This is a genomic window from Streptomyces sp. NPDC000134 (assembly GCF_042899225.1).
In the GTDB taxonomy this organism is placed as follows: domain Bacteria; phylum Actinomycetota; class Actinomycetes; order Streptomycetales; family Streptomycetaceae; genus Streptomyces.
Window position 1 is genome coordinate 284,302 of the sequence record NZ_JBIAZN010000002.1, and the last position, 206,927, is coordinate 491,228.

Annotated in this window: 202 protein-coding genes, 1 tRNA gene, 1 rRNA gene, 4 pseudogenes and 1 riboswitch (1 of these 209 running past the window's edge); of the genes and pseudogenes, 107 read left to right on the plus strand and 101 right to left on the minus strand. The window is 73.0% G+C overall.

Features of this window, described 5'->3' with window-relative positions:
- The 3 genes and pseudogenes from ACFY32_RS03720 to ACFY32_RS03730 all read right to left on the minus strand — a co-directional run.
- Positions 1 to 185 carry the 5' end (the start) of an acyclic terpene utilization AtuA family protein gene (locus ACFY32_RS03720; RefSeq protein WP_390673344.1) on the minus strand. Its footprint begins 1,492 nt before the window's first position, so the window shows 185 of its 1,677 coding nt (coding positions 1-185); its start codon is at positions 183 to 185; its stop codon lies off the left edge, out of view.
- Positions 186 to 436: 251 nt separating this feature from the next.
- Positions 437 to 1,225, minus strand: a pseudogene (locus ACFY32_RS03725) (TIGR03084 family metal-binding protein); the annotation flags it as partial.
- Between the two features lie 184 nt (positions 1,226 to 1,409).
- On the minus strand, positions 1,410 to 2,357 hold the full coding sequence (locus tag ACFY32_RS03730; RefSeq protein ID WP_359194966.1) for an EamA family transporter: 948 nt from the start codon (positions 2,355 to 2,357) through the stop codon (positions 1,410 to 1,412).
- 184 nt (positions 2,358 to 2,541) lie between these two features.
- On the opposite strand from ACFY32_RS03730, the gene ACFY32_RS03735 reads away from it, so the two are divergent.
- Entirely contained in the window at positions 2,542 to 2,994 is a 453-nt protein-coding gene (locus ACFY32_RS03735) for an NUDIX hydrolase (RefSeq protein ID WP_390673345.1), read from the plus strand.
- 30 nt (positions 2,995 to 3,024) lie between these two features.
- Here ACFY32_RS03735 and ACFY32_RS03740 read toward each other — a convergent pair whose 3' ends face one another.
- Positions 3,025 to 6,069 carry an FAD-binding and (Fe-S)-binding domain-containing protein gene (locus tag ACFY32_RS03740; RefSeq protein WP_390673346.1) on the minus strand — a complete coding sequence of 1,015 codons (3,045 nt, stop codon included), beginning with the start codon at positions 6,067 to 6,069 and terminating at the stop codon, positions 3,025 to 3,027.
- Positions 6,070 to 6,245: 176 nt separating this feature from the next.
- Here ACFY32_RS03740 and serC point away from each other — a divergent pair, with 176 nt between their 5' ends.
- The gene (gene serC / locus ACFY32_RS03745; protein ID WP_390673347.1) at positions 6,246 to 7,364 is read left to right on the plus strand and encodes a phosphoserine transaminase; all 1,119 of its coding nucleotides are present in this window, start codon (positions 6,246 to 6,248) and stop codon (positions 7,362 to 7,364) included.
- Between the two features lie 108 nt (positions 7,365 to 7,472).
- On the opposite strand, the gene ACFY32_RS03750 is transcribed toward serC, so the two are convergent.
- The gene (locus ACFY32_RS03750; RefSeq protein ID WP_390673348.1) at positions 7,473 to 8,432 is read right to left on the minus strand and encodes a WD40 repeat domain-containing protein; all 960 of its coding nucleotides are present in this window, start codon (positions 8,430 to 8,432) and stop codon (positions 7,473 to 7,475) included.
- An 88-nt stretch (positions 8,433 to 8,520) separates the two neighbouring features.
- On the opposite strand from ACFY32_RS03750, the gene ACFY32_RS03755 reads away from it, so the two are divergent.
- The 3 genes from ACFY32_RS03755 to ACFY32_RS03765 all read left to right on the plus strand — a co-directional run bounded on the left by ACFY32_RS03755 (position 8,521) and on the right by ACFY32_RS03765 (position 10,910).
- On the plus strand, positions 8,521 to 9,198 hold the full coding sequence (locus ACFY32_RS03755) for a GDSL-type esterase/lipase family protein (RefSeq protein ID WP_359194951.1): 678 nt from the start codon (positions 8,521 to 8,523) through the stop codon (positions 9,196 to 9,198).
- 83 nt (positions 9,199 to 9,281) lie between these two features.
- Positions 9,282 to 9,869: a Uma2 family endonuclease gene (locus ACFY32_RS03760; RefSeq protein WP_359194948.1), complete on the plus strand. Its 588-nt coding sequence runs from the start codon at positions 9,282 to 9,284 to the stop codon at positions 9,867 to 9,869.
- Positions 9,870 to 9,917: 48 nt separating this feature from the next.
- Positions 9,918 to 10,910 (plus strand): aldo/keto reductase, encoded by a 993-nt coding sequence (locus ACFY32_RS03765; protein ID WP_359194945.1) that lies wholly within the window; start codon positions 9,918 to 9,920, stop codon positions 10,908 to 10,910.
- Between the two features lie 146 nt (positions 10,911 to 11,056).
- Here the strand turns inward: ACFY32_RS03765 and thpR are convergent, their stop codons facing one another.
- The 4 genes from thpR to ACFY32_RS03785 all read right to left on the minus strand — a co-directional run bounded on the left by thpR (position 11,057) and on the right by ACFY32_RS03785 (position 15,192).
- Positions 11,057 to 11,629 carry an RNA 2',3'-cyclic phosphodiesterase gene (gene thpR / locus ACFY32_RS03770; protein ID WP_359194942.1) on the minus strand — a complete coding sequence of 191 codons (573 nt, stop codon included), beginning with the start codon at positions 11,627 to 11,629 and terminating at the stop codon, positions 11,057 to 11,059.
- A 117-nt stretch (positions 11,630 to 11,746) separates the two neighbouring features.
- Positions 11,747 to 13,102 (minus strand): MFS transporter, encoded by a 1,356-nt coding sequence (locus ACFY32_RS03775; protein WP_359194939.1) that lies wholly within the window; start codon positions 13,100 to 13,102, stop codon positions 11,747 to 11,749.
- A gap of 24 nt (positions 13,103 to 13,126) precedes the next feature.
- Positions 13,127 to 13,564, minus strand: a complete 438-nt coding sequence (locus ACFY32_RS03780; protein ID WP_359194937.1) for a MarR family transcriptional regulator — start codon at positions 13,562 to 13,564, stop codon at positions 13,127 to 13,129.
- A gap of 200 nt (positions 13,565 to 13,764) precedes the next feature.
- The gene (locus tag ACFY32_RS03785) at positions 13,765 to 15,192 is read right to left on the minus strand and encodes an NCS2 family permease (RefSeq protein ID WP_359194934.1); all 1,428 of its coding nucleotides are present in this window, start codon (positions 15,190 to 15,192) and stop codon (positions 13,765 to 13,767) included.
- Between the two features lie 158 nt (positions 15,193 to 15,350).
- On the opposite strand from ACFY32_RS03785, the gene ACFY32_RS03790 reads away from it, so the two are divergent.
- Both ACFY32_RS03790 and ACFY32_RS03795 read left to right on the plus strand, forming a co-directional pair.
- Positions 15,351 to 15,608: a DUF2530 domain-containing protein gene (locus tag ACFY32_RS03790; protein ID WP_359194931.1), complete on the plus strand. Its 258-nt coding sequence runs from the start codon at positions 15,351 to 15,353 to the stop codon at positions 15,606 to 15,608.
- 119 nt (positions 15,609 to 15,727) lie between these two features.
- On the plus strand, positions 15,728 to 18,130 hold the full coding sequence (locus tag ACFY32_RS03795) for an HAD-IC family P-type ATPase (RefSeq protein ID WP_390673349.1): 2,403 nt from the start codon (positions 15,728 to 15,730) through the stop codon (positions 18,128 to 18,130).
- 4 nt (positions 18,131 to 18,134) lie between these two features.
- Here ACFY32_RS03795 and ACFY32_RS03800 read toward each other — a convergent pair whose 3' ends face one another.
- The 4 genes from ACFY32_RS03800 to ACFY32_RS03815 form a co-directional block, all read right to left on the minus strand.
- On the minus strand, positions 18,135 to 18,911 hold the full coding sequence (locus tag ACFY32_RS03800; protein ID WP_359194925.1) for a calcium-binding protein: 777 nt from the start codon (positions 18,909 to 18,911) through the stop codon (positions 18,135 to 18,137).
- A gap of 23 nt (positions 18,912 to 18,934) precedes the next feature.
- Positions 18,935 to 19,816 carry a calcium-binding protein gene (locus tag ACFY32_RS03805; protein WP_390673350.1) on the minus strand — a complete coding sequence of 294 codons (882 nt, stop codon included), beginning with the start codon at positions 19,814 to 19,816 and terminating at the stop codon, positions 18,935 to 18,937.
- A gap of 158 nt (positions 19,817 to 19,974) precedes the next feature.
- The gene (locus tag ACFY32_RS03810) at positions 19,975 to 23,094 is read right to left on the minus strand and encodes a sacsin N-terminal ATP-binding-like domain-containing protein (RefSeq protein WP_359194919.1); all 3,120 of its coding nucleotides are present in this window, start codon (positions 23,092 to 23,094) and stop codon (positions 19,975 to 19,977) included.
- Positions 23,095 to 23,502: 408 nt separating this feature from the next.
- Positions 23,503 to 24,429, minus strand: coding sequence for a DUF3027 domain-containing protein (locus ACFY32_RS03815; protein WP_359194916.1), 927 nt, complete (start codon positions 24,427 to 24,429; stop codon positions 23,503 to 23,505).
- Positions 24,430 to 24,751: 322 nt separating this feature from the next.
- On the opposite strand from ACFY32_RS03815, the gene ACFY32_RS03820 reads away from it, so the two are divergent.
- Genes ACFY32_RS03820 through ACFY32_RS03835 form a run of 4 tightly spaced genes read left to right on the plus strand, consistent with a single transcriptional unit; the run spans position 24,752 to position 28,297 of the window.
- A complete protein-coding gene (locus ACFY32_RS03820) occupies positions 24,752 to 26,146 on the plus strand; it encodes an MFS transporter (protein WP_390673351.1) in 1,395 nt (464 codons plus the stop codon).
- A 60-nt stretch (positions 26,147 to 26,206) separates the two neighbouring features.
- Positions 26,207 to 26,722, plus strand: coding sequence for a DUF2771 domain-containing protein (locus ACFY32_RS03825; RefSeq protein ID WP_359194913.1), 516 nt, complete (start codon positions 26,207 to 26,209; stop codon positions 26,720 to 26,722).
- Positions 26,723 to 26,745: 23 nt separating this feature from the next.
- The gene (locus tag ACFY32_RS03830) at positions 26,746 to 27,456 is read left to right on the plus strand and encodes a futalosine hydrolase (protein WP_390673352.1); all 711 of its coding nucleotides are present in this window, start codon (positions 26,746 to 26,748) and stop codon (positions 27,454 to 27,456) included.
- A complete protein-coding gene (locus ACFY32_RS03835; RefSeq protein ID WP_359194907.1) occupies positions 27,446 to 28,297 on the plus strand; it encodes a 1,4-dihydroxy-6-naphthoate synthase in 852 nt (283 codons plus the stop codon). Before ACFY32_RS03830 ends, ACFY32_RS03835 begins: the two co-directional genes overlap by 11 nt.
- A gap of 18 nt (positions 28,298 to 28,315) precedes the next feature.
- Here ACFY32_RS03835 and ACFY32_RS03840 read toward each other — a convergent pair whose 3' ends face one another.
- Positions 28,316 to 28,699 (minus strand): cold-shock protein, encoded by a 384-nt coding sequence (locus ACFY32_RS03840; RefSeq protein ID WP_359194904.1) that lies wholly within the window; start codon positions 28,697 to 28,699, stop codon positions 28,316 to 28,318.
- A gap of 150 nt (positions 28,700 to 28,849) precedes the next feature.
- Here ACFY32_RS03840 and ACFY32_RS03845 point away from each other — a divergent pair, with 150 nt between their 5' ends.
- The gene (locus ACFY32_RS03845) at positions 28,850 to 29,107 is read left to right on the plus strand and encodes a hypothetical protein (RefSeq protein WP_359194901.1); all 258 of its coding nucleotides are present in this window, start codon (positions 28,850 to 28,852) and stop codon (positions 29,105 to 29,107) included.
- On the opposite strand, the gene ACFY32_RS03850 is transcribed toward ACFY32_RS03845, so the two are convergent.
- Together ACFY32_RS03850 and ACFY32_RS03855 are read right to left on the minus strand one after the other, a co-directional pair.
- A complete protein-coding gene (locus tag ACFY32_RS03850; RefSeq protein WP_390673353.1) occupies positions 29,077 to 29,715 on the minus strand; it encodes an HAD family hydrolase in 639 nt (212 codons plus the stop codon). The two genes, ACFY32_RS03845 and ACFY32_RS03850, sit on opposite strands and share 31 nt — an antisense overlap.
- 25 nt (positions 29,716 to 29,740) lie before the next feature.
- On the minus strand, positions 29,741 to 30,988 hold the full coding sequence (locus ACFY32_RS03855; protein ID WP_390673354.1) for a hypothetical protein: 1,248 nt from the start codon (positions 30,986 to 30,988) through the stop codon (positions 29,741 to 29,743).
- A 110-nt stretch (positions 30,989 to 31,098) separates the two neighbouring features.
- Here ACFY32_RS03855 and ACFY32_RS03860 point away from each other — a divergent pair, with 110 nt between their 5' ends.
- The 4 genes from ACFY32_RS03860 to ACFY32_RS03875 all read left to right on the plus strand — a co-directional run bounded on the left by ACFY32_RS03860 (position 31,099) and on the right by ACFY32_RS03875 (position 38,047).
- The gene (locus ACFY32_RS03860) at positions 31,099 to 33,684 is read left to right on the plus strand and encodes a helicase C-terminal domain-containing protein (protein ID WP_390673355.1); all 2,586 of its coding nucleotides are present in this window, start codon (positions 31,099 to 31,101) and stop codon (positions 33,682 to 33,684) included.
- A 245-nt stretch (positions 33,685 to 33,929) separates the two neighbouring features.
- Entirely contained in the window at positions 33,930 to 34,148 is a 219-nt protein-coding gene (locus tag ACFY32_RS03865) for a hypothetical protein (RefSeq protein WP_390673423.1), read from the plus strand.
- 70 nt (positions 34,149 to 34,218) lie between these two features.
- The gene (locus ACFY32_RS03870; protein ID WP_359194889.1) at positions 34,219 to 35,862 is read left to right on the plus strand and encodes a DNA repair helicase XPB; all 1,644 of its coding nucleotides are present in this window, start codon (positions 34,219 to 34,221) and stop codon (positions 35,860 to 35,862) included.
- Between the two features lie 142 nt (positions 35,863 to 36,004).
- Entirely contained in the window at positions 36,005 to 38,047 is a 2,043-nt protein-coding gene (locus ACFY32_RS03875; protein WP_390673356.1) for a HelD family protein, read from the plus strand.
- Between the two features lie 127 nt (positions 38,048 to 38,174).
- Here the strand turns inward: ACFY32_RS03875 and ACFY32_RS03880 are convergent.
- A pseudogene (locus ACFY32_RS03880) lies at positions 38,175 to 38,855 on the minus strand (copper homeostasis protein CutC); the annotation flags it as partial.
- 74 nt (positions 38,856 to 38,929) lie between these two features.
- Positions 38,930 to 39,613 (minus strand): maleylpyruvate isomerase family mycothiol-dependent enzyme, encoded by a 684-nt coding sequence (locus tag ACFY32_RS03885; protein ID WP_359194883.1) that lies wholly within the window; start codon positions 39,611 to 39,613, stop codon positions 38,930 to 38,932.
- 233 nt (positions 39,614 to 39,846) lie between these two features.
- Here ACFY32_RS03885 and ACFY32_RS03890 point away from each other — a divergent pair, with 233 nt between their 5' ends.
- The gene (locus ACFY32_RS03890; protein WP_359194880.1) at positions 39,847 to 40,503 is read left to right on the plus strand and encodes a hypothetical protein; all 657 of its coding nucleotides are present in this window, start codon (positions 39,847 to 39,849) and stop codon (positions 40,501 to 40,503) included.
- Between the two features lie 10 nt (positions 40,504 to 40,513).
- Positions 40,514 to 41,584 carry a GNAT family N-acetyltransferase gene (locus tag ACFY32_RS03895; protein ID WP_359194877.1) on the plus strand — a complete coding sequence of 357 codons (1,071 nt, stop codon included), beginning with the start codon at positions 40,514 to 40,516 and terminating at the stop codon, positions 41,582 to 41,584.
- Between the two features lie 75 nt (positions 41,585 to 41,659).
- Here ACFY32_RS03895 and ACFY32_RS03900 read toward each other — a convergent pair whose 3' ends face one another.
- Entirely contained in the window at positions 41,660 to 41,959 is a 300-nt protein-coding gene (locus tag ACFY32_RS03900) for a DUF4031 domain-containing protein (protein WP_359194874.1), read from the minus strand.
- Positions 41,956 to 42,336 carry a hypothetical protein gene (locus ACFY32_RS03905; protein ID WP_359194871.1) on the minus strand — a complete coding sequence of 127 codons (381 nt, stop codon included), beginning with the start codon at positions 42,334 to 42,336 and terminating at the stop codon, positions 41,956 to 41,958. Before ACFY32_RS03905 ends, ACFY32_RS03900 begins: the two co-directional genes overlap by 4 nt.
- A 55-nt stretch (positions 42,337 to 42,391) precedes the next feature.
- On the opposite strand from ACFY32_RS03905, the gene ACFY32_RS03910 reads away from it, so the two are divergent.
- The 4 genes from ACFY32_RS03910 to ACFY32_RS03925 all read left to right on the plus strand — a co-directional run bounded on the left by ACFY32_RS03910 (position 42,392) and on the right by ACFY32_RS03925 (position 46,459).
- Entirely contained in the window at positions 42,392 to 43,366 is a 975-nt protein-coding gene (locus tag ACFY32_RS03910) for a MurR/RpiR family transcriptional regulator (RefSeq protein ID WP_390673357.1), read from the plus strand.
- 130 nt (positions 43,367 to 43,496) lie between these two features.
- The gene (gene murQ / locus ACFY32_RS03915; RefSeq protein ID WP_359194866.1) at positions 43,497 to 44,432 is read left to right on the plus strand and encodes an N-acetylmuramic acid 6-phosphate etherase; all 936 of its coding nucleotides are present in this window, start codon (positions 43,497 to 43,499) and stop codon (positions 44,430 to 44,432) included.
- A 16-nt stretch (positions 44,433 to 44,448) separates the two neighbouring features.
- Positions 44,449 to 45,861 (plus strand): PTS transporter subunit EIIC, encoded by a 1,413-nt coding sequence (locus tag ACFY32_RS03920; protein WP_359194863.1) that lies wholly within the window; start codon positions 44,449 to 44,451, stop codon positions 45,859 to 45,861.
- A 31-nt stretch (positions 45,862 to 45,892) separates the two neighbouring features.
- Positions 45,893 to 46,459, plus strand: coding sequence for a hypothetical protein (locus tag ACFY32_RS03925; RefSeq protein ID WP_390673358.1), 567 nt, complete (start codon positions 45,893 to 45,895; stop codon positions 46,457 to 46,459).
- A gap of 15 nt (positions 46,460 to 46,474) precedes the next feature.
- Here the strand turns inward: ACFY32_RS03925 and ACFY32_RS03930 are convergent, their stop codons facing one another.
- The 6 genes from ACFY32_RS03930 to thrC all read right to left on the minus strand — a co-directional run bounded on the left by ACFY32_RS03930 (position 46,475) and on the right by thrC (position 53,591).
- Positions 46,475 to 48,013 (minus strand): carboxylesterase family protein, encoded by a 1,539-nt coding sequence (locus ACFY32_RS03930; RefSeq protein ID WP_359194858.1) that lies wholly within the window; start codon positions 48,011 to 48,013, stop codon positions 46,475 to 46,477.
- Positions 48,014 to 48,093: 80 nt separating this feature from the next.
- Complete coding sequence (locus ACFY32_RS03935; protein ID WP_390673359.1) at positions 48,094 to 49,224, minus strand: NADH:flavin oxidoreductase; 1,131 nt, start codon at positions 49,222 to 49,224, stop codon at positions 48,094 to 48,096.
- Positions 49,225 to 49,416: 192 nt separating this feature from the next.
- Entirely contained in the window at positions 49,417 to 51,039 is a 1,623-nt protein-coding gene (groL, locus tag ACFY32_RS03940) for a chaperonin GroEL (protein ID WP_359194852.1), read from the minus strand.
- A 324-nt stretch (positions 51,040 to 51,363) separates the two neighbouring features.
- The gene (locus ACFY32_RS03945; protein WP_004986573.1) at positions 51,364 to 51,567 is read right to left on the minus strand and encodes a cold-shock protein; all 204 of its coding nucleotides are present in this window, start codon (positions 51,565 to 51,567) and stop codon (positions 51,364 to 51,366) included.
- A 412-nt stretch (positions 51,568 to 51,979) separates the two neighbouring features.
- On the minus strand, positions 51,980 to 52,255 hold the full coding sequence (locus tag ACFY32_RS03950) for a ubiquitin-like small modifier protein 1 (RefSeq protein ID WP_359194849.1): 276 nt from the start codon (positions 52,253 to 52,255) through the stop codon (positions 51,980 to 51,982).
- A gap of 43 nt (positions 52,256 to 52,298) precedes the next feature.
- Entirely contained in the window at positions 52,299 to 53,591 is a 1,293-nt protein-coding gene (thrC, locus tag ACFY32_RS03955; RefSeq protein ID WP_359194846.1) for a threonine synthase, read from the minus strand.
- Between the two features lie 18 nt (positions 53,592 to 53,609).
- Positions 53,610 to 53,751: riboswitch (SAM riboswitch) on the minus strand.
- A gap of 159 nt (positions 53,752 to 53,910) precedes the next feature.
- Between thrC and ACFY32_RS03960 the strand changes: the two genes are divergently transcribed.
- Positions 53,911 to 54,855: a glucosyl-3-phosphoglycerate synthase gene (locus ACFY32_RS03960; RefSeq protein WP_359195008.1), complete on the plus strand. Its 945-nt coding sequence runs from the start codon at positions 53,911 to 53,913 to the stop codon at positions 54,853 to 54,855.
- Positions 54,856 to 54,918: 63 nt separating this feature from the next.
- Positions 54,919 to 56,307 carry a trehalose-6-phosphate synthase gene (locus tag ACFY32_RS03965; RefSeq protein ID WP_359194844.1) on the plus strand — a complete coding sequence of 463 codons (1,389 nt, stop codon included), beginning with the start codon at positions 54,919 to 54,921 and terminating at the stop codon, positions 56,305 to 56,307.
- A gap of 67 nt (positions 56,308 to 56,374) precedes the next feature.
- On the opposite strand, the gene otsB is transcribed toward ACFY32_RS03965, so the two are convergent.
- The 3 genes from otsB to ACFY32_RS03980 are packed head-to-tail and all read right to left on the minus strand — an operon-like array spanning position 56,375 to position 58,814.
- Positions 56,375 to 57,241, minus strand: a complete 867-nt coding sequence (gene otsB, locus ACFY32_RS03970; RefSeq protein ID WP_359194841.1) for a trehalose-phosphatase — start codon at positions 57,239 to 57,241, stop codon at positions 56,375 to 56,377.
- A 60-nt stretch (positions 57,242 to 57,301) separates the two neighbouring features.
- Positions 57,302 to 57,547, minus strand: coding sequence for a DUF3263 domain-containing protein (locus ACFY32_RS03975; RefSeq protein ID WP_359194838.1), 246 nt, complete (start codon positions 57,545 to 57,547; stop codon positions 57,302 to 57,304).
- A 49-nt stretch (positions 57,548 to 57,596) separates the two neighbouring features.
- Positions 57,597 to 58,814, minus strand: a complete 1,218-nt coding sequence (locus ACFY32_RS03980; RefSeq protein WP_390673424.1) for an extracellular solute-binding protein — start codon at positions 58,812 to 58,814, stop codon at positions 57,597 to 57,599.
- A 163-nt stretch (positions 58,815 to 58,977) separates the two neighbouring features.
- On the opposite strand from ACFY32_RS03980, the gene ACFY32_RS03985 reads away from it, so the two are divergent.
- The 3 genes from ACFY32_RS03985 (at position 58,978) to ACFY32_RS03995 (ending at position 62,162) form a co-directional block, all read left to right on the plus strand.
- Positions 58,978 to 59,922 (plus strand): ROK family protein, encoded by a 945-nt coding sequence (locus ACFY32_RS03985; protein ID WP_390673360.1) that lies wholly within the window; start codon positions 58,978 to 58,980, stop codon positions 59,920 to 59,922.
- Positions 59,919 to 61,106 carry an N-acetylglucosamine-6-phosphate deacetylase gene (gene nagA, locus ACFY32_RS03990; protein ID WP_390673361.1) on the plus strand — a complete coding sequence of 396 codons (1,188 nt, stop codon included), beginning with the start codon at positions 59,919 to 59,921 and terminating at the stop codon, positions 61,104 to 61,106. The genes ACFY32_RS03985 and nagA overlap by 4 nt, the downstream gene beginning before the upstream one ends.
- A gap of 126 nt (positions 61,107 to 61,232) precedes the next feature.
- On the plus strand, positions 61,233 to 62,162 hold the full coding sequence (locus tag ACFY32_RS03995) for a 1-phosphofructokinase family hexose kinase (RefSeq protein ID WP_390673425.1): 930 nt from the start codon (positions 61,233 to 61,235) through the stop codon (positions 62,160 to 62,162).
- Positions 62,163 to 62,181: 19 nt separating this feature from the next.
- Here ACFY32_RS03995 and ACFY32_RS04000 read toward each other — a convergent pair whose 3' ends face one another.
- Positions 62,182 to 63,129: a carbohydrate-binding protein gene (locus ACFY32_RS04000; RefSeq protein WP_359194833.1), complete on the minus strand. Its 948-nt coding sequence runs from the start codon at positions 63,127 to 63,129 to the stop codon at positions 62,182 to 62,184.
- Between the two features lie 119 nt (positions 63,130 to 63,248).
- Positions 63,249 to 64,910: a diguanylate cyclase CdgB gene (gene cdgB, locus ACFY32_RS04005; protein WP_390673362.1), complete on the minus strand. Its 1,662-nt coding sequence runs from the start codon at positions 64,908 to 64,910 to the stop codon at positions 63,249 to 63,251.
- Between the two features lie 273 nt (positions 64,911 to 65,183).
- Here cdgB and ACFY32_RS04010 point away from each other — a divergent pair, with 273 nt between their 5' ends.
- Positions 65,184 to 65,774, plus strand: a complete 591-nt coding sequence (locus ACFY32_RS04010; RefSeq protein ID WP_359194827.1) for a flavin reductase family protein — start codon at positions 65,184 to 65,186, stop codon at positions 65,772 to 65,774.
- Positions 65,775 to 65,851: 77 nt separating this feature from the next.
- Here the strand turns inward: ACFY32_RS04010 and arfB are convergent, their stop codons facing one another.
- Positions 65,852 to 66,289: an alternative ribosome rescue aminoacyl-tRNA hydrolase ArfB gene (gene arfB, locus ACFY32_RS04015; RefSeq protein WP_359194824.1), complete on the minus strand. Its 438-nt coding sequence runs from the start codon at positions 66,287 to 66,289 to the stop codon at positions 65,852 to 65,854.
- A gap of 146 nt (positions 66,290 to 66,435) precedes the next feature.
- On the opposite strand from arfB, the gene ACFY32_RS04020 reads away from it, so the two are divergent.
- The gene (locus ACFY32_RS04020; RefSeq protein WP_359194821.1) at positions 66,436 to 67,011 is read left to right on the plus strand and encodes a TerD family protein; all 576 of its coding nucleotides are present in this window, start codon (positions 66,436 to 66,438) and stop codon (positions 67,009 to 67,011) included.
- Between the two features lie 61 nt (positions 67,012 to 67,072).
- On the opposite strand, the gene ACFY32_RS04025 is transcribed toward ACFY32_RS04020, so the two are convergent.
- Positions 67,073 to 67,717, minus strand: a complete 645-nt coding sequence (locus tag ACFY32_RS04025) for a response regulator transcription factor (protein WP_359194818.1) — start codon at positions 67,715 to 67,717, stop codon at positions 67,073 to 67,075.
- Positions 67,714 to 68,973 carry a sensor histidine kinase gene (locus ACFY32_RS04030; RefSeq protein ID WP_390673363.1) on the minus strand — a complete coding sequence of 420 codons (1,260 nt, stop codon included), beginning with the start codon at positions 68,971 to 68,973 and terminating at the stop codon, positions 67,714 to 67,716. Before ACFY32_RS04030 ends, ACFY32_RS04025 begins: the two co-directional genes overlap by 4 nt.
- 276 nt (positions 68,974 to 69,249) lie before the next feature.
- On the opposite strand from ACFY32_RS04030, the gene ACFY32_RS04035 reads away from it, so the two are divergent.
- The 3 genes from ACFY32_RS04035 (at position 69,250) to ACFY32_RS04045 (ending at position 71,816) form a co-directional block, all read left to right on the plus strand.
- Positions 69,250 to 69,810, plus strand: a complete 561-nt coding sequence (locus tag ACFY32_RS04035) for a heme-binding protein (RefSeq protein ID WP_359194812.1) — start codon at positions 69,250 to 69,252, stop codon at positions 69,808 to 69,810.
- Positions 69,811 to 69,882: 72 nt separating this feature from the next.
- Positions 69,883 to 71,286, plus strand: a complete 1,404-nt coding sequence (locus ACFY32_RS04040; RefSeq protein ID WP_359194809.1) for a M1 family metallopeptidase — start codon at positions 69,883 to 69,885, stop codon at positions 71,284 to 71,286.
- A gap of 29 nt (positions 71,287 to 71,315) precedes the next feature.
- Positions 71,316 to 71,816, plus strand: coding sequence for a hypothetical protein (locus ACFY32_RS04045; RefSeq protein WP_359194806.1), 501 nt, complete (start codon positions 71,316 to 71,318; stop codon positions 71,814 to 71,816).
- Positions 71,817 to 71,879: 63 nt separating this feature from the next.
- On the opposite strand, the gene ACFY32_RS04050 is transcribed toward ACFY32_RS04045, so the two are convergent.
- Complete coding sequence (locus ACFY32_RS04050; protein ID WP_359194804.1) at positions 71,880 to 72,563, minus strand: pentapeptide repeat-containing protein; 684 nt, start codon at positions 72,561 to 72,563, stop codon at positions 71,880 to 71,882.
- Between the two features lie 136 nt (positions 72,564 to 72,699).
- On the opposite strand from ACFY32_RS04050, the gene ACFY32_RS04055 reads away from it, so the two are divergent.
- The 3 genes from ACFY32_RS04055 (at position 72,700) to ACFY32_RS04065 (ending at position 76,442) form a co-directional block, all read left to right on the plus strand.
- Positions 72,700 to 73,863 carry an FAD-dependent oxidoreductase gene (locus ACFY32_RS04055; RefSeq protein ID WP_390673364.1) on the plus strand — a complete coding sequence of 388 codons (1,164 nt, stop codon included), beginning with the start codon at positions 72,700 to 72,702 and terminating at the stop codon, positions 73,861 to 73,863.
- A gap of 42 nt (positions 73,864 to 73,905) precedes the next feature.
- Positions 73,906 to 74,886 carry a zinc-binding dehydrogenase gene (locus tag ACFY32_RS04060; RefSeq protein ID WP_359194799.1) on the plus strand — a complete coding sequence of 327 codons (981 nt, stop codon included), beginning with the start codon at positions 73,906 to 73,908 and terminating at the stop codon, positions 74,884 to 74,886.
- A 65-nt stretch (positions 74,887 to 74,951) separates the two neighbouring features.
- Positions 74,952 to 76,442 carry an MFS transporter gene (locus ACFY32_RS04065; protein ID WP_359194796.1) on the plus strand — a complete coding sequence of 497 codons (1,491 nt, stop codon included), beginning with the start codon at positions 74,952 to 74,954 and terminating at the stop codon, positions 76,440 to 76,442.
- A gap of 26 nt (positions 76,443 to 76,468) precedes the next feature.
- Here ACFY32_RS04065 and ACFY32_RS04070 read toward each other — a convergent pair whose 3' ends face one another.
- The gene (locus ACFY32_RS04070; RefSeq protein ID WP_390673365.1) at positions 76,469 to 77,863 is read right to left on the minus strand and encodes an NAD(P)/FAD-dependent oxidoreductase; all 1,395 of its coding nucleotides are present in this window, start codon (positions 77,861 to 77,863) and stop codon (positions 76,469 to 76,471) included.
- Positions 77,864 to 77,982: 119 nt separating this feature from the next.
- Between ACFY32_RS04070 and ACFY32_RS04075 the strand changes: the two genes are divergently transcribed.
- Positions 77,983 to 78,894: an aminoglycoside phosphotransferase family protein gene (locus ACFY32_RS04075; protein WP_359194790.1), complete on the plus strand. Its 912-nt coding sequence runs from the start codon at positions 77,983 to 77,985 to the stop codon at positions 78,892 to 78,894.
- 160 nt (positions 78,895 to 79,054) lie between these two features.
- On the opposite strand, the gene ACFY32_RS04080 is transcribed toward ACFY32_RS04075, so the two are convergent.
- On the minus strand, positions 79,055 to 81,826 hold the full coding sequence (locus tag ACFY32_RS04080; RefSeq protein WP_390673366.1) for an ATP-binding protein: 2,772 nt from the start codon (positions 81,824 to 81,826) through the stop codon (positions 79,055 to 79,057).
- A gap of 301 nt (positions 81,827 to 82,127) precedes the next feature.
- On the opposite strand from ACFY32_RS04080, the gene ACFY32_RS04085 reads away from it, so the two are divergent.
- From ACFY32_RS04085 to ACFY32_RS04095, 3 genes are all read left to right on the plus strand, one after another.
- Positions 82,128 to 82,793 (plus strand): LuxR C-terminal-related transcriptional regulator, encoded by a 666-nt coding sequence (locus ACFY32_RS04085; protein ID WP_359194784.1) that lies wholly within the window; start codon positions 82,128 to 82,130, stop codon positions 82,791 to 82,793.
- A 103-nt stretch (positions 82,794 to 82,896) separates the two neighbouring features.
- A complete protein-coding gene (locus ACFY32_RS04090; RefSeq protein ID WP_359194781.1) occupies positions 82,897 to 83,559 on the plus strand; it encodes a DUF4255 domain-containing protein in 663 nt (220 codons plus the stop codon).
- Positions 83,556 to 85,685: an AAA family ATPase gene (locus ACFY32_RS04095; protein ID WP_390673367.1), complete on the plus strand. Its 2,130-nt coding sequence runs from the start codon at positions 83,556 to 83,558 to the stop codon at positions 85,683 to 85,685. The genes ACFY32_RS04090 and ACFY32_RS04095 overlap by 4 nt, the downstream gene beginning before the upstream one ends.
- Before the next feature lie 13 nt (positions 85,686 to 85,698).
- Here ACFY32_RS04095 and ACFY32_RS04100 read toward each other — a convergent pair whose 3' ends face one another.
- A complete protein-coding gene (locus ACFY32_RS04100) occupies positions 85,699 to 87,147 on the minus strand; it encodes an RICIN domain-containing protein (RefSeq protein ID WP_390673368.1) in 1,449 nt (482 codons plus the stop codon).
- A gap of 265 nt (positions 87,148 to 87,412) precedes the next feature.
- Between ACFY32_RS04100 and ACFY32_RS04105 the strand changes: the two genes are divergently transcribed.
- The 12 genes from ACFY32_RS04105 to ACFY32_RS04160 all read left to right on the plus strand — a co-directional run bounded on the left by ACFY32_RS04105 (position 87,413) and on the right by ACFY32_RS04160 (position 101,762).
- The gene (locus ACFY32_RS04105; RefSeq protein WP_359194772.1) at positions 87,413 to 89,020 is read left to right on the plus strand and encodes a phage tail sheath subtilisin-like domain-containing protein; all 1,608 of its coding nucleotides are present in this window, start codon (positions 87,413 to 87,415) and stop codon (positions 89,018 to 89,020) included.
- Positions 89,021 to 89,070: 50 nt separating this feature from the next.
- Positions 89,071 to 89,514, plus strand: coding sequence for a phage tail protein (locus ACFY32_RS04110; protein ID WP_359194769.1), 444 nt, complete (start codon positions 89,071 to 89,073; stop codon positions 89,512 to 89,514).
- The gene (locus ACFY32_RS04115) at positions 89,514 to 89,999 is read left to right on the plus strand and encodes a hypothetical protein (protein ID WP_359194766.1); all 486 of its coding nucleotides are present in this window, start codon (positions 89,514 to 89,516) and stop codon (positions 89,997 to 89,999) included. The genes ACFY32_RS04110 and ACFY32_RS04115 overlap by 1 nt, the downstream gene beginning before the upstream one ends.
- Positions 89,996 to 90,151: a DUF6760 family protein gene (locus tag ACFY32_RS04120; RefSeq protein WP_359194763.1), complete on the plus strand. Its 156-nt coding sequence runs from the start codon at positions 89,996 to 89,998 to the stop codon at positions 90,149 to 90,151. The genes ACFY32_RS04115 and ACFY32_RS04120 overlap by 4 nt, the downstream gene beginning before the upstream one ends.
- Before the next feature lie 2,577 nt (positions 90,152 to 92,728).
- A complete protein-coding gene (locus tag ACFY32_RS04125) occupies positions 92,729 to 93,952 on the plus strand; it encodes a hypothetical protein (RefSeq protein ID WP_390673369.1) in 1,224 nt (407 codons plus the stop codon).
- A 72-nt stretch (positions 93,953 to 94,024) separates the two neighbouring features.
- Positions 94,025 to 94,447, plus strand: coding sequence for a phage tail protein (locus ACFY32_RS04130; protein ID WP_359194757.1), 423 nt, complete (start codon positions 94,025 to 94,027; stop codon positions 94,445 to 94,447).
- Positions 94,448 to 94,499: 52 nt separating this feature from the next.
- Positions 94,500 to 95,222: a LysM peptidoglycan-binding domain-containing protein gene (locus tag ACFY32_RS04135; protein ID WP_359194754.1), complete on the plus strand. Its 723-nt coding sequence runs from the start codon at positions 94,500 to 94,502 to the stop codon at positions 95,220 to 95,222.
- Positions 95,222 to 97,117, plus strand: a complete 1,896-nt coding sequence (locus tag ACFY32_RS04140) for a VgrG-related protein (RefSeq protein WP_359194751.1) — start codon at positions 95,222 to 95,224, stop codon at positions 97,115 to 97,117. Before ACFY32_RS04135 ends, ACFY32_RS04140 begins: the two co-directional genes overlap by 1 nt.
- A gap of 43 nt (positions 97,118 to 97,160) precedes the next feature.
- Positions 97,161 to 97,622: a GPW/gp25 family protein gene (locus ACFY32_RS04145; RefSeq protein ID WP_359194748.1), complete on the plus strand. Its 462-nt coding sequence runs from the start codon at positions 97,161 to 97,163 to the stop codon at positions 97,620 to 97,622.
- Positions 97,622 to 99,580, plus strand: coding sequence for a putative baseplate assembly protein (locus tag ACFY32_RS04150; protein WP_359194745.1), 1,959 nt, complete (start codon positions 97,622 to 97,624; stop codon positions 99,578 to 99,580). Before ACFY32_RS04145 ends, ACFY32_RS04150 begins: the two co-directional genes overlap by 1 nt.
- The gene (locus tag ACFY32_RS04155) at positions 99,577 to 100,134 is read left to right on the plus strand and encodes a phage tail protein (RefSeq protein ID WP_359194742.1); all 558 of its coding nucleotides are present in this window, start codon (positions 99,577 to 99,579) and stop codon (positions 100,132 to 100,134) included. Before ACFY32_RS04150 ends, ACFY32_RS04155 begins: the two co-directional genes overlap by 4 nt.
- The gene (locus ACFY32_RS04160) at positions 100,131 to 101,762 is read left to right on the plus strand and encodes a zinc ribbon domain-containing protein (RefSeq protein ID WP_390673370.1); all 1,632 of its coding nucleotides are present in this window, start codon (positions 100,131 to 100,133) and stop codon (positions 101,760 to 101,762) included. The genes ACFY32_RS04155 and ACFY32_RS04160 overlap by 4 nt, the downstream gene beginning before the upstream one ends.
- A gap of 65 nt (positions 101,763 to 101,827) precedes the next feature.
- Here the strand turns inward: ACFY32_RS04160 and ACFY32_RS04165 are convergent.
- A tRNA-Thr gene (locus ACFY32_RS04165) sits at positions 101,828 to 101,902 on the minus strand.
- Between the two features lie 328 nt (positions 101,903 to 102,230).
- Between ACFY32_RS04165 and msiK the strand changes: the two genes are divergently transcribed.
- From msiK to ACFY32_RS04180, 3 genes are all read left to right on the plus strand, one after another.
- Positions 102,231 to 103,367, plus strand: coding sequence for a diacetylchitobiose ABC transporter ATP-binding protein MsiK (gene msiK, locus ACFY32_RS04170; RefSeq protein ID WP_359194737.1), 1,137 nt, complete (start codon positions 102,231 to 102,233; stop codon positions 103,365 to 103,367).
- Positions 103,368 to 103,588: 221 nt separating this feature from the next.
- Positions 103,589 to 104,044 (plus strand): hypothetical protein, encoded by a 456-nt coding sequence (locus tag ACFY32_RS04175; protein ID WP_359194997.1) that lies wholly within the window; start codon positions 103,589 to 103,591, stop codon positions 104,042 to 104,044.
- Positions 104,045 to 104,077: 33 nt separating this feature from the next.
- Positions 104,078 to 104,812 carry a nucleotidyltransferase family protein gene (locus ACFY32_RS04180; RefSeq protein WP_359194735.1) on the plus strand — a complete coding sequence of 245 codons (735 nt, stop codon included), beginning with the start codon at positions 104,078 to 104,080 and terminating at the stop codon, positions 104,810 to 104,812.
- A 74-nt stretch (positions 104,813 to 104,886) separates the two neighbouring features.
- Here the strand turns inward: ACFY32_RS04180 and ACFY32_RS04185 are convergent, their stop codons facing one another.
- The 6 genes from ACFY32_RS04185 to ACFY32_RS04210 all read right to left on the minus strand — a co-directional run bounded on the left by ACFY32_RS04185 (position 104,887) and on the right by ACFY32_RS04210 (position 111,339).
- On the minus strand, positions 104,887 to 106,611 hold the full coding sequence (locus ACFY32_RS04185) for a DoxX family protein (RefSeq protein ID WP_390673371.1): 1,725 nt from the start codon (positions 106,609 to 106,611) through the stop codon (positions 104,887 to 104,889).
- Between the two features lie 104 nt (positions 106,612 to 106,715).
- Entirely contained in the window at positions 106,716 to 107,657 is a 942-nt protein-coding gene (gene rlmB / locus ACFY32_RS04190) for a 23S rRNA (guanosine(2251)-2'-O)-methyltransferase RlmB (protein ID WP_390673372.1), read from the minus strand.
- Positions 107,658 to 107,756: 99 nt separating this feature from the next.
- Positions 107,757 to 109,154 (minus strand): cysteine--tRNA ligase, encoded by a 1,398-nt coding sequence (cysS, locus tag ACFY32_RS04195; RefSeq protein ID WP_390673373.1) that lies wholly within the window; start codon positions 109,152 to 109,154, stop codon positions 107,757 to 107,759.
- A gap of 104 nt (positions 109,155 to 109,258) precedes the next feature.
- The gene (gene ispF / locus ACFY32_RS04200) at positions 109,259 to 109,792 is read right to left on the minus strand and encodes a 2-C-methyl-D-erythritol 2,4-cyclodiphosphate synthase (protein ID WP_390673374.1); all 534 of its coding nucleotides are present in this window, start codon (positions 109,790 to 109,792) and stop codon (positions 109,259 to 109,261) included.
- Positions 109,782 to 110,558 carry a 2-C-methyl-D-erythritol 4-phosphate cytidylyltransferase gene (ispD, locus tag ACFY32_RS04205; protein ID WP_359194721.1) on the minus strand — a complete coding sequence of 259 codons (777 nt, stop codon included), beginning with the start codon at positions 110,556 to 110,558 and terminating at the stop codon, positions 109,782 to 109,784. Before ispD ends, ispF begins: the two co-directional genes overlap by 11 nt.
- Positions 110,559 to 110,856: 298 nt before the next feature.
- On the minus strand, positions 110,857 to 111,339 hold the full coding sequence (locus tag ACFY32_RS04210) for a CarD family transcriptional regulator (protein WP_003953493.1): 483 nt from the start codon (positions 111,337 to 111,339) through the stop codon (positions 110,857 to 110,859).
- A gap of 666 nt (positions 111,340 to 112,005) precedes the next feature.
- Here ACFY32_RS04210 and ACFY32_RS04215 point away from each other — a divergent pair.
- Positions 112,006 to 112,701, plus strand: a complete 696-nt coding sequence (locus ACFY32_RS04215; RefSeq protein WP_359194719.1) for a DUF461 domain-containing protein — start codon at positions 112,006 to 112,008, stop codon at positions 112,699 to 112,701.
- Between the two features lie 76 nt (positions 112,702 to 112,777).
- Here ACFY32_RS04215 and ACFY32_RS04220 read toward each other — a convergent pair whose 3' ends face one another.
- Together ACFY32_RS04220 and ACFY32_RS04225 are read right to left on the minus strand one after the other, a co-directional pair.
- Positions 112,778 to 113,458: a response regulator transcription factor gene (locus ACFY32_RS04220; protein WP_109496890.1), complete on the minus strand. Its 681-nt coding sequence runs from the start codon at positions 113,456 to 113,458 to the stop codon at positions 112,778 to 112,780.
- Positions 113,455 to 114,780: a sensor histidine kinase gene (locus ACFY32_RS04225; protein ID WP_390673375.1), complete on the minus strand. Its 1,326-nt coding sequence runs from the start codon at positions 114,778 to 114,780 to the stop codon at positions 113,455 to 113,457. The genes ACFY32_RS04220 and ACFY32_RS04225 overlap by 4 nt, the downstream gene beginning before the upstream one ends.
- A 211-nt stretch (positions 114,781 to 114,991) precedes the next feature.
- On the opposite strand from ACFY32_RS04225, the gene phoU reads away from it, so the two are divergent.
- The 7 genes from phoU to ACFY32_RS04260 all read left to right on the plus strand — a co-directional run bounded on the left by phoU (position 114,992) and on the right by ACFY32_RS04260 (position 118,482).
- Positions 114,992 to 115,681 carry a phosphate signaling complex protein PhoU gene (gene phoU / locus ACFY32_RS04230; RefSeq protein WP_359194714.1) on the plus strand — a complete coding sequence of 230 codons (690 nt, stop codon included), beginning with the start codon at positions 114,992 to 114,994 and terminating at the stop codon, positions 115,679 to 115,681.
- Positions 115,682 to 115,816: 135 nt separating this feature from the next.
- Positions 115,817 to 115,972 carry a hypothetical protein gene (locus ACFY32_RS04235; protein ID WP_359194712.1) on the plus strand — a complete coding sequence of 52 codons (156 nt, stop codon included), beginning with the start codon at positions 115,817 to 115,819 and terminating at the stop codon, positions 115,970 to 115,972.
- Between the two features lie 174 nt (positions 115,973 to 116,146).
- The gene (locus tag ACFY32_RS04240; RefSeq protein ID WP_359194709.1) at positions 116,147 to 116,488 is read left to right on the plus strand and encodes an SCO4225 family membrane protein; all 342 of its coding nucleotides are present in this window, start codon (positions 116,147 to 116,149) and stop codon (positions 116,486 to 116,488) included.
- Between the two features lie 164 nt (positions 116,489 to 116,652).
- Positions 116,653 to 116,859 carry a hypothetical protein gene (locus ACFY32_RS04245; RefSeq protein WP_359194707.1) on the plus strand — a complete coding sequence of 69 codons (207 nt, stop codon included), beginning with the start codon at positions 116,653 to 116,655 and terminating at the stop codon, positions 116,857 to 116,859.
- Positions 116,843 to 117,358, plus strand: coding sequence for a DUF6879 family protein (locus ACFY32_RS04250; protein ID WP_359194704.1), 516 nt, complete (start codon positions 116,843 to 116,845; stop codon positions 117,356 to 117,358). The genes ACFY32_RS04245 and ACFY32_RS04250 overlap by 17 nt, the downstream gene beginning before the upstream one ends.
- On the plus strand, positions 117,355 to 118,188 hold the full coding sequence (locus ACFY32_RS04255; protein WP_390673376.1) for a helix-turn-helix domain-containing protein: 834 nt from the start codon (positions 117,355 to 117,357) through the stop codon (positions 118,186 to 118,188). Before ACFY32_RS04250 ends, ACFY32_RS04255 begins: the two co-directional genes overlap by 4 nt.
- A 93-nt stretch (positions 118,189 to 118,281) precedes the next feature.
- Positions 118,282 to 118,482: a hypothetical protein gene (locus ACFY32_RS04260; RefSeq protein WP_390673377.1), complete on the plus strand. Its 201-nt coding sequence runs from the start codon at positions 118,282 to 118,284 to the stop codon at positions 118,480 to 118,482.
- Between the two features lie 14 nt (positions 118,483 to 118,496).
- Here the strand turns inward: ACFY32_RS04260 and ACFY32_RS04265 are convergent, their stop codons facing one another.
- The 3 genes from ACFY32_RS04265 to ACFY32_RS04275 form a co-directional block, all read right to left on the minus strand.
- Positions 118,497 to 119,033 (minus strand): GNAT family N-acetyltransferase, encoded by a 537-nt coding sequence (locus tag ACFY32_RS04265; protein ID WP_390673378.1) that lies wholly within the window; start codon positions 119,031 to 119,033, stop codon positions 118,497 to 118,499.
- 139 nt (positions 119,034 to 119,172) lie between these two features.
- On the minus strand, positions 119,173 to 119,547 hold the full coding sequence (locus tag ACFY32_RS04270) for a VOC family protein (protein WP_390673379.1): 375 nt from the start codon (positions 119,545 to 119,547) through the stop codon (positions 119,173 to 119,175).
- Between the two features lie 99 nt (positions 119,548 to 119,646).
- Complete coding sequence (locus ACFY32_RS04275; RefSeq protein WP_390673380.1) at positions 119,647 to 120,432, minus strand: GntR family transcriptional regulator; 786 nt, start codon at positions 120,430 to 120,432, stop codon at positions 119,647 to 119,649.
- A gap of 292 nt (positions 120,433 to 120,724) precedes the next feature.
- On the opposite strand from ACFY32_RS04275, the gene ACFY32_RS04280 reads away from it, so the two are divergent.
- From ACFY32_RS04280 to ACFY32_RS04295, 4 genes are all read left to right on the plus strand, one after another.
- Entirely contained in the window at positions 120,725 to 121,162 is a 438-nt protein-coding gene (locus tag ACFY32_RS04280) for an ATP-binding protein (protein ID WP_359194690.1), read from the plus strand.
- A gap of 119 nt (positions 121,163 to 121,281) precedes the next feature.
- The gene (locus ACFY32_RS04285) at positions 121,282 to 121,551 is read left to right on the plus strand and encodes a hypothetical protein (protein WP_390673381.1); all 270 of its coding nucleotides are present in this window, start codon (positions 121,282 to 121,284) and stop codon (positions 121,549 to 121,551) included.
- A 160-nt stretch (positions 121,552 to 121,711) separates the two neighbouring features.
- Positions 121,712 to 122,209, plus strand: a complete 498-nt coding sequence (locus ACFY32_RS04290) for a hypothetical protein (RefSeq protein ID WP_390673382.1) — start codon at positions 121,712 to 121,714, stop codon at positions 122,207 to 122,209.
- A 716-nt stretch (positions 122,210 to 122,925) separates the two neighbouring features.
- Positions 122,926 to 124,032: a TIR domain-containing protein gene (locus ACFY32_RS04295; RefSeq protein ID WP_359194685.1), complete on the plus strand. Its 1,107-nt coding sequence runs from the start codon at positions 122,926 to 122,928 to the stop codon at positions 124,030 to 124,032.
- Positions 124,033 to 124,041: 9 nt separating this feature from the next.
- Here ACFY32_RS04295 and ACFY32_RS04300 read toward each other — a convergent pair whose 3' ends face one another.
- The 3 genes from ACFY32_RS04300 to ACFY32_RS04310 all read right to left on the minus strand — a co-directional run bounded on the left by ACFY32_RS04300 (position 124,042) and on the right by ACFY32_RS04310 (position 125,706).
- The gene (locus ACFY32_RS04300) at positions 124,042 to 124,674 is read right to left on the minus strand and encodes a DUF4145 domain-containing protein (protein WP_359194682.1); all 633 of its coding nucleotides are present in this window, start codon (positions 124,672 to 124,674) and stop codon (positions 124,042 to 124,044) included.
- A 283-nt stretch (positions 124,675 to 124,957) separates the two neighbouring features.
- A complete protein-coding gene (locus ACFY32_RS04305) occupies positions 124,958 to 125,341 on the minus strand; it encodes a hypothetical protein (protein ID WP_359194679.1) in 384 nt (127 codons plus the stop codon).
- Positions 125,335 to 125,706, minus strand: a complete 372-nt coding sequence (locus ACFY32_RS04310) for an ATP-binding protein (RefSeq protein ID WP_359194991.1) — start codon at positions 125,704 to 125,706, stop codon at positions 125,335 to 125,337. Before ACFY32_RS04310 ends, ACFY32_RS04305 begins: the two co-directional genes overlap by 7 nt.
- Here ACFY32_RS04310 and xerC point away from each other — a divergent pair.
- Positions 125,671 to 126,091, plus strand: a pseudogene (xerC, locus tag ACFY32_RS04315) (tyrosine recombinase XerC); the annotation flags it as partial. The gene ACFY32_RS04310 and the pseudogene xerC sit on opposite strands and share 36 nt — an antisense overlap.
- A gap of 4 nt (positions 126,092 to 126,095) precedes the next feature.
- Here the strand turns inward: xerC and ACFY32_RS04320 are convergent.
- Positions 126,096 to 126,239: pseudogene (locus ACFY32_RS04320) on the minus strand (site-specific integrase); the annotation flags it as partial.
- 443 nt (positions 126,240 to 126,682) lie between these two features.
- Between ACFY32_RS04320 and ACFY32_RS04325 the strand changes: the two are divergent.
- The gene (locus ACFY32_RS04325; RefSeq protein WP_359194676.1) at positions 126,683 to 126,862 is read left to right on the plus strand and encodes a hypothetical protein; all 180 of its coding nucleotides are present in this window, start codon (positions 126,683 to 126,685) and stop codon (positions 126,860 to 126,862) included.
- A 79-nt stretch (positions 126,863 to 126,941) separates the two neighbouring features.
- On the opposite strand, the gene ACFY32_RS04330 is transcribed toward ACFY32_RS04325, so the two are convergent.
- Entirely contained in the window at positions 126,942 to 127,703 is a 762-nt protein-coding gene (locus tag ACFY32_RS04330) for a phosphoglyceromutase (protein WP_359194673.1), read from the minus strand.
- A gap of 151 nt (positions 127,704 to 127,854) precedes the next feature.
- On the opposite strand from ACFY32_RS04330, the gene ACFY32_RS04335 reads away from it, so the two are divergent.
- A complete protein-coding gene (locus ACFY32_RS04335) occupies positions 127,855 to 129,114 on the plus strand; it encodes an MDR family MFS transporter (RefSeq protein ID WP_390673383.1) in 1,260 nt (419 codons plus the stop codon).
- A gap of 205 nt (positions 129,115 to 129,319) precedes the next feature.
- On the opposite strand, the gene ACFY32_RS04340 is transcribed toward ACFY32_RS04335, so the two are convergent.
- Positions 129,320 to 129,760 (minus strand): DUF2000 domain-containing protein, encoded by a 441-nt coding sequence (locus ACFY32_RS04340; RefSeq protein ID WP_359194667.1) that lies wholly within the window; start codon positions 129,758 to 129,760, stop codon positions 129,320 to 129,322.
- Between the two features lie 50 nt (positions 129,761 to 129,810).
- Here ACFY32_RS04340 and ACFY32_RS04345 point away from each other — a divergent pair, with 50 nt between their 5' ends.
- Positions 129,811 to 130,617 carry an AraC family transcriptional regulator gene (locus tag ACFY32_RS04345; protein WP_359194664.1) on the plus strand — a complete coding sequence of 269 codons (807 nt, stop codon included), beginning with the start codon at positions 129,811 to 129,813 and terminating at the stop codon, positions 130,615 to 130,617.
- On the opposite strand, the gene ACFY32_RS04350 is transcribed toward ACFY32_RS04345, so the two are convergent.
- From ACFY32_RS04350 to mshA, 3 genes are all read right to left on the minus strand, one after another.
- Positions 130,599 to 131,402, minus strand: coding sequence for a hypothetical protein (locus ACFY32_RS04350; RefSeq protein ID WP_359194661.1), 804 nt, complete (start codon positions 131,400 to 131,402; stop codon positions 130,599 to 130,601). The two genes, ACFY32_RS04345 and ACFY32_RS04350, sit on opposite strands and share 19 nt — an antisense overlap.
- A 63-nt stretch (positions 131,403 to 131,465) precedes the next feature.
- Positions 131,466 to 131,966 carry a YbjN domain-containing protein gene (locus ACFY32_RS04355; RefSeq protein ID WP_390673384.1) on the minus strand — a complete coding sequence of 167 codons (501 nt, stop codon included), beginning with the start codon at positions 131,964 to 131,966 and terminating at the stop codon, positions 131,466 to 131,468.
- Complete coding sequence (gene mshA / locus ACFY32_RS04360; RefSeq protein ID WP_390673385.1) at positions 131,959 to 133,296, minus strand: D-inositol-3-phosphate glycosyltransferase; 1,338 nt, start codon at positions 133,294 to 133,296, stop codon at positions 131,959 to 131,961. Before mshA ends, ACFY32_RS04355 begins: the two co-directional genes overlap by 8 nt.
- A 192-nt stretch (positions 133,297 to 133,488) precedes the next feature.
- Here mshA and ACFY32_RS04365 point away from each other — a divergent pair, with 192 nt between their 5' ends.
- The 3 genes from ACFY32_RS04365 to ACFY32_RS04375 all read left to right on the plus strand — a co-directional run bounded on the left by ACFY32_RS04365 (position 133,489) and on the right by ACFY32_RS04375 (position 137,157).
- Complete coding sequence (locus ACFY32_RS04365) at positions 133,489 to 134,301, plus strand: class I SAM-dependent methyltransferase (RefSeq protein WP_390673386.1); 813 nt, start codon at positions 133,489 to 133,491, stop codon at positions 134,299 to 134,301.
- A gap of 168 nt (positions 134,302 to 134,469) precedes the next feature.
- Positions 134,470 to 135,564, plus strand: a complete 1,095-nt coding sequence (locus ACFY32_RS04370; RefSeq protein ID WP_390673387.1) for an NlpC/P60 family protein — start codon at positions 134,470 to 134,472, stop codon at positions 135,562 to 135,564.
- A 267-nt stretch (positions 135,565 to 135,831) separates the two neighbouring features.
- Positions 135,832 to 137,157: a fused response regulator/phosphatase gene (locus ACFY32_RS04375; protein WP_359194647.1), complete on the plus strand. Its 1,326-nt coding sequence runs from the start codon at positions 135,832 to 135,834 to the stop codon at positions 137,155 to 137,157.
- Positions 137,158 to 137,227: 70 nt separating this feature from the next.
- Here ACFY32_RS04375 and ACFY32_RS04380 read toward each other — a convergent pair whose 3' ends face one another.
- The 3 genes from ACFY32_RS04380 to ACFY32_RS04390 form a co-directional block, all read right to left on the minus strand.
- A complete protein-coding gene (locus ACFY32_RS04380) occupies positions 137,228 to 137,563 on the minus strand; it encodes a DUF2516 family protein (RefSeq protein ID WP_359194989.1) in 336 nt (111 codons plus the stop codon).
- 105 nt (positions 137,564 to 137,668) lie between these two features.
- Complete coding sequence (locus ACFY32_RS04385; protein WP_359194645.1) at positions 137,669 to 138,292, minus strand: hypothetical protein; 624 nt, start codon at positions 138,290 to 138,292, stop codon at positions 137,669 to 137,671.
- A 75-nt stretch (positions 138,293 to 138,367) separates the two neighbouring features.
- Positions 138,368 to 138,892 (minus strand): helix-turn-helix domain-containing protein, encoded by a 525-nt coding sequence (locus ACFY32_RS04390; RefSeq protein ID WP_390673388.1) that lies wholly within the window; start codon positions 138,890 to 138,892, stop codon positions 138,368 to 138,370.
- Positions 138,893 to 138,997: 105 nt separating this feature from the next.
- Here ACFY32_RS04390 and ACFY32_RS04395 point away from each other — a divergent pair, with 105 nt between their 5' ends.
- The gene (locus ACFY32_RS04395; RefSeq protein WP_359194640.1) at positions 138,998 to 139,858 is read left to right on the plus strand and encodes a GNAT family N-acetyltransferase; all 861 of its coding nucleotides are present in this window, start codon (positions 138,998 to 139,000) and stop codon (positions 139,856 to 139,858) included.
- On the opposite strand, the gene helR is transcribed toward ACFY32_RS04395, so the two are convergent.
- The gene (gene helR, locus ACFY32_RS04400; protein WP_390673389.1) at positions 139,816 to 142,026 is read right to left on the minus strand and encodes an RNA polymerase recycling motor ATPase HelR; all 2,211 of its coding nucleotides are present in this window, start codon (positions 142,024 to 142,026) and stop codon (positions 139,816 to 139,818) included. The two genes, ACFY32_RS04395 and helR, sit on opposite strands and share 43 nt — an antisense overlap.
- Before the next feature lie 228 nt (positions 142,027 to 142,254).
- Here helR and ACFY32_RS04405 point away from each other — a divergent pair, with 228 nt between their 5' ends.
- Both ACFY32_RS04405 and ACFY32_RS04410 read left to right on the plus strand, forming a co-directional pair.
- Positions 142,255 to 142,833 (plus strand): WHG domain-containing protein, encoded by a 579-nt coding sequence (locus tag ACFY32_RS04405; RefSeq protein ID WP_359194635.1) that lies wholly within the window; start codon positions 142,255 to 142,257, stop codon positions 142,831 to 142,833.
- Between the two features lie 178 nt (positions 142,834 to 143,011).
- Positions 143,012 to 144,184, plus strand: coding sequence for a GDSL-type esterase/lipase family protein (locus ACFY32_RS04410; RefSeq protein WP_390673390.1), 1,173 nt, complete (start codon positions 143,012 to 143,014; stop codon positions 144,182 to 144,184).
- A 7-nt stretch (positions 144,185 to 144,191) separates the two neighbouring features.
- Here the strand turns inward: ACFY32_RS04410 and ACFY32_RS04415 are convergent, their stop codons facing one another.
- The 4 genes from ACFY32_RS04415 to ACFY32_RS04430 all read right to left on the minus strand — a co-directional run bounded on the left by ACFY32_RS04415 (position 144,192) and on the right by ACFY32_RS04430 (position 149,293).
- Positions 144,192 to 146,219, minus strand: coding sequence for a HelD family protein (locus ACFY32_RS04415; RefSeq protein ID WP_390673391.1), 2,028 nt, complete (start codon positions 146,217 to 146,219; stop codon positions 144,192 to 144,194).
- A gap of 64 nt (positions 146,220 to 146,283) precedes the next feature.
- Entirely contained in the window at positions 146,284 to 146,889 is a 606-nt protein-coding gene (locus tag ACFY32_RS04420; protein ID WP_359194627.1) for a TetR family transcriptional regulator, read from the minus strand.
- Between the two features lie 9 nt (positions 146,890 to 146,898).
- Positions 146,899 to 148,086, minus strand: a complete 1,188-nt coding sequence (locus tag ACFY32_RS04425; protein WP_390673392.1) for a phosphotransferase family protein — start codon at positions 148,084 to 148,086, stop codon at positions 146,899 to 146,901.
- 118 nt (positions 148,087 to 148,204) lie between these two features.
- A complete protein-coding gene (locus ACFY32_RS04430) occupies positions 148,205 to 149,293 on the minus strand; it encodes an aminoglycoside phosphotransferase family protein (protein WP_359194621.1) in 1,089 nt (362 codons plus the stop codon).
- Positions 149,294 to 149,411: 118 nt separating this feature from the next.
- Between ACFY32_RS04430 and ACFY32_RS04435 the strand changes: the two genes are divergently transcribed.
- Entirely contained in the window at positions 149,412 to 150,248 is an 837-nt protein-coding gene (locus ACFY32_RS04435) for an HAD family hydrolase (protein WP_390673393.1), read from the plus strand.
- Here the strand turns inward: ACFY32_RS04435 and ACFY32_RS04440 are convergent.
- Positions 150,152 to 150,994: a GntR family transcriptional regulator gene (locus tag ACFY32_RS04440; RefSeq protein WP_390673394.1), complete on the minus strand. Its 843-nt coding sequence runs from the start codon at positions 150,992 to 150,994 to the stop codon at positions 150,152 to 150,154. The two genes, ACFY32_RS04435 and ACFY32_RS04440, sit on opposite strands and share 97 nt — an antisense overlap.
- Before the next feature lie 152 nt (positions 150,995 to 151,146).
- On the opposite strand from ACFY32_RS04440, the gene ACFY32_RS04445 reads away from it, so the two are divergent.
- The gene (locus tag ACFY32_RS04445; RefSeq protein ID WP_359194614.1) at positions 151,147 to 151,329 is read left to right on the plus strand and encodes a hypothetical protein; all 183 of its coding nucleotides are present in this window, start codon (positions 151,147 to 151,149) and stop codon (positions 151,327 to 151,329) included.
- A gap of 3 nt (positions 151,330 to 151,332) precedes the next feature.
- Here the strand turns inward: ACFY32_RS04445 and ACFY32_RS04450 are convergent, their stop codons facing one another.
- Positions 151,333 to 152,112 carry an HAD family hydrolase gene (locus ACFY32_RS04450; protein ID WP_390673395.1) on the minus strand — a complete coding sequence of 260 codons (780 nt, stop codon included), beginning with the start codon at positions 152,110 to 152,112 and terminating at the stop codon, positions 151,333 to 151,335.
- Positions 152,061 to 152,924: a winged helix-turn-helix domain-containing protein gene (locus ACFY32_RS04455; protein ID WP_359194986.1), complete on the minus strand. Its 864-nt coding sequence runs from the start codon at positions 152,922 to 152,924 to the stop codon at positions 152,061 to 152,063. Before ACFY32_RS04455 ends, ACFY32_RS04450 begins: the two co-directional genes overlap by 52 nt.
- A gap of 164 nt (positions 152,925 to 153,088) precedes the next feature.
- Here ACFY32_RS04455 and ACFY32_RS04460 point away from each other — a divergent pair, with 164 nt between their 5' ends.
- Positions 153,089 to 153,277: a hypothetical protein gene (locus ACFY32_RS04460; protein WP_359194608.1), complete on the plus strand. Its 189-nt coding sequence runs from the start codon at positions 153,089 to 153,091 to the stop codon at positions 153,275 to 153,277.
- A 28-nt stretch (positions 153,278 to 153,305) separates the two neighbouring features.
- Here the strand turns inward: ACFY32_RS04460 and ACFY32_RS04465 are convergent, their stop codons facing one another.
- Positions 153,306 to 154,217 (minus strand): FadR/GntR family transcriptional regulator, encoded by a 912-nt coding sequence (locus ACFY32_RS04465; RefSeq protein ID WP_390673396.1) that lies wholly within the window; start codon positions 154,215 to 154,217, stop codon positions 153,306 to 153,308.
- 193 nt (positions 154,218 to 154,410) lie between these two features.
- Here ACFY32_RS04465 and ACFY32_RS04470 point away from each other — a divergent pair, with 193 nt between their 5' ends.
- Entirely contained in the window at positions 154,411 to 154,596 is a 186-nt protein-coding gene (locus tag ACFY32_RS04470) for a hypothetical protein (RefSeq protein ID WP_359194602.1), read from the plus strand.
- 142 nt (positions 154,597 to 154,738) lie between these two features.
- On the opposite strand, the gene ACFY32_RS04475 is transcribed toward ACFY32_RS04470, so the two are convergent.
- Together ACFY32_RS04475 and ACFY32_RS04480 are read right to left on the minus strand one after the other, a co-directional pair.
- Positions 154,739 to 155,992: a GNAT family N-acetyltransferase gene (locus ACFY32_RS04475; protein WP_359194599.1), complete on the minus strand. Its 1,254-nt coding sequence runs from the start codon at positions 155,990 to 155,992 to the stop codon at positions 154,739 to 154,741.
- A gap of 68 nt (positions 155,993 to 156,060) precedes the next feature.
- Positions 156,061 to 156,669: an aerial mycelium formation protein gene (locus ACFY32_RS04480; protein WP_359194596.1), complete on the minus strand. Its 609-nt coding sequence runs from the start codon at positions 156,667 to 156,669 to the stop codon at positions 156,061 to 156,063.
- Between the two features lie 169 nt (positions 156,670 to 156,838).
- Here ACFY32_RS04480 and dtd point away from each other — a divergent pair, with 169 nt between their 5' ends.
- Complete coding sequence (gene dtd, locus ACFY32_RS04485) at positions 156,839 to 157,264, plus strand: D-aminoacyl-tRNA deacylase (RefSeq protein ID WP_359194593.1); 426 nt, start codon at positions 156,839 to 156,841, stop codon at positions 157,262 to 157,264.
- Between the two features lie 3 nt (positions 157,265 to 157,267).
- On the opposite strand, the gene ACFY32_RS04490 is transcribed toward dtd, so the two are convergent.
- The 4 genes from ACFY32_RS04490 to ACFY32_RS04505 are packed head-to-tail and all read right to left on the minus strand — an operon-like array spanning position 157,268 to position 159,463.
- Complete coding sequence (locus tag ACFY32_RS04490) at positions 157,268 to 158,233, minus strand: folate-binding protein (RefSeq protein WP_359194590.1); 966 nt, start codon at positions 158,231 to 158,233, stop codon at positions 157,268 to 157,270.
- Positions 158,234 to 158,243: 10 nt separating this feature from the next.
- Entirely contained in the window at positions 158,244 to 158,681 is a 438-nt protein-coding gene (locus tag ACFY32_RS04495; protein ID WP_359194587.1) for a transcriptional repressor, read from the minus strand.
- Between the two features lie 31 nt (positions 158,682 to 158,712).
- Positions 158,713 to 159,288: an FABP family protein gene (locus ACFY32_RS04500; protein WP_359194585.1), complete on the minus strand. Its 576-nt coding sequence runs from the start codon at positions 159,286 to 159,288 to the stop codon at positions 158,713 to 158,715.
- Positions 159,289 to 159,328: 40 nt separating this feature from the next.
- Positions 159,329 to 159,463: a hypothetical protein gene (locus tag ACFY32_RS04505; RefSeq protein ID WP_285442785.1), complete on the minus strand. Its 135-nt coding sequence runs from the start codon at positions 159,461 to 159,463 to the stop codon at positions 159,329 to 159,331.
- A gap of 80 nt (positions 159,464 to 159,543) precedes the next feature.
- Here ACFY32_RS04505 and ACFY32_RS04510 point away from each other — a divergent pair, with 80 nt between their 5' ends.
- Positions 159,544 to 159,906 (plus strand): DsrE family protein, encoded by a 363-nt coding sequence (locus ACFY32_RS04510; protein WP_359194582.1) that lies wholly within the window; start codon positions 159,544 to 159,546, stop codon positions 159,904 to 159,906.
- Between the two features lie 7 nt (positions 159,907 to 159,913).
- On the opposite strand, the gene ACFY32_RS04515 is transcribed toward ACFY32_RS04510, so the two are convergent.
- From ACFY32_RS04515 to ACFY32_RS04550, 8 genes are all read right to left on the minus strand, one after another.
- The gene (locus ACFY32_RS04515) at positions 159,914 to 160,171 is read right to left on the minus strand and encodes a DUF3099 domain-containing protein (RefSeq protein ID WP_359194579.1); all 258 of its coding nucleotides are present in this window, start codon (positions 160,169 to 160,171) and stop codon (positions 159,914 to 159,916) included.
- Positions 160,172 to 160,257: 86 nt separating this feature from the next.
- Complete coding sequence (locus ACFY32_RS04520) at positions 160,258 to 160,545, minus strand: DUF1416 domain-containing protein (protein ID WP_190204701.1); 288 nt, start codon at positions 160,543 to 160,545, stop codon at positions 160,258 to 160,260.
- A gap of 27 nt (positions 160,546 to 160,572) precedes the next feature.
- Positions 160,573 to 161,412: a sulfurtransferase gene (locus ACFY32_RS04525; RefSeq protein WP_359194575.1), complete on the minus strand. Its 840-nt coding sequence runs from the start codon at positions 161,410 to 161,412 to the stop codon at positions 160,573 to 160,575.
- 129 nt (positions 161,413 to 161,541) lie between these two features.
- Positions 161,542 to 161,622, minus strand: coding sequence for an Ms5788A family Cys-rich leader peptide (locus tag ACFY32_RS04530; protein WP_351055874.1), 81 nt, complete (start codon positions 161,620 to 161,622; stop codon positions 161,542 to 161,544).
- 173 nt (positions 161,623 to 161,795) lie between these two features.
- Positions 161,796 to 162,533: a DUF2993 domain-containing protein gene (locus ACFY32_RS04535; protein WP_390673397.1), complete on the minus strand. Its 738-nt coding sequence runs from the start codon at positions 162,531 to 162,533 to the stop codon at positions 161,796 to 161,798.
- Positions 162,534 to 162,637: 104 nt separating this feature from the next.
- Positions 162,638 to 163,921: a hypothetical protein gene (locus tag ACFY32_RS04540; RefSeq protein WP_390673398.1), complete on the minus strand. Its 1,284-nt coding sequence runs from the start codon at positions 163,919 to 163,921 to the stop codon at positions 162,638 to 162,640.
- A gap of 3 nt (positions 163,922 to 163,924) precedes the next feature.
- Positions 163,925 to 164,179 (minus strand): MoaD/ThiS family protein, encoded by a 255-nt coding sequence (locus ACFY32_RS04545; RefSeq protein ID WP_359194566.1) that lies wholly within the window; start codon positions 164,177 to 164,179, stop codon positions 163,925 to 163,927.
- A 37-nt stretch (positions 164,180 to 164,216) separates the two neighbouring features.
- On the minus strand, positions 164,217 to 165,053 hold the full coding sequence (locus ACFY32_RS04550) for an alpha/beta hydrolase (RefSeq protein WP_390673399.1): 837 nt from the start codon (positions 165,051 to 165,053) through the stop codon (positions 164,217 to 164,219).
- Between the two features lie 169 nt (positions 165,054 to 165,222).
- Here ACFY32_RS04550 and ACFY32_RS04555 point away from each other — a divergent pair, with 169 nt between their 5' ends.
- The 6 genes from ACFY32_RS04555 to ACFY32_RS04580 all read left to right on the plus strand — a co-directional run bounded on the left by ACFY32_RS04555 (position 165,223) and on the right by ACFY32_RS04580 (position 170,921).
- Positions 165,223 to 166,011, plus strand: coding sequence for a response regulator transcription factor (locus ACFY32_RS04555; protein WP_390673400.1), 789 nt, complete (start codon positions 165,223 to 165,225; stop codon positions 166,009 to 166,011).
- An 81-nt stretch (positions 166,012 to 166,092) separates the two neighbouring features.
- Positions 166,093 to 167,115: a LacI family DNA-binding transcriptional regulator gene (locus ACFY32_RS04560; RefSeq protein WP_359194558.1), complete on the plus strand. Its 1,023-nt coding sequence runs from the start codon at positions 166,093 to 166,095 to the stop codon at positions 167,113 to 167,115.
- Positions 167,116 to 167,256: 141 nt separating this feature from the next.
- Positions 167,257 to 168,399, plus strand: coding sequence for a S1C family serine protease (locus tag ACFY32_RS04565; RefSeq protein ID WP_390673401.1), 1,143 nt, complete (start codon positions 167,257 to 167,259; stop codon positions 168,397 to 168,399).
- A 49-nt stretch (positions 168,400 to 168,448) separates the two neighbouring features.
- On the plus strand, positions 168,449 to 168,619 hold the full coding sequence (locus ACFY32_RS04570) for a hypothetical protein (RefSeq protein WP_359194553.1): 171 nt from the start codon (positions 168,449 to 168,451) through the stop codon (positions 168,617 to 168,619).
- Positions 168,620 to 168,717: 98 nt separating this feature from the next.
- Positions 168,718 to 169,452, plus strand: coding sequence for a response regulator transcription factor (locus tag ACFY32_RS04575; RefSeq protein WP_359194550.1), 735 nt, complete (start codon positions 168,718 to 168,720; stop codon positions 169,450 to 169,452).
- A gap of 8 nt (positions 169,453 to 169,460) precedes the next feature.
- Positions 169,461 to 170,921 (plus strand): ATP-binding protein, encoded by a 1,461-nt coding sequence (locus ACFY32_RS04580; RefSeq protein ID WP_390673402.1) that lies wholly within the window; start codon positions 169,461 to 169,463, stop codon positions 170,919 to 170,921.
- On the opposite strand, the gene ACFY32_RS04585 is transcribed toward ACFY32_RS04580, so the two are convergent.
- Positions 170,912 to 171,106, minus strand: coding sequence for a DUF397 domain-containing protein (locus ACFY32_RS04585; protein WP_359194544.1), 195 nt, complete (start codon positions 171,104 to 171,106; stop codon positions 170,912 to 170,914). The two genes, ACFY32_RS04580 and ACFY32_RS04585, sit on opposite strands and share 10 nt — an antisense overlap.
- Entirely contained in the window at positions 171,103 to 171,921 is an 819-nt protein-coding gene (locus tag ACFY32_RS04590) for a helix-turn-helix transcriptional regulator (protein WP_359194541.1), read from the minus strand. Before ACFY32_RS04590 ends, ACFY32_RS04585 begins: the two co-directional genes overlap by 4 nt.
- Positions 171,922 to 172,041: 120 nt before the next feature.
- Between ACFY32_RS04590 and ACFY32_RS04595 the strand changes: the two genes are divergently transcribed.
- On the plus strand, positions 172,042 to 172,314 hold the full coding sequence (locus ACFY32_RS04595; RefSeq protein ID WP_359194538.1) for a hypothetical protein: 273 nt from the start codon (positions 172,042 to 172,044) through the stop codon (positions 172,312 to 172,314).
- Positions 172,315 to 172,388: 74 nt separating this feature from the next.
- The gene (locus tag ACFY32_RS04600; RefSeq protein ID WP_390673403.1) at positions 172,389 to 174,398 is read left to right on the plus strand and encodes a pectinesterase family protein; all 2,010 of its coding nucleotides are present in this window, start codon (positions 172,389 to 172,391) and stop codon (positions 174,396 to 174,398) included.
- Between the two features lie 75 nt (positions 174,399 to 174,473).
- Here the strand turns inward: ACFY32_RS04600 and ACFY32_RS04605 are convergent, their stop codons facing one another.
- Complete coding sequence (locus tag ACFY32_RS04605; protein ID WP_390673404.1) at positions 174,474 to 176,300, minus strand: bifunctional metallophosphatase/5'-nucleotidase; 1,827 nt, start codon at positions 176,298 to 176,300, stop codon at positions 174,474 to 174,476.
- A 166-nt stretch (positions 176,301 to 176,466) separates the two neighbouring features.
- Between ACFY32_RS04605 and mshD the strand changes: the two genes are divergently transcribed.
- Entirely contained in the window at positions 176,467 to 177,393 is a 927-nt protein-coding gene (gene mshD / locus ACFY32_RS04610) for a mycothiol synthase (protein WP_390673405.1), read from the plus strand.
- Positions 177,394 to 177,525: 132 nt separating this feature from the next.
- Here mshD and ACFY32_RS04615 read toward each other — a convergent pair whose 3' ends face one another.
- The 5 genes from ACFY32_RS04615 to ACFY32_RS04635 are packed head-to-tail and all read right to left on the minus strand — an operon-like array spanning position 177,526 to position 181,908.
- A complete protein-coding gene (locus tag ACFY32_RS04615; protein WP_390673406.1) occupies positions 177,526 to 178,155 on the minus strand; it encodes an ABC transporter in 630 nt (209 codons plus the stop codon).
- The gene (locus ACFY32_RS04620; protein WP_390673407.1) at positions 178,143 to 179,663 is read right to left on the minus strand and encodes an ABC transporter permease; all 1,521 of its coding nucleotides are present in this window, start codon (positions 179,661 to 179,663) and stop codon (positions 178,143 to 178,145) included. The genes ACFY32_RS04615 and ACFY32_RS04620 overlap by 13 nt, the downstream gene beginning before the upstream one ends.
- A complete protein-coding gene (locus ACFY32_RS04625; RefSeq protein WP_390673408.1) occupies positions 179,660 to 180,520 on the minus strand; it encodes an ABC transporter ATP-binding protein in 861 nt (286 codons plus the stop codon). Before ACFY32_RS04625 ends, ACFY32_RS04620 begins: the two co-directional genes overlap by 4 nt.
- The gene (locus tag ACFY32_RS04630; RefSeq protein ID WP_359194520.1) at positions 180,521 to 181,369 is read right to left on the minus strand and encodes a zf-HC2 domain-containing protein; all 849 of its coding nucleotides are present in this window, start codon (positions 181,367 to 181,369) and stop codon (positions 180,521 to 180,523) included. It lies immediately after the preceding gene.
- Entirely contained in the window at positions 181,366 to 181,908 is a 543-nt protein-coding gene (locus tag ACFY32_RS04635; protein WP_359194517.1) for an RNA polymerase sigma factor, read from the minus strand. Before ACFY32_RS04635 ends, ACFY32_RS04630 begins: the two co-directional genes overlap by 4 nt.
- A 436-nt stretch (positions 181,909 to 182,344) precedes the next feature.
- On the opposite strand from ACFY32_RS04635, the gene ACFY32_RS04640 reads away from it, so the two are divergent.
- The 7 genes from ACFY32_RS04640 (at position 182,345) to pstB (ending at position 190,669) form a co-directional block, all read left to right on the plus strand.
- Entirely contained in the window at positions 182,345 to 184,585 is a 2,241-nt protein-coding gene (locus ACFY32_RS04640; protein WP_359194514.1) for an RNA degradosome polyphosphate kinase, read from the plus strand.
- A complete protein-coding gene (locus ACFY32_RS04645; RefSeq protein ID WP_359194511.1) occupies positions 184,566 to 185,612 on the plus strand; it encodes a CHAD domain-containing protein in 1,047 nt (348 codons plus the stop codon). Before ACFY32_RS04640 ends, ACFY32_RS04645 begins: the two co-directional genes overlap by 20 nt.
- Positions 185,613 to 185,816: 204 nt before the next feature.
- A complete protein-coding gene (locus ACFY32_RS04650) occupies positions 185,817 to 186,194 on the plus strand; it encodes an NUDIX hydrolase (protein WP_359194983.1) in 378 nt (125 codons plus the stop codon).
- Between the two features lie 370 nt (positions 186,195 to 186,564).
- Positions 186,565 to 187,695, plus strand: a complete 1,131-nt coding sequence (gene pstS / locus ACFY32_RS04655; RefSeq protein ID WP_359194508.1) for a phosphate ABC transporter substrate-binding protein PstS — start codon at positions 186,565 to 186,567, stop codon at positions 187,693 to 187,695.
- A 103-nt stretch (positions 187,696 to 187,798) separates the two neighbouring features.
- Positions 187,799 to 188,800 (plus strand): phosphate ABC transporter permease subunit PstC, encoded by a 1,002-nt coding sequence (gene pstC / locus ACFY32_RS04660; protein ID WP_359194505.1) that lies wholly within the window; start codon positions 187,799 to 187,801, stop codon positions 188,798 to 188,800.
- Complete coding sequence (gene pstA / locus ACFY32_RS04665; RefSeq protein WP_359194502.1) at positions 188,797 to 189,858, plus strand: phosphate ABC transporter permease PstA; 1,062 nt, start codon at positions 188,797 to 188,799, stop codon at positions 189,856 to 189,858. Before pstC ends, pstA begins: the two co-directional genes overlap by 4 nt.
- Positions 189,859 to 189,892: 34 nt before the next feature.
- The gene (pstB, locus tag ACFY32_RS04670) at positions 189,893 to 190,669 is read left to right on the plus strand and encodes a phosphate ABC transporter ATP-binding protein PstB (protein WP_390673409.1); all 777 of its coding nucleotides are present in this window, start codon (positions 189,893 to 189,895) and stop codon (positions 190,667 to 190,669) included.
- Positions 190,670 to 190,805: 136 nt separating this feature from the next.
- On the opposite strand, the gene ACFY32_RS04675 is transcribed toward pstB, so the two are convergent.
- Complete coding sequence (locus ACFY32_RS04675) at positions 190,806 to 191,804, minus strand: anion permease (RefSeq protein WP_390673410.1); 999 nt, start codon at positions 191,802 to 191,804, stop codon at positions 190,806 to 190,808.
- 9 nt (positions 191,805 to 191,813) lie between these two features.
- Complete coding sequence (locus ACFY32_RS04680; protein ID WP_359194492.1) at positions 191,814 to 192,434, minus strand: DUF47 family protein; 621 nt, start codon at positions 192,432 to 192,434, stop codon at positions 191,814 to 191,816.
- Between the two features lie 239 nt (positions 192,435 to 192,673).
- On the opposite strand from ACFY32_RS04680, the gene ACFY32_RS04685 reads away from it, so the two are divergent.
- Entirely contained in the window at positions 192,674 to 193,042 is a 369-nt protein-coding gene (locus tag ACFY32_RS04685) for a metal-sensitive transcriptional regulator (protein ID WP_359194489.1), read from the plus strand.
- Between the two features lie 3 nt (positions 193,043 to 193,045).
- Here the strand turns inward: ACFY32_RS04685 and ACFY32_RS04690 are convergent, their stop codons facing one another.
- From ACFY32_RS04690 to ACFY32_RS04705, 4 genes are all read right to left on the minus strand, one after another.
- Entirely contained in the window at positions 193,046 to 193,231 is a 186-nt protein-coding gene (locus tag ACFY32_RS04690; RefSeq protein ID WP_359194486.1) for a hypothetical protein, read from the minus strand.
- A 68-nt stretch (positions 193,232 to 193,299) separates the two neighbouring features.
- The gene (locus ACFY32_RS04695; RefSeq protein WP_359194483.1) at positions 193,300 to 194,154 is read right to left on the minus strand and encodes a hypothetical protein; all 855 of its coding nucleotides are present in this window, start codon (positions 194,152 to 194,154) and stop codon (positions 193,300 to 193,302) included.
- 336 nt (positions 194,155 to 194,490) lie between these two features.
- Entirely contained in the window at positions 194,491 to 195,207 is a 717-nt protein-coding gene (locus ACFY32_RS04700) for a phosphatase PAP2 family protein (RefSeq protein WP_359194480.1), read from the minus strand.
- 224 nt (positions 195,208 to 195,431) lie between these two features.
- Positions 195,432 to 196,442 (minus strand): NlpC/P60 family protein, encoded by a 1,011-nt coding sequence (locus ACFY32_RS04705; protein WP_390673411.1) that lies wholly within the window; start codon positions 196,440 to 196,442, stop codon positions 195,432 to 195,434.
- A 421-nt stretch (positions 196,443 to 196,863) separates the two neighbouring features.
- Here ACFY32_RS04705 and ACFY32_RS04710 point away from each other — a divergent pair, with 421 nt between their 5' ends.
- From ACFY32_RS04710 to ACFY32_RS04735, 6 genes are all read left to right on the plus strand, one after another.
- Entirely contained in the window at positions 196,864 to 197,172 is a 309-nt protein-coding gene (locus ACFY32_RS04710; RefSeq protein ID WP_359194474.1) for a hypothetical protein, read from the plus strand.
- Positions 197,173 to 197,357: 185 nt separating this feature from the next.
- On the plus strand, positions 197,358 to 198,152 hold the full coding sequence (locus ACFY32_RS04715; protein ID WP_390673412.1) for a hypothetical protein: 795 nt from the start codon (positions 197,358 to 197,360) through the stop codon (positions 198,150 to 198,152).
- Complete coding sequence (locus ACFY32_RS04720; RefSeq protein WP_390673413.1) at positions 198,142 to 199,485, plus strand: hypothetical protein; 1,344 nt, start codon at positions 198,142 to 198,144, stop codon at positions 199,483 to 199,485. The genes ACFY32_RS04715 and ACFY32_RS04720 overlap by 11 nt, the downstream gene beginning before the upstream one ends.
- Positions 199,482 to 201,041, plus strand: a complete 1,560-nt coding sequence (locus ACFY32_RS04725; RefSeq protein ID WP_359194463.1) for an SCO6880 family protein — start codon at positions 199,482 to 199,484, stop codon at positions 201,039 to 201,041. The genes ACFY32_RS04720 and ACFY32_RS04725 overlap by 4 nt, the downstream gene beginning before the upstream one ends.
- 12 nt (positions 201,042 to 201,053) lie before the next feature.
- On the plus strand, positions 201,054 to 202,466 hold the full coding sequence (locus tag ACFY32_RS04730; protein WP_359194460.1) for an ATP-binding protein: 1,413 nt from the start codon (positions 201,054 to 201,056) through the stop codon (positions 202,464 to 202,466).
- Between the two features lie 21 nt (positions 202,467 to 202,487).
- Entirely contained in the window at positions 202,488 to 204,017 is a 1,530-nt protein-coding gene (locus ACFY32_RS04735; protein WP_359194457.1) for a type IV secretory system conjugative DNA transfer family protein, read from the plus strand.
- Here the strand turns inward: ACFY32_RS04735 and ACFY32_RS04740 are convergent.
- Positions 204,006 to 204,593: a GNAT family N-acetyltransferase gene (locus tag ACFY32_RS04740; protein ID WP_390673414.1), complete on the minus strand. Its 588-nt coding sequence runs from the start codon at positions 204,591 to 204,593 to the stop codon at positions 204,006 to 204,008. The genes ACFY32_RS04735 and ACFY32_RS04740 overlap by 12 nt on opposite strands.
- A gap of 94 nt (positions 204,594 to 204,687) precedes the next feature.
- Here ACFY32_RS04740 and ACFY32_RS04745 point away from each other — a divergent pair, with 94 nt between their 5' ends.
- Together ACFY32_RS04745 and ACFY32_RS04750 are read left to right on the plus strand one after the other, a co-directional pair.
- A complete protein-coding gene (locus ACFY32_RS04745; RefSeq protein ID WP_390673415.1) occupies positions 204,688 to 205,926 on the plus strand; it encodes a sensor histidine kinase in 1,239 nt (412 codons plus the stop codon).
- Positions 205,923 to 206,594, plus strand: coding sequence for a response regulator (locus ACFY32_RS04750; RefSeq protein WP_390673416.1), 672 nt, complete (start codon positions 205,923 to 205,925; stop codon positions 206,592 to 206,594). The genes ACFY32_RS04745 and ACFY32_RS04750 overlap by 4 nt, the downstream gene beginning before the upstream one ends.
- A gap of 58 nt (positions 206,595 to 206,652) precedes the next feature.
- Here ACFY32_RS04750 and rrf read toward each other — a convergent pair.
- A 5S ribosomal RNA gene (gene rrf, locus ACFY32_RS04755) occupies positions 206,653 to 206,769 on the minus strand.
- Positions 206,770 to 206,927: the final 158 nt, after the last annotated feature.

Below are 206,927 nucleotides of genomic sequence, written 5' to 3' on the forward strand. Positions count from 1 at the left end.
AGGAAGGTGCGGGCGTACCCGGCGCCGGGGTCCTTGAGCCGGTCGCGGCCGAGGATGAGCATGGTCAGCTCGGCGAGATAGTCACCGGTGAGCACGTCCAGCGGGCCGCCGGTGAGCATCTCGCGCAGCGCGTCGAAGCGGTCGCCGTAGAAGCCGGAGGCGTTGCCGATCCGCAGGGGGGTCACCGGGCGTGGCCCTTCGGCGCGGGGGCCGTGCCGGGCGGGCGACCGGGGGTGGGCGGGTCGGTGCCGTCGCCGGCGGGCGGGTGTCCCGCGCCGGGTGAGCGGCCGGGTAGGTCGGTGCCGTCGGCGGTGGACGGGTGTCCCGCGCCGGGTGAGCGGCCGGGCGGGTCGGTGCCGTCGCCGGCGGGCGGGCGACCGGGGGTGGGCGGGTCGGTGCCGTCGCCGGCGGACGCGCGTCCCGCGCCGGGCAGGTGTCCCGCGCCGGGCGGGCGACCCGGGCCCGGCGGTCCGGCGAATGCCTGGGCGATGTCCAGCCAGCGGTCGGCGTCCGCGCCCTCGGCGCGCAGCGCGAGGTCGGCGCGGTGTGCGCGCTGGGTGGTGAGCAGGCAGAAGTCGAGCGCGGGCCCGGTCACCCGCTGAGCCGCGTCCGCAGGACCGTACGCCCAGACGCCGGCGCCCAAGGGCGCGGTGAGTTCGACGCGGAACTCCTCGGCGGGCGGGGTGATCCCCCGGTTCAGGAAGGCGTAGTCCCGGGTGCGCACCCCGAGCCGGGCCACATGCCGGAGCCGGTCGGTGGCCGGCCGGGACACACCGAGCGTGCCGGCCACGTCCAAGCCGTGCGCCCAGGTCTCCATCAGACGGGCGGTGGCCATGGAGGCGACACCCATGGGCGGCCCGTACCAGGGGAACCGGGCGCCCGGCGGGGCCTTCCGCAGGGCCAGGTCCAGCGCCGCGCGGCCCCGCCGCCAGTTCGCCAGCAGGTCGGCGGGCGGGACGGCGGCGCCCGCCTCGGCGCCCTCGTCCACGAAGGTGCCGGGCGCGGCGAGGGCCTTCTCCACCAGGGCGCGGAAGCCGTCCTCGTCGGTCACGGCCAGCAGGGCCGAGTGGTCGGTCCAGGCCAGGTGCGCGATCTGGTGGGCGACGGTCCACCCGGGCGCGGGGGTGGCGAGCGCCCACTGCTCGGGGCTCAGCCGGGCGACCAGCGCGTCGAGTTCCTCGCTCTCCTCGCGCAGGTCGTCGATCACGGGCGTCGGATCGGACACGGGGGCGCTCCCCTCGGGCACGGCGGCGTGCGGGGTGGGGTGGTGCGGGGCGTGTACGGGCGGTGCGGTGCGAGGAGCATGGCAGCGAGGCGAGAAACAATCAAGCGTGCTTGCATGAATCCACCCGACGAAAAAACCGGCCCGTCCCGGAGCCCCGGGCGCGGACCGGTCACCCCTGCCTTCCCTACCGCCGTTCCTTCTTCCGCCCCCGCCCCACCTGGGTGCGCACCGCGCCCATGCTGGCCGCGACGACCAGGGCGATGGCGGCGGCCTGGGAGGCGGCCAGGGCCTGGTCGAGGACGAGGAAGCCGGCCAGCGCGGCGATGGCCGGTTCGAGGCTCATCAGGACCGCGAAGGTGGCGGAGGGCAGACGGCGCAGGGCCAGCAGTTCGAGGGTGTACGGCAGGACCGAGGAGAGCAGCGCGACGGCGGCGCCGAGGCCGAGCGTCACCGGGTCCAGCAGCCTGGTGCCCGACTCGGCGATGCCCAGCGGCAGGAACAGCACCGCGCCGACCGCCATGGCGAGGGCGAGCCCGTCGGCCTGCGGGAAGCGGCGGCCGGTGCGGGCGCTGAAGACGATGTACGCGGCCCACATCCCGCCCGCGGCCAGCGCGAAGGCGGCACCGGCGGGGTCGAGGCCGTCGAACCCGCCGCCGCCGAGCAGGAAGACGCCCGCGAGGGCGAGGGCGGCCCAGACGAGGTTGACGGCGCGGCGGGAGGTGACGACGGACAGCGTGAGCGGGCCGAGGACCTCCAGGGTGACCGCCGGACCCATGGCGATGCGGTCGACGGCCTGGTAGAAGAGGCCGTTCATGCCGGCCATGGTGACGCCGAAGACGATCACCGTGCCCCAGTCGGCGCGGGAGTGGCCGCGCAGTTGGGGCCGGCAGACCAGCAGCAGCACCGCGGCGGCCACCACCAGGCGCAGGGTGACGATGCCGAGCGCCCCGGCGCGGGGCATCAGGGTCACCGCGAGGGCGCCGCCGAACTGCACGGACAGTCCCCCGGCGAGCACCAGGCCGACCGGCCCCAGGGCGCCCCGGCGGCCGGGGGCGGTGCCCGGCACGGAGGCGGGGGCCGTCGCGGGGGCGGCCGGGATCGGGGTGCCGGGGTCGGCGCTGGGGGTGGTCACGGGGGCTCCGGGGACGCTGGACGATCGGATCGGTTCACTTCACTGTACTGCGCAGTGCACGGTGATGGACTCTGTCAGTCGTGCGACCCTGCCATGCAACTGTCCAGGGCGGGGTACGTGGCTGTCAACGCGCGGCCCCGGGGTACCGTCCGCAGCGAGTAGCTCCCCCGTGTCCGGAGGTTCGGTGAGACAACTCCTCGTCCGGTTGTGGCGTGCCCTGCGGCCCGTGCAGGGCCGCCTGATGTGGTGCCTGAACGCCAAGTTCGTCGTCGGCGTCACGGGCGTGGTGCGCGACGGCGAGGGACGGGTGCTGCTGCTGCGGCACCGGATGTGGCCGCCCGGCCGCCAGTGGGGGCTGCCGAGCGGCTTCGCGCACAAGGGCGAGGACTTCCGCCGGACCGTGGTCCGCGAGGTCAAGGAGGAGACCGGCCTCGACGTGACGGTGGGCGAACTCGTCATGCTGAACAGCGGCCTGCGCACCCGCCTGGAGGTGGCGTACGAGGCCCGGCTGGCCGGCGGCGAGCTGCGCCTGGACCCGATGGAGATCCTGGAGGCCCGCTGGTGCCGCCCGGAGGAACTCCCGGAGGACGTCCAGCCGGTGTGCCGCCCGCTGGTACGGGGCGAGACGGTCCCCTGACCTGCCCTGACCTGACCGGTACCCGGCGGGTCACTCCAGCCGTTCCCCCGGCCCCTCCGCCAGCCGTTCCCCCGGCCCCTCCGCCAGCCGTTCCTCCAGCCCCTCCGCCAGCACCTCCGCCAGATGCCGCCCGCGCACCCCGGCGAGCTGCGCCAACTGCGTCCGGCACGAGTAGCCGTCCGCCAGGACCACCGCACCGGCCGGTGCCTCGCGCACCGCGGGCAGCAGCCGGTCCTCGGCGCAGGCGACCGACACCTCGTAGTGCCCGGCCTCGAAACCGAAGTTGCCGGCCAGCCCGCAGCAGCCGCCGCTCAGCTCCCCGGTGAGGCCCGCGGCGGCGCGCAGGCGCCGGTCGGCCGTGTCGCCGAGGACCGCGTGCTGGTGGCAGTGGGTCTGGCCGGCCACCGGCCGGTCCAGCGCGGGCGGCGTCCAGTCGGGGGCGTGCCGTTCCAGGGTCTCGGCGAAGGTCAGCACCCGGGCGGCGAGGGCGGCGGCGCGGGGGTCGTCGGGGAGCAGCTCGGGCAGGTCGGCGCGGAGCGCGGCGGCACAGCTCGGCTCCAGGACGACGACCGGGGCGCCGGTGTCCAGGACCGGTCCCATCAGGTCCAGGGTGCGCAGCAGGACGGCACGGGCGCGGTCGAGCTGGCCCGTCGAGACGTACGTCAGCCCGCAGCAGACCCGGCCGCGCCGGGCCGCGAGCAGCGCGGCGGGCGAGCGGGTACGGCCGTCCCCGGCGGCGCCGCGCGGCAGTCGCAGCGTCGGCGGCAGCACCACCCGCAGCCCGGCCGCCTCCAGGACCCGTACGGCCGCGCGGCCCACGGACGGCGAGAGGTGCTCGGTGAACGTGTCGGGCCACAGCACGACCGTGTCCCCGGCGCCGCCCGGCCGGTGCCGCCCGGCCGTGTCCCCGGAGCCGGCCGGCCGGTGCCGCCCGGCCGTGTCCCCGGAGCCGGCCGGCCGGTGCCGCCCGGCCGTGTCCCCGGAGCCGGCGAGCCGGTGCCGGCGCCACCACCGGGTGAACGTCTCTTCCGCCAACCCGGGCAGCGCGCGCTCCGGGGCGATCCCGGCCGCCCGTTTCGCCAGGGCCGCCAGCGGGCGTACCGAGGCCAGCGCGTTGACCACCCGTACCGCCCGGGTGGCGGAGGCCCAGCGCAGCCAGCGCGGCAGCCGGCCCAGGGCGTAGTGCGCGGCGGGGCGGCGGCGGCCGGCGTAGTGGTGGTGCAGGAACTCCGCCTTGTACGTGGCCATGTCGACGCCGACCGGGCAGTCCGAGCGGCAGCCCTTGCAGGACAGGCAGAGGTCGAGGGCGTCGCGGACCTCCGTGGAGCGCCAGCCGTCGGTGATCAGTTCCCCGGCGAGCATCTCGTGCAGCAGCCGGGCCCGGCCGCGCGTGGAGTGCTCCTCCTCGCCGGTCGCCCGGAACGAGGGGCACATCACGGCCGGGCCCGTCGCCGTGGCCGTACGGCACTTGGCGACGCCCACGCAGCGGCGTACCGCGGCGGAGAAGTCGCCGCCGTCGGCCGGGTAGCCGAAGGCGACGTCGACCGGGCGGCGGGGCAGCACGGCGAAGCGGAGGTTGGCGTCCAGGGGCGCCGGGCGGACCAGCATCCCGGGGTTGAGCAGGTCGTCCGGGTCCCAGACGGCCTTGGCGCGCTCGAACAGGGCGACGGTGCCGGCGCCGTACATGCGGGGCAGGAGTTCGGCGCGGGCCTGGCCGTCGCCGTGTTCGCCGGACAGCGAGCCGCCGTGCGCCACGACGAGGCCGGCCAGTTCCTCGGAGAAGCGGCGGAACCGGGCGACGCCCGCCCCGGTCAGCAGGTCGAAGTCGACGCGGACGTGGATGCAGCCGTCCCCGAAGTGCCCGTACGGCGTGCCGCGCAGCCCGTGCGCGGCCAGCAGCGCCCGGAAGTCGCGCAGATACGCGCCGAGCCGGGCCGGCGGCACCGCGCAGTCCTCCCAGCCGGGCCACGCCTCCGAACCTCCCCCGGCCCCCGTCAGGGAGGTGCCCCCGGGCATCCGGGTCGCCGTACCGGCCGCGTCCTCGCGCACGCGCCACAGGGCCCGCTGCCCGGCCGGGTCGGTCACCACCATCGCGTCCAGGACGTCGGCGGCCCGGACGACCGCCCCGGCACGCGCGTGTGCCTCGGCCGCCGTCTCCCCGCCGGTCTCCACGAACAGCCAGGCCCCGCCGCGCGGCAGCCCGGCCGGGGACGGCACCAGGTCGGCGGCCATGCCCTCCACGGTCAGCGGCCCGTGCTCCAGCAGCCCGGCCGCCGCCTCGGCCGCGGCGCCCTCGTCGCCGTAGCCGAGCACGGCGAGCGCCCGCGCGGGGGGCGGCTCGACCAGGCGGACGACGGCCTCCGTCAGCACGCCGAGGGTGCCCTCGGAGCCGCAGAAGGACCGGGCGACGTCGGCGCCCCGCTCGGGCAGCAGCGCGTCCAGGGCGTACCCGGAGATCCGGCGGGGCAGGTCGGGGAAGCCGGTGCGCAGTCGCGCGAGGTCCCCCTCCACCAGTTCCCGCAGCCCGTCCGGCGCCCCGGCCCACTCCCGTCCGAGCCGCAGTCGCCGCCCGCGTGCGGTGAGCACCTCCAGCTCCCGCACGCTGTCGGCGGTCGTGCCCCAGGCCACCGAGTGCGAGCCGCACGAGTTGTTGCCGATCATCCCGCCGAGGGTGCAGCGGCCGTGGGTGGAGGGGTCGGGGCCGAAGCGCAGGCCGTGCGGGGCGGCGGCCTCCTGGAGCCGGTCCAGCACCAGCCCCGGCTGCACGACGGCGGTCCGGGCCGCCGGGTCCAGGGCGAGCAGCCGGTTCATGTGCCGGGTGAAGTCCAGCACCACGCCCGTGCCGGTGGCCTGCCCCGCGATCGAGGTCCCGCCCCCGCGCGGCACGACCGGCACGCCGTGCGCCCGGCACACCTCCAGTACGGCGGCCACGTCGTCGGCGTCCCGGGGGGCGACCACGCCCAGCGGGACCCGGCGGTAGTTGGAGGCGTCCATGGTGGTGAGCGCCCGGGAGGTGACGTCGAAGCCGACCTCGCCCCGGACGGCCTTCCGCAGCGCTGCCTCAAGATCGGTCATGCCTCCAGCATGCTCCGGTTCCTTTCCCCTCGGCATCCGGCATGCTCAGGTTCGTTTCCCCTCGGCCTCCGGCACGCTCCGGCTCGTGTCCCATCGGCCTCCGGCACACTGAGGTTCGTGTCTCATCGAACGGACACGCTTCCGTACCGTTTCACCGAGGGGATACGCTCCGGCTCGTGGCTGAGATCCAGATTCCTGCTGACATCAAGCCCGCCGACGGTCGTTTCGGCGCGGGTCCCTCCAAGGTGCGGACGGAAGCGCTGGACGCGCTGGCCGCCACCGGTACCACCCTCATGGGCACCTCCCACCGCCAGGCCCCGGTGAAGAACCTGGTCGGCAAGGTGCGCGAGGGCATCCGCGAGCTGTTCCAGCTCCCCGACGGCTACGAGGTGATCCTCGGCAACGGCGGCTCCACCGCGTTCTGGGACATCGCGACCCACGGCCTGATCGAGAACAGGTCGCAGCACCTCAGCTTCGGCGAGTTCAGCTCCAAGTTCGCCAAGGCCGCCAAGCTGGCCCCCTGGCTGGCCGACCCGGACATCGTCTCCGCCGACCCGGGCACCCACCCGGAGCCGGCCGCCGAGGCGGGCGTGGACGTCTACGCCCTCACCCACAACGAGACCTCGACCGGTGTGGCCATGCCCATCAAGCGGGTGGCCGGCGCCGACGAGGGCGCGCTGGTGCTGGTCGACGCCACCTCCGGCGCGGGCGGCCTGCCGGTCGACGTCGCCGAGACCGACGTGTACTACTTCGCGCCGCAGAAGTCCTTCGCCGCCGACGGCGGCCTGTGGATCGGCCTGTTCTCCCCGGCCGCCATCGAGCGCGCCGAGCGCGTGCACGCCTCCGGCCGGCACATCCCGGAGTTCTTCTCGCTGCCGACCGCGATCGACAACTCGCGCAAGAACCAGACGTACAACACCCCGGCGCTCGCCACGCTGTTCCTGCTGGGCGAGCAGGTGGACTGGCTCAACGGGCAGGGCGGCCTGGACTGGGCGGTCCGCCGCACGGCGACCTCGGCGCGGACGCTGTACGGCTGGGCCGAGGACGTGAAGTTCGCGTCCCCGTTCGTCACCGACCCGGCCAAGCGCTCGGCGGTCATCGGCACGATCGACTTCACGGACGAGGTCGACGCCGCCGCCGTCGCCAAGGTGCTCCGCGCCAACGGCATCGTCGACACCGAGCCGTACCGCAAGCTGGGCCGCAACCAGCTCCGCGTGGCGATGTTCCCGGCGGTCGACCCGTCGGACGTCGAGGCCCTGACCAAGTGCATCGACTACGTGATCGAGCACCTGTAGCAGTCCCCGCACAGCGGAAGAGGGGCGCCCGGTATCCCACCGGGCGCCTTTCGCTTGTCCGGGCAGTCGCGGAAACGCGTGCGGGCCGGGTGGGAGACCCGCGCGGGCTCAGCTCCGGCGGAACAGCTTGCGCAGGCCGAACAGGGCGGCGAGGGCGACCAGTAGGGCCGCTCCGCCGATCTTCAGTGTGCCGCTGTCCGTGCCGCCGCCCGTGTCGTCGCCGGAGGCCGACGGGCTCCCGCCCCCGGTGGACGGCGCGGCGCCGGGCGCGTCCTCGGCCTTCACCGTGCTGCCCGTGCCCTCCATGCCGAGCAGCAGCTTCTTGCCGTCGACGGTGTAGGTGACGGACTCGCCCTGGCCCAGCGGCACGCTGATCCGGCCCCTGCGCGCGATCTTGCCGTCGTTCCAGTCGTAGTACAGGCCCCCGAGGTAGCCCCGCACGGTGAGCTGGCGGCCGTCCGGCGAGAAGGCCGCGTCGGTGGCCCACAGGTCGACGGCGGCGGCCGGCTCGAAGACGTTGGTGCCGGAGGCGGAGAGCCGGGCCGGGCCCTCGTAGAGGTGACCGCCCTCCTCGTTCTTGTCGATGATGTAGACGCGGCCGGTCTTCGGGTGGACGACCAGGGACTCGGCGTCGCGCGGCCCGTCCGCGTACTTCACGACGTACTGGGTGGCCTTGACCGTCTGGTCCTTCAGCTCGGTCGGCTCGGGCAGCTCGTAGATCCACACGTTGGGCCACTTGCCGCCGAAGTTGTCGCCGATGTCGCCGACGTAGATCCGGTTGTCCGGGCCGATGGAGACCGCCTCCATGTCGCGTGGCGTGCCGACCCCGGAGAGGGTGACCCGGGCGACCGTCTCCCCGGTCCTGCCGTCCACCGCGTACAGGCTGGTGTCCTGGTCGTTGTGGGTCCAGTAGATGCCGGGGTGCAGCCGGGAGGCGGCCAGGCCGCTGGACTCGGTGATCCTCGGGTCCCGGATGGTGAACCCCTTGTCCCCGTCGACGGCGTGGGCGGGCGTGGCGACGGCACCCGCGAGGAGGGCCGCGGCGAGAAGGGCGAAGGGTCGGCGCATGGGCCCAAGCCTGCCATCACGTACGGCCGTTCATGGCGGTGGCCGGGGTCACATCGCGGCGGGCGCCCGGATCGTCCATGATGATCGGATGCTCAGGTTCATGCCCGTCGGTGACTCCCAGACGATCGGGAGCGCGGGCGAACACACCTGGCGCTACCGGCTGTGGCAGCACCTGTGCGCGGAGTACGGCGGTCCGTTCACCTTCGTCGGCCCCCGCGAGACGCTCTACGACAAGGCCGCGGACGCGCCCGTCTCCCTCGCCTACGCCGACCCCGGCTTCCCCCGCGCCCACCTCGCGGGCTGGGGCGAGGGCTGGCTGCACATGGCCCCGCTGATCGGGGAGGCGGTCCGGGAGCACGACGCGGACGTGCTGCTGGTCGCCCTCGGCCTGATCGACCTCGGCTTCTACACCAACGCCGAGCAGACCGCCGAGAACGTCCACCGCTTCGTCGCCGGGGCGCGGGCGGCCCGCCCCCGCGTCCGCATGGTGCTGCTGCCGGTGATCCCGAACATCAGGGCCCACCAGGACCCGCCCTTCGCCGCGCAGGTCGCCCTCTTCAACGACCTGCTCGCCAAGGCCGTCGCCGACCTGGACCAACCCCGCTCCCCGCTGCTGCTGGCCTCCGTGCCGCCCGCGTACGACCTCCGCACGGCCACCTACGACGGCACCCACCCCGGCGCCTTGGGCGAACACAAGATCGCCGCGGCGTTCGCGGACGCGATGCACCAGGGGTGGGGGCTGGGCGGCCCGTACGGGGGCTGCTAGTCCGTCCGTGTCCTGGCGGCCGTGCGTATCGTTGTACCGCGCGGCGGCTTCTGTTCGGGGAGCCGTCGGGGAGGAGCGCCACGATGACCGTCGTAGACGACAGGATCGCCATGGCCGACGTCAGCACCGAGAGCCTCGACGAGTGGTTCGAGCGGCTCGAAAAGATGCCCGTCCCCGAAGGATTCAGGGTCGAGATCGTCGGGGGCAGCGTCCACATGACACCGCAGCGGGGCACGCACTGGGAGATCATCTTCGATATCGCGTCGGCCATCCGATCCCGATTCGGAAGGCGTGCCAAGGTGCTCTCCGACGTCCGCATCGACTTCCCCGGCCACCAGAACGGCTTCTGCCCGGACGTCGCGAAGCTCCGCGACGGCGCCGAGCCGGACGAGGCGGGTCGCTGGCGCCACGAGGACGTGGAGTTCGTCGCTGAGGTCATCTCGCAGGGGACCGCCGCCAACGACTACGGCCCGAAGAAGACCGCGTACGCCGTCGCCGAGGTGCCCGTCTACCTGATCGCCGACCCCTACCAGGGCAAGTGCCACGTCTACACCCAGCCGAAGGACGGCGAGTACATCACCGAGACCACCGTCGGCTTCGGCCACGACCTCGACCTCACCGGCACGCCCCTCGGCCTCACCCTGCGCACCGCCGACTTCCCCCGCGACTGATCGCCCCCGCTTGCCTGGAGCGCACTCAAGGTCGTTGGCTTGGGGACCATGGAGTACACGCAGCTCGGACGCACGGGACTCAAGGTCAGCCGGCTCGTCCTCGGGACGATGAACTTCGGTCCGCAGACCGACGAGCCGGACAGTCACGCGATCATGGACGCGGCACTGGACGCGGGCATCAACTTCTTCGACACGGCCAACGTCTACGGCTGGGGCGAGAACAAGGGCCGCACCGAGGAGATCATCGGCAACTGGTTCGCGCAGGGCGGCGGCCGGCGCGACAAGGTCGTCCTCGCCACCAAGGTGTACGGCAACATGGGCGCCGACGGCGCGGCCTGGCCCAACCACGACAAGCTCTCCGCCGTGAACATCCGGCGGGCGGTCGACGCCAGCCTCAAGCGGCTGCGGACCGACCACATCGACCTGTACCAGTTCCACCACATCGACCGGGACACCTCGTTCGACGAGATCTGGCAGGCGATCGACGTCCTGGTCCAGCAGGGCAAGATCGTCTACGCGGGTTCCTCGAACTTCCCCGGTTACAAGATCGCGCAGGCCAACGAGACCGCCGCCCGGCGCGGCGGGACCATCGGCCTGGTCAGCGAGCAGTGCCTCTACAACCTCGCCGAGCGCCGCGCCGAGATGGAGGTCATCCCGGCCGCCCAGGAGTACGGGCTCGGCGTGATCCCCTGGTCGCCGCTGAACGGCGGGCTGCTCGGCGGGGTCATCAAGAAGGAGGTGCAGGGCGGTCGCCGGGCGACCGGCCGGGCCGCCGACACGCTCGCCGACCCCGCGGGCCGCGCCCGTATCCAGGCGTACGAGGACCTGCTCGGCAAGCACGGGGTGGAGCCCGGCGAGGCCGCGCTGGCCTGGCTGCTCACCCGGCCCGGCGTGACCGGCCCGATCGTCGGCCCGCGCACCGCCGAGCAGCTCACGTCGGCCGTGCGGGCCGTGGAGCTGGAACTCTCCCAGGAGCTGCTGGACGGGCTGGACGAGATCTTCCCGGGCCCGGGGCCGTCCCCGGAGGCGTTCGCCTGGTAGCGGGCGGCGCCGGCCCGCGGAGGGGGCGCGGCGGCGGTCGCGGGCGCTAGCTTCCGACCGCCGCCGCCACCGCCACCACCACGAGCATCAGCACAAGCACACCGGCCATGATCCGGTTCCGGGTTTTGGGGTCCACGGCAACGAGCCTAACCGGCCCGGCCGAGCGGCTCGCGGGCGACCGCCTCGTACCGGGGCCGCTCGCCGGGCACTCCGGACACGGGCAGGTTGCTGCGGACGAGTACCAGCTCGTCCACGGTCCAGGTGCGGCTGGTGAACCCGTCGAGCGCCGCCAGGTACGCCCGCACGTCGTACGCCTCCCGGCTCCGGGCGACGGTGAGGTGCGGGACGTACCGGCGGTGCTCCTGCGTCGTCACGCCCGCCTTCCGGCCCGCCGCCCGGGTTCGCGCGGCGAGCAGGGCGAGGGCCCCCGGCTCCCCGGCCGCGCCGGCCCACAGCGCCCGCCCGTGCCCGAACTGCCCGCCCCCGCGCAGCGCCAGCCCGAACGGCACGGACCGCCGCGCCGCCCGGCCCAGTCGCTCCGACAGCTCCGGTACGCGGGCGTCGTCGACCTCTCCGTAGAAGGTGAGGGTGAAGTGCCACCCCGCCCGCCCGGTCCACCGCAGCTCCTTGGCCCCCGGCAGCCCCCTCAGCCGCCCCACCTCGACGGCCAGCGCGTCCACGACATCCTCGGGCGGCAGCACGGCGGCGAAGAGTCTCATGGGCCCAGTGTGCCCGGCGTGTCCCGGTCACCGTGCGTGTCGTGGTACCGCGCGGCTGCCCGCTGCGGGGTACAGGACGGCCTCGTGCTGACGACCGACGGCTTCCCCGCGACCGGCCTACGCCGCTCGGGCGAGTTCCTCGTGCCGGTCGCGGGGGACGAAGTGCAGGCGGGGATGGCCGTGGTGCCAGTTGAGGGTGAGGCGGAGGTTGCCGACCCGGGCCAGGACCAGGCCGATCACCGCCGCGGCCAGCGCGGCGACGGTGCCGCCGGCCGCGAAGCCGACCCGGGGGCCGTAGGTGTCGGTGACCCAGCCGACGATCGGGGCGCCGACCGGCGAGCCGCCGAGGAACACCATCATGTAGAGGGCCATGACGCGGCCCCGCATGGCCGGGTCGGTGGACATCTGGATGCTGGTGTTGGCGGTGACGTTCACCGTCATGCTGAAGACGCCGATCGGCACCATGAGCAGCGCGAACAGCCACAGCGTGGGCGCGACGGCGGCCACGATCTCCAGCGCGCCGAAGCCGAGCGCCGCCGCGATCAGCACCCGCAGCCGGGCCGTGCCGCGCCGCGCCGCCAGCAGCGCGCCGGCCAGCGAACCGACCGCCATCAGCGTGTTGAACAGGCTGTACTCGCCCGCGCCCGCGTCGAAGACGTCGTCGGCGAAGGCGGAGAGGAAGACCGGGAAGTTGAAGCCGAAGGTGCCGATGAAGCCGACCAGCACGATCGTCCAGATCAGCTCGGGCCGCCCGGCGACGTACCGCAGGCCCTCCCGCAACTGGCCCTTGCCGCGCGGCGCGCGCTGGACGACGTGGAGTTCCCGGGCGCGCATCAGCAGCAGCCCGGTGAGCGGCGCCACGAAGGACAGGCCGTTGGCGAGGAACGCCCAGCCGGTGCCCACGCCCGTGATCATCACGCCCGCGACGGCGGGACCGACCAGCCGGGCGGACTGGAAGTTGGCCGAGTTCAGGCTGACCGCGTTCTGCAACTGGTCGGGGCGGACCAGCTCGGAGACGAAGGACTGCCGGGCCGGGTTGTCCATGACGGTGGCCAGGCCCATGGCGAACGCGGCGAGGTAGACGTGCCAGACCTCGACGTGCCCGGTCAGGGTGAGGACGGCGAGGAAGATCGCGGTCAGGGCCATCGCCGACTGGGTGACCAGCAGCGTGGGGCGCTTGCGCAGCCGGTCGACGAGGACGCCGCCGTAGAGGCCGAAGAGGAGCATCGGCAGGAACTGCAGGGCGGTCGTGATGCCGACCGCCGCGGAGGACCCGGTGAGCGAGAGCACCAGCCAGTCCTGGGCGATGCGCTGCATCCAGGTGCCGACGTTGGAGACGACCTGGCCCAGGAAGAACAGGCGGTAGTTCCTGACCTTCAGGGAGGCGAACATGGACGTGCCGCGCCGGGGCTCGGGCGGCGTGTCGTGGTGGTCAGGTGCGGGGGCGGAAGCTGCTCCGGGTCCCGTACTCAAAAGGTCGCCTCCTCGTTGCGCGGCTTACAGGTGTGCGAGTTTCTCCAGTACGGGGGCGGCGGCGCGGATCTTCGCCCACTCGTCCTCGTCCAGGTCCTCCACCAGCGTGGCCAGGAACGCGTTCCGCTTGCGGCGGCTCTCCTCGAGCATGACCACGGCCTGCTCGGTCTGCGTCACGACCTTCTGGCGCCGGTCCTCGGGGTGCGGCTCCAGTCGGACCAGCCCCTTGGCCTCCAGGAGTGCCACGATGCGGGTCATCGACGGCGGCTGCACGTGCTCCTTGCGGGCGAGTTCGCCCGGGGTGGCGCTGCCGCAGTTGGACAGGGTGCCCAGCACCGACATCTCGGTCGGGCTGAGCGACTCGTCGACCCGCTGGTGCTTGAGCCGACGGGACAACCGCATCACGGCGGATCGGAGGGAGTTCACGGCGGCGGCGTCGTCGCCATGGCTGAGGTCCGGCATGTCTTTAGCCTAACTCATTAGTCTTACGAAGGACCACTGCTGGAGCATCCTGTGCCCGTGACTCCCGCCACTGCACTCTCGTATCACCCGTACGAGGGGAGCGCATGCGGACCGCGGCAGGTCGTCCGGCGGCGGAAACGGACGAGCGTCCGGACGGTGGGTACCGTCCGGACGCTCGCTCGGGGTGGTCCCCCACGGGATCACGTGAGGCCGAGGGCCGGCATCAGGTAGTAGAAGGCGAACACCGCGGAGACGACGTACATCGCCACCGGCACCTCGCGCCCGCGCCCGGCCGCCAGGCGCAGCAGCGCGAAGGAGATGAAGCCCATCCCGATGCCGTTGGTGATCGAGTACGTGAACGGCATGATCAGCATGGTCACGAAGGCCGGGATGGCGATCGTGAAGTCCGCCCAGTCGATCTTGGTGATCGAGCCGGACAGGATCAGGAAGCCGACCGCGATCAGCGCCGGGGTGGCCGCCTGGGACGGCACCATCGTGGCGATCGGCGTGAGGAACAGCGCGACGGCGAACAGCGCGCCGGTGACCACGCTGGCCAGGCCGGTCCGGGCGCCCTCGCCGACGCCGGCCGTGGACTCCACGAACGCGGTGGTGGCCGAGGCGGAGCTGGCACCGCCGGCGGCGACGGCGACACCGTCGACGAACAGGACCCGGTTGATGCCGGGCATCTGGCCCTCGGCGTCGGTCAGCTTGGCCTCGTCGCTGACGCCCATGATCGTGCCCATCGCGTCGAAGAAGCACGACAGCAGCACGGTGAAGACGAACAGCACGCCGGTGAGCACACCGACCTTCTCGAACCCGCCGAACAGGCTGACCTCGCCGACCAGGGAGAAGTCGGGGCTGGAGACGGGGTTGCCGGGCCACTTCGGGGTGGTCAGGCCCCAGGACGGTATGTCGGCGACCGCGTTGACGATCACCGCGAGGACCGTCATCACGACGATGGAGATCAGGATCGCGCCGGAGATCTTGCGGACGATCAGCGCCAGGGTGAGCAGCACGCCCAGGACGAAGATCAGCACGGGCCAGCCGTGCAGATGCCCGCCGCTGCCCAACTGGAGCGGGACGGTGGTCTGGGCGGCGTCCGGCATCCGGGTGACGAACCCGGAGTCGACCAGGCCGACCAGCATCACGAACAGGCCGATGCCGATGGAGATGGCCTTGCGCAGCCCGAACGGCACGGCGTTCATCACGCGCTCGCGCAGGCCGGTGGCGACCAGGAGCATCACCACGAAACCGGCCAGCACGACCATGCCCATGGCGTCCGGCCAGGACATCCGGGGGGCCAACTGGAGGGCGACGACCGAGTTCACCCCCAGGCCGGCGGCGAGCGCGATCGGCACGTTGCCGATGACGCCCATCAGGAGCGTGGTGAACGCGGCGGTCAGGGCGGTGGCGGTGACCAGTTGGCCGTTGTCGAGCTGGTGCCCGTACATGTCCTTGGCGCTGCCGAGGATGATCGGGTTCAGCACGATGATGTAGGCCATCGCGAAGAAGGTGGCGAAGCCGCCGCGGACCTCACGGGCGAGGGTGCTGCCCCGCTCGGAGATCTTGAAATAGCGGTCGAGCGCGTTCTGCTGGAGACGGCCCTCGATGGACATGAAAGACCTCATCACCAGCAGGCTCCCCCACGGCCCTTTGGTGTTTTCTACGAATGAAAGTGGTCAAGGACAAACGTGTTCAGTATGAACATATGAAGGAGATAACGCTATCTCCGCGCGTAGACCCGCGCGGCGCGGGGCGCGTCGGCGGTGCCTCGTAAGCTGTGCGCATGGCGAAGTGGACACCGAAGCACGAGGCGCCGGAGCCCCTGGAGGGCCCCGTGGTCGCCACCATCACCGGCGGCACCGTCATCTGGTTCGTCCTCTTCCTGGCCCAGCTCCCGTTCTACGGCTGGTTCGACGACCACGGGCACACCTGGTGGCTGTGGACCTGTCTGGCCGGCGGTGGCCTCGGCCTGATCGGCGTCTGGTACGTCCGCCGGCGGGACGCCGCGATCAAGCGCTCCCGGTCCGGGACCGCCGGGTAGTACCCCGAGGACACCGCGTAGTACCAGGGCAGCACATCCCGGCGGACCCGTCCTCCGCTGGTCGGATCTTCGCTCTCCTCGCCGGGTGAAGCCGCACGTCCGCCCGTACCGTCGAATGCATGACGCACATCGACGCGGGCGCCGAACTCGATCCCGTGCACCCGGTGCCGCTGCCCCCGTCGGCGGCGGGCGGGCTGAGCGCCGCCGAGGTCGCCGAGCGGGTGGCGCGGGGGCAGGTCAACGACGTGCCGGTGCGCAGCAGCCGGTCGCTGGTCGACATCGTGCGCTCCAACGTCTTCACCCGGTTCAACGCGATCATCGGCGTGCTCTGGGTGATCATGCTGATCGTGGCGCCGATCCAGGACAGCCTGTTCGGGTTCGTGATCCTCGCCAACACCGGGATCGGCATCTTCCAGGAGTGGCGGGCGAAGCAGACCCTGGACTCGCTCGCCCTGATCGGCGAGGTACGGCCCCGGGTGCGGCGGGACGGGGCGGCCACCGAGGTCGGCACCTCCGAGATCGTGCTGGACGACGTGATCGAGTTCGGGCCCGGGGACAAGGCCGTCGTCGACGGGGTGTGCGTCGAGGCGGACGGGCTGGAGATCGACGAGTCGCTGCTCACCGGCGAGGCCGACCCGGTGGTCAAACGCCCCGGCGACCAGGTGATGTCCGGCAGTTTCGTGGTCGCGGGCGGCGGGGCGTACCGGGCGGTCAAGGTGGGGCGGGAGGCGTACGCCGCGCAGTTGGCCGAGGAGGCGTCCCGCTTCACCCTGGTCCACTCCGAGCTGCGCTCCGGGATCTCCACCATCCTCAAGTACGTCACCTGGATGATGGTGCCGACCGCGATCGGCCTGATCATCAGCCAGTTGGTCGGCGAGGACAACGACCTCAAGGACTCCGTCGCCCGCACCGTCGGCGGCATCGTGCCCATGGTCCCCGAGGGCCTGGTGCTGCTCACCTCGGTCGCCTTCGCGATCGGCGTGATCCGGCTGGGCCGCAAGCAGTGCCTGGTCCAGGAACTGCCCGCGATCGAGGGCCTGGCCCGCGTCGACACGGTCTGCCTGGACAAGACGGGCACGCTCACCGAGGGCGGCATGGACGTCACCGAGCTGCGCCCGCTGAACGGCGCCGAGGAGGGGTACGTACGGCGGGTGCTCGGCGCGCTGGGCGCGGCCGACCCCCGGCCGAACGCGTCCCTGAAGGCGATCATCGACGCCTACCCGGACGACGGCGCCGGCTCCTGGCACCGCACGGGCGCGCTGCCCTTCTCCTCCGCCCGCAAGTACAGCGGCGCCTCCTTCGAGGAGGGCGACGGCACCCGTACCGCCTGGCTGCTGGGCGCGCCCGACGTGCTGCTGGACGACGAGGACCCCGCCCTCGCCGAGACCGGGCGGCTCAACGAGCAGGGCCTGCGGGTGCTGCTGCTGGCCCGCACCGCACGCGTCCTGGACGACGCGCGGGTGGCCGAGGGCGCCGAGCCGGCCGCGCTGGTCGTCCTGGAGCAGAAGCTGCGGCCCGACGCCGCCGAGACGCTGCGCTACTTCGCCCAGCAGGACGTCCGCGCCAAGGTCGTCTCCGGGGACAACGCGGTGTCGGTCGGCGCGGTCGCCGCCAAGCTGGGGCTGAGCGGCACGGCGGTCGACGCGCGGCAACTGCCCGCCGAGCCGGAGGCCATGGGCGAGGCGCTCGACGAGGGCACGGTGTTCGGGCGGGTCACCCCGCAGCAGAAGCGGGAGATGGTCGGCGCCCTGCGGTCACGCGGGCACACCGTCGCGATGACCGGCGACGGCGTCAACGACGTCCTCGCCCTGAAGGACGCCGACATCGGGGTGGCGATGGGCTCCGGGTCGGAGGCGACCCGGGCGGTCGCGCAGATCGTGCTGCTGAACAACAGCTTCGCCACGCTGCCCTCGGTGGTCGCCGAGGGCCGCCGGGTGATCGGCAACATCACCCGCGTCGCGACCCTGTTCCTGGTCAAGACGGTGTACTCGGTGCTGCTGGCCATCCTGGTGGTGGGCTGGCAGGTGGAGTACCCGTTCCTGCCCCGCCACCTCACCCTGCTGTCCACCCTGACGATCGGTGTCCCGGCCTTCTTCCTCGCCCTCGCCCCCAACCGGGAACGGGCGCGGCCGCACTTCGTCCGGCGGGTGATGCGGTACGCGATCCCGGGCGGGGCGGTGGCCGGCGTGGCGACCTTCGTGACGTACCTGGCGGCGCGGCACCACTACAGCGGGCCGGGGGCGCTGGACGCGGAGACCAGCGCGGCGACGCTGACGCTGTTCCTGATCTCGCTGTGGATTCTGGCGATCATCGCCCGCCCCTACACCTGGTGGCGGATCGCCCTGGTCGCGGCGATGGGCGCCGGATTCCTGCTGGTCCTCGCGGTGCCCTGGCTCCAGGACTTCTTCGCCCTCAAGCTCGTCGGTACGACGATGCCGTGGGCGGCGGTCGCCATCGCCGCGGTGGCGGCGGCCGCCCTGGAACTCCTGTGGAGGTGGGTCGACCGCCGCGTACCGGCGTGAGGGGTTACTTCACGTCGACGAAGTCACCGGTGGCGTTGACCGCGCCGGTGGTCGAGTTCCCCGCGAAGGCGAAGCGGTAGTAGCCGTCGGCCGACGCCTTGACGGTGGTCTTCAGGTTGCCCTTCGAGTCCGCCTTGATCGTCTTGACCGTGGTGTAGCTGCTGGCCGACTTCTTGCGGTACTGGAGCTTCACGGACTGGCTGCCGTAGGCGCCGTACTTCAGCGACTCCCAGTTGGCCCGGGTGAGGCTGCCGGTGACCGTGAGGGTCTTGCCCTTCTTGACCGGCTCGGGAGCGGCGTTGGCGGTCAGCTTCGCGGCGCGCTGGAACTTGAAGGAACCGGCCTTCTCCTTCCACACGAAGTCGCCGTCCTTGGCGTCGACCCACGCGTCGACGTACCAGGTGCCCGCGTTGGCGTTCGACAGGTAATCGGTCTTCGGGTCGATCTTCACCGAGGCGGAGCAGGTGGAGGTGGTGCTGTTGACCTTGGTGCAGGTCGGCTTGCCCGTCAGCTCCCAGCCGGCACCCGGGCCCACGAGGTCGAACGGGTCGGCGCTCTTGATGCCCGAGTTGTCCGTGGCGGTGACGCTGACCTTGATGGTCTTGGCACCGGAGGTGCCGATCGCCACCTTGTTGTCGCTGTCCACGACGACCTTGGTGATCTTCGTGTCGCCGTAGCCTCCGTCCTTCGGACGGACGGTGTCGGCCTGCGCGGCCGGGACGGCGAGAGCGGAAAGGGCGAGGGCGCCGATGGCGGCGGTCCCGATGACGCGTGTACGCATGATGTTGTATCCCCCTGTTGTGATTACTTGACGTCGACGTAGTCGCCGGCTGCGACGGACGCCGCGGTGCTGGTGATGCCCTTGTAGTTGAAGCGGTGGTACCCGTCCGAAGCCGCCTTGACGGTCGTCTTCAGGGCGCCGCCCGAGGTGGTCTTGATGCCCTTGACGGTGCTGTACGAGGAGCTGCCGGCCTTGCGGAACTGCAGCGACACGGACTGGCCGCTGGGGATGCCGACGTACTTGCCGGTCTCCCAGTCGGCGCGGGTGAGCTTGCCGGTGACCGTGATGGTGGCCCCCTTCTTCACCGGCTCCGGCGCGGCGTTGACCGTCAGCTTGGACAGGCGCTGGACCTTGTGGGTCCGGTAGTAGTCCGTGTAGGAGACGCTCTGGTCGTTCGCCAGCACACCCACGCTCACGTGCCAGGAGCCGGCCAGGGCGTTGTCGTAGACGTAACCGGTCAGGTCATCGCCGTCGTCGAAGCCGGGCCTGGCGGTGATGGTGAGCTTGCAGGTGGACTTCGTGGCACTGGCGGCCTTGCACGTGGCGACGTCCTGGTTCGGCGGCAGCCAGCCGTCGGGGCGCTCCGGGTCGGAGCCGCGCCAGAGGTCGATGTAGGCGTCGGCGATGCCGCTCGCGTGGGTGGCGGTCACCGACACGGTGAAGGTCTTGACGGTGGTGGTGCCGAGGACCACGTTCTTGCCCCCGTTCACCGAAACACTGGTGACGGTGGGCTCGGCAGCGGCGGCGCGGAGGGCCGAGCGGCCGGAGGTGACGCCGAAGACCTCGGCCCCGCTCGGCTTCCGCAGGGCGACGTCGTCCGCCGATGCGGCCTGCGCGGCGGGTACGACGAGAGCGGACAGAGCCAGGGCGCCGGTCACGGCGGCCACGGTGGCACGAATGCGCATGCGTTCCCCAGGTGGAGAAGTGGGCCCCGGCGGTCGTCGCCCCCCAACGGCTCGTGTCACGCCTGGGGCCCAAGTGATCTAGGAGCCTGTTGGCTCCGATGATCAGATCATCAACGCCTGCGAATGGTTGTACGGAATTGAAGAAAATGTAGGCGGGTTCAGTCGAACCACCGGTCGCGGGCCAGTTCCTCCGTGCGGGTCGGGTCCTCCAGGAGGGCGGCGACCTCGAAGCGGCGGGGCCACTGGGCGGCGGACCAGGCCAGGCCCGCGGCGACGCCTTCGAGGGTGGCGGCGTGCAGGACGCCGTCGTCGGTGAGGCGCCAGTCCAGTTCCGTACCGTCCACGACGAGTTCGTCGTGCTCGACGTACGAGGCGGGGGTGCGGTCGCCCAGCAGGGCCCGGACCGGCTCCGGGACGGCGTGTTCCGTGCCCTCGGAGTCGACGCGGCCGGTGACGGACTCGCTCAGCCGCCGGACCTGGAAGAGTTCCGCCAGTTCGGCGGCGCGGGCGGGGCGGACCGGGAGGAGGGGCACACCGGCGGTGAAGGGGAGCAGGTCGGGTGAGTCCACGACCACCGCGTCCGCCGCGTCCACCACCCGTACCTCGCCGTCGACCACCGCGCGCAGCTCGTCCGGCAGGGTCACCTGCTCGGGGTCGAGGCCGGCCAGCGCCCCGTACAGGGCGTGCAGTTGCGCGGCGGTGACGGGGCGGGCGGGGTCGGCGAGGCGGTCCAGGAGTTCGGCGGCGCCGCCCGGTTCGTCGAGCAGGGCGGCGACGGAGGTGCGCACCCCGAGCGCCCGCAGGACCTGCTCGTCCTCGAAGCCGGCGGCGTCGGCGTCGTCGTACAGGCCGCGCAGCAGCGGGTCGCCGCCGGCGGCGCGCAGCCCGGCGGGGCGGCGGCCGCCGAGCACGGGGTGGCCGCGCAGCCACCACGCGGTGTACGGCCGTACGGTCTCGTGGGTGCCGTCGGGCAGCAGCATCCGCACCGGCTCCACGAGCGCGTCGCGCAGCGGCGGCCGGGAGAGCAGGGCGAGCGCCTCGGGCCACTTGTCGTCGTCCACCAGGTCCAGGTCGCGGACGGCGACGAGTTCGGTGGCGACCGGGGGGACGGGGGTGTCGGGGAAGCGGTCCAGGATGTCCTCGCACCACACGTCCACCGCGTCCAGCAGCCCGGCGTCGTCCGGCTCGGCGAAGTCCCCCTCGCGGGGCTCCAGTTCGTCCGGGTCCAGGACCACGTCGGTGGCGCGGACCAGGGCGAAGGCGACGAGGACCCCGCAGGCGGCGAGCGGGTCCGGGCCCCACCTCTCGGCCAGTTCGGCGTCCACGGCGGCGAGTTCGCCCTCGCGCATCACCCGGGCGAACGGGCCGCCGGGGTAGACGAGTTCACCCGCCGGGGAGAGTTCGCCGTCCTCGTCGGGCAGGGCCAGCGCGCCGAGCCAGGGCTCCTCACCCGGTTCGAGACCGGCGTCGCGGACCAGGCCGAGGACGGTGTCGGCGAGTTCCTCGGCGTCGAGGGCGTCCTCCTCCCAGTTCGCCGGGCCCGCGTCGTCCAGGGAGGCGGCGACGGCGGCCCTGAGCTGCGGGGTGGTCAGGACGGCCCGCGCCGTCGCCGGGAGCGCGCCGAGCTTCTCCAGCAGCGGATGGGCGGCGTCCGGATGGGCGACCTTCAGCCCGAGGCGGGACAGGACCTCCGGGTCGAGGGCGGGCGCGTCGGGGGTGGGCAGCAGCACCTGCCGGGGCCCGATCACCGTACGCCGGTCGGCGAGCGGCACCGGCAGTCCCGAGAGCCGGTCGGGGTCGACCCCGGCCAGGCTGTCGTACAGCCTCCGCCACCAGCCCGGCTCCTTCTCCAGCCCGGCCAGCCGGTCGACCGCGTCGGTCAGCGGCACCCGGGCCACGCCCAGCGTGCGCAGCTCCGCCCGGCGTTCCAGCCCGGCCGGGAGCAGCGTCGGCAGGACCTCCGCCAGCACCCGTACGGTGTCGGCGCCCGCGCCCTCGACCACCTCGGCGTCCCGGGGGCGCAGCGCGGCGGGCAGGTCGGGGTCGTCGTCGCGGGGCCCGGCGGCGGGCGGCAGGAACGAGGTGCGCGGCAGTCGCTCCAGGACGGCCCGGCGCAGGGCGCCGTCCAGTTCGCCCTTGCCCAGCGGGCCGGGCACCAGGCCGATGATCCGGTCGGTGACCGGCCGCCAGTCGGCGAGCAGCCCGGCGTACGCGTCGGCGGCGCGCTGGACCAGGAAGTCGGTGAGCGGGCCGGGGGCGGCGTGCCGGCGGGTGGAGTCCAGCGGGAACGACGCGATCAGCAGGGCGGGCACGCCGAGCGGTTCGTCGCTGGGCGTGGGCGCGTGCACGACGGGGCTGGTCCGGGGCGGGACGGGGGCGCCCTCGTCGTCCACGGGCACGGCCCAGGTGACCGACCAGTGCGGACGCAGCCTCTCCTCGACCGGGCGGTCGGCGAGGAGTTCGGGGGTGAGCGGGCCGTGCGCGGCGGTGGTACGCCACCGGGTGACGCCCTCGCGGGAGTCGGATACGACGGTCAGGTCGCCGTCGGTGCCGCGCCGCAGGGTCCGTACGGTGTCGTCGCCGGTCTCGATGACCACCTCCGCCAGGCCGGGCAGGGCGAGCATCAGGGCGTCGTCCACGGCGTCGAGCAGCCGTTCGGCGAGATCGGCGGCGGCGGTGTCGCGCAGCGGCAGGATGACGGCCGTGTCGTACGGGTCGGGGGCCCGGCCCTCGGCCGGGAACGGCAGCCGCAGCAGCGGTACGTGACCGTCCCGGCGGCGGATCTCGTCGCCGAGGCCGGGGCTGTGCCGGGCGGTGTCGGCGGCCAGGTCGCGGGCCTCGGCCAGGGACCAGCGGACCCCGCCGTGCCGGGCGACGACGGCGGGTTCGTCGGTGACGGCGAGGACGGCGGCGAAACCGACGCCGAAGCGGCCCACGGAGGGGGTGTCCCGTTTGGCGGAGGCCCGCAGCGTGGACAGCGACTCGACGCCGGCCGCGTCCAGCGGGGCGCCGGTGTTGGCGGCGACGAGGACGCCGTCGCGCAGGGTGAGCCGGAACCTGCCGGGCACGCCGGCGCGGGCGGCGGCGTCGGCGGCGTTCTGCGCGAGCTCCACGACGAGGCGGTCCCGGTAGCCGCCGAGGACGAGGTCCTCCTCGGCGTTGGCGTCCTCCCGGAACCGGGCCGGGCTGGTGGCCCAGGCGTCCAGCACCCCGCGCCGCAGCCTCGCCGTACCGAACGGGTCCGCGCCCTCGGCGGCGGGCCGCACGAACTTGCTCACGTTCATCTCTCCTCATCGGCCCTCAAGCGACGTGGGGTCGAAGGTACCGCGCGGATCATCCCCCGACGCGGGCCGACGGCGCCGCGGGCCCGTCCGGCGCCGGTCGACGGACCCCTCGGCCGGTGCGGCGCCCGGTTGACACCGGCCAGGCGCGTCCACCGATCCGGCGGACGCCCATCGACACCGGCCAGGCGCGTCCACCGGCCCGACCGGCCTCATCGACACCGGCCAGGCGCATCCACAGGCCCGACCGGCCCTCATCGACACCGGCCAGGCGCATCCACAGGCCCGTCCGTCCGGCGCTTGCGGACGAGGCCGCAAGGCGGGTGGAGGCAGGGCCGCCAGGCCGTGGCCCGGTGGTCTGGCCCAGATCCCCGGGCCGCCAGACCCCCAACCCCCGCAGAAACGCTACGAGTGCCCGAGTTCCGCCGAGGACGCGTCCTCGATCACCGGCACCGACCCCGAGTCGGACGCCGGCCGCAGCGGGAACGGGTCCACCCGCGTCTCGTCGATCACCGGCGGAGCCGGCTGCGGCGGCTTCGGCATGACCGCCGCCTCGGAGTGCCCGCCGCACCCGTACGCGAGCGAGACGACCCGCCCGTCGGCCGGGGAGAACTCATTGGCGCACACCCCGAACGCCTGACCGAGCGAGCCGCCGATCCGCACCAGGAACCCGCAGGACACGCACGCGGCGGGCGCCGCCTGGGCCATCGGGGTCTTGGGGCCGAACGCCTCCTCCCAGCGGTCGGCGGCGGTGTGCAGCCCGTACCGGGACAGCACCCGCGCCCGGCGCAGGCCCAGTTCGTCGGCGACGGCCGCGATCGTGCCGCGCGGCGGGGTGGCGGGCAGCTCGGCCGGACGGGCGGCGGTGACCTCCGCGTCCTCGGCCTCGGCGAGCGCGGCCATGTCCTCGGAGACGGCGGAGTTCGGCGGCGGCTCGTCCTCGCCGGACCAGCCCGGCTCCAGGCGCAGGTCGTCCGCGTCGGTGGGCAGCAGGTCGCCGGGGCCCATGTCGCCGGGGCGCAGCCGCTCGCTCCACGGCACCCACTCGGGGGCGAGGACCGCGTCGGGGCCGGGCAGCAGCGCCGCCTCGTCGACCGTGACGATCTTGGCGCGGGAGGCGCGGGCGACGGTGACGGCCCAGCGCCAGCCGCGGTAGCCCAGCTCCTCGCACGCGAAGAAGTGCGTGACGACGCGGTCACCCTCGGAGATCAGCCCCGCATGCTCGCCGACCACACCGGGCGCGGCGGCTTCCTCCGCCGCGGCCCGTGCGAGGTCGACCGCCTCGGCGCACAGACGGTCGGGGGTGCGGCTTCGCGTTGTCGCTGCGCTCACAGGTATCGCTTCTCTCCATACGCCGTCTCACGGGTGCGCCACTTCCGGCGGGAGGGCGGACGGAGCGGACCCGGGGACCGCGTCGACGTCCGCGCCCGACCGCGCTCGGGCGCACCTACGTCATCCATTCTGCGGGATGGCCGTACGGCGCGCGGCCGAGAACGTTCGCCACGGCGCGCTACGCACGCTACCTGTTCATGTGCGCTGGGCCTACACCGACGGGAGTTTCCCGGTGCCCTCCTCGGGCGCCTCACCCGACTCGATCAGCTCCATCCATGCCACAACGGAGCTATACACGCGGCTCTCGGGGCACTATGACGGGGTGGCAGCCGCGCGGACGGAACAGACGGAACTGAAGGGCGGGGGCCGGGGACACGGTCCCGGGCGATTCCGCGCGGTCGGCCGTGCCCTGAGACTGCCGGTCACCGGACCGGCCCGCGGCATCCGCCGGGCGACCCACGCGCACGGGGCCGGCGAGTCGGGCCTGGGCAAGCTGATCGAGCTGCACGCGGTGAACGGCGCCGGGGACGTGATGATCACCGTCGCGCTCGCCTCCACCGTGTTCTTCTCGGTGCCGACCGACGAGGCCCGGGGCCGGGTGGCGCTGTACCTCGCGATCACCATGGCGCCGTTCACCCTGCTGGCCCCGGTGATCGGCCCGATCCTGGACCGCGTCCCGCACGGCCGCCGCGCGGCGATGGCGACCGCGATGGCGGCGCGGGCGCTGCTCGCCCTGGTGCTGTCCGGCGCGGTGATCAGCGGCAGCATCGAGATGTACCCGGCCGCGCTCGGCGTGCTGGTGGCCTCCAAGGCGTACGGCGTGGTCAGAAGCGCCGTGGTGCCCCGGCTGCTGCCGCCCGCCTTCTCCCTGGTCAAGGCGAACTCGCGGGTCACCCTCGGCGGGCTGCTCGCCACCGGCGCGGCGGCGCCGATCGGCGCGGGGCTCCAGCAGATCGGACCGCGCTGGCCGCTGTACGGCGCCTTCGTGCTCTTCGTCGCGGGAACGTTCCTGTCGTTCACGCTCCCCCGCGAGGTCGACTCGGCCAAGGGCGAGGACACCGCGCTGCTCGCCGCCGATGAGTCCCACCTGCACGGCCCGCACCGCAAACCGGTCAAGCGGCCGGGGCTGCGCACGGTCGGCACGGCCGTCACCCACGCGCTGGGCGCGAACGCCGCCGTCCGCTGTCTGACCGGGTTCCTGATCTTCTTCCTGGCGTTCCTGCTGCGCGAGCACCCGATGACCGGCCAGAGCGCGGCGGTGTCGCTGGGGATAGTGGGCGTGGCGGCCGGGGCGGGCAACGCGCTGGGCACGGCGGTCGGGGCGTGGCTGCGCTCCCGCGCCCCGGAGATCATCATCGTGACGGTGCTGGCGGGCGCGCTGGCCGCGGCGGTCACGGCGGCGGTGTTCTTCGGCGCGGTGCTGGTGGCGGGCCTGGCGGCGGTCGCCGGGTTCGCGCAGGCGCTGGCCAAGCTCTCCCTGGACGCGCTGATCCAGCGGGACGTGCCCGAGCTGGTGCGCACCTCGGCGTTCGCCCGCTCGGAGACGCTGCTCCAGGTCGCCTGGGTGCTCGGCGGCGCGGTCGGCATCGCGATGCCGCTGAACGGCACCCTGGGCCTCGCGGTCGGCGCCGCGATCGTCGCCGCCGGCTGGCTGACGACCGTACGGGGGCTGATCGCCTCGGCCCGGCACGGCGGGGCACGGGCCCGGGTGGCGTGACGTACGGCACGCCGTACCCAGGTGGGGGGCGGGCCCGGAGGGCCCGATAGCCTACGTGCCATGACCACGTTGCCCCGCGGCGCAGCCGCTGTTGGACACCGCGTCGTGCGACGCCGCCGCGCCGTCGCCGCCGCCGGTGCCGTGTCCGCCGGACTGCTCGTCCTGTCGGCGTGTGACAAGCCGACGCCCATGTCGACGATCACCGTCGGCAGCGACTCGATCAGCTCCCAGGCCACCTGCGGCGGCGGCGAGGACGAGACGCTGAAGACCGCCGACCTGACCAAGTGCCTCCAGGACAAGGACGTCGAGTCCATCACGGTCGACCCGGACGAGACCGTCCGCTTCGGCGTCGACCCGGACATCGCCGACAAGCGCTGGACGATCCTGATGAACGGTCAGCCGCTCACCGACGACAGCAAGAAGACCTACCGCACGGTCCCCGGCAGCGTGTTCTTCAACGCCCAGTACGGCGCGCAGGGCGACTCCACCCGGGTCGCGGTCGTCGCAGGGAACGGCAAGCAGGGCGGCCAGTCCTTCACCGGAGTCTGGGTCTTCGAACTGAAGAAGGGCGACTGACCACGCCTTCCGTACGTGTCCTGGTGGCCACCGCGGTCCCCGTCGAACGGGACGCGGTGGCCCGGTCCCTTCCCGGACCGCCCCGGGAGATCCCGCTGCCCGGCGTGACCCTGCACCGCGCCGGCGCCTGGGACCTGGTCGCCGCCGGGGTGGGCCCGGCGCTCGCCGCCGCCTCCACCGCGACCGCCCTGACCGCCGCCGCCCTCGACGGCCACCCCTACGGCCTGGTCGTCTCGGCCGGCATCGGCGGCGGCTTCGCCCCCGGCGCGCCGGTCGGCTCGCTGGTCGTCGCCGACGAGATCACCGCCGCCGACCTGGGCGCCGAGACCGCCGACGGCTTCCTGCCGGTCACCGAGCTGGGCTTCGGCACGGTCACCCACCGCCCGCCCGCCGCCCTGGTCCGCCTGGTCGCCGGCGCCACCGGGGCCCGCCCCGGGACCGTGCTGACCGGCTCCACCGTCACCGGCACCGCCGGGCGCGCCGAGTCGCTGCGCGCCCGCCACCCCCGCGCCCTCGCCGAGGCCATGGAGGGCTTCGGCGTGGCGGAGGCCGCCGCCGCGCACGGGCTGCCCGTGCTGGAACTGCGCGCCATCTCCAATCCCGTCGGCCCGCGCGACCGGGCCGCCTGGCGCATCGGCGACGCCCTCGCCGCGCTCACCGACGGCTTCGGGAAGCTCGCGCCCGTCCTCACGAGTTGGAACCCCCATGACCCCCATGACCCCCATGACCACTGACGCGCCCCTGCGGATCGCCTACTCCCCCTGCCCGAACGACACCTTCGTCTTCGACGCCCTCGCCCACGGCCGTCTCCCCGGCGCCCCCGCCGTCGACGTGACCTTCGCCGACATCGACCTCACCAACGGCATGGCCGAGCGCGGCGAGCTGGACGTGCTGAAGGTGTCGTACGCGGTGCTGCCGTACGTCCTCGACGAGTACGCCCTGCTGCCCTGCGGGGGCGCGCTCGGCCGGGGCTGCGGGCCGCTGGTGCTGACCCGCGAGGCCGGGGTGGACCTGCGCGGCCGGACGGTCGCGGTGCCGAGCGAGCGGTCGACGGCGTACCTGCTGTTCCGGCTCTGGGCGGCGGACACCGTGCCGGGCGGGGTCGGCGGGATCGTGGTGATGCCGTTCCACGAGATCATGCCGGCCGTGCGGGACGGGAAGGTGGACGCGGGACTCGTCATCCACGAGGCCCGGTTCACGTACCAGAACTACGGGCTGCACAAGCTCGCCGACATGGGCGAGCACTGGGAGGCCACCACCGGGCTGCCGATCCCGCTGGGCGCGATCATCGCCAAGCGGTCGCTGGGCGACCGGGCGCTGACGGGCCTCGCCGACGCGGTCCGCGCCTCGGTGCGCGCCGCCTGGGACGAGCCCGAGGTGTCCCGCCCGTACGTCATGGAACACGCCCAGGAGATGGACCCGGCCGTCGCCGACCAGCACATCGGGCTGTACGTCAACGAGTTCACCGCCGACCTCGGCGAGGACGGTTACGCGGCGGTCCGCGGGCTGCTGACCCGCGCGGCGGCCGAGGGACTGGTGCCGCCCCTCGGCCCCGGGGCGCTGGAATTCCCGTGAAAACCCGCGGGAAGGGGGTCAGACGTCCAACTGGTCGGCGACCGCGCGCAGCAGGCCGGCGATTTTGTTGCCGGAGGTCTTGTCGGGGTAACGGCCCTTCTCCAGCATCGGTGTGATGTTTTCCAGGAGGGTCGTCAGGTCCTGGACGATGGAGGCGAGTTCGTCCGGCTTCTTGCGCTGCGCCGCCGCCACCGACGGGGCCGGGTCGAGCAGCGTGAGGGACAGGGCCTGGTCGCCGCGCTGGCCGGCGACCACGCCGAACTCCACGCGCTGGCCCGGCTTCAGGGTCTCGACTCCGGCGGGAAGGACGGAGGAATGGACGAAGACGTCACCGCCGTCGTCCCGGGAGAGAAAGCCGAAGCCCTTCTCGCTGTTGAACCATTTGACCTTGCCGGTAGGCACGTCTGTCCTCGTCCTCGTACTCGTCGGAAAACTGCTCTTGATAGCACTCGGGCGGGTCGTCGGACCCGCCGGTACCCAGGCTAATGGTCTTCGGGCCGGTGACAAGACGTCGCCCGGCTGTTCTCTCGGGCTGGGAACTACCCTGGTGGGGTGCGTGACAAAACCCGAACGAATTCCGCCGCGCCCGGCGACCGGCTGATCCGCGCCGGTGCGATCGTCTTCTTCATCGGCGCCCTGGCCACCCTGGTCACCGTGGCCCCCCTGCTGCTGGGGACGACGCCGTTCCCGACCTTCATGTTCCTGCTGAGCATGTTGATGGGCGTCGGCTTCCTCATCGCCGGCGCGGGGGTGCTGCGGTCGATCGCGGCGGGCCGCCGTCAGGCCCGCGGGGCGGTGCCGTCCCGGTAGTCCGCCAGCCACGCCGGGAACTCCGTCAGGTCGGTCAGCACCGTGTCCGCGCCCGCCGCGCGCAGCTCGTCCACGGTGTACGGGCCGGTCGCGACGGCCACCGAGTGCGCGCCGGCGGTGCGGGCGCCGCGGATGTCGCCGAGGTGGTCGCCGACGTAGATCTCCGCGCCGTGCTCGCGCAGCGCGACGGCCTTCTGCTCCGCCCACAGGTCGCCGATCACCGCGTCGGGCGCGATGCCGAGGTGGTCCAGGTGGAGCTTGGCGTTGGGCTCGTACTTGGCGGTGACGACGATGGCCCGGCCGCCGGAGCGGCGTACCGCCTCGATCGCCTCCCGGGCGCCGGTGAGGGCGGGGGTGGCGGCGATGGCGTACTCCGGGTAGAGCGAGCGGTAGAGGTCGGCCGTGGCCGCGAGCCGCTCCGCCGGGAACCAGTGGGCCAGCTCCTGCTCCAGGGGCGGGCCGAGGCGGGTCACCGCGAGGTCGGCGTCGACGTGGGTGCCCGTGCGCTCCGACAGGGCGAGGTAGCAGGCGCGGATGCCGGGTCGGGAGTCGATCAGGGTCATGTCCAGGTCGAAGCCGACGGTCGGGGCGGCGGAGGTGGTGGTCATGCGGGCCATTGTGCCCGGGGGCGCCTCAGGAGCGCCTGGAGCGCCAGAGCAGGTACAGGGCCGAGGCCAGCGCCGCTGCCTTCAGGACCCAGGGCCAGGTCTCGGCCAGGGCCTCGTTCATGTGGCCCTCGGGGACGGGGGCGCCCCAGCGGGCCTCCGTGCGGCCCCAGAGCCAGATCAGGCCGGCCGTGAGGGCGAGGCCGGGCAGGCCCAGGACCGCCCACTTGGACTGGGCGGGGGTCAGGCGGCGGGTGAGGTAGGCGAGCAGCCAGCCGAGGGCGAGCGGGAGCAGGTCGCCGAGCACCGCGCCGACCGCGAGGAGGGCGGCGGCGAGCAGCAGGAGCGGGTCGGAGCGGGTGCCCTGCGGCCAGAGGCGGGCCAGGCGGCGGGTGCGGACGGCGGCCGGATCGGGGACGGCCGCCTCCTGGGCCGTCGCGGGGGCCGGCTGCGCCTGAGGGGTCTCCTCGCGGGGCGGCGGGGGCTTGAGGAGTTCCGGGATCTCCACGCCGCCGACGAAGCCGGGGACGGTGTCGCCGCCGGCCCGGCCGCCGAACGGACCGGCCTCCACGCGCCACCAGTCGGGCTGGGCGGGGGCGCCGCCCAGGCCCTCGGCCGGGGCGAGATGCGGCTGCGTCGGGGCGGACGCCGGGGTGGGGGCGGGGGCGGGCGGTTCGGCGGGGCGGCGAGCCGCGCGGAGCAGTCCCATGCGGCGCCGTCCGCCGTCCGGGCCCAGGGACTTACCGCGCTCGCCGTCCGGGCCCAGGGACTTACCGCGCTCGCCGTCCGGGCCCAGGGACTTACCGCGTCCACCGTCCGGGCGCAGGGACTTGCCGCGCTCGCCGTCCGGGCGCAGGGACTTACCGCGCTCGCCGTCCGGGCGCAGGGACTTACCGCGTCCACCGTCCGGGCGCAGGGACTTGCCGCGCTCGCCGTCCGGGCGCGGGGACTTACCGCGTCCGCCGTCCGGGCGCGGGGTCTTGCGGCGGAGGGCCGCGGTGGCGCGCTGGGCGGGGACGGGCGGCTCCGGTGCCCCCGGCGCGGCGGCCGGGTCACCGGCGGCCTCGACGACCGCCTCGGGGCTGCCGAGCCGGTCCACGATGCGGCGCACGGCGGCGGGCGAGTCGCCGACGGTCCGCGACCGGCGCCGGTCGATCTCGTCGCGCAGCTCCGCGACCAGGCGCACCCGCGCGGACGACGGCAACTGGCGTTGCTGCGCCACGTCGCCGACGCGGCTCAGATACTCGTAGACGACCTGGTCGCTCTCGATCCCCACGGACCCCTCCGGCGCGGGCGTGTCGGTGATACCCCGTCGGACGACGGTACCGCTTCCGGCCCGCGCGCAGGGGCCCCGGCCGCCGGGGGCGACCCGCTACCGTGGGGCGGATGAGCACCGAGGAGAAGCCCGCGGCCCCCCGGTCCCTCGCGGAGGCCCTCCGCGCCAGGGACGACGCCTCCCTGGCCGCCCTCCTGCGCAGCCGCCCCGACCTCATCACGCCGGTCCCCACCGACCTCACGCAGTTGGCCACCCGGGCCGGTACCCGGGCGTCGGTGCTGCGGGCGCTGGAGCGACTGGACCGGTTCGCGCTGCAGACGGCGGAGGCGCTGGCCGTGGCGGCCGATCCGGCGACGTACGGCGAACTGCTCGGGCTGCTGGCCGGCGACGACCCCGATCCGGTGGTCGCCGGGGCGCTGCCGCGCGCCCTGGGCGTGCTGCGGACGCGGGCCCTGGTGTGGGGCGGCGACGACCAACTGCGACTGGTGCGCACGGCAAGGGAGTTGCTCGCGCCCTCGCCGCAGCATCCGTCGCCGACCGGGCTCGGCCCGACCGTGCGGGAGGCGACGGCCGGGATGTCGCCGGGGCGGCTCCAGGAGATCCTGGCCGCCGCCGGGCTGCCCTCGACCCACGACCCGGTGTCGGCGGTGGCCGCGCTGACCGGGCTGTTCACCGACCGGGCGCGACTGGCGGCGCTGCTCGCCGACGCGCCCGCGGAGTCCCGCGAGGTGCTGTCCCGGCTGGTGTGGGGGCCGCCGTACGGGCAGGTCACCCACGATCCGGCGGCGCACCTGCGCTGGCTGCTGGACCGGGGTCTGCTGCTGCCGACCGCGCCCGGCACGGTCGTGCTGCCCCGCGAGGTGGCCCTGCATCTGCGCGCCGGGCGCGCGCACCGCACGCCCGAGCCGGTGGCGCCGCCGGTGACCGCGGCGGCCACGCACCGTCCGCAGATGGTGGACGCCACCGCCGCCGGGCAGGCGCTGGCCGCGCTCGCCATGGTCGAGGAGCTGCTGAAGGAGTGGGACGAGGGCGGCCCGGCCGTGCTGCGGGCCGGCGGGCTGAGCGTGCGCGACCTGAAGCGGACGGCGGTCGCCCTGGACGTGCCCGAGCCGGTCGCCGCGTTCTGGCTCGAACTCGCCTACGCCGCCGGGCTGGTGGCCTCCGACGGCGGTGGGGGCACCTCCCACGGCGGTAAGGCAGTGGGGGACGACGAGCGGTACGCGGCGACCCCGGCGTACGACGAGTGGCGGGAGCTGTCCGCCGAGCGGCGGTGGGCGCGGCTCGCCGAGGCATGGCTGCTGGGGACGCGGACGCCGGGGCTGGCCGGCGGGCGGGACGCGAAGGACCGCACGCTGTCCGCGCTCGGTCCGGGCCTGGACCGCTCGGCGGCCCCGGAGGTCCGGCACCGGGTGCTGGCCCTGCTCGCCCAACTGCCCGAGGGCGCGGCCCCCGACACCGGTTCCCTGCTGGCCCGGCTGCGCTGGGAGCGCCCGCTGCGCGGCCCGCGCCGCGAGGACACCGGCGACCTGCGCACCCGGCTCGCCCACTGGACCCTTCAGGAGGCCGAACTCCTAGGCGTCACCGGCCGCGGCGCCCTGTCCGCGCCGGGCCGGGCGCTGATCGGGGCGGGACCGGCGGCACCGGAGGAGCCCGCCCCCGGGGACGCGGCCGGGCCCGGGGACAAGCTGCCGGCGCACCGGCACGCGCCGGTCGCCCTGCCGGTGCTGTCGCCCGGTGAGCAGGCCGTCGCGACGGCGGCCGCCGCGCGGGTGCTGGGGCCGCTGCTGCCCGAGCCGCTCGATCATGTGCTGTTGCAGGCCGACCTGACGGCGGTGGCGCCGGGGCCGCTGGAGCGGCCGCTCGCGGAGGTGCTGGGCGTGCTCGCGGACGTGGAGTCCAAGGGCGGGGCCACCGTGTACCGGTTCACGCCGGGCTCGGTGCGCCGGGCCCTGGACGCCGGGCGGACCGCCGCCGACCTGCACGCCTTCCTCGCCACGCACTCCCGCACGCCGGTGCCGCAGCCGCTGGCGTACCTGATCGACGACGTGGCGCGGCGGCACGGGCAGTTGCGGGTGGGCGCGGCCTCCGCCTACGTGCGCTGCGACGACGACGCGACGCTGGGCGAGATCCTGGCCGACAAGCGGGCCGCCGGGCTGGGCCTGCGCCGCCTCGCGCCGACCGTGCTGGCCGCGCAGGCCGACCCGGGGGCCCTGCTGGACGGTCTGCGCGCGATGGGCTTCGCGCCGGCCGCCGAGTCCGCCCACGGCGATGTGCTGATCACCCGCGCCGACGCCCACCGCACCCCGCCGCGCACCGCCCCGGAACCCGTCCCCGACGGGCCGCCCGCGCCGGACGACGCGCTGCTGGCGGCCGCGATCCGGGCCGTCCGGGCCGGTGACCTGGCCGCCACCGCCCCGCGCAGGCCCGGTCCCGGCGAGACCCCGCCGGGACCGGGCGGGCTGCCGCGCACCGGGGTCGCCGAGACCCTCGCCACCATGCAGGCCGCCGTGCTGACCGGCGAGTCGCTGTGGATCGGGTACGTGAACGCCGAGGGCGCCGCCACCCAGCGGGTCATCGCCCCGGTCCGGGTCGAGGGCGGATTCGTCACGGCGTACGACCACACCGCGGACGAGGTGCGCACCTATCCGCTGCACCGGATCACCGGCGTCGCGGAGCTGGCCGACGACGCGGGGTGACGCCCGGGGCAGCGGCTCGCCCACTTCCGGGTGTACGCGGCGGATCATGCGCCCGCGCCGGGGGATTCCCACCCCGGAGGGAGGTTCTCCCCTCCACCGCATCCGGGGCCCGGCCCTCGGGCAGCCACCGGGTGTCCGCACCGCACCCGGCGGGGAGAGCACGTGTCCGACGCGTGGGCCGGCCCGCGTCCGCCCGGGGCCGGCCCCTCCCCGACGCCCCTGCCCAGTGAAAGGCCGTGAGCGCCATGCCCTCCCCGCTGTCCGACCCGGTCCGCTCCGCCGTCGCCGTCTCCGTCGCCGCCCTGGTCACCGGCACCGCCCTGCTCGGGGCGCTGGCCTGCCGGGCCCACTCCGTCCCGCTCCCCCTCCCGCACCCGCACCCGGCCGCGGAGTCCCCGGCCGGCGGGCCGGCCGCCGTCGGGGGACCCCTGGTGAACGACCTCACTGCGCCCGCACTCCGGTAGCCCACCGCGTCGATCAGGCAGACTGGACGTTTGGCCGAACCCGCCGGCCGTACGCGAAAGGGTGCCGCCCGTGAATGGTCCGCTGATCGTCCAGTCCGACAAGACGCTGCTCCTGGAGGTCGACCACGAGAGGGCCGACGCCTGCCGCCGGGCCATCGCGCCCTTCGCCGAGCTGGAGCGGGCGCCGGAGCACATCCACACCTACCGGCTGACCCCGCTCGGCCTGTGGAACGCGCGGGCCGCCGGGCACGACGCCGAGCAGGTGGTGGACGCGCTGGTGGAGTACAGCCGCTACCCCGTGCCGCACGCCCTGCTCGTCGACATCGCCGAGACCATGGACCGCTACGGCCGGCTCACCCTCTCCAAGCACCCGGCGCACGGCCTGGTCCTGACCACCACCGACCGCCCGGTGCTGGAGGAGGTGCTGAAGTCCAAGCGGATCACCCCGCTGGTCGGCGCCCGCATCGACCCCGACACCGTGGCCGTGCACCCCTCCGAGCGCGGCCAGATCAAGCAGACGCTGCTCAAGCTGGGCTGGCCCGCCGAGGACCTCGCCGGGTACGTCGACGGCGAGGCGCACCCCATCGACCTGGCCGAGGACGGGTGGGCGCTGCGCCCGTACCAGAAGCAGGCGGTGGAGAACTTCTGGCACGGCGGCAGCGGCGTCGTCGTGCTGCCCTGCGGCGCGGGCAAGACGCTGGTCGGCGCGGGCGCGATGGCGCAGGCCAGGTCGACCACGCTGATCCTGGTCACCAACACGGTCTCCGCCCGCCAGTGGAAGCACGAGCTGGTCAAGCGCACGAGCCTGACCGAGGAGGAGATCGGCGAGTACAGCGGGACCCGCAAGGAGATCCGGCCGGTGACCATCGCCACGTACCAGGTGCTGACCACCCGGCGCAAGGGCGTCTACCCGCACCTGGAGCTGTTCGACTCCCGGGACTGGGGGCTGATCGTCTACGACGAGGTGCACCTGCTGCCCGCGCCGGTCTTCAAGTTCACCGCCGACCTCCAGGCCCGGCGCCGGCTCGGCCTCACCGCGACCCTGGTGCGCGAGGACGGCCGCGAGTCGGACGTGTTCTCGCTGATCGGGCCGAAGCGGTTCGACGCGCCGTGGAAGGAGATCGAGGCGCAGGGCTACATCGCGCCCGCCGACTGCGTGGAGGTCCGGGTCAACCTCACCGAGTCGGAGCGGCTGGCGTACGCCACCGCCGAGGCGGAGGAGAAGTACCGCTTCTGCGCCACCACCGCGACCAAGCGGAAGGTGACCGAGGCCATCGTGCGGCGCTTCGCCGGGCAGCAGATCCTCGTCATCGGCCAGTACATCGACCAGCTCGACGAGCTGGGCGAGCACCTCGGCGCGCCGGTGATCAAGGGCGATACGTCCAACGCGCAGCGGGAGAAGCTGTTCGAGGCGTTCCGGCAGGGCGAGATCAGCGTGCTGGTGGTCTCCAAGGTCGCGAACTTCTCCATCGACCTGCCGGAGGCCACGGTCGCCGTGCAGGTGTCGGGGACCTTCGGCTCCCGGCAGGAGGAGGCGCAGCGGCTCGGCCGGGTGCTGCGGCCCAAGGCCGACGGCCACCAGGCGCACTTCTACTCGGTGGTCGCCCGGGACACCCTCGACCAGGACTTCGCCGCCCACCGGCAGCGGTTCCTGGCGGAACAGGGGTACGCGTACCGGATCATGGACGCGGACGAGCTGCTGGCGGAGAGCTGACCGGGGATAATCGCTGGCCGGTCCGGTCGGCCCTGCCCTAAACTCTCCGCTCTTGCCCGCCTCCCTCCACGGAGTGCCGCCGTCCGGACGGAAACCGGCCGGCCCCGCAACCGCCATCCCCAGGTCCGCCGGAGGCACCCCCTTGTCCACGCCCGTCCACGACGACCCGCTCTCCCGCGAGCGCGCCCACCTCGCCGCGTCCCGTGCCGCGCTGCGCGCGATGCGGGAGGACGTCGAGTCCCTCGACATCTCCGACGTCACCGCGAACTGGGTGAACGCCCAGATCCTGGAGCGGCAGATCGAAGAGCGCGTCAAGGCGCTGGCCGACCTCAGCGACACCCCGCTGTTCTTCGGCCGGCTCGACTACCTGCACGCGCCGGGCGCGGACCGGGCGGAGGGTGCCGAGGGGGAGCGCTTCTACATCGGGCGGCGGCATGTGCACGACGCGGACGGCGACCCGATGGTCATCGACTGGCGGGCGCCGGTCTCGCAGCCGTTCTACCGGGCGTCCAAGAAGGACCCGATGGACATCGCGCTGCGCCGCCGCTTCGGGTACACCGGCGGCGACCTGACCGCGTACGAGGACGAGCACCTCTCCGACCCGGCCGAGGCGGCCACCGCCAGCAAGCTGCTCCAGCAGGAGATCGAACGGCCCCGCGTGGGCCCGATGCGCGACATCGTGGCGACCATCCAGCCCGAGCAGGACGAGATCGTCCGCGCCGGGCTCGCCGGGTCGGTGTGCGTGCAGGGCGGCCCCGGCACCGGCAAGACCGCCGTGGGCCTGCACCGGGTCGCCTACCTGCTGTACGCGCACCGCGAGCGGCTGGCCCGCGCCGGCACCCTGGTCATCGGCCCGAACCGGTCCTTCCTGCACTACATCGAGCAGGTCCTGCCGGCCCTCGGCGAGCTGGCCGTGCGGCAGGCCACCGTCGACGACCTCGTCGCCCACGTCGAGATCCGGGGCACCGACGACGCGGCGGCGGCGACCGTCAAGGGCGACGCGCGGATGGCCGAGGTGCTGCGCCGGGCGCTGTACTCCCACGTGACCATGCCCGCCGAACCGGTCGTGGTGGTGCGCGGCTCCCGCCGCTGGCGGGTCCCGGCGTACGAACTGGAGGAGGTCGTACGGGAGTTGCTGGACCGGGGCATCCGGTACGGCGCCGCCCGCGAGGCGCTGCCGCAGCGGATCGCGCACGCCGTGCTGGTGCAGATGGAACGGGCCGGCGAGGCCCCCGACGACCGGGTGCAGAACGCGGTGGCCCGCGACGCGGCGGTGAAGGCGGCCGTCAAGGCGGTCTGGCCGGCCGTCGACCCGGCCAAGCTGGTGCTGAGGCTGCTGACGGACGCCGGCTTCCTCGCCGAGCACGCGGCCGGGCTGCTCGACGCGGAGGAGCAGAAGGCGGTCCTGTGGGCGAAGCCGGTGCGGTCGGTGAGGTCCGCGCGCTGGTCGGCGGCGGACGCGGTACTGATCGACGAGGCCACCGACCTGGTCGAGCGCACCCACTCCCTCGGGCACGTCGTCCTCGACGAGGCGCAGGACCTCTCCCCGATGCAGTACCGGGCGGTGGGCCGGCGCTGCACCACCGGCTCGGTGACCGTCCTCGGCGACCTCGCGCAGGGCACGACGCCCTGGGCCACCCGGAGCTGGGACCGGGCGCTGGCCCACCTCGGCAAGGAGGACGCCGTGGTCGAGGAGCTGACGGCCGGTTTCCGGGTGCCGACGGACGTCATCGCGTACGCGTCGCGGCTGCTGCCGTCCATCGCGCCGGGGCTGACGCCGGTGGCGTCGATCCGCGAGAACCCGGGGTTCTTCGAGATCCGGGCCGCCGACGGGGTCCCCGACGTGCTGGCCGCGTGCCGTGAGCTGCTGGGCCGGGAGGGGTCGCTCGGGCTGATCGCGGCGGACGCGCGGGTGCCGGAGCTGTCCCGGGCGCTGGCCGATGCGGGGCTCGCCCACCTGGCGCCGGGCGAGGAGACCACGCGGGAGGCCCGGCTGACGCTGGTGCCGGCGTCGCTGGCCAAGGGCCTGGAGTACGACTACGTGGTGCTCGACGAGCCCCGCGCGGTCGTCGACGGGGAGCCGGACGAGCGGACGGGGCTGCGGCGGCTGTACGTGTGCCTGACGCGTGCGGTGTCAGGGCTGATCGTCACGCATACGGCTCCGCTGCCGGAGCAACTGGCGTGACGGCGGCGCCGGGGGCACCGCCCGGTGCCCCCGCCGGTGCCGCCGCGCCCGCCCGTGCCGCCGTCGGGGGCACCCCCTCCGGGAGGAACACGATCGGCTGCGGTTCCGGCGCCTCGGGTCGCGCGTCCAGCACCCGGCGCCACTGCGCCACCGCCTCCGACGACACCGGCCCGTCCCACCCCCGGGGGCGGGCCGCGCCGCCGATGTGGAAGGCGTCGATGCCCGCGGCGAGGAGGTCGGGGACGTGGTCCAGGGTGAGGCCGCCGCCGACGAGGAGCTGCTGCCCGTACCCCGGCTCTCCGCGCCGCCCCGCCTCCGCGCACAGCACCGGCAGTCCCTCGGTCACGCCGCCGGCCGCCCCGGCCGTGAGGTACGTGTCCAGGCCGGGCAGGTCCGCGAGCTGCTTGCGCAGGGCGTCGCGGTCGGCGGCCCGGTCGATGGCCCGGTGGAACGTGAAGCGGCAGCCCTCCAGCACCCCGGCCAGGCGTTCCACGGCGGCCAGGTCGGCCTGTCCGTCCGCGTCGAGGAACCCGAGCACGAACTGGTCGGCGCCCGCCTCCCGCAGCTCCCCCGCGACCCGCACCAGATGCTCGACGTCCCCGGCGGCGAACCCGTCCGCCAGCCGCAGCATCACCCGTACGTCGATGTCGACGGCGGCGCGGACGGCGGCGACGGTCGCGACCGGCGGGGTGAGCCCGTCGGCGGCCATGTCGGTGACCAGTTCGAGGCGGTCCGCGCCTCCGGTCCGGGCGGCGACCGCGTCCTCGACGTCGAGGGCGATCACCTCCAGGACTGCACGCTTGTTCATGGGGCCCCATTCGTCGGCGGCTCTACAGGTCTAGTCCAATCCAACCCTACGCCCCGGCACCCGCGCGAGACCGCTCATGCTCGGCCGAAGATGTTCAGCTCCTGTTCGGCCACTCCGGCCAGCTCGTACGCCGCCCCGTCGACCGGCCGCCCCGCGTAGAGCCGCAGCAGCGTCGGCGCGTCGCCGATGAACCGCCCCGGGGGCCGCTCCCCGTTCACCCCGCCCAGTTTCAGGGGCTCGTCCACGTCGTCGAGGTCGGCGTGCAGCGGCAGGTGCCCGAGGTGCCGGGTGACCGCGGCCAGCAGCGCCAGCGCCTCCGGCAGCCCGCGCCCGGCGTACGCCCCCGGCTCGCCGAGGGCGGCGCGCACATCACCGGCGTGCACCCACTCACCGAGCGCGAGCTGGTCGAGGACCCCGCCCGCCCGTGCGATCACCGGCCCGGCCTCGGTCATGCCGCGCTCCAGCTCGTCCACGATCCGGGCGGACGGCCAGCCGGCGCGTTCGGCGATGTCGCGTTCGTTGGACTCGGGCGAGAACACGCCCGGTTCCAGGCGGCGCTCCACCACCCGCAGCAGCGCGGCCGAGCAGTGCGCCAGCACGTCCCGCACGGTCCAGCCCGGACACGCGCTCACCGGCCGCGCGAAGTCCTCGTCCCCCCGGGACCGCAGCAGCGGCACCAGCGCGTCCCGCTCGACGGCCAGCAGCCGGCCGGGCAGTTCGGGGTCACGTACGTCGCACACGTCAGCAGGAGTCGTCATGGGCTCCACGCTAGGGCCTGTCGTTCGGATCAGGTCGCAGGGGATCGGCTGCACGTCGTCGCGCCGGTGAGCGGGGCTTGGTGCGTGCAGATGCAAGGCGGAGGAGGGAGTCGACGCGGAGCGTCGGCGAGTGACGACAACGCCGCAGGTGCGCGTGCCAAGCCCCGCGTCTGCGGCATGATCCGAACGACAGGTCCTAGGGTGCGCGGTGCCTTGCGCGGGAGAATGGCGGCATGGCCGATCTGGAAGCGCTGCGTGTTCGTTTCGCCCGTGCCCTGGACGGGGTCCGGGACGCCGGGCCCGATCCGGTGGCGTACGCCGACGCTCTGCTCGCCCGGTGGGGGGAGCCGCAGCGGCGGTACCACACGGTCGCGCATCTGGCGGCGGTCCTCGACCACGTGGACACGCTGGCCCGGTACGCCGCCGATCCGGACGTCGTACGGCTGGCGGCCTGGTTCCACGACGCCGTGTACCTGCCCGAGCGGTCGGAGAACGAGGAGCGCTCGGCGCGGCTCGCGGAGCGGGCGCTCGCCGAGGCCGGGGCGGCGGCGGAGAAGACCGCCGAGGTGGCGCGGCTGGTGCGGCTCACCGTCACGCACGACCCGGCCGACGACGACCCCGACGGCCAGGTGCTGTGCGACGCCGATCTGGCGGTCCTGGCGTCGCCGCCGTCGGGTTACGCCGCCTACGCCGCGGCCGTCCGCCAGGAGTACCACTTCGTGCCGGACGACGCCTTCCGCTCCGGCCGCGCGGCCGTGCTGCGGCAACTGCTGGGCCTGCCGCACCTGTTCCGGACGCCGTACGGGCGGCGGGAGTGGGAGGCGACCGCCCGGTACAACCTCCGCGCGGAGCTGGAAATGCTGTCGCCGGACGCCCCTTCGGGGCCGTAGCCTGCCCGCCATGCGGAACACGGGCGGGGAACGGGTGGAAGAGGCCGTGGCGAGCGCCGTCGCGGCGCTGCGGCAGGTCACGGACCGGGACTGGGCGGAGGTACGGGCGGCCGGCCTGGAGTGGAGCTGCCGGGAGACGGCCGTCCACGTCACCGGCGCCTTCCTCAGATACGCCGGTCAGCTCGCCGGACGGGCCGCCGGGTACCGCCTCCCCTTCACGCTGCGGATGGAGGAGGGCACCGGCAACGAGGACATCGTGCGGGTCGTCGAGGCGATGGGCGCGCTGCTCGCCGCCACCGTGCGCAGTACGCCCCGCGAGGTCCGCGCCTACCACCCGTTCCCCTTCCACAGCGCCGACCGCGACGGCTTCGCCGCGATGGCCGTCACCGAGGTGCTGGTGCACACGTACGACATCACCCGGGCGCTGGGCACCTCTTTCGCGCCGCCCGCCGAGCTGTGCACATACGCGCTGACCAGGATCTTCCCGGCCGTCCGGCCCGCCGCCGACCCCTGGCGCACCCTGCTGTGGGCGACCGGGCGCGGCGAGCTGCCCGGCCGGGCCCCGGTGACCGCATGGCACTGGACCAACAACCTGGTGATCCCGGCCGGACGGCTCACCCTGGAGGCCCTCACGCCCGCCGCCGCGGCCGACCTGTCGCTGGACGGCGACGGCGGGTTCCCGTGGCTGGAGGGCGGCCCGTGCGAGGGCACCCGGTACGCCGCCGGGCTGCTGCTCAAGGCGTACGAGGGGGGCGTGCACCGGCCGGAATGGGGCGTGTTCGTGATCGTGCGCCGGGAGGACGGGCGCGCGGTCGGCGGCATCGGCTTCCACGGCGCGCCGGACGAGGAGGGCCGCGTCGAGGTCGGCTACGACCTGGTCGCGGCGGCCCGCGGCCACGGCTACGCGACGGAGGCGCTGCGCGCCCTGACGGCGTGGGCGCTGGACCGCGAGGAGGTCACCCGGCTCTTCGCGACCGTCGAGCGGGACAACCGGCCCTCGCAGGCGGTCCTGGACCGGGCCGGTTTCCGCCGGGTCGCGGACGAGGACGGCGAGCACCTCGCCTACGAACTGCGCGGCTGACCGGCGCCGCCCCCTGACGGCTCCCGGCGGGCGGCTCGGCCGACCGCGCCGCTAACCGCGCCGCTGACCGCGCGGCTAACCGCGCGGCTGACCGTGTGGCTGCCCGAGCGGCCGACCGTGCCGTTTGGGCCGGCGCAGCCCCGCCGCGCGCAGCAGCCGCACCACCTCGCGGCTGCCGACCTCGACCGCCCCGGCGCGCACCGCGTCGGCGTACCGGTGCGCGGGCAGGTCGTAGTGGTCGCGGTCGAAGGCGCGGCGGGGCACGCCGAGCCGCTCGGCGAAGGCGTGCAGTTCGGCGAAGGAGACGTCGCTGACCAGGTGCGACCACATCCGCCCATGGCCGGGCCAGGCCGGCGGGTCGATGTAGACGCTCACGAGGGGTTGCCGCCGGTGGCCGCGCCCAGCGAGCCGACCGGCGCGACCGTCACGCCCGCCTCGGAGCAGACCCAGTGCGGGTCGGGGCCCAGTTCGGGCGCGACGTCCAGGGCGTGCGGGTCGCCCGAGCCGCACACCGGGCAGAGCGGCCAGCGGCCGTACCGCTCCAGCAGCGCGTCCTGCACGTCCTGCGCGACCAGGCCGGCCACGAACGGGGCGCCGTCGGGCCACTGCTCGACCCACCACCGCCGCTGCACGACCGCGTCCTCCACGAGCGAGACGACGTCCGCCTCGGCCGCTCCGCCGGCGACCAGGTCGGCGAGGACCAGGGCGCGGGCGGCGTGCAGCGTCTGCTCCAAGGGGCTGATGGGGTTCATGCACCCATTGTGCGCACTCTTGACCCGCACCCCGAAACGAAAATATCTTTCACCAGTGACCGAGGACGTGAAGGAAACTTTCGCCCCGTCGGCGCCCGGACCCGCGACCGGCCCCGCGACCGGCCCCGCGACCGGACGCACGCCCGGCCCCGCGCCCGCCGCGCTCGCCGCCAAGGTGCGCACGCTGGTGCCGTCGATGACACGTTCCATGCAGCGGGTCGCCGAGGCCGTCGCCGGCGACCCGGCCGGCTGTGCCGCCCTCACCGTCACCGGCCTGGCCGAACGCACCGGCACCAGCGAGGCCACCGTCGTCCGCACCGCCCGGCTCCTGGGCTACCCCGGCTACCGCGACCTGCGCCTGGCCCTCGCCGGACTCGCCGCCCAGCAGCAGTCCGGCCGCGCGCCCGTCATCACCACCGACATCGCGGTGGACGACCCGCTCGCCGACGTCGTCGCCAAACTCGCCTACGACGAGCAGCAGACCCTCGCCGACACCGCGGCCGGCCTCGACACCGGCCAGCTCTGCGCGGCGGTCACCGCGCTCGCCGGGGCGCGGCGCATCGACGTGTACGGCATCGGGGCGTCGGGGCTGGTCGCCCAGGACCTCACGCAGAAGCTGCTGCGCATCGGGCTGATAGCCCACGCGCACAGCGACCCGCATCTCGCCGTCACCAACGCGGTGCAACTGCGCGCCGGGGACGTCGCCATCGCCATCACCCACTCCGGTTCGACGGGAGACGTCATCGAGCCGCTGCGGGTCGCCTTCGACCGCGGGGCGACGACGGTCGCGGTGACCGGGCGGCCGGACGGGCCGGTGACGCAGTACGCCGACCACATACTGACCACGGCCACGTCGCGGGAGAGCGAGCTGCGGCCGGCGGCGATGTCCTCGCGGACTAGCCAGTTGCTGGTGGTGGACTGCCTCTTCGTGGGGGTGGCGCAGCGGACGTACGAATCGGCCGCGCCGGCGCTCTCGGCCTCCTACGAGGCGCTGGCCCATCGGCACGGGTCGGCTCACGGGAGACCGTAGGACCCGACCGCCGTGACCGGCCGCGGACGCGCCGTGGCTGGTCGCGCCCACGCGGCGGAGCCGCGTACCGAAACGGCCCCGCGCCCCTGTGGGGCGCGTCACAGGCACCGATGTGAAAAGAGTTCCCGGCATGACTTCCACCTCCCGCCCCGGCGATCTCCGGGTGCAACTGGAGAGTCTGACCACCGAGGCCTTCCGGCCCGAACTCGCCGAGATCGACCGGCTCGACACGCTCGGCATCGCGCGGCTGATGAACCAGGAGGACGCCGGGGTGGCCGCCGCCGTGGCGACCCGGCTGCCCCAGATCGCGCGGGCCGTGGACGCCATCGCCGTACGGATGGGACGCGGGGGACGGCTGGTCTACGCGGGCGCCGGGACCGCCGGACGGCTCGGGGTGCTGGACGCCTCCGAGTGCCCGCCGACGTTCAACACCGCCCCCGGGCAGGTCGTCGGGCTGATCGCGGGCGGCCCTCAGGCCGTGCTGACCTCCGTGGAGGGCGCCGAGGACTCCGCCGAGCTGGCCCGCGCCGACCTGGACGCGCTGGGCCTCACCGCCGACGACACGGTGGTCGGCGTCTCCGCCTCCGGCCGCACCCCCTACGCCGTCGGCGCCGTCGAGCACGCGCGGGCGCTGGGCGCGCTGACCGTCGGCCTGGCGGGCAACGCGGGCAGCGCCCTGGCCGCCGCCGCCGAGCACGGCATCGAGGTGGTCACCGGGCCCGAGCTGCTCACCGGATCGACCCGGCTGAAGGCGGGCACGGCGCAGAAGCTGGTGCTCAACATGCTGTCGACGATCACCATGATCCGGCTCGGCAAGACGTACGGGAACCTGATGGTCGACGTCCGGGCCTCCAACGAGAAGCTGCGCGCCCGGTCCCGGCGGATCGTCGCCCTCGCCACCGGCGCCCCCGACGAGGCGATCGAACGCGCCCTGGACGCCACCGGCGGCGAGGTCAAGCACGCCGTGCTGGTGCTGCTCGCCGACGTGGACGGCCCGACGGCCGCCCGCCTTCTGGAGGACTCCGGCGGCCGACTGCGTGCCGCGCTGGCCGCGGCCCAGGGCTGAGCCGCAGGCTCGGGGGGTGCACCAGGACCCCCGCTCCACAGCCGCCGCGATCCTCCCCCTGGTCGGCGGGCCGGCCAACGTCGTCTCCGCCGCCCACTGCGTGACCCGGCTCCGGCTGGGCCTCGCCGACCGGTCCCGGGTCCGGGAGGACGGCCTGCGGGCGCTGCCCGGGGTGCTCGGGGTGGTCGAGGACGGCACGTCGTACCAGATCGTGCTGGGGCCGGGGGTGGCCGAACGGGTCGCCGAGGAGTTCGGGACGCTGCTGGAGCCCGCCGGCGGCGCGGCCCGCCTGGCCGAGCGGGGCGCGGAGCTGCGGGCGGCGCGCCGGCGGCGCAACGCGACCCCGCTGAAGACCGGCCTGCGCCGGGTCGCCGACGTGTTCGTGCCCCTGATCCCGGCCCTGATCGGCTGCGGCATCCTCGCGGGCACCGGCGGGCTGCTCGCCAACCTGGGGTGGCTGCCCGGGATCACGCCCGCGCTGACCGTGCTGTCCTCGGCGTTCATGGCGCTGATCGCGGTGTTCGTCGGGCACAACACGGCCAAGGAGTTCGGCGGCACACCGGTGCTGGGCGGCGCGGTCGCCGCGGTCGTGGTCTACCCGGGGGTGGCGAAGGTGAGCGTGTTCGGGGCGGCGCTCGCGCCGGGGCAGGGCGGGGTGCTCGGCGCGCTGGCGGCGGCACTGCTCGGCACCTACGTCGAGAAGTGGTGCCGCGCCCGGCTGCCCGGCACCCTCGACGTGCTGCTCACCCCCACCCTGACGGTGCTGGTCCCCGGCCTGATCACGCTGTACGTCCTCATGTACGCGGCCGGCGAGGCCGCCGCCGCGCTGGGCACCGCCGCGACCTGGCTGCTGACGACGGCCGGCGCGGCGGCCGGGCTGCTGCTCGGCGGCCTCTTCCTGCCCCTGGTGATGCTCGGCCTGCACCAGGCGCTGATCCCCCTGCACGCCACGCTCATCGAGCAGCGGGGCCACACCGTCCTGCTGCCGCTGCTGGCGATGGCGGGCGCGGGCCAGGTCGGCGCGGCGGCGGCGGTGTACGTCAGGCTGCGGCACGACACCTCGCTGCGCACCACGATCCGCTCGGCGCTCCCGGCGGGCCTGCTGGGCATCGGCGAACCCCTCATCTACGGGGTCTCCCTGCCGCTGGGCCGCCCCTTCCTCACCGCCTGCGTGGGCGGAGCGGCGGGCGGCGCGTTCGTCGGGCTGTTCGCGATGCTCGGCACCGAGGTCGGCGCGACGGCGATCGGCCCGTCCGGCTGGGCCCTGTTCCCCCTCCTGGCCGGCAGCGCGGGCCCGGCGACGACGGCGGCGGTCTACGCCGGCGGCCTGCTCACGGGGTACGTGGTCGGCTTCGCGGCGACGTACTGGTTCGGCCGCCTGGGCCGGGACCGTCCCGGGGACACCGGCGTCCCCGTGCGGGCGGAGTGAGCGGCCGGTGCCGTGTGCGACGCTGGAAGGCATGAACCACGCCCAGTCGACCGCCCTCGGCCGCGCCCTGCGTCTCCTCGGCGAGCACGGCGAGGCGCTGAGCGCCGACAGTCCGGACGCCAAGCTGCACGAGGTCAGGGCCGACCTGCGGCGCGCTCTGGACCTGCTGGAGGAGAGCGTGACGACGGCGGTGCCCAGCACCCGCTGCCCGGAGCACCCGACCGGCCCGGTGGACAGTTCCGCGCCCGACCTGTGCCTGCTGTGCGAGACCCGGCGCCGGGCCGCCCGCCGGGCCGCGTACGACGGGGGCCCGGTCCCGCGCTCCCACCCCGCCGAGCCCGCGCAGAGCCGGTACGGCGTCCGCGGCGACCGCCCGCAGCCCCAGCAGCGCTGGCTCCCCGAGGCGTGGAACGGGCAGGCGTGGCAGTTGTGCGGCACCCCCCGCCGGGACCGGCGGGAGGCCGAGCTGTACCTGGCCGCCCAGCGCAGGGGCCCGCGCCCGGCGCCGGCGTACCGGCTGGTGCACGAGTTCACGGACTACGAGGTGCTGCGGGTCTGGGGCATCCCGGCCCGGCTCGACGCCGAGCCGATGCCGTAGGGCCGCCGCGCGGGCTCAGGCCCCCGGGGCGAGCAGCGGCAGGGCGGTGTACTCGTACCCCTCCCACAGGCGTCGCGCGGTCTGCTCCGGGTACGGCACGACCGCCGGTTCGGCGTCCAGGACCTGCACGAGCCGGCGCTCGGTGTCGTACGCGGGCCAGCCCGGGTCGCCGGTCCTGGCGAACGCCGTCCAGGACGCCCGGAACCGGGCGGACAGCGCCCGCGCCTCGGCGGACGGCTCCGCGCCCTCGAACATGAGGAGGCCGAGGTCGGAGCCGAAGGTGCCGAACAGCAGGGGCAGGTCCAGGGCGTGGCAGGCGCCGAGCGCGCCGCCGCCGCCCGGCGCGGACCAGGTCAGCTCGTAGGCGTGGGCCCGGCCGCCGCCCGCGAGGTGCGCCTCGGCCAGCCTCATCGTCGGCTCGGCGAACAGCCAGTCGGTCTGCACCCGTTCGAACAGCTCGCCGGCGGACGCGTCGGGGTAGGCGGCCCGGTAGGCGGCCTCGCCGTCCGGGCCGGGCCCGAAGAAGCGCAGGGCGGACGCCGCCCGCTCGTCGTCTGTCTTCCCCAGCCGCCCGCCCAGGGCGAGGAACAGCCGGAACTCGTGGCGGTTGTGCCCGACGACCAGGTCCACCCCGGCGGACGCCCCCCGCGCGAGCGCCTGCCAGGGCAGCGCCGGCAGCACCTCGCCGTCCACGACGGGCGAGTACGGGGTGACGGTGGGCGCGGCCCGCCCCCACCGGTCCGCGTACCCGCGCATCTTGGCGGCCAGCGCCTGCCCGGCGGCCACCAGCCGACCGGGCGGCACGGCCGCGAGGTCCTGGGCAGTCGGCTTCCGGCCCGCCTCGGCGGCGAGCGCCCCGGCGATGTCCCGGGCGAGCGCGTCGGAGAAGAAGGTCCCGGGCACGCTCTGCGCGACGGCCCGCCGGAACAGCCCGGCCGCCCTCGGCATCGCCAGCAGCGCCGCGATCGAACCGGCGCCCGCGGACTCGCCGAACACGGTGACCTGCTCCGGGTCGCCGCCGAACGCGGCGATGTTCTCGCGCACCCACTCCAGGGCGGCGACCTGGTCGAGCAGGCCCCGGTTGGCGGGGGCGCCCTCGATGCGGGCGAAACCCTCCATGCCCAGGCGGTAGTTGAAGGAGACGACGACGAGGTCGCCGTCGGCGGCTATGCGCCGGGCGTCGTAGCCGGGGCTGCCGCTGTGGCCCATCTTGTAGGCGCCGCCGTATATCCACACCATCACCGGTCGGCGCGCGGCCGGGTCCGGCTCCGGTGTCCAGACGTTGACGGTCAGCCAGTCGTCGGCGCCGGGCGCCTCGGCCGGCGGGGTCGGCGCGGCCGGGCCCAGGTCCTGCGGCGGCGGCGGCCCGAAGTCGGCCGCCTCCCGGGTGCCGTCCCAGCGCCGGGCGGGGCGCGGGGCGGCGAAGCGGGCCTCGCCGACGGGCGGTTCGGCGAAGGGGATGCCGCGGAAGACGGCCAGGCCGTCCTCCCGGCGTCCGCGCACCGCACCGCCGGCGGTGCGCACCACGGGCTCCGGGGCCTCGGGGTGGGTCATCGATCACTCCTCACTGGGTTGCCGCTGGTCGTACGCCAGTTGGTGATCTGTCGGACCCTACGCCGTGGTGCGCGTCCGGCTCAGCTCAGGGTCTTCAGCGCCGCCGGGTCGAACGGGGCCAGTTCGCCGAAGCGGCCGGCCAGGACCTTCTTCGCCCACTCGGGGTCCTGGAGCAGGGCGCGGCCCACGGCGACCAGGTCGAACTCCTCGCGCTCCAGCCTGTCCAGCAGGTCGTCGAGGTCGGCGACAGCCGAGCCCTGGCCCTGGAACGCCTTGCCGAACTCGCCGTCCAGGCCCACCGAGCCGACGGTGATGACGGGCTTGCCGGTGAGCTTCTTCGTCCAGCCCGCGAGGTTGAGGTCGGAGCCGTCGAACTCCGGGCGCCAGTAGCGGCGGGTGGAGGCGTGGAAGGCGTCCACGCCGGCCGCGGCGAGCGGGGCGAGCAGGGCGTCCAGCTCCTGGGGCGTCTCGGCGAGGCGGGCGTCGTAGGCGTCCATCTTCCACTGCGAGTAGCGGAAGATCACCGGGAAGTCGGCGGAGACCCGCGCCCGGACGGCCGCGACGATCTCGGCGGCGAACCGGGTACGGGCGACGAGGTCGCCGCCGTAGGCGTCGGTACGGCGGTTGGTGCCGGCCCACAGGAACTGGTCGACGAGGTAGCCGTGGGCGCCGTGGATCTCCACGCCGTCGAAGCCGATGCGCTCGGCGTCGGCGGCGGCCTGCGCGAACGCGGCGACCACGTCGTCGATGTCCTGCAGGGTCATCGCTCGCCCGGTGGGCTCCTCGGCGCCGATGCGCAGGCCGGAGGGGCCGACGGCCGGGGCCTCGGGGAAGGGCGGCTCGCCCTGGTCGCGGACCATGCCGATGTGCCAGAGCTGCGGCACGATCGTGCCGCCGCCCGCGTGCACCGCCTCGGCGACCTTCGCCCAGCCCGCGAGCTGCTCCTCGCCGTGGAACCGGGGCACGCTGTCGCTCTGCCCGGCGGACGGGTGGCCGACGTAGGTGCCCTCGGTGACGATCAGGCCGACACCGGCGGCGGCGCGGCGCCCGTAGTACGACACGACGTCCTCGCCGGGCACGCCGCCCGGGGAGAACATGCGGGTCATCGGCGCCATCGCGATGCGGTTGGGGACGGTCAGCCCGTTGATGGCGGTGGGCCGGGAGAGGATCTCGGCCGCGCGGGTGGCGGCGTCGGGGGAGGTGGCGGTCACGTGGGGGACTCCTCGCAAAGGGTGGATACCGGTCAGTATGTGCATACGCATAGACCTTTACGGGGAGTACAACCGGACCGCCCGCCCCGGTAATCCCGGCCGGCGCCGGAAAAACGCCCGAGGGCGGCACCCCCCGCTCTCGCGGGGAAGTGCCGCCCTCGGTCGAGGACGTGCGATCGACTCGGGGGCCGATCAGAAGTCCATGTCACCGCCCGGCATGCCGCCGCCGGCGGGCGCGGCGGCCTTCTCCGGCTTGTCGGCGATGACGGCCTCGGTGGTGAGGAACAGCGCGGCGATGGAGGCGGCGTTCTGCAGCGCGGAACGGGTCACCTTCGCCGGGTCGATGATGCCCTCGGCGATCATGTCGACGTACTCACCGGTCGCGGCGTTCAGACCGTGGCCGACGGGAAGGTTTCGCACCTTCTCGACGATGACGCCGCCCTCGAGACCACCGTTGGCGGCGATCTGCTTCAGCGGGGCCTCCAGGGCGAGCTTCACGGCGTTGGCGCCGGTCGCCTCGTCACCCTCCAGCTCCAGCTTCTCGAAGACCTGGCCGGCCTGGAGCAGGGCCACGCCACCACCGGCGACGATGCCCTCCTCGACGGCCGCCTTGGCGTTGCGCACGGCGTCCTCGATGCGGTGCTTGCGCTCCTTGAGCTCCACCTCGGTGGCGGCACCGGCCTTGATCACCGCGACGCCGCCCGCGAGCTTGGCCAGGCGCTCCTGGAGCTTCTCGCGGTCGTAGTCCGAGTCGCTGTTCTCGATCTCGGCGCGGATCTGGTTGACGCGGCCGTTGACCTGGTCGGTCGAGCCGGCGCCGTCGACGATGGTGGTCTCGTCCTTGGTGATGACGACCTTGCGGGCGCGGCCCAGGAGGTCCAGGGTCGCGTTCTCCAGCTTGAGGCCGACCTCCTCGGAGATGACCTCGCCGCCCGTGAGGATGGCGATGTCGCCGAGCATGGCCTTGCGGCGGTCGCCGAAGCCCGGGGCCTTGACGGCGACGGACTTGAAGGTGCCGCGGATCTTGTTGACGACCAGGGTCGACAGGGCCTCGCCCTCGACGTCCTCGGCGATGATCAGCAGCGGCTTGCCCGACTGCATGACCTTCTCCAGCAGCGGGAGCAGGTCCTTGACGTTGGAGATCTTGGAGTTGGCGATCAGGATGTACGGGTCGTCGAGGACGGCCTCCATACGCTCCATGTCGGTGGCGAAGTACGCCGAGATGTAGCCCTTGTCGAAGCGCATACCCTCGGTGAGCTCCAGCTCCAGACCGAAGGTCTGGGACTCCTCGACGGTGATGACGCCTTCCTTGCCGACCTTGTCCATCGCCTCGGCGATCAGCTCGCCGATCTGGGTGTCGGCGGCGGAGATGGAGGCCGTGGAGGCGATCTGCTCCTTGGTCTCGACGTCCTTGGCCTGCTCGAGCAGGGCGGCGGAGACGGCCTCGACGGCCTTCTCGATACCGCGCTTGAGGGCCATCGGGTTGGCACCGGCGGCGACGTTGCGCAGGCCCTCCTTGACCAGGGCCTGGGCGAGGACGGTCGCCGTGGTCGTACCGTCGCCGGCGACGTCGTCCGTCTTCTTGGCGACTTCCTTGACCAGCTCGGCGCCGATCTTCTCGTACGGGTCCTCGAGCTCGATCTCCTTGGCGATGGAGACACCGTCGTTGGTGATCGTGGGCGCGCCCCACTTCTTCTCGAGGACGACGTTGCGGCCCTTGGGGCCGAGCGTCACCTTCACGGCGTCCGCGAGCTGGTTCATGCCGCGCTCGAGGCCGCGCCGCGCCTCCTCGTCGAACGCGATGATCTTGGCCATGTGAAGTGGTCCCTCCAGGACTGGGGGTGATTCCTTCGGACCGCGCCCGCGCCCGCGACGGACGGCTCGCACACCTGTGGTTCCTTGCCCCACCCGGCCTGCGGGCCTCACCGACCCGGTCCTCGTTGTCACTCTCACCTTCAGAGTGCTAACGCCAATGATTAGCACTCGCCCCTGTCGAGTGCAAGCGCCTGCCCGGGATCGCCGGGGGGCGGGCGGGTGGCCGAACGGGTGAGCGAGGGGTCCCGGGCATGCCGGAGGGCCCGCACCCCGGCGGGTGCGGGCCCTCGGACAGAAGACCTGCGGTGCGGTTGGTCGCGCGTTTCAGGCAGTGACGCGAACCATGTCGGCCTGCGGGCCCTTCTGGCCCTGCGAGATCTCGAACTCGACCCGCTGGCCTTCTTCAAGGGTGCGGTAACCGTCCATCTGGATCGCGCTGTAGTGGACGAAAACATCCGCACCACCGTCGACCGCGATGAAGCCGTACCCCTTCTCCGCGTTGAACCACTTGACGGTGCCCTGAGCCATGCCTAACTCCCCTATTACTGGCCCTTGCGCAGATCCGCACTTCGCGGACCCGGGTCAGACCTCGTCCCCCAACGGTTGGGAACGTGCGCCGGAACGCGTCGACCGCGGCTGAATGTATCTGTCCAACTGCCGTCTGCAACAGGTCAATCGGACGAGAAATCTGGACGCCCCGGGTCCGGAATGTGGCGAGAATTCGCCGCAATTCAGGGCAAGTCGGGCCATACATAAGGAACAAAAGCCACGAAAGGGGCCCGCACTTTGGCTGCATCTAGTCGGGTGCACGGCAGGAATTCAGGGTTCCCGTTCCCGCGATCAACAGCGCGTTCCCCAACTCTACCGCGCTCAACCACATTGAATTGCCCCCTCCGCTTCTCTCACGGAGGGGGCAATGCACGGGAACGGCCCGTGACGGTCAGCCGCCGGCGACCGCGGGAATGATGGAAACGCCCGCGCCCTCGGGCGTGGCGGTCTCCAGGCCCTGCTCGAAGCGGACGTCGTCGTCGTTGACGTAGACGTTGACGAACCGCCGCAGCTTGCCCTGGTCGTCCAGGACCCGGGCGGCGATGCCGGTGTGGTTCTTCTCCAGGTCGGCGAGGACCTCCCCGAGGGTCGCGCCCTCGGCGCTGACCTCGGCCTTGCCGCCGGTGTAGGTGCGCAGGATGGTGGGGATGCGGACAGTGACGCTCACGATGATGAAACCTCCGGAAGGATGTACGTACCTGGGGGCGCGACTACGCCAGACCGGCCGAACGGAACGACTCCAGGCTCGGCCGGATCGTCGCCGTCAGCCCCGTCCCCGCCACCGCGTCCAGCGTCTTCAGCCCGTCCCCGGTGTTCAGCACGACGGTCGTGAGCGCCGGGTCCAGCACCCCCGCCTCGATGAGCTTGCGCGTGACGCCGACGGTGACCCCGCCGGCCGTCTCCGCGAAGATGCCCTCGGTGCGGGCCAGCAGCTTGATCGCGTCGACGATCTGCTCGTCGTTCACGTCCTCCACCGCTCCGCCGGTGCGGCGCGCGATGTCCAGGACGTAGGGGCCGTCCGCCGGGTTGCCGATGGCGAGGGACTTGGCGATGGTGTCCGGCTTCTGCGGCCGGACCACGTCGTGCCCCGCCTTGTACGCGGTCGACACCGGCGAGCAGCCCTCGGCCTGGGCACCGAAGATCTTGTACGGCCGGTCCTCGACCAGGCCCAGCTCGATCAGCTCCCGCAGCCCCTTGTCGATCTTGGTGAGCTGGGAGCCGGACGCGATCGGCACCACGAGCTGGTCCGGAAGCCGCCAGCCGAGCTGCTCGCAGATCTCGTACGCCAGGGTCTTGGACCCTTCCGCGTAGTACGGCCGGAGGTTGACGTTGACGAAGCCCCAGCCCTCGCCGGCCGGGTCGCCGATCAGCTCGGAGCAGAAGCGGTTGACGTCGTCGTAGTTGCCCTCGATGCCGACCAGCTCGCCGCCGTAGACCGCGGCCATGACGACCTTGCCCTGCTCCAGGTCGTGCGGGATGAACACGCACGAGCGCAGGCCGGCCCGCGCGGCGGCGGCGCCGACCGCGCCGGCCAGGTTGCCGGTGGAGGAGCAGGACAGGGTGGTGAAGCCGAAGGCGCGGGCGGCCTCCAGGGCCTGGGCGACGACCCGGTCCTTGAAGGAGTGGGTGGGGTTGCCGGAGTCGTCCTTGACGTACAGCCCGCCGGTGACGCCCAGTTCGCGGGCGAGGTTGTCGGCCTCGACCAGCTTGGTCCAGCCCGGGTTCAGGTTGGGCTTGCCGGCGACGTCGGCCGGGACCGGCAGGAGGGGGGCGTACCGCCAGATGTTCGCGGGGCCCGCTTCGATGCGCCGGCGCAGTTCCTCGGTGTCGTAGGAGGAGTAGTCGTAGGCGATCTCCAGCGGGCCGAAACACTCCTCGCAGGCGAAGACCGGGCCGAGGGGGACGCGGTGTCCGCATTCGCGGCAGGAGAGCGCCGCGGCGGGACCGAGGTCCACGGGGGAAGCGGCGGTGTCGGCGGTGGTCGCGACAGTCTGCACAGCCATGTGAGGCGAGGCCCTTTCTCCTCATCTTCCTCACGACGCATTTCGTCGTGAGACGGATTTGGCACCTTCCCGAGCCGGGAGCCTCGCTGCTTCACGAGTGCCGACTGGAGGGTTGCCGGGGCTTCATCGGGCCGTGTCCCTCTGCCCCTCTGGATGAGCGCTATGTGGTTGTGGAACACCGGCGACCCCCGACATGCGATGGTCACCCGCGTTGTTCAAGACTGTAACCGAAGGCCAGGACAGTTGAGATAGTCGTCCGATGCGCGAGATGGATCACACGTGGCTCACGGTGGTCCACCACAGGGAGGAGCCGGGGACCGTGCTGGAAGAAGTCGAGCGCTGGCTGAGCGCCCGTTCCTGGTCCGTGACCGACCGTCCGCTGCACCAGATCATGGCCGCGAAACGGGCCACCGGCCAGTCGGTCAGCGTGGTGCTGCCCGCACTCAACGAGGAGGAGACCGTCGGCGACATCGTCGCGATCCTCCGCCACGACCTGATGCGTCAGGTCCCGCTGGTCGACGAGATCGTGGTCGTCGACTCGGGGTCCACCGACCGTACGTCCGAGGTGGCCGCCGCGGCGGGCGCCCGGGTCGTGCACCGCGACCGGCTCCTGCCGCGGATTCCGGCCGTGCCGGGCAAGGGCGAGGTGCTGTGGCGCTCGCTGCTGGCCACCGGCGGGGACATCGTCTGCTTCGTGGACGCGGACCTGAGGGAGTTCTCCTCCGACTTCGTCTCGGGCATCGTCGGCCCGCTGCTGACCGACCCGGACGTCGACCTGGTCAAGGCCATGTACGACCGTCCGCTCGGCGGGGCGGCCGGGCAGGGCGGCCGGGTCACCGAGCTGATGGCCCGCCCGCTGCTCAACATGCACTGGCCGCAGTTGGCCGGGTTCGTGCAGCCGCTCGGCGGCGAGTACGCGGCCCGCCGCTCGCTGCTCGAACAGTTGCCGTTCCCGGTCGGCTACGGCGTGGAGCTGGGGATGCTGGTCGACGCCCTGCACCTGGTCGGCCTGGACGCGCTGGCGCAGGTCGACGTGGGGGTGCGCAAGCACCGGCACCAGGACGGGCAGGCACTGGGCCGGATGGCCGCCGCGATCTACCGCACCGCGCAGTTGCGGCTGGCCCGGGGCCATCTGATCCGCCCCTCGCTGACCCAGTTCGAGCGCGGCGAGGACGGCTTCGAGCCGCGCACCTTCTCGGTGGACACCGAGGAGCGGCCGCCGATGCTGGAGATCGCCGAGTACGCGCGGCGGAAGGTGGCGTGAACGGGTGACGACGGGCGGGGAACCCACGTTTGAGTTCCGACCGGCCGGGCTAGGTTGAGGCGTATGGCTTCAAGCTTCGGTGCTGCTCAGGTGCTGGTCGCCTCCAATCGGGGACCGGTTTCGTACGAGGTTCGGGACGACGGTTCGCTGCACGCCAGACGCGGCGGCGGCGGGCTGGTCTCGGGGCTGTCGGCGATCGGGCCGGACGCGGGGGCGCTGTGGGTGTGCTCGGCGCTCGGCGACGGCGACCGCGAGGCGGTCCGGCGCGGGGTCGGCGAGGACGGCGTGCGGATGCTGGACATCCCGGCCGACGTGCACGCCGACGCGTACAACGGGATCGCCAACTCCGTGCTGTGGTTCGTCCACCACATGCTGTACCAGACCCCGCTGGAGCCGGTCTTCGACGCGGAGTTCCGCCGGCAGTGGGCCTCCTACGAGGCGTACAACCGGGCCTTCGCCGAGGCGCTGGCCGAGGAGGCCGCCGAGGGGGCGGTCGCCATGGTGCAGGACTACCACCTGACGCTGGTGCCGGGGATGCTCCGGGAGCTCCGCCCCGACCTGCGGATCGGGCACTTCTCGCACACGCCGTGGGCGCCGGTGGAGTACTTCCGGATGCTGCCGGACGACATCGCCGAGCAGGTGCTGCGCGGGATGCTGGGCGCGGACCGGCTCGGGTTCCTCACCCGGCGGTGGGCCGACGCGTTCACCGCCTGCTGCGACGCCCTGGTGGGCGGGCTCGGTGAGACCCGGGTCGGGGTGCACGGGCTGGGCGCGGACGCCGACTTCCTGCGCGAGCGGTCGCACGAGCCGGACGTCGACGAGCGGATGGCGGCGCTGCGCGAGGAGGTCGGCGAGGGGCGCCGGACGATCGTCCGGGTGGACCGCACCGAGCTGTCCAAGAACATCGTCCGCGGGCTGCTGGCCTACCGGCAGTTGCTGGCCGACCGGCCCGAGTGGCGCGAGCGGGTGGTGCACGTCGCGTTCGCCTACCCCTCGCGGCAGGACCTCGCGGTGTACCGGGAGTACACGGCGGAGGTGCAGCGGGTCGCCGGAACCATCAACGAGGAGTACGGGACGCCCGGGTGGACGCCGGTCGTGCTGCACGTCAAGGACGACTTCGCGCGGTCGCTGGCCGCGTACCGGATGGCGGACGTGGCGCTGGTCAACCCGGTACGGGACGGGATGAACCTGGTCGCCAAGGAGGTGCCGGTCGTCTCCGACGAGGGGTGCGTGCTGGTGCTGTCCCGGGAGGCCGGGGCGTTCGAGGAGCTGGGCGAGGACGCGGTCGTCGTCAATCCGTACGACGTGGTGGGGACGGCCGAGGCGCTGCACGAGGCGCTGTCGATGCCGGCGGGCGAGCGCGGCGAGCGGACGAAGAAGCTGACCGCCGCCGCGACCGCGCTGCCGCCGGCGCGCTGGTTCCTGGAGCAGTTGGACGAGCTGCGCGGCTGACCGAGCCCGCTTCTGGGCGATCGTGTCAGGGCCACGGGGGCGGGACCCCCGTGGCCCTGACCTGTCTTCAGGCCAGGTGCCTGGCGAGGGCGCGCAGCAGGGCGACCACGCCCGCCGGGCCGGCCACCTCGACGTCCGCGCGCTCGCGCAGCTCCGTCACCTCGTCGCTGCCGCTGCACACCAGCAGCCCCGGGGTGCCCTCGGCGCGCAGGGCGTCGACGGCGGCGTAGGCGGGGAGGTCGCCGAGGTCGTCACCGGCGTAGAGGACCGAGCCGGCCGAGACGGCGCGGGCGTGGTCGCGCAGGGCGACGCCCTTGTCCATGCCGGGCGGACGCAGTTCCAGGACCATCCGGCCGGGCTCCACGATCAGGCCGTGCCGGGCCGCGAGGTCGGTGAGCGGGCCGCGCAGGGCCTCGAAGGCGCCCGTCGGGTCGGCGGCCCGGCGGGTGTGGACGGCGACCGAGCGGCCCTTGTCCTCGACGGCGGTGCCGGGACCGGCCGCGGCCCGGTCCAGGAGTGCGGGCAGCCCGGCGCGGACGGCGGCGATGCCGGGGTGCGGGGCGGGGGCGGTGACGGCGCCGGTGGCGGCGTCCCAGCGTTCGGCGCCGTAGTGGCCGAGGACGACCAGGTGCTCCAGGCCGGGGACGCCCGCGAAGCCGCCGTGGCGGACGGCGACCTCGGCCGGGCGGCCGGTGATCACCGCGACGGAGGCGACCTTCGGGGCGAGCGCGGCCAGCGCCGGTACGGCGCCGGGGTGGGCGCGGGCCCGGTCGGGGTCGGGCACGATCTCGGCGAGGGTGCCGTCGAAGTCGAGCGCGATCACCGCCCGGCCGGGGTCGGCGAGGAGTGCGTCGAGGCCCTCGCGCCCGGCCCGGGTGGCGGGCGTCGGCAGGTGGTCCGGCTGGTCGGGGGTTACGTCGGTGTGGCTGCCCATGCCGCGAACCTATCCCGGACCGGCCGGTCGCACTCCTGGCGGCGGGCGCCCGGCGTCCCCTCAGCGTTCCGCGCGGCGGGCCTCGCGGACGCGGCGCAGGCGGTTGACCGTCACCGGGTCGGCGGCCAGCGCCCGGGGGTCGTCGAGGAGGGCGTTGAGGAGTTGGTAGTAGCGGACCGGGGCCAGGCCCAGTTCCTCGCGGATCGCGCGTTCCTTGGCGCCGGGGCCGGAAAAGCCGCGGCGCTCCAGCGCGAGGATGTCCCGCTCCCGCGCGCCGAGCCCCTGGTCGTGCTGCTCCTGGTCCATGCCCGGCACGGTAGCGCCCGGCACCGACAGCCGGTGCCGGGCGCGGCGGCTACTGGGCGCTCTGCGCCCGTACCGCCGTGGCCTGGAGCTCCTCCAGGACCGCCTTCGGGTCGCCGCCGGAGGCGACCGCCTCGCCGATCCGCTTCTTGATCTGCGCGCTGACCGTGGCCCAGGAGGTCTCGCCGACCGGGTACAGCTCGGAGAGCAGCAACTGGTCCAGGAACGGCTTGAGCTTCTTGTCCTCCCCGGCGGCGCTCATCGCCTCGGAGGCGGAGGTGGTGACCGGCAGCAGGTCGTAGCGGCGGGAGAAGTCCAGCACCTGGTCGTCGGCGTAGACGAAGTCGAGGAAGTCGCCGATCTGCTCCTGGTGGCCGTTCTGCTTGAAGGCCGCCATCCAGTCGGCGACGCCGAGGGTGTTGGTGCTCGCGCCGTCCGCCCCGGGGGTGGGGACCATGCCGTACTTCACGCCCTTCTTCTCGGCCATCTCCATCAGGGACGGGTGGCCGTTGAGCATGCCGACGTCACCGGCGGCGAAGGCGGCGAAGGCGGCCGCGCGGTTCAGCTCGCCGGGGGCGACCGGGCCGGTGAGGTCCTTGCCGACCAGTTCGTCCTTGAGCCAGGTGAAGGTGTCGACGTTCTGCGCGGAGTCGATGCCGTAGGCGCCGGAGACGTCGGTGTAGCCGCCCCCGCCGCTGAGCATCCACTGCATCGTCTCCGCCTGCGCCTCCTCGGGGCCCAGCGGCAGGGCGTACGGGTACTTCACGCCCTCGGCCTTCAGTGCCTCGGCGGCGGCGGCGAGGTCGGCCCAGCTCTCGGGCGGGGTGAGGCCGGCCTTGGCGAAGAGGGTCTTGTTGTAGAACAGCACGCGCGTGGAGGCCGCGAACGGCAGCCCGTACTGCACTCCCTTGACCTGCCCCGCGGCGGCCAACTGGGGGACGAAGTCGGCCTGCACGGGGATGGAGAGCAGGTCGTCGGCCCGGTAGAGCAGGTCCTTGGCGGCGTAGTCGGAGTAGGCGCCGATCTGCGCCAGGTCGGGCGCCCGGCCGGCGTCGACCAGCTCGCGGACCTTGCGGTCGACGTCGTTCCAGGAGTACACGGTGACGTCGACGCGCACGTCGGGGTGGGCGGCCTCGTAGGCGTCCACCACGTCGGCCCAGTAGTGCTCGGAGCTGTTGGCCCCGGTGTCGCCGTAGTCGGCGGCGACCAGTCTCAGGGTCACCTCGTCGGAGCCGCCGGTGATCCCGCAGCCGGCGAGGACCGCCGTCATGGCCAGTGCGGACGCCACCGCGATCGTTCCTGTCCTGCCCCGTCGCACTTGTTCCTGCCCCACCCTGCCGAAGATGTCGTTCCGGTTGTCCGTTTAACGGATCAAGGTCTACACCACGGGAGTGGACTAGACCTCTTGCGGGTCGACGGGCCACACTGTCCCCGTGAGACACGTCATCGCCCTCGATGTGGGCGGCACCGGGATGAAGGCCGCCCTGGCCGGGCCGGAGGGCGAGCTGCTGCACCGCGCCCGCCGGGCCACCGGCCGGGACCGCGGACCCGAGGCCGTCGTCGACGGCATCCTGGAGTTCGCCGCCGAACTGGCCGCGCTGGGCGCCGACCGGTTCGGCGAGCCCCCCGCCGCGGCCGGCCTCGCCGTCCCCGGCATCGTCGACGAACGGCGCGGCACCGCCGTGTACTCCGCCAATCTGGGCTGGCGGGACGTCCCGCTGCGCGACCTGCTCAGCCGGCGGCTCGGCGGCGTGCCCGTCGCCCTCGGCCACGACGTGCGCACCGGCGGGCTCGCCGAGGGCCGGGTCGGGGCCGGGCGGGGCACCGACCGGTTCCTGTTCGTGCCGCTGGGCACCGGCATCGCGGGCGCCATCGGCATCGGCGGCCGGGTGGAGGGCGGCGCCCACGGCTTCGCGGGCGAGATCGGCCACATCGTCGTACGCCCCGGCGGCGCGCCCTGCCCGTGCGGGCAGCGCGGCTGCCTGGAGCGGTACGCCTCCGCCGGCGCGGTCGGCACGGCCTGGGCACGGGCCTGCGGGGACCCGGACGCGGACGCCGCGGACTGCGCCAAGGCCGTCGACTCCGGGGACGTACGGGCCGCCCGGGTGTGGCAGGACGCGGTGGACGCCCTCGCCGACGGCCTGGTCACCGCGCTCACCCTGCTGGACCCCCGGACGCTGATCATCGGTGGCGGCCTCGCCGAAGCGGGGGAAACCTTGTTCACACCGCTGCGGGACGCCGTCCGGCAGCGGGTCACCTTCCAGAGCCTGCCGCCCGTCGTCCCCGCGGCCCTGGGCGACACCGCGGGCTGCCGCGGCGCCGGACTGCTGGCCTGGGATCTCCTCGACACCACGGACCGTACGGAGGAACCGACGTGACGGCTACGCCGCCAGGGGCACAGGACAGCGCCGACCGGGACGGGACCGGGCTGGTCCTCGCCGGTGCCACCGTGGTCCTGCCCACCGGGACCGTCGAGGACGGCCGGGTGGCCGTCGACGGCACCCGGATCGCCGCGACGGCCCCCGAGCACGCCCGGGTCCTCGACGTGAGCGGCCACTGGGTGGTCCCCGGCTTCGTCGACCTGCACAACCACGGCGGCGGCGGCGCCTCCTTCGCCGGCGGCACCGCCGAGCAGGTCCTCCAGGGCGTGCGCACCCACCGGCTGCACGGCACCACCACGGTCGTCGCCTCCGCGGTCACCGGCGACCTGGACTTCCTCGCCCGGCACGCCGGGATGCTGGCGGAACTGGCCCAGCAGGGCGATATCGCCGGCGTCCACTTCGAGGGGCCGTTCATCTCCCCGTGCCGCAAGGGCGCGCACGACGAGCAACTGCTGCGCGACCCCGACCCGGCCGAGGTCCGCAAGCTGATCGACGCCGCGCACGGCCACGCGAGGATGATGACCCTCGCCGCCGAGCTGCCGGGCGGCCTGGACTCCGTGCGCCTGCTCGTGGAGCACGGCGTGATCGCCGCGATAGGCCACACGGACGCGTCGTACGAGCAGACCGTCGAGGCGATCGACGCGGGCGCCACCGTCGCCACCCACCTGTTCAACGCGATGCCGCCGCTGGGCCACCGCTCCCCCGGCCCGATCGCGGCGCTGCTGGAGGACGAGCGGGTCACCGTCGAGCTGATCAACGACGGTGTCCATCTGCACCCGGCGGCGCTCCAGTTGGCGTTCCACCGCGCGGGGCCCGCCCGGGTGGCGTTCATCACCGACGCGATGGACGCGGCCGGCTTCGGCGACGGCCGCTATCTGCTGGGCCCGATGGAGGTCGACGTCGAGGACGGGGTGGCGCGGCTGGTGGAGGGCGGCTCGATCGCGGGTTCGACGCTCACCCTGGACCGGGCGCTGAAGCGGGCGGTGACGGTGGACGGGCTGGCCGTCGAGGACGCGGTGGCGGCGCTGTCGGCCAACCCGGCCCGGCTGCTCGGGCTGGCCGACCGGGTCGGTTCGCTGGAGCCGGGCAAGGACGCCGACCTGGTGGTCCTGGACGCCGGTTTCGACGTGGTCGGCGTGATGCGCCGGGGCGCCTGGGTGGTCGAGCCCCGACTGGGCTGATCCGGGCCCGATCCGGGCGGCGGGTGTGGCCGACGCGGGACTGGGCCGACCGGCCCGCCGTTTGGCATGATCGTGCCTTCTGGACCCATGGCACACACGCGCAAGCAGACGGGGGAGGCCGGCCCGGTGATCCTCACGGTGACGCTGAACACCGCTCTCGACATCACCTATCGCGTCCGGAGCCTGACCCCGCACCGCTCGCACCGGGTCACCGAGGTGACCGAGCGGCCGGGCGGCAAGGGCGTCAACGCGGCCCGGGTGCTCGCCGCCCTCGGCCACGCGGTGACGGTCACCGGCTTCACCGGCGGCGCGACCGGGCGCGTCGTGCGGGAGGCGCTCAGCGCGGTGCCGGGGGTCGTGGACGCGCTGGTGCCGATCGGCGGCGCGACCCGGCGCACGGTCGCCGTCGTCGACGAGGGCACCGGCGACGCCACCCGGCTCGACGAGCCCGGTCCGCTGGTCTCCCCCGCCGAGTGGGGCGCCTTCCAGGAGGCGTACGAGGGTCTGCTCCCCGGGGTCTCGGCGGTGGCCCTGTGCGGCAGTCTGCCGCCGGGCGTGCCGGTGGGCGCCTACGCCGGGCTGGTGCGCGCGGCGCGCGCCGCCGGGGTGCCGGTGCTGCTGGACACCGGCGGGGAGCCGCTGCGCCGGGGGGTCGCCGCCCGGCCGGACCTGATCAAGCCGAACGCGGCGGAGCTGGCCGAGCTGACCGGCGCGCACGAGCCGCTGCGGGCCACCCGGGACGCCCGCCGGCGGGGTGCCCGCTCGGTGGTGGCCTCGCTGGGCGGCGAGGGGCTGCTCGCGGTGACCGAGGAGGGCCGCTGGCGGGCGGCGCCGCCCGCCAGGCTGCGCGGCAACCCGACGGGCGCCGGTGACTCGGTGGTGGCGGGTCTGCTGTCGGGCCTGGCGGACGGGCTGCCCTGGCCGGACAAGCTGGCCCGCGCGGTCGCCCTGTCGGCGGCGACGGTGCTGGCCCCGGCGGCGGGCGAGTTCGACCGCGCGGCCTACCCGGAGCTGCTGGGCCGGGTGACGGTGACCGCGGAGGCCACCGCGGCCTGAGGTCCGCCTCCGGTCGGCCCTAGCGGGTGACCTGGCCTTCCTTGAGGCTGAGCTGGTCCAGCAGGACGTCGCACTTGTCGCCGTCCTGGCAGGAGATCGTGAGGGTGTTGGTGCCCTTGTTCAGGGTCGGGTAGGCATAGGTCTCGGTCCAGCCCTTGGCGAAGTCGCCGTCCTCGGCCTTGGTGAAGTTGCCCAGGTTGAGCTTGCTGCCGAAGACCTTGCCGTTGACCGTCAGGGTCATCGACTGGTCCTCGCCGGTCGCGCTGTAGCGGGCGAAGAGGGTGTAGGCGCCGGCCTTGGGGATGCCGTCGACCGTCCAGGTGACCGAGGCGCCCGTCCGGTCCAGGCCGCCGATGTAGGTGCCGCCCTCGGACCGGGCGCCCTCGACGTCGGTGGCCTGCGCGGCGCCGCCGGCGACCTGGAGGCTCTGGGCGCCCGCGGCGGGCAGGTCGGCCTGCTGCTCGTCGTCGTCGCCGGCGGACGGGCTGGGCTCGCCGCTCTGGCTCTGGGTGGGGGTGGTGGCGGCGCCGGCCTGGTCGCCGCCCTTGTCGTCCTCGTCGCCGCCGCCGGTCATGGCCACGGCGATGCCGATGACGACCGCGGCGACCACCGCGATGGCGCCGATCAGCAGGCCCTTGGTGTTGGGGCCGCGCCGCCCGCCGCCGCGTCCGCCGCCGTGCGCCGGCTGCTGCGGGGCGGTGGGGGCGCCGCCGCCGGGCAGCGTCTCCGGGGCGGCGTAGTGCGGGTTCGGCCTGCCGTAGGCGCCCTGGGGCGGGGCGGCGGGCGGCGCGGCGGGCGCCTGCTGGCCGTACTGACGGGTCCCGACCGGACGCACCCGGTTGACCGAGCCCGGGTAGCCGTAGCCGCCTGACGGCGGCTGGGCCCCGTTGGCCTGCCCGTCGGCGTACAGGTAGCCGAAGGGGTCGTCGTCCTCGGGCGTGCTCGCGCCGTTGTTGCCGGGCGTCATCCCTAGGTCTCCTAACCAGGTGCGGTGCGTGTGCGATGTACGTGGTGAGAGGCCGAGCCTACCCGCTCTTGCTGCCCCGAACGGGTGGCCGGAACGGCGTCAACGCGCTGACCTGGGGATCATCCGGCCCGCCGGTGCTGTTTGGGACGAGATCGTTTCTCGACGTACATCCGCTCGTCGGCGGACTTCAGCACCTCGTCGGCGGTCATGCCGCAGTGCGCCCAGCCGATGCCGAAGCTGGCGCCCACGCGGACGGCCCGGCCCTCGGCCCGGATCGGCTGGATGATCTCGTTGCGCAGCCGTACGGCGAGGTCGGCGGCGTCGGCCCGGCCGAGGCCGTCGGCGAGGATCACGAACTCGTCGCCGCCGAGCCGGGCCACGGTGTCGCCGTCGCGGACGCCGCCGGAGAGCCGCCGGGCGACCTCGATGAGGACGGCGTCGCCCGCGTTGTGCCCGAACCGGTCGTTGATCGACTTGAAGCCGTCGAGGTCGCAGAAGAGGACCGCGAGCCCCTTGGTGCCGTCGTCGCGGCCGTCCTCGGGGGCGACGGTGTGCACATGGTGGTCGTAGGCGTCGTACGACTCGGGGCTCGGCGGGAAGTCGAAGTAGTGGCCGCCGGAGTCGAGGACCGGGTCGCCGTAGGCGGCGTCCATCGCGTCGACCGCGGCCGGGAGGGTCGGCTGGGGGCGCTGACAGAGGCGGGCGGAAAGGCGGGAGCGCAGTTCGGCGGAGTTCGGCAGGCCGGTGAGCGAGTCGTGCGAGGCGCGGTGGGCCAACTGCAGTTCGCGGCGCTTGCGCTCCTCTATGTCCTCGACGTGGGTGAGGAGGAAGCGGGGGCCGTCGGCGGCGTCGGCGACGACGCTGTTGCGCAGGGAGACCCAGACGTACGTGCCGTCGCGGCGGCCCAGCCGGAGTTCGGCGCGCCCGCCCTCGGCGGAGGTCCTGAGCAGGGTGCCTATGTCCTCGGGGTGGACCAGGTCGGAGAAGGAGTAGCGGCGCATCGCGGAGGCGGGGCGGCCCAGCAGGCGGCACAGCGCGTCGTTGCTGCGCAGGATGCGGCCGTGCTGGTCGCCGCCCATCTCGGCGATGGCCATGCCGGAGGGGGCGTACTCGAACGCCTGCCGGAAGCTCTCCTCGCTGGCGCGCAGGGCCTGCTGCTCGCGCTCCAGGCGGACCAGGGCGCGCTGCATGTTGGAGCGCAGCCGGGCGTTGCTGATCGCGATGGCGGCCTGGAAGGCGTACATCTGGAGCGCCTCGCGGCCCCAGGCGCCGGGCCGGCGGCCGTTGCGCGGTCGGTCCACGGACAGGACGCCGATCAGCTCGCCGCTGTTGCCGCCGCCCTGCGGACCGGGCGCGTACATGGGGGCGAAGAGGCGGTCGGAGGGGTGCCACTCGTCCTCGAAGCGTGGGGCGGGCCCGTCGGTGTACCACTGGGGTACGTCGTCGTCGTCGAGAATCCAGCCCTCGGTGTGCGGTATGAACACCAGGTCGCCCCACTGCTCGCCCATGCGCAGCCGGCGCTCCCAGGAGTCGCGGGAGCCGACCCGGCCGGTGATGAGGGCCTCGGCGGCCTGGTTGCCGGCGAACGCGGCGACCACGAGGTCGCCGTCGGGGCGGACGAGGTTGACGCAGGCCAGTTCGTACCCGAGGGCGTGCACGACGCCGTCCGCCACGGTCTGCAGGGTGTCGGCCAGGCTGCGGGCCGTGTTCATGTCGGCCATGGCCTGGTGCAGTTGCCGCAGGGACGCAAGACGGACGTAGGGTTCCGACTCGGCCTCCATGCTCGCCCTCCCCCCGAGACCTCGCAGCGAATCAAGGGTTCTCGTGCAGCTTCCCCGCCACTGAATCACAGCGCGCTGCCCACTCGGTACACAGGGTCAACAATTCCTACCCCTTGTGACTCAAGTCACAGCGAAACATGAACAATTGGGCGGCGTTTCGGCACTTTCCCGTGCGTTTCCTGAACGCTCCGGTCGGCTCGTTCTGTGGTCCTAGGTCCGGCTTGCGACCGGGGCCCGATGCGGGCCGCGCGGGGCGGCGATTAGCGTGACGGGGTGCCGAACACTACCCCTGCCACTCCCGTCCCCTCCGCGTCGCCGTCCCCTGCCGCCGGGCATGCTGAGGGGGTGAGCAACGAGGAGTTCCGCGCCGCCATGTCCCAGCTCGCCTCGGGCGTGGTCCTGGTGACCGCCGCGGAGCCGCCGCTGGACGCCGACGACCCGTCCGCGCCGCGCGGCGAGGACGTGGGGATGACGGCGACGGCCTTCATGTCGGTCTCCCTCGACCCGCCGCTGGTGCTGGTGAGCCTGCGGGAGGGCTCGCGGATGGACGACCTGCTCGACGAGCAGCCGCTGTGGGCGGTCTCGGTGCTGGCGGAGAGCCAGCGGCAGATCGCCGGCCGGTTCGCGATGAAGGGCCGGATCAGCGACCGGCTGCTGTTCGAGGACCTCTCGTACGCACGCGGGGAGGTCACCGGCGCCCCGCTGGTGGGCGGCGCGCTGGCGACCCTGGAGTGCCGCACCGAGCAGCGGGTGCCGGCCGGGGACCACACCCTGGTGATCGGACGGGTGCTGAGCGCGCGGGTGCCGGGCACACAGGGCGGCCCGCTGACGTACTTCCGGGGGCGGTACCGGCACCTGGCGTGAGCGCTGCGGGGGGGCGGTACCGGCACCTGGCCCGAGCGCTGCCGGGGCGGTACCGGCACCTTGCCCGAGCAGCCGCTTCAGTCCCAGCTCTTGCCGGTGCGGCCCCGCTTGGTCTGGGCGCGCTGCTTCTTCTCCCGCAGCCGGCGTTCGTTGATGCCGCGCGGGACGCGGGTCGGGCGGCGGGGGCGGGGCGGGGGCGCGGTGGCCTCGGCGAGCAGCGCGGCCAGGCGTACGGCGGCGGCCTCGCGGTTGCGCCACTGGGAGCGGTGCTCGGAGGCGCGCACGGTGAGCACGCCGTCGGTGAGCCTTCCCTCCAGGCGCTTCAGCGCCCGCTCCTTCCACACCTCGGGGAGCGCCTCGGTGCGGGCCAGGTCGAAACGCAGCTCGACCTGGCTGTCGGTGGTGTTGACGTGCTGTCCGCCGGGCCCGGACGACCGCGAGAAGCGCCACATCAGCTCCGCCTCGGGCAGCAGGACGGAGCCGCGGATGACATGGGGACCGGACATGCCGTCCATGTTCCCGCTGGTGACCGGTCCACGTCACCCGAATATCGCGGGTAAAGAAAGTAAAGCGACCCGGAACCTTGTGGACCTCCCTCGACGTTCATAGGGGTAGCTGTAGCTTTCTTGCCGTACGTACACGAGGGAAGGGACTCCCAACAATGGCTGTAAGCCTGTCCAAGGGTGGCAACGTCTCGCTCACCAAGGAGGCTCCGGGCCTGACCGCCGTCACCGTGGGCCTCGGCTGGGACGTCCGCACCACCACCGGCACCGACTTCGACCTCGACGCCTCCGCGATCGCGGTGAACACCCAGGGCAAGGTCTACTCGGACGCCCACTTCGTCTTCTTCAACAACAAGCAGACGCCGGACCAGTCCATCGTCCACACCGGTGACAACCGCACCGGCGAGGGCGCCGGCGACGACGAGGCGATCAACGTCAACCTGGCCGCCCTCCCGGCCGACGTCGACAAGATCGTCTTCCCGGTCTCGATCTACGACGCGGAGAACCGCTCGCAGAACTTCGGCCAGGTCCGCAACGCCTACATCCGGATCGTCAACCAGGCCGGCGGCGCGGAGATCGCCCGCTACGACCTGTCGGAGGACGCGGCGACGGAGACGGCCATGGTCTTCGGCGAGCTGTACCGCAACGGCGCGGAGTGGAAGTTCCGCGCGGTCGGCCAGGGCTACGCCTCGGGCCTGGTCGGCATCGCCCAGGACTTCGGCGTCAACGTCTGACGTCCGCTTTCCTGCCCGAAGGGCCCCTCGGCCGTGTGCCGGGGGGCTTTTCCCTGGGCGGTCACGGCAGCAGCCGCTGTTCCTTCGCCGTCGCGACCGCGCCCGTGCGGGTGTCGACGCCGAGCTTGTCGTAGATGCGGCGCAGATGGGTCTTCACGGTGGCCTCGCTGATGAACAGGGCGCGGGCGATCTCCCGGTTGCCCAGGCCGCGGGCCAACTGGGCGAGGATGTCCCGCTCGCGGTCGGTGAGGGCCGGGCGGGGGCTGCGCAGGCCGGCCATGACCCGGCCGGCGACGGGCGCGGAGAGCGCGGTGTGCCCCCGGGCGGCGGCGTGCAGGGCGGCGAAGAGTTCCTCGGGGCGCTCGGCCTTGAGCAGATAGCCGGTGGCGCCGGCCGCGATCGCGCGGGTGATGTCGGCGTCCGTGTCGTACGTGGTCAGGACCAGGACGTGCGGGCGGGGGCCGGGGCCGGTGGTGAGCCGGCGGGTGGTCTCGATGCCGTCGATGCCCGCGCCGAGCTGGAGGTCCATCAGCACCACGTCCGGCGCCAGTTTCGCGGCCAGCGCGAGCGCCTCCTCGCCGGTGCCGGCCTCGCCGACCACCTCGATGCCGGGGGCGCTGTCGAGCAGCGCGAGCAGTCCGGCGCGTACGACGACGTGGTCGTCGCAGACCAGGACGCGCACGGGCGCGGGGGCGGGGGTGGTCATCGGGGGTGCTCCAGGGGGACGGCGGCGGAGACGACGGTGCCCTCGCCCGGGGCGGACTCCACGGTCAGCGTGCCGCCGAGCTGGCGCAGCCGGGCGCGCATCGCGGGCAGGCCGTGCCCCCGGGTGCCCGCCGGGGAGGCGGCCGGTCCGCCGGGGTCGAAGCCGTGGCCGTCGTCGGCGATGTCGAGCAGGGCGGTGTCGTCCAGGACGGTGAGGGTGACGGCGGCGGTCCGCGCGCCGGCGTGTTCGCGGACGTTGGCGAGGGCGCCCTGGGCGATGCGCAGCAGGGCCGACCGGACGCGGTCGGGCAGCAGCGGGTCCCGGCCGCCGTCGTCGACGTGGACGCGGACGGTGAGGTGGTCCCCGGACTCCCGCGCGGCCAGCGCCCGCAGGGCCGCCGGGAGGCCGCCGCCGCGGGCGAGGTCGGCGGGGGCGAGGTCGTGGACGAAGCGGCGGGCCTCGGCGAGGTTGTGCTCGGCGACGGACGCGGCCGACCGGACGTGCGTGAGGGCCTTGTCCGCGTCGGTGTCCCAGACCCGCTCGGCGGCCTGGAGCAGCATCCGCTGGCTGGACAGGCCCTGGGCGAGGGTGTCGTGGATCTCCATGGACAGCCGTTGCCGTTCGGCGAGGGTGCCCTCGCGGCGCTCGGCGGCGGCGAGTTCCCGGCGGGTGCGGAGCAGGTCGTCGATGAGGGCGCGCTGCCGGGCCGCCTGCCGTTCGGAGCGCAGGAACACGGCGGTGGCCAGGGCGGCGACGGCGGGCGGCGCCAGCAGCAGGTTCGGGTCGAAGCGGCCGGCGAGGCGGAGCTGGGCGGCGACCACGAACACCGTGAGCACGCCGACCAGCACCAGCGCGGCCCGCGCCGGGAGGGTCCGCAGGCCGGTGTAGAGGAGCGGGACCGCGCACCAGGAGAAGCTGGGCGCGAGCACGACCAGCACCATCCAGACGGCGACCACGGCGACCAGCCGGAGCCGGGAGGAGACGATGCGGGCGGGGCGGGCGGGACGGGCGGGACGGGTCCTGGGGGCGTCCGGGGCGGGCTCGCGTCGGACGGACCCGGGGCCGTCGCCGTTCAGGGTGGGGCCGAGCAGGTGCAGGACCGCCAGGGTGAGCGACAGCGCGATGATCCACGGGGTGCGGGGCTCGCCCGGGTGACGCAGGAGGAAGCGGACCAGGGCGCCGCCGAGCAGAAGGAAGAACGCCGCGTGCAGCACGGCGCCGAGCCACCGGGCGTCGGGGTCGTACGGCTTCGGCACGGGCACGACCCTCCTTCCGGGACACGGGACACGGGACACGGGACACGCCACCCGTGACGTGGCACACGGCACACGGCACACGGCACACCCTCATTGTCGCCGCCCGGCGTGGGGCGGGGGTCAACCGATCGGACGACCCGGCCGTCATCCTTTCCACCCGCCGTGAGCAGCCGGAACGCCGACCGGGCGGGCCGGCTCCGGGGCGGAGGGTGGAGGGGCAGGAGGCAGCCGGTACCGCAGCGGCTGCCCGGTCCCCAGCCCTTCAGGAGCGAACCCATGCGCAAGTCGTTCTCCCGCCGTACCCGCGTCGCCACCGGCGCCACCGTGCTCGCCGCCGTCGCCGCCACCGCCTTCGGCACGGTCTCCGCCAGCGCCGGCCCCAACGCCTCCGCCCCGGCCGCCGCCCCCGCCGCCTCCGTCACGTCCCGGGCGACCACCACCTCCACCCACCTGACCGTCGACGCCGCCGTCAAGGCCGCTCAGGCCGCGCTGGACGCCGCCGAGAAGGAGAGCCAGCGGGTCACCGTCGCCGTCGTCGACCGCAACGGCAACACGGTCGTCACCCTGCGCGGCGACGGCGCCGGCCCGCAGTCCTACGAGTCCGCCGAGCGCAAGGCGTACACCGCCGTCTCCTGGAACGCGCCCACCTCCGAGCTGGCCGGGCGCCTCGCGGGCGCCCCGAACCTGAAGGACATCCCCGGCACCCTGTTCCTGGCCGGCGCGGTCCCGGTCACCGCGAAGAACGCCCCGGTCGCCGGCATCGGTGTCGCGGGCGCCCCGTCCGGCGACCTGGACGAGAAGTTCGCGCGGGCGGGCGCGGCGGCGCTGGCCCGCTGACCTCCGCTGATCACCGCCGGCCGGCCGGCGCCGACGGCCGCGATCACCGCATACGGCCCATAGGATCGCGGGGTGCGCCCGTCCCGTCCGCTCGCCGTGAGCACCGCCCTCGCCGCCGTCGCCGCGCTCGGCGCGTGCGGCGGCGTCCAGGGCTCCCCGGGCGGCTCCGGGGTGCGCGACCCGTACTTCCCGAAGGCGGGCAACGACGGCTACGACGTCGGCCACTACGCCCTCGACCTCGCCTACGAGCCCGGCCCGCACCGCCTGACCGGTACGGCGACGCTCACCGCTCGGGCCACCGAGGACCTCTCCGCGTTCAACCTGGACCTCAAGGGGCTGACCGTCACCGAGGTCACCGTCGGGGGGCGGCCGGCCCGGTTCCACCGCGCCGGCCAGGAGCTGACCGTCCGGCCGCCCGAGGAGCTGGCGGAGGGGACGGCGTTCCGGGTGGCGGTGCGGTACTCCGGTGCGCCGGAGACGATCACCGACCCGGACGGCTCCGAGGAGGGCTGGCTGCGCACCGCGGACGGGGCGCTCGCGCTGGGCCAGCCCACCGGGTCGATGGCCTGGTTCCCGGGCAACCACCACCCCTCCGACAAGGCGTCCTACGACCTGTCGGTCACCGTCCCGGCGGGCCTGGCCGCCGTCTCCAACGGCGAACCCGCCGGCCGGACGACCGCGAAGGGCCGCACGACGTACCGGTGGCGGACCGCCGAGCCGATGGCGAGCTACCTCGCCACGGTCGCGATCGGCAGGTGGCAGATCCGCAGCACCGCCACCCCGGACGGGCTGCCGGTGCACACCGCCGTCGACCCCCGGCAGGCGGCGGCGAGCGCGGAACCGCTCCGGCGCCTGCCCGAGGTCCTCGACTGGGCGCGGGACCTCTTCGGCCCCTACCCGTTCTCCTCCGCCGGCGCGATCGTCGACCGGCCGGAGGACGTCGGCTACGCGCTGGAGACCCAGAACCGGCCGGTCTTCCCCGGCGCCCCCGACGTGATCCTGCTGGTCCACGAACTCGCCCACCAGTGGTACGGCGACTCCGTCACGCCGAAGACCTGGCGGGACATGTGGCTCAGCGAGGGCTTCGCCACCTACGCGGAGTGGCTCTGGCAGGAGCGGCACGGCGGGGACAGCGCGCAGCGGACCTTCGACGCGCTGTACGAGGGCCGCTACTTCGCCGGTGCGGCGGAGAACGAGGCCGTCTGGGAGTTCCCGCCCGCCGAGCCGCCCGACGCGGCCCGCCTCTCCGCCGCCCCCGTCTACCAGCGCGGCGCGATGGTCCTGCACAAGATCCGGCAGCGGATCGGCGACACCGCCTTCCGCTCCCTGCTGCGCGACTGGGCCGCCGAACACCGGCACGGCAACGCGGACACGGACGACTTCACGGCGTACGTCGAGCGGCGCGCCCCCGGCGAGGACTTCACCTCGCTCTGGGCGGACTGGCTGTACGGGGACGGCCGGCCGGACCGTCCCTGACGTGCGCGGCGGCGTGGCACCATCGTCCCGTGCTCGACATCGGCTACGCCCTCTCCTCCCGTTTTCCCGATCCGCCGCAGACCGACTACCGGCGGGCGGACGTCCATGCCCTGCGGCACGACCTGTTCGCCGGGGACGTGTACCTCGCCGACACGGATACGGACCGGGAGGTGTCCACGGCCTGGGGCTGGGTGCCGGTGCTGGACTTCGCGTGGGCGCTGTGCGACATCGTGGAGCGCGTCGACCGGGACCCGGCGGGGTCCCGGGCCGCCCGGCCGCAGCGGGCGGAGCTGGACTTCACCGAGTCCACCGACCGGCTGCTGTTCGAGCGGCGGTTCGGGTGGGTCGACATCGAGGCGGAGTGGCTGCCCGCGTCCGAGCCGCCGCTCACCTTCTCCCACGCCGAACTGCGCCGCGAGGCCCGGGACTTCCTGCACGATCTGCTCGCCGACCTCACCGACATGCACGAGGACCTGGCGGACAACCCGGCGATCTGGACCCTCCAGGCCCGCTTTCCCCGCGTCCCCTGACCCCCGGCACCACTGTCCGCCCGACGCCACTACCCGGCCGGCGCCGCTGCCCGCCCGGCGCCGCTACGGCACCACCCGCACCCCCAGCTCCGCCGCCAGCACCGGGGCCAGGTCCAGGAGCTGGGAAGGGCTGATCACCGCCCCGGAGAGCCGGTCCACCCCCCGGGCGATCTCCAGCGGCGCGGCCCCGCGCAGGTCGACGTCGGTCAGGACGGCCGTGGAGAAGTCGGCCCCGCGCAGGGCGCAGTCGGCGAACTCCACCCGCTCCAGGCGGGCGCCGGCGAAGTCGGGCTCGACCAGGACGCAGCCCTCGAAGACGACGTCCTTGAGCCGGGCCCGCCGCAGATTCAGGAAGTCGATCTTCCCGCCGCGGATCAGCACCCGCTCCAGCACCGCCCCGTGCATCCGGGTCCCGCCGAGCCGGGCGTCGACCAGCTCGACGTCCCGGAGGGTGGCCTCGGCGAGGTCGGTGCCGACGCCGCGGACGCCGGTGAGGACCGAGTCCAGCAGCCGGGCGCGGCGCAGCGAGGTCTCGTCCAGCGCGCAGCCCGTCAGCGCGCAGTCCATGAAGCGGGCGCCCGCGCCGTCCTGCCCGGCGAGGTCCGTCTCCCGGACGTCCAGCCCGTCGTAGTCCCCGTCCGGCTCCAGCCGCCCGCCCTCGTGTCTTTCCAGGGCCGGCAACCGCACCTCGGGCCGCCGGGCCGCCCGCACCGTCTCCCCCGCCGCTCCCGCCGCTCTCCTCGCCATGCCGCCCATCCTGCACCCCGCCACTGACAACGCCCCTGACCTGCGGGGACGTCCACGTCGGGGGGCCGATGTCACATTCCGCGCGACGGGACCGTCGTAGCAGCAGGAGAACCCGAGCCAAGGGAGTGTGCCCCGCATGCACCGCATCACCGTCATCGGTGGCGGCTTCGCCGGTCTCACCGCGGCCGTCAGCGCCGCCGAGGCGGGCGCCAAGGTCACCCTGTACGAGGCCCATCACACGCTCGGCGGCCGGGCGCGGACCGCAGCCGAGGGGCCGTACCGGACCAACGAGGGCCCGCACGCCCTCTACAACGGCGGCCCGCACTGGGCCTGGCTGCGGCAGCGCGACCTCATCGGCCCGCTGGCGCCCCTGCCGCCGCGGGAGGGGACCCGGCTGCGGTTCCGGCACCGGGACGCGCTGCGCCGCACCCCGCCGCTGGCGATGCTGAAGCTGCTGGGCCCCCGGGTCGGCCCCGCGCCCGTCGACGCCGACTTCCTGACCTGGGCCACCGGGGTGGCCGGCGAGGAGGGCGCCCGCGCCGCCGCCCACTACTGTGCCGTCGCCCTGTTCCACCACGACCCCGGTGCGCTGTCCGCCGCCTTCGTGCAGGAGCGGCTGCGCCGGGCCGCGAAGCTGCCGCCCGAGGCGCACTATCCGCGCGGCGGCTGGTCGGCGCTGATCGACCGGATGGCCGCCCGCGCCTGGAACCTCGGGGTCCGGGTGGAGACCCTCTCCCGGGTCGACACCCTGCCCACCGGCGCCCTGGTCGTCGTCGCCACCTCCCTGGACGCCGCCCGCCGACTGCTGGGCGACGCCACGCTGACCTGGCCGAGCGGCCGTACCGCGCTGATCGACCTGGCCCTGCGCAGCGGGCGGGGGGACGCGTTCGCGGTGTCCGACCTGGACGCGCCGGGCTGGATCGAGCGGTTCACCGCGCAGGACCGCACCCTGGCGCCGGCGGGCGAGCAGCTCCTCCAGGGGCAGATCCCGATCGGGCCGAAGGAGTCCAGGGCGCAGGGGACGGCCCGCGCCGAACGCCTGCTCGACCTGGGGTTCCCGGGCTGGCGGGAGCGGGTCGCCTGGCGGCGGGAGGCCGTCGCGCACGGCCGTACCGGCGCGGTCGACCCGCCCGGCACCACCTGGCGGGACCGGCCGGCCGTGGACCGGGGCGACGGGGTGTACCTCGCCGGGGACCAGGTCGCGGCGCCGGGGCTGCTGTCGGAGGTGTCGTTCAACAGCGCGCTGACGGCGGTCTCCCTGGCGCTGGGCCGGCACGAGCTTGACCTCAAGCTTGCTTGAGGCCGTTGGCTGGGGCGTACGACGTCACCCCAGGGAGCCTTGATGCACGCCATCCGTCTGCACGCCTTCGGCCCGGCCGAGAACCTCTCCTACGAGCGGGTCGAGGACCCCGAACCCGGCCCCGGCCAGGTCCGGATCGCCGTCCGCGCGGCGGGCGTCCACCTGCTGGACACCGCCCTGCGCGAGGGCCACCGGGGCCCGGCGCCCGCGCCGCCCGCGCTGCCCACCGTCCCCGGCCGCGAGGTCGCGGGCGTGGTCGACGCCCTCGGCGCGGACACCCCGGGCGACTGGCTCGGCAAGCGCGTCGTCGCCCACCTCGGCTTCGCGCCCGGCGGCTACGCCGAACTCGCCGTCACCGACGCCGCCCGCCTGCACGAGATCCCCGCGAACCTGGACTTCGCGGCGGCCGTCGCCATGATCGGCACGGGCCGTACGACGCTGGGGATACTCCAGTTCGCCGCGCTGGGCCCGGACTCGGTGGCCCTCGTCCCGGCCGCGGCGGGCGGCATCGGCACGCTGCTCGTGCAGTACGCCCGGCACGCCGGCGCCACCGTGATCGGCCTGGCGGGCGGCCCGGAGAAGGTCGCCCGGGTCGCCGCGAACGGCGCCGGCCTCGCCGTCGACTACACGGTGCCGGGCTGGCCGGAGAAGGTCCGCGCCCACCTGGGCGGGCGGGCCGCCACCGTCGTCTTCGACGGCGTCGGCGGCGACGCGGCCCGCGAGTGCGTCGCCCTGCTCGGGCCCGGCGGCAGGCACCTCGTCTTCGGCTGGTCCGGGGCGGGCCTGCACGACGGCGAGCCCTACCTCGTCGACGGCGTCTCCGAACAGGTCCTCGGACCCGCGATGCTGAGCCGGGCCGGCGGCCCCGACCCGCTGCGCACCCTCGAACTGCGCGCCCTGGCCGAGGCGGCCGCGGGCCGGCTCGTCCCCGCCGTACAGCGCTTCCCGCTCACCGAGGCCGCCGCCGCGCACCGGGCGCTGGAGGGCCGCCGCACGACCGGAAAGGTGGTCCTCGAACCATGACCGACGCGAAACGAAGTCCCGCCGACGCGGATGCGAACCGCTCCGAACCGTGGTCTGCTGGCCAGATGGCTGCCCCCCGGACAGGTGAGACGGTCACGCCCCCGGACACCGATCCGCGCCGCTGGTGGGGGCTGGTGGTGATCGCGCTGGCCCAGCTCATGGTCGTGCTCGACGCGACCATCGTGAACATCGCCCTGCCCTCCGCCCAGCGCGACCTGGGCATGAGCGACGGCAACCGGCAGTGGGTGATCACCGCCTACACGCTGGCCTTCGGCGGACTGCTGCTGCTCGGCGGGCGGATCGCCGACCTGGCGGGCCGCAAACGCGCCTTCGTGACCGGCCTGGTCGGGTTCGCGGTGGCCTCGGCGCTCGGCGGCGCGGCGAACGGTTCCGCGATGCTGTTCGGCGCCCGCGCCCTCCAGGGGGTGTTCGCCGCGGTCCTCGCGCCGGCCGCGCTGTCGCTGCTGACGACGACGTTCACCGATCCCAGGGAGCGGGGGAAGGCGTTCGGGATCTACGGCGCGCTGGCGGGCAGCGGCAGCGCGATCGGCTTCATCGTCGGCGGTGTCCTCACCGAGTACCTCGACTGGCGCTGGTGCCTGTACGTCAACGTCCCCATCGCCGCCGTCGCGGTGATCGGCGCGCTGGTGCTGCTGCACGACCGGCCGGTGCGCGGGGACGCCCGGCTCGACGTGCCCGGGGTGGTGCTGGGCTGCGGCGGCCTGGTCGCGCTCGTCTACGGCTTCAGCGAGGCGGAGTCGCGGGGCTGGACGGACCCGCTGGTCCTCGGGCTGTTCGCGGCCGGGGCGGTGCTGCTCGCCGCGTTCGTGTGGTGGCAGGGCCGGGCTCCGATGCCGCTGCTGCCGCTGCACGTGCTGCGGGACCGCAACCGGGCGGGGTGCTTCCTCACCATGATGCTCGCGGTGATCGGCATGTTCGGGCTGTTCCTGTTCATGACGTACTACCTCCAGGTCGTCCTCGGCTACTCGCCGGTGCGGACCGGGCTGGCGTTCCTGCCGCTGACCGCGGCCATCGTCATCGGCGCGACGCAGATCTCGGCACGGCTGCTGCACCACGTGCCGCCGCGGCTGCTGATGGTGCCGGGGATGGTCCTCGCCTCCGGCGGCATGGTGATCCTCACCCGGATGACGGTGCACTCGGCGTACGCGACGGAGATCCTGCCGGCGCTGATCCTGATGGGCCTCGGCATGGGACTCACCTTCATGCCGGTGTTCGCCACGGCGACGGCGGGGGTCGCGCCCCAGGACGCCGGGGTCACCTCGGCCACGGTCAACACCTCCCAGCAGGTCGGCGGTTCCATCGGCACGGCCCTGCTGAACACGATCGCCACGACGAGCAGCGCGTCCTACGTCACCGCCCACCTCACCGACCCGTCCCGCCGGGCCGCGGTCGTCCGGGCGGGCGTCGTGCACGGCTACACGGTCGCGATCTGGGTGGCGGCCGGGGTGATGCTGCTGGCGGCGATAGCGGCGGGAACGATGGTGACGGCCCGAGCCCCGCGCCACGGGGTCCCCGCGGGGGCGGCGGCGGGTTAGCGCTCGCGGTCACCCGCGGGCCGCGGTCAGCCTCGGCCCGCTATCGCGTCGGCCAGGCGGGCCAGGGGGGAGGTCGTCGGGCGGTATGTGGTCGCCTCCTGGTGGTCCGCCGCGCGGTAGGCCGCGTACAGGGCGTGTACGCCCAGCCAGCGCAGTGGCTCGGGCTCCCAGGGGCGGACGTGGTGGCCGGTCCAGGGCAGGGTGGTCAGTTCCGTGGGGCCCTGCCGCAGGACGAGGTCGCGCAGGGTGCGGGCCGCGAGGTTGGCCGTGGCGACGCCGGAGCCGACGTAGCCGCCCGCCAGGCCGAGGCCGGTCGCGGGGTCGAGGGCGACCGTCGCGCACCAGTCGCGGGGGACGCCGAGCACCCCCGACCAGGCGTGGGCGATCCGCACCCCGGCCAGGGAGGGGAAGAAGTCGGTCAGGACGTGCCGCAGGGCGGTCACCGTCGCCGGATGCGTCGTGCCGTCGTCGTCGGTGCGGGAGCCGTAGCGGTACGGCACGCCCCGGCCGCCGAGGGCGATCCGGCCGTCGGCCGTGCGCTGGGCGTACATGTAGGCGTGGGCCATGTCGCCGAGCGTCTGCCGGTCCGCCCAGCCGATCTCCTCCCACCGGGCGTCGCCCAGCGGCTCGGTGACGATCATCGAGGAGTTCATGGGCAGCCAGGCCCGGCGCTGCCCCTTGAGGGAGGCCGTGAAGCCTTCGGTGCACCGCAGGACGCAGGGCGCCCGCACCGTGCCGTACGGCGTGACCGCGTGCCCGGGGCGGATCTCGGTGACCGGCGTCGACTCGTGCAGCGTGACGCCGAGCCGCTCGACGGCCGCCGCGAGGCCCTTGGCCAGTTTCGCCGGGTGCAGCCGGGCCCCGTGCGGCGTCCAGGTGGCGCCGACCGCGTCCGCGACCCGGATCAGCCCGGCCGTCTCCCGGGCGCCGTACAGCTCCCGGTCCGTCTCGCCGAAGGCCCGTTCCGCCGCGTGGAACGCCCGCAGCCGGGCGAGCTGCGCGGGCGTGCGGGCGACCTCCAGGACCCCGCCCTTGTGCAGGTCCGCGTCGATGCCCTCGGCCCCGGCGGCCCGGATCACCTCGTCGACGGTGTCGTTCATCGCCCGCTGGAGCCGCGCCGCCGCGTCCCGGCCGTGCAGCTTCGCGTACCGGTCGCGGCCGGCGACGCCGTTGTAGAGCCAGCCGCCGTTGCGGCCGGAGGCACCGTACCCGCAGAACTTCTGTTCGAGGACGGTGATCCGCAGGGACGGGTCCGCGCGTTTGAGGTAGTAGGCCGTCCACAGTCCCGTGTAGCCGCCGCCGACGATCACGACGTCCGCCGACCTGTCCCCGGCGAGGGGCTCGCGCACCGGCGGGAGGCCGTCGTCCGCGTACCAGAAGGAAATGCCACCGTTCACGACACCGCTGGTCGAGCTGCTCATGGGCGGGACGGTAACCCGGGCCGGCGGTCGCTGTCCCCTTCGGATTCCGTGGACTTCGGGCCCCGGGCGCGCGTTTATTCGGGTGACCCGGCCGGCGGGCGCCGGTAGCGTCCCCGGGTGTGATCGACGTACCGCAAGCTCTCGCGGCGAGTCAGGCCAAGTACAACGGCGCGGCGGGGCGGGCCTTCGTCGCCGCGCTGCCGGAGCTGGCCGCCCGGTACCTCGGCCGGTGGGAACTGCGGCGCGACGGGCCCGCCCTGCACGGCTGGGCCGCCCTGGTGCTGCCCGTCGTCCGCGCGGACGGCGTCCCGGCCGTGCTGAAGCTCCAGATCCTGGACGACGAGACCGAGGGCGAACCGGTCGCCCTCGCCCGGTGGGCCGGCGAGGGGGCGGTACGGCTGCTCGACCACGACCCGGCCACCGGCACCATGCTGCTCGAACGCCTGGACTTCACCCGGCCGCTGGGCCGGGTCGCGGACTCCCGCGAGGCCGTCCTGGTCCTCGCCCGTCTGCTGGCCCGGCTCACCGCCGCCCCCGCGCCGCCCGGCCTGCGCGGCCTCGGGGACATCGCGCGGGGCATGCTGGAGCGCACGCCGTGGACCCTCGCCCGCATCCCCGACCCGGAGGCGCGGCGCCTGGTCGCGGACTGCGCCGCCGCCGTGCGCGAGGTCGCGGACGAGCCCGGGGACCGGCTGCTCCACTGGGACCTGCACTACGGCAACGTCCTCGCCGCCGACCGCGCGCCCTGGCTCGCCATCGACCCCAAGCCGCTGTCCGGCGACCCCGGGTTCGACCTGATGCCCGCCCTCGACAACCGCTACGACCCCGCCGAGACCCGCTGGCGCTTCGACGCGCTGACCGACGTCCTCGGCCTCGACCGGGAGCGGGCCCGCGCCTGGACGCTGGGGCGGGCCCTGCAGAACATCCTGTGGAACGTGGAGGACGGCGATCCGGTGGAACGCGAGCAACTGGAGATCGCCCGGGAGCTGTTGAACGGGCGGGTCCACGGCCCTCGCACGTCCGCTGGTTGACCCGCCCGAGGGGTGCTGACCGAGCGTGCCGACGCTCCTCGTACGTCCGTTGGTCGACCGTCCGGGAGGACCTGGTCGACCCTCCGGGAGTACCTGGTCAACCGTCCGGGAGGACCGGACGCCGCCCTTTCGCGGTCGGTCCGGCCCCCGACCCCGGCGGTCACCCCGGCACGGCCGTCTCGCCCCCGCCCCCGGCCCCCGGCGCCCCCGCCCGCTCCAGCGCGTCCCGCAGTTCCGCCCGGCGGCGTATCCGCAGCTTGCGGTAGGCGCTGGTCAGGTGGGTCTCCACGGTCCGCCGGGCGAGGTGCAGCAGGTCGGCGATCTCGGTGTTGGTCCGGCCGTCGGCGGCCAGTCGCGCGATCCGGCGCTCGCTCACCGTGAGGGCGCCCGACCCGGTGCCGGGCGTGGCGGCGCGGCGGGCACCGCTCTCCCGCAGCGCCGCGCCGGCCAGCGTGCCCCACCGCACGGCACCCGTCCGCTCGGCCCGTTCCGCCGCCTCCCGCAGCACGTCACGGGCGTGGGAGCGCTCCCCCGCCGCCATGAACTGCCTGCCCTGCGCGATCAGCGCCGGGATCAGCTCCAGGTCGGTGCCGGGGGCCTCCCGCAGGACCCGGACCGCCTCGGCGGCCAGCTCCCGGCCGCGCCGACCGCCGGTCGCGGCGCCCAGCACCCGCAGGGCGCGGCCCACCGTGCGCGGGGTGTCCCACACCCGGGCCAGGCGCAATTCCTCCTCGGCGAGGGCCACGGCCTCCCGGGTCAGGCCCGCCGCCAGCCGGATCTCGGCGACCGCGGTGCGCCACGGGGTGACGACGGGGCTGACCACCTCCCGGGCGGCCTGCCGGCGCCCGCACTCCAGGAAGTCGTGCAGCGCCCCCGGCCCGTCGCCCTCGGCGGCCCGCAGCACGCCCCGCGCGTACAGGAAGCGGTTCAGCTCCCAGTTGTCCGGTGCCCGGCTCAGGTCGAAGCCGTCCGCGACCCGCCGCGCCTGGGCCGGGCGCCCGGTGTGCACCAGCGCCAGCACCCGGTGGGCGTCGGCGTTGGACGGCCCGGCCGCCGCGCCCCGGCCGGTGTCGTCCGCGAGGACCTCCAGGAGCTTGTGCTGGTCGCCCCGCGCGGCGGCGATGTCCGCCCGGGTGTTGACCAGCGCGTGGTGCGTGGGGTGCAGCAGGGACAGGCGTTGCAGGGCCAGTCCGCGTTCCACCAGCCGGTCCGCCTCGTCGAGTTCGTCGGCCCACTGGGCGACGGCGGCGGCCGTGCCCAGCAGGAAGGGCTCGGCGAGCGGGTCGGTGGGCTCCGCGAGCAGGGCGCGCACCCGTTCCATCGCGTCCCGCGCCGAGATCAGCCCGGCCGTGGCCGCGTACCGCACGAGCAGGGCCTGTCCGGCGGTGCCGACCCGTTCGGGCGAGCGTTCGGCGGCCTCGCTCAGCCACCGGTACGCCTCCCGCCGCTGCCCCTGGTCGTGGTCGGAGAGCAGCGCGGAGGCGGTCTGCATGGTGCGGGCCAGCCCCGGGTGCCCGGCGAGTCCGCCCTCGGTGCGGCGCAGCATCCGCATCGCGGTGCGCACCTCGCCGCGGCCGGCCAGGGCGGTGCCCAGGGCGACGGCGGTACGGACCCGGTCGCGCGGCTCGGCGGGCAGGTGCAGGGCCTCGGCCAGCCGGGCGATGGCGGAGGCGGCGCCGGCCGACACGTACTCCAGGGAGCCCAGTTCGGTCAGCAGCCGTTGCCGCAGGCCGTCCGGCAGCGGCTCGTCCAGGGCGCGGCGGAGGTAGCCGACGGCGGCCTCGGGGCGGCCCTCGTCGACGGCGAGGGTCGCCGCGTCGCGCAGCACGCGCAGCGCCCAGGGCAGGCCGACCGGGCCGGCCCGCAGCAACTGCCGGGCGACCGCCTCGACGCGGGCGCCCCGGCGGAGCATCGCCTGCGCGGCCGTGCGGTGCGCGGCCTGCCGGCGGGCGGCCGGCCAGTTGCTGAGGACGGCGTCCCGCAGCAGCGGGTGGGCGTAGCGGCGGCGCCCGGCGGCGTCCGGGCGCAGCAGGCCGATCCGGGTCATGGCGGTGAGCCAGCCGGTCACCCGGTCCGGGTCGGCGCCGGCCGCCTCGGCGAGCAGGTCCGCCGGGTCCGGGTCGCTGTCCGGGGCCCAGGTCTGTTCCAGCGCGGCGAGCACCCGGGCCACCTCGGCGGTCGCCGGCCCGGCGTTCTCCAGCCACCAGGCGACGGCCGCCGGGTAGGCGCCGGGGTACAGCGCGGCGCAGGTGTCGGGCACGGGCTGCTGCGGGATGCCGTGCAGGTCGTCCAGGAGGGCGTGCAGCAGCAGCGGGCTGCCCGCGGCGGCCCGTACGCAGTCCGCGGTCCAGGCCGCGCCGGCCAGCGGGCGGGCGGCGCGGACCAGGCCGGTGGCCGCGTCGTCGCCGAGCGGGGCGATGGTGCGGGTGCGTACGAGGGACGGCGACAGGGTGTGGGTCAGGCCGGCGGGCGGCGGTTCGATGTCGTACTGGCTGCGCTCGGTGACGACCAGGAGCAGCGCTAATCGGTCGACCCGGCGGGCCGCCTCCACCAGCCAGTGGCGCGAGGCGTCGTCGGCGAGGTGGATGTCGTCCACGGCGAGCAGCACGGGGCCCTCGGCGGCGTACGCGCACAGCGTCTGCCAGAGCCGGCCGCCGTCCCCGGGTTCCGGGAAGGCGAACCCCAGGGCGGGCGCGAAGAACTGACCGACCGTCGACAGGGGCACGTCGGTCTCCCGGGGTGAGCAGCGGGCACGCAGCACCCGGATGCCGAGGTCCGCGGCGTGCTCGGCGGCGGCCTCCAGCACGGCGGTGCGGCCCGTGCCGGTGGCGCCGCGCAGCAGGACCAGGCGCCCGGAACCGCCGCGGACACGCTCGGCCTCGGCGGCGAGCAGCGCCAGGACGTCCGCGCGTTCGCGCAGCTTCTGGGTCATGACTGCCTCCATCCTTGCCTCCTGTCCTGCCCTTGGGGCTCTGGTGGGTGAGAGGGACGAACCCGCCTCATGGTGGTGTGAGGTGTCCCACAACTGCCGCGGCCGGAACCCCCGTCCGGTCGACGCACCACCGCTGAGCTGCGGTTCCGTCTTGGTGGGTGAGGGGTTCTCGCGCTGTTCTCGTGGTGCGGCTCGTGGTTATCAACGATTGCCCGCGCCACCTGGTTCACAGAAGTGTGGAACACGCCCATCCGTCTACCGACCTCGCCGGACTACGGGCCCGTGAACAGGGGGGAAACGGTTGCTCACCACACTGCGGACCGGTACGGACACCGGCATCGCCGCCACGCGGCGCCGGGTGCCCGTGGCGGTGACCGCCCGCGATCCGATCAGCTTCGAGGGTGCCGTCGGGCAGTTGCGCCGGCATCCGGACATCGACCTGCGCGAGGAGTCCGGTCCCGGCACGGTCGCGCTGCTGATCGAGGACGCCCTCGACGAGGCGGCGCTGGTACGGCTGCGCCGGGTGGCGCGCAGCGAGGGGGCGCGGGCCGTGCTCGTGGTGGGCGCGCTGCGCGAGAACGAGCTGCTCGACGTCATCGAGTGCGGGGTCGGCGCCATCGTGTGGCGCCAGGAGGCCACCGGCCACAAGCTGGCGCAGGCGGTCCTCGCCGCGTCCCGGGGCGACGGCGATCTGCCCGCCGACCTGGTCGGCCGGCTGATGAGCCAGGTCGGCTCGCTGCACCGGGGCACGTCCGGGCGGACGGGCACGCCTTCCATGGGCCTCACTCCCCGCGAGGTGGATGTCCTGCGGCTGGTGTCCGAGGGCCTGGACACCGGGGAGATCGCCGGCAAGCTGTCCTACTCCGAACGCACCGTCAAGAACGTCATGCACGGGCTGACCACCCGCCTGCATCTGCGCAACCGCGCGCACGCCGTGGCCTATGCCCTTCGGGAAGGCTACCTCTGACCGAACGGGCGATCGAAGGCGGCTCGCGGGGCAACTCTTCTGCCCCGACGGCCAGGTGGCGGGTCAGGACGGTACGGCGGGACGGCAGAGCGGGAGCGCGGCAGTGATCCACGAGGTGGACCAGGTCATCAAGGACCTCCTCGACGGCGGGGTCCTCGCGGGCTCCGGCATCGACGTGTCCTTCGAGGCACCCACCCGCGACTGGGCGGCCCGGCGCAACGGGCCCGTGATCAACACCTATCTGTACGACATCCGCGAGGACGTCTCCCGGCGCCAGCGCGGCCACACCGCCGTCCGCGACGAACGGGCCATCGTGGTACGGCGCCGCCAGCCGCCGCGCTGGTTCCGGCTGTCGTACCTGGTGACCGCGTGGACGAAGACCCCGCAGGACGAGCACCGGCTGCTGTCCGCCGTCCTCGCCACCCTGCTCCCGCACGAACTGCTGCCCGCAGCCGGGCTGCCGGGCGCGCTCGGGAAGCTGGGCCTGACGGTGCCGCTGACGGTGTCGGGACTGCAGTCGGAGTCCCGTTCCCTCGCCGAGATCTGGTCCGCCCTCGGCGGCGAACTCAAGCCCTCCCTGGACCTGGTGGTGACCGCGCCCTTCCCGGCCTTCCCCGAGTACGACGCCGGGCCCCCGGTCACCGAGGGCGCGCTGGTCCGGATCGGCACCCTGGACGACGACGACCCGTCCCCGTCCTCGGAGCGCGCCCACCGCCCCCACCAGGTGGCGGCGGCCCGAGCCGCCCGTGACCCGGAGAACCGATGAGCACCTCCGCACCGACCGCCGGCGCCCCCGCCGACGGGCTCCCCGAACAGCCCGCCGAGCAGCCCGCCGAACAGCCCTCCGGACGGGCGGCCGAGCAGCCCGCCGAGCAACCCGCCGGACGGGCGGCAGAGCAACCCGCCGGACGGGCGGCCGAGCCGGCCCGGCCGCTGCTCGCGAGGCTGGCCGGGCTGCGGCACGCCGTGGGGGCACTGGTCGACCGGCGGGCCGCCGACGACCCCACGGCCGACGACCCGCTGCGCGGCCTGTACCTGTCCGAGGACGCCGTACGGCACCTGCTGGACACCTGGCCCGAGGCCGCCCCGCACCCCGGCCTGTCCGAGGACCCGCCGTCCGCCCCGGCCGACCCCGACGACCTGCTGGGCAGCCTGGCCGCCGGGCTGCGGCTGACCGAACTGGACACCGCCGTCCTGCTCATCGCCCTCGCCCCGGACCTGGACCGCACCTTCGAGCCGCTGTACGGCTACCTCAACGACGACGTCAGCCGCCGCCGCGCCACCGTGGGCCTCGCCCTGGACCTGTGCGGGGTGCCCGCGCACCTCCCGGCCGCCCGCGCCCGCTTCCACGCCTCCGCCCCGCTGCGCGCCCTGGGCCTGCTGGAGGTGGCGGAGCCCGAACGCCCCTTCCTCTCCCGGTCCCTGCGCGTACCCGGACGCCTGACCGCGCACCTGCTCGGCGACGACACCCCCGACGCCGCCCTGGTGGGCCACCTCCAGCCGATGCCGCGGCTCCCGCCCGAGGGCGACGACCCCGACTTCGTCCGCCGGCTCGCCGCCCGCCTGCGCCTCGGCCCGTGCACCGGCTACCTCCGCGAGCGCCAGGAGGGCGACGGCCTCGCCGTGGCCGCCGCCGCCCTGCGCACCGCGGGCCTGGACGCGCTCCGCTTCGACGGCACCGAGGCCCACGTGCCCGGCCTGCTGCGCGAGGCCCGCCTCACCGGCCGGGCCGTCGTCGTGCCCCGGCTTCCCGAGGAGCCCGGCCCGCTGGTCCGGGCGCTGACCTCGGCGGCGGACGTGACCGTCCTGCTGACCGGCACCCGCCCCTACGACCCCGAGTGGTCCCCGCACGACCCCCTGGTCCTCCAGGCGCCGCGCCGCCCGGCCGGCGGGACGGCGGCGTGGCGGACCGCGCTGGGCCCGGACACCGACGGCTTCGACCTGGCGGCGACCGTCGCCCCGTACCACCTCGGCGGCGAGCGCGTCGCCCGCGCGGCCCGCGCCGCCCGGTCCCTGGCCGCGTTCGACGGGGTCCCGGTGGGCGCCGCGCACGTCCGGCTCGCCGCCCGCCAGCAGTCCGCCTCGGGCCTGGAACGGCACGCCCGCCGCATCCGCCCCGAGGTCGACTGGAACGACCTGGTGCTGCCCGACGCCCCGCTGACCCAGCTCCGGGAACTCGCCCTGCGCGCCCGGCACCGCGACCGGGTCCTGGGCGACTGGCGGCTCAGCGCCGGCGGCGGCCGCGGCCGGGGCGTGCTCGGCCTGTTCGCGGGCGAGTCCGGCACCGGCAAGACCCTGTCGGCCGAGGTCGTCGCCGCCGACCTGGGCCTGGACCTCTACGTCGTCCAGCTCTCCTCGATCGTGGACAAGTACGTCGGCGAGACCGAGAAGAACCTCGAACGGATCTTCTCGGAGGCCGACCGCACCGACGCCGTCCTCCTCTTCGACGAGGCCGACGCCGTCTTCGGCAAGCGCTCCGAGGTCAAGGACTCCCACGACAAGTACGCCAACATGGAGAGCGCCTACCTGCTCCAGCGGCTGGAGTCCTTCGACGGCATCGCGCTGCTCACCACCAACCTGCGGGCCAACATCGACGAGGCGTTCACCCGCCGGCTCGACCTGGTGGTCGACTTCCCGTTCCCCGACGCCGGGCAGCGGCAGGCGCTGTGGCGGCACGGCCTGTCGCACGTCCCGGCCGCCGAGGGCATCGACCTGGCGCCGCTGGCCCGGGAGTTCGAGCTGGCGGGCGGCTCCATCCGCAGCGCCGTGGTGACCGCCGCCTACCTCGCCGCGGGCCGCGGCGGCACGGTGACGGCGGACGACCTCCTGGAGGGCGCCCGCCGTGAGTACCGCAAGGCCGGGCGGCTGGTGCCCGGCGAGGGCACCTGGTAGCCGGCCCGGCCGGTCACGCCTTGGTGCGCCTGACGATCGTCCACTCCTGGTCGTCGTCGTTGCGGCAGTCGAACAGGGTCAGGTTCGCCCCGTCGCCGCCGTCGCTCCACCCGGCCACGTCCAGGCACTTGTTGTTGCTGGCGAAGTTGCGGACCCAGTAGGCGCCGCTCTCCTGCTTGTCCAGCCACCAGAGCTGGTTGTCGTCGGTGGTGCCGGCGCAGTCCGCCTCGGTGATCGGCGTGGTGATGGGCTCCGCCCCGTTGTTGGGCAGGTCCATGCAGAGCCCGTCCTTGTCGTTGCGGATCAGGAACAGCGGCGTCCCGCCGGGGCCCGACTTCGGGTACTTGACGTCCAGGTCCCACAGGTGGTTGTCGGCGTCGGTCTGGTTGCAGGTGGACTGCTGGACGTTCACCTGCCGCCCGCCCCGGCCCTCGCCCGGCAGGTCGGCGCACTTCTTGGTGGTGGCGTTGCGCAGCAGGATGTCGTCGGCCGGCACGATCCCCGGCTTCTTGGGCTTCTTGCTCGGCGACGGCGACGCCTGGCCGCCCCCGCCGCCACCCCCGCCGCCGCCGCCCGCGTCCTCGTCACCGGCGGGCGCGGACGCGCCCGGCTCGGGCTCCTCCGGCTCGGGCGTCGGCGAGGGCGTGGCCAGCGGCTTCTCCGCCGACGGGCTGGGCGCCAGCGCCACCCCGGCCTCCTGCGGACTCTCCCGCGCCGCGCTGCTGACCTGCGGCTTGTACGCCAGCCAGATGATCGCGAAGGCGATCACCAGGGCCATGAAGGCGCCCGTGAACGTCGCCAGCCAGCCCGGCAGGAAACTCCGCTGCACATAGGTGCCGTCCACGCCCACCGGCGGCACACCCGAGCGCTGCACGGCCAGCGTGTACGGCCGCTCCTCCTTGGCGCCGAACCAGATCACCCGCTTGGGCCGCAGCGTCGCCTTCACGAACGCCGCCCGGCCCGGCTCGATCTGCACGCTGCCCGGATGGATGTCGTACGACAGGTGGTCGCCCTGGTCGGTACCGCTGACCGAGGCGGTCACCCTGGTGTTGCCCAGGTTGTCCACCGCGAGCCGGGGCCGGCCCCGGAACCGCCCCTTCACGGTCGGCGGCACCAGCTCGGCCCGCACCTCCGTGAACGGCGTGATGGTCAGGTTCCCCTCGGGGACGGTCACCGCGTCCGGATGCTCGGTCGGCGTGATCCGCACCGCGTACGGGTTGGGCCCGGCGGCGGCGTCCGGAGTGCGCGGCGGGGCGAACGTCAGCTCCACCGTGCCCGTCGTCCCCGGGTAGAGCCGCATCGTCGGCGGCTCCACCGTCGTCCAGGGCGCCAGGTCGCCGACCGGTTCGAAGCGGTACTCGTCGACGATGTCACCGGTGTTGCGCACGCGCAGCCGCACCCGGGTACTGCCACCCGGGTCGACGGTCGCGGACGCGGGTTCGAGGGAAGTCCACAGGCTCACGCGTCGACGCTAGCGACCGCCCGACGCCGCGTCAGGAGGCGGCCGGGCAGACCGGGTTGCCCGAAAGGTCAGGTGCGGCCGTCGAGAGCCGGGCGGGCCCGGCACGGGGCCGGTGCGCGGGGTCAGCCCGGCCGGCGCTGCCCCCAGGGGCACGGCACGGGGCAACGACACTGCCCCCACACCGGCACCGGGGGACGTTTCGTCCGGGATGAGGCACGCGCGAGTGTGAAGGGCGTCCTGTCTCGTACCCCGAGGAGAGCAGAGCATGCCGTCCTACCTGTCGCCCGGCGTCTACGTCGAGGAGGTGGCCAGCGGCTCGCGTCCGATCGAGGGAGTGGGAACCTCCGTGGCGGCCTTCGTCGGGCTCGCCCCCAGCGGCCCGCTGAACGAGCCCACCCTGGTCACCAACTGGTCCCAGTACGTCGCGGCCTTCGGTGACTTCACCGACGGGTACTACCTGGCGCACTCCGTCTACGGCTTCTTCAACAACGGCGGCTCGGCCGCGTACGTCGTCCGGGTCGGCGGCTCCGCCGACGGCCTCGCCGAGGACGGTTCCGCGAACGGCGCCCGCCCGGCCGCGCTGGCCGGCACCGCTGCCCCCGCCGCGCTGCCCGCCGCCGAGCCCCGGCAGCTCGGCACCTTCACCGTGACGGCCACCGCCGCCGGACAGCACGGCCCGCTGAGCGTCGAGGTCGCCGACCCCGAGGGCGAGGGCCCCGCCGAGCGCTTCAAGCTGATCGTCAAGGACGGCGACAAGGCCGTCGAGACCTTCGACGTCAGCGCCAAGAAGGGCAACCGCTCCTACGTCGTCACCCAGGTCAAGGAGCGCTCCAAGCTGATCTCCGTGGCCGAGGCCGCGCCGTCCGCGCAGTTGGCCCGCCCCGAGAACCAGACCGTGGCCCTGCCCGCGCCGCCCGCCGCCCCCGCCGAGGCCGCCCCGGCCGAACAGGACGGCAGCGCCGACCCCGGCCCGGCCCAGTACCTCGGTGACAGCGCCGACCGCACCGGCTTCGGCGGCCTGGAGGCCATCGACGAGATCTCCATGGTGGCCGTGCCCGACCTGATGGCCGCCTACCAGCGCGGCGCGATCGACCTGGAGGCCGTCAAGGCCGTCCAGTTGGGCATGATCGCCCACTGCGAGCTGATGGGCGACCGCGTCGCCATCATCGACCCGCCGCCCAGCCTCAACGCCCGCCAGATCCGGGTCTGGCGCCAGGAGACGGCCGGCTACGACTCCAAGTACGCCGCCCTGTACTACCCGTGGATCAAGTCCTTCGACCCGGCCACCGGCCAGTCGAAGATCGTCCCGCCGTCCGGGCACGTCGCCGGCGTCTGGGCCCGCAACGACTCCGAGCGCGGCGTCCACAAGGCCCCCGCCAACGAGGTCGTCCGCGGCGCCGTCGACCTCGAACTCCAGATCACCCGCGGCGAGCAGGACCTGCTCAACCCCGTCGGCGTCAACTGCATCCGCGCCTTCCCCGGCCGCGGCATCCGCATCTGGGGCGCCCGCACCCTCTCCTCCGACCCGGCCTGGCGCTACCTCAACATCCGCCGGTACTTCAACTACCTGGAGGAGTCCATCCTCCTGGGCACCCAGTGGGTGGTCTTCGAGCCCAACGACCAGAACCTGTGGGCCCGCATCCGGCGCAACGTCTCGGCGTTCCTGGTCAGCGAGTGGCGCAGCGGCGCCCTCTTCGGCTCCCGGCCGGAGGAGGCGTACTACGTCAAGTGCGACGAGGAGACCAACCCGCCGGAGTCGGTCGACCTCGGCCGGGTCGTCTGCGAGATCGGCATCGCCCCCGTCAAGCCCGCCGAGTTCGTGATCTTCCGGCTGGCCCAGTTCTCCAGCGGAAGCGGCGAACTGGAGGAGTAGGCGGCAGCCCGCTCCTCACCCCTCCCCACTCCTAGAAGGACGCGAAACAGGTGCTTCCCAACCCGGGTGACTCCCTAACTTCACACAATTTCGGCCTGCAGATCGACGGCGTGATGGTCGAATACCTCGCCGAGGTCAACGGCCTCAGCCTGGAGCAGGACGTCATCAAGCACTACCAGAACTCCCAGCAGGGCAAGCCCGAGGTCAGCCTGATGCCCGGCACGCAGAAGGACGGCCAGTGCACGGTCGTGCGCGGCATGACCCAGTCCCCGGCGTTCACCACGTGGATCAACGACTCCATCGCCGGCCAGATGAGCACGGCCCGCAAGAACGCCTCCATCATCATGATGGACTACCAGAACAACCCGGTGAAGCGGTACAACATGCGCAACGCCTGGTGCAGCAAGGTCGACGCCAGCGCGCTGAAGGCCGGCGAGGCCGCCGCCCTCACCGAGACCGTGACCATCGTCTTCGAAGAACTGGTCATCGAGTAATGCGGCGTTCGGCTGTCGGTGCGCCGCGCACGGGCCCGGCCACCCCGGCCCCGGAGCCGGAGGCCACCCCTCCGGCTCCGGCCGCCGCCCCGGCCGACCCCGCGCCTCGCCAGCAACTGCGCACCGAGTTCCCCTTCGAGCTGCCCCGCGGCTACGTCGACGACTCCGGCACCGTCCACCGCGACGGCGTGATGCGGCTGTCGACCGCCCGCGACGAACTGATCCCGCTGCGCGACGTCCGCGTCCAGGAGAACCCCGCGTACCTCTCTGTGGTCCTGCTCGGCCGGGTCATCACCCGCCTCGGCACCCTGCCGATGGTGCACGACGGGATCGTGGAGAACATGTTCGCCTCCGACCTGGCGTTCCTCCAGGACTTCTACCGCCAGATCAACGCGGAGGGCCACACCCGCGCGGCCGTGCAGTGCCCGCACTGCTCGGAGCCCTTCGAGGTGGAACTCGGCGGGAGCCGCCTGGGGGAATCGTGACGTACGCGACCGACCGGCTGCACGAGGAGATCGCGTACGTCGCCTACCACTTCCACTGGAACCTGGAGACGATTCTGGACCTGGAACACCACGACCGCCGCCGCTACGCCGACCAGATCGCCTCCCTCGTGACCCGCGCAGCGGAGGGCTGACCGGTGGGACTGCTGAACCGCTGGCGCGGCAGGGGCGAAGGCGCGGACCAGGGGACGGGCACGCCTGGTCCTTCCGAGACGGGTGCGGGTGCGGTGCCGGGCGCGAGTGCGGTGCCGGGTGCGGGCGCGGGCGCGAGTGCGGTGCCGGGCGCGGGTACGGGCCCGGCAGCGGGTGCCGGGGCCGCCGGTACGGGCTCGCAGGCGCGCGGTGGTGACGCGGGCGGGCGTACGGGTCCGGTCGTGGCCTCCTGGTCTGCGGTACCGCCGATCCAGCGCAGCACGGGCACGGGACGTACGGGCGTCGCGGACGCGGCGTTCGGCGGACGCCTGCCCTCCTGGCAGAACCCGGCGTTCATGTCGGTGCCCTCGCCCGCCGTCCTGAACACGGCCCCGGACAGCATGCTCTCGGGGTTCACGGGGGCCGCCCGGCCGGTGACGGGACTCGAAGGCCCCGCGACGCCCCGGCCGCTCGCCGGTCCCGCGCGGGAACCCCAGGTGCAGCGGGCCCCGGCGGTCCCGCTGCGGTCGCTGCCGACGGAACCGGCGCCGGCCACGGCTCCCCGGCCCTCCGCCGCGCCCGTGGCATCCGCACCGGCCGTCCGCGCGACACCCGTGACCTCCCGTCCGGAGCCGCCCACCGCCGCACCGGGCGTCCGCGTGACGCCCGCGGCCTCGCGCCCGCCCCGGGAACCCTCCCTGACCAGGGCACCGGCCGGGCCGACCGCCGTACAGCGCAGGGTCCTCCCGACGACACGCCGCGAAACTCCGACCACGCCGAGCGCCGGCCCGGGACCGGCCGACCCGTCGCCTGCCGACCCGTCACCTGCGCATCGGGGCTTGGGTGCGGGCTCGGGTGCGGGCTCGGCTCTGGGTGCGGGTGCGGGTGCGGGTGCGGGTCCGGCTTCGTCTCCGGGCGCGGCTTCGTCTGCGGGCGCGGGTGCGGTCCCGGGCGCGGGTGCGATCCCGGGTGCGGGTGCGATCCCGGGTGCGGGTGCAGTCCCGGCTCCGGCTCCGGCTCCGGCTCCGGCTCCGGCTCAACGAACGAGTCCGGTTCAACGAGCGACTCCGCATCGAGCCCCGTCCCCGACGCGGGGCCCGTCGGCGTCCCCTTCGGCGCCCACGCCGGCTCCTCGGCAGGCCCCGAGCACTTCGGCTGCCACGCCGGTCCAGCGGGCGTCGGCCCCGTCGGTGCCCGCCCCGTCCCGGCAGGCTCCCAGCCCTTCGGCACCCAGCCCGAGCAGGCAGGCCCCGGCACCCTCGGCACCGACGCCGGTCCAGCGGGCCTCGGCCCCATCGGCGCCCGCCCCGACCCGGCAGACCCCGGAGCGAGCGGCGAAGCCCTCGGCACCCACGCCGGCCCAGCAGACCCCGAACGCCTCGGCTCCCACGCCGGTCCAGCGGGCGTCGGCGCCTTCGGCACCCGTCCCGTCCCGGCAGACCCCAAGCCCCTCGGCACCCGCCCCGACCCGGCAGTCCCCAAGCCCCTCGGCACCCGCCCCGACCCCGCAGGCCCCGAGCCCTTCGGCACCCGCCCCGACCCCGCAGACCCCGAGCCCCTCGGCACCCGCGCCGGTCCAGCGGGCCTCAGCCGCTTCGGCGCCCGTCCCGACCCGGCAGACCCCGGGCCCTGCGGCACCCGGCCCGACCGACCGGGCGTCGGGCCCCTCGGCGCCCCGCGCGAGTGCGCCCGCCGCCACGCCCGTACAACGGTCCGTCTCCCGCCGAGCGGCGCCGCTTCCGTCCCCGGGCTCCTCGGCGCCTGCCCCGACTCGGGCTGAGGGCCCCGCGCCCACCGCCCCGACTCCCGGCCCCAGCACGGCGCCGGCCTCCGGCCCCGTACAGCGCGCGATACCTCCGCAGGCACCGACGCCTCCGCCCCCGGGCCCCTCCTCACCCGCGCCGACCCAGGCTCAGGCCCAGGGCCCCGCGTCCACGGCCCCGCCCCCCGGCACCAGTACGGCACCGGCCTCGCCGCCCGTGCAACGGTCCGTCTCCCGGCAGACACCAGCCCCGGGCCCCTCCACCGCCCCCGGCAGGGCATCGGCCTCCGGCCCCGTACAGCGCGCCGTACCCCGACACGCACCGACGCCTCCGCCCCCGGGCTCCCCCACGCCTGCCCCGGACCGCGCTCAGGCCCCCTCACCCGCCACGGCCCCGACCTCCCCGCCCGTACAACGCGCGGTACCCCCGGTTCAGGGCCCGCCCACGGCCCCGGCTCCCCGTCCGGCCGAGACGCCGCAGCACCCGGCACCGGCACCCACCCCCGTACAACGAGCGGCAGGCCGGCCGCCGACGACCACCCCGGCGCAGACCCCGAGCCCGTCGCCCACGGCCCCGGCCTCCGCTCCCGTGCAACGGGCCGTCGCCCCCCAGGCGGCACCGACGCCCCCGGTCACGGCACCCTCGGCCCCGGCGAGTACGGCCCCGCCCCCCGCCCGCGCGACGGCGTCGGCCACCGACCCCGTACAGCGGACCGTCTCCCGGCAGGCACCGGCGCCCGGCCCCTCGGCGACGGCCGCCCCGGCAACCCCGCCCGCGCAACGGGCGACGCCCCCGGCTTCCCCGTCGGCCACGGACGTGACACCGCACGCCGCCGCCCCGGTACAGCGCACCGCGTCCCGTGCGCGTCCCGTCGGCCTCGGCGCGCCGATGACCGGCCCCGCGTCCCCGGCGCGGTCGGACCGTGCTGCGCAGGCGGCGACGAACCCCCCGGTACAACGCCGGACGGCCACCCCGAGCCACCCCGCGACACCGCAGGGCGCCCCCCACCGGCCCTCCGGACCGGCGACGGGCGTCCAGCGCGCGCTGCCCGCGGCCGAGGCCGGCCGGACCGCCCAGCCCGCGCCCTCGCGCGCCCCGCACCCGAACCCCGGCCCGCCCACCGAGGCCGCTCCGGTACCGCACCGCACCTCCGAGCACCGCGCCCCCGAGCGCAGCGCCTCCGCCGCACCGGCCGCGCTCCCGTCCGTGCAGCGCGCCCCGCTCCCGGCCGCGGCCACCCCGCCCCGGCCCCCGCTGCCCGTCGCCGCCCCCGTCCAGCGCACCCACTCCGCCGCCCCGCCGGCGTCCCCGACGCCCCCAGTCGCCCGCACCTCGGCGACCGCCCCCGTCCACCCCGCCCACACCCCGACGACCACCACCCCGATCCAGCGCACCCACTCCGCCACCCCAACCGCCACCACCCCGATCCAACGCACCCACTCCGCCACCCCGACGACCACCACCCCCGTCCAGCGCACCCCAGCAGCCCCCGTACGCCTCCACGCCCCCGCCCCCGCCCCCCGGCACCACCCGGCGTCCTCCGCCCCGGCCCGCACCCCGCTGCCCGTCGCCGCGCTCACCCCGCCCCCGGCCGCGCCCCCGCTGCCCCTCCTCACCGAGGCGCGCCCCGCCGCCGCGCTCCCCGTGCAGCGTTTCCCCGGGCGTACCGTCGGCGCGCTCGCGTCCGCCGCCGCCTCCACCGTCGCCTCGACGCTGACCCGCTTCCGCCCCACCACCGCCCCGCCCCCGCACTCCCCCCAGCCGGCCCCGACCGACGCCCCGCCGCCCTACTCCCCGCCCGCCTACGCCGCCACCGCCCCGCCGCCTCCGTACACCCCCGCCCCGGCCGCCTCCGGCCAGGGCGCGCCCCCGCCGTCGTACTCGGAGATCCCGCCCGGCGCCTTCGACCCGCGTGCGCTCACCGACTTCCAGCTCGACGAGTTGGTGCACCGGATCATCGGCCGCGTCACCCGTCTGCTGCGTACCGAACTCCGCATGGACCGCGAGCGGATCGGCCGCCTGCGCGATCCCCGCCACTGACCCCCGCCGCCGGCCCCCGCCACCGACCCGTCAGCGTTCCGTCCGACCGTCCCCGACCGAAAGGCCCCCGCGATGCCCCGCCAGGACCCGGGCTCCACGATCTACTTCACCCTCACCATCGACGGCGCCAGCCTCGGTTACTGGAACGGGTGCGAGGGCCTGTCGTCGCAGGTGGAGGTCGAGCACCGGCAGGAGGGCGGCAACAACGGCTTCGTGTGGCAGCTCCCGACCCGCGTCACCTTCTCCACCATCCGGCTGACCCGTCCGCTCACCCCGGACACCACGAAGGTCGCCAAGTGGATCTCCTCCATCCAGACCGGCATCCAGCGGCCCACCGCCCAGATCGCCGCCCTGCGCGCGGACGGTTCGGAGGTCGCCCGCTGGGGGCTGGTCGACGTGCTGCCGGTGAGCTGGCAGGGCCCCAGCCTCGACCCGGCCAACCCGGCCGTCGCCACCGAGGTCCTGGAGATCACCCACCACGGCTTCACGGACTGACGGACGACGGACCGACGGACTGACGGACGACAGGGACACGAAGAGGGAAGTCATGGCCAACAACTCCCGCGGCGCCGGCAAGAGCCTGGTCCGCGCCAGCCTCGCGATCTACGAACCCCCCGTCGGCATCAGCACCAGTCCGGGCGGGCTCATCAAGACCTTCGACTTCGACTTCAACCCCGCGCAGTTGTCCCTCAGCCGCCGCGCCCAGTGGAAGGTCACCCCGGCCGCGGCCGTACGCGGCGGCACCAAACCGGAGTTCATGGGCCCGGAGCCGCGGGAGATGACCGTGGAGATCTTCCTGGACACCTCCGGCAAGCCGACCAGCAACACGGTGCTGAAGAAGGTGGAGTCCCTCATGAGCTGCTGCGAGGTCACCACCAAGAGCATCGCCGCCGAGCAGCCCTCCCCGCCCTGGGTGGAGTTCCAGTGGGGGTCGTTCTCCACCGCCCGGTTCACCGCGTACGTGGCCTCCGTCGAGGCGTCGTACACCCTCTTCGGCACCACCGGCGTGCCCATCCGCGCCACCTGCCAGGTCGAACTGCACGAGATCCCGGGTGCCACCAAGGGCCAGAACCCCACCTCCGGCGCCCTCACCGCGCGCCGCGTGCACCGTGTCGTCGCCGGGGACTCACTGGAGTCCCTGGCCTGGCGCGAGTACGGCGACTCCACCGTGTGGCGCGCGATCGCCGAGGCCAACGACATCGACGACCCGCACCGGCTGCCCACCGGCGCCGAACTCGTCCTGCCCGCCGCCGAAGAGGTGCGCCGCTGATGGTGCAGACCGCCTTCTCCACCGTCATCCGGGTCGCCATCGGCGGCAGCAAACTCCACCCCGACATCGCCTCCATGCTGGTCGACGGCTGGGTCGACCAGGGCGCCGGCGTGCCCGCCGCGTTCCGCCTCACCTTCCGCGACCCCTACCACCTCGTCCTGCAGCACCTCGACGTCACCTTCGGCACCGAGGTCGTCCTCACCCCCGTCGCCGACGGCCAGGACGCCGGCCCCCTGCTCACCGGCGAGGTCACCGGCCTGGAAGCCGACTACGACGGCACCGGCAGCTTCACCGTGATCCGCGGCTACGACTACGGCCACCGCCTGCTGCGCCAGCGCCGCGTCGCCGCCTACCGCAACCAGAGCGCCTCCGACATCGCCCGCAAGCTCGCCGCCCAGGACGGCGTCCCCATCGGCCGCATCCAGTCCACCAGGACGGTCTACGAGTTCATCAGCCAGGCCAACGTCACCGACTGGGACTTCCTCGCCCGGCTCGCCGACGAGAACGAGATGATCATGTCGCTGGACGCGGACGGCAAGTTCCAGTTCGTGTCGCCCAAACCGTCCTCCGGGGCGCCCTCCCCGCAGACCGACGGCGACAAGAGCCCGTTCGTCCTCCAGGCCGGTCACGACGTGCTCCGGCTGCGCACCGCCGTCACCGCCGCCGACCAGGTCGCCCAGGTGGAATCCCGCGGCTGGGACGTCACCACCAAGAAGAAGCTCGTCGCCACCTCCCCCGCCGCCACCAACCCGGCCATCTCCATCGGCAGCACCCCCGGCGCCGCGGCCGGCAAGTTCAAGGCCGCCAAGCTGGTCGAGACGGGCACCCCCTACGACAAGCAGACCGAGGTCAAGCACGCCGCCGACGCCCTCTCCGACGACGTCACCTCCTCCTTCGCCGAACTGGAGGTCGCCGTCCGCGGCAACCCCGAACTGCGGCCGGGCGTACCCGTCGCCCTCGCCGACGTCGGCAAGCCCTTCGAGGGCAAGTACACCGTCACCTCCGTCCGCCACGTCTTCGGCGACGGCAAGCACTACGAGGCATGGGTCACCGTCAGCGGCCGCCAGTGGCGCTCCCTGTACGGACTGACCTCCGGCGGCGCCGACACCGCGCCCCGCCTGCCCAGCGTCGCCAACGCCCTCGTCACCGACGTACAGGACCCCCTCAAACAGGGCAGGGTCAAACTCCAGTTCCCCTGGCTGGACGACGCCTACGTCAGCGACTGGACCCGCGTCACCCAGTGGGGCGGCAAACGCGGCGGCTCGATCTTCCCCATGGACGTCGGCGACGAAGTACTCGTCGCCTTCGACCGAGGCGCCCTCGACCACCCGTACGTCATCGGCGGCCTCTACAACGGCAAGGACAAGCCGACCCCCGTCAAGGACGTCCCGCTGCACGACGGCGCCCGCGGCCGCGGCTCCCGGCACACCCTCTCCGACCGCACCGGCAACCGCCTGGACCTGCTCAGCCAGCGCACCGGCGGCAAACAGGGCGTACGCCTCGCCAGCGGCGACGACAGACTCGTCATCAACCTGGACCGCACCCAGACCGAGATCACCGTCGACAGCAAGGGCACCGTCAGCATCAAGGGCAGCCGGTCCGTCTCCATCGAAGCCGGCACCGACCTCACCCTCAGCGCCGCCCGCCGCCTCACCATCAAGAGCGGCGGCCCGCTCGACATCCAGGGCCGCGGCCTGGTCAACGTCAAGTCCCTGGGCGGCGCCGTCACCGTCGACGCCGTCGGCGCCCTCAACCTCAAGGCCGTCGGCGCCACCATGATCACCTCCGGCGGCACCCTCCAGGTCAACTCCATCGCCAACGTCGGCATCCGCGCCGCCACCCTCATGCTCCAGGGCGTCGTCCTGGTCAACAACAAGCCCTACCCCATCCCGTGACCGCACCCGCGACACCCCGACGCAAGGAACAGGTGGACCTCTGATGGCCGAACAGTTCGTCGGCTCCGGCTGGGCCTTCCCCCTGCGCATCGGCCCCACCGGCGGCATCGCCCTGGTCAGCGGCGAACGCGAGGTCGAAGAGGCCATCCGCCTCGTCCTCGCCACCGCCCCCGGAGAGCGCCCCATGCGCCCCGAGTTCGGCTGCGCCATCCACGACCTGGTCTTCGCCCCGGTCAACGAGCAGACCGCCGGCCGCATCCAGCACGAGGTGCACGCCAGCCTCGACCGCTGGGAACCCCGCATCGAGGTCCACGACGTCGACGTCACCACCGGCACCGAACAAGGCGTCCTCTACATCGACGTCCGCTACGCCATCCGCGGCACCAACAACCCGCGCAGCCTCGTCTTCCCCTTCTACGTCATCCCGTCCCACGAGGAACCGGACGGCCCCGCCCCCACCGACGGCGTGCACGGCCCCGGCACCTCCCCCGAAAGCGACCGCTGATGCCCCTGCCCTCCCCCAACCTCGACGACCGCCGCTTCCAGCAGTTCGTCGACGACGCCAAGCGCTACATCCAGCAACGCGCCCCCGAATGGACCGACCACAACGTCTCCGACCCGGGCGTCACCCTCGTCGAAACGGTCGCCCACATGGCCGACCAGATCGTCTACCGCCTCAATCGGGTCCCCGAGAAGAACCACCTGGCCTTCCTCGACCTGGTCGGCATCACCCTCTTCCCGCCCGCCGCCGCCCGCACCGACGTCACCTTCTGGCTCTCGGCGCCCCAGGAAGAACCCATCCACGTCCCCACCGGCACCGAGATCGCCACCCTGCGCACCGAACGCGAGGAAGCGGTCGTCTTCGCCACCGAACGCCCCCTGGCCGTCGTCCCCACCGCGCTGCGCCACCTCGTCGTCCAGCACCGCGGCCAGCCCGTCACCGACCGCACCACCGAACTCGCCGAACACAAAGACGTCCTCTGCTTCGCCGAAGCGCCCGCCCCCGGCGACTGCATGCTCCTCGGCCTGACCGCCGCCGCCCCCCACTGCGCCGTCACCCTCGAACTCGACAGCCGCGTCGACGGCGTCGGCGTCGACCCCCGCCAGCCGCCCCTCGTCTGGGAGGCCTGGACCGAGGACGGCTGGCAGCCCTGCGAAGTCGACCGCGACGGCACCGGCGGCCTCAACCGCCCCGGCGACATCGTCCTGCACATCCCCGCCGGCCACGTCCTCTCCCGCAACGGCGGCCAGGAAGCCGGCTGGCTGCGCTGCCGCGTCACCGACCCGCTCCCCGGCCAGCCCTTCTACACCACCTCCCCCACCGTCCGCTCCGCCGACGCCTACACCATCGGCGGCACCACCCGCGCCGTACACGCCGAGACCGTCCACGACGAGGCCCTCGGCGAGTCCACCGGCCTGCCCGGCCAGCGCCTGCGCCTGGCCCACGCCCCCGTCGTCGGCGACGACCCGCCCGTACTCCTCCAGACCGCCGCCCACGACGGCTGGCAGGACTGGCAGGTCGTCCCCCACTTCGCCGCCTCCCGTCCCGACGACCGCCACATCACCCTCGACGCCGCCACCGGCGAGATCGCCTTCGGCCCCGCCGTCCGCGAACCCGACGGCACCCTGCGCCAGTACGGCGCCGTGGCCCCCAAGGGCGCCGTCATCCGCGCCCGCCGCTACCGCACCGGCGGCGGCCGGGCCGGCAACGTCGCCCGCGGCACCATCCAGGTGCTGCGCACCTCCATCCCGTACGTATCCGAAGTCGTCAACCGCGAAGCCGCCCGCGGCGGCGTCGACGGCGAGACCGTCGAAGAGGCCAAACTGCGCGCCCCCATCACCCTGCGCGCCCAGGAACGCGCCGTCACCCTGCGCGACTACGAGGAACTCGCCCGCCGCGCCGCCCCCGAGACCGCCCGCATCACCTGCCTGGAGGGCGCCGAGGGCGAACACGGCTCCTACGCCGTACGCGTCCTGGTCGTCCCCCAGGCCGTCCCCGACCCGGGCGGCCGCCTCCGCTTCGAACAACTCGTCCCCGGCGACGCCCTCCTCGAACGCATCACCCGCCACCTCGACGAACGCCGCCTCATCGGCACCCGCCTCGCCGTCGGCCCGCCCTTCTACCAGGGCGTCACCGTCGTCGCCACCGTGCACGCCTTCCGCGGCACCGACACCGACCGGGTACGCCGCCAGGCCCACGACGCCCTCTACCGCCACCTCGACCCGCTCACCGGCGGCGCCGACGGCCGCGGCTGGCCCTTCGGCCGGCCCGTCCAGTCCGGCGAGGTCTTCGCCGTCCTCCAGCGCGTCCCCGGCGTCGAACTCGTCGACGAAGTCATCCTCCACCCCGCCGACCCCCTCACCGGCAAACGCGGCGACCCCACCGACCGCATCGACCTCCAGCCGCCGTCCCTGGTCTTCTCCTACGACCACCGGGTCCGGGTCATCGGGGACAGCGCATGAGGGGCTCCATCGACGGCCTCGGCTCCTCCGCGCCGCTCGGCACCATGCTCCCGGCCGTCTTCGCCGACGACGACCTCGCCCAGCGCTTCGTCGCCGGCCTCGACGAGGTCCTCGCCCCCATCCTCAACGTCCTCGACTGCCTCGACACCTACTTCGACCCCGCCCTCACCCCCCTCGACTTCGCCCAGTGGCTCGGCACCTGGATCGGCGCCGAGACCGACGGCACCGAACCCGAGGACCGGCTGCGCGCCGCCGTGGCCGCCGCCGCCCGCCTGCACCGCGTCCGCGGCACCCGACGCGGCCTGTCCGAAGCGGTACGGCTCGCCTTCGGCACCGCACCCGAGATCACCGAGAGCGGCGGCGCCGCCTGGAGCGCCCGGCCGCTCGGCCCGTTCCCCGGCGCCCCCCGCCCCCATCTGCACGTCACCCTCCGCCTGCCCGACCCCACCCCCGCGGACACCCACCGCCTCGACACCCTCGTGGCCGCCGCCCGCCCCGCCCACATGCCCTACACCGTCACGGTGACCGCCGCCGAAAGGACCCCGGAGAAATGACCACGCAACACTGCGCCGAGTGCGGCACCCGCGCGGAACCGGGCCAGTCCTTCTGCGACTCCTGCGGCGCGGTCCTCCGCTGGGACCAGCCGGCCCCGCCCCGGAACACGCCCCCGGCGCCCGGCGGTCCCTCGACGCCCGGCACCTCCTCACCCACCGGCACGGCCCCACCGCCCACCGGCACGGCCCCCAACCCCACCACCACGCCCACACCGGCCGGCACGGCCCCGAACCCCACCACCACGCCCCCCGGCACGCCTGCGGACCGCACCGCCGCGCCCACACCCCCCGGCACGCCTCCGGACCGCACCGCCGCGCCCGCGCCCGCGCCCGCCGCGGCCACGCCCGGCACGGCTCCGGCCCACGGCACCACCCCCACGCCGAGGACCGCACCGACCCACACCACCGCCCCGGCGCCCAGCACACCCCCGGCCCACGGCACCGCACCGACCGCCGGCAGCCCCGACGACAGCACCCCCCGCTGGGACGCCTTCGGCGGCTCCACCCCCGCCAGCACCGGACTCGCCCCCACCCGGTACGGCACCCAGGCCGCCCAGGCCCGCTCCGACACCCCCACCACCCCGCCCGGGGCACCCCACCCCACACCGACACCCCAGACCCCGCCCCCGACCCCGTCTCCCACCCCCACCCCGTCCCCGTCCCCGACCCGGGCCCCGGACGAGACCGCCCCCACCGTCCCGGTCCCCAACGCCCTCACCGACACCATGTCCGACCGCGCCCGCTCCCTCCTCGTCCCCGTCGACGACCCCGAGCCCGCCCGACCGGCCCCACCCCCCGCCGTCGCCCCGGTCCTTCCCGGCCGCCCGGAGGCACAACGCCCCCAGGTCCGCACCCCCGCCCCGCAGCACGACCTCACGACCGGCCCGCCCTGCCCGTGGTGCGCCACCCCCAACCGCCCGGACCGCCACTTCTGCGTCCGCTGCGCGATGCCGCTGGCCGGCCGCGACGACACGACCCCGGCCCGCCTGCCGTGGTGGCGCCGCCTCTTCGGCTCCCGCCGCCAGGAGACCCCGTGGGCCGGCGACCGCCCCCGCCTGCGCCGCGTCTTCGACCGCATCGGCACCTGGATCGGCGTGGTGGTCGTCGTGACCCTGGTGGTCCTCGGCTTCCTCTACATCCCCGACGGCGTCCAGGCCACCCGCGACCACTTCGCCAAGCGCGCCCCGGTCTCCCCCGACCGCGTCACCGCCTCCCGGTCGTACCCCGGCCACAAGCCCGAGCTGGTCTTCGACAAGCTGAACGACACCTGGTGGGGTCCGGGCGTCTCGCAGTCCGGCGAGGGCGAGTGGATCGAGGCCAGCTTCGAGGAGCCGACCCGGCTGCTGGACGTGATCATCACCCCGGGCGTCTCCACCCGCCCCGACCAGCTCGGCGAGTCCGCCCTGCCGCACCGCGTGAAGGCCACCGTCACGCTGAAGGACGGCAAGACGGTCACCCGCGAACTCACCCTGGACCAGGGCGCCGGCGGCCAGCGCCGCCCGTTCCGCGTCGGCGACGCCACCAAGGTCCGCTTCACCGTCGAGTCGGCCCACGCCGCCTCCGCCAAGAAGCAGATCGCCATCGCCGAGATCGAGTTCTTCGGCCGTTCCAGCGCCAACCGCACCTGACCGCCCCCACGCACACGGAAAACGGCCCCCCGCCTGTGACAGGCGGGGGGCCGTCCCCGTACCGGAGCCCCCTGTCGGATTCGAACCGACGACCTGCGCATTACAAGTGCGCTGCTCTGGCCGGACTGAGCTAAGGAGGCACCGCGCACCGCAACACCGTGCGCGAGGCGGCTCCACTGTACACAGAGCCCCTTTCCCCAGGCCACGGACTTCCGCTTCCCGCCCTCACCGAGACCGTCCGTGACCGCCCGCGCGGAATTCCTCCGAAGTTCACAGCCCTCCAACTACTGACAGACCAGGTGAACGCGGGGTACGGTCCTGAGCCAGTTCACCTGTGTGGCCTACACCAGGCGTGAACCTCCACAACTGAACATCCACGGACACCACCACGGGGCGACCCGTCGTGGCACCACCTTCCTACAACGGATCGTCCGGCACGTTCCTGCCGGTAGAAGGGGGCCCCTCACCATGGCCACTGTCACGTTCGACAAGGCGACCCGGGTTTACCCGGGTTCCACCAAGCCCGCCGTCGACCAGCTCGACATCGCGATCGAGGACGGCGAGTTCCTCGTCCTGGTCGGACCCTCCGGTTGCGGCAAGTCCACCTCCCTGCGCATGCTCGCGGGCCTGGAGGACGTCAATGGCGGCGCCATCCGCATCGGTGACCGCGATGTCACGCACCTGCCGCCGAAGGACCGGGACATCGCCATGGTGTTCCAGAACTACGCCCTGTACCCGCACATGACGGTCGCGGACAACATGGGCTTCGCGCTGAAGATCGCCGGTGTCAACAAGGCGGAGATCCGGCAGAAGGTCGAGGAGGCGGCGAAGATCCTCGACCTGACCGAGTACCTGGACCGCAAGCCGAAGGCGCTCTCCGGCGGTCAGCGTCAGCGCGTGGCCATGGGCCGCGCGATCGTGCGTGAGCCGCAGGTGTTCCTCATGGACGAGCCGCTGTCCAACCTGGACGCCAAGCTGCGTGTGTCGACCCGTACGCAGATCGCCTCGCTCCAGCGCCGCCTCGGCATCACCACCGTCTACGTCACCCACGACCAGGTCGAGGCCATGACGATGGGCGACCGGGTGGCCGTGCTGAAGGACGGTCTGCTCCAGCAGGTCGACACCCCGCGGAACATGTACGACAAGCCCGCGAACCTGTTCGTCGCCGGCTTCATCGGCTCGCCGGCGATGAACCTGGTCGAGGTGCCGATCACCGACGGTGGCGTGAAGTTCGGCAACAGTGTCGTCCCGGTCAACCGTGACGCGCTGAAGGCCGCCGCCGACCGGGGCGACCGCACGGTGACCGTCGGCGTCCGCCCGGAGCACTTCGACGTGGTCGAGCACAACGGCGGTGCCGCCTCCGTGCTGGCGAAGGACACCGAGGGCGCCCCGGCGGGCCTCGCGGTCTCGGTCAACGTGGTGGAGGAGACCGGCGCCGACGGCTACGTCTACGGCACGGCCGAGGTCGGCGGGGACACCCGCGACCTGGTGGTCCGGGTGAACAGCCGGGCGGTGCCGGAGAAGGGCACCACGCTGCACGTCGTGCCGCGGCCGGGCGAGACCCACGTGTTCTCGTCCTCGACGGGTGAGCGTCTGACCGACTGACGTCCGCCGGGCCGGGTATTTCACCCGTCCTGACGAAAGGGGCCTCGCGGTGCTGCCGCGAGGCCCTTCTCGTTGTCGATAAATACCCCGGCACAGCGGACATTTCGCTTCATGTTCGTCAACGTGCTACCCACCACGGGCCACTTTCTCATCCCCCGTTCCGGTGACTAAATGTCGCCAAATCATTACCGGGCGCTACCCTCACTCGCGTGAAGCACTCCGTGAAGCACTCCACCACCCCTCAGACGCGACGCGGCCGGGGCCCCGCCCACCGGATCGGCCGTTCGCTCGCGCTCGTCCTGCCCGTCGTCCTGGTGCTCTCCGGGACCCTCGCGGTCACCCGGGTCAACTGGTCGGGGGACCCGTCGAACTCGGTGCTCACCGCGTCGGACGCCGCCGCCCCCGAGGCGTCCTCGCCCGCGGCGGCCCGTGCCCCGCACGAGGTCCTGCGCGACCGGCTCCTGACCGAGTTGCAGGAGGAGGACCCGGGCGTCGCCCTGACCCATCTCCAGCAGGCCGTGCACGACCGTCCCTCGCTGGCCGAGCACTGCGCCTCCATCGCCCGTGCCCTGGGCCGCGCGGCGGTCCGGGTGTACGGCCCCACCCGTGCCCAGTCCTACGCCCGTCCCGTCTGCGACACCGCGTTCGCCTCGGGCGTCCTCGCCGCCCACGGCTGACCCCGTGCGGGAGCGGCCACGTACAGTTCGGGCATGACCGATCCGATCGCTGCGTCCCGCCGCCCCGTCCAAGCCGTCGTCCTGGCCGGCGGTCAGGGTTCCCGGCTGCGTCCGTACACCGACGACCGGCCCAAGCCGATGGTCGAGATCCCCGGTACGGGGACGCCGATCATCGGCCATCAGCTCGCCTGGCTGGCCGAGGAGGGCGTGACGGACGTGGTGGTCTCCTGCGGGCACCTCGCCGAGGTGCTGCAGAAGTGGCTGGAGACCGCCGACCTGCCCCTGTCCGTCACCACGGTCGTGGAGACCGAGCCCCTGGGCCGCGGTGGCGGTCTGCGCTACGCCGCCGCGCATCTGCCGCACCCGGACCGGCCGTGGTACGCCACCAACGGGGACATCTGGACCCGTTTCTCGCTGCGCGACATGGCCGACTTCCACACCGAGCGGGACGCCGTGGCGACCCTCGCCCTGGCCCGCCCCCGGCTGCCGTGGGGTGCCGTGCAGACGGACGGCTTCGGGCACATCAGCGACTTCATCGAGGCGCCCCCGTCGACTTTCGAGATCAACGCGGGGGTGTACGTCTTCTCGCCCGCGTTCGCCGCGCTGCTCCCGGAGCGCGGTGACCATGAGCGGACGACGTTCCCGAAGCTGGCCCGGGAGCGCAAGCTCGCCGGTTTCCCGATCCCGCAGGGCTCCTACTGGCGGGCGATCGACACCGCCAAGGACCTGACGGAGGCCGCGAAGGAACTGGCCACGCTCGCCCGCTGACACGCCCCCCGGAGGGTACGGCGAAGGGGTCCCGCACGTTTCCCGTGCGGGACCCCTTCGGCGTATCCGGTGGGCTATCCGAGCAGGCCGCCGACGAGGCCGGGCTCGGGCTCGGTCACCCCGCCGTCGCCGCCGCCGGTGCCGGTTCCGGAGCCGCTGCCGCCGGTGGTGCCGCCGCCTCCGGTGGTGCCGCCGCCGGTGGTGCCGCCGGTGCCGGTGGGCCCGGCGGTGCTGCTCGGGGCCTGCTGGGCCGGTGCGGTCTGCCGCGGCGGGGCCTGGCCGCCCGTGGTGCCCTGCGTCTCGCTGGGCGTACCGGCGGTGCCGTCGGTGCCGTCGGTGTCGCGGGTGGTGCCGGGGGCGGTCGCGGTGCCGCCGTCGGGGCCGGTGGTGCCGGTGGTGGCGCCCTGGGTCGGGGAGGCGGACGCGGTGGGGCTGCTGGGCCGGCGTTCGCCGGGTTCCTGGGGCAGGGGGGAGCCGGGCAGTTCGTTGCGCGGGGATTCGCCGGGTCCGGGGACGACGATCCGGTCGGAGTCCCGCACGGCGCCGCCGAGCAGGGAGCCGACCAGGAGGGTGACGCCGGTGACGAGGAAGGTGACGAGGGCGCCGCGGCGCAGCACGTACCGGCGCAGGTCCCAGATGTCGGCGCGGGGGCCGAGCCGTCGCCAGGCGCCGCCGGCGAGCCGGCCGTCGACGGAGTACACGGGGGCCCCGGCGATGATCAGGGGGGACCATGCGGCGAGGTAGATGATGTCGGGGGCGTCGTAGGCGGGGACGCTCTTCCAGCTCACGGTGACCAGGAGCGCTGCGGAGAGTCCGGCGCCGAGGACGGCGGCGACGCGCTGCCAGCAGCCCAGCACGGTGAGGACGCCGACGATGACCTGGAGGAAGGCGATGACCAGGCCGGAGCCGATGGGGTGGGCGAGGGCGAACTGCCGCAGGGGTTCGGCGACGTCCCAGGGGTGCAGGGTGTTGAGCCACTTGACCATGGAGCCGCGTTCGCCGCCGTCGAAGTAGACGGGGTCGCAGAGTTTGCCCATGCCGGCGTAGGTGGAGATGCAGCCGAGGAAGACGCGCAGGGGCAGCAGCACCACGCCGAGGTTCATGCGGCGGCCGGGGTAGTAGGCGTGCCGCGCGGGGTCCTCGGTGTGGCCCCGGCCGGTGTCGTCGGGGTCGGTGTCCTCGTCGAGGTCGTCGAGGTCGGGGTCGGTGGCGTAGTGGCCGCCGGTGTAGGCGGGTTCGTCGTAGGCGCTGCCGACGGTGCGCATGGCGGGGAGGAGCCGGGTGCCGTCGGTGGGGGCGTGGGGGGAGCGGTGGGTGCGCTGGGCGCCGACGAGGGGGGTTTCGAGGGTCTGGGTGGTGAGGGGGTCGTCGTGGCCGCCGTATCCGCCGGGGGGCGGGCCGCCGGCGGAGAGGCGGGGGATGACCTGGGTGGCGCCGGCGTCGGCGGGCGGTTCCGTGGCCGGGTCCTCGGTGTACCGGCCCGCTCCGGCCCGCACGGCCTGGAGGAGCCGGTGGGCGCCGGTGTCGTCGGGGTCGGACCGGCCGCTCCAGACGACGGCCCGGCGGCGGGGGGCGGCCGGGACGCGGGCGGTGTCCTGGGTGGCGCTCAGGTGCCGCGCGATCCGCGGGGACCGGGTGCGTCCCGTCGAGGCCCCCAACTGCACGCGGAAACTCGCGTGGTTGACGATGACCTGAGCCGGATCGCTCGGCACCTTCACCATGCTCAGCGCGGGAGCGTCGTCGATTCCCGACGAGCGGTCCCCCGTGGGAGTGCGGGGTGTTCTGGTGTCCACACTCATCTAACCGAGTGACGTGTCGTTAGGACACTGCCTTGACCGCCCGGATCTGTCCGGGCCGCGTCAAGATCACCGGGTCCCCCGGGGGCCCCGCGCCGGGCGTCCGGTCAGGCCCGCCGGCGGGCCGCCTCGTACAGCACGACGCCCGCCGCGACACCGGCGTTGAGTGATTCGGCGCCGCCGGGCATCGGGATGCGGACCCGGAAGTCGCAGGTCTCGCCGACGAGGCGGGACAGGCCCTTGCCCTCGCTGCCGACGACGATGACGACGGGTCCGGCGAGGGATTCCAGGTCGCCCAGTTCGACCTCTCCGTCGGCGGCCAGGCCGACCACGACGAGGCCGGCCTTCTGGTACTGCTCCAGGGCGCGGGTCAGGTTGGTGGCGCGGGCGACGGGGGTCCGGGCGGCGGTGCCGGCGGAGGTCTTCCAGGCGCCGGCGGTCATGCCGGCGGCGCGCCGCTCGGGTACGACGACGCCGTGGCCGCCGAAGGCGGTGACGGAGCGGACGACGGCGCCGAGGTTGCGCGGGTCGGTGACGCCGTCCAGGGCGACGATCAGCGGGTCCTGACCCTCGTCGGCGGCGGCGTCGAGGAGGTCCTCGGGGTGCGCGTACTCGTAGGGCGGGACCTGGAGGACGAGGCCCTGGTGGTTGAGGCCGTTGGTCATCCGGTCGAGTTCGGGGCGGGGCGCCTCCATGAGGTTGATGCCGCCGCGTTCGGCGGCCACCTGGAGTGCTTCGCGGACCCGCTCGTCGTTGTCGATGAACTGCTGGACGTACAGCGTGCTGGCGGGCACGCCCTCGCGGAGTGCCTCCAGGACCGGGTTGCGGCCGACGACCAGCTCGGAGGTGCTGCGTCCGCCGCCGCGCCGGGCCTGTGCGCGGCCGGTGGTGCGGCGGGTCTTGGCGTTGGCGGCGCGCTGCTTGACGTGTCCCTTGCGCATCTCGGCGGGGGGCGTGGGCCCCTTGCCTTCCAGGCCCCGGCGTCGCTTGCCGCCGCTGCCGACCTGCGCGCCCTTCTTGCCGGACATGCGGCGGTTGTTCGCGGCCATGAGTTACGTGTCTCGCTCTCGTGTGGGGTCCCTTGCGGGGTGTACGTCTTATGCAGTGTGCCGCCCGGCGGCCCGGACGGCACAGTCGATCAAGGGGGTTCAGCGGGTGCCGAGGCTCCAGCGAGGGCCCTGGGGGCTGTCCTCGATGGCCAGGCCGGCCTGGCCCAACTGGTCGCGGATGGCGTCGGCGGTGGCCCAGTCCTTGCGGGCGCGCGCCGCTTCCCGCTGGTCGAGGACGAGGCGTACGAGGCTGTCGACGACGTCGTGCAGGTCCTCGCCGGTCTCGGTGTCGCCGGCCCAACGCGGGTCGAGGGGGTCGAGTCCGAGGACGCCGAGCATGGCGCGCACCTCGGCGAGCCGGGCGACGGCGGCTTCCTTGTCGTCGGCGGCCAGGGCGCTGTTGCCCTGGCGGACGGTGGTGTGGACGACGGCGAGTGCCTGGGGGACGCCGAGGTCGTCGTCCATGGCCTCGGCGAAGGCGGGCGGGACTTCGGCGGCGGGCTCGACGGGTCCGGCGAGTTCGGTGACGCGCTGGACGAAGCCCTCGATGCGGGCGAAGGCGGCGTCGGCCTCGCGCAGTGATTCCTCGCTGTACTCGATGGTGGAGCGGTAGTGCGGGGTGCCGAGGTAGTAGCGCAGGACGATGGGCCGCCACTGCTTGACCATCTCGCTGACGAGCACGGAGTTGCCGAGCGACTTGGACATCTTCTCGCCGCTCATGGTGACCCAGGCGTTGTGCACCCAGTAGCGGGCGAAGGCGTCGCCGAAGCCGTGGGCCTGGGCGATCTCGTTCTCGTGGTGCGGGAAGATCAGGTCGATGCCGCCGCCGTGGATGTCGAACTCCTCGCCCAGGTACTTGTGGGCCATGGCGGAGCATTCCAGGTGCCAGCCGGGCCGGCCGCGCCCCCAGGGCGTCTCCCAGCTCGGCTCCCCGGGCCTGGCGGCCTTCCACAGGGCGAAGTCGCGGGGGTCCCGCTTGCCGGTCTCGCCCTCGCCGGAGGGCTGGCGCAGGTCGTCCAGGTCCTGGTTGGACAGCGACAGGTATCCGGGCAGGGACCGTACGTCGAAGTAGACGTTGCCCTCGGCCTCGTAGGCGTGTCCGCGTTCGATGAGGCCGCGCATCATCTCGACCATCTCGGTGATGTGGCCGGTGGCGCGGGGCTCGTAGGTGGGCGGGAGGCAGCCGAGGGCGGTGTAGGCGTCGTTGAACGCCCGCTCGTTCCGGTAGCCGATGGACCACCAGGGGCGGTGCTGTTCCGCCGCCTTCTTGATGATCTTGTCGTCGATGTCGGTCACGTTGCGGATGAAGGTGACGTCGTAGCCGCGGTGGGCGAACCAGCGGCGCATGATGTCGAAGTTCAGCCCCGACCGGATGTGGCCGATGTGCGGAGCGGCCTGCACGGTGGCACCACACAGGTAGATCGAGACACAGCCCGGGACGAGCGGGGTGAAGTCACGGATCTGCCGGGCGCTGGTGTCGTACAGCCGAATAGTCACGCCTCCAGGGTAGTGGCCCCCCGGCCGTGCCCCGCGCCCACGCCCGCAAGGACCACGGTTTCGTGACCTAGGGCTTGTCCCGGGCGGGGGCTCGGCGGGCCCGGCTACCGGCCGGGGCGGGGGGTCGTGCGGGGCGGGGGCGACTGGACGACCAGGGCGGTGGCGACGGCCATCAGGCCCTCGCCGCGCCCGGGGAAGCCGAGTCCGTCCGTCGTCGCGCCGGACACGGACACCGGTGCTCCGGCCGCCTCGGAGAGGACCGCTTCCGCCTCGGCCCGCCGTTTGCCGATCTTGGGGCGGGGGCCGACGACCTGCACGGCGACGTTGCCGATCCGGAAGCCGGCCGCGCGGACGATCCGTGCCGCCTCCGCCAGCAGGGTCACGCCGGAGGCGCCGGACCACTCGGGGCGTCCGGTGCCGAAGTGCTGTCCGAGGTCACCGAGCCCGGCGGCCGAGAACAGCGCGTTGCACGCGGCGTGCGCGACCACGTCGGCGTCGGAGTGCCCGGCCAGTCCCGGTCCCGCGTCCTCCCACTTCAGTCCGCCGCACCACAACTCGCGGCCTTCCTCGAAGGCGTGGATGTCGGTGCCGATGCCGACCCTGGGCAGCGGCGCTCCGGCGAAGTCGTCAGAAGCCATCGTTGAGCCTCCGGCGTGCCAGGACCGCCTCCGCCAGCACCAGGTCCAGCGGCCGGGTGACCTTGAACGCCTCCTCGTGCCCGGGTACGGCCACGACGGTGAGCCCGAGCTGCTCGACCATGCCCGCGTCGTCGGTGACGTTCTCCGTCACCGTCGCGTGGGCCCGGACCAGCACCGCGCGGTCGAACCCTTGCGGTGTCTGCACCGCCCGCAGCCTCGCCCGTTCCGGCGTGGCCACCACGGGCTCCGCCTCCCCGGGCGCGGGGGCCGGCGCGACCTCCTTGACGGTGTCGGCGAGCGGCAGCGCCGGCACCACCGCGGGCGCGCCCGCGCGGACGGTCTCGATGACGGCGTCCACGGTGTCGACGGGCACCAGCGGCCGGGCCGCGTCGTGCACGAGGACGACGTCGTACTCGGGCGGGAGCGCGTCGAGGCCGAGGCGCACGGATTCCTGGCGGGAGGCGCCGCCGGGTACGACGGTGAAGTCGGTGCGGTCGGGCAGTGCGTGCGCGGCGAGCAGGCTGTTGACCTCGGCGGCCCCGTCGGGTGGTGCGACCACGACGACGAGGGAGACCGCGCGGGAGGCGGCCATCGCCCGGACGGCGTGGATGAGCATGGGTGTACCGCCGAGCGTGCGGAGCGCTTTGGGGGCGCCCGGTCCGAGGCGTACGCCCCGGCCGGCCGCGGGGATCACGACGGCGGTACGGGCCCCCGCGGCGGCGTGCGCAGGGGCATCCGCGGGCGAGGGACGGGAATCGTCAGACATCGGTTCCTGTCAGGTTTGTGTGCTGGTCCGGCGTGGGTATGGCCCTGGGAGTGCCGGGCGCGACGCCTTGACCGGACCCCTTTCCGTGACCCTGGTCGAGCCTGTCGCCCGGCCCGGCACACTCAGGACCCGGGGGAGGCTTCTCCCCCGGGGTGAGCGTACGGACGACGTCCGGGTACGGACATGCCGCAGCGCCCGGCGACGGCAAAGACGTCATCGGGCACCGCGGCATTTCACGTGCTGACCCGGTTCTTGTGGTGGTTCCGGTGGTGAACCAGAGCGGGTGGCGCGCCTCGGGTCAGGAGGCGAGCACCTCGTCGAGCAGGGCCTCCGCCTTGTCCTCGTTGGTGTTCTCCGCGAGAGCCAGCTCGCTCACCAGGATCTGGCGGGCCTTGGCGAGCATGCGCTTCTCACCGGCGGAGAGTCCGCGCTCGCGCTCGCGGCGCCACAGGTCACGTACGACTTCCGCGACCTTGATGACGTCGCCGGAGGCGAGCTTCTCCAGGTTTGCCTTGTAGCGGCGCGACCAGTTCGTGGGCTCCTCGGCGTACGGCGCGCGCAGCACCTCGAAGACCCGGTCCAGCCCGTCCTGACCGACCACGTCACGCACACCGACGAACTCCGCATTGTCCGCTGGCACACGTACCGTCAGGTCACCCTGGGCGACCTTCAGCACCAAGTAGGTCTTGTCCACGCCTTTGATCTGGCGAGTTTCGATAGCCTCGATCAGCGCGGCCCCGTGATGGGGATAGACCACGGTGTCGCCAACCTTGAACGTCATGTGACAGGTACCCCTTCCGTGGCTATCCAGGGTAACACGGATACGGCGTCTTCTGAATGGCGTTTTCGCAGGTCAGGGCATATCTCGGGGCTTGACAACAGTGACTGGAACGTGCTTCGAGCGGCGTCCGGGAGAAGGTATTCGCAGGTCGGAGCGGCTGTCCGGGGCGACAGAAACGCGTACGTTACACACGTCCGGCGGCCCCGTCGAGCGGCCGAACGTCCCCATATGTCTGGTTCCGTACGTGCGACTTCCGCTACTCCGTTCGGCGTCCGGAGCGGGCTTCCGGCCGATTCCTGAATTGATCACGACACGCTCGGACCGGCCACGGATGATCAATTATTGGCCACCCCGCATTCCCTCCCGGAAAATATGTGTGCGCATGGTCACTGGTATGCCGGGCGTTGTTATGCGAATGGCCGACGAGTGTCCGGCGGGCGCCGCTCCCGCCCCGCCGCAGGCGTCGATCGCCGCCGCCGTCCCCGGGCTGGCCGGCGACACCGCGTCACCCCGCGCCTACCGCCTGCCGGGCCAATCCGGTCCCCCCCAGGGGAGGGTCGGGTGCGGCGGCGCGGGAACGGGTCGATAACCTAAGGCCGCTGACCATCACTTAGGGCGGCTTTATCCCTGCCGCCGCCTCGCACGAGTCAAGGAGTTGCCGCCGCCGTGAGCAGCAGCCTTCGACGCGGCGCCCTCGCCGCCGCCGCCATCGCGTTCTCCCTTCTCCCCCTCACCGCGTGCGGGGCCGGCAACAACGCCCAGACGCTGGAGATCAAGCCGGACAACGCGGCGACCACCGTCGGCGACATCAAGATCCAGAACGCGGTCGTGATCACCCAGCCCGACCTGGAGTCGACCGGCCCGGCCGCGATCTCCGCCACCGTCTTCAACGGCGGCAGCAGCGCCCAGACGCTGGAGTCCATCCGGGTCGACGGCACCGGCAAGACCGCCGAGCTGAAGCCGGCCAAGGGCAAGGACCTGACGGTCCCGGCCGGCGGCTCCCTGATCATCGGCGGCAAGGACAACGCCGCCGCCACCCTGCCCAGCAGCCGGGAGGCCGTCCAGGACGGCGACGCGCAGAAGATCACGTTCACCTTCAGCAAGACCGGTGACGTGTCCCTGAAGGCGTTCGTGGTGCCGGCCGAGCACTACTTCGCCGAGTGGGGCCCGAGCCAGGTCCCGACCACCCCGGAGGCGTCCGAGGACCCCTCGACCTCCAGCGCCTCCCCCGACGAGGAGACCTCCGAGCGGCAGGGCGGCGACGAGTCGGGCGCCCCCGGTGACGAGTCCTCCGCCTCGGCCACCCCGACGGACGCGGCCTCCGCGAGCGCCTCGGCCGACGAGGAGAACGCCGGCCACTGAGCCGTCGTACCGCACGCCGAAGGGCGGGACCTCCGCGGAGGTCCCGCCCTTCGGCGTGCGGCGGACGCGGGCCGGTCTACGGCTCGAACTTGTAGCCGAGGCCGCGGACCGTGACCAGGTAGCGCGGCGCGCCCGGGTCCGGCTCGATCTTGGCGCGCAGGCGCTTGACGTGGACGTCGAGGGTCTTGGTGTCGCCGACGTAGTCCGCGCCCCAGACCCGGTCGATGAGCTGCATCCGGGTCAGCACCCGGCCGGCGTTGCGCAGCAGCATCTCCAGCAGGTCGAACTCCTTCAGCGGCAGGTCGACCTTGGAGCCGGCCACGGTGACCACGTGCCGGTCGACGTCCATCCGGACCGGGCCGGCCTCCAGCGCGGCGGGGGTCACCTCCTCGGGCTCGCCGCGGCGGCGCAGTACGGCGCGGATACGGGCGACCAGTTCGCGGGAGGAGAAGGGCTTGGTGACGTAGTCGTCGGCCCCTATCTCCAGGCCGACGACCTTGTCGATCTCGCTGTCCTTGGCGGTCACCATGATCACGGGGACGTTGGAGCGGCCGCGCAGTTGCCGGCAGACCTCGGTGCCCGGCAGGCCGGGCAGCATCAGGTCGAGGAGGACGAGGTCGGCGCCGTTGCGCTCGAACTCGTCGAGTCCGTCGGGCCCGGTGGTCGCCACGGCGACCTCGAAACCCTCCTTGCGGAGCATGTACGACAGGGCGTCGGAGAAGGACTCCTCGTCCTCGACGACGAGCACACGGGTCACGGAAGGACCTCCGGAGCGGGAAGCGTTTCGTACGGGGAAGGTTGGGGGGATGCGGGAGACCGCCGGTCGCCCTGGTCGGCGAGTGGGGAGCGGTCGGATCGGTGCCGCGCCCGGTCACGGGACGTGCCCGCCTCCGGCAGCCGCAGGGTGAAGGTGGAGCCCTGGTTCTCGGCGCTCCACACCGTGACCTCCCCGCCGTGCGAGGCGACCACGTGCTTGACGATCGCCAGACCGAGGCCGGTGCCCCCGGTCGCGCGGGACCGGGCGGGGTCGACGCGGTAGAAGCGTTCGAAGATGCGCTCCTTGTCCTTGTCGGAGATTCCGATGCCCTGGTCGGTCACGGCGATCTCGATCAGGTCGCCGCCCGGGGCGTTGACGCGGCGGGCCGCGATGCCGACGCGGGTGCGGGCGGGCGAGTAGTTGACGGCGTTCTCGACGAGGTTGCCGAGCGCGGCGGCGAGCTGGCCCCGGTTGCCGTGCACGAAGAGGTCGGCGATGCCCGCCCGCCGCCCGTCACCGCCCTCGTCGGAAGGCCCTGCGGACCCCAGTATCGAGGCCGCCATGGTGATCTGCTTGGTGCCGGCCGCGTGCCGGCAGCGGTCGATGGCCTCGGCGACCAGTTCGTCGATGCGGACCGGTTCGGCGTCCTCCAGCGGGTCGTCGTTCTGCACCCGGGAGAGGTCGATCAGCTCCTGGACCAGGTTGGTCAGCCGGGTGGCCTCGATCTGCATGCGCCCGGCGAACCGCTGGACCGCCTCGGGGTCGTCGGAGGCGTCCATCACCGCCTCGGAGAGCAGGGACAGCGCGCCGACCGGCGTCTTCAGCTCATGGCTCACATTGGCGACGAAGTCCCGCCGGACCGCCTCGATGCGCCGGGCCTCGGTGAGGTCCTCGACGAGCAGCAGCACCAGCCGGGAGCCCAGCGGCGCGACCCGCGCGGAGACCGCCAGGGCCTCCCCGCGTCCGGTGCCGCGGCGCGGCAGGTCCAGCTCGACCTGCCGTATCTCGCCGTCGCGCCGGGTGTCGCGGGCCATCTGGAGCATCGGCTCGACGGCCAGCTTGCCGCCGCGGACCAGTCCGAGGGCGTACGCCGCCGAGCTGGCCTTGACCACGGCGTCCGCCTCGTCGAGCACGACGGCGGAGGACCTGAGCACCGACAGGACGGTGTCCACGCCCGGCGGAAGCACCGGGTCCATGTGCAGCGAGGTGCGGGTGGGGCGCTTCTGCTCGCGCTCGCTCCAGCGGAACGCCAGCATGGCGATGACACCGGTGAGCACTCCGGCGATCGCTGCCGCTGCGGCGACCGCCGCGTTCACGTCCATGTGACCAGGTTAGGCATGGCGTACTGCCCGGCCGAAACCATCCGGGTGCGACCTCGAACACTCGTCGCCCAGAGTTCACCTTGGAGCCAGTACCGGTTCATTTGGGGGGCCGGAAACGGACGCGTACGAGCGGGAACGTGGAACGGTGGGGGTGAAACGAGGGGTGAGATCCCACCGAGATTCCCCCGAATGACGTACGAGAGGGAGCCTGATGCGGGACGCGTACCACGAGGAACTGGATTCGATCGGCGACGGTCTGGTGGAGATGGCCCGGCTGGTCGGGTCGGCGATCGGGCGCGCCACGACCGCCATCCTCGACTCCGACCTGAAGCTCGCCGAGAGCGTGATCGAGGCCGACCAGAAGGTCGACGAACTCCAGCACGACCTGGAGGCACGGGCGATAGCCCTGCTGGCCCGGCAGCAGCCGGTGGCCACGGATCTGCGGATCGTCGTCACGTCGCTGCGGATGTCGGCCGACCTGGAGCGCTCGGGCGACCTCGCCCAGCACGTGGCGAAGCTGGCCCGGCTGCGCTACCCCGAGCGCGCGGTCCCGCAGGACCTGCACGCCACCATCCTGGAGATGGGGCAGTTGGCGCAGCGCCTGATGGCGAAGGCGGCCGAGGTCATCATCACCAAGGACGTCGATCTGGCGCTCCAGCTCGAACAGGACGACGACGCGATGGACCTGCTCCACCGCACGCTGTTCCAGCACCTGATCGACGACCGCTGGAAGCACGGCATCGAGACGGCCGTGGACGTCACGCTGCTGGGCCGGTACTACGAGCGGTACGCCGACCACGCGGTGGCCGTCGCCAAGCGGGTGGTGTACCTGGTCACCGGCGAGCACGCGGACGAACTCCAGGTCGACCTGAAGCCGGTGGCGGGCGTCGAGGGGACCTGAGCCCGCCGTCCCTCCCGGGGCGCCCGGCGTGAAAGGGGGCCGGGGCGAGCGGGCGCCGGCGCCCCAGTGCGCCGTTGATGCGACCGCCCGCCGGGGCATCCAATGGGCACAGGCACCAGCCTTGAGGAGGGACCCATGGCCGAATCCCCCAGCACCAAGCCCGACCCCGCGCGGGAACGCGGGACCGAGCAGCCCACGGAGATCAGGAGTCTGCCGCTGATCGCCGCGTGCGGCTGCGGCTCGGGCTGCGGCTGCGGCTGCCAGTCGGGCAATCCGTGCCAGTGCGGCTGACCCGGCGGACGCGGTGAGGGGCCCCGGCGTATCGCACGCCGGGGCCCCTCCCCCGTACGCAGGGCTTTTCTGAGTACCGCTACTCAGGACGCGCCCGGCCTTCGGCCGGAGCATAGGAGGCGTCACGGGGGCGACCGACGCCCCCGGACGACCGCCGTACACGGGGAGACTCCGATGAAGCCCAGCCCGCTGCGCACGCTGGCCCGCCTGACCTTCGCCAACCCGCTGTCGGCGGTGTACCTCGCCCTGGTCGGCGTCGCCCTGGGGGTCGCCACGTACGACACGCTCACCGCGGCGGACGCCACCTTCGTCTGGGTCTGGCCCATGTTCCTCACCTTCCCCGCCTTCGGCTTCGTCATCTGGCTGGACTCGCTCTTCGGCGCGGACGCGCCGGCGGTGTTCTTCATCGGCGGGATCGTGGTCTCGGCGCTGGCGCAGTCCCTCGCGCTGGGCGTGATGCTGGAGGCGGTGCGCGGACGCCGGCGGGGGCTGGGCGGGACGGCCGTCGGGCACTGAGCGGGTCCAGGCCGGTTCCCGGCGGACCGTTGGGGACCGGGCGCCGTCGAGGGCAAGTTATGCGACAACGTGCATAGTCGGCTCGGTGCATAGACGCCCCTCGGCCGGCTCTCGTACGGTCGGAAGGGCGGCCCGAGCGGCGCTGCCGACCAGGGGGGTTCGCCATGGCACGCGAGCAACTGATGCGGCTTACCGGCAACGGCGACGGCGAATGCGGAGAGGACGACTGCCCGAACGTCTACCGCACGGAGCGAGGCACGTTCGTCGTCCAGGGCGACCTGTCCGAGGCTTTCGCACCGCCGCGGGGCGAGGGGCTCGTCGAAATCCCGGAGAGCGTGCTTCGGGAGGCGTTCCGTGCTCTTGGATGGTGACGAGTGGCGGGCGACACTCCATGACTTCCGGCAAGAAGCATGGCGGCTGGAGACGCTCCCGCAGTATCTCGTACCGCAGGAAGCGGAAGAGTTCGACGCCTTCCGGGCCGGACAGCGGATCGACCCACTCGCCTGCTCCTCCCCGTACCTCGAAGACCTCGACCGGCTGCGACGGGAGGGAAAACGCAAGGGAAGGGTGCACGTGGTGACGCGCCCACTGTCCGAGTACCTGCGTTTCGAGTTCTCCCGTTATTACGCGCCTCATGCGCGGGCGGGAGAGGACATCCGCATCCTTGACGTGACCGACCGGGAAAACCCTCTGCCGGAAGTCCAGGACTTCTGGATGTTCGACCGCTCGAAGGTCGTACTCATGCATTACGCGGAAGACGGCAGACAGGTCGGCCGAGAGCTGTACGAGGGCGACCCCGCGCCGTTCGTCGAATACCGGCGCATCGCGGTCGCCGCGTCGACGCCGTTCCTGGAGTACGTGGGCGAGTGACGTTCGATCCCGAGCAGCTCGGCCAGTCCAGCCAGGAACTGGCCTCCATGCTTCGTGACCTGCGTCGACGAGCCGGACTCTCGGGGGTACGGCTCGCCGCGCGCTGCAACATGTCCCAGTCCAAGGTGAGCCGCATCGAGAACGGCAAGGTGCGGCCGTCCCTGGTCGACGTCGAGCAGATCCTCCGCGCGCTCGCCGTGCCGTCGCACGTCATCGCGGAGGTCTCCGCGCTCGCCAGGAGGGCCAACACCGAGTGGCGCAACCTCCGGGAGCTGCGCCGCAAGGGCCTCGGGACGCGGCAGGCCGAGCTGAAGGCGCTCGAAGCGTCCTCCGCGCACATGCGTTACTTCCTGCTCTCGATGGTCACCGGCCTGCTAGCCACACCGGAGTACATACGGGCAAGCCTCGCGCACTCCCCCGCGGACACGAGCAAGGCGATAGCGGGAAAACTGGAACGGCAGGCCGTCCTCTACGACACCTCGAAACGCTTCACGTTCATCCTCACCGAACAGGCGGTCCGCTGGCCGGTCGTCCCCCCGTTGGCCCTGGCCGAACAGATCGACCGCCTGTCCTCACTCTCGCACTTGCCCAACGTCGATATCGCCGTGATCCCCACGGGTACGCCGACCCCGCGAAACCCGCTGAACACGTTCACCATCTACGACACGTCCTTGGTCACCATCGAGACATCCGCCGGAAGCCTCGTACTGCGCGACGACCGGGACATCCAGGGCTACTTGCACGAGTTCTGGGGATACGAGAGATCATCCCTCCACGGAGAGGACGCGAGAGCCAAGCTGACCGAATGGTCCGCCGCCTGCCGGGCATGATTTTTACCCCATGACGCGAATACTCGGCAGATCACTGCGCCGGACACGGGACGATTACCGAAACATGGAAAGTCGGCGGAAAGGACACGGAACATGGCCGCGACGAAAACGACGATGACGGGCCCGGTGAACCTGGCGCTCCCCCTGCCGCCACCGGACCCCGTGCCGGGATGCGACGTGTGCGCCGCCCTCGTCCGGCAACGACGGGCGGCGCGAGACCGAGGGGACCTCTCGGCGGCCACGGACGCGGACGTCGAGATCCGCAGCCACCCGCACCGCCGCTCAGTCACCTGACCGTCAGCGACAGCTCATCGGCGCCGGTTCCAGTCCCGGGCGAGCAGCCCGAGCAGCACCTCGTCCATGAACTCGCCCAGCACCCAGGCAGCGGACCGCAGTACGCCCTCGCGGACGAAGCCGTTGCGCTCGGCGGCGCGCAGCATCGCGTGGTTGTCGGCGAGCGTCTCGATCCCCAGCCGGTGCAGACCGCGTACGACGAAGCCGTAATGGCACAGCACGGCGACCACGTCGGTGCCGTACCCCTTGCCGCGGGCGGACGGCAGCAGGCCGAGGCCGATGTGCGCGGCGCGGTTGTGGGTGTCGATGCCCCACAGCGTCGCGGTGCCGATCAGTGTGCCGCCGTCCAGCTCCACGACGGAGAACGGGACGCTCCCCTCGTTCCTGTCGTCCACCACGAGCCGCGGGTCCTGCGCACCGGGCTTGATCGGCCGCCAGGGCCCGCCCTCGGCCCGGGAGGCATTGACCACGTCGTTGTACAGCTCGGCCCGCAGAACCGGTATGTCCTCCTCGTGCCGGGCCCGCAGCCCGACCCTGTCACCCTTGAGCATGCGGGCTGTCTATCCGACCGGACGGACCCGCGGCAAACGATTAGCCGACCCGCCGGCTCAGTGGACGCAGAGGCAGAACGATCAGCCGACCCGGCGACTCAGTGGAAGCAGAGGCAGAACGATTAGCCGACCTGCCGGCTCAGTGGAAGCAGAGGCAGAACGGATGGCCGGCCGGATCGGCGTAGACCCGCCAGTTGGCCCCCGGCCGGACCTCGTCCGTCCGCTCCAGCAGGGTCGCGCCGAGAGCGAGCGCCCGCTTCTCCTCCCCGTCGAGGTCATCGACGTCGAAGTCCAGATGAACCTGCTGCGGACGCTCCTGCCCCGGCCACTCGGGCGGCCGGTACCCCTCCACCCGCTGACAGGCCAACGGAATCCCCTCGAACCCGCGCACCTCGACCCAGTCGGGCTCATCGGGATCGGCGACCACCTCCCCACCGAGCAACTCCGCGTAGAACTCCGCGAGCCGCACCGGATCGGCACAGTCCAACGCCACGGCCTGCAACTTCCTGATCACACCGACCACCTCTCCGGCCACATCCGCAACTCTCTTGTACGGCAGGGGTCGTACCCATGGCCGCGACGGCCATGCGGGCATCGCTTGGGCAAGAGCGCCTCAGTCGCCGGGTACGGCGTCTCGCGCGCCCGCGTCGAAGTCGTACTCCAGGACGTACGAGGCGGCGTCGAGCGTCATCTCGTTGACCTCGACGGGGCGGCCTCGGCCGGTGAAGGCCGTACGGCAGATGAGGATGACGGGAGTGCCGGGGGACAAGCTCAACCGCGCCACCTCGTCCTTCGACGGCATGCGGGAGCGGATCTCCTCGCGGAAGTGGGTGGGTTCATGCCCAAGTTCGGCGAGCCGGGCGTACGTACCACCCGGTCCGGTGTCCTCCCGGGTGACGGCGGACCCGGTGACCACCGACATGGGCAGATAACTGGTCGCGAGCAGCACCGGCTTGCCGTCCAGCACGAAACGCCGCCGCCGCACACACACCGTCTCCCCGCCGGCCAGGCCCAGGACCGCGTGGACACCGTCGGGCGCGGCCTCCTCGGTCACCTGGACCTGATCGACTTCGAGGGCCCGGTCATCGGCGTCCACCGACCAGATGGAACGCCCACTGCCCCACTGGTCGCGGGCCAGGCGCTGGATGCTCCGGCGTCGTAGCGGTCGGAAGTCCCTAACGAAGACGCCAGCACCCTTGCGGGCCTCAACGACGCCTTCGTCACGCAGGACGCCCAACGCCTGGCGAGCCGTCATACGGGCCACGCCATACGAGGCCATGAGGTCGTTCTCCCCCGGAAGCCGGTCACCTGGACCGTACTCGCCCGACCCAATCGCCTCGCGCAGGGAATCCGCGATCCGCTGGTACTTGGGCCGACGATCGTCGTCGGTAGTGGCCATTCCGGAACCCCTCCTCGCTTCTCTAGACAGCCTAGGCCATAGGTCGGGGAGTCGCTCGCGGGGCGTAACCACACGCTCCGGCCTGTCAACCGAAACCATGGTCCGCTTGACATCTCTAGAGAGAAGGCGGGAGCCTGAAGGATGTCTAGAGAGGTTGTCGAGCGATTCCTCCAGGTGAGTGGTGCAGGCACGCCACCGCGCGGGTCCGTCGGCGTCGATTGAGACGGCTCGACAACGGGTATCGGCGATGCCGCATTCGCGACGGCACCGGCGCGGCAAGGAGTGAGCGCGGATGACCTACACGATCGACTGCTGTCCCTGCGAGGAGTCACCGAGGCTCGGGGCGATGACCCTGCCTCCAGTCCCGGAGTCCGTCCCCAGAGCCCGGCACTGGTTCCGGAAGTTCATCACCCCGTACAGCCCGGCTTGTTCGGTCGACGACTGCACGCTGATGATCTCCGAACTGGTCACGAACGCCATCCTGTACGGACGGGCGGACGAGGAGTGGCACGTACGCGTGGAGTGGCTCCGGGAAGGCACCTCACTACGGGTCGAGGTCCACAACCCCGGCTTCCCGGCGAACGTACGCCTCCGCCGGCCAGACGCCGACGACGCTCACGGCCGCGGCCTGCTCCTGGTCGACTCCATCGCCGAGTCCTGGCATTCAGGACCGAGTCGGTACGGCGGGACAGTGGTGTCCTTCGTGATGGCCGATGCCTGGGCCGTTTGAGGAAGGGGCCGACTCTCATCGAAATCTGCGGGGCTGAGCCCTGGCCACGGGCCACCGTCCAGCGGTCTTAGATGGCCCACCCGGCGCACTATGGCATTTCTGACTGGCATGCTCGACAGGTGACTGATGAGGAAGTGGGCCCTCTGCCCGCCGGCCGTCCCACCAGCGCCATGCCCGTCACCCTCACTGCCGGGACTCCGCGAGCAGTCCGTGAGCGGAACGACAAGCGGGACGTCCCGGCTTACCTGGAGGAAGCAGCTCAGCGGCAGATCGAGCGGGACTGCCTGGACGAGCTGATCGCGGAGTTCGACAAGGTGCACGGTCAAGCCGCCCCCGAGGCCGTGGCCACCAAGCGCGCCCGACTGACTGGTGGAGCCCCCACACACTGATGTCCCCGCGGCGGCTCGGGCGACTCGGTCCAGCCGGGTCCGGGCCCAGCTCGGGGAGTTGTACCCGTGCACCGTGGGCCATGGTTCCGCCCGGCCCGTGCGCGAGGCTCGCGATAGGACCCGCGACCTGCTGTCGGCCTGAACGAGGGGAGCGACGACCGTGACGACCATCGCGGTGACCGGCCACATGGACTTGACCGGGGACACCATCCCCTTGGTTCGGGCCGCGCTGGACGACCTGCTCATGCCGTACGCCGACGGCGGTGACCTCGTCGGGGTCTCCTGCATCGCCACGGGCGCCGACTCCCTGTTCGCCGAGGCCGTCCTCGCCGCCGGCGGACGGCTGACCGTCGTCCTCCCCTCACGGGACTACCGCCGGACGAAGGTCAAGCCCGACCACGCGGCCCTCTTCGACCGGCTCGCCGAAGCGGCCGACGAGGTTCTCGTCCTCCCCAACGACACCGCCGACCGGCATGCCTACGAGGCCGCCAACGCCGTACTCCTCCAGCGCGCCGACCGGCTCGTGGCCGTATGGAACGGGGAGCCGCCCAGCGGAAAGGGCGGCGGTACCGCCGACACCGTGCTCGAAGCACAGGCCGCGGGCATCCCCGTGGACGTCGTCTGGCCGGCCGGGGCGACCCGTCGGAGTGCCGAGTGACGACTCCGTAGGCACCCCCGGTACGCACAAGCCCCCTACCCGCAGAGACACCGCAGGCAGAGGGCTTGAACAGTGAGTGCTACTTCTTCTTGCCCTGGGTGTTGCCGGGATCTTGGTGACCTGCGTTTTCGCTGCTCAGAACTGGCAGGACCGTGCGCCTGGTGGTCGTCGTTGGTCGTCATTGGCCACTGTCGAGCGGCCTCGGGCGGCCCAGGGACAGCCCAGCTTCGGCGCGCTCGGCTGACGGTCGACGCCTTCGATGGCCCCGTCTGAACCTCAGCCAACGACAGTCAGCCACGACGGCGGGTGCGCCGACCGAGCACGCACGCGTGTGCCTCGCTGGACCCCCGCTGGCCTCAGCCACGCCGCCATGCCGTCGACTAGAGCAAGCTGCGTCGGCGGAGGCCTGGAGGTGAGACCTTGGGTGAGGACCTCTTCGTCCCGGAGCAACTTGGGTGGGGTGTTCCCTCGGGCTCGGGGGCTGCTCACCTGGGCAGATGGTCCGCACGCATCCGCGCTCATCCGCTTCGTAGTGATGGGTAGACGGACTGACGCGGTCGGTTCCGCCGTCGCCTGGAAAGCCGAGCGCAGTTCACTGAGGCATCTGCCGCTACTGCTGAGTACTCCGGCGTGGGAAGGCTATTGGGGTTCATACTGTTGACACGAAGGGCATGGCCAGCGCGAGGCCGTGGGCACATCTTGGAGGATGATTATTTATGGACGGCACTACCTCTGGCCAGGCAAATCGCATCTTTGTTAGCTATGCCCACTTGGACGATGAACTCCTGAATCAAGCCGTAGAGCACTTCACCAGCGACCTCGGTAGTTTTTATGCTGCCACCACTGGCGGGCAACTGGAGATTTTCTTCGATAGGGACAGTATCGGATGGGGGAACGACTGGCGGAAACGAATTGATAGCGAACTGCGTGGTGCATCAATTTTCATGCCGATTATCACGATGCAGTATTTCAACAGACCTGCGTGCCGGGAAGAGTTGAATGCTTTCTATGGGTCAGCGAAACTGTTGGATGCCGGATTCCTCGTACTCCCCATCGTAATCCTGGGAGCTAGCGCCATTTCGGCCGACCATCCATTGCCTGAAGTCAGACTCATTGAATCCATCCAATTTGAAAACCTTGAAGAAGCTTTCCTTTCGGGGCGTGGAACGAAAGAATGGAGAACTGCTCTCTCTCGCATTGCCAACAAGCTCGTGAAAATCATCGCCGAGGCAGAGGAGAAGATGAGTGAGCCTCAGTTGCATCCAGTCGAAAGCGATGGAGGCGCTGAGGTAGATGAAGAATTTGACTTGTTTGAGCACCTGGAGCAGTTGAATTCAATCGGGGATCGACTTCCCGCAGAGATGAACCGCGCTGAAGAAGACCTCACGAATTGGTTCGCTGTTGTGCAGGCGGAGATGCAGCAATTCACCGCAACCTCCCCCGGTGTAATGAGGGCACGCTCGATTGCCATGGCGCAGGCTGTGCGCGACCCTTCGGTTAAGTTGCAGGAATCAGCCTCACAGCTGGCAAGCTCAGTGACTGATGCGGATGCCCTTATGCGATCCATGGTTGGCCAGCTGTCAGGAGTTAGGACTAAAGAAGCGTCAGATCTTGCAAAAAGCCTTATCGCGAGCGTGACCGACGAGTCCACCGATTTGCGGGAATTGTCTGCGGGGCTCGTTGAAGTTCTCGGAATGCTGAAGACGATGGAGGTTCTTAGTGTCCCACTTCGAAAATCCATCAAGCCTGGCAGGATCGGATTTGCAAAGATTCAGGACGTTGTTAATACACTCGAGGGCTGGAGTGGTATCAATATTGACTGAGGGGATTTCCTAGTTCTCGCCGGCCTTCTCGGGGCGCCGCTTTTTGAAATTTTCGAACTGTGCAGAATAAACGTAGATATAGTCTATAAGTGCCTCGCTAAAAACGATCGCATCTGCGGCGTCCTCAGGAGTTATCAAGGTGTTCGTGAAGTGCGCACCCTCGTTGCCGAGCATACGTAGCTCTTGGCTCCACTCAAGCAGCCGTCCTTCGATCTTGCCGGAGCTGTTGAGGTTTTGAAGCATTTGCATAAGGCTTCGGCCTTGTGCGCCCTGTTCTCGACACAACCCCTCTAGGGTTCTGCGTACCATGACGACGGTAGCCGTATAGGCTTTTGCAGTGAAGCATCGGTAAGTCTCACCGTGTTGTCTGCGCAAAGTTTCCGGGATGAGAGGGCTCATGACCTGTTGAGTTTGCGGCCATACGGTTACGGGATCTTCATCCCATCCATCCCCGTAATCTTCTTCCATTGCCAGCAATGCATCTCCACACTTCGAACAGGACGCCAGCTGTAGCAAAGTTGGCAATCCATTGTCCCCGTTTTCCTCCACTAGTACTCCTGCCACTGTTGCCATTACTGTCTTATCGCAACTGCCGCAAGTGGCTAGAATCTTTGTCCCTACACGGTCCTGAGCGTCTGTCATGCGAGTGATGTTAGGTGTCTCTTGCGGAGCTTGGAGCAGCAACGCAGAGATCGGTAGAGCGGCTTCGAGGCTCGCCCCGAAGTGGCTCCGTAAAGCCGTGAAGCCGACCGCCCCTGCCACGACGTACGTCTTCTCTGGCATCGGGTGGCTGCATGCTGTGTGCGCGGCATGTGCGCCGGCCGGGCTGGAGCGGGGCGGAGACAGGAGCGCAGGCCCGGCCGGGGGCCGGGCCGTGTGCGGGGAGCGGAGCGAGCGGCCTTGATCCAGTAGAGGAAGTTGTAACTCAGTGGGTTGCGTGGGGTGTGAAGCGGCTGGCGCAGGCTGGTAGTCCGGCCTGGCGGTGTGCGAGTGGTAGGAAGAGGACTGGGCGGATCGTCCAGGTGATGCGGGTGTTGGCGTGGGTGATGGTGACTGTGCAGGGTTCCTCGCGGAGCAGGGCTCGTCTGGTGTCGATTCGCTCGTCGTGTAACCACTCCCACGCTTCGTTGGAGGCGTCGGGGTCCAGGGCCGGTGAGATGGTGCGCAGTGCGACGGCTACCCATCTGTCGGCCTGGGACGGGGAGTAGGCGTCGAAGGATGCCCGTAGGGTCGGCTGCTTCTGTGGGGCGTCGGTGTTTTCGGTCCAGCATTCGCACCAGAAGCCGCGGGTGGGCTTCTCCGTCAGCATGGGTGGGCTCCTCGTGGGGAGTGTGCGAAGAGGTGGGCGGTCACGGTGTGGCCCTCCGTGGTGCTGTGGACAGCGACCAGGTCGGCGATGACGCTGACCATGCCGAGTCCTCGGCCGTGCTCCGCCTCCTGGTCCTGGTGTGCGACCTTGGGCACCGTTTTGGTGCCGCCGTTGTCCGTGACGAACAGGGCGATCGTCTGCGGGGAGACCGCGAGTGCCAGGTAGAAGGTGCCGGCCGCCTGGCCGCTGGCCGTGTGGATGACCGCGCTGGCGCTCAGCTCGCTCATGATCAGTGCGGCGTCTTCCGCCAGGGGTGATCCGCGCAGTAGTACGCCGAGCGCTGGGTCGCCACGCAGGGTGCCGATCCGAACACCCGAGCCTCGATGGAGTCGCAGCTACGGCTGCACGCCTTCCCCTACCTCGGCTCGCGCCCGCTCGGCTCCTTCCAGCCGGCACACATCCGGTACTGGGAGCGGCAGTTGCAGGAGAACGGCGTCCGTGGGTCGTACGCTCGGACGATCTACTCCAACGTGCGCGCGGCGCTCAGTGCGGCAGTGGATGACGGCCACCCTCCCCCGCAACCCGTGTGCCGCCCGGTCCGTCCGGCCGCCGACCGTCGGCACCAAGCGCGTCGTGCCGCGGGCGCCCGAGTGGGTCTTCGCCGTCCGGGCCGCCATGCCCGAGCGCTACCGAGCCATGGTCGACTTGGGTGGCGGTTGCGGACTTCGACAGGGCGAGATCCTGGGCGTGGGTGCATGAGGTGCGCGTACACGCGGAGCGTCAGGCCCGGGTCCGAGTGGCCGAGGTTTTCGGCGAGGGCCTTGATGTTCTCCCCTGTGTCCAGGAGCACTGAGGCGTGGAAGTTCCGGAGCGCGTGCATGCCGTTCTCGCGAGACTCGTCGAGCCAAGAGCGCACACGCAAGGCAATCGCTCACGCGTGCGACGAATTCCAGACGGTCCTCCGGACCTGAATCTCGTGAGCCGTCTAGCTGGCACTCGAAGACTTTCCCTGCCGAGGGAATTTTCCTTGCGAGCAAGGGAATTTTGCTGTCCCCGACAACCCGCCCAGAGGAACGCTCCCCGCATGGCGTGGATGCCCCCAGCCTCGTGAAGTTCTTCCTGTTCACGGGCATGAACAGCTTGTGCATCCAAATAAACACGGGACTGATCGTGCGACTTTTCTATTGTGAAAGTCGAAGGCGCCTCTAGCTGCGCATTTGTCTATAGTGCGCAGCTATGCGAAAGTCTCACCGCATGCGAATGCCGCCCGGCCAGGGGCGGCATTCGTTCCATTTCCGCACCCGGAACCCTTGCCAGGAACCGACTACAGATGGAGGCCACATGGTCCCACGCGCAGGTGTCACCGTCGACATCTGTCCCCGTGACTTGCCGCTCGCGCTCATCGGCACGGCCGGCGGTGCGCTCGCCCTCTGGGCTGAGGCTCCCGCCGAGATCGCCGTCCCCGTGGCGCTGCTGATCGTCCTCGACATCCGCGTCCGTCGCTGGCGTCGTCGCACCTGACGGCCCAGAGACGGCCCAGCCCCACCAAAAAGCCCCCGCCCGCGAAGAAGCCGCAGGTCGGGGGCTTACTGGCGTCGCGTTACTTCTTCTTGCCCTGGTTCTTGACCGCCTCGATCGCTGCCGCTGCCGCGTCCGGGTCGAGGTACGTGCCGCCGGGGTTCAGCGGCTTGAAGTCGGCGTCCAGTTCGTAGGAGAGGGGGATGCCCGTCGGGATGTTGAGGCCCGCGATGTCGGCGTCCGAGATGTCGTCCAGGTGCTTGACCAGGGCGCGCAGGGAGTTGCCGTGGGCGGCGATCAGGACCGTGCGGCCGGTCAGGAGGTCTGGGACGATCGCGTCGAACCAGTACGGGAGCATGCGCGCGACGACGTCCTTCAGGCACTCCGTCTGCGGGCGCAGCTCCGGCGGGAGGGTCGCGTAGCGCGGGTCGGAGAACTGGGAGTACTCGGCGTCGCGGTCCAGCGCCGGGGGCGGGGTGTCGTAGGAGCGGCGCCACAGCATGAACTGCTCCTCGCCGAACTCCGCGAGGGTCTGCGCCTTGTCCTTGCCCTGGAGGGCGCCGTAGTGCCGCTCGTTCAGGCGCCACGAGCGGTGGACCGGAATCCACAGGCGGTCGGCGGACTCCAGCGCGAGCTGCGCGGTGCGGATCGCGCGCTTCTGGAGGGAGGTGTGGACCACGTCGGGGAGCAGGCCGGCGTCCTTGAGCAGCTCGCCGCCGCGCGTCGCCTCCTTCTCGCCCTTCGCGGTGAGGTTGACGTCCACCCAGCCGGTGAACAGGTTCTTCTCGTTCCACTCGCTCTCGCCGTGGCGGAGGAGGATCAGCTTGTACGGTGCGTCGGCCATGGGTCCGAGCGTAATCGAACCCGCCCGGGGGCCGCGCCCCGCGCCCGGCCCTCGGACGGTTGACGGGAAGTGTTAATCGAGTGGTTCCGGAGGGCGGGTCGTGCGTAAGGTGCGCCTGACGGTTTGGGCGCTTACGCAAGCGGGGGAGAGCATGTCGGTCGGTGGTGTGAGACGTGCCGTGCGGGAGTCCGTTTCCGGGCTTCCACGGGAGTTCTGGTGGCTGTGGACGAGCACGCTCGTCAACCGGCTCGGCGCCTTCGTCGCCACCTTCATGGCGCTGTACCTGACCCTCGACCGGGGCTACTCCGCCTCGTACGCCGGTCTGGTCGCCGCGCTGCACGGGCTCGGCGGGGTGGTCTCCTCGCTCGGCGCGGGGGTGATGACCGACAAGCTGGGACGGCGGCCCACCCTGCTGATCGCGCAGACCTCCACCGCCTTGTCGGTCGCGCTGCTCGGGTTCATGACGGACCCGGTCGCCATCGCCGGCGTCGCCTTCCTGGTGGGCATGGCCTCCAACGCCTCGCGGCCGGCCGTGCAGGCGATGATGGCCGACATCGTGCGGCCGCAGGACCGTATCCGCGCGTTCTCGCTCAACTACTGGGCGATCAACCTCGGGTTCGCGGTGTCGTCCATGGGGGCCGGGTTCATCGCCGAGTTCAGCTATCTCGCCGGGTTCCTGATCGAGGCGGCGATGACGCTGGTCTGCGCGGTCGTCGTCTTCGTGAAGCTGCCCGAGTCGCGGCCCGGCGGGGTGGGCGGGGGCGCGGTGGACGAGGCGCCCGTGTCGCTGGGGACCGTGCTGCGGGACGGGCGGTTCATGAGCGTGGTCGGGCTGTCCTTCCTGGTGGCGTTCGTGTTCCAGCAGGGGTCGGTGGGGCTGCCGGTGGCGATGGGCGAGGCCGGGTTCAGCGCGGCGGACTACGGCCTGGCGATCGCCGTCAACGGGGTGCTGATCGTCGTCCTTCAGATACCGGTGACGCGGTTCATCGAGCACCGCGATCCCCGGCGGCTGCTCGTCGTGTCGTCCCTGCTGGCCGGGTACGGGTTCGGGCTCACCGCGTTCGCCGGGTCGGTCGGGGTGTTCGCCCTGACCGTGTGCGTGTGGACGCTCGCGGAGATCGTCAACGCCCCGACCCAGACCGGGCTGGTCGTCCGCCTCTCCCCCGCCCACGGCCGGGGGCGCTACCAGGGCATGTACACGATGTCCTGGTCGGTCGCCTCGCTCGTCGCCCCGCTGATGTCCGGGCTGGTCATCGACCGGTTCGGCGCCGCGTGGCTGTGGGGGATCTGCGCGGTCGTCGGCACGGTGGCCGGGGTCGGGTACGGCGTGCTGATGCGGCGGCTGCCCGCGGAGAAGCCCGTGGTCGCGGACCCGCCGACCCGCACGGAACCCGAGGTCAGCGCCGCATGAGGGCGCCCAGGGGGGGGCATCCGCGCCGCTTGAGGGCTCCTAGGCGGGCATCCGCACCGCCTGAGGGTGCCCACGGGGGCATCCGCACCGTCTGAGGGTGCCCAGACGAGCATCCGCACCGCCTGAGCGCGCCCAGACGGGCATCCGCACCGCCTGAGCGCGCCTACGGGTGCACGCCTAGGGGTGCACGCCTGGAAGTGCACGCCTACGGGTGCATCCGCGCCCCCTTGAGCGCCTTGTCCACCGCGTTCCTCGGGCCGTACACCGCCAGCCCCACCAGGTCCAGTGCGGCGGTCGGCACGGCCCGTACCGCCGCCCGGTTGTCGCGGTCGTTGCCCGTGCCGAAGAGGTCGGAGGTGAAGACCGCCCGCGGCAGGGAACGGGACAGCACGCGGGCGTGGGCGGCGGTCAGCGTCTCCTTGGTGCCCTGGAAGACCAGCACCGGCTGCCGGAACATCGGCAGGTAGCCGACGCCGTCGGCGTCCTCGTACGGCTCCCCGATCACCTCGGGCACCTGGCTGCCCAGGCCGCTGACCAGGAAGGCGGTGACGTTCAGGCGCTGCCAGGGCTCCAGGTCCGCGCGCAGCAGGACGGCGATCTTGGTGTCGAAGCGGACGGGCTCCGCCCCGTTCGTCAGGTCGTTCATGCGCATCAGGCTGCCGTTCGCCGCCGGGAGCGGTCTTGTACGTTCTTTGCATGGCCTCTCAGCGCGACGGCGCCCGGCGGGACGTCACCGCCTGGCGGCCCCCGGTCCCGGGCGTCCTGGAGGTCTTCCACGCCCGGTTCACCGAGTACGCCTACCCGATGCACGTCCACGAGGCGTGGACGCTGCTGATCGTGGACTCCGGCGCCGTACGGTACGACCTGGCCAGGCACCGGCACGGCACCCCGCACGACACGGTGTCGCTGCTGCCGCCGCACGTGGCGCACAACGGCTCGCCCGCCACCGCGGAGGGGTTCCGCAAGCGGGTGCTGTACCTGGACTTCTCGCAGTTGGGCGAGGACCTGATCGGACCGGCCGTGGACGGGCCCGACCTGCGTGATCCGGTGCTGCGGCGGCGGGTGGACCGGCTGCACACCGCGCTGGTGCGGCCCGGGGACGAGCTGGAGGCGGCGAGCCGGCTGGCCTTCGTCGGCGAGCAACTGCGCGCCCGTCTGCGCCCCCGCGCGGTGCGTCCGGCCCGCCCCGACCCCGCGCTCGCCCGGCGCCTGCGCGAACTGCTCGACGAACGCGTCGTCCAGGGCCTCACCCTGGAGGAGGCCACCGGCCTGCTGCCGGCCCACCCGGCGCATCTGGTACGGGCGTTCAGCACCGCGTACGGCATCGCCCCGCACCAGTACCTGATGTCCCGCCGGGTGGAGCGGGCCCGGAAGCTGCTGCTCGCCGGGCGCGCCCCCGCCGACGTGGCCGCCGCCACCGGCTTCTACGACCAGGCCCATCTGACCCGGCACTTCAAGCGGCTGGTCGGCGTCACCCCGGGCCGCTACCGGACGTCGACGTAGTCCCCGGCGGCCGTCGCGCCGCCCGTGGTGGTCGTCTCGCCGAAGGTCCAGCGCCAGTAGCCGTCGGTGCTCGCCTTGACGGTGGTCTTCAGGTCACCGGCGGAGTCGGCGCGGACGGTCTTGACGGTCGTGTACGCGCTGCTGCCGGCCTTGCGGAACTGGAGCTTGGCGAGCTTGTCGGCGTACCCGGTGTACTTGTGCCTCACCCAGTCCGCGCGGGTGGCCCTGCCGGTGACGGTGAGGGTCTTGCCCTTGGTGACCGGCTCCGGGGAGGCGTTGGCGGTGAGCTTGGCGGCGCGCTTGACCTGGGCGGTGCCGAGGCCGGTGAGGTACTCCTCGGCCTTCAGCTTGTCGTCCTTGGTCCACAGGAAGGCGTGGAAGGCGAGCTTCCAGGTGGTGGCGTCGTTGTTCGAGTCGAGCCGGTAGGGCGGGTCGATGTAGAGGGTGCCCTCGCAGTCGGCCGCGCGGGAGCCGTCCTCGTAGCAGGTGTAGCCGCCCATGTAGATCCCGCCGGACTCGGCGCCCTTGGCGGCGGTGGTGCCGTGGTAGAGGAAGGGGTCCGCGTCCGCTGTCGACAGGGAGTACCCCGACGGCCAGGTGAAGCGGAAACTGATCGTGGGCTCCACCTCGGCGGTGGTGCCGACCACGATGGGCCTGCCCTTGTTCACGACCACGTTCGACACCGTTATGCCGGTGTCGGCGGCCCGCGCGGCCGGCGCGGTGAACGCCGCGAGGGCGAGGGCTCCCGCGAGCGCGGCCACGAAGCCGGTTCTGCCTGTGCTCATGCACGGCCTCTCACTGATAGGAGTGATGAAACCGCCGCAGATTAACAGCAGATCGACAGCAGGTCAGTCGGTGTCCGGGCCGGAGGGCCGCTGGATGAGCGGCATGAACGCCTCCAGGTTCCGCGTCGACTCCCCGCGGGCGAGGCGCCACTCGTACTCCTTGCGGATGGAGGAGGCGAAGCCCAGCTCCAGCAGGGTGTTGAAGGCGCCGTCCGCGGCCTCCAGGACCTGGCCGAGCAGGCGGTCGATCTCGTCGGGGGTGACGGCCGACAGGGGGAGCTTGGCGGTGACGTAGACGTCGCCGAGGCGGTCGACGGCGTAACCGACGCCGTACAGCTTGAGGTTGCGCTCCAGGAGCCAGCGGTGGACGCCCGCCTCGTTCTCGTCGGGGTGGCGGATCACGAAGGCGTTCAGGGAGAGGGAGTGGCGGCCGAGCAGCAGGGAGACGGTCGTGGAGAGCTTCCGGGTGCCGGGGAGCTTGACCACGTACGAGCCCGGCTCGGGGCTCTCCCACTCCACCTCGGCGTCCCGCAGGGCTTGTTCCAGAACCTGTGCCTCAGCCATGGGGCGAGCGTACGCGACGGCGGTGGGCCTGGGCGGCGGCGGTGTAGACGTCGGCGGTGGCGGCGGCGGCCGTGTCCCAGCCGAAGCGCTGGGCGTGCCGGGCGGCGGCGGCGCCCATCCGGTCGGTCAGCTCGGCGTGGTCGGCGAAGTCGCGCAGTACGCGAGCGTAGGCGGCGGGTTCGTGGCCGTCCACCAGGAAGCCGGTGTCGCCGTCGCGGACCGCGACGGGCAGGCCGCCGACCGACGCGGCGAGCACCGGGGTGCCGGTGGCCTGCGCCTCGATGGCGACCAGTCCGAAGGACTCGCTGTAGGACGGCATCACCAGCACCGAGGCGGCCCGGAACCAGTCGGCGAGCTGCTCCTGCCCGACCGGCGGGCGGAACCGGACGACGTCGGCGATGCCGAGCCGCGCGGCGAGCTTCTGCAGCCCCTCCGGTTTGGCGAGGCCGCTGCCGCTGGGGCCGCCGACGACGGGGACGACGATCCGGGAGCGCAGCCCGGGGCGTTCGTCGAGGAGGACGGCGACCGCGCGGAGCAGGATGTCGGGGGCCTTCAGGGGCTGTATGCGGCCCGCGAAGAGGGGGATCAGCGCGTCCTGGGGCAGGCCCAGGCGGGCGCGGGCGGCGGCCCGGCCGTCGGCGGGGCGGAACCGGTCGAGGTTGACGCCGGGGTGGACGACGGCGACCTTGGCGGGGTCGGCGGCGTAGTGCCGGACGAGTTCCTCGGCCTCCTCGGCGGTGTTGGCGATCAGCCGATCGGAGGCGGCGACGACCTGGGTCTCGCCGATGACGCGGGCGGCGGGCTCGGGGGTGTCACCCGCGGCGAGGTTGGCGTTCTTGACCTTGGCCATGGTGTGCATGGCGTGCACCAGGGGGGCGCCCCAGCGCTGGGCGGCGAGCCAGCCGACGTGGCCCGAGAGCCAGTAGTGCGAGTGGACCAGGTCGTAGTGGCCGGGGCGGTGGCCGGCCCACGCCTGCATCACGCCGTGGGTGAAGGCGCAGAGCTGGGCGGGCAGCTCCTCCTTGGCGAGGCCCTCGTAGGGGCCGGCGTCGACGTGCCGGACGAGGACGCCGGGGGCCAGTTCGACGGTGGGCGGGAGGGCGGCGGTGGTCGCCCGGGTGAAGATCTCGACCTCGATGTTGATCGCGGCCAGGCGCTGGGCCAGCTCCACGATGTAGACGTTCATGCCGCCCGCGTCGCCGGTGCCCGGCTGGTGCAGGGGCGAGGTGTGCACGGAGAGCATGGCGACGCGGCGGGGCCTGCGGTGCAGCCGCAGCCGGGGGGCGGCCGTCGGTGAGCGACGCCCGAGCCTGCTGACGTACTGGCTCACGTGGCGTTTCCTCCTCGCTGCGGGCAGGCCGTGCGAAGGGCGCTCGCCGCCCTCCAAGTGCCTGCAACGCCGGAGGGGTGTGCTCCCATTCCGGTTTCCCCGGTTTTGCCGAATCATTACCGACTATCGCTCAACCGTTCGACCTCCGGCGGGGTCCCGGGGGCGCTCCGGGCACCGCATACCCTCGTACGTATGACAGCCCGCGCCGCCTCCCGCCCCGTCGGGTCGGTCACGCGCGGGACGACCCATCCCAACCGGCTGCGCCGGATGGACCGCTGGATCGCGGCCGCCCACGGCGCCGAGCTGCGCCGCGCCGCCGACCCGGTCGCCGTCGACCTCGGCTACGGGGCGGCCCCCTGGACCGCCGTCGAACTGCTGCACCGGCTGCGCCGGGTGGCGCCGCGCACGCGCGTGGTGGGCGTCGAGATCGACCCCGCACGCGTGGCGGCGGCCGAGCCGTACGCCCGCGAGGGCCTCGCCTTCCGGCGCGGCGGCTTCGAGATCCCGCTCCCCCAGCGCCCGCTGCTGGTCCGCGCGGCCAATGTGCTGCGCCAGTACGACGAGGGCGAGGTGGCCGCCGTCTGGGAGCGGCTGTGCGCGCGGCTCGCCCCGGCGACCGGCACCTCGCGCGGGGGGCTGCTGGTGGAGGGCACCTGCGACGAGATCGGGCGCCGGCACGTGTGGGTGGCGCTCGGGCCCGAGGGGCCGCGCACGGTCACCTTCGCGACCCGGCTCGGCTCCCTGGACCGCCCCTCCGACCTGGCCGAACGGCTGCCGAAGGCGCTGATCCACCGCAATGTCCCCGGCGAGCCGGTGCACGCCTTCCTGCGCGACTTCGACCGCGCCTGGGCCGCCGCCGCGCCCTACGCCTCCTACGGCGCCCGGCAGCGCTGGCTGCGCGCGGTGGGCGACCTCACCGCCGACTGGCCGGTCGCGGACGGGCCGGCCCGCTGGCGGCAGGGCGAAGTGACGGTGCGCTGGGAGGCGTTGGCCCCGCGGGGCTGAACCGCGCGGGAACGATGCGGGTGCGGCGTTCGTCACATCGAGGGGGATCGGCGCGTCGCGGGCCGCAAGCGGAGGCGGAGTGCCTCTGTCGTTTTCCGCGCCGCCGTGGCACGATCCACCGGGTGACCACACGTTACTGACGGTAAATCAGCTTGGGGGGCGCGGGGTATGCGGACGGGGACTCGTGGGCTCGCGGCCCTCGGTGTGAGCGTGGTCTGCGCGATCACGGTGCTGGCGGTACCGGGCACGGCGTTCGCCGACCCGGGCCCCTCCCCCGCCCGGACGGCCGTGCCGTCGCCGTCCGCCACCGCCGCGGCCCCCGCCACCGACGGCGAGCTGGAGGCCGTACGCGCCAGACTCGACCGGCTCTACCGCGAGGCCGCCGTCGCCACCGACGAGTACAACGCGGCCGAGGAGAAGGCGGAGAAGCAGTCCGCCGAACTCGTCGCGCTGGCCAAGAAGATCGTCGACGGGCAGCGGGAGCTGGACGAGCTGAGGGAGCGGGCCGGCGCCGCCGCCCGCGCCCAGTACCGCGGCGGCGGACTGCCCGACGAGGCGCGGCTGATGCTCAGCGAGGACCCCGGCGAGTTCCTCGACGGCACCGGCCGGGTGCTCCAGGGCCAGCGAGCCACCAAGGGGCTGCTCGCCCGGCTGGCCCGCACCCAGCAGGACCTGAAGACCTACGCCGCCGACGCCTCCGCCCAGTGGCAGAAGCTGGAGGCGAACCGCGAGGCGAAGGCCACCGCCCAGCGCAGGACCGAGAAGCGGATCGCGGCGGCGAAGAAGCTGGAGTCCGCGCTGGAGAAGGAGGAGAAGGAGCGCCTCGCCCGCCTGGAGCGGCAGGCCGCCCAGGAGGCGCAGACCGCCTGGCTGGACTCCGGCATCCTGGACAAGGTCGCCGGCCGGGCCACCGAACAGGGCGCGAAGGCCGTGGCGTACGCCACCGCGCAGATCGGCAAGCCCTATGTGTGGGGCGCCGAGGGCCCGGAGTCCTTCGACTGCTCCGGACTCACCTCCGGGGCCTGGGCGGCGGCCGGCCGGACCGTCCCGCGCACCTCGCAGGAGCAGTGGCGGCGGCTCCCGCACGTCGGCACGGGGGAGATGCGGCCCGGCGACCTGATCATCTACTTCGAGGACGCCAGCCACGTCGGGATGTACGTCGGCGACGGCCGGATCGTGCACGCCCCCCGGCCCGGCCGCACGGTGACGCTCGCCGGGGCCGGCACGATGCCCATCCTGGGAGTGGTCCGCCCGGACGCGTGAGCCGACGCGCGGGGGAGGGCGCGTGGTGACCGGCGGCACGTGACCCACCCCACGGCGGGCCGTCGCGCCGACGTGACGTTCGTCATCCCTCCGGGGCCGCCGGGCTGTCCAACTCACCCGGAGATCGCGGCATATGACGGTGGCCGATGGCCGCTCGACGTGCCGTGGGTCATTCCCCCGCGCGCCCGACACCCGCTATGGTCCCCGTCGGTGGGTCGAGGTCCCTCGCCCCGCCGTGCCCTCGGGGGGAGGGAAGGAACCAGGACGATGCCCGTACCCGTACCGCGGCAGAGAGCGATCCCGGCCGTGGAGAGTGGTCAGGCGCAGGCCGCGTCCGTCGCCGGACCGGCCCCACGGAAGGACGCCCCGCACCAGGACACCGCGCCGCACGCCGCAGGCGGCACCGCGGCCGAGCACACCAACCTGACCGTGCTGCTGATCGAGGACGACCCGGGCGGCTCGCCGATCGTGCCCGACCTGCTCGACCAGGCCGGCAAGCCGATCCGCGTCCGCACCGCCCGCAACCTCACCGAGGCCGGGCGCCTCCTCACCGACGACGTCCACTGCATCCTGCTCGACCTCGCCCTGCCCGCGCCCGGCCGGGCGGGCGACGAGGACGACGACGAGCTGGCCGTCCTCAAGCAGGTACTGGAACTGGCGCCCCGGCACGCGGTGCTGGCGCTCACCGCGTCCACCGACGCCGAGCGCGGCGCGGAGGCCGTGGCGGTCGGCGCGCAGGACTACCTCTTCCGGGACGAGCTGGACGGCCGGCTGCTGAGCCGGGCCATCCGCTACGCCGTCGAACGCAAGCGCTCCGACTCGGCCGAGCGGCGGCTCGCCGAGGGCAGGCTGCGGGCGCAGGAGAACCGCCGCCTGGAGCGCGGCCTGCTGCCCACGCCCCTGCTGGACGGCTCCCCGCTGCGGTTCGCCGCCCGCTACCGCCCCGGCCGCTCCCGCGCGCTGCTCGGCGGTGACTTCTACGACGTCGTACGCACCGCTGACGGCACCGTGCACGCCATGATCGGCGACGTCTGCGGGCACGGCCCGGACGAGGCGGCCCTCGGTGTGGAACTGCGGATCGCCTGGCGGGCGCTGACCCTGGCGGGGTTCTGCGGCGACCAACTGCTGGGCACGCTCCAGGAGGTGCTGGAGCACGAGCGGGCGCACGACGAGATCTTCGCGACCCTGTGCACGGTCGACATAGCGCCCGACGGACGCCGGGCCGGTCTCTGCCTGGCCGGTCACCCGGCGCCGCTGGTCGCCGCGCCCGGCCTGCCGCCGAGGCTGCTGCCGTACGACAACAACGGTCCGGCGCTCGGGCTGCTGCCGGGGGCCCGCTGGCCCCGCACGCAGGTGGAGCTGGGCGCGGAGTGGAGCCTGATGCTCTACACCGACGGCCTGATCGAGGGGCACGTCGGCGCGGGGCGCGAGCGGCTGGGGGAGGACGGCATGCTGGCGCTGGTGCGCGGCAAGCGGGAGGAAGGGCTGCGCGGGGAGGCGCTGCTGCGGGCCACGGTCGACGAGGTGCGGCGGCTCAACGGGGGCGAGCTGGCGGACGACGTGGCGGTGGTGTCGCTGGACCGGGTCCGGTGAGCGTCGCCCGGCCCTGACGCCGGCCGCGGCACGCGCCGCGGCCCAACGCTTCGGTACCGGGGCCGGTTCCTCAGCGGCCGCCGTTGTACGGGCCGTACGGGCCGTCGCTGCTGGAGCCCCGGCGGGTGTTGCGGCCGCCGCCGGGCAGGCCGCGCAGGGCGGGGCGTACGTCGACCATGTAGACGATCGTCGCGATGAGGCCGATGATCGGCAGGAACGACAGGATGTTGAAGATCAGGTTCACCACGAAGGCGAGCCCGAGGATGATCAGCCAGAACGGCTTGGTCTTCTTGTCGGCCGCCCGGTAGGCGTCCTCACGCCGCGTGGCGGCGTCGATCAACGCGAAGCCGCTGAAAAGGATCAGGGCGATGCTCAGCAGCCACATGAACCCCGCGAAGCCCTGCATCAGCACTACGTCCACCACCAGACTCTGTCGTCCCTACGCGGTCACCGTACCCGGAGAACGGGCCGGGCACCCCCAGGGTGCCCGGCCCGCCAGGTCCTTCGGAAGCTACTTCGCGGGCGGGGTCTTCTTCGCCGGGGTCCTGCGGGCCGCGGCGGACTTCTTCGCCGCGGACTCGGCCTTCGCCGCGGCCTCCGTCTTGGCGGCGGACCCGGCCTCGGCGGCGGGCTCGTCCTCCTCCGCCTTCACCGGCCGGGCCGCGGGCTCGACCGCCACGGCCAGTTCCTCGACGCCCTCGGCGACGTCCTCGATGCCCTCGGCGGCCTGGCCGCGCCAGGTGCGGACGGCCTGCTCGCCGTGCTCGGCGACCTTCTCGTAGGTCTCGCGGGCCTTGACGGCGTACTCGGCGGCGACGCCGACCCCGCGCAGGGCGAGGTCCTGGGCGGTCTCGCCCAGCTTCTTCAGGTCGGTGTCCAGGGAGCCGATCAGCTCGTTGACCTTGGACTGGAGGGTGCCCTGGGTCTCCTTGACGCGGGCGGTCGCCTTCTCCTGGACGGCCTTGGGGTCGGTGTTGCGGACGGCCTCGATACGGGCCGGGGCCTCGGTGCGGAGCTGCTCCACCAGGACGGGCACCTTCTTGGCCCGCTGCCAGGCGAGGTCCGCGGTGCCCGCGGCGAAGTAGAGCGGGGTGGGGTCACTGAAGGTCTTGCGCAGGTCGTCGGTGATGGCCATGGTGACGGTCCTCCCGGATCGCTTGAGCTGAGGGTTGGTGTCTCGGGCTGCCCGCGCCCGGCCGGCCGGTCGCCGCTATCCGGCCGTCTGCCGCGGGCCGGCGTCGCCGCCGCCGGTGGTACGGGTGCGGAGGGCGGCGTCCGGGTGGACGGCGGGGTCGCCGTCGGCCGGGCGCGGGCCGCGTATGGAGGTGTCGCCGTCCGGGGCGCCGTCGTCCCCGGTGCCGTCCTGGGCGCCGTCCGGGCCGGTCCCGAATCCGTTCTCCTTGCGGAAGGATTCGTAGATCTGGAGCAGCACCTGCTTCTGCCGCTCGGTCAGCGCGGGGTCCGCGAGGAGGACGGCACGCGTCTCCACCTCGTCGCGGTCCCGGTCGGCGTCGAGGATGCCGGCCCGCACGTACAGCGTCTCGGCGGAGATCCGCAGCGCCTTGGCGACCTGCTGGAGCACCTCCGCGCTCGGCTTGCGCAGCCCGCGCTCGATCTGGCTCAGATACGGATTGGACACCCCCGCGGCGTCGGCGAGCTGCCGCAACGAGAGCTGCGCGGTGCGCCGCTGCTCGCGCAGGTACTCCCCGAGATTGCCGACGTTGAGCGATGCCATGCCTCCACGATGCCGCACCTTGCTAACTATTGCAAGCAGCCGCTTGCAGGAGTGTCGCTCGCGTGCCGTGGCGGTGGCCCGCCCGGGGGATGGAGGATCGGGGGCATGGGATCGGGTCGGTGGCGGGTCGTCGGGGACGTGGAGCGCTTTCTCGAACGGGCGGGGGGTTTTCTGCGGTCGCGGCCCGGGATGCACGTGATGCCGCTGACCTGGGCGGAGCGGGTGCGCAGGCGGGGGGTGGGGGCGTTCGGCGGCGGGGCTGCCGTCTTCGGGTGGCTGGAGGGCGCGGGCGGCGTCGAGGCCGCCTTCTACCGGCTTCCCGGCCGGGCGCTGTGCCCCACCCCCCTCGGCGCCGGGCAGGCCGACGCCCTCGCCGCCCGGCTGGCCGCCCTCGGGCACGCGCTCCCGGCGGTGAGCGCGGACCACGGCACGGCCACCGTGTTCGCCGAGGCGTGGCGGCGCCGCACCGGGGCGGCGCCCGGACTGCGCGGCACCAGGCTGCGGCTGTACCGGCTCGGCACGCTCACCCCGCCCGAGCCGGGCCCGGCGGGGCGGGCCCGGGTGCTGGGCGAGGACGACCTGGATGAGGTCATGCACTGGTGCCGGGAGTTCGCCGGAGCCGTCGGGGAGGACGTCACCATCGACGCCGGGACCTGGCCGGGCACCCGGTACGCCGACAAGCGGTACACCCTGTGGGAGACCCCGGACGGCGCCGCCGTCTCCGTCGCCGGGATGAATCCGCTGATCGGCGGCCAGATCCAGGTCGACGTCGTGCACACCCCCGCCCACCTGCGCGGACGCGGGTACGCGAGTGCCGTGGTGGCGGAGGTGAGCCGGGCCGCGCTCGCCGCGGGCGCCGCGGAGGTCGTCCTCTTCGCGGACCGGGCCAACCCGGCCGGCAACGCCCTGTACCGGGGCCTGGGCTACCGCGTGCTCACCGACTGGTCGACGTACGACTTCTCCTGAGCGCCGCTGGTGAGGACGACCAGTTGGCGGGTGGCCCGGGTCATCGCCACGTAGTGGTCGACCGCGCCCTCGATGCCGTCGCCGAACCGGTCGGGGTCGACCAGGACGACGAGGTCGAACTCCAGGCCCTTGGAGAGTTCCGGGGTCAGGGAGCGCACGCGCGGGCGGTCCCGGAAGGCGGGGTCGCCGATGACGCAGGCCGTGCCGTCGGCGTGGGCGGCGAGCCAGTCGGCGAGGACCCGGTCGCGGTCGGCGGCGCCGGCGTGGACCACGGGGAGGCCGCCGCTGCGGATGGAGGTCGGCACGTTGGCGTCCGGGAGCGCGGCGCGGATGACCGGCTCGGCCTCCGCCATGATCTCCTCCGGCGTGCGGTAGTTGATGGTGAGGGAGGCGACCGTGACCCGGCCGAGGCCGACCCGTTCGAGGCGTTCGGTCCAGCTCTCGGTGAAGCCGTGCCGGGCCTGGGCGCGGTCCCCGACGACCGTGAAGCTCCGGGACGGGCAGCGCAGCAGCAGCATCTGCCACTCGGCGTCGGTCAGTTCCTGCGCCTCGTCCACGACGACGTGCGCGAACGGGCCGGCCAGCAGATCGGGGTCGGCGACGGTCAGTTCGGCCTCGTCCACCAGGCTGACCTCGGCGTCCTCGCCGCGCAGCATCCGCACCAGGCCCAGGCCCTCGTCGCCGTCGGCGCCGGAGTCGGCCACCGCGTCGATCAGGGTGTCCACGACCCGGGTCATCCGCTCCCGCTGGGCGGCGAGCACGGCCTGCTGCCGGCGTCTGCGGCGGGCCGCCTCCGGGTCGCCGAGCCGCTGCCGCGCCGCGTCCAGCAGCGGCAGGTCGGAGACCGTCCAGGCCGCCGGGTCGGGGCGTTGGAGGCGCCGTACCTCCTCGGAGGTGAGCCAGGGCGCGCACATCCGCAGGTAAGCGGGGACCGTCCACAGGTCGCCGACCAGGTCGGCGGCCTCCAGCAGCGGCCAGGCGCGGTCGAAGGCGGTACGCAGTTCCCGGTTCCGGTCGAGCGACCTGCGCAGCAGCTCGGGCGGGGCGTCGCCGTCGTGCTTGTCCTGGAGGAGGGTGAGGAGTTCCTCCCAGACCTGGTCGCGGGCCTCGTTGTGCGGGACGCCGGGCTCGGCGGCCTCGAACGCGGCGGCCCAGTCGTCGGCGGTCAGCTCGATGTCATACCAGTGGGTGGTGACCGTCATGCCCCGGGCGGGCGGTTCCTCGTAGAAGCGGACGGCCGGTTCGATCGCCCGGACCAGGTCCGCGGACGCCTTCAGCCGGGCGGCCTCCGGGTCGGTCTCGGGGGTCGCGGTGGCGCCCTCGGCCACCAGGTCGGCGAGGACGCAGGTCTGCACGCCCTCCTCGCCGAGGCTGGGCAGCACGTCGGCGACGTAGGACAGGTAGGGCCGGTGCGGGCCGACGAAGAGGACGCCGCCGCGGCGGTGCTTGAGGCGGGGGTCGGAGTAGAGGAGGTAGGCGGAGCGGTGCAGGGCGACGACGGTCTTGCCGGTGCCGGGGCCGCCGTCCACCACGAGGGTGCCCCGCGAGCCCGCGCGGATCACGGCGTCCTGGTCGGCCTGGATGGTGCCGAGCACGTCCCGCATCCGCTCCGAGCGGCCCGCGCCGAGGCTGGCGACGAAGGCGGACTGGTCGTCCAGGGCGGCGTGCCCGTCGAGCCCGTCGACGGTGAACACCTCGTCCCAGTAGTCCTTGATCCGGCCGTCGGTCCAGCGGTAGCGGCGGCGGCTGGCCAGTCCCATCGGGCGGGCGTGGGTGGCGCCGAAGAACGGCTCGGCGGCCGGGGAGCGCCAGTCCAGCAGCAGCCGGCGGCCCTCGCTGTCGGTCAGGCCGAGCCGTCCGACGTAGACGGGCTCGGGGTCGTCGGCGCCGACCATGCGGCCCAGGCAGAGGTCGAGGCCGAAGCGGCGCAGGGTGCGCAGGCGGGAGGTCAGGCGGTGGATCTCGGCGTCGCGGTCCATGGCGTGCCGGCCGAGGCCCCCGGGGGCGCGGCGTTCGGCGTCCAGCCGTGCGGTCAGCTCGGCGATCGACTCCTGAAGGCACCGGGCGATGGCCGCGAAGTGCCGGTCGTCACCGGCGATCAGTGCCGGGTCGGCCTTGGCGGAGAGGCGTTCGGGCAGGGCGAACGCGCTCGTGGACAGGGGGGTCATGAACATCAGCTCCGGTGATCAGAGGGCGCGCGCCACGGGCACGTCGACCGGGAACGGCCTCGGCGGGCGATTCTGCGCCATCACCGGGGCCTTGCCGCAAGCCCCACCATGCGCTATAGGTTGAGAGTGGCGAGGAGAGCACGGCGCTCCGGCGCCTTTTTCTTTGCCCTCGGTTGCCTAAAAGCATTAGGAAAATGCATACTGCTTTAGGCAAACGAGAGGATGGTCATGGCACGGGCAGGGCTGACCGCGGAGCGACTGATCCGGGCGGGCGCCGAGCTGGCCGACGAGGTCGGCTTCGAGCAGGTGACCCTCTCGGCGCTGGCCCGCCGGTTCGACGTGAAGGTCGCGAGCCTGTACTCGCACCTGAAGAACTCCCGGGACCTGAAGACCGGCATCGCCCTGCTCGCCCTCGCCGAACTCGCCGACCGGGCCGCCGACGCCCTGGCCGGACGGGCCGGCCGGGACGCGCTGACCGCCCTCGCCGACGTGTACCGGGACTACGCCCGCGAGCACCCCGGCCGCTACGCCGCCGCGCAGTTCCGCCTCGACGCGCGGACCGCCGCCGCCAGCGCCGGGGTCCGCCAGGCCCAGATGACCCGGGCCCTGCTGCGCGGCTACGACCTGGCCGAGCCCGACCAGACCCACGCCGTCCGCCTGCTCGGCAGCGTCTTCCACGGGTACGTCAGCCTGGAGCTGGCCGGCGGCTTCAGCCACAGCGCCCCCGACAGCCAGCAGAGCTGGGAGCGGGTGCTGGACGCCCTGGACGCCCTGCTGCGCAACTGGCCGGCACCGGGCCCGGCCTGACCGCCCGCACCCCGGGCACCCGCACCCCCGGACGCTCACGCCCCCCGCATCCCCGCGCCCCAGGACACCCACGCACCCCAGGACACCACCGCACCCCAGGACACCCCCGCACCCCATCCCAGGACGCCCGCGCCCCAGGACAGCCACGCCCCCGAACCACAGTTGGGACTCCCACCCCATGCGCACCGACCCCGCCTGGATCAGCACCCCCCTCACCGCCGATCTGCTGCGCGGCGCCCTCGACCTGGAGCGCACCGAGCACGGCCTGCTGCCGCACCGGCTGCCCGCCTGGGCCCGCGCGCAGAGCGCCGACCCCCAGCTCGGCCTGGCCGAGGTCCAGCCCTCGGGGGTCCGGCTGGTGTTCCGCACCCGGGCCACCGCCGTCGAGCTGGACACCCTGCCGACGCGGCGCGGCTACACCGGCGCCCCGCCCCGCCCGGACGGCGTCTACGACCTCCTGGTCGACGGCGAGCCGCACGACCGGGCCACCGCGTCCGGCGGCAACATCCTCACCACCGACCTGTCCACGGGGGCCGTCGAGCACCACCCCGGCGCCCCCGGCACCCTGCGCTTCACCGGGCTGCCGGAGCGGGAGAAGGACGTCGAGATCTGGCTGCCGCACAACGAGATGACCGAGCTGGTCGCCCTGCGCACCGACGCGCCCGTGGCGCCCGTGCCGGACCGGGGCCGCAAGGTGTGGCTGCACCACGGCAGTTCGATCAGCCACGGCTCCGACGCGGCGGGCCCCACCAGCACCTGGCCGGCCCGCGCCGCCCTGCGCGCCGGGGTGGAGCTGGTCAACCTCGGGCTGGCCGGCAGCGCGCTGCTCGACCCGTTCACCGCCCGCGCGATGCGGGACACCCCGGCCGATCTGATCAGCGTCAAGATCGGCATCAATGTGGTCAACCTCGATCTGATGCGGCGCCGCGCGTTCGGCCCGGCGGTGCACGGCTTCCTGGACACCCTCCGCGAGGGCCACCCCACCGCGCCCCTGCTGGTCGTCTCGCCCCTGTACTGCCCGCTGCACGAGGACACCCCGGGCCCCGGCGCCTTCGACCTGGCCGCGCTCGCCGAGGGGCGGCTCGGCTTCCGGGCCACCGGCGATCCCGCCGAGGTCGCCGACGGCAAGCTCACCCTCACCGTCGTCCGCGAGGAGCTGGCCCGGATCGTGCGCGAGCGGTCGGCCGAGGACCCGCACCTGCGCTACCTCGACGGCCTGGAGCTGTACGGCGAGACCGACCACGCCGAACTCCCACTCCCCGACGGCCTGCACCCGGACGCCGCCACCCATCTGCGCATCGGCGACCGCTTCGCCGACCTGGCCCTCTCCCCCGGCGGACTCCTCTCCTAGGACCCGTCTAGAACGGCAGGGGCCGGGCGTGGATCACGTCCAGCCGGGACACCGCGCGGGTCAGCACCACGTAGAGCCGGTGCGGGCCCCGGGTCTCCGCCCCGGCGATCGCGGCCGGTTCGACGGCGACGACGTGGTCGTACTCCAGTCCCTTGACGGCACTCGCCGGCACGGCGGAGATCCGGGCGGCCGGTTCCTCGGGGCCGGCCGCCGCGATCCCGGCGGCGGCGAGGGCCTCGCGCACCCGGGGCAGGTCGGCGTCGGCGGCGATCACCCCGACCGAGCCCTCCCGCGCGAGCGCGGCCCGGACGGCGGCCACGACGGCGGCCGGTACCTCATCCGGCCGTACCTGACGGATCGTCAGTTCCCCGCCGGTGCGCAGCGAGCGGGCCGCCGGGACGTCTACGTCGAGCCGGTCCAGCAGCCTGCCGGCGAGGGCGAGGACCGCTTGCGGCACCCGGTACCCGGTGGTCAGCGGCGTGACCTCCGCGTCCGGGCGGCCCAGGTACCCGAGGACGGTACGCCAGGAGCGCGCCGCCCACGGGGTGGTGCCCTGCGCCAGGTCGCCGAGGACGGTGAGCGAACCGAAGGCGGTCCGCCGGGCGATCGCCCGGCACTCCATCGGGGAGAGGTCCTGGGCCTCGTCGACGACGACATGGCCGTACCCCTCCGGGTGGGCGAGGAGTCCGGCGGTCTCGTCCAGCAGGACCAGGTCGGCGGCGGACCAGCGCGCCGACTTCCACGAGCGCGGCGGCCGCTCCCACAGCAGTGCCTCGCGCTCGCCGGCGTCCAGCAGCCCGTCGGCGGCCCCGGCCAGCACGGCCGGGTCGGTGAGCAGCGCGGCGACGACCTCCTCGGGCCGTACCCGCGGCCACACCGCGTCGAGGCGGGCGGTGACCGCCCGGGACCGCTCGATCCCGCGCACCCAGGCCGGGGTGCGGGGTCCGGCGCGGCGTTCGGCCCGGTCCCGGACGTAGCGCACGATCCGGGCCCGGACCCGCTCCCGCCCGGTGTCGTACGGCGGCCGCTCCGCCCGTACCCCCGCCACGATCCGGGCCAGTTCCCCGGCCGGCACCCGCCAGCGGTACGAGCCGTCCGGCACCGCCAGGTCGTCGCCGCCCTCGGCCGGCACCCGCGCGTACAGCGCCCGGCGCAGCACCTCGGCCATGCGGGCGTCGTGCTTGACGGCGGCGGTCCGCTCGTCGTCGGTGCCGGTGACGGGGTGGCGGGCGATCTCCTCGGTGAGCGTCGACTGCCGTACGCCGGTCTCGCCGAGGGCGGGCAGCACCTCGGCGATATAGCGCAGGAAGGCCCGGTCGGGTCCGAGGATGAGCAGTCCGCCGCGCCGGACGCGCTGGGGGTGGGTGTAGAGCAGGTACGCGGCCCGGTGCAGGCCGACGGCGGTCTTGCCGGTGCCGGGGGCGCCCTGCACGCAGACGGTGGCGGTCGGGCCGGCCCGCACGAGGTCGTCCTGCTCGGGCTGGATGGTGGCGGCGATGTCCCGCATCGGGCCGACCCGGGGGCGTTCGATCTCGCGGGCGACGATGGCGCCGGCCCGGGTCTCGCCCCGGCCGAGGTGCTCGTCCTCCAGGCCGGTGAGGTCGGCGGAGTCGCCCGTGCTGCCGGGGGCCCAGCCGAAGCGGCGGCGGACCGTGACGCCCTGGGGGTCGCGGGCGGTGGCCTGGTAGAAGGCGCGGGAGACGGGTGCCCGCCAGTCGACGACCAGGGGCGGGGCGGCCGGGTGCTCGGCGACGCGGAGCCGCCCGATGTGCAGGGCCCGCCCCTCGGCGGTGCCGGCGAGGTCGAGCCGGCCGAAGAACAGGGGGCCCGGGGGAAGTTCGCGCAGTTCCTTGGCGTGGCTGCGCAGCTTGTGGCCGAGGACCTCCGCGTCGGCGCCGGAGGCGGAGACGTCCTCGCCGGTGACGACCTGGTCCTGGGCGCCGTCGACCATGGCGGCGAGGGCGGCGCGGCAGCGCTCGTGATGGGCGCGCTCCGCGGCGAGGGCGCGCTGGAGGGCGGGGTCGGGTGACGTCATTCCCCCGAGCCTACCCGAATAACGTAACCGAGTTACATTTATTACCGCCTCTCGACGAGAGGGGTCAGGCGAGGTGCGGCAGTCCCCGCGCCAACTGCTCGAAGGCCCGCTCCGCCGCCGGCACCGCGTCCCCGTGCACCCGCGCCAGCGGCTCGCCGGCCGCGATCCGCCGCCAGTTCTCCAGCGCGAGCACCCGCTGTACGGCGATGATCTGGGCGGCGGCGAGCCGGGCGGCCAGGTCGCCGCCGAGGGCGTCGGCGAGGGCGGCCTCGGCCCGCTCCTGGTAGCCGTGCAGCCGGGCGGCCAGGGCGGGGGTGCCGTAGAGCAGGGTGTGGAAGGCGAGGACCTCGGGGTGGTCGTTCAGCCCGGTCACCGGGTCGCGGCGCTCCAGTCCGGCGAGGAAGTGCCGGCGCAGCGCCGCCAGCGGCGTCGGGCCCTGGGCGGCCACCCGGGCGGCCTCGTCCTCGTGGTCGGCGATCCGGTGCAGGACCAGGTCCTCCTTGGCGGGGAAGTACCGGAACAGCGTCGGCTTGGAGACCTCGGCGGCGGCGGCCACCTCGGCGACGGACACCGCGTCGAAGCCCTTCTCCAGGAAGAGCCGGACCGCGGTGTCCGACAGCACCTGGTAGGTCCGCCGCTTCTTCCGCTCCCGCAGTCCGGTCTCGCTCATGGGGCGAGCCTACGCACTCCCGTCGCCCGCGAGGCGCGGCAGCGGGAGGTGCGGCCGGGTGTCCCGGCCGGGGGCCCGGCTGACCCGGACCCGCCCGCCACCGGTGCCGGTCCACTGCTCCAGCACCCGGCCGACCCGCGCCTCGTCCGGCACCCGGGGCAGTCGCAGCGGCTCGGCCGCCACCCGCAGGGCGCGGGTCACGTCCTCGGCCGCCCGGTCCAGCTCCGCCTGCCCGAACGGCGCGTTCAGCCGTCGTACGGTCCGCAGGACGTCCGGGAAGAGGGACTGGGCCCGCTCGAACTCCAGGTAGTACCAGAGGTCGTTGGTCACCCCGGCGACGGCTTCGCGGCGCATCCGCAGCATCGCGCCGATCCACGCCCCGACCACCTCCTCCCACTGGTCCACCGGGTAGCGCATCCGCACCAGGTGGATCGCGAGGTCGTGCAAGGGGTCGCCGTAGGTGGCCAGTTCCCAGTCGATCATCACCAGCGGGGCGCCGCCGGGCGGGACGATCACGTTGTCGCGGTGCAGGTCGCCGTGGAGCAGGCTGAACGGCCGCGGGGTCAGCTCCGGGAGCCGCTCGCCCCAGTCCGCCAGCGCCTGCGGGGGGACGCCGAGCGCCTCGAAGAGGCCGCCGTAGACACCCCAGTTCGCGCAGACGATCCGCCGGTGGTGGGAGGTCACCAGGGCCCGCAGGAAGCCCCGGCTGTCGCTGCGGCCGCGCGGGTACTCCAGCGGCAGGGGCGGCAGCGCGGTGCGCTCCACCAGGCAGGTCCGGGCCAGCAGTCGGGCCAGTTGCCGGACGACGGCACCGGCCACGGGCGTGCCGTCCGGGTACGTCTCGCGCAGCGGGGTGCCGCGCACGTACTCCAGGACCATGCCGCCGTCGGCGTGCGCCTCCAGGAGCCGGGGCGCGCGGGGGCGGAGCACCCCGACCGCCAGCAGGACCCGCCACTCCGACCAGGTGCGGACCACCACGGGCAGGACGTCGGTGCGCCGCTGCCGCAGCAGCACCGTGGCGCCGTGCGGCAGGCCGTGACGGTGTGCCATGTCCGGGGTCGGCGGCAGTTCGGTGTTCTCGTTGTGGTGGCCGCCCACGGGTATGTGCGCGGTCTCGGACGGGTCGGCGAAGGCGCGACGGTCGCCCGGGGAGGTGGAGTGACGGCGGAAAGGACGGTGAGAGGCGGAATCGCCCATGGGGGGTCCTTGTGCGGCGTGCGGGATGGGGCGTCTCGGCAGGCGGAAGCGCCGGGAGTTTAGGGGGGTGCGCGGATACGCGCCTGCGAAGATGAACTTTCAGCGAGACTTTAGCGCTTCATGTTCGGCTGTGCGTCGTCTGTGCGGGAAGGTGACGCAGCCAACGGGCCAGCGCTGCCATGACCTTTACAGTGCCGGGGACTTCGTCCAGTCCGAGCGGTCCGGCCGCCCGCGAGATGATCCGCTGGAGCCTTCCCGCCGCCCGGGGCAGGGCCGCCCAGCGCGGCCCGGAGGCGGTCCGCAGGGACAGGGAGACCCGGACGACGTCCGTGAACACGCTCTGCGCGCGCTTGAAACCGGTGATCAGCCGCAGATCGCGCTCCCACTCCCGGGAGGCGCCGGGCCGCACCGACTCGACGGCGTCGCACCAGGCGCGGACGACCCGCTCGCGCTGATCGGCCCGGTAGTCCATGAGATAGAGGTGCGTGGCCAGGTCGTACAGCGGGTCGCCGATCATCGCCAGCTCCCAGTCGATGGCCCACAGCCTGCCGCCGGGGTCGACGACGAGGTTCTCCCGGTGGAGATCGGCGTGCAGCAGGCAGAACGGGCGGTCCGCGAGCCCGGAGACGTTCTTCTCCAGCCGGCCGAGCGCTTCGTCCACCACCCCCAGATCGCGGAACAGCCCGGCGAACTCGGCCCGGTTGCGCTCGTACACCTGGTCCTGGACGAAGACGATCAGCCGGCGCAGGAAGCCGTCGCTGTCGCCGTCCTGGGGGGCGTCCTCGGGCGAGCAGCGGCGCGGGGCGGTGACCATGCCGGGGCCGATCGCGGCCATCGCCCGGAACAGGGCGGTGATCTGCTCCAGCACCGGCTCGGGCACCCGCCGGCCGGGGCGGCGGCAGGCGCCGAGGGTCCGGCCCTCGATGAACCGCTGCACGTCCACGCCGCCGACGTCGAGCACCTCCGGGACCTGCGGCAGGTACGGCCGCACGGACCGGAGCAGTTCCTCCTCCGACCGGAAGCAGCGCCGGTCGAACCAGAGGACCTCCGAGCGCGGCGCCCTGACCTTGACCCGGCCGCCGCCGTCCGGCAGCCACAGCACGTACGTCTCGTGGTGGTAGCCCTCCAACGGGCCCTCGACCACGCTCATGCCGCCGCTCATCGCCTCGGCCCACCGCCGGGCGGCCGAGGCCCCTGGGGGTGCCATCGCGTGCGTTCTGCTCATTCCGGTGCTGCCGATGAGGTATGAGGGACGCACGTTACTCCACCGCGTCCGGACGCGGGTTCCGCACTCACCGTCCGGGCGTCTCCCCGTCAGGAGACCCATGCGAGACACCGACGCCACCCGGGCGGCCCTCGACGAGCTGCTGGGCCGGGTCGACGCCGTGCTGTTCGACTTCGACGGGCCGGTGTGCGACCTGTTCGCCGGACTGTCCACGGCGGGCGTCGCGGACCGGATCAAACGGATCGCCCGCCGCCACTGGGGCGCCCTCGATCCGGAGGTCGCCAACTGCGACGACTCGCACGGCATCCTCCGCCCGCTCAGGGAGATGTACGAACGCCGGACGCCGAGACCCCGTACCGCCCGGCCGCTGCGCAAGGCGGAGGCGATCGTGGCGGGCCGGGAGCGCAGAGCCGTACGGAGTGCCGCCGCCGCCCCGGGCATCACCGAACTGGTCCGCGCGCTGCGCCTGCGGGGCCTGCGACTGGCCGTGGCGAGCAACAACGCCGAGCAGCCGGTCCGCGCCTTCCTGCGGCGGCAGGGCATTCTCGACGCGTTCACGGCGGTGTGCGGCCGGGACCCCGGGGACGCCCGCCGGATGAAACCGTGCCCCGACAGCGTCCACCGGGCCCTGGCCGCGCTGGACCGCTCCCCCGGCTGCTGCCTTCTCGTGGGTGACCAGCTCACCGATCTGAGAGCCGCTCGGGCGGCCGGGACGCCGTTCCTCGGCTTCACCGCGGACGAGGCCCGGCGCACGCGGATGCTGCGCGAGGGAGCGGACGCGGTGATCGGCTCGCACGCGGTCTTCCTCGCCGCCGTCGAGGCGCTGGAGCCCCGCCGCGGTCAGCCGGACTCCCGCTCCCAGAAGGAGTCGAACCACGCCCGGGTCTGCGCCACGAAGACCGTGCCCTGCGCGTGCGGGTCGTCGCTGGTGACGTAGTGGGTGAGACCGGCGCCCATGCCGATCACGTCCTTGGTCCGCACCTCCCGCCCGTCCTCCAGCTCGATCACCCGGTCGTACCGCTGGTAGTAGCCGTGCAGCACGGCCGTGCCGTTGAGCACGTAGACCTTGACGGTGGGCCCCACCGGGACGTGCCGGATCTCCAGGTCCGCCGCCGGCAGGTTCTTCAGCGTCGCGCGCAGGGACGCGGTGTGGCGCTCGGTGATGTCCAGCAGCCGCCGCCTGAGCGCCCGGTCCACGCCGGGGTCCGGGTGGCGCCAGTACGGCAGCGGATGGTCCGGCGACGGCAGCAGCATCCGCAGCCTGATGCTGCGCGGGGCGATCTCGCCGGCCCGGATGCGGTCCGCCTGGTCGCGGATGTGCGCGTCCAGCGACTCCGAGGTCAGGGTGAAGACGTCCAGGGTCACGTCGGGCCGCTCGAACGCCTGGTTGATGAGGGGGCCGAGGGTGACCGGGCGTCCGCTGCCGGTCGGCGAGTGGATCTGCTGGGTGCGCACCACCCGGGTGCCGCTGCCCTGCTTGGTCTCGATCCAGCCCTCGCGCTTCAGCTCCTTGATCACCTTCTGCACGGTGTCGCGGGAGACCCCGAAGTCCTCGGCCAGTCGCCGCTGCGCCGGCACCAGGAAGCCGACCGGATAGACGCCGTCGACCATCCGCGCCCGCAGCGCGTCCGCGACGCGCTCGAACTCCCTGCCCCCGGTGTCGCCACCGTCCCTCGCGCCCACACAGCGACCGTACCACTTCCAGTCAATTCATCGGGCCAACTTCCGCTGTAGTTAAGGGATCTCGCAACGGGGGCACCCTGCAAGCAGGCGGCAACCAGTCCAATTGGACTGCACCTTGACCGCTCACCGGGTTGCGCTGCTCTGGGGGAGCCATGATCTTCACGCAACTGCTGTCCGTCGTCCTTACGGCGCTGGTCGACCATCTGATCCACACCAGCCTCGGCGCGCTGTTCCTCGTGTGCCTGGCGCTCGTCGGCATCGGCCTCAGGCTGCGCGACCCGGCCTGTGTGTCGGTCGGCACGGTCCTCTTCCTGCTGCTGATGGCGCAGGCCTGACGGTCAGCGGCGCAGCAGCCCGAGCAGCGGTTCGAGGGAGCCGACGACCGTGTCGGCGCCCGCGTCCCGCAGCAGTTTCTCCTTGCGTCCGTTGCGGGCGTACCCGAGGAAGGGGACGCCCGCCCGCCGCGCGGCCTCGTGGTCGGAGGGGGAGTCGCCGATGAAGAGGGCGGCGGCGGGATCGGCGCCCAGCGCGTCGAGGGCCCGGCGCAGGGTGTGCGGGTCGGGCTTGAGGCGGCTGAGTTCCCGGCTCCGGCCGTAGACGTGCGGCGCGAAGCACCCGAGCAGGCCCCGGCCGTCGAGGTAGGCGGTGACGACCCGCGGGGAGTTGTTGGTGGCGACGGCCAGCCTGGCGCCGACGGCGGTCCAGGTGCGGATGAGGGGGTCGGCGTACGCGGTCGGCATGGCGCTGCGGGCGGCCCGCAGTTCCTGCTGGGTGAGCCGTTCCTCCAGTTCGGCGACGAGGTCGCTGCCGGGGCGCCGGCGGTCCACGGCGCGCAGCACGGCGTGCGGGTCGGCGCACTCCCGTTCCGCCTCCGCCAGCAGGCCGCGCAGCCCGCGCCTCGCGAGCCAGTCCACCAGGTCGTCCGCCACCCCGGCCGCGGAGTGGCCGGCGAACAGCCGGCAGATCGGTCCGTCGAAGTCCCACAGGACGTAGCGGACACCGGCGGTCCGCCGCCCGAGGCGCTCGGTGTCCGTGGCCGGTTCGGTCCGCGTCGTGTCAGAGGTCACTAGGAGAGTGTCAGGTCCGTGGTGATGGTTTCCCAGAGGGCGTCGAACCACTTCTGCGATTCCGCCACGAACACCGCGTCCCGGTGGCCGGGCCGGTCGAGGAAGGAGAACAGCAGGGACTGGGAGCCGAGGGCGTCGTACATCTGGAGGGTCTGGTCCTCCCACTCCTCCTCGCGCCGGGTCAGCATGTAGTAGCCGATCAGCGCCTCCTCGCCGTTGAGCAGGTACAGCTTCATCGGCGGGGTGAAGGGCAGCGCGCGGAAGGACGTGCGCACGTCGATGCGGTGGGTGGCCCGCACCGCCTGGAGGTTGTGCTGGAGGACCCGCGCCTGGGCGTTGCGCATCTGCAGCCAGCGCTCGTGGACGGGGTCGTCGGCCGCGGGGTCGGCCGGATGCCCCTCGACCAGGACGGGGAAGGCGAGGTTGATGTCCCGGGAGGGCATCAGGACGCGGAAGGTGATGGACTCGGGGCGGACCCGGCCCTCGTGGATCAGCCGGAGCGGCTCGCTGAGCGCCAGCATCAGCGTCTCGGAGGTGTGGCAGACCACGTCGACCCGGACCCGGGGCACGGAGAACGCCTCGGTCAGCCGGGGGGCCAGGGCCACCATCGTCGGCTGGGGCTCACCGTGTGCCGGGGCGGGCACGGCGATCCGCGGCGGGCTGCCCTTGCTGACGTTGCTGAGCAGTCCGTCCTCTTGCAGCGCCCTGAGGGCCTGGCGGACGGTGCCCCGCTCCACGCCGAACTCCTCGGCCAGTTCGGCCTGGGTGGGCAGGCGGTCGCCGGCCTTGAGGTCCCCGACGCGGATGCGCTCCCGCAGGATGTCGGCGATCTCCTGGGGGGAAAGCCTTCTGCTGCCGTCCACTGCCACGTTCTCCTGGGTCACATGGCCAAATGCTACAACTGTGATCCATCTAGAGGGAGTTGCTTGGAACTTGTTTATAGATAGTAGCCAAGCGGGGACAACCTTGGTGAGGTTGGCTGCCAACTTCATCGAGTTGGCAGTGTGACCTCGGAAGGGGGAACGACATGCCCGTCCTCGCTCTCGTCTCCGCCGTCTTCGTCGTCGGCTTCGAGCAGATGGTCCAGTGGAAGTACGGCGCCACCGGCATCGTCGGGCTGCTGCTGCTCACGATCGGCCTCAAGGCGAAGAGCCCGTCCGTCAGCTCGGCCGGCGCCGTGGTGCTGGCCCTGCTGGTCGCGCGTCCCGCCCTGTGACGGGCCGGGCCCGGCCCGAAGGGAGCGGTCAGACCGTGAGCGTCAGCTCCGTGCTGATCGTCTCCCACAGCGCGTCGAACCACCGCCGGGACTGTTCCACGAACCCGGTGTCCCGCAGGTCGGGACCCCGTTCGAAGGCGAACAGCATCGATTGCAGCCCCTCGGCGTCGTACAGCTCCACACTCTCCCGGCCGACCTCCTGCTCGCTGCGGGCCAGCGTGTAGTACGCGAACAGCGCCTCCTCCCCGTTGAGCAGGTACAGCTTGACCGGCGGGGTGAACGGCAGCGCGCGGAAGGAGACGCGCACGTCGACGCCGTGGGAGCCGCGCAGCCCCTGGAGGTTGTGCTGGAGGACCTGCCCCTGGGCGTTGCGCATGGCGAGCCAGCGCCGGTGCACGGGGTCGTCCGGGCCGTCGCCGCGCCCCCCGACCGGCACCGGGAAGGCGAGGGCGATGTCCCGGCCGGGCAGCAGGACCCGGACGTCGATCCTGGCCGGTTTCAGCCGGCCCGCGTAGATCTCGCGCAGCGGCTCCCCGAGGGCGAGGCTGAGGGAGACCGAGGTCAGGCAGAGCGCGTCGATCCGCACGTGCTCGGCGGCGAAGGCGGCGGCGATCCGCGGCGCGAGGGCGACCGTGGTGGGCATCGGCGCGGCCGACGGGCCGGACAGCGCCCTGCCGGGGTCGGGGGCGACGGTCGCCGGGCTGCCCTTGGAGACATTGGTGAGCAGATGCTCGGACTGCAGGACGCGCAGGGCCTGGCGGACCGCGCCCCGCTCGACGCCGAACTCGTCGGCCAACTGCGCCTGGGTGGGCATCCGCTGGCCGGGCCGCAGCGCGCCGGACCTGATCCGGGCGCGCAGTTCGTCGGCCACCTCGCGGTGGGTCCGCTGTGACCGCTGCGGCCTCTTCCGTCCGTTGACGGCGGCAGGTTCCGGCTCCACGCTCGCACCCTACAACTTCCCGCCATCTTGCGGCAGTTCACCTAAAGGTGGTTATGAGCCGCTTCCAAGCGGAGATAAGTACAGTGAAGTTGGCTACCAACTTGGGCAACATGGTCAAGCCTTCCGAGGGTTGGCCAGCAGGGTGACAGTTGGGAACCACGTCCCGCGGGGGGACGTCCGAAGGGGGACCGCCATGCCGCTCATCGCCATCGTCATCGCCGCACTCGCCATCGGGTTCGAACAGCTCGTCCAGTGGAAGTACGGGCCGCTCGGCATCATCGCGTTCGTCGCGCTGTCCATCGGCGTCAAGGCGAAGAACACCATGATCGGCGGAATCGGCGCGGTCCTCCTGGTCATGCTGCTCGCCCAGTCCGGCTGACCGGACCGGCCCGCCGGCCGGGCTCCTCTTCCGGAGGGGAGCCGGGGGCCCGGACCAGCGGGGCACCACCACAACCACAACAGAACAGCACGCTACGGATCAGTACCGCGTCCGCCCGCCCCCGGCAGGAAGGAGTCCCGCCTCAGAACATGTCCGGGCACCAAGGCCGCCTGGACGTACGCAGCAGGGCGTCGGCCATCCGGGCGGCGCCCGCTCGTTCTTCCCGGACGCGCCCCAGCGCCGCGAGCCGCACCGCCGACTCGTCGCCCAGCCACAGGGCCGCCAGCTCCCCCACGTCGAGCACCAGGTCCGCGCCCTCGGCGGTCGCCGTGCAGGACGCCCCCGCCGGGGACGCCGCCAGCTTCCACCGCCCGCCGGCCAGGCCGTCCCGGTCGACGACCTCCAGCACCAGCGTCCCCTCGCCCTCGTACGTCCGCGCCTCCAGGGCCCGTACGACATCCAGGACCCGCACCCACAGCCAGTCGGCCTGCGTGACGATCGTGGCCGCCCTCGGGTCGGGCAGGAAGTGCGGGAGGAGGTCGTCGGGGGCCCGCCAGCCGCTGCGCACCCGGGTGATCCAGTCGATCGAGCACAGGTAGAGCCACAGGGCGCGCTCGGCGGCCGGGGTGGTGCCGATCAGCCACTGCACGGTCGCCGTGTTCAGCGGCTGCTTGGCGTCCCCCCAGCGGTCGTCGGCCCGGTAGGCGGCCATGCCCTCCACCTCGCCGGCCGCCGAGCGGTACACGGCGAAGAACGGCTCGGTCCAGTCCGGATCGAACCGCAGCAGCCCGGTCCGGGCCCGCCACCACACCTCGTCCCGGCTGACCGCGCCCGGCTGCCGGCGGCGCAGCCTGTCGTGCAGCCCGGGGCCGAGCTTGCGGACGTCCTCGCCGTCCACCAGGTCGATCCGGCCGCCGTCCGCCGGAACCGCCCGGCGCGGGTCCAGACCGGCCCGGGGCACGTCCACGCTCCACTCGGTCATCGTGGTGGCGGGACCGAACCCGTACCGCCCGTAGATCGGGTACTCGGCGGCGATCAGCGTGGCGACCACGTCCCCGCGGTCCCGTGCCGCGGCCAGGTCCCGGGCCATCATGCGGGTGAGCAGTCCCCGGCGCCGGTGGGTCGGGGTCACCGTCACGTTGGATATCGCGTCGGCCGGGACCGGGGCGCCGCCGACCGCCGTCACCTCCTGCGCGAAGGAACGGAACGTGGCGACGCACCGGCCGGCGTCGAAGGCGCCGAGCAGCCGGCCCGGCACGAACTGGTGCCGTCTGGCCCGCATCTGCTCCTCGGCGACGGCGGGCTCCATCAGGAACCCGGTGTTCACGGCACGGCTCCAGTCGGGGAACTCGGCCTCGGTGATGGGACGTACGTCGATCTCGGCGCGGCTGGTCATGGCCTCACCGTAGGTCGGCGACGGCACCGGCGTCGCGCTGTTTTGCCCGCCGGGGCCGTCCCCGGGGCTCACCCCAGCAGGTCCTCGACCTGGGCCTCCCCCTCGCGGTAGCGGCGGGCGATCTCGGCGCTGCAGTCGTCCGCCGTGCGCTGCAGGCGCTGCCGGCGGCCGGACACCTGATGCTCGTAGCGCACCAGCTTCCCCATCGCCGTGGTCAGCTCCGGCTCGGTGCGCGCCCGGAGGTCCGACAGCTCGACGTCGCCGAGCATCTCGGCGGCCAGCCTGCGGTACTCCTCGGTGCGCGGAGTGCCCAGCGTGACGTGCCGGGCGGAGGACCGGTGCCGGGCCGGTCCGTCCGTCAGGATCTCCGACAGCCGCTCGACCAGCGACGCTCCCCCGGCCGGCACCGCCGCCGCAGGCCCGCGGTGCGCCAGCTCGGCCCGCAGGATGTCGATGCGCCCCTGCAGCAGCCGCCGTACATAGCTCAGATCCGCCTCCTCGCGCTGCGCGTCCCGGCGCAGCGACCGCAGCTCCGGCAGGCTCAGCGCGGTCAGTTCGTGTCCCCGTGGTGGTGCGGGCAGCTCGGGACTGTCCGTGCGCTGCACGGGGGGCCGCAGCGACTCCCCGTACGTCAACGGAACAGTGCCCGGTGGCTGCTCGGTACTCGGTGTGCTCATGTGCCTCTACCGTCCCCTCGACCGGCGTCTGGGCACATCGTGCCACCACAGGTGGCCGCTATGTGACCGAGTGCCCTTGATCGGCCCCAGATGGGGGGTTCGGGACCGAAAAGAAACCCGTACGGGGCCGCCCGCCGGCGCCCGGGGGGCGCACGGCATCATGGGCCGCATGCGTGCGGTGGTACAGAGGGTGGACGGCGCGAGTGTCGTCGTGGACGGCGAGACGGTCGGCGCGATCGAGGGCGAGGGACTCTGCGTCCTGGTCGGCGTCACCCACGACGACACGGTGGAGAAGGCGGAGCGGCTCGCCCGCAAGCTGTGGACCCTGCGGATGCTGCACGAGGAGCGCTCGTGCAGCGACGTCGGCGCCCCGCTGCTGGTGATCAGCCAGTTCACCCTGTACGGCGACGCCCGCAAGGGCCGGCGCCCGACCTGGAACGCGGCGGCCCCCGGGGAGGCCGCCGAGCCGCTGGTGGACGAGGTGGTGGCGAGGCTGCGCGCACTGGGCGCGACCGTGGCGACGGGCCGGTTCGGCGCCCACATGCGGGTGGGGCTGACCAACGACGGCCCGTTCACGGTCCTGCTGGAGATCTAGGGCCTAGGGTTCGACGACCGTCTCCTGCGCGGCGGCCGTGTCCCCGGCCATCAGCCGGGCGTCCACCGGCACGTTCCGCTTCACCAGGGCAAGGGCGACCGGGCCCAGCTCGTGGTGGCGGGCGGAGGTGGTGACGAACCCGATCCGGCGCCCGTCGGGGCCGTCGTCCGCGAGCCGGATCTCCGTCCCCGGCACCGGCAGGTGGACCTCGCTGCCGTCCAGGTGCAGGAAGACCAGCCGGCGCGGGGGCTTGCCCAGGTTCTGCACCCGGGCGACGGTCTCCTGGCCCCGGTAGCAGCCCTTCTGGAGGTGCACGGCGCTGCCGATCCAGCCCAGCTCGTGCGGGATGGTGCGGTGGTCGGTCTCGAAGCCGAGGCGGGGCCGGTGCTGCTCGACCCGGAGCGCCTCGTACGCCAGGATGCCGACCGGCGGTCCGGCCTCGGCGGCGAACGCCTCCAGCCCGGCGCGCGGCACGAAGAGATCACGCCCGTACGGCGTCTCCCGGACCACCGCGCCCTCGGGGGCCCCGGTGATGGAGCCGGCGGGCAGGTGGACCACCGCGGTGTCGGCGGTGCGGTCGGCGACCTCGACCCGGTAGAAGAACTTCATCGACTCCAGGTAGGCGATCAGCGCCTCCTGGGTGCCGGGCTCGACGTGCGCCCAGACGGTCGTGCCGTCGTCGACCAGGTACAGGGCGTGCTCGACGTGCCCGTTGGCGGTGAGGATCAGCGCCTCGGTGGCCTGTCCGGCCGGCAGTTCGCTGACGTGCTGGGTGAGCAGCAGGTGCAGCCAGCTCAGCCGGTCCTCGCCGGTGACGGTGACGACCCCCCGGTGGGAGAGGTCGACGAGACCGGTGCCGTCGGCGAGGGCGCGCTGCTCGCGGAACAGGTCGCCGTAGTGCGCGGCGACGCCTTCGTCCACGCCCTCGGCGGGGACGGCGCCGGGCAGGGACAGCAGGGGGCTTTTCATGGCACCCAGCCTACGACTCGGCAGTTGAAGCCTTCAGGGAGCAGTCCCGGCAGCGGCCGAAGATCGCGAAGTGCTTCAGGTCGGTGTCGAAGCCGAACTGCTCGCGCAGCTTGGCGGTGAACTCGGCGGCCACCGACAGATCGGCCTCGATCACGTCGGTGCAGTCGCGGCAGACCAGGTGGATGTGGTGGTGCCGGTCGGCGAGGTGGTACGTCGGGGCGCCGTGGCCGAGGTGGGCGTGGCTGACCAGGCCCAGCTCCTCCAGCAGCTCCAGGGTGCGGTACACCGTGGAGATGTTGACCCCCGACGCCGTCTTGCGCACTTCGCCGAGGATGTCGTCGGGGGTCGCGTGTTCCAGGGTGTCCACGGCTTCCAGCACGAGCTGTCGCTGCGGGGTCAGCCGGTAGCCGCGCTGCCTGAGGTCGCTCTTCCAGTCGGTGCTCACCACACGCCAAGTCTAGGGCGAGGGGGCAAGTCGCCTACTTGAAGAAGGCGATCCCGTCGTCCGGGAGGTCGTCGGGCAGGGCCTTGGCCCAGCGCTCGACGTCCTCGGGGGTGACGACCTTCTTCAGGTGGGCCGACATGTAGGGGCGCAGCTCGACCTCGGGGGTCTGCTTCTCGCCGACCCACATCAGGTCGCTCTTGACGTAGCCGTACAGCCGCTTGCCGCCGGTGTAGGGCCGGGCGGCGGGGGTGCGCGCGACGGCGTCCGTGACCAGGTCGATCTGCGGCTTCTTGGGGGCCATCTCGCCGTACCAGATCTCGATGACGCCGTCGTCGCGGGTCATCGTGATCTCGACCTTGCGGTCGGCGTCGATGCGCCAGAAGCCGTGCTCGGTCTCCAGCGGACGGACCTTGTTGCCGTCGTTGTCCAGCACCCAGGTGCGGGAGTGGTACTCCAGGAAGTCCCGGCCGTCGTGGGTGAAGCTGACCTCCTGCCCGAAGTTGCACTTCTCGGAACCGGGGAAGTCGTGCACGCCCGCGCCCGCCCAGTCGCCGAGCAGGAAGGCCAGCGGGACGAGGTCCTTGTGGAGGTCGGACGGGATCTCGATCATGAGCAGCTCAGCAGTCTCGTACGTCGATGGGGGCGAGGGATCAGCGCTGGCCCTGGAACAGCTTCTTCACGGTCAGTCCGGCGAAGGCGAGGACGCCGACGCAGACCAGGACCAGCAGGGCTTCGAAGAAGATCTCCACGGGGTGCTCCTTGAGCGGGGGTGCGGTGGTGTGCACAGGGCCGCCCCCCAGCTTACGCGGCCCCGCTCCCGCTCTCCGCGCGAGGTGTGCCCTTGCCCGCGCCGTACGATGCGGCCATGGCGAAGAAGCTCGTGATCAAGGTGACCGCGGGGGCCGACGCCCCCGAGCGCTGCTCGCAGGCGTTCACGGTGGCGGCGGTGGCCGTGGCCAGCGGGGTCGAGGTGTCGGTGTGGCTGACCGGCGAGTCGGCGTGGTTCGCGCTGCCGGGGCGGGCCGCCGAGTTCGAGCTGCCGCACGCGGCGCCGCTGCCGGACCTGATCGACTCGCTGCTGGCGGGCGGCAGGCTGACGCTGTGCACCCAGTGCGCGGCCCGCCGGGAGATCACCGAGAAGGACGTCATCGAGGGCGTGCGGATCGCCGGGGCGCAGGTCTTCGTGCAGGAGGCGCTGGCGGAGGACACCCAGGCGCTCGTCTACTGACCGGCGCTCAGCGGCGCCGCTTGCCGTCCAGCTCGTCCCACCACTCGTCGGACTTGGGATCGCCGGAGGGGTCGTCCCACCAGCGGTCCTCGGGACCGCGCCGGTTGGCGACGATCGCGGCGAACGGCGGGATGACCATGGCGACCACGCACATGCCGACGGCCACCGGGACGGACCAGATCCGCACGACGGCCCAGGCCAGGACGAACAGCGTGACGCAGGTACCCATCATGACGAAGTACACGTGACGACGTCGTGCGTACATAGGACCAGGGTAGGCCCGGACGTGCCGGAGGGACCGCTTCCCGGGTGTCCGACCCGTGGGACGCGGCCCCTCCGCCGTGGGTGCCGTCAGACGGCGATGGCGACCTCCGCCAGGCCGCCCTTCTGGGCGACGACGGTGCGGTCGGCGGTGCCGCCCGGGACGAGCGCGCGGACGGTCCAGGTGCCCTCGGCCGCGTAGAAGCGGAACTGGCCCGTCGCGGAGGTCGGGACCTCCGCCGTGAACTCGCCGGTGGCGTCCAGCAGCCGGACGTAGCCCGTCACCGGCTCGCCGTCGCGGGTCACCTGGCCCTGGATGGTGGTCTCACCGGGCTTGATCGTCGAGGCGTCCGGGCCGCCGGCCTTCGCTCCACACATGTCGGTAGTCCTTAGGGTCGCAGCGGATTACTTGCCGGCGCCGAGCTCGATCGGCACGCCGACCAGGGAGCCGTACTCGGTCCAGGAGCCGTCGTAGTTCTTGACGTTCTGCACGCCCAGCAGCTCGTGCAGGACGAACCAGGTCAGGGCCGAGCGCTCACCGATGCGGCAGTAGGCGATGGTGTCCTTGGCCAGGTCGACGTCCTCCTCCTCGTAGAGCTTCTTCAGCTCCTCGTCGGACTTGAACGTGCCGTCGTCGTTGGCGTTCTTCGACCACGGGATGTTGCGGGCGCTGGGCACGTGGCCGGGACGCTGGGACTGCTCCTGCGGCAGGTGGGCCGGGGCGAGCAGCTTGCCGGAGAACTCGTCGGGCGAGCGCACGTCGACCAGGTTCTGCGAGCCGATGGCCTTGACGACGTCGTCGCGGAAGGCGCGGATCGCGGTGTTCTGCGGCTTGGCCCGGTACTCGGTCGCGGGGCGCTCGGGCACCTCCTCGACCAGCTCGCGGGCGTCCAGCTCCCACTTCTTGCGGCCGCCGTCGAGGAGCTTGACGTTCTCGTGGCCGTAGAGCTTGAAGTACCAGTAGGCGTAGGACGCGAACCAGTTGTTGTTGCCGCCGTAGAGGATCACCAGCGTGTCGTTGCCGATGCCCTTGGCCGACAGGAGCTTCTCGAAGCCCTCCTGGTCGATGAAGTCGCGGCGGACCGGGTCCTGGAGGTCCTGCGTCCAGTCGATCTTGATGGCGTTGCGGATGTGGTTCTTGTCGTACGCGGACGTGTCCTCGTCCACCTCGACGATCGCGATGGTGGGGTCGTCCAGGTGCTCCTGGACCCAGTCGGCGTCGACCAGGACGTCGCTGCGGCTCATCTCTTCTCCTCCGGGGCAGTTACGGCGGGGCGTGCGAGTGGGAGGGGCGCGCGGGCGCTCGTGCGGGCGCGGCGCGCGCCAGGCCCTGGGCAGGGCGGCGGGGAAACGCGGGGGCCGGGGCCCTTCCGCTCAGAAGGGGCGACAGAGCATGGCGGCAACGCGGCACAGGTCCACTGCCCGCCGCTTCGTCAGATCCGCCTGTCGCCTCATGCCGTCGATCGTAGGGACGGACCGGCGGGCGTGTCACCGCCGTGTCGGATACTGAGACACGATCGTCCGCCATATGAGAGAACCGGGGTGGCGGGGCCGCCGCGCCGGGCCCCGCGGCCCCGGACGTCCCCCGCCGCCGCTGCGGTACGGACGACGGCGTCTCGCCCCTCGGACTAGCCGGCCAGGGTGATGTTGGTGCCCCGGACCGTGATGTCGACGCCGTCCGCGGCCGCCTCGACCTTGTCGAGCTTGATGCCGCCGGGCAGTTCGTCGATGGTCTGCTGAAAGTCGGTGATCTCCCGGATGCGGGACTCGGCCAGGGTCACCCCGCCCAGTTCCGGCAGGTTGTCGGCCTTCACGCCGAGCCGGTTGTTCCTCACGGTGACCGAGCTGAGCACATGCGCCGGCTCGGGCAGCTTCTTGCCGGCCAGCGTCACCTCGACGGCCACGTCGATCTTGCCGTTGCCGCCGTCGGAGAGTCCCACGATGCGGGCGTTGACGCCGGGGGCGACGTCGGCCGGCTGGGGGTCCGCGGCCTTCAGCAGCTCGTCGTAGGCGATGGTCGCCGTGCCCTTCGCGGTGGCGGCGGTGGCGGAGCTGAAGTCGCCGGAGAAGTCGACGCCCTTCATGTGCGCCCGCAGGTCGTCGACCCGGACCTGCTCGCTGCCGTCGGCGGTGGCCGCCTCGTAGCCGTCGATGCCGACCTCGACGTCGTCCAGTTCACCGCCGGCGACCTGGGTCAGGAACGGGAATCCGTTGATGGAGACGTCCGGGGTCTCGGCCAGGTTCTCGCGGGACTTCAGCCGGTCGGCCACCTCCCCCTCCGCGAAGTGGACCGCGAGCCGGTCGGCGGCGACGAAGAGCCCGCCCAGGATCACCACGGTGATCAGCAGTATTCGCAGTGCGCGCATTGTTCCCCACCTCGGTCTTCAGAGATGAGGTCACGGTAGCGCCCGGCGGCGGGCCGCCCGGAATATTGTCGATCACCTGTGACAGTGACCGCCGGGCGGCACGGTCACACCAGCGCCCGCCCCAGCAGCCACACCACGGGCGCCGCCGCGCTCAGCGGCAGGGCCACGCCCGCCGTGAAGTGCACGAAACGGGACGGGTAGTCGTAGCTCGCCACCCGGTGACCGATCAGCGCGCACACCGCCGCGCCGGCGCCGAGCAGCGCCCCGGACGCCCCCACGCCGGTCATCGCACCGGCCGCGCCCCCCGCGCCGGCCGCCGCGAGCAGCGCGACGACCACCGAGGCGGGCGTCGGCAGCGGCAGCGCGCGGGCCAGTACGGCGACCGCCACGGCGGCCCCGCCGACGGTGACCGCGTCCGCGTCGGCGGCGAGATAGCCGCCCGCCACGATCGCCAGCGCCGCCGCTGCGACGGACGCCATCAGGCCGTACATCCGCTCGTCGGGCTCGGCGCGCGAGCGCAGGTTCAGGGCGAGGCAGAGCAGCACCCAGACGCCGAGGGTGCCGAGGATCGCCGCCGGGGAGCGGTCGGAGACCAGCAGCGCGGCGTCGGCGACCAGCGCGCCGAGGAAGCCCAGCGCGATGCCCTGCCGGGCCGGCCACATGCCGTTCAGCCGGAACCAGCCCGCCGCGGTGACCGCCTGGAGCGCGACCAGCGGCAGCAGCACGGCGTACGTGCCGACCGCCGCCGCCCCGGCCAGCAGCAGGCCCAGCAGCGCGGTGAGCAGCGCGGGCCGCATCCCCGGCTCGATGACCGGCGACCGGCCCTCGGCACGGGCCCGCTGCGCGTCGGTGATCCGCGCGTTCCCGGCGAGGGTGGCGGGACCGTAGCCGCCGTCGGTGTCGTCGGCGGGGGCGGCCACGGGCGCGGGTGCGGGCGGCTGGGTGTGGGGCTGCGGCTGCGGCGTGTGGAACTGCGGCGGCGGCGTGTGGGGCTGCGGCTGCGGCTCGTACGGCTGCTGGTACGGCTGGGGCTGCCGGTACGGCTGCTGCTGCGCCTGCGGCTGCTGGTACGGCTGCGGCTGCGGCTGGTACTGCGGCTGCGGCTGGTACTGCGGCTGGTACTGCTGCTGGTACTGCTGCGGCTGCTGCGGCGGCAGGTACGCCGTCTCCTCCGGGGAGGCCGCCGGGACCGGCGGCTGGACGGAGGTCTCCCAGGTCTGCCCCTGCCACTGCTGGGTGTGCTGCTGCTGGTCGGCGTCGGCGTCGGCGTACGGATCGTCGTACCCCTGGTCGGGCCAGGCGGCCGGCGGCGGGGTCTGCCGCCGGTACGGGTCCTCGGACCCGTGCTGCCCGTATCCCTCGTACCCCTCGTACGGCTGGTTCGTCATCGGTCACCCTCCTGCGAACGGCGGGAGCACCTCGACCGTGCCGCCGTCGGCCAGCCGTACCGTCTCGTGCGCGCGGGTCCCCACCGGGTCGCCGTCGACGAGGAACGAGCAGCGCAGCAGGACCCGGGCGAGTTCCCCGGAGTGCCGGCCGCGTACGGCGTCGAGCGCCTCGGCGAGCGTCTCCGCCTCGTACGGTTCCTCGGCCACCCCGGCCGCGGCCTTCGCGGCGGCCCAGTAGCGCACCGTGACCTTTGCCATCTGGTTCCTCTGTCGGACGACTGTGGACAGGCTCAGGCTAGCCCGCCCGGACGACGGCCCAGTCCGCGATCCGGCGCAGCAGGTCCTCGCCGGTGGCGTGCTCGGCGTGGCCCATGCCGGGCTCCAGCCAGAGTTCGCCGTGCTCACCGGCGGCCTCGGCCAGCATCCGGGGGTGGTCCAGGGGGAAGTAGCCGTCGCGGTCGCCGTGCACGACGAGCAGCGGGGCGGGGGCAATCCGGGGCACCGCCTCGACGGGCGACAGCGGCACCGGGTCCCAGTCGCGGTGGTGGATGCGGGTGCGCAGGCCGTAGCGGCCGACGAGCCGGCCCTCGGGCCGCATCACCAGCCAGTGCAGGCGCCGCATGGGGGCCGTGCCCCGGTAGTACCAGCGGGCCGGGGAGCTGACGGAGACGACCGCGTCGACGCCCCGGTGCAGTGCCGCGTGCCGCAGCACCACCGAGCCGCCCATGGAGAAGCCGACGGTCACCACCCGGGTGTGCCCGAGGCTCCGGGCCCAGTCGACGGCCGCCGCCAGGTCGAGGACCTCGCGGTCGCCGACCGTGGAGCGCCCGCCGGAGGCCCCGTGGCCGCGGAAGGAGAACGAGACGACCGCGCCCCGCCGGGCGAGGCCGGCGGCTGTCCGCCGGACGTGCGGGCGGTCGGCGTCGCCGGTGAACCCGTGCGCGATCACGAACACGAGGTCACGGGCGGATGAACCCCCGTTTTCGTATACAACGCGACCCGGGTCGTATACGGAATCGATCCGCACCCCGTCGGACGTGTGCAGATACCTCCGCAAAGGCCCCCGGGAAGCCGTCTCGACATGCGGACGAAGGGTGGATCGGGCCACATGACCTGCCGAACCGTCGTTCATGTCGGCTATTCTGCTCGGAAGAGGACTCGGGCAGTGAAGCCCCCGGGTCCTTTCGTGCTTTCGGAAGCGTTGTATACAAGGCGGGAAACCGCAGGTGTACGGCTATCGGTCGCAGTAAGAAGCAGTTCCGCATACGTCCTCGCAGGGACCGAGGAGGAACCAAGACGTTATGAGTTCACTGCTGCTCCTGACCAATGCCCTTCAGCCGTCGACGGAGGTGCTTCCCGCTCTCGGCCTGCTGCTGCACAACGTGCGCGTGGCCCCGGCGGAGGGCCCCGCCCTGGTGGACACCCCCGGCGCCGACGTGATCCTGATCGACGGCCGGCGGGACCTGCCGCAGGTGCGCAGCCTGTGTCAGTTGCTGCGCTCCACCGGCCCCGGCTGTCCGCTCGTCCTGGTCGTCACCGAGGGCGGCCTCGCCGCCGTCACCGCCGACTGGGGCATCGACGACGTGCTGCTCGACACCGCCGGTCCGGCCGAGGTCGAGGCCCGGCTGCGGCTGGCCATGGGCCGCCAGCAGATCGTCAACGACGACTCCCCGATGGAGATCCGCAACGGTGACCTGTCGGTGGACGAGGCGACGTACAGCGCCAAGCTGAAGGGCCGGGTCCTGGACCTGACCTTCAAGGAGTTCGAGCTGCTCAAGTACCTCGCGCAGCACCCGGGCCGGGTCTTCACCCGAGCCCAGTTGCTCCAGGAGGTCTGGGGCTACGACTACTTCGGCGGCACCCGGACCGTCGACGTCCACGTACGGCGGCTGCGGGCCAAGCTCGGGCCCGAGCACGAGTCGCTGATCGGCACCGTCCGCAACGTCGGCTACCGCTTCGTGACGCCCGAGAAGCCCGAGCGGGGGGAGCGCGCGGCGGAGGAGGCCAAGGCGAAGGCGGAGCGCTCCGCGGCGGACGGCGCGGACCCGGCGCCGGCGGCCGACGCGGTGGAGGCACGGACGAAGGTCTGAGGGCGGCGGGCGTTCCGGGCGGGGCGCCCAACCTGTGATACTGCCCTGCCCGGGGCTGGTCCATCCGCGTAGACTCCGCGCGTGGCCAAGGTGACTCGGGACGATGTGGCGCGGCTGGCGGGGACTTCCACCGCCGTCGTCAGCTATGTCATCAACAACGGACCCCGGCCGGTCGCCCCGGCCACGCGCGAGCGTGTCCTCGCCGCCATCAAGGAACTGGGGTACCGGCCCGACCGGGTCGCCCAGGCGATGGCCTCGCGCCGCACCGACCTCATAGGGCTGATCATCCCCGACGCCCGCCAGCCCTTCTTCGGGGAGATGGCACACGCGGTGGAGTGGGCCGCCGCCGAGCGCGGGAAGATGGTCCTGGTCGGCAACACCGACTACGTAGCCGAGCGCGAGGTGCACTACCTGCGCGCGTTCCTCGGGATGCGGGTCTCCGGCCTGATCCTGGTCAGCCACGCGCTGAACGACCAGGCGGCGGCCGAGATCGAGGCGTGGGACGCCCGGGTGGTGCTGCTGCACGAGCGGCCCGAGGCCATCGACGACGTCGCCGTGGTGACGGACGACCTGGGCGGCGCCCAGTTGGCCGTACGCCATCTGCTGGAGCACGGCTACGAGTACGTGGCCTGCATGGGCGGCACCGCCGACACCCCGGCCGTCGGCGACCCCGTCTCCGACCACGTCGAGGGCTGGCGGCGGGCGATGCGGGAGGCGGGGCTCCCCACCGAGGGCCGGCTGTTCGAGGCGCCGTACAACCGCTACGACGCCTACCGGGTCGCCCTGGAGATCCTCGCCGGGCCCCGTCGTCCGCCCGCGATCTTCTGCTCCACCGACGACCAGGCGATCGGCGTGCTGCGCGCGGCCCGCGAGCTGCGCATCGAGGTGCCGGGCGAGCTGGCGGTGGCCGGGTTCGACGACATCAAGGAGGCCGGGCTCGCCGACCCGGGCCTGACGACGGTCGCCTCCGACCGGTCGGCGATGGCGCGGTCCGCCGTGGACCTGGTGCTGGACGACGCGCTGCGGGTCGCGGGGTCGCGGCGCGAACGGCTGAAAGTGTTCCCGTCCCGGCTGGTGCTGCGCCGGTCCTGCGGCTGCGGATGACGCCCTCCGGCAACCGCCGACAGCGCCCTTCTGCGGCTTTGTAGCGCTTTCCGGCGGCTTTATATCGGGCATACGAGCTTCTGCCGGGCTTCTCAGGCCGCACTCAGGAGGCTCTCATCGTCGGCGGACATGCTCGTGGACATGACCGAGAGCATCCGCCGCAGCGGCGAGTACGAGTCCCCGTACGACCACCCGTACGCGACCTCCTACGAGGGCGCCCAGCAGCACGCCTCCGCTCATCCCGAGGGCGCTCAGTTCGCGTCCGCCCATCCCGAGGCCGCTCAGCCCGCGGGCGCTCAGCCCGCCTCCGTGGCGCACGCGCCCTCCCCCTACCTGTCCTCCCCGGTGAACCCGGAGTGGCCGCCCCCGCCGGCGCAGCCCCCCGCGGCGTCCGTCGCCGGGGGCGGGGCGCCGAGGAAGCGCGTCCGGCGCCCGTTCGGCCTGCTCGCCGCGGTCGCGATCGTCGCGGCGGCGGTCGGCGGCGGCACCGCCTACGGCATCCAGGAGCTGACCGGCTCCGACACCGTGGCCGCCGCCGCCAGCACCAACGTGGTGCCGTCCAGCCAGAAGGGCACCGTGTCCGGGGTGGCCGCCGCGGTCAGCCCCAGCATCGTCGAGATCAACGCCGCCTCCAGCGCCGGTTCGTCCACCGGCTCCGGCGTGATCATCACCAGCGACGGTGAGATCGTCACCAACAACCACGTGGTCTCCGGCGCCTCCTCGGTCAAGGTCACGACCAGCGACGGCAAGGAGTACACCGCCGAGGTCGTCGGCACCGACAGCTCCAAGGACCTGGCGCTGATCAAGCTCCAGAACGCCTCCGGCCTGAAGGCCGCGTCCCTCGGGAACTCCGACGCCGTCAAGGTCGGCGACGAGGTCGTGGCGATCGGCTCGCCCGAGGGGCTGACCGGCACCGTCACCAGCGGCATCGTCTCCGCCCTGAACCGGGACGTGACCGTCTCCACCGACGAGGGCCAGCAGCAGCAGCGGGGCGGCGGCGGTCAGTGGCCGTTCGAGTTCGGCGGCCAGGAGTTCAACGGCGACACCGGGTCGTCCACGACGACGTACAAGGCGCTCCAGACCGACGCCTCCCTCAACCCGGGCAACTCCGGCGGCGCGCTGATCGACATGAACGGCAACATCATCGGCATCAACTCCGCGATGTACTCGGCCGCCGGTTCCTCCTCGTCCGCCGACGCGGGCAGCGTGGGCCTGGGCTTCGCGATCCCGATCAACACCGTCAAGGCCGACCTCGACACGCTGCGGTCGGGCACCACGGACTGAGCCGGGCACCACGGACCGAGTCGGACACCACGGACTGAGGAGTCACCCCATGATCAAGCAGGTCACGCACCTGGTGCCCGGCACCGACCCGGCCGGCTTCGCCCTCGCCCTGGCGGTGGCGTCCGCGCTGCACGCCCCGGCGGTCCGGGCCCCCGAGGTCGCGCCCCGGCCCGTCCGCGCCCACCGCGCCCCGGCGGTGCGCCGCCCGTCCCGGGCCTGAGACCCGTCATCGCCATCCCTCCCCGTACCCGCCCGCCGGCGTGCGAGGCTGAGGAGCGTCAGCCCGAAGACGCCCACCGCATCCGAGGAACCGTGCCCATGAGCCCCGCAGACGGCGACCGTGACACCCAGCGCATCCTGATCGTCGACGACGAGCCGGCGGTCCGCGAAGCCCTACAGCGCAGCCTCGCCTTCGAGGGCTACGGCACCGAGGTCGCCGTCGACGGCGCGCAGGCGCTGGAGAAGGCCGCGGCGTACCGTCCGGACCTGCTGGTCCTCGACATCCAGATGCCCCGCATGGACGGCCTGACCGCCGCCCGGCGGATTCGCGCCACCGGCGACACCACCCCGATCCTGATGCTGACCGCCCGCGACACCGTCGGCGACCGGGTCACCGGCCTCGACGCGGGCGCCGACGACTACCTGGTCAAGCCATTCGAGCTGGACGAGCTGTTCGCCCGGATTCGCGCGCTGCTGCGGCGCAGTTCGTACGCGGCGGCGGTCGCGGCCTCCACCGAGACCAACGACGTCCTCACCTTCGGCGACCTGAGCATGAACCTGTCGACGCGGGAGGTGCGGCGGGGCGGCCGGCCGGTCGAGCTGACCCGCACCGAGTTCACGTTGCTGGAGATGTTCATGGCGCACCCGCGCCAGGTCCTCACCCGGGAGCAGATCCTCAAGGCCGTCTGGGGCTTCGACTTCGAGCCGTCGTCCAACTCCCTCGACGTGTACGTGATGTACCTGCGCCGCAAGACCGAGGCGGGCGGCGAACCCCGCCTCGTGCACACCGTGCGGGGCGTGGGCTACGTGCTGCGGCAGGGCGGCGCGGAGTGAGGGCGACGATGCGCCGGTTCCGTGCCCTGCCCATCCGGGCGCGGCTGTCGCTGCTGGTGGCGGCGGCGGTGGCGTTCGCGGTGGCGGCGGTGTCGGTGACGTGCTGGTTCATCGTGCAGGGCAAGCTGTACGAGCAGCTCGACAACGAGCTGGAGAAGGCCGCCCGTCTGACCTCGCCGCAGCAGGTCGACCAGATCAGGATGGCGCTGACCAACTGCACGCAGGACACCGGCCAGGGCGGCTTCCGGAACACCTACTCCCAGGTGGTCACGGCGGACGGGACGACGTGCCTGTTCGCGAACTCGATGGGCGAGATCAAGGTCACCGCGGCCGACAAGAAGGTCATCGAGAACGCCGGGGACACCACCGCCATCACCCGCAACGGCACCGACGCGAAGGGCAACGCCCTGCGGGTGCACACCGTGCCGATGACCCTCAGCAACCCGCTCACGCGGACCAGTACGCGCGCCGCCCTGGTCGCCGCCGTGCCGCTGAAGGGCACCCAGTCCACGCTGAACGACCTCGCCCTGATCCTGCTGCTGGTCTCCGGCCTCGGCGTGATCGGCGCGGGCGCGGCGGGCCTCGCCGTCGCCCGCGCCGGACTGCGGCCCGTCGACAAGCTCACCGAGGCCGTCGAGCACGTGGCCCGGACCGAGGACCTGAGCGTCGCCATCCCCGTGGACGCGGACGCGGAGGACGAGATCGCGCGGCTCTCCCGCTCCTTCAACTCCATGACCTCGTCCCTGGCCAGCTCCCGGGAGTTGCAGCAGCAGCTCATCGCGGACGCCGGCCACGAACTGCGCACGCCGCTGACGTCTCTGCGTACCAACATCGAACTCCTCACCCGCAGCGAGGAGACCGGCCGCCCGCTGCCCGAGGCCGACCGCAAGGCGCTGCTCGCCTCGGTGAAGGCGCAGATGACCGAGCTGGCCGCGCTCATCGGCGATCTCCAGGAACTCTCCCGCCCCGACACCGGCCACCACACCGGGCGCACCCGCATCCTGGCCTGGCAGGACATCGTGGAGTCGGCCCTGCGCCGCGCCCGGCTGCGCGGCCCGGAACTGACGATCACGGCGGACGTCGAGCCCTGGTACGTACGGGCCGAGCCGGCCGCGCTGGAACGGGCGGTGGTCAACATCCTCGACAACGCGGTGAAGTTCTCCCCCGAGGGCGGGGTCATCGACGTCCGCCTCACCGACGGCACGCTCACCGTGCGGGACCACGGCCCCGGCATCTCCGAGGCCGAACTCCCCCACGTCTTCGACCGCTTCTGGCGCTCGGAGTCCGCCCGCTCGCTGCCCGGCTCCGGCCTCGGCCTGTCCATCGTGGCCCGCACGGTCCAGCAGGCGGGCGGCGAGGTCACCCTCGCCCCGGCGGAGGGCGGCGGCACGGAGGCGACGATCAGGCTGCCGGGAGCACCGGTCCCGCCGCCGGAGACCCCGCCAGCGGAAGACACGCCTCAGCCCTGACCCCGCACCCCTTCGAGAAACGCCCCCCACGCCCCGGCGCCGAACACGACGACGACCTCGCCCCCGACCTTGCTGTCCCGAACGGGCACGAGACCGGGGTGGCCGACGGCCACCTCGACGCAGTTCGAGTCGCCGCCGTCGCTGTAGGACGACTTGCGCCAGGTGGCGTCGGGGAGTCGGGTCATGGTCTGCACTCCTTCAAAAGGGCCTTGATGAACGCTGCCGACTCCTCGGGAGTCAACGCCGCATCCCTGACCCGATCGTAGGACAGGCGGAACGACAGAACCTTGTCCGGATCGTCGATCAATTCACCGACGCCGTTGCCTTCGACGTAGGCAACGGGATCGCCGATCCGCTGCCACATCAGGGTGAGGTCGCTGTTCATGAGGTCATGCACACCAGCCGTGTACGGCAACACCTGAAGGGCGGTCGATGGCAGGTCGGCCGACTTCACCAGGTGCTCCAGTTGGTCCGCCCACACCTTGTCGTCGGGGACGCGACGACGCAGTGCTCCTTCATCGAGGATCACCCGGAGGTTCGGCGCCGGGTGGCGGTGCAGCAGTTCCTGCCGCCCCATGCGTGCGGCCACCTGCTCCTCGACATCCGTCCCGTTGCCGACCGTTGTCTGGGCCCGGGACAACCCTGACAGCACCGTGCGGGCGTAGTCCTCCGTCTGCAAAAGCCCTGGCACCCGGAGCTGGAACTTCCACATGACGCGTGCCGTGGCCTCAAGTTCCATGAATGCCTTGTACTTGTCCTTGAAGACCTCCTTGCGCGCGTCCTGCCACAGGCCGACCAGCAGGTCGCCTGAGCCGTGATAGCGGTCCAGCTCTTCCATGACCGCCCGCTTGGAGAGCCGTTCCCCGGTCTCCAGGCGGTACAGGTAGCTCTTGTCGTACGACGTCTCCTCGGCCAGTTGCGCGAGCGACATGTCCGCCTTCTCCCGCAGGAAGCGCAGCGTCCGCCCCAGCACAGCGCGCTTCGACTCCCCGTCCGTCATGCCGCCACCCCTTCCCGTTGTCCTCCGGACAGACAACAGCAACCCTCTTCCGCAGCGTACGCACGCACAGTGACAGTGGGGACGCGAACCGTCACCCTCCCCCCGACCGAAGGACCCCCCGTGAACGACAGCCTGCGGCTGCTGCCCTGGACCACTCCCGACGGCAAGCCCTGCTATCTCAGTGCCGACGGGCCGCGCAGTCGGCTGTCGCGGCTCGCGGACGACATCGAGGAGGCCCAGCTCGCGTCGGGGAGGCAGGTGCTGGCGGGGTGCAAGGGCGTGCTGGGGGACGCGAAGGCCGGGGACCGGGCCGTGCGGTTCGCGTTGGTGCGGGCCGTGGAGTCGCTGGAGGACGTGCTGCGGGTGGCGGTCAGCCGGGGCGGGCCGCGCTAGGGGCGGCAACCTCCCGCCCCCCGGCTGCGACCCAGACATGTCATGTACGCACCCGCATGGAACGGACGCAGTCGATGAGACACCCCCGCAGGAAGGCGCTCGGCGTCTTCGTCCCCCTCGCGCTCGCCGCCGGTCTCGTCCACGGGGCCGGCGCCGGGCCCGCCGCGGCCGCCGCCGCCCCCGCCTGGGCTACCGCCGCCGCCGACGGGTTCGCCTCCGTCAACGCCCTCGGCCAGAACGGCACGTACGGCGGGCGGGACGGCCAGACCGTCACCGTCCGGACGCAGGCCGAGCTGGAGAAGTACGCCACCGCCGCCGAGCCGTACGTCATCGTCGTGGCCGGGGCCATCACCATGTCCCCCGTCGGCAAGGAGATCAAGGTCGCCTCCGACAAGACCATCGTCGGCTCCGGCACCTCGGGGCACATCGTCGGCGGCGGCTTCTTCCTCGGCACCGGCGTCCACAACGTGATCATCCGCAACCTCACTATCCGCGACACGTACCAGGGCGTCTGGAACGACAAGGAGCACGACTTCGACGCGATCCAGATGGACGGCGCCCACCACGTCTGGATCGACCACAACGACCTGCGGAACATGGCCGACGGCCTGATCGACGTGCGCAAGGACAGCACGAACGTCACCGTCTCCTGGAACCGCCTCCACCACGACAACAAGGCGTTCGGCATCGGCTGGACGGAGAACGTCACCACCGACATCACGATCCACCACAACTGGGTCCAGGAGACCGAACAGCGCAACCCGTCCACCGACAACTGCGCCCACGCCCACCTCTACAACAACTACCTGGAGGACGTCCCCGGCACCGACATCACGTCCTCGTACGGCAATTACTCGCGCGGCAGGACGTCGATGGTCCTGGAGAACAGTTACTTCAAGGGCGTCAACAACCCCGTCATCAAGGACAGCACCGCCTCCCTCGTCCAGCGCGGCAACGTCTTCTCGGGCACCTCCGGGCGGAACGAGAGCGGGGGCACGGGCTTCGACCCCAAGGCGTACTACGCCTACAGCCTGGACCGGGCGGCGGACGTCCCCGCGCTGCTCAAGGCCGGTGCCGGGCCGCGGAGTTCGATCGGCACGACCGCCGGCACGCTGGCCGCCGCCGCCACCACCCTCACCGTCGCCAAGGACGGCACCGGCCAGTACACGACCGTGCAGGCCGCCGTGAACGCCGTCCCCGCCGACAACCCCTCGCGCGTGGTCATCGCCGTCAAGCCGGGCACGTACCGCGAACTGGTCAAGGTCCCGTCCAACAAGCCGCACGTCACCATCCAGGGCACGGGCGCGTCCCGCAAGGACACGGTGATCGTCTACAACAACGCGGCGGGCACGCCGAAACCCGACGGCTCGGGGACGTACGGGACCGGCGGCAGCGCCACCGTCGCCGTCGAGGCCGACGACTTCCAGGCCCGCAACCTGTCCATCACCAACGACTTCGACGAGAAGGCCAACCAGTCCCTGTCCGGACACCAGGCCGTCGCCCTGCGCACCGCCGCCGACAAGGTGTTCCTCGACGGCGTCATCGTCACCGGCGACCAGGACACCCTGCTCCTCGACACCGCCGCCAAGGACCGGCTCGGCCGGGTCTACATGAGCAACTCGTACGTCCTCGGCAACGTCGACTTCATCTTCGGCCGCGCCACCGCCGTGATCGACCACTCCGTCATCACCCTGCGCAAGCGCTGGGACGGCTCCTCCGCCGGATACGTCACCGCGCCCAGCACGGCCGCGGGCCGCAAGGGCATCCTCATCGCCGACTCCACGGTGAACGGCGACGTCTCGAACGGCTCCTTCTACCTCGGCCGGCCGTGGCACGCGGGCGGTGACGCGTCCCTCGACCCCCAGACGACCGTCCGGAACACCACGCTCAGCGCCGCGATCAAGGCCGCGCCCTGGACGGACATGAGCGGGTTCTCCTGGAAGGCCGACCGGTTCGCCGAGTACAAGAACACCGGCCCCGGCGCGGGCACCGCGAGCACCGACCGGCCACAGCTCACCGACGCCCAGGCCACCACCCAGGAAATCACGGACTGGCTCGGCGACTGGACCCCGACCACCTCCTGACCGGCGACGGCCACTGAAAGAAAACCGGCGCGGGGAAGACGCGCACACGTCTTCCCCGCGCCGGCCACCGCGCCGCTAGCGCACGATCGTGATCCGGTCGGCCGCCGGCGGTGCGATCGGGGCGCCCGCCGAGGAGTTGGCCGTCAGGTACTGCTCCAGCGCGGTCAGGTCGTCGGCGCCGACCAGGTCGTCGGTGCCCTGGCCCAGCGTGGTGAAGCCGTCGCCGCCGCCCGCGAGGAAGCTGTTGCTGGCGACCCGGTAGGTGGCCGCCGGGTCGACGGGGGCGCCGTTGAGGCGGATGGAGTCGGTGACGACCCGGTCCGCGCCCGACTTGGTGAGGTCCAGCGTGTACGTCAGCCCGGAGGAGATCTGGAGGATCTTCGGCGAGGCCGCGTTGACGCCGCTGACCTGCTCCTTGAGTACCTGGATCAACTGGGCGCCGGTGAGGTTCTGCAAGTTGACCGTGTTGGCGAACGGCTGGACCGTGAAGCCCTCCGCGAACGTCACCACGCCGTCGCCCTCGCTCCCGCTCGCCGCGTAGGTGAGGGGCGCGCGGATGCCGCCGGGGTTCATCAGGGCGACGTCGGTCTCCGGGTCCAGCTCCCTGCCGTGGGCGAGCTGCGCGTCGGCGATGAGGTCGCCGAGCGGGGACTCGGTGCCGCTGTTGCCGATGTCACCGGAGATGTAGCCGATGGGCCGGCTGCCGATGGGGGCGGCCAGCGCGTTCCACTTGCCGATCAGCGCGGTCAGGTCGGGCGCCTTGGCGACGTCCCGGGTGACGACGTGGTTCGCGGACTTCACCGCCGTACGGGCGATGTCGCCGGTCTTGCGGTCGTAGGTGAGCGTCGTGTCGGTGTAGAGGCGGCCGAAGGACGCGGCGGAGGTGACCATGCGCGGGTTGCCCGCCGGGTCGGGGATCGTGCAGACGTACGCGTTGTGGGTGTGCCCGGTGACCAGCGCGTCGACCTGCGGCGTGACGTTCTTGGCGATGTCGACGATCGGTCCGGAGACGCCGTCGCCGGCGCCCGGGGCGTCGCAGTCGTAGTTGTAGGAGGACGAGGCCGGGAAGCCGCCCTCGTGGACGAGCGCCACGATCGACTTCACGCCCTGCTTCTGGAGCACCTTGGCGTACTTGTTGATCGTCTCGACCTCGTCCTTGAAGGTGAGGCCCTTGACGCCGTCGGCGGAGACGATGCCGGGGGTGCCCTCCAGGGTGACGCCGATGAAACCGACCTTGACGCCGTTCTTCTTCCAGACCCAGTACGGCTTGAGGACGGGCTTTCCGGTCTTCTCGTCGAGGACGTTGGCGGCCAGGTAGGGGAAGTCGGCGCCCTTGAACCTCTTGTCGGAGTAGCAGCCCTCGGTGGGGTGGCAGCCGCCGTTCTGCAGGCGGGCCAGCTCGGCGGCGCCCTCGTCGAACTCGTGGTTGCCGACGCTGGTGACGTCCAGGTCGAGCTTGTTCAGCGCCTCGATGGTGGGCTCGTCGTGGAAGAGGCCCGAGATCAGCGGGGAGGCGCCGACCATGTCGCCGCCGGCCGCGGTGATGGAGTACCGGTTGCCCTCGCGGGCCTCGCGCAGATGGGTGGCGAGGTACTCCACGCCGCCCGCGTCGACCGTCTTCGTGGTGCCGTCGGGCTGGGTCTCGGTGACCCGGCCGGAGGAGCCGGTCGGCGGCTCCAGGTTGCCGTGCAGGTCGTTGAAGGACAGGAGCTGGACGTCCTGGTAGCGGCCGGAGGCGTGGCCCGGGGTGTGGCCGTTGCCGTGCCGGTCCGCGCTGGCCGACGCCGGCAGCGCGGCGGCGGCGAGCGCCCCGGCGGTGACGACGGTGGCGGTGACCGCGAGGAGCCGCGTCGTACGGCGTCTGCGGCGCGGGTCGTGCGGCGACTGAGCGGTGGCTGGCATGCGTGCCCCTGTGGGTCTGCGTGGGTCTGCGTGGACCGGGCCGCCGGCATGACGGCCCGCGGCGCAGCCTAAAGTCAACGCGCGTAGCACAACAGGGGGTCACGGGTTACATCCTGGTTTACTCCCTACCGCCGTAACACCCGCCCCGCCCCTTACCCTCGTACGCATGACCAGCGACGACATCGCGCGGCTCGGCCGCCCCCGCTCGATCGAGACGTACTCCGCCCTCACCGACGAGCAGACCGAGGCGGTCCTCGCGCTGCTCGCCGAGGCCGCCCGGAGGGACGGTCAGCAGGCCGTGTCCGAACAGGGCCGGCTGCACCTGCGCGGCGGCGCGCGGGACGGCATCGCGCACCTGCTGCTCACCGTGGACGGCGAACTCACCGGCTACGCGCAGTTGGAGGACACCGACCCGGTGGAGCCGCCCGCCGCCGAGCTGGTCGTCCACCCGGGGCGGCGCGGACAGGGCCACGGGCGGGCGCTGGGCACCGCGCTGCTCGCCGCCTCCGGCAAGCGGCTGCGGGTGTGGGCGCACGGCGGGCACCCCGCCGCCCGGCACCTCGCGCAGGTCCTCGGGCTGGCCCTGTTCCGCGAACTGCGCCAGATGCGGCGCCCGCTGACCGGCCTCGACCTGCCGGACCCGGTGCTCCCGGAGGGCGTGAGCGTCCGCGCGTTCGTCCCCGGGCGGGACGAGACGGCGTGGCTCGCGGTGAACGCCGCCGCCTTCGCCCACCACCCCGAGCAGGGCTCCCTCACCCTCCGCGACCTCCAGGACCGCGAGGCCGAGCCCTGGTTCGACCCCGAGGGCTTCTTCCTCGCCTTCCGCGGCGAGGACCTGATCGGCTTCCACTGGACCAAGGTCCACGACGCCGAACGCCTCGGCGAGGTGTACGTCGTCGGCGTCGCCCCCGGTGCCCAGGGCGGCGGCCTCGGCAAGGCCCTCACCACGATCGGCCTGCGCCACCTGGCCGGCCGGGGCCTGCCCACGGCGATGCTGTACGTCGACGCCGACAACAAGGCGGCGGTGTCGGTCTATGAACGGCTGGGCTTCACCACCCACGAGACGGACCTGATGTACCGCACGGAGAGCTGAGCGGGCGTGGCCGCTGCGGAAACCCGAACCGGCGTGTCCGGGTCCACTTCGGAGACCTGAGCGGGGGTGGCCGCTGCCGGAACCCGGGCTGGCGTGTCCGTGTCCACCTGGGAGACCTGAGCGTACGGTGACTCAGCGGTGGCGGCCGACCCGCTCCGCCCCGTACAGCCCCCACGCCGCCACCGCCGCCGCCAGCAGCAGCGCCCACCGGTCGTGGGCCGCCGCCCAGCGCTCGTCGCCGACCGGGACGAACAGGGCCCAGCGCTCCGGCAGCAGCAGCGGGGCGAGGACGGCCGAGGCCAGCAGGCCCGCCGCGACGCCCGGTCCCGGCCGGGCGCGGTCGGTGAGCCGGATCCCGGCCGCCGCGCCCGCGAGGGTGAGCAGGCAGACGGCCGCCGCCTCCAGGGTGACGTCGCCGACCGGGGGACGTATCTCCGCGGGGACGAGGAGCACCGCCGCCGCCCACCACAGGGCGACGGGCGGGGCGACCAGGGCGGCGCGCAGGGCCTGCCGGGCGAGCCGCCGGACCGGTACCGCGGCCGTGGTGTGCCGGGCCGGGTCGTCCAGGAGGAAGGCCAGGCCGAGGGCGCCGGCCAGGGCGACGCAGCGCAGCAGGCTGAGCGCGGGCCCGGTCCCCGGTGTCCCGTCCGTCAGCCGGGGCACCGCGGCGAGCAGCAGCCCGACGCCCCCGGCGGCCGCGAGCGTCGGCCACGGCAGGGTGCGCAGCACGGGGAGCGCCGACGCCCGGGTCACTCCTCGCACGAGTCCGCCTTGCCGGGCCCGGCGACGCCCAGCAGCTCGGCCACCCGCGCGGTGGTCACCTTCGGGGAGGTCAGCTCGGCCCAGTGGGCGCGGACCTTGCCCGCGACCCCGGCCGGGGGCCGCTGGAGCAGCCGCCGCACGACGTCGGTCTGGCCCTCCGTCATGGACAGCGGGTCGGTCGGGGAGAGCACGACCGCGGAACCGCTGACGCTGTCGTCCAGGCGGACCCGGCGCAGGGCGCCCACCGGATCGTCCTGCCAGCTCAGCGAGAGCCACATGACGGTCACCATCCGGCCGTCGCACATCGAGCCGCTCGCCGCCTCGCTGCCCGCGACCAGCACGGCGGCGACGGCGGTGGAGAACTCCGGCACCCGGTTGCCGCCCCAGGCGGTGCCGACGGTCACCTGGTTCCGGCGGGTGGCCGAGGGGATCGCGGTGTCGGCGTCCAGGCCGTAACGGGCGTCGATCCGCTGGCGTACCAGGAGGGGCCGGTCGTGCGCGGCGGGGCCGGTGAGCGAGCGGACGCGGTCCACCACCGACGCCCACCGGGCGGTGCGCGGCACCCACTCGGGGAACGCGCAGTACCTCGTGCCGTCGCGCTCGACGCAGGTCTGCTCCTTCTCGGGGCTCACGCTCACCCGCTCCCGGGCGGCGGCCAGGGCCGGGGAGTCCGCGCCGGACTGGGCGACGGCTCCGGTCACCGCCAGGGCGAGGGTGAGGGCGAGGCCCGCCTTCACGGTCAGGCTCCGGGCGCCCGACACGAGCACCGCGAGGAAGGCGAGGCACAGGGCGGCGCCCGCGAGGTACAGGGCGTGCCAGGCGGCGGGCCGGCCCAGCAGGTCGGAGGGGAACGGGGTGGTGCCGGCCTCGGACACCACCGGCGACAGCCACCGGGTGCCCTCGCCCTGGAAGGAGAACGCGCCGAGCACGAACAGGAACAGGAAGCAGACGGAGAGCAGCGGGGCCGCCGACGGCACGGGCAGCAGCCGGGCAAGCAGCACGCCGACCGCCCCGAACAGCAGGACCGCCAGCGGCCCGGCCAGCAGCTCGGCCGGTGAACCGTGCCCGACCGCGCCCGGCTTGAGCGCCTCCCAGGTGAACTGCCCGGCCACGCAGGCGGCGGTGAGCAGCACCACCGGCAGCAGCGCCAGCACCTGGGCGGCCGTACGGTGTCCGCGCGGGACGACCAGCACCGCGAACTGGTCCTCGGTGCCGTGCCGTCTGGAGCGCAGGACGGCGAGGTTGGCGCTCAGCAGCACCGCCATGCCGACGAGCAGGGGCCCGCCCTGGGTCGCCCGGTCGGCGTCCTGCAGTGCCGGGTAACCGTCGTAGGACTGGGGGGTGCGCCACACGATCCAGCCGACGTACACCACGAAGGCGAGGAGGACCGGCGCGCTCAGCAGCAGCTTGCGCGCCTCGAACCGGGCCAGTGCGAGCACCGCCCGCGCCCCGCCGGCCGCCGCCGCGCGGTCCGTCGCCGGGGGCGCCGGGGAGAGCACCGCGCTCATGCCGCCACCTCCGCGTCCACGCCGTCCAGGACGAGCAGGTAGCCGTCCTCCAGGGTGGGTTCGACCAGGTCGGCGCCGGCGGGCGGGTCCCCCACGTTGCGGAAGGTGCCGGTGCCGGTGCGCCACCCCGCCTTCGCGCCCGGATCACGCTCGGCACTGCTCCACACCCGCCCGGCCGCCCGCGCGGTCAGCTCGGCGGGCGTGCCGTCGAAGCGGACGGTCCCCCCGGCCATCACCAGCACCCGCCGGCAGAGCATCGCGACGTCCTCGGTCTGGTGCGTGGACAGCAGCACGGTCCGCCCCTCCCCCGCACGGGCGATCAGCTCCCGGAACCGCATCCGCTGCTCGGGGTCGAGCCCGACGGTCGGTTCGTCCAGCACCAGGAAGCCGGGGTCGCCGACGAGCGCGGCGGCCAGCGCCACCCGCTGCCGCATCCCGCCGGACAGCTTCCGTATCCGCCGCCCGCGCACCTCCCCGAGGCCGACCTCCTCCAGCACCCGCCGCACCTCGCGGTGCCGGGCCCGCCGGTCGGTCAACTCCTTCAGGATCGCCACGTAGTCCACGAACTCGAAGGCGGTGAACCCGGGGTGGAAGCCGGGCGTCTGCGGCAGATAGCCCAGGTGCCGCCGCACCTCCTGGCGGCCCCGGGCGGTCCCGGGATCGTGTCCGAGCACGGTGAAGGAGCCCCGGTCGGCGGGCACGGCGGTGGCCAGCACCCGCAGCAGCGTGGTCTTCCCCGCGCCGTTCGGCCCGAGCAGCCCGGTGACGCCCGGGGTCAGCCGCAGCTCCACGCCGTCGAGGGCGCGGGTGCGGCCGTAGTGCAGGCTCAGCCCGGAGGCGGAGACGGTCGGATGCATCTAGAGACTCCCCTGGGAAGGACGGAGGGACGCGACGTCGAAGCGGTCCCTCAGCAGGAACAGCAGCCCGGCGGCGAGCACGGCGACGGCCGCACTCACGCCCTGCCCGGCCGCGGTGAACGGCGCCAGCGGGCCCCCGGCCGGCTCGCGCACGGCGTCGGCGGCGAGCAGCAGCGCCACCCAGCAGCCGCCGACCGCCGCGGGCGCGGCGACCGGGCCGAGTCTGGGGGTGAGCGCCAGCCCGGCCGCGGTGAGCGCCAGCGCGGGCAGCAGCCAGGCCAGTGCGCGCAGCCCGTAGCCGGGCAGGGCGAGCGTCGCCAGGCCGTTCAGCCCGATGCCCGTGCCCAGCACGGCGACCGTGCGGATCATCAGCAGCTTGAACCCGTGCATCGGCGCCACGACGGCCATCTCGTACGTGGGGTCCAGCGCGGGCCCGTACGACAGGGCCACGCCGGCCAGCGGCAGCAGCGGGGCGAGCGCGAGGAAGACGGTCGGCGAGGCGGCGTGGTCGCCGAACGCCCCGGCGAGGACGGACATCGCCAGCACCAGCACGACCGCGCCCAGCCAGGAGCCCCGCAGCACCGGCGTCGCGGTGAGCAGCCGCGCGGTGTGGTCCGGCACCCCGGCCCGCACCAGCAGCCCCTCGCACCACCCCGCCCGGGGCGCGTCCAGCTCCGCGTCGAGGCGCTCCCACCCGGCGTCCAGCGCGGCCGGGTCGGTCACCTCGGCGAGCAGCGCCCGGCACGCGGCGCAGCCCGCCAGGTGGGCGTCGGCCGACCACAGCCCCGGCGGCGCCAACTCCCCGCGCGCATAGGACCGCAGGTCCTCTTCCGTCACATGCCAGCTCATGCCAGGGCCTCCCGCAACTGCTTGCGGGCACGCATCGCCCGCGTCTTGACCGTGCCCGGCGGAACACCGAGCAGGACGGCGGCCTCACGGGTGGTCAGCCCGTCCACGACCGTCGCCTGGATCACCGCGCGCAGCTCCGGGGAGAGCCGGACCAGCGCCCCGGCGAGGTCCCCGTGCTCGACCCCCGCGAGCACGCGCTCCTCCGCCGAGACCTCCTCGCGGTGCCGCAGTCTCGCCAGCGCCTGCCGCAGCCGCCCCCGGGCCCCGTCCCCCCGCAGCGCGTCGATCAGCCGTCGCGACCCGATCCGCCACAGCCACCCCGCCACGTCACCGTCCTGCCGGTAGCGCGCGCTGCCGCGCCACACCGCGAGGAAGGTCTCCTGCACGACGTCGTCGACGACCCCGGCGTCGGCGCAGCGGCCGCGCAGCCGGGCGCCCAGCCAGGGGGCGTACCGGCGGTACAACTCCTCGAAGGCCCGCCGGTCCCCGTCGTCGGCGACGGCCCGGAGCAGCTCCCCGTCGCTTCTCGTTTCGCTCACATCTCCTCATCGAACGAGCCCGCCGGATCGGTTCACACGATCGCAGCCGGAGTCGCGTCCGCCCGCCGTCCCCCTCCGGCCCGCCGCACCCGGCCTCCGGCCCTCCCCCTCCGGACCGCCGCACCCGGCCTCCCGCCGTCCCCCTCCGGCCCGCCCCTTCCGGGCCGCCGCACCCGGCCTCCCGCCGTCCCCCTCCGGACCGCCCCTTCCGGCCCGCCGCACCCGGCCTCCCGCCGTCCCCTCCGGCCGTCCCCCTCCGGGCCGCCCTCCGGTGTCCCGCACGTCATGTCGCCGTAACCGGTCATTCAGAAGGGCTTGCGACGCTCGGCGAATGCAGCCCGCCGTGCCCGCGTCCTCGCAGCCCCCGGAGAGGCCCGTGCTCCCACCCGCGACGTCCGACGCGCCTGTCCTGCCGCAGGCGCGGAAGAATGGGTTCATGAGCCAGCCGAACGCCCAGGCAGAGGTCCAGCACACGCAGCCCTCCGTGGGTTCCATCGCCGCCCACCGCCCGCACACGGTCGCCGCCACGGTCTCGGACCTGGAGCCGGACATCGACGCCGACCTCGACGCGTACGAGGAGTCGGAGGAGTCCCAGGCGGGCGGCGCCCAGCTTCCGCAGGGCCGCTTCCTGGACCGGGAACGGAGCTGGCTGGCGTTCAACGAACGCGTCCTCGAACTCGCCGAGGACCCGGACACGCCCCTGCTGGAGCGCGCCAACTTCCTGGCCATCTTCGCCAGCAACCTGGACGAGTTCTTCATGGTCCGCGTCGCCGGCCTGAAGCGCCGGATCGCCACCGGCGTCGCCACCCGCTCCGCCTCCGGCCTCCAGCCCCGCGAGGTGCTGGAGATGATCTGGGCGCGCTCGCGGGAACTCATGGCCCGGCACGCCGCCTGCTTCCACGAGGACGTGCTCCCGGCGCTGGCCGGCGAGGGCATCCACCTGGTCCGCTGGAAGGAACTGGGCGAGAAGGAGCAGGGCCGCCTGTTCACCCTCTTCCGCAACCAGATCTTCCCGGTCCTCACCCCCCTCGCCGTCGACCCGGCCCACCCCTTCCCCTACATCTCGGGCCTCTCGCTGAACCTCGCGGTCGTCGTCCGCAACCCGGTCACCGGCCACCGGCACTTCGCCCGGGTCAAGGTGCCCCCGCTGCTCTCCCGCTTCCTGGAGGCGTCCCCGGGCCGTTACGTCCCCCTGGAGGACGTCATCGCCGCCCACCTGGAGCTGCTGTTCCCGGGCATGGAGGTGCTGGAGAGCCACGCCTTCCGCCTCACCCGCAACGAGGACCTGGAGGTGGAGGAGGACGACACCGAGAACCTGCTCCAGGCCCTGGAGAAGGAGCTGATGCGGCGCCGCTTCGGCCCGCCCGTCCGCCTGGAGGTCGAGGAGTCCATCGACCGCGAGGTGCTGGACCTGCTGGTCCGCGAGCTGAAGATCGGCGAGGCCGAGGTCTACCCACTGCCCGGCCCCCTGGACCTCACCGGCCTCTTCCGCATCCACGGCCTGGACCGGCCGGAGCTGAAGTACCCGAAGTTCGTGGCCGGCACCCACCGCGACCTCGCCGAGGTCGAGTCCGCCTCCGCGCCCGACATCTTCGCCGCGCTGCGCAGCCGGGACGTCCTCCTGCACCACCCGTACGACTCCTTCTCCACCTCCGTGCAGGCGTTCCTGGAACAGGCCGCCACCGACCCGGACGTGCTGGCGATCAAGCAGACGCTGTACCGGACCTCCGGCGACTCCCCGATAGTCGACGCGCTCATCGAGGCCGCCGAGTCCGGCAAACAGGTCCTGGTCCTGGTCGAGATCAAGGCCCGCTTCGACGAGCACGCCAACATCAAGTGGGCCCGCAAGCTGGAGGAGGCCGGCTGCCACGTCGTCTACGGCCTGGTCGGCCTGAAGACGCACTGCAAGCTGTCGCTCATCGTCCGCCAGGAGGGCGAGACGCTGCGCCGCTACAGCCACGTCGGCACCGGCAACTACCACCCGAAGACGGCCCGCCTCTACGAGGACCTGGGCCTGCTCACCGCCGACCCGCAGGTCGGCGCGGACCTCTCCGACCTGTTCAACCGGCTCTCCGGCTACTCCCGCCGCGAGACCTACCGCCGGCTGCTCGTCGCCCCCAAGTCGCTGCGCGACGGCCTGGTCTCCCGGATCAACAAGGAGATCCAGCACCACCGCGCCGGGCGGCCCGCGTACGTCCGTATCAAGGTCAACTCGATGGTCGACGAGGCGATCATCGACGCGTGCTACCGCGCCTCGCAGGCGGGCGTCCCCGTCGACGTGTGGGTGCGCGGCATCTGCGCGCTGCGCCCCGGCGTGGCGGGCCTGTCGGAGAACATCCGGGTCCGCTCGATCCTCGGCCGGTTCCTGGAGCACTCCCGGGTCTTCGCCTTCGGCAACGGCGGCGAGCCCGAGGTCTGGCTCGGCAGCGCCGACATGATGCACCGCAACCTCGACCGCCGGATAGAAGCCCTGGTCCGGGTCACCGACCCGGGCCACCGGGCGGCCCTGTGCCGCCTGCTGGAGACCGGCACGGCCGACACCACCGCGTCCTGGCACCTCGGCCCGGACGGCGAGTGGACGCGGCACGCGACCGACCCGGACGGCCAGCCCCTGCGCAACATCCAGGAGACGCTCATAGACGCCCGGAGGCGCCGGCGTGGCACAGCAACACCTTGAACCGACGCACCCCACGGCCGCCGGTTCGGTACCGGCCGACGCCCTGGCGGGGTATCTGCGGGCGCAGGCCACGGAGTTCCTCCGGGCGCTGCGCCTGCACCGGGAGACCGGCGCGAACGGCGCGGAGGGCTCCGGCGACGCGGCCCGCGCGCTGCGCCGCGCCGCCCGCCGGATCAGCGGCAGCCTGCACACCTTCCAGTTGCTGCTGGACAGCGACTGGGCGGAGGCGATGCGCCCCGAACTGGCCTGGCTGTCGGGCACGCTGGCCCTGGAGCACGCGTACGCGTCCCGGCTGGAACGGCTGCTGCAGGCCCTGCACCGGCTGTCCGGCCCGGCGGCGTTCCCGGACCGGTCCCGGGGCGTGCGGCTGACCGGCCCGCCGGGGCCGGCGACGGCCGACCGCGGCCACCTCACCGTCGGCGCGGCCAAGGCGGGCGCCCTGCTGGACCGCCAGCTCACGCTGGCCCGGACCCGGGCGCACTCCACCGCGTTGCAGGCCCTGGGCAGCAGCCGGTTCCACGCGGTCGCCGACAAGGTCGCCGTCCTGGCCAGCGACGTACCGCTGGCCACCGGAGCGGACGCGGCCGACTGCCGTCCGCTCGCCGCGGCGGCGACGGACCGCCTCACCGACGCGGTGGCGGCGCTGCCCCTGGTCACCGCGGGCAGCCCGTACAACGCGGAGGCGCTGGTCCACGGCCTCTCCCCGGACCCGGCCCCGCATCCGCAGGACGCCCCCTGGCACCAGGTACGGCTGCTGCTGCGGCTGCACCGTTACGCCCGTGAGGTCGTCGCCGGCGCCGAGCCGCCCGTGGAGGTCCGGATGCTCGCGGCCGGCGAGGCGCTGGACCGGCACCGCGACGCCTCGGAGGCCGCCGCGGCGGCGGCACAGGCGGCCCGCACGCCCCGGATCGCCCCGGCGACGGCGTACGCGCTGGGGGTACTGCACGCCGATCAGCGGCATGAGGTGGAGGCGGCGCGGTACGCGTTCCAGCACTGCTGGCGCAAGGAAGCGGTCGGCACACCCTAGGGCGGCGTCCGGCGGGCGAGCGGTGTTCGGTGGAGCGGCGTCCCGGAGAGCGAGGCAGCGGTGGGCATCTCAGGCGTATCCGGCGACTCAGGCGGCTCCGGTGCCTCCAGCGGCTCCGGCGGCACCAGCGGCACCAGCGGCACCAGCGGCACCGGCGGCACCGGCGGCACCGGCGACCCCACCGTCCACGCGGCCGGCTGTGTCCTGTGGCGCCGCTCCCCGGTGACCGGCGGGCTGGAGATCTGCCTGGTCCACCGGCCGAAGTACGACGACTGGTCGCATCCGAAGGGCAAGCTGGAGCCCGGTGAGGACCCCCTCGCGGGCGCCCTGCGCGAGGTCGCCGAGGAGACCGGGCAGCGGGCCGTGCCGGGGGCGGAGCTGCCCACCGCGCACTACGCCGTGGACGGCCGCCCCAAGCAGGTGCGCTACTGGGCGGCCGAGGCCGTCGCGGGCACGTTCACGCCCAGCCGTGAGGTGGACCGCGTGCTGTGGCTGGCGCCCGAGGCGGCCCGCGCCCGGCTCACCCGGCCCCTGGACCGTGACCTGATCGACGCGTTCCTGGCCGCGACCGGCCCTTCCTGAGCCACCGCCCCGGTCCGTTCTCCCGCCACCCCGGACCATTCCCCCGCCATCCGGGACCGTTCTTCCACCACCCCCGACCGTTTTCAGCCATCCCGGGCCACCCCGAGCCACGCCGACCCCCCGAGCCGCCCGCAGGGCATCGGCGCCGGTCGGGATCGCTCCGTGTCCTCGACGTGAGCGTTCCGTGACCTCACCGCACCGACGGCAGGGGTTCACCCCTCGTTCATTTACGGCCATCGACGCCTTCATCTGATCTGCCTAATTTCGGCCTTACCCGATACGGGGCGCATCCCGAATACGTGTCCGTATCGCCCAGCCCTACCTCGCACGCCGCCGAACAGGACGGCGGCTCCTGGAAGGAATTTCCTCAGTGAAGCTTCAGCGCATGAACCGGCGGGCCCTCGCTCTCGGTGCTCTCGCCGTCTCCGGCGCCCTGGCCCTCACGGCGTGCGGCTCCGACGACACCGGCGGCGACAAGACCGGCGGTGAGGCCTCGGCCACCACCCAGGCCGGCGACATCAAGTGCGACGACGCCTCGGGCCAGCTCCAGGCGTCCGGCTCCTCCGCCCAGAAGAACGCCATCGACGCCTGGGTCAAGCAGTTCGCCGCCGCCTGCAAGGGCGTGCAGATCAACTACAACCCGACCGGTTCGGGCGCGGGCATCACCGCGTTCACCCAGGGCCAGACGGCCTTCGCCGGTTCGGACTCCGCGCTGAAGCCCGAGGAGATCACCGCCTCCAAGAAGGTCTGCTCCGGCGGCCAGGGCATCGACCTGCCGATGGTCGGCGGCCCGATCGCGGTCGGCTTCAACGTCCCCGGCGTCGACTCGCTGGTCCTGGACGCCCCGACGCTCGCCAAGATCTTCGACAGCAAGATCACCAAGTGGAACGACGCGGCGATCAAGAAGCTCAACCCCGACGCCGAGCTGCCCGACCTCAAGATCCAGGCGTTCCACCGCTCGGACGAGTCCGGCACCACGGACAACTTCACCAAGTACCTGAAGGCCGCCGCGCCGAGCGACTGGAAGTACGAGCCGGGCAAGTCCTGGGAGGCCAAGGGCGGCCAGTCCGCGCAGGGCTCCGCCGGCCTCGCGCAGCAGGTGACGCAGACCTCCGGCGCCATCTCCTACTTCGAGCTGTCCTACGCCAAGGACGGCATCAAGACGGTCGACATCAAGACCGAGGCCGCCGAGCCGGTCAAGGCCACCGTCGAGAACGCGACCGCCGCCATCGGCGCCGCCAAGGTCGTCGGCACCGGCAAGGACCTCGCGCTGGAGCTGGACTACACCCCCACCGCCGACGGCGCGTACCCGATCACCCTGGTGACGTACGAGATCGTCTGCGACAAGGGCAACAAGGCGGAGACCCTTCCCGCCACCAAGTCCTTCCTCAACTACATCGCCTCCGAGAGCGGTCAGGGCCTGCTGGCGGAGGCCGGCTACGCCCCGATGCCCGACGAGATCATCACCAAGGTCCGCGAGACCATCTCGGGCCTGAGCTGACCCGAGTGCGGTCCGGTCCCCGCCCGGGACCGGACCGCACCGTCCGGTGCACCGCCGCCAGGAGCCCCCGACACGCGGGCGGCTCCGCAGACCGGAGAACCCGATGGACACCACCACCCAGAACCCCGCAGCCCCACCAGCCCTCCAGCCGACCGGGCCGGACGAGCGCGCCGCCCGCGGCGCCACCCGCCCCGGAGACCGCGTCTTCGTCGGTCTCTCGCGCGGCTCCGGCATCTTCGTCCTGGTCCTCATGGCCGCCATCGCGGCCTTCCTGACGTATCGCGCCGTGCTCGCGATCAGCAAGGACGAGGCGAACTTCTTCACCAGCTTCGAATGGAACCCCAGCGGCGTGCCGTCCGAGTTCGGCATCGCGGTGCTGGTCTTCGGCACCGTCGTGTCGTCGGTCATCGCCATGGCCATCGCGGTCCCGATCGCGGTGGGCATCGCCCTGTTCATCACCCACTACGCCCCGCGCAGGCTGGGCGGCACCATCGCCTACGTCATCGACCTGCTCGCCGCCGTGCCGTCCATCGTCTACGGCCTGTGGGGCGCCCTGGTCCTGGTGCCGCACCTGAACGGCCTGTACGGCTGGCTCGACGACTACCTGGGCTGGACCGGCCTCTTCGCGTGGGACGGCGGCCCGGCCCGCTCGCTGTTCACCGTCGGCATCCTGCTCGCGATCATGATCCTGCCGATCATCACCAACGTCAGCCGCGAGGTCTTCCGGCAGGTCCCGCAGATGCACGAGGAGGCGGCCCTCGCCCTCGGCGCCACGCGCTGGGAGGTCATCCGGATGTCGGTGCTGCCCTTCGGCCGCTCCGGCATCATCTCCGCCTCGATGCTCGGCCTCGGCCGCGCCCTCGGCGAGACGATGGCCGTGGCCATGGTCCTCTCCCCGACCTTCACCATCCAGGCCAGCCTGCTCGACCCGGGCGGCGGCACCTTCGCCCAGAACATCGCCAGCAAGTTCAACGAGGCCACCGAGATGGGCCGGGACGCGCTGATCGCCTCCGGTCTCGTCCTCTTCGTGATCACCCTGCTGGTCAACGGCGCGGCCCGGCTGATCATCGCCCGCCGCAAGGAGTACTCGGGGGCCAACGCATGAGCCACGCCAGCCTCACCGACAAGCGCCCGCCCAGCTCGCTGCGCGGCGCCACCCTGCCCAAGTGGTTCGCCTGGGCGGTCGCCGCCGGCGCGGTCCTGCTCGGCCTGGGCATCAGCTCCGCGGCCGGCCTGGACAGCTCCATCCAGTGGGCCCTGATAGCCGCCGTCCTCTTCGTGGCCGGCTCCTACGGGATATCCGCCAAGGTCGAGGGCCCCCGCCAGGCCAAGGACCGCATCGCGACCAGCCTGGTCTGGGTCGCCTTCCTGCTGGCCATCATCCCGCTGGCCTCCCTGGTGTGGACGACCGTCAAGAGCGGCGTCAAGGTCCTCGACGGGTACTTCCTCACCCACTCGATGGGCGTGGTCGGCGACGCCGAAACCGGCGGCGGCATCTACCACGGCATCCTCGGCACCCTGGAGCAGGTCGGCCTGGCCACCCTGATCTCCGTGCCGATCGGCGTACTGACCGCGATCTACCTGGTGGAGTACGGCCGCGGCCGGCTCGCCCAGGCCGTCACCTTCTTCGTCGACGTCATGACGGGCATCCCGTCCATCGTCGCGGGTCTGTTCATCCTCAGCCTGTGGATTCTGATCCTGGGCATGGGGCCCTCCGGCTTCGCCGGTTCGATGGCGCTGACCATCCTGATGATCCCGGTCGTCGTCCGCTCCACCGAGGAGATGCTCAAGCTCGTCCCGAACGAGCTGCGCGAGGCGTCCCTGGCCCTCGGCATCCCCAAGTGGCGCACGATCCTGAAGGTGGTCCTGCCGACCTCCATCGGCGGCATCATCACCGGCGTCATGCTGGCCATCGCCCGTATCACCGGCGAGACGGCCCCCGTGCTGCTGCTGGTCTGGGGCGCGGACTTCATCAACGCGAACCCGTTCCAGGACCCGCAGGAATCGCTGCCGATGTACATCTATCTGCAGTACAGCGCCGGCACCGCCGCGTCGATCGACCGTGCCTGGGCGGCGGCCCTGACGCTGATCGCGTTCATCATGATCCTCAACCTGGTGGCCCGCGGCATCGCCCGCTGGAAGGCCCCCAAGACCGGTCGCTAAGGCCTCGGACCCGACGAAAGAAGCAGTGATTCACATGGCCAAGCGCATCGACGTCAGCGGCCTCAACGCCTACTACGGCTCCTTCCTCGCCATCGAGGACATCTCGATGACCATCGAGCCCCGCTCGGTGACGGCCTTCATCGGCCCCTCCGGCTGCGGCAAGTCCACCTTCCTGCGCACCCTCAACCGCATGCACGAGGTCACCCCCGGCGGCCGGGTCGACGGCAAGGTCATGCTGGACGACGAGAACCTGTACGGCGCCGGCATCGACCCCGTCGCCGTGCGGCGCGAGGTCGGCATGGTCTTCCAGCGCCCCAACCCCTTCCCCACGATGTCGGTCTACGACAACGTCGCGGCGGGCCTCAGGCTCAACGGCCGGTACAAGAAGTCGCAGCTCGACGACATCGTCGAGAAGTCCCTGAAGGCCGCCAACCTCTGGAACGAGGTCAAGGACCGCCTGAACAAGCCGGGCTCGGGGCTCTCCGGCGGCCAGCAGCAGCGGCTGTGCATCGCCCGCGCCATCGCGGTCGAGCCGAACGTCCTGCTCATGGACGAGCCCTGCTCCGCCCTGGACCCGATCTCCACCCTCGCCATCGAGGACCTGATCGGCGAGCTGAAGGAACGCTTCACGATCGTCATCGTGACGCACAACATGCAGCAGGCGGCGCGCGTCTCGGACCGCACCGCGTTCTTCAACCTCGCGGCGGTCGGGCAGCCCGGCAAGCTCATCGAGATCGACGAGACGGAGCGGATCTTCTCCAACCCGTCGGTGCAGGCCACGGAGGACTACATCTCCGGCCGCTTCGGCTGATCCACGGTCTCCTCGCGGTGCTGCATGGCGGTGCCACCGCGAGGCCGAACGGGCCCGCCCCCGGTACTCCGGGGGCGGGCCCGTCCTCTTGCCCGGCGCCGCCCGGCGCCGGGCGGGTGCGCGCGGCCGGCCGGCGCTACAGCACCACCAGCTTCACGACCCAGAAGGACAGCGCCGCCACCAACGCCGCCGCCGGCATGGTGATGAACCACCCCAGGATGATGTTCTTGGCGACCCCCCAGCGCACGGCGTTGACCCGCTTCGTCGCCCCCACGCCCATGATCGCCGAGGTGATCACATGCGTCGTCGAGATCGGCGCGTGGAACAGGAACGCCGTGGTGAACATGATCGACGCACCGGTCGTCTCCGCCGCGAACCCCTGCGGCGGGTCCAGCTCGATGATCTTCCGTCCCAGCGTCCGCATGATCCGCCACCCGCCGGCGTACGTGCCCAGCGACAGCATCAGCGCGCAGACGATCTTCACCCAGACCGGGATCGGGTCCCCGTAGTCCTCGACATCGGCGATGACCAGCGCCATCACCACGATGCCCATCGTCTTCTGCGCGTCCTGGAGACCGTGCCCGAGCGCCATCCCGGCCGCCGACACGGTCTGCGCGATACGGAAGCCCCGCTTGGCCTTGTGCGGATTGGACCGCCGGAACAGCCACATGATCGCCGTCATCACCAGATAACCGGCGACCAGCCCGACCACCGGAGACACGAACATCGGTACGACGATCTTGTCGACGACCCCGTGCCAGTACACGGTCGTGCCGCCGGCCAGCGCCGCGCCCACCATCCCGCCGAACAGCGCGTGCGAGGAGGACGAGGGCAGGCCGAAGTACCAGGTGACGAGGTTCCAGACGATCGCCCCGATCAGCGCGGCGAAGAGAATCCCCATCCCCGTCGAGCCCTCGGGCGTCTCGATCAGGCCCTCGCTGACGGTCTTGGCGACCCCGGAGCCGAGGAACGCGCCGGCGAGGTTCATCACGGCGGCCATCGCCAGCGCCGCCCGCGGCGTGAGCGCCCGCGTCGACACGGAGGTGGCGATGGCGTTGGCCGAGTCGTGGAAACCGTTGGTGTACGTGAAGAAGAGCGCGACCGCGACGGTCACGATGAGCGCGAAGGTGTCCATGGCGAGGGCTCAGGACTCCTTGACGGCGATGGTCTCCACCGTGTTCGCCACATGCTCGAACGCGTCGGCCGCTTCCTCCAGCACGTCCACGATCTGCTTCAGCTTCAGCACCTCGATGGCGTCGTACTTGCCGTTGAAGAGGTGGGCGAGCAGCTTGCGGTGGATCTGGTCCGCCTGGTTCTCCAGCCGGTTGACCTCGATCCAGTACTCGGTGAGGTTGTCCATGGTGCGGAGGTTCGGCATGGCCTCCGCGGTCAGCTCGGCGGCTCGGGCCAGTACCTCGATCTGCTGCTCGACGCCCTTGGGCAGTTCCTCGACGTTGTAGAGGACGACGAGGTCGACGGCCTCTTCCATGAAGTCCATGATGTCGTCGAGGCAGGACGCGAGGCTGTAGATGTCCTCGCGGTCGAAGGGCGTGATGAACGAGGAGTTCAACTGGTGGAAGATCGCGTGCGTGGCGTCGTCACCGGCGTGTTCGGCGGCCCGCATACGCTCTGCGATCTCGGCTCGGGCGGATGCGTCCGCCCCGAGCAGTTCCATCAGGAGTTTCGAGCCTGTGACGATGTTGTCCGCGGATGCGGCGAACATGTCGTAGAAGCTCGTCTCCCTGGGGGTCAGACGAAAGCGCACGTGGGGTCCTCGGGGTGCATCGGTTTCGGTCAGGCTGATGCTAGGCGCATCATCCGGCCACGGCTAACGGGCCGTCCCCCAGTGTCGCCCATCAGGCACTGTGATGAGCAGGGGGGCGACCCGGGGCCCGGTTCCGGACGCGGCGCACAGCATTGGCCAAGGGGCCTATACCCAAGGAAGTTCAGTACCATATACCCACCAGGGGTATACCGGGGCGATCTGTCTCACAGGAGGACGCGATGACGACCACCGAGGCCGGCGCGAGTGCGCCCTCCGCCGCCGTGGAAGCTGACGGGACGGACGTGGTGACCGACCACGACCGCGGGGTGCACGGCTACCACAAGCAGAAGGACGAGCACCTCAAGCGGCTGCGCCGGATCGAGGGCCAGATCCGCGGCCTGCAGCGGATGGTCGACGAGGACGTCTACTGCATCGACATACTCACCCAGGTCTCCGCCTCCACCAAGGCCCTGCAGTCCTTCGCCCTGCAGTTGCTGGAGGAGCACCTGCGGCACTGCGTCGCCGACGCGGCCGTCAAGGGCGGCGCCGAGATCGACGCCAAGGTCGAGGAGGCCACGAAGGCGATCGGCCGGCTGCTGCGCACCTGAGTCTCAGCCGGTGCCGCGCGTGGCGCGTTCTCGCTCCTCCGCCACGCGCAGCACCTCGTCGATGCTCTCCAGGCTGAGCCGCCCCCGCGCGGCCGACGCCGCGATGATCAGCTCCCCGCACAGTTCGATCTCGGCGAGGGCCACGTGGTCCTGAACTGCCGTACCGCCGACCGGAGCCACGTGCGTCACCTCGTCTCTGCCGTCACCGACCTCCTAGAGTAAGGAGCGGCCCGCGCACCGCGCATGGCACGGACGGGCTAGTCCTCGGCGCCCGGTTCGTCGGCGATCTTCCCGGCGTAGATGTCCTCCTCGTCCGGAAGTCGTACGGTGACGGGGACGCCGAAGCCGTACAGCAGCGTCGTCGAGGCGACCGCGACGGCGTCGCCGCGCTGGCCGTTGACGAAGCTGAAGCGGTGCCGGAGCTTGCGGACCCGGCCGTCGTCGTCCAGATAGACGTCGAACGGCACCTCGGCGGTGGCGAACCCTTTCGCCGCCGCCCGCAGCGACCGGCCGGCCGCGCCCCCGGCCTCCCGCGCCGCCCGCCCCAGGTCGGCGGTGCCCCGGTAGTGCCGCACCGGCGTCCCCGCGACCTCGGTCCGCCCCACGTACGCCGCCGTCCGCGTCCCGCTCAGCACCTCGGCGGCGACATAGGGGTCGGTGGCCCCGCCGGTCACCAGGTTCCCGTCGGACAGGGACCCGGTCTCGACCCTGACCCACTTGTCGGCGGGGACCCCGGCGCCCCGGTTCTTCATGTAGAGCGCGCCGGGCGCCAGCAGCTCGGTGATCGGCCGCCGGTCGCTGGTCCCGGCGGGGTCCTGCGGCAGTCGCACCTCGAGCCGGCCGACGCCGTCCCCGAAGTCGTAGACGCCTTCGCCCCGGATGGTCACCCGCGTCCCGCCGCTGGCCATCTCCATCGCGGTCCGGGCCCTGGCGCTCCCGGCCGCCACCAGCTTCCCGGCCGCGCCGCGCACCTCCCCGAGGGCCTCCTCCCCCGGCGCGCCCTGCGCGGAGGCCCCGCCTCCCGAGCATCCGCACACGGCCCACCCCCCGCAGGCCACGACGAGGCCCACCGCCGCGCCCGCCTTCCGGAGCTGCCGCTGCCGCCTTGCCATCGCCTGTCTACCCCCAGCCGTCGCCTCCGTTTCGGTTAACGACGTGCGGGCGACCCCGGTAACGTGGCCGTGTGTCGCAGCAGGACGGTCTTGAAACCCCCCGGGAAGAAGCCCCGGACCACCGCACGACCACGGTCGAACGAGGCCCCTTCTGCCTGGCCCGCTGCACCTGCGGCTGGCAGGGCCCGGCCCGCCGGGCCAGAAGCCAGGCCAGAACGGACGCCCGGTCCCACACCGATCCGTGACGCGGGCCGCCCGGCCCGCCGGTCCGCCGGAACTAGGCCGACCCCGACCCGACGGGAACCGGTGGACGGCGCAGGGCCGCCCCCGGCCCTGCTACGCCGCCAGATCCCGTTCCTCGGCGTCCGAGGCCCGCTGTTCGTGCCGCGCCTCGGGGAGTGCGGCGTCCCGGCCCCCGTACGGGGACCGCCCCCGCGCGCTGACCAGCCGGCCGACCCGCGGCGAGCGCTCGACGGCCCGGACCACCGGCGTGAGCAGGGCCATGGCGACCGGCGACAGCAGCAGCGCGACCGCCGTGCCGAGCGCGAACCCGCCGACGACGTCGGTGGGGTAGTGCACGCCCATGTAGACCCGGCAGAACCCGCCGAGCAGCGCGAGCACGATCCCGGCGATGCCGAACTTCCGGTTGGCGACGAACAGCCCCACGGCCATCGCCATGACGAGCGTGGCGTGGTCGCTGACGAACGAGTAGTCGTTCTTGCCGTCCACGAGGACTTCCAGGCCCTGGTGGGTCTTGAACGGCCGGGGCCGCTCCACGAAGCCCCGTATCGGCACGTTGACCAGGACCGCGACGCCGGCCGCGAGCGGTGCCCAGATCAGCGCGGCCACCGAAGTCGCCGCGTCCTCGCCGCCCCGCCGCCGCACGGTCCACCAGCAGGCCAGCACCAGCAGGACGATGGCGAACAGCAGCCCGTACTCACCGGTGAACTCCATCACCCGGTCGAACCAGTGCGGCGCGTCCTTGGCCAGGCCGTTGATGTCGTAGAGCAGGTCGACGTCGGGGTTCGACCCGGATTCGGCGAGTCCAGCCATGGTGCTGCGGCCCCTTCGTCATGTCTTCAGGCACGCCCTTTGCGCGTGCCGCTCCGGCCACCCCCGTGGTGCGCGGGTCCGCTCGGCCCCCTGTGGCTCGCACACCTACGCCAACAGGAACGCACGGTCCCCGTTGATACGTTCCACCCTCCACCGAATGATCACGCAGACGTTATCGAAGAGAGATACGTCTTCGCAGCTCAGGGGGTGGGTTCACGCTCCGTTCAGACCGCACCGGGGAGCGCTTTCGCGCCATCTTCGGTCACCCGGGTGGCCCCGAAATAGTCGGGGGTGTCGATCGGGTCGAACCGGATCACCGCGCCCGTGTACGGCGCGTTGATCATGTATCCGCCGCCCACATAGATCCCCACATGCCGGATGGCCCGGGAATTGGTCAGATCGTCCGAGAAGAACACCAGATCACCGGGAAGCAGCTCGTCCCGGCCGGGGTGCGGTCCCGCGTTGTACTGGTCGTTGGCGACCCGCGGCAGCTTGATCCCCACACTCTCGTACGCGGCCTTGGTCAGCCCCGAGCAGTCGAAGCGTCCGCCCTGGTCAGCGGTGCCGTTGCCGCCCCAGAGATAGGGCGTGCCGAGCTTGTCCTGCGCGTACGCGATGGCTCCGGCGGCCTGTTCGGAGGGGTCCACCCGCGTGGTGGGCGCCGCGAAGCTCTCCGCCAGCGTCGTGATCCTCTCGACGTAGTTCCGGGTCTCCTCGTACGGCGGCACGCCCCCGTACTTGATGACCGCGTAGGCCCCCGCGTTGTAGGAGGCGAGCATGTTTTCGGTCAGATTCCCGGGAACGTCCTTCACGTACTTGGCGAGCGAGCAGTCGTAGGAGGCCGCCGAGGGGATCGCGTCCTTCGGGTCCCACACGTCCCGGTCCCCGTCCCCGTCCCCGTCGATGCCGTGCGTGGCCCAGGTGCCGGGGATGAACTGCGCTATCCCCTGCGCCGCCGCCGCGCTCTGCGCCCTCGGGTTGAAGCCGCTCTCCTGGTAGAGCTGGGCGGCGAGCAGCGCGGGGTTGATGGCCGGGCAGAGGTTGCCCCACTTCAGCACGAGCGGCTGGTACGCGGCCGGGACCGCGCCCTTGGCCAGCGTCTTGGTCCCGCCGCCGGCGACGCCGCCCGCGAGGTTCCCGGCGACCAGGTAGACACCGACGACGAGCAGCAGCACGAACGCCAGCCCGGAACCCACGGCGGCACCCGCCACGATCCACGCCTTACGCACCGTCAACCGCCCCTCGCCGCCCGGGAGTCGTAGCCGGACTCAGTGTAGGGGCGGCCCCCCGATCATGGGGTGATCACACGTCACGTCCCCCGCCCGCGCGGAGTAGCCTGCACGCGGGACCTGACCGACCCGACCGCGCACGAAGACATGAGAAGACCTAACGACGGAACCACACCACAGGTTTCGCACCGGCCTCGTTGCCCGGCGTGACCTGCCGTGATACACAGAGTGACGATACGATCCTTCGCATACCGGGGCCACGCCTACCAGAGCGCGCGGCGGGAACCGGTGGCAAGGTATTCGTACGAAACCCGCCAATCAATGACGCCAAGTCGACATCCGACGGCGACATTGTCGGCGACAATGAGGCTCGACCTCTGCACGACCGCAGAGGATGCGGAACTACCCAACAGGGGCGGTGACTTACATGCTCTTTGCGGCCGACAAGGGAGACATCAACACCATCATCGGCGGTATCGCTCCGGACTGGGGCCCCTTCGGGGAACTGGGGACCGAGGCGAAGACGATGGTCCAGGTCGTCATGGCGGTCGCCATCCTGCTCTGCCTCGGCATCGCCATCTGGGGCGCCGCCAAGCAGCGCATCGGCGCCACCGCGCTGCGCGACACCTTCAGCGCCGAACAGGGCAAGGGCCTGATCATCGCCGGTCTGACGGGGGTCTTCATCATCGGGTCCCTCGGGACGCTGTTCACCATCGTCTACGGCATGGCCGTCTGACCCGGCCGGGCACGCCCGGCCGCACCTCTCCCCTCCCACCCGTCCGTCGTGCCCACCGGCTGAGGTTGCCTTTCCCTGATGTCCAGTCACCACACCGCGCCCGCGCGGGAACCAGCACGGCTACCGTCGTACTGCAACGGCATGGGGTGTCAGGTCCCGCACGACGTCGAGGGGCGGTACGCGCAATGAGTCTCGGAGACGAGCACACGGGCCAGACCCGCACGCGCTATCCCGACGGCGACGGCACCCCCCGCCGCCCCTCCCGCTCCCCCTCCCGGAGCCTGGTCACGGTCGTCGGCGTCGTCGTCCTCCTCATCGCCGCGATCGCCTTCGCGAACCGCGGAGGCGACGATTCCCCCACCACGACCGGAACCACCGACAAACCGGCCACATCAGCCACGGCACCGTCCGGGGAGCGACCGGCCGATTCCCGGACATCGGGAGTCCCGACCGGATACGCCCATGACGAGCAGGGGGCCCAGAGCGCCGCGGCGAACTACGCCACCGTGCTCTGGTCCGACCGCATGCTCAACACGGACGAGCGTCATCAGATCGTGCAGGTCGTCGCCGAGCCGGGGGCGCTGGACAGGCTCCGATCCGACTTCGATGCCAACTACTCGTCCGCGCTTCTGAAGAATCTCGGCCTCAAGGAAGACGGCAGTGCTCCCCGCGGGGACACGTTCGTCAGCCGCACTCTGCCCGTCGGAACGAAGGTCACCGCCTTCCAGGCCGACGCAGCGACCGTCGAAGTGTGGTGCAACAGCCTCTTCGGCCTGGCAGGCGAAGACTCGACCAAGCCTGTGACCACCGGCTGGTTCACCGTGACCTTCAAGCTCATCTGGAGCGGTGGCGACTGGAGGGTCCGGGAAGCGAGCCAGAAGACCGGCCCGACTCCCATCAACGGAGACACCCCTGTTTCCGGTGCCGACGAGATCGGCAAGGCAGTCAAGGAGTTCGGAGGGTTCACGTATGCGCGCTAACCCGCGTCGCCTGCTCCAGGTCACCGGTGCCGTGGTCGCCGGCCAGGCGGCCGTCACGCTGCTGGCCGGACGCGCCTTCGCCGCTCCCACTCCCACCCCGACACCGACCGAGAGCGGCGACTGCTCGTTGCTCGCCCCGCCCGCCAGGGACTTCTGCAACGAGAGTGGAGGCTCCGGCGGCGGCAGCGGCGGCGGCTCCCTGAGCCCCACCTCCACCCTCGACCCCCTCTCCTCCCTCGCCAAGGGCTGTGCCGACGCCGCCTCCTGGACCGTCGACAAGCTGAGCGAGGCCGTGAAGGAGACCGCCAACGTCGACTTCACCAACCCGGCCTTCCGCCAGCAGTACGCCATCGTCTTCGCCGCGTCGACCATCCTCACCCTCCTGCTGTGGCTGCTGGCCGTCGCCAAGCGGGCCATCCGCGGCGTCCCCTTCACCACCGCCTTCTCCGAGGCCGTCGGCTTCCTGTGGCTGACCGTCCTCGCCTCGGCCTTCACCCCCCTGATCCTCTACACCGTCGTCTCCGCCACCGACGGCGTCAGCGAGGTCCTCGCCAAGGCGACCGGCGACCAGACCGACACCTTCTTCGGCAACTTCTCCCAGGCCCTGGAGAAGGGCAACGACATCGGCGGCGGCCCCATCATGCTGATCCTGGTGTCGTTCGTGTCGATCATCGCCGCCGGCGTCCTCTACCTGGAGCTGTACCTCCGCGCCGTCCTGCTCTACGTCGGCGCCCTCCTCGGCGTCGTCGTCTACGCCGGCCTCGTCGACAAGAACCTGTGGGGCCACGTCCGCCGCTGGGCGGGCATCATGATCGCCGTGATCATGGTCAAGCCCGTCATCGTCATCGTGCTCGGCCTCGCCGGCGCCCTGGCCAACGAGGAGGGCCCGGACGCCCTGGCCGCCGTCGTCTCCGGCCTGGCGATCATCCTGCTGGCCATCTTCGCCTCCGCGATGATCTACCGCTTCGTCCCCGGCTTCGGCGACGAGATCGCCGGCTACCGCAACAACCGCCTGATGCAGGGCGCCGAGAACAAGGCCGCCGCCGTCCTCAGCTCCCCGGCCAACCTGGTCGCCCAGGGCATCAGGACCCACAGCGCCCGGCAGAACGGCGGCGCGGAAGGCGGCGGCCAGTCCGCCTCCTCCGCCACCCCCCGCGCCGCCAACCCGGCCTCCGGCGGCGTCGCCGCCCACAGCGCCCGCGCCTCGAACGGCGGCGGCGGAGCAGTCCCCTCCGCCGCACCCGCGCCGCGCGCCGCCAGCCCGGTGAACACGCCCCACGCCGGGAACAACCGCAACAGCAGTACCAACCGCACGGGAGGTGAAGGGCGTTGACGACCGAGTCCCACGTGTCCCATCCGGTCACGCCCCGCCGTACATATCTGATCGGCCGCGCCCGGCCGAACGCGATCGTCGGCCGCAACCGCGAGACCGGCGAGATCGCGCTCATCGTCATCGGCGCGTTCCTCGGCATGATGTCCGGCCTCCTCGTCCCCGTCCTGGCCCTGCGCATCGTGCTGCTCGCCGGCTTCCCGATGCTCGCGCTGGCCGCGGTGTACATGCCGTACAAGCACCGCACGTTCTACAAGTGGTTCGAGATCAACCGCAGCTACAAGCGGACCCTGCGCCAGGGCACCACCTACCGCTCCGCCGCCGCCGAGGCCGGCACCCGACTGGACGGGCGCGAGGTCGAGGTCGGCCCGCCGCCCGGCATCGGCCGCATCACCTGGCTCGCCGCCCCGTTCGGCCCCGACGAGATCGCCGTCCTGCTGCACGCCGACCGCAAGACGGTCACCGCCGCGATCGAGATCGAGGGCCCCGGCGTCGGCCTGCGCGACTCCGAGGACCAGGAGGCCCTGGTCGACCGCTTCGGCACCCTGCTCAAGCACGTGGCCAACGGCGACGGCTTCGTCACCCGCCTCCAGATGCTCGCCCGCACCCTGCCCGCCGACCCCGACGCGCACGCCAAGGACGTCGCCGTCCGCGGCGACGAGAAGTCCCCGCCGTGGCTGCGGCAGTCGTACGACCAGTTGCAGTCGATGGTGTCCACCAGCAGCGAGCAGCACCGCGCCTATCTGGTCGCCTGCATGCACTACACCCGCGAACTGGCCGCCGAGGCGCACGCCGTGGCCCGCGCCGGCCGCACCCAGGGCGGCCGCAAGCTGGACCGCGACGGCGGCCTCGCCGTCGTCATGGCGCGTGAGCTGACCGACATCTGCTCCCGCCTCCAGGAGGCCGACATCCGCGTCCGCCAGCCCCTCGGCCAGGGCCGGCTCGCCTCCCTCATCCACTCCATGTACGACCCGGACCACCCGATCGACCACATCCAGGCGATGACCCAGCGCAACGCCTGGCCGGCCGAGCTGGACGCCATGGAGCCCACGTACCTCCAGGCCAAGACCCGCGAGTCCGCCACCCGCGCCCCCTGGTGCCACGCCACCGCCTGGGTGAAGGAGTGGCCGATGACCCCGGTCGGCGTGAACTTCCTGGCCCCGCTCCTCGTCCACACCCCGGACGTCATCCGCACGGTCGCCGTGACCATGGACCTGGAACCCACCGAGGTCGCCATCGAGCGGATGCTGACCGAGAAGACCAACGACGTGGCCGAGGCGTCCCGCGCCGCCAAGATGAACCGCACCGTCGACCCCCGCGACATGGCCGCCCACAACCGCCTCGACCAGCGCGGCGAGGACCTCGCCAGCGGCGCGGCCGGCGTCAACCTGGTGGGTTACATCACCGTCTCCTCCCGCACCCCCGAGGCGCTCGCCCGCGACAAGCGGACCATCCGGGCCTCGGCCGGGAAGTCGTACCTGAAACTGGAGTGGTGCGACCGCGAGCACCACCGCGCCTTCGTGAACACGCTTCCGTTCGCCACCGGCATCCGAAGGTAGGGGCTGAGCCTGATGCGGGACCCGCTGTCCGTCCTCACCGACGCCTTCACCTCCTTCCTCTTCGGGAAGGTCGAGACGACCCGCCTGCCCGTGCGCACCTCCACCGGCCAGGCCCAGGCGGTCTACCTGCCGACCGCCGCCCCCGGCCTCGGCGACTCCGGCGTGATCATCGGCCGCGAGGTGTACTCCGGCAAGGGCTACATCTACGACCCCTTCCAGCTTTACGGCCAGCAGCTCCCGGCCCCCCACTGGCTGGTCCTCGGGGAGTCGGGCAACGGCAAGTCCGCGCTGGAGAAGACGTACGTCCTGCGCCAGTTGCGCTTCCGGGACCGCCAGGTCGTCGTCCTGGACGCGCAGGGCGAGGACGGCGTCGGCGAGTGGAACCTGATCGCCCAGGAGCTGGGGATAACCCCCATCCGCCTCGACCCGATGGCCGCCCTGGACCACGGCATCCGCCTCAACCCCCTCGACCCGTCGATCACCACCACGGGCCAGTTGGCGCTGCTCCGCACGATCATCGAGGTCGCGATGGGCCACGGCCTCGACGAGCGCTCCGGCTTCGCCCTCAAGGTCGCCCACGCCTACGTCAACGAGACCATCGTGGAACGCCAGCCGGTGCTGACCGACATCGTCGAGCAGTTGCGGCACCCCGAGCCGGAGTCGGCGGAGGCGATGAACGTCGACATAGACGACGTACGCGCCTGGGGCCTGGACGTCGCCCTGGTCCTGGACCGGCTGGTCGACGGTGACCTGCGCGGCATGTTCGACGGCCCCACCACGGTCGGCATCGACCTGGACGCGCCCCTCATCGTCTTCGACCTGTCCCACATCGACCGCAACTCCATCGCCATGCCCATCCTCATGGCGATCGTCGGTGTGTGGCTGGAGCACACCTGGATTCGCCCCGACCGGAAGAAGCGCATCTTCCTGGTCGAGGAGGCGTGGCACATCATCAACAGCCCGTTCGTGGCCCAGTTGTTCCAGCGCCTGCTGAAGTTCGGCCGACGGCTCGGCCTGTCCTTCGTCGCCGTCGTCCACCACCTGTCCGACGTGGTCGACGGCGCGGCGGCCAAGGAGGCCGCGGCGATCCTGAAGATGGCGTCCACCAGGACGATCTACGCCCAGAAGGCCGACGAGGCCAGAGCGACCGGCCGCGTCCTGGGCCTGCCGCGCTGGGCCGTGGAGATCATCCCGACCCTCACCCCCGGCATCGCCGTCTGGGACGTCAACGGCAATGTGCAGGTCGTCAAGCACCTGATCACCGAGACCGAACGCCCCCTGGTCTTCACCGACCGGGCGATGACCGAGTCCTCCGCCGACCTCGCCGACGACGCCCTGCGCGCCGCCGAGCGGGAGGCGGAGGAGCGGGCGGCGGCCTTCGTGGAGCAGCACCTCGGCGACTCGTCCGAATCGACGGTGGCGTAGCGGGACGGGGAGGACGTACGTATGAGACCGGACGACCGGCAGCGCACCGCCCAGGGCGGCGGCGTCCCCGACGGCCTGCTCGTCGGGGTCCTCGCCTTCCTGCTCGGCGTGACCGTCCTGGTGTGGACGGCGACCGGCCTGGCCGCCCTGTTCGCGCACGGCGCCTGGCCCGACCGTACGACCTTCCCCCGCACGCCCCTGGCCATGCGCCACCTCGTCGCCCATCCGCACGACATCCCCGGCGCCTGGCCCGACGCCGACCCGTCACAGCTCTCCGGCTACGGCCTCTTCTGGGGCCTGTTCATCGGCCAGCTCATGATCCTGGCCGTCCTGGCCGTCTTCGTGCTGACCACCCTGACCCGCTGGCGAGCGGTACGCGGCCGGGTCCGGAAGACGCCGCTGCGGGCCCAGGAAACCCCGGCTCAGGAAAGCCCGGCTCAGAAAAGCCCGGCTCAGGAATCCCCGGCCCAGGAATCCCCCGCCCCGGAGACACCGACGCGGCTCCAGGAGACGGTCCCGGCCCCGCGGACCCCCCGCCCGGAACCGGAGCCGGTCGAGCGGGCGGAGCCCGTCGTCGCCTCTCCGCCCGGCATCGAACGGGTGGCCGGGTGGGAGACCCCCCGCCCCGAAGGCGCCCTCCGCTACGGCCCCCGGCCGGCCCACAGACTCGCCGCCACCCAGGCCGTACGGGACGCCGAGGGCCCCGCCCTCGTCCTCACCTCGACCCCCGCCCTCTGGCAGGAGACGAAGGACGCCCGAGCCAAACTGGGCCCCACCCACCTCTACGACCCCACCCACCTCTGCGACACCCCGAACCGCCTCCACTGGTCCCCCACCACCGGCTGCGAGGACAAGGACACGGCCGCCTGCCGAGCCGCCGCCCTCCTCACCCCCGTACGCCCCACGGCCAAGCTCGACCAGGCGGTCACCCACACCGCGGAAACCCTCCTGCGCAGCTATCTGCACGCCGCCGCCGTGGACGCCCGCACCATCCGCCACGTCCACCGCTGGTCGCAGGGCAGCCAGGTCCAGGACGCCGTACGCATCCTCCGCACCCATCCCAAGGCGGCCCCCGGCGCCGCCGGTGAGCTGGAGGCCGCCCTCACCGCGCATCCGGAGCGCCGGGACATGGCCCACCAGTTGACCAACCGGGCGCTGGCCGCCCTCTCCACGGTCAACATCCGCGAGTCCTGCACCCCGCACCGAAATGACGCCCTCGCCCTGGATTCCTTCATCCAAGAAGGGGGAACTCTTTACGTGGTAGGTGAACCCATCGAGGACCCCAGGACGGCACCGGGGGCGATGCCCCTCCTGACGGCCCTCGTCTCCAGCGTGGTCGAGCACGGCCGGCGCATGGCCGCACGGTCATCCTCCGGTCGGCTCGACCCACCACTGACGCTCGTCCTGGACGACGTCGCCGCCGTGGCCCCGCTGCCCCAACTGCCGGAGCTGCTCGCCACGGGAGCCGACCAGGGTCTGCCCGCCCTGGCCCTGCTCCGCTCCCGCGAGCAGGCCCGCGCCCGCTGGCCGCACGCGGAACTACCCGTCTAGCGGCGACCGTTCCAGCACGTACTCCAGCTCGGTCTTACCGGGCGTCGCCGCCAGCGGCACCGTCGCCCCGCTGGGCACGAAGCCGACCTTGCGGTACAGCCCCTGCGCCCGCGCGTTGTCCTCGTGCACGAGCAGCCGTACGCGCTCCACGCGCCGCTCCCACGCCCAGTCCAGCCCGGCCGCGAACAGCGCCTTGACCAGCCCGCTGCCCCGCCACTCGGGCCGTACGAACACGCCGACGAGGTGCCCCTGCCGGCGCTCCACGGGCAGCCCGGCCCAGTCCCTCATCCCGGGCTCCTCGATCAGCACGGTCACCGTCCCGAGCCAGGCCCCGCCCGGCCCCTCGGCGATGATCTGCCGCACCAGGTCCGACCCCTCGGCGCCACCGGCCGCCCGCCTCTGCCAGAAGGAGTCCGGCCGGGCCGCGGCCTGCTCGTAGGTGTCCAGGAAGGCGATGGGCGCGGCGGGGTCCCGCAGCATGCGCAGCGCGAGCTCCCGCACCGCGGTCCACTCGTCGGCGCGGACCGGACGTATCACGTAGTCACCAGGGGGCGAGGCACTCGCACGGCCACTCATGCCGCTCACCGTAATACCCCGGTACTACGCTCCTCATCTCATATACGGCTCCCTGCCGACGCCCGCCGCCCGCACCGGGCCCGATCATGGTCCGATGGACCAGGAACGGGCGGCGGAACCCCTCACCGAGTACGTCCAGCGGGTCAGCCGCCGGGTACGCGCGTTCGACCTCCGGCATCCCCTGGTGTGGGACCTGCACTTCACCGGTTTCTGGGTGGCCGCCGCCCTGATCGACTACGCCGGCGGCGGCTGGCGCACCATCGCCCACGACCCCGGCCTGCCCCCTCCGCTCGTCCTCGCCCTGAGCCTCGCCCTGTCCGTCCCCCTGTTCTGGCGCCGCTCCCACCCCCGCGCCGCCCTCCTCGCCACGGCACCGGTCGCCCTCCTGAACGCCTGGTCCGGCGCCGCCCTCCAGGCGGCCCTGCTCCAACTGGTCCTCGTCCACCACATCGCCCTGCGCCGGCCGCTGCGCGACCTGTGGTGGGCGACGGCGGTCATGACGGCCCCCGTGTGCGTCACGATCGTCCGGTACGGGGACGGCGCGGGCCCCTGGAACCAGCAGTTGGGCTCCCAGTTGCTCTCCGTCGGCGTCGCCGCGCTGATCGGCGTCACGGTCCGCACCCGCCGCGGCTACACCGAGGCCCTGGAGGACCGGGCCCGCCGACTGGAGGTCGAGCGCGATCAGCAGGCCCGGCTCGCCGCCGCCGCCGAACGCGCCCGGATCGCCCGCGAGATGCACGACATCATCGGCCACAACCTCTCTGTCATCACCGGCCTGGCCGACGGCGGCAAGTACGCGGCGGCCAAGTCCCCGGAGCGCGCCGCCCAGGCCCTGGACGCCATCGGTACCACCAGCCGCCAGGCCCTCGGCGAGCTGCGCCGCCTCCTGGACGTGCTCCGCGAGGACCGCGGCGAGGAGGCCAGCCTCACCCCGCAGCCCGCCCTCGCCGACCTCGACCGCCTCGTCGACGGCGTCCGCGCCGCGGGCCTCCCGGTCCGTACGACGGTCGAGGGCCGCCCCGCTCTCGCCCCCGGCCGCCAGTTGGCCGTCTACCGCGTCGTCCAGGAAGCCCTCACCAACACCCTGAAACACGCCGGCCCCGCCGCCACCGCCCACATAGACCTCGTCTACGAGGACGGCGGCGCCGTCACCCTCACGGTGACCGACACCGGCTGCGGCGGCCCCCTCGACGCCCCGTCGGACGGCCGCGGCCTGCCCGGAATGCGGGAGCGAACGGCCCTGTACGGCGGCACACTTGACGCCGGTCCCCGTCCCCGGCCCGGACAGGGCTGGCGTGTCCGTCTTCATCTCCCGGAGGAATCCCCGCAGTGACCACCGTGCTCATCGCCGACGATCAGCCTCTTCAGCGTCTCGGTTTCCGGATGCTGCTGGAGAGCCAGGACGACCTGACGGTCCTCGGCGAGGCGGCCGACGGCGGCGAGGCCGTCCGCATGACGGCGGAACTCCGTCCCGACGTGGTCCTCATGGACGTGCGCATGCCGGGCCTGGACGGCATCGAGGCGACCCGCCGCATCACCGCCGCCGGGGACCGCACCCGCGTCCTCATCCTGACCACCTTCGACCTCGACGAGTACGCCTACGCCGGCCTCCGCGCGGGCGCCTCCGGCTTCCTGGTCAAGGACGCCCAGCCGCAGGAGCTGCTCTCCGGCATCCACGCGGTCGCGACCGGCGACGCGGTGGTCGCCCCGGCGCTGACCCGCCGTCTGCTGGACGCCTACGTCCACCACTTGCCGGCGCCCGGCTCCGGGACGACGGACCTGCCCCCGGACCCGCGTCTCGCGCCCCTCACGGACCGCGAACGCGAGATCCTGACGGTCATCGGCAAGGGCTGGACCAACACGGAGATAGCGGCCCGCCTCCACCTGGCCGAGTCCACGGTCAAGACGCACGTGGGCCGCATCCTCGCCAAGACCGGTTCCAGGGACCGCGTCCAGGCGGTCATCCTGGCTTATGACACGGGCCTGGTGAATCCGTCCTGAAACGCAGAAAACGCAGAAAACCCCGCACCGAAAGGTGCGGGGTTCTCTTTGAATAATTGTTCGGCGGCGTCCTACTCTCCCACAGGGTCCCCCCTGCAGTACCATCGGCGCTGTAAGGCTTAGCTTCCGGGTTCGGAATGTAACCGGGCGTTTCCCCTACGCTATGACCACCGAAACACTATGAAACTGTCAGCCGCACCATGCGTGGCAGCATGGGGCTGTTCGTGGTTTCAGAACTAACACAGTGGACGCGAGCAACTGAGGACAAGCCCTCGGCCTATTAGTACCAGTCAACTCCACACCTTACGGTGCTTCCATATCTGGCCTATCAAC

Excerpts from the sequence above, each read along its gene's own strand:
- ACFY32_RS03740 (WP_390673346.1), bottom strand. The coding sequence starts at position 6,069 with ATGACCGATCTTGAGGCAGCGCTGCGGAAGGCCGTCCGGGGCGAGGTC.
- ACFY32_RS03750 (WP_390673348.1), bottom strand. The coding sequence starts at position 8,432 with ATGCGCCGACCCTTCGCCCTTCTCGCCGCGGCCCTCCTCGCGGGTGCC.
- ACFY32_RS03755 (WP_359194951.1), top strand. The coding sequence starts at position 8,521 with ATGCTCAGGTTCATGCCCGTCGGTGACTCCCAGACGATCGGGAGCGCG.
- ACFY32_RS03760 (WP_359194948.1), top strand. The coding sequence starts at position 9,282 with ATGACCGTCGTAGACGACAGGATCGCCATGGCCGACGTCAGCACCGAG.
- ACFY32_RS03765 (WP_359194945.1), top strand. The coding sequence starts at position 9,918 with ATGGAGTACACGCAGCTCGGACGCACGGGACTCAAGGTCAGCCGGCTC.
- thpR (WP_359194942.1), bottom strand. The coding sequence starts at position 11,629 with ATGAGACTCTTCGCCGCCGTGCTGCCGCCCGAGGATGTCGTGGACGCG.
- ACFY32_RS03780 (WP_359194937.1), bottom strand. The coding sequence starts at position 13,564 with ATGCCGGACCTCAGCCATGGCGACGACGCCGCCGCCGTGAACTCCCTC.
- ACFY32_RS03785 (WP_359194934.1), bottom strand. The coding sequence starts at position 15,192 with ATGAGGTCTTTCATGTCCATCGAGGGCCGTCTCCAGCAGAACGCGCTC.
- ACFY32_RS03790 (WP_359194931.1), top strand. The coding sequence starts at position 15,351 with ATGGCGAAGTGGACACCGAAGCACGAGGCGCCGGAGCCCCTGGAGGGC.
- ACFY32_RS03795 (WP_390673349.1), top strand. The coding sequence starts at position 15,728 with ATGACGCACATCGACGCGGGCGCCGAACTCGATCCCGTGCACCCGGTG.
- ACFY32_RS03800 (WP_359194925.1), bottom strand. The coding sequence starts at position 18,911 with ATGCGTACACGCGTCATCGGGACCGCCGCCATCGGCGCCCTCGCCCTT.
- ACFY32_RS03805 (WP_390673350.1), bottom strand. The coding sequence starts at position 19,816 with ATGCGCATTCGTGCCACCGTGGCCGCCGTGACCGGCGCCCTGGCTCTG.
- ACFY32_RS03825 (WP_359194913.1), top strand. The coding sequence starts at position 26,207 with ATGACCACGTTGCCCCGCGGCGCAGCCGCTGTTGGACACCGCGTCGTG.
- ACFY32_RS03835 (WP_359194907.1), top strand. The coding sequence starts at position 27,446 with ATGACCACTGACGCGCCCCTGCGGATCGCCTACTCCCCCTGCCCGAAC.
- ACFY32_RS03850 (WP_390673353.1), bottom strand. The coding sequence starts at position 29,715 with ATGACCACCACCTCCGCCGCCCCGACCGTCGGCTTCGACCTGGACATG.
- ACFY32_RS03860 (WP_390673355.1), top strand. The coding sequence starts at position 31,099 with ATGAGCACCGAGGAGAAGCCCGCGGCCCCCCGGTCCCTCGCGGAGGCC.
- ACFY32_RS03865 (WP_390673423.1), top strand. The coding sequence starts at position 33,930 with ATGCCCTCCCCGCTGTCCGACCCGGTCCGCTCCGCCGTCGCCGTCTCC.
- ACFY32_RS03885 (WP_359194883.1), bottom strand. The coding sequence starts at position 39,613 with ATGACGACTCCTGCTGACGTGTGCGACGTACGTGACCCCGAACTGCCC.
- ACFY32_RS03890 (WP_359194880.1), top strand. The coding sequence starts at position 39,847 with ATGGCCGATCTGGAAGCGCTGCGTGTTCGTTTCGCCCGTGCCCTGGAC.
- ACFY32_RS03895 (WP_359194877.1), top strand. The coding sequence starts at position 40,514 with ATGCGGAACACGGGCGGGGAACGGGTGGAAGAGGCCGTGGCGAGCGCC.
- ACFY32_RS03905 (WP_359194871.1), bottom strand. The coding sequence starts at position 42,336 with ATGAACCCCATCAGCCCCTTGGAGCAGACGCTGCACGCCGCCCGCGCC.
- murQ (WP_359194866.1), top strand. The coding sequence starts at position 43,497 with ATGACTTCCACCTCCCGCCCCGGCGATCTCCGGGTGCAACTGGAGAGT.
- ACFY32_RS03925 (WP_390673358.1), top strand. The coding sequence starts at position 45,893 with ATGAACCACGCCCAGTCGACCGCCCTCGGCCGCGCCCTGCGTCTCCTC.
- ACFY32_RS03930 (WP_359194858.1), bottom strand. The coding sequence starts at position 48,013 with ATGACCCACCCCGAGGCCCCGGAGCCCGTGGTGCGCACCGCCGGCGGT.
- groL (WP_359194852.1), bottom strand. The coding sequence starts at position 51,039 with ATGGCCAAGATCATCGCGTTCGACGAGGAGGCGCGGCGCGGCCTCGAG.
- ACFY32_RS03945 (WP_004986573.1), bottom strand. The coding sequence starts at position 51,567 with ATGGCTCAGGGCACCGTCAAGTGGTTCAACGCGGAGAAGGGGTACGGC.
- thrC (WP_359194846.1), bottom strand. The coding sequence starts at position 53,591 with ATGGCTGTGCAGACTGTCGCGACCACCGCCGACACCGCCGCTTCCCCC.
- ACFY32_RS03965 (WP_359194844.1), top strand. The coding sequence starts at position 54,919 with ATGGCTTCAAGCTTCGGTGCTGCTCAGGTGCTGGTCGCCTCCAATCGG.
- otsB (WP_359194841.1), bottom strand. The coding sequence starts at position 57,241 with ATGGGCAGCCACACCGACGTAACCCCCGACCAGCCGGACCACCTGCCG.
- ACFY32_RS03975 (WP_359194838.1), bottom strand. The coding sequence starts at position 57,547 with ATGGACCAGGAGCAGCACGACCAGGGGCTCGGCGCGCGGGAGCGGGAC.
- ACFY32_RS03980 (WP_390673424.1), bottom strand. The coding sequence starts at position 58,814 with ATGACGGCGGTCCTCGCCGGCTGCGGGATCACCGGCGGCTCCGACGAG.
- ACFY32_RS04000 (WP_359194833.1), bottom strand. The coding sequence starts at position 63,129 with ATGACGCCCGGCAACAACGGCGCGAGCACGCCCGAGGACGACGACCCC.
- cdgB (WP_390673362.1), bottom strand. The coding sequence starts at position 64,910 with ATGGAGGCCGAGTCGGAACCCTACGTCCGTCTTGCGTCCCTGCGGCAA.
- arfB (WP_359194824.1), bottom strand. The coding sequence starts at position 66,289 with ATGGACGGCATGTCCGGTCCCCATGTCATCCGCGGCTCCGTCCTGCTG.
- ACFY32_RS04020 (WP_359194821.1), top strand. The coding sequence starts at position 66,436 with ATGGCTGTAAGCCTGTCCAAGGGTGGCAACGTCTCGCTCACCAAGGAG.
- ACFY32_RS04025 (WP_359194818.1), bottom strand. The coding sequence starts at position 67,717 with ATGACCACCCCCGCCCCCGCGCCCGTGCGCGTCCTGGTCTGCGACGAC.
- ACFY32_RS04035 (WP_359194812.1), top strand. The coding sequence starts at position 69,250 with ATGCGCAAGTCGTTCTCCCGCCGTACCCGCGTCGCCACCGGCGCCACC.
- ACFY32_RS04050 (WP_359194804.1), bottom strand. The coding sequence starts at position 72,563 with ATGGCGAGGAGAGCGGCGGGAGCGGCGGGGGAGACGGTGCGGGCGGCC.
- ACFY32_RS04055 (WP_390673364.1), top strand. The coding sequence starts at position 72,700 with ATGCACCGCATCACCGTCATCGGTGGCGGCTTCGCCGGTCTCACCGCG.
- ACFY32_RS04060 (WP_359194799.1), top strand. The coding sequence starts at position 73,906 with ATGCACGCCATCCGTCTGCACGCCTTCGGCCCGGCCGAGAACCTCTCC.
- ACFY32_RS04065 (WP_359194796.1), top strand. The coding sequence starts at position 74,952 with ATGGCTGCCCCCCGGACAGGTGAGACGGTCACGCCCCCGGACACCGAT.
- ACFY32_RS04070 (WP_390673365.1), bottom strand. The coding sequence starts at position 77,863 with ATGAGCAGCTCGACCAGCGGTGTCGTGAACGGTGGCATTTCCTTCTGG.
- ACFY32_RS04080 (WP_390673366.1), bottom strand. The coding sequence starts at position 81,826 with ATGACCCAGAAGCTGCGCGAACGCGCGGACGTCCTGGCGCTGCTCGCC.
- ACFY32_RS04095 (WP_390673367.1), top strand. The coding sequence starts at position 83,556 with ATGAGCACCTCCGCACCGACCGCCGGCGCCCCCGCCGACGGGCTCCCC.
- ACFY32_RS04105 (WP_359194772.1), top strand. The coding sequence starts at position 87,413 with ATGCCGTCCTACCTGTCGCCCGGCGTCTACGTCGAGGAGGTGGCCAGC.
- ACFY32_RS04115 (WP_359194766.1), top strand. The coding sequence starts at position 89,514 with ATGCGGCGTTCGGCTGTCGGTGCGCCGCGCACGGGCCCGGCCACCCCG.
- ACFY32_RS04130 (WP_359194757.1), top strand. The coding sequence starts at position 94,025 with ATGCCCCGCCAGGACCCGGGCTCCACGATCTACTTCACCCTCACCATC.
- ACFY32_RS04135 (WP_359194754.1), top strand. The coding sequence starts at position 94,500 with ATGGCCAACAACTCCCGCGGCGCCGGCAAGAGCCTGGTCCGCGCCAGC.
- ACFY32_RS04140 (WP_359194751.1), top strand. The coding sequence starts at position 95,222 with ATGGTGCAGACCGCCTTCTCCACCGTCATCCGGGTCGCCATCGGCGGC.
- ACFY32_RS04145 (WP_359194748.1), top strand. The coding sequence starts at position 97,161 with ATGGCCGAACAGTTCGTCGGCTCCGGCTGGGCCTTCCCCCTGCGCATC.
- ACFY32_RS04150 (WP_359194745.1), top strand. The coding sequence starts at position 97,622 with ATGCCCCTGCCCTCCCCCAACCTCGACGACCGCCGCTTCCAGCAGTTC.
- ACFY32_RS04155 (WP_359194742.1), top strand. The coding sequence starts at position 99,577 with ATGAGGGGCTCCATCGACGGCCTCGGCTCCTCCGCGCCGCTCGGCACC.
- ACFY32_RS04160 (WP_390673370.1), top strand. The coding sequence starts at position 100,131 with ATGACCACGCAACACTGCGCCGAGTGCGGCACCCGCGCGGAACCGGGC.
- msiK (WP_359194737.1), top strand. The coding sequence starts at position 102,231 with ATGGCCACTGTCACGTTCGACAAGGCGACCCGGGTTTACCCGGGTTCC.
- ACFY32_RS04180 (WP_359194735.1), top strand. The coding sequence starts at position 104,078 with ATGACCGATCCGATCGCTGCGTCCCGCCGCCCCGTCCAAGCCGTCGTC.
- ACFY32_RS04185 (WP_390673371.1), bottom strand. The coding sequence starts at position 106,611 with ATGAGTGTGGACACCAGAACACCCCGCACTCCCACGGGGGACCGCTCG.
- rlmB (WP_390673372.1), bottom strand. The coding sequence starts at position 107,657 with ATGGCCGCGAACAACCGCCGCATGTCCGGCAAGAAGGGCGCGCAGGTC.
- ispF (WP_390673374.1), bottom strand. The coding sequence starts at position 109,792 with ATGGCTTCTGACGACTTCGCCGGAGCGCCGCTGCCCAGGGTCGGCATC.
- ispD (WP_359194721.1), bottom strand. The coding sequence starts at position 110,558 with ATGTCTGACGATTCCCGTCCCTCGCCCGCGGATGCCCCTGCGCACGCC.
- ACFY32_RS04210 (WP_003953493.1), bottom strand. The coding sequence starts at position 111,339 with ATGACGTTCAAGGTTGGCGACACCGTGGTCTATCCCCATCACGGGGCC.
- ACFY32_RS04225 (WP_390673375.1), bottom strand. The coding sequence starts at position 114,780 with ATGGACGTGAACGCGGCGGTCGCCGCAGCGGCAGCGATCGCCGGAGTG.
- phoU (WP_359194714.1), top strand. The coding sequence starts at position 114,992 with ATGCGGGACGCGTACCACGAGGAACTGGATTCGATCGGCGACGGTCTG.
- ACFY32_RS04235 (WP_359194712.1), top strand. The coding sequence starts at position 115,817 with ATGGCCGAATCCCCCAGCACCAAGCCCGACCCCGCGCGGGAACGCGGG.
- ACFY32_RS04240 (WP_359194709.1), top strand. The coding sequence starts at position 116,147 with ATGAAGCCCAGCCCGCTGCGCACGCTGGCCCGCCTGACCTTCGCCAAC.
- ACFY32_RS04245 (WP_359194707.1), top strand. The coding sequence starts at position 116,653 with ATGGCACGCGAGCAACTGATGCGGCTTACCGGCAACGGCGACGGCGAA.
- ACFY32_RS04260 (WP_390673377.1), top strand. The coding sequence starts at position 118,282 with ATGGCCGCGACGAAAACGACGATGACGGGCCCGGTGAACCTGGCGCTC.
- ACFY32_RS04265 (WP_390673378.1), bottom strand. The coding sequence starts at position 119,033 with ATGCTCAAGGGTGACAGGGTCGGGCTGCGGGCCCGGCACGAGGAGGAC.
- ACFY32_RS04275 (WP_390673380.1), bottom strand. The coding sequence starts at position 120,432 with ATGGCCACTACCGACGACGATCGTCGGCCCAAGTACCAGCGGATCGCG.
- ACFY32_RS04280 (WP_359194690.1), top strand. The coding sequence starts at position 120,725 with ATGACCTACACGATCGACTGCTGTCCCTGCGAGGAGTCACCGAGGCTC.
- ACFY32_RS04295 (WP_359194685.1), top strand. The coding sequence starts at position 122,926 with ATGGACGGCACTACCTCTGGCCAGGCAAATCGCATCTTTGTTAGCTAT.
- ACFY32_RS04300 (WP_359194682.1), bottom strand. The coding sequence starts at position 124,674 with ATGACAGACGCTCAGGACCGTGTAGGGACAAAGATTCTAGCCACTTGC.
- ACFY32_RS04305 (WP_359194679.1), bottom strand. The coding sequence starts at position 125,341 with ATGCTGACGGAGAAGCCCACCCGCGGCTTCTGGTGCGAATGCTGGACC.
- ACFY32_RS04325 (WP_359194676.1), top strand. The coding sequence starts at position 126,683 with ATGGTCCCACGCGCAGGTGTCACCGTCGACATCTGTCCCCGTGACTTG.
- ACFY32_RS04330 (WP_359194673.1), bottom strand. The coding sequence starts at position 127,703 with ATGGCCGACGCACCGTACAAGCTGATCCTCCTCCGCCACGGCGAGAGC.
- ACFY32_RS04335 (WP_390673383.1), top strand. The coding sequence starts at position 127,855 with ATGTCGGTCGGTGGTGTGAGACGTGCCGTGCGGGAGTCCGTTTCCGGG.
- ACFY32_RS04340 (WP_359194667.1), bottom strand. The coding sequence starts at position 129,760 with ATGAACGACCTGACGAACGGGGCGGAGCCCGTCCGCTTCGACACCAAG.
- ACFY32_RS04345 (WP_359194664.1), top strand. The coding sequence starts at position 129,811 with ATGGCCTCTCAGCGCGACGGCGCCCGGCGGGACGTCACCGCCTGGCGG.
- ACFY32_RS04350 (WP_359194661.1), bottom strand. The coding sequence starts at position 131,402 with ATGAGCACAGGCAGAACCGGCTTCGTGGCCGCGCTCGCGGGAGCCCTC.
- ACFY32_RS04355 (WP_390673384.1), bottom strand. The coding sequence starts at position 131,966 with ATGGCTGAGGCACAGGTTCTGGAACAAGCCCTGCGGGACGCCGAGGTG.
- ACFY32_RS04365 (WP_390673386.1), top strand. The coding sequence starts at position 133,489 with ATGACAGCCCGCGCCGCCTCCCGCCCCGTCGGGTCGGTCACGCGCGGG.
- ACFY32_RS04370 (WP_390673387.1), top strand. The coding sequence starts at position 134,470 with ATGCGGACGGGGACTCGTGGGCTCGCGGCCCTCGGTGTGAGCGTGGTC.
- ACFY32_RS04375 (WP_359194647.1), top strand. The coding sequence starts at position 135,832 with ATGCCCGTACCCGTACCGCGGCAGAGAGCGATCCCGGCCGTGGAGAGT.
- ACFY32_RS04380 (WP_359194989.1), bottom strand. The coding sequence starts at position 137,563 with ATGCAGGGCTTCGCGGGGTTCATGTGGCTGCTGAGCATCGCCCTGATC.
- ACFY32_RS04385 (WP_359194645.1), bottom strand. The coding sequence starts at position 138,292 with ATGGCCATCACCGACGACCTGCGCAAGACCTTCAGTGACCCCACCCCG.
- ACFY32_RS04390 (WP_390673388.1), bottom strand. The coding sequence starts at position 138,892 with ATGGCATCGCTCAACGTCGGCAATCTCGGGGAGTACCTGCGCGAGCAG.
- ACFY32_RS04395 (WP_359194640.1), top strand. The coding sequence starts at position 138,998 with ATGGGATCGGGTCGGTGGCGGGTCGTCGGGGACGTGGAGCGCTTTCTC.
- helR (WP_390673389.1), bottom strand. The coding sequence starts at position 142,026 with ATGACCCCCCTGTCCACGAGCGCGTTCGCCCTGCCCGAACGCCTCTCC.
- ACFY32_RS04405 (WP_359194635.1), top strand. The coding sequence starts at position 142,255 with ATGGCACGGGCAGGGCTGACCGCGGAGCGACTGATCCGGGCGGGCGCC.
- ACFY32_RS04410 (WP_390673390.1), top strand. The coding sequence starts at position 143,012 with ATGCGCACCGACCCCGCCTGGATCAGCACCCCCCTCACCGCCGATCTG.
- ACFY32_RS04415 (WP_390673391.1), bottom strand. The coding sequence starts at position 146,219 with ATGACGTCACCCGACCCCGCCCTCCAGCGCGCCCTCGCCGCGGAGCGC.
- ACFY32_RS04420 (WP_359194627.1), bottom strand. The coding sequence starts at position 146,889 with ATGAGCGAGACCGGACTGCGGGAGCGGAAGAAGCGGCGGACCTACCAG.
- ACFY32_RS04425 (WP_390673392.1), bottom strand. The coding sequence starts at position 148,086 with ATGGGCGATTCCGCCTCTCACCGTCCTTTCCGCCGTCACTCCACCTCC.
- ACFY32_RS04430 (WP_359194621.1), bottom strand. The coding sequence starts at position 149,293 with ATGGCACCCCCAGGGGCCTCGGCCGCCCGGCGGTGGGCCGAGGCGATG.
- ACFY32_RS04435 (WP_390673393.1), top strand. The coding sequence starts at position 149,412 with ATGCGAGACACCGACGCCACCCGGGCGGCCCTCGACGAGCTGCTGGGC.
- ACFY32_RS04445 (WP_359194614.1), top strand. The coding sequence starts at position 151,147 with ATGATCTTCACGCAACTGCTGTCCGTCGTCCTTACGGCGCTGGTCGAC.
- ACFY32_RS04460 (WP_359194608.1), top strand. The coding sequence starts at position 153,089 with ATGCCCGTCCTCGCTCTCGTCTCCGCCGTCTTCGTCGTCGGCTTCGAG.
- ACFY32_RS04470 (WP_359194602.1), top strand. The coding sequence starts at position 154,411 with ATGCCGCTCATCGCCATCGTCATCGCCGCACTCGCCATCGGGTTCGAA.
- ACFY32_RS04475 (WP_359194599.1), bottom strand. The coding sequence starts at position 155,992 with ATGACCAGCCGCGCCGAGATCGACGTACGTCCCATCACCGAGGCCGAG.
- ACFY32_RS04480 (WP_359194596.1), bottom strand. The coding sequence starts at position 156,669 with ATGAGCACACCGAGTACCGAGCAGCCACCGGGCACTGTTCCGTTGACG.
- dtd (WP_359194593.1), top strand. The coding sequence starts at position 156,839 with ATGCGTGCGGTGGTACAGAGGGTGGACGGCGCGAGTGTCGTCGTGGAC.
- ACFY32_RS04490 (WP_359194590.1), bottom strand. The coding sequence starts at position 158,233 with ATGAAAAGCCCCCTGCTGTCCCTGCCCGGCGCCGTCCCCGCCGAGGGC.
- ACFY32_RS04500 (WP_359194585.1), bottom strand. The coding sequence starts at position 159,288 with ATGATCGAGATCCCGTCCGACCTCCACAAGGACCTCGTCCCGCTGGCC.
- ACFY32_RS04510 (WP_359194582.1), top strand. The coding sequence starts at position 159,544 with ATGGCGAAGAAGCTCGTGATCAAGGTGACCGCGGGGGCCGACGCCCCC.
- ACFY32_RS04515 (WP_359194579.1), bottom strand. The coding sequence starts at position 160,171 with ATGTACGCACGACGTCGTCACGTGTACTTCGTCATGATGGGTACCTGC.
- ACFY32_RS04520 (WP_190204701.1), bottom strand. The coding sequence starts at position 160,545 with ATGTGTGGAGCGAAGGCCGGCGGCCCGGACGCCTCGACGATCAAGCCC.
- ACFY32_RS04525 (WP_359194575.1), bottom strand. The coding sequence starts at position 161,412 with ATGAGCCGCAGCGACGTCCTGGTCGACGCCGACTGGGTCCAGGAGCAC.
- ACFY32_RS04530 (WP_351055874.1), bottom strand. The coding sequence starts at position 161,622 with ATGAGGCGACAGGCGGATCTGACGAAGCGGCGGGCAGTGGACCTGTGC.
- ACFY32_RS04535 (WP_390673397.1), bottom strand. The coding sequence starts at position 162,533 with ATGCGCGCACTGCGAATACTGCTGATCACCGTGGTGATCCTGGGCGGG.
- ACFY32_RS04540 (WP_390673398.1), bottom strand. The coding sequence starts at position 163,921 with ATGACGAACCAGCCGTACGAGGGGTACGAGGGATACGGGCAGCACGGG.
- ACFY32_RS04545 (WP_359194566.1), bottom strand. The coding sequence starts at position 164,179 with ATGGCAAAGGTCACGGTGCGCTACTGGGCCGCCGCGAAGGCCGCGGCC.
- ACFY32_RS04550 (WP_390673399.1), bottom strand. The coding sequence starts at position 165,053 with ATGAACGACGGTTCGGCAGGTCATGTGGCCCGATCCACCCTTCGTCCG.
- ACFY32_RS04555 (WP_390673400.1), top strand. The coding sequence starts at position 165,223 with ATGAGTTCACTGCTGCTCCTGACCAATGCCCTTCAGCCGTCGACGGAG.
- ACFY32_RS04565 (WP_390673401.1), top strand. The coding sequence starts at position 167,257 with ATGACCGAGAGCATCCGCCGCAGCGGCGAGTACGAGTCCCCGTACGAC.
- ACFY32_RS04570 (WP_359194553.1), top strand. The coding sequence starts at position 168,449 with ATGATCAAGCAGGTCACGCACCTGGTGCCCGGCACCGACCCGGCCGGC.
- ACFY32_RS04575 (WP_359194550.1), top strand. The coding sequence starts at position 168,718 with ATGAGCCCCGCAGACGGCGACCGTGACACCCAGCGCATCCTGATCGTC.
- ACFY32_RS04580 (WP_390673402.1), top strand. The coding sequence starts at position 169,461 with ATGCGCCGGTTCCGTGCCCTGCCCATCCGGGCGCGGCTGTCGCTGCTG.
- ACFY32_RS04585 (WP_359194544.1), bottom strand. The coding sequence starts at position 171,106 with ATGACCCGACTCCCCGACGCCACCTGGCGCAAGTCGTCCTACAGCGAC.
- ACFY32_RS04590 (WP_359194541.1), bottom strand. The coding sequence starts at position 171,921 with ATGACGGACGGGGAGTCGAAGCGCGCTGTGCTGGGGCGGACGCTGCGC.
- ACFY32_RS04600 (WP_390673403.1), top strand. The coding sequence starts at position 172,389 with ATGAGACACCCCCGCAGGAAGGCGCTCGGCGTCTTCGTCCCCCTCGCG.
- ACFY32_RS04605 (WP_390673404.1), bottom strand. The coding sequence starts at position 176,300 with ATGCCAGCCACCGCTCAGTCGCCGCACGACCCGCGCCGCAGACGCCGT.
- mshD (WP_390673405.1), top strand. The coding sequence starts at position 176,467 with ATGACCAGCGACGACATCGCGCGGCTCGGCCGCCCCCGCTCGATCGAG.
- ACFY32_RS04620 (WP_390673407.1), bottom strand. The coding sequence starts at position 179,663 with ATGAGCGCGGTGCTCTCCCCGGCGCCCCCGGCGACGGACCGCGCGGCG.
- ACFY32_RS04625 (WP_390673408.1), bottom strand. The coding sequence starts at position 180,520 with ATGCATCCGACCGTCTCCGCCTCCGGGCTGAGCCTGCACTACGGCCGC.
- ACFY32_RS04630 (WP_359194520.1), bottom strand. The coding sequence starts at position 181,369 with ATGAGCTGGCATGTGACGGAAGAGGACCTGCGGTCCTATGCGCGCGGG.
- ACFY32_RS04640 (WP_359194514.1), top strand. The coding sequence starts at position 182,345 with ATGAGCCAGCCGAACGCCCAGGCAGAGGTCCAGCACACGCAGCCCTCC.
- pstC (WP_359194505.1), top strand. The coding sequence starts at position 187,799 with ATGGACACCACCACCCAGAACCCCGCAGCCCCACCAGCCCTCCAGCCG.
- pstA (WP_359194502.1), top strand. The coding sequence starts at position 188,797 with ATGAGCCACGCCAGCCTCACCGACAAGCGCCCGCCCAGCTCGCTGCGC.
- pstB (WP_390673409.1), top strand. The coding sequence starts at position 189,893 with ATGGCCAAGCGCATCGACGTCAGCGGCCTCAACGCCTACTACGGCTCC.
- ACFY32_RS04675 (WP_390673410.1), bottom strand. The coding sequence starts at position 191,804 with ATGGACACCTTCGCGCTCATCGTGACCGTCGCGGTCGCGCTCTTCTTC.
- ACFY32_RS04685 (WP_359194489.1), top strand. The coding sequence starts at position 192,674 with ATGACGACCACCGAGGCCGGCGCGAGTGCGCCCTCCGCCGCCGTGGAA.
- ACFY32_RS04695 (WP_359194483.1), bottom strand. The coding sequence starts at position 194,154 with ATGGCAAGGCGGCAGCGGCAGCTCCGGAAGGCGGGCGCGGCGGTGGGC.
- ACFY32_RS04700 (WP_359194480.1), bottom strand. The coding sequence starts at position 195,207 with ATGGCTGGACTCGCCGAATCCGGGTCGAACCCCGACGTCGACCTGCTC.
- ACFY32_RS04710 (WP_359194474.1), top strand. The coding sequence starts at position 196,864 with ATGCTCTTTGCGGCCGACAAGGGAGACATCAACACCATCATCGGCGGT.
- ACFY32_RS04715 (WP_390673412.1), top strand. The coding sequence starts at position 197,358 with ATGAGTCTCGGAGACGAGCACACGGGCCAGACCCGCACGCGCTATCCC.
- ACFY32_RS04720 (WP_390673413.1), top strand. The coding sequence starts at position 198,142 with ATGCGCGCTAACCCGCGTCGCCTGCTCCAGGTCACCGGTGCCGTGGTC.
- ACFY32_RS04730 (WP_359194460.1), top strand. The coding sequence starts at position 201,054 with ATGCGGGACCCGCTGTCCGTCCTCACCGACGCCTTCACCTCCTTCCTC.
- ACFY32_RS04735 (WP_359194457.1), top strand. The coding sequence starts at position 202,488 with ATGAGACCGGACGACCGGCAGCGCACCGCCCAGGGCGGCGGCGTCCCC.
- ACFY32_RS04740 (WP_390673414.1), bottom strand. The coding sequence starts at position 204,593 with ATGAGTGGCCGTGCGAGTGCCTCGCCCCCTGGTGACTACGTGATACGT.
- ACFY32_RS04745 (WP_390673415.1), top strand. The coding sequence starts at position 204,688 with ATGGACCAGGAACGGGCGGCGGAACCCCTCACCGAGTACGTCCAGCGG.